Raw genomic sequence first — 230686 nt, forward strand, 5'->3', positions numbered from 1 at the left:
TGGAAATAGAGGTGCAGCCGTGTATCGGAAAGAACTTTTTGTGTTTCACGAGGACAAGCCGGCCAAAGCCGTGATTCGCAACTACACACGAGAGGATTATGCGGAGCTGATCCGCATCCAGCAGGAGAGCTTTCCTCCGCCGTTTCCCTCCGAGCTGTGGTGGAACGAAGAGCAGCTGACCAATCATGTCACACTGTTTCCGGAAGGTGCGATCTGCATCGAGGTGGAGGGCGTACTGGCAGGCTCGATGACGAGTCTGCTCGTTTCCTACGATCCGGAGCATCCGGACCACACCTGGGAGGAAGTAACCGACTCCGGGTACATCCGCAATCACGATCCTGACGGAAATACGCTGTATGTCGTGGATATTTGCATACGCCCGGCTTACCGCAAATGGCGGCTTGGGATGAGCATGATGCAGGCGATGTATGAATTGGTCGTACACAGAGGATTGGAGCGGCTGCTCGGGGGTGGCCGCATGCCCGGATATGGGCGGCATGCGTCTGGGATGTCGGCGGAAGCGTACCTGGAAAAAGTAGTGAAGGGCGAGCTGAAGGACCCTGTGATCAGCTTTTTGATGCGCTGCGGCCGTACGCCTGTAAAAGTAGTGGCCAATTATTTGGAAGACGAGGAATCGCATAACTATGCCGCGTTGATGGAATGGAAAAATCCATTTCGTTCTCGGCCAGCGGACCCGTTCATAAAATAGGAGAGAAATTGGGAGGAAGCACACATGCAGTATGTTCGCATTCAAAACATTTCGGACCCGCTATTTGCAAGCATGCACCGGCTCATGCAGGAAGTATTTCCGCCAGAGGAAGTGCTGGACTTTGACCTGTGGAAGGAGCCGCTTGAGGACCCGGGCATCCGTGTGTTTGTCGCTGTAGTGAACGGAGAAGTGGTTGGCGCCACCGAATACCGTTACTATACGGACCTGAACGTAGCAATGACCGACTTCACGATCATCGGCCGTGAAGGTTTGGGAATTGGCCGTTTCCTCGCCCGCGAGCGCCAGAAGGATTTGATGAATCTGGCTAAGGAAAACGGAAAAGAGCTGTACGGCATGTTTGCCGAAATTTACGACCCGTATCGGGTACAAGAGCATGCGTTTGGCGGGATCAAGCCGATGGACCCGTTCGTACGCCGGGAGGTGCTCTCCCACCTGGGCTACAAGCGGATTGATTTCCCTTATGTTCACCCGTCCTGGCAAAACGATGGCGAAGCCGTTGCAGGCCTGGACTTGTGCTTCATGCCGACAAATGAGGACCAGCAGGAGCTGGAAGCGTCTCTCGTGAAGACCTTTTTGACGAGGTACTACGCTGTGCTGCCGCAAAAACCGAAAGCGTGGCATGATATGGTGGAAGACCTGGCCGGACGCGAAACCCTGGCGCTTCGTCCGATTTAGCCAACGCGCTGCATCGACTCCTGGAAAGCGATCATGCTTCCCGGGAGTCTTTTTCCATAAACATGCGGGATTCTAGCGGATAGAAGGGGAAAAACGGTGAAAAAGCAAAATTGGGCATCGATTATACTTTATCTGGCGGTCCTTTTCCAATTGCTCGATATGAGCGGGTGGCTGGACGCTTCGCTGACACAGCCTGTACAGCTCGCCACGCTCGTTCTCATGCTGACCGCGATCCTGACTTTGCGCAAAAAGAAACGGAAGCGCAAAAAAGCTGCCGGGAAGCCTCCTGCGGAAGTAGACCTGATGCTGGATCGGGCGCAGGAAGGAGGCATCGAAAAATGAAGGATCACACGCTCATACAGGCGATTCTGGACGCTTCTCATGACGGAATTATCGCGGTAGACCAAAACTCGACGGTCATCTGGGTGAACAAGAACGCCCTGGAAATTCTCGGCCTGCCGCCGCATATCGTCGGGGAAAAGATCACGCGGTACATTCCCCATTCCGACATGCTCCGCATTCTGGCTACAGGAAAGCGGGAGATCGGCGATATCGCAACCGTGTTGAACCGCCAAATCATCATCAACCGTTTGCCCATTTCCATAGACGGTGACATTGTCGGGGCTGTCAGTACGTTTAAAGAAATCACCGATATTCAGAAAATGGAGCTCCGCATCCGCAAGCAGAGCATGGAAAGCGGTCTGGAAGCAAAATACCGACTCGAAGACATCGTCGGCCAGTCCAGCGCGATCCGAGAAGCGAGGGAGCTGGCGGAGACCTTCGGAATGACCGATGCGACCGTTCTGATACTCGGTGAGACCGGAACCGGGAAGGAGCTGTTTGCACAAGGAATGCATCTCTGCAGCCAGCGGGCAACGGGGCCGTTCGTCGCTGTCAACTGTGCGGCGCTGCCGGGGAACCTCCTGGAGAGCGAGCTCTTCGGCTATGAGGATGGGGCCTTTACAGGGGCCCGCAAAGGCGGCAAGCCGGGACTGTTTGAGCTGGCTCACGGAGGAACGCTCTTTTTGGACGAAATCGGCGAGATGTCCCTGCCTATCCAGGCGCTGCTATTGCGCGTACTGCAGGAGAAAAAAGTGCGCCGGATTGGGGGAGAGCGAATTTTTCCCGTAGATGTCCGGATCATTGCAGCGACAAACCGCGACCTGGAGGAGCTGATCGGCAGGATGGAATTTCGCTCTGACCTGTACTACCGGCTCAATGTCCTGACCTTGGAGCTCCCGCCCCTGCGCCAGAGGCCCGATGACATTCCCGCCCTTGTCTGGTCGATGATCCGCGAGATCGAAGAGAGAGATGACAGATGCATCGTAGAAGTGAGCGAGCAGGTGTTTGAGCTGTTTGCCAAACACGATTGGCCTGGAAACGTCCGGGAGTTGCGCAATGTAGTGGAGAGAATGGTGCTGCTCTGCAAGGGAGGCCGCCTGGATTTATCCGATGCTGCTTTTTTTGCGAAGAAAGTGCAGCGCGGCAGGAAGGTGCAGGATATTCAGCCAGCCATTGACGAAGCAGATTTGATCCGCCGCGTTTTGCAAGAGACAAAAGGAAATCGGGCGGAGGCGGCGAAAATACTGGGGATGGATCGGACAACGCTTTGGCGGAAGCTAAAAAAATACGGGGTGATGCTGCCTTAGTGGATGGGGAATGAGGGAAACCAGTTTATGGAATTTGGCTGTTGCACTTGCAACAAGCTTGCAACAAAAATCGATGGTATGAAACAGCGATGAAACATTACGGCCGATATCCGGCCAATAATTGACGGAATATTTGAAACATACTGATTTGGCATGAGCCTTGCAAGAAGTTCGTGTAACAAAACTTCATTGCAAAGGAGTCGCTTTCATGAAACATTACTCGGCTGCGGTCATTCCAGGAGACGGAATTGGACCTGAAGTAATGGAGGTAGGATTGTCGCTGCTGCAATCCATCGCTGACATTCATGGCGGCATCTCGTTTCAAACGGAATCTTTTCCGTGGAATTGCCAGTACTATCGGGAGCACGGCCGGATGATGCCTGAGGATGGCTTGCAGAGATTGCGGCCGTTTGACGTGATCCTGCTGGGAGCGATCGGGGCACCGGGCGTACCCGACCATATTTCTGTCTGGGAGCTGATCCTGCCGATACGCCGGAGCTTTCAACAGTACGTCAATCTTCGCCCGATCAAGCTGCTGCGCGGTTTGGAAAGCCCGCTGCGCTACAAGCAGCACGACGATCTGGATTTTGTCGTAGTCAGGGAAAATACGGAAGGCGAATATTCGAACATGGGAGGACGTCTCCATGTCGGTACAGCGTATGAACTGGCAGTGCAAAACAACGTCTTTACCCGCTACGGGATCGAGAGGATCGTCCGCTTTTCGTTTGAGCTTGCCAAAGCGTCCGGAAAGACGAGGCTCACGGCGGCCACCAAATCAAATGGAATCAATCACTCCATGCCGTTTTGGGATGAGATCGTCAAAGAGATCAGCAGCGACTATCCGGATATCGAAACCCAGCTAACGCATATTGATGCCCTGTCTGCGTTTTTTGTCAGCAGGCCTGAATCCTTTGATGTCGTAGTCGCCAGCAATCTGTTCGGCGATATACTGACAGACCTGGGGGCAGCGGTAGTCGGCGGATTGGGGCTGGCACCTTCCGGCAATATCAATCCGGAAAAGCAGTATCCGTCCATGTTTGAACCGATTCACGGGTCTGCGCCTGACATCGCCGGAAAAGGCATCGCCAATCCGATCGCGACGCTGTGGAGCATCAGCATGATGCTTGATCACCTGGGAGAGCGGGAGCTGGGCAAACTGGTGCTGGACAGCATCGAGGATGTCCTGATCGCCGGAGAGGTCCGAACCCCGGACATTGGGGGGAAGGCCACCACGAGAGAGCTTGGCGACGCGATCCGTGAACAATTGTACAGAAGGGGAGGATGACAGATGGAAGGGACGACAGCTCAAGTGCAGCATTATCGTTTGTATATCAACGGCGAGTGGATCGAGACAGAGGAGAGCATTCCCGTCACCCATAAGTACACCGGCAAGGTGATCGCCACGATTGCGAAAGCGGGCAAGCAGCACGTGGAGGATGCCGTCACCCACGCGCTGCAGACGTTCCGTACCAGTACGCTGACACCTTCCGAACGCAGCGATATATTGCTCGCGGCAAGTCAGATCGCCGAGAAGAGAAGGGAAGAGCTGGAGCTTTCCCTCGTCTGGGAGGTCGGAAAAACGAGAAAGGACGCCCGTGGGGAGCTGGATCGGGTCATCAACACGCTCCGTCTGTCGTCTGAAGAAGTCAAACGGCTTTCCGGCGAGATGGTCCCGCTGGCTGCCACACCGGGTTCAGAAAATCGGCTGGGCTTCGCCATTCGCGTACCCAAAGGCGTGATCGGCGCCATTACTCCCTTCAACTATCCGCTGCTGCTCAGTACACACAAGGTAGCACCCGCACTAGCAGGGGGCAATACCGTTGTCCTGAAGCCGGCCACTTCAACCCCGATCTCTGCCTTTTTGCTGGTGGAAATTCTGGAGCAAGCGGGCCTGCCAAAGGGACACGTCAATATCGTAACAGGCTCAGGCAGCCAGGTAGGCGACTGGATGCTCGACGATCCCCGGATCGCCATGTACACCTTTACCGGCTCGGCTGAGGTCGGCACGTATATCAAGCAGCGCAGCGGATTGCGCCCAGTCTCTCTGGAGCTGGGAAACAATTCGCCCAACATCGTCCACGAAGATGCCGATCTTGAGCTGGCGGCAAGACAGATCGCTCAGCGCAGTTTTCACAATGCGGGGCAGGCATGTATCGCGGTGCAGCGCATATTTGTAGCAGAAGCGATCCGCGAAGCGTTTACGCAAAAATTCCTGGAAGAGGTGCGGGCCCTGCGCGTCGGCGATCCAGAGGACGCCGAAACAGACGTCGGCCCGATGATCAGCGAGGCGGAAGCGATTCGGGCCGAGAGCTGGGTAAAGGAAGCTGTCGAGCAGGGCGCAGAGCTTTTGCACGGCGGAGTTCGGGAAGGCTCGCTCGTTTATCCGACTGTCCTGACGAGAACGAGGCCAGAGATGAAAGTAAACTGTCTGGAGGTGTTCGCACCCGTGGTCACAATCATTCCCTACCAGACGATCGAGGAAGCGTTTGCTGCAGCCAACGATTCTTCGTACGGCTTGCAGGCGGGCATTTTCACGAATGATCTCAATTTGGCGATGCGGGCGGCCAAGGTGCTGGAGTACGGCGGCGTCATTATCAATGATGTTTCCACGTACCGCAACGATGTAATGCCCTACGGGGGAATCAAAAACAGCGGTCTTGGCAAGGAAGGGCCCCATTACGCCATCGAAGAGATGACCGATCTGAAGATGGTCGTCATGAATCTGAAGCCGTAAAGGAGGGGAGCAGATGTTGCTGAAAGGAAAAACGGCATTTGTCACCGGCGGCGGATCGGGGATGGGAAAGGCGATATGCCGGCTTTTTGCAAAAGAGGGAGCACAGGTAGCGGTCGTCGACTTGAACGGAGAATCTGCCGGGGCTACAGCCGGTGAATGCGGTCCTCTGGCTCTGGCTCTTCAGACAAACGCAGCCGATGCCGGTTCAGTTGAGTCCGCCGTTAACCGAACGGTGGAACAATTCGGTTCTCTCGATATTGTCGTCAACTGCGCTGGCGTTCCGATGGCGTTCACGCCGATTGAGGAAGTATCGGAGGAACAGTGGCAGCGGACAATGGATGTAAACGTAAAATCGATCTATCTCACGTCAAAGTACGCTGTGCCTAGAATGAAGCAGCAGGGGAGCGGTTCTATTCTGAATATTTGCTCGATTGCGGGGGTACGCGCTCGTCCGGGACTGAATGCGTACTGTGCTTCCAAAGGGGCGGCGATCATGCTGACGAAAGCATTGGCGATCGAGCTTGCGCCTTATCGGATTCGCGTGAACGGGATCAACCCGGGGCCTGCCGAGACTCCCATGCTGAGCAAATTTATGCACGGCGATGCGGAACAGATCGAGAAGGATACGAAGGATATCTTTTTGAGCAGCGTTCCTCTGGGCGCATTGATTCAACCGGACGACATTGCACAGGCGGCTCTCTATTTATGCAGTGATCTGGCCAAAATCGTTACCGGCGAGATCGTCAACATCGATGGAGGACGCGGAATCTAACGGGTAAAGGAGGGGACGGCGTGTCGAAGGAAGCAATCATTCGTGTACAGAACGTCTCGTTTTCCTATCAAATGAATCAGGAACAGGCCATCCCTGTATTGCATGGCGTCTCTTTTGAGGTGTATTCGGGGGAGTATTTGGCGATCATCGGCCATAACGGGTCGGGCAAATCCACGATTTCCAAGCATTTGAACGGCATTTTGACACCGAGTGAGGGAGATGTCTGGGTACACGGGATCAATACGCGGGAAAAAGCACGCATTCACGAGATTCGCAGCCGGGTCGGAATGGTTTTTCAGCACCCTGACAACCAGATCGTCGCGACGATTGTGGAGGATGATGTGGCGTTCGGCCTGGAAAATATCGGCGTCGCTCCGACTGAGATGAAGGAACGGGTTGATTTTGCTCTGGAAGCGGTTGGGATGAGTGCGTTTCGACACCGCCCTCCCCATCATTTGTCAGGGGGCCAGAAGCAGCGGGTGGCCATTGCCGGCATATTGGCGATGAAGCCGCAGTGCCTCGTCATGGATGAGGCGACGAGCATGCTCGACAGCTACGGAAGACAGGAAATTCTGGGGGTTGTCCGCAAGCTGCACAGGCAAGGAATGACGATCGTAACGGTTACTCACCATATGTCAGAGGTAGCGGAAGCGGATCGAGTGCTCGTCATGGAGGGCGGGCAGATCGTGATGGAAGGCACTCCCCGTGAGGTATTCGCCCATCAGGAGCGGCTGCAGGAGCTTCATCTGGACGTCCCGGATGCCAGCAGAATCGCCCATCTGGTCCATAGGCAGCATCCCGCTTTTTCCTCTTCGCTCATCCACAACCATGAGATCGTCGAGGAAGTAAAGCGGTTGCACATCAGAACGGCGGAGGCGAGCGGATCTTGAAACAGCCCATCCTGGTTACCGAACATCTGTCACATGTGTACATGCAGGGAACGCCGATGGAACACCGGGCTCTGGATGACGTCAGCATTCAGATTGATCGAGGGGAATGCATCGCGATCATCGGGCATACCGGGTCCGGCAAATCGACATTGATTCAGCACTTCAACGCTTTGATGCGTCCTCAGTCAGGGTCGGTGATCATAAACGGCATGAACGTCTCCGATCCAAAACTGGACGTAAAAGCTCTGCGCAGGCAAGTCGGACTCGTCTTTCAAAATCCGGAAGACCAAATTTTCGAAAAGCTGGTCGGCGACGATGTTGCCTACGGTCCGTTTAAAATGGGGCTGCCGATCGAAGAGGTCCGGCGGCGCGTCGAGTGGGCGATGGAGCTGGTAGGCCTCTCTTTTGAAGAGATGAAAGACCGCCCGACCTTTGCCCTCAGCGGCGGTCAGAAGAGAAAGGTCGCTTTGGCTGGCGTACTGTCTCTCCAGCCCAAAATACTCGTGCTGGATGAACCGACTGCAGGCTTGGACCCGCGTTCCCGAAATGAGCTGCTGGAGAGGATCAAACGGCTGAACACAGAGGAGCGCCTTACGGTTATTTTTGTTTCCCACAATATGGAGGAAGTGGCCCATCTGGCGGATCGTGTCTATGTGATGGCAAATGGGCGAGCGGTCTGCGAAGGCACCCCGCGGTCTATTTTCAGCAATCAGGAGCTTCTCCACACGCATCATATCGGGACACCCGAGAGTGTCGATATTTTGTATCGGCTTCGTGCAGAAGGCTATCAGGTCGACCCGGGAGCATACTCGGTGGACGAGGCAGCAGACCAGATCGCCCATCTGATCGGGCGATGAGAGGAGGGGAGCAGGATGTCAGCAGAATTCGAACTGACGCGCAATATAACGATCGGCCAGTACCTTCCCACGGGTTCAGTCATCCATCGTCTCGATCCCAGATACAAAGTGACAGCGTTTGTCATCATGATCTTGGCGATCGCGGTGTGCAATACGTATCTCGGCAACCTGTTTGCGCTTGCGGTTTGCCTGGTCATGTTTCGGCTTTCCCATATTCCGCTTCACTACGGGATCTCCGGGGTCAAGCCAGCGGTGCCATTCATCATTATTCTGGCGATCATGCAGCTGCTGTTTTACGGTGAAATAGCCCGTGGCGGGACCATTTACTTCCAATACGGCTTTGTCACCATATCCAGCGAGGTCATCCGGCTGGTCGTCGTTTCCGCGATGCGCTTTGTGGAAGTCATTTTTCTGTCCAGCGTGCTTACACTGAGCACCTCGACGACTGAGCTGACCCATGGGATGGAGCGGCTTTTGGGGCCGCTGGAGAAGGTGAAATTCCCCGTGCATGCGTTCGCTTTGATCATCACCATCGCGATCCGCTTCGTCCCTACCTTTGCGATGGAAATGGAAAAGATGATGAAAGCGCAAGCCTCCAGAGGAGCCGATTTTGGCACAGGCGAGTGGTGGAGGATCGTGAAACGGACAAAAGATATGTTTCCGATTATCATCCCGCTCTTTAACGTTGCTCTTTCCCGGGCAGAAGACCTGATTCTCGCTATGGAAGCGCGTTGCTATACGCCTGGTGCCGCTCGTACTCGCTATGCCCATTACCGAGCGACACCAAAGGACTTTGCGGCGGTCGGGATCTGTATGATTCTCGCTATTGTCATGCTCATCATTCCGTGGTGAGGAACAAATCGGGCTGGCCCGTCTTCTGCGGGTAAAGTGCGCGGGGGATCGGGTTTCGGTCTGCTGCGACGGGAGTCCTCCCTACCGGGGAATCCAATAAAAAAGCGAACGAAGGAGGAGAAAGCATGGAAAAAGGGTTGACGGTGCGAAAGATTGTCATCGCTGGTGTGCTCGGAGCCATCGCAATTCTGCTCGGAGTCACCCGTCTCGGCTTTATCCCTGTGCCCACGGCAGCCGGGAATGCGACGATCCTGCACATTCCGGCGATTATCGGCGGAATCATGGAGGGCTGGGGCGTTGGTCTCATCATTGGCCTTATTTTTGGTGTCTCTTCATTTTTAAACGCAACTGTCCCTCTGTTCAAAGATCCGCTGGTAGCGATACTGCCTCGCCTGTTCATCGGCGTGGTCGCGTACTTCACCTACGTGGGCTTGCGGCAATTCAACCAGTATGCAGCGATTGGCGTCGCCGGCTTTGTCGGTTCCATGACCAATACGATCCTCGTCCTGGTCATGGCGGTCATCCGCGGCTACATGCCGGCGGGGGTGGCAGCGACTGTCGCCGTGACCAGCGGGATTCCAGAGGCCATTGTTTCCGTTATCGTGACATTGGCCGTCGTAGTTGCATGGAAAAAGATTGGCTCCTCGGGCAAGCAGAAGTCAAAAATTTCTGGAGATTGATGAACGGAACGATTACAGATGTCCCCGGCATTCTCGTCGGGCACGCGGAAGATACCGAAGCATTGACAGGCTGCACGGTTATTTTGGCAGAACGTCCTGCCGTTTGCGGGGTGGATGTCCGGGGCTCAGCTCCGGGCACCCGCGAAACCGATTTGCTTGACCCGATTAACCTCGTAAACAGCGTGCATGCGATTTGTCTGTCAGGAGGAAGCGCCTACGGTCTGGATGCGGCAAGCGGTGTGATGCAGTACCTGGAGGAGAAGGGAGTGGGACTGGACACAGGCTTTGGGCTTGTGCCGATTGTCCCTGCGGCCGTCTTGTTTGATCTCTCTGTCGGAAACCCGCGGATCAGGCCAACACGGGAGATGGGATATTTGGCTGCTTCTCGGGCGAGCCGGCAGCTTGTCCCGGAAGGAAACGTCGGTGCTGGAACAGGGGCCACTGTCGGCAAGCTGAATGGCTTTGCCCATGCGATGAAAAGCGGAATCGGCTCTGCTTCTCGCAAATATCCAGGGGGACTTTTGATCGGTGCGATAGTCGCTGTAAATGCAGTTGGCCATGTCCAAGAGCCGGATACAGGACGTATTCTGGCCGGACCTCGGGATGAGGACGGAACGATTCTGAGCAGCCTCGATGTCATGCAGAAACAAGCTTTTTCCCTCATACCCCCGGGCACGAATACGACGATCGGGGTCGTCGCCAGCAATGCCATCCTTACGAAAGCGGAAGCAAACAAAATCGCGCAAATGGCACATGACGGGCTGGCCCGCACCATTTGTCCCATCCACACCATGTACGACGGGGATACGCTGTTCGCGATGGGGACCGGTCAAATAGAAGCATCTGCAGATGTGATCGGAGCTCTTTCGGCCGAGATACTGGCTGAGGCAGTCATTCGTGCTGTCAGAGCGGCAAAGCCTGCAGGCGGACTGCCTTCATGCGATTCGATCAAAAGCTAACATCGGAAAGGGGCGTAATCATGATGAATCAAGTCATATCGAGTGTCGATGAAAAAGAAGTGGTGCGCTTGACACAGGATTTGATCCGCATCCCCAGCGTCTATCGACCCGGGCAGGCAGATGGCAATGAAGAGCGGGTCGCCCAGTTTGTGGCTGATTATTTGCGGCAGATGGGACTTCAGGTTTTTTATGAGGAAGTGGTGCCGGGACGGCCCAATGTCATTGCCTTTTATGACTCCGGCCGTCCGGGCAAAACGCTCCTCTTTGAAGCTCACACGGATGTCGTTACCGAAGGAGACCGCGATGCCTGGAGCTATGATCCGTTTGGGGGCCATATTTCGGGCAACCGCATCTACGGCCGGGGCTCATGTGACACAAAAGGCAATCTGGCGGCGGCCATTTGCGCCGTAAAGGCCATCCAGCGATCGGAGCTGCCGTTTTACGGAAAAATCCTGCTCTGCATTCCTTGTGACGAAGAAGGAATGATGATCGGCATCAAGGATTTCATTCGCAGGGGATGGGCCAAGGGCGTAGATGCCGCGATCATTTGCGAGCCGGAGGAAAATCAGTTGTGCATTACCCAGAAGGGCGCCATGCGAGCGATCCTCCGTACCTATGGGAAAATGGCTCACGGTGCTATGCCGCTGACTGGCATCAATCCGAACACGCGGATGGCAAGAGCCATCGTGGCTCTGGAGGAGCTGGAAAGAAAGGAAATGGCTCGGTTGGGAAATCATCCAATGTTAGGATGGCCCAGCATCACGCCGACGATTCTGCAGGCTCCCGTCAGGGGAGAAGCGCAGATCAACGTCGTCCCGGACCAATGCATGACGACACTGGATATCCGTACCGTCCCGGGACAGGACCATCAAGCCCTGCGGCAGGAAATGAATCAAATACTGGAGCAGCTTGCCCGTGAGGACGACCGCTTCAAAGCGACGTTGGAGGTCATCGAAGAAAGGCCATGGACGCTGACTCCGATGGATGCCGAGGTCGTGACAGCGGTCAGCGAGGCATATCGGGAGCTAACGCGAAAGGAGCCGGTGTACAACGGCGTTCCCGGCGCGACCGATGGCACCTTTCTGCACCAGGCGGGAATTCCGATCCTGACTACCGGTGCTGGGGATCGCCACATCCCGCATCATGCCGATGAATACGTGGATATTGATCAGCTGGTCGAATCGACACAGTTATTCGCCTTGTCCGCGCTAATGTTTCTAAAACAGCCCGTCAATGCGTGAATGGCGATACAGCGGGACACGAACCTTGCTTCTTTTCAAGAGCAAGGTTTTCTTGCGACTGCAGAAGGAGCGGATCGAAAAAATATATTGGTAAAACTTGCTCTCTCCATAAGATTTTTTTTACAATAGAAAGAAGGCTGACCAAGATAAAGGGGGCACGTCCGCATGGATATGCGTTGGAATCTGGACGTATTGTATACGTCTTTCGAAGCACCTGAATTAAAACAAGACTGGGAGAAGCTTTCTGCGGCCATCGAAGAGCTGCAGAAATGGGCAAAGCAAAACCTGCAATCGCAGGCCGACGCAGTCGAGAAAATGGAAGCGTACATAACCAAGCTGACCTCAATCCTGCAGACACAGTCCCGTCTTTACGGCTTCGCCGAGCTGACGGCAAGCGTAGATGCGAAAAATGAAAAGGCGTTGCAGCTCGTGGAACGGATTCAGGATCAAGCTGTCGAGCTCGTGGAGCCTGGCGTTCTCTTTCAAAAGTGGCTGGGTGGACTCGAACAGTTGGATATGTTGATCGCGAAATCACCTCTGCTTGAAACCCATCGTTATTTCCTTACTGAAACGGCAGAGAAGAGCAAATATTTGCTAAGTGAAAAAGAAGAAATCATTCTGGCCAAAATGAAAAACACAGGCTCCAATGCCTGGGCAAAACTGCAGGAGATGCTCACCTCTACCCTTTTGGTCGAGATTACGGTCGATGGCGAACAAAAACAGCTACCTCTGCCAGTCGTCCGCAATATGGCCTTTGAAAAAGATCCGGAGCTGCGGAAAAAGGCTTACGAGGCGGAGCTTGCCGCTTATAAAAAAATTGAGGAATCATCCGCTGCCAGCTTGAACGGAATCAAAGGAGAAGTGATCACCATAACCAAGCTGCGCGGCTATGAGTCTGCGCTGGATAAGACGCTGCAGGACTCCCGCATGGACAAAGAAACGCTGGATGCGATGCTGACGGCGATGCGCGAAAGTTTGCCTGCGTTTCACAAATACTATCGGGCAAAAGCCAAGCTGCTGGGGCATGAAAACGGACTTCCGTTTTATGATATGTTCGCGCCGGTAGGAGAAGCTGACATGCGATTTACGTATCAGGAAGCGCGCGACTTCATCGTCAAGCATTTTGGCAGTTTCAGCGAAAAGCTGGCACAGTACGCGGCGAGGGCCTTTGACAACCGCTGGATTGATGCAGAGACAAGAGAAGGAAAGCGCGGCGGAGCATTCTGCTACAACCTTCACGTCGTCAAAGAGAGCCGTATCATGTCCAATTTTACGGGAAGCTACAACGACGTCAGCACGCTCGCCCATGAGCTGGGCCACGGCTATCACGGGGAATGTCTCGTTGGCGAGGCCTTCCTCAACAGTGATTATCCGATGCCGATTGCAGAGACGGCATCCATCTTCTGCGAAACGATTATCGCCAAGGCCGCATTGGAACAGGCATCCGAGGAAGAAGCATTTGCGATCCTGGAAAACGACCTTTCCGGAGCAGGTCAGGTCATCGTCGACATTTACAGCCGGTACCTGTTTGAGTCCGAACTGTTTAAACGGCGCGAGGACGGTTCCCTCTCTGTAAACGAGCTGAAGGCAATAATGCTTCAAGCGCAAAAAGACGCTTATGGGGACGGGTTGGACCACGAAGTGCTGCATCCGTATATGTGGGTGTGCAAGCCTCACTATTACTATGGCGACTACAATTTCTACAACTTCCCATACGCATTCGGCCTCTTGTTTGCGAAAGGGCTGTACGCCGAGTATCGCAAGCGCGGGCAGTCGTTCGTCCAACAGTACGACGAGCTTTTGGCCGTTACCGGCAAAAAGAAAATCGCGGATGTGGCAGCGATCATGGATGTCGATGTGCGTTCCGTTGATTTTTGGCGCGGTTCGCTGCAATTGATTGCCGAGGATATTGACCACTTTGTCAGCCTGGCTGCATCCCGGCGTTAAATATGTACGATAGACAAAGAAGAGCCTGATGGATCGGGTTCTTCTTTTTTTGTATAGGGTTGGCGCTGTCAGGAGAGCATAAGAGAAGCAACGGGAATCATCAAAGAATTGGCGACGAGGTGATACTGTGTTGAACGGATTGCAGTTGTTGGACATGTTACGGGAAACGGAAAACAAAATGCTGCATTTACATAGAGCAATCGACCGAGTAAGCAGCGAACCGGACTTTAAAGAGACGGTCAGTGTGTTGACGGTTGTAGTGCGCGATTATCAGATGCAGCTGGACAAAATGAAGCATGCGCTGCGCAACATTGAAATCAGCCATCAACAAAATCAAAACGGACAGCATGAAAACACGCAGCACTAGATATGAAATGCCTTCCAATCGGATATGGGAGGCATTTTTTTTTGGGAGCAACCTACCATTTTTTTGAAGGGATCAGGACCCATTTTTTCATCCGCTGGTATGGAAAGCTGTGCGTTTTTTCCGAACTCTTCTGATCATGTTGCAGGACTCTCCACATAAAAAACGTGGGAAGATGGGTACAAATATGCCGTTTGATTACATTTTCATGACAAAGGTCAGCAAAAGGAAGCAGGTACCCAGTGACTATGGTCGGTGGCGATATTCTTGCTTATAATGACCGACAAGCGTGTCTGACAATAACAGGAATGGAGCAATCGAAATGGGGAAGACAGTGATTCGCAAACGGATCGGGTGGCTCTTTCTCACGGTTTTTGCGGGCTTGTTATGCGCGTACTTTATTTATGGGAATCCGACCCTCGCCCGTGTCGAAACATTGAAAACAGAGGAAGGCTACAGCCTGAAATTCCGTACGAACCAAGATCAGTTTCAGGTGTACGAGAAAGGAACATGGAAGCCTTACTTTGTAAAAGGGATCAATATGGGAGCATCGCTGCCCGGTCATTACCCGGGAGAGCTGCCGATCCAGAAAGCAGATTACCTTCGTTGGTTCGGAATGATACACGAACTGGGTGTGAAGGCGGTCCGTATTTACACGATCCATCAGCCTGTCTTTTATGAAGCGCTTGTCGAATTTAATCAAAAGCATGCGGAAGACCCCCTCTATTTGATCCAGGGGATCTGGTCTCCCGAAGAAGCGCTGATTGAAAAAAAAGACGCGTTTTTGCCGGAAATACGCAAGGAGTTTCGCGATGAAATCGAAGCGGCTGTTGGTGCTGTATACGGAGATGCGACGATACCAGAGCGAAAGGGGAAGGCGAGCGGGACCTATACAGCGAATGCGGGTCAGTATCTATTGGCCTGGCATATCGGAACAGAGTGGGACCCTGAAATGGTAAAGAACACCAACCGGATTCGAAAGGAAGAGCCGCGCTATCAAGGAAAGCATTTTCAAGCGACAGAGAAAGCAGCTCCCTTTGAATACTGGCTGGCAGAAATGCTCGACTATACAGCCGAACTTGAATCCAGACACGGCTGGCAGCATCCGGTAACCTTCACCAATTGGGTGACGACAGATCCGCTGGAGCATCCGGGAGAGCCGATGATTCACGAAGACATGGTAAGTGTTGATCCGACACATATCGAGTCCGTAGGGTGGGAAGCCGGGTATTTCGCAGCCTATCATGTCTATCCGTACTATCCTGATCTCTTCCGGTACGATGACACTTTGAAAAATGTTCGCAATGAAAAAGGAGAGATCGATACATACAAAGCGTATCTGCGAAAGCTGAAGGCACATCATCCGAATATACCGGTGATGGTAACCGAGTTTGGCGTCCCCTCTTCAGTGGGAGTCGCACATCTGGGAACACTTGGCCGAGACCAAGGCGGACATGATGAACGAGAGCAGGGCCGGATCAATGGAGAGCTGCTGCACGAAATATCCGCAGAAGGATATTCGGGAGCGATCTTGTTTACGTGGCAGGATGAATGGTTTAAACGGACGTGGAATACGATGCGCTTTGAGATCCCGGAAGACAGCCGCGCCTATTGGAAAAATGAACTGACGAATGAATCGTTCTTTGGCTTATTGGCAATGGATGCCGGGTTGGAGAATGTGATCAAGATCGACGGGAACCCGGACGATTGGGACAAGCTGAAGGAAGGAGAAAAGGCAAAGCTGAATGGAGGTTTGGACGGCGTTCAGGAGATATGGGCTGCACATGATGAAGCATATGTCTACTTTCTGATCCATCTTGAGCAGGCGCTGCAGCCGGAGCGCGAAAGCTTGGTCATCGGAATCGATACGCTGCCGGGCGGCAACAGAAAAACAGCAGAGCTGCCAGGACTGCATCTGGATGAAGGGTTGGAAGCTTTCATCCGTTTGGGGACAGCCGAAGAAAGCGAGGTCAAAATCGCATCGAACTACGACTTTCACAAACGGCTGTACGGGAAGCGCTACGGCATGATTCCGTACACAGACGCTGAGCGAAAAGACGATTCGGGTTTGTTTGCAGTGTGGAAGTTAGCCGTCGGACTGGAAATGAGTCCGCCTGATACGAAAGGAACGCATCCTTTCGAGGATGTTGCCGTCGGCCAGATGAAGCGGGGAACCAACGTCCCGGGAAAAGAAGGGTACAGTTCGCTCGCAAACTGGGAGGCGAGTGGCGAATGGGTGGAAGTTCGTGTCCCCTGGATGCTGCTCGGATATACCGATCCCAGCACCAAGCAGGTGATGAGTTACGAGGATAAGGGGAAAACCTTGACTTCGACGAAATCTGCCGGTATCCGCGCGATTGCGATGCGCCAGGACAAAACAAGCGGAAAGATTCAGGGGCTTTCAGCGGAGCAGATGATCAAGCTGACCGACATCGGGCGCTATACATGGTCCGAATGGAGCTTGCCCCGGTACTCGGAACGGAAGAAAGAGAGCTTTTCCATCTATCAGAAAGCCTTGCAATCGATTCCTACTTACCGCTAGCAAGAGGAAGGAGAGTTGGCAGAGGGATGTTTCAGCATTTGCAAGCAGCGTATTTGTTTCTGATCGTTTCATCGGCGTTGATCGTTGCAGGGATCATTGTACTGCTTTGCCTGAAATACAGACATTTGTACGTGACCCGGGAAAAGCAGCGATTGGCAGCAAAGCACCAGGACTATATTGCCTATGTCCTTTCCCATTTGGATGAGAAACAGCCGTTGGAAGTGCCTGCCGTTCCACTGGGAAAACGGGATTTGCAGGTTCTGGAGGAAAAACTGATTGAAATCGCCGAGCGCGTAAAAGGCAAGCACCGCGAGCAACTGACAGCGCTTTTTGAAAAGCTGGGACTGCCCGAGCTGGAATTGGGACGCTTGAAACAGCTTCCCGGACCGATGCGGACCGATGCTGCATACAAGCTGGGAGCGATGGGATATGAGAAAGCGACACCGGCGCTGTTTTCCATCCTTGAGGCAGAGAGTGACGAGGCTGGCCGGTACATCATCGCAAGGGCCATCGCCCGTTGTACCCGGAGTGTCTCCGACCTGCGCGTGATGGTGGAGAAAATGGTGGAGTCTTCTCCGGACTCTCCACGGCTGCTGGCGGAGGTGCTGGGGGATTCGCCGCTTGATGTTTTGCCTTTGCTGCGCGAGTGGATAAACAGCGGTGACTCCCGTTTGGCGCTTGTCGCAATGGCGGGCTTGCCGGCAGCGAATCTCGATGATCCGCTGGTTGACAGCCTCTGGAAGCTGCTCGAGGCGGAGGAGAAAGAGGTGAGGATCCAGGCAGTCCGACTGATTGTATCAGGTGAAAGAGTTTCAGCCGATCAGATCAACGTGCTCATGGCAAGCCCTGACTGGGAAGTTCGTGCGATTGTAGCGAAAGCGATGGGGGCTTGGCGGGAAGCGGATGATATCCCCGTCCTCCAGCAGGCGATGGATGATCAGAGTTGGTGGGTGAAATACCATGCCGCTCGCAGCCTGGTCAAAATGGGAGCGGAAGGCTTCCAAGCGTTGTGCGAAGTCGCTTCCCGAACCCCCCATAAGGAAACAGCAGATCTGGCGATGCAGCAGCTTCAGGAAGCCCTGCATGAGGATAGGACTGCAGGGCAAGGAATGCCCGGCTCTTATGAACGGGATCACAAGCTGACGATCTATCACTCCTATTTCAATCGCCAAAAGGAGCGAGCCATCTGATGATGGAAAAGGAGGAACTATGCGCGAGTTATTGCTTGGATACGGATTGTTTGCGATGTACTACGTCATCGTGGTCAATTCGATCTATCTTGTCATCAACATCTTTTCACACTTGAATATTTCCACGATTATTAAACGTGCTCGCTTTTCGAGGTTTCAATCACTTGCTGGCTCCAAAAGAGTACCGCCGGTCTCGATTTTGGTGCCGGCCTACAACGAAGAGCTGACGATTATCGAGAATGTTCGCTCTCTGTTGGCTTTGCAATATCCGGAGTATGAAGTCATCGTCATCAACGACGGCTCCAAAGATGACACGCTGAACGTCTTGATTCGCGAGTTTGGATTGAAGCGGCAAAGCCATGTATCTGTCCGAAGCGTGGTTCCTTCATCAGCGCCATCCGGTATTTACCACAATCCGCAATACCCGCAGTTGTATGTGATTGACAAAGAAAATGGCGGAAAGGCCGATTCGCTGAATGCAGGGATCAATCTTTCTCATTATCCGCTGATTGCCTCGATCGATGCGGACTCTCTTTTGGAGCGGGACGCTTTGATCAGGCTGGCGCAGGTGTACATGGAAAATCCGGAAGAGACGGTAGCGATCGGAGGGAATGTCCGGATTGCCAACGGCTGCCGGATCGAAGACGGAATGGTCAAGGAAGTGCGTCTTCCAGACAAAATCCTCCCGATGTTCCAAACAATCGAGTACATGAAAGCCTTTCTCGGCGGTCGCATTGGCTGGAGCTCGATTAATGGATTGATCATTGTCTCCGGGGCTTTCGGGCTCTTTCGCAAAGACTGCGTGATTGCTGTCGGGGGCTACCGGGAGGGGTACCCCGGCGAAGATATGAACATCATCATCAAGCTTCACAAATACATGCTGGAAAACAAAAAGAAATATCGCATCGCGTTTTGCCCGGATGCCGTCTGCTGGACGCAGGCTCCCGATAGCCTCCACATATTGGCGAGCCAGCGTAAAAGATGGGGGCGCGGAAATCTGAAAAACATGATTGAGTACCGGCATATGCTGTTTAATCCGAAGTACAAGATCATGGGCCTGTTGACCATGCCTTACAACGTCCTTTTCGAGACGCTGAACCCGTACTTTAAACTGACCGGATTTCTCGCCCTTGTCGGGTACAGCTTATACGATATGACACACGCCCATATCGTTTTGATATTCCTGGCGATCAACCTCTTGTACGGTTATTTGCTGACGATCAGCGGGATTTTGCTGGAGGAGTTTGCTTTTCGCCGATATACAAAGCCAAGCGATCTGATGAAGCTTCTCGGGTACGGGTTCCTGATGTTTTTCGGGTACTACCAGTTGGGGGCCATATGGCGTGTGCTGGGGCACATTGATTTTCTGCGGAACAACAACACCTGGGGCGTCATGACACGCCAAAGCTGGCAGGTAGAGACTCGCCAATCCTGACGTCCGAAGAGAGGAGTGGATCCGATGGAAAAGAAAGACAGACGTTATATGCGGCCACCTGGCATACCGGAAAAACTGGCGTATTTTATCCGGTATTATGAGGCAAGCGATCTGTCCTGCGGGATGATTGCGATTCGATGCCGACACAGTGGAGATTTGGAGTGGAAAGAGTTGCAGCAGTTTCTGGCAACGAAAGAGCCGAAACAAGCGGCGGAGCTGTTTTACGAACAGAGCTCCGGACGCCTCGTCATTTTGCTGGACGATGTGAGTTTGGCTCAAACGCATTACACCGCGCTGGCGATAAAGGAATATTTGCAAAGCAATGAACAATTGGCCGAGGGCATATGCGTAGCTTCCTATCCGGAAAGCGGTGATTCTATGGAAGCCATTTTATGGGAAATGACAGAGCGCTTGTACCAGACGGCTGCCATGCCTTCCGCTATCCAGGTAGTGAAAGGCCATGATCACAAATGGGAACGTCGTCCCCGCCTTCTCTTGGTCGAAAATGACCCTGTGATCCAGCAAATCTTGTCCGTTCGTCTGGCTCGGCACGGCTATGAAATCCATCTCGCCGAAAACGGTATGGAAGGGAAGGAAAAAGTCGAGCAGGTGCAGCCGGACCTGGTAATTACCGAACTGACACTTCCTGTCATGAATGGCTATCAGCTGATTGACTGGCTGCAACAACAGCATGAAACGACGGAACGTTGCAAAATCATGGTATTGACGGACAGACGCCTGGAAGAGGATATGTCCCAGTGTTTTCGCCGAGGGGTTGCGGACTTTTTGACCAAACCGTTTTCCCCTGTCGAACTGGACTGGAGAATCAGGCGTTTGCTCGTTTCCTAGATACAAACAACCGGAGGGATGCCAGATGGATCGATTTACAGCACTTCAACAAAAAATCGAAGCAAAGACAGCGAAGGTAGGAGTCATTGGACTGGGGTATGTGGGACTTCCATTGGCAATTGAGATGGCCCGAAACGGATTTACCGTCTTCGGAATTGATCTGGACCTGAAAAAGATTGAAACCTTGCAGCGAGGGGAGTCCTACATACGCGATGTGCCAAATGATCCTGTCGACCAATTGGTCAAGGAAGGAAAATTCATCCCCACGACCGATTATCGGGTACTGAAGGAGCTGGATGCCATCAGCATCTGCGTTCCCACCCCGCTTAGTGAAAACCAAGATCCGGATACCTCGTACATTTCCCGCGTCGTCGATCAAATCAAGCATCATATCCAAAATGGGCCGTTGATCACGCTGGAGAGCACGACTTATCCGGGCACTACCGAAGAATTGATCCAGTGGGAACTGGAAAGGATGGGCTATCAGGTAGGGAATGACTTTTTCCTTTGCTTCTCGCCGGAGCGTGTAGACCCGGGGAACAGTCGTTTCTCTACCAAGAATACGCCCAAGGTCATTGGCGGGACGACGGAAAGATGCCTCGCACTCGGTGTTCAACTATATGGCAACTTCATTCATCAAATCGTCCCGGTATCATCGACCAAAGTAGCGGAAATGTCCAAGCTGTTGGAAAACACCTTCCGCAGTATCAACATCGCGTTTATAAATGAAATGGCCTTGATGTGCGAGCGAATGGGCATCGATGTATGGGAAGTGATCAAGGCGTCTTCCACCAAGCCGTTCGGATTTATGCCGTTTTACCCCGGACCGGGAATCGGCGGCCACTGCATCCCGCTCGACCCGATGTATTTGTCTTGGAAGGCGAAAGGATACCGCTTCTTTAGCAAATTCATCGATCTTGCCCAGTCGATCAACAACAGCATGCCAGATCATGTGGTCTACAAGACATCCGTGATTCTCAACATGTACGCAAAGTCGATCCGCAACTCAAAGGTATTGCTGCTCGGCATGGCTTATAAGCCTGATATCGACGATTTGCGCGAGTCGCCATCGCTGCAGGTGTATGAGTTGTTCAAAGAAGCCGGGGCACTCGTTGACTACTATGATCCTTATGCCAAGACATTCGTGGATCAGAGCGGGAAAGAGGTGAGGAGTGTAGCATACGACGCGAAAGCGTGGAGAAGCTATGACTGCATGGTCCTGTTGACCAATCACAGTGTCTTTAACTACCGGGAATTGGCGGAGATGGGAGTCGCGATACTGGATACGCGCAATGCGTTTGACGGCATACAAGCTCCGCATCTCTACAAGCTGGGCACTTCCGTAAAAACCATGCAAGCGCCTGAGGCCTCATTAGCGATTTAATAATAGGAAGGTCTTTCGTGACTTTCGGCTAGCAAGCTGAAGGTTGCGGAAGACCTTTTTCGTTGGGAGGCAGCAGGGGCATGAGCGGCACGCACCGTCTGCCTCTCCCTGCACACGGCACGGCGCTGCGTGGCGGTAGTCGGACCACACCTGCTTGGCAGTCGGCCCCGGTACGACAAGATTATACAAATGGTGAAAACGACCGCTCATTTGAAGCGGCTTTTTAAGCAGGGTAATAGATGATCATACTCATCCGTGTCATCGTTTCTCCGGTATTGCGGTAGGAATGCGGTCGATCGGCCTTGAATCGGATCGAATCACCGTTTTTCACCGTATATTCGATGTTGTTTACACATACAGTCACTTCCCCGTCAAAAACCGTTATAAATTCCTCAGTCCCGTCTCCGTGCGAATCCGATTGAAAGGAACCGCCTTTTTCGATTTCAACAGAATAAACTTCAAAGCGTTTATCCTCCTGGAAGGGAAAGTAGGGGTAAACGCGATACTTCCCATCGTCTTCAGATAATGTTTGAACCTCGCTCCGCAAGACCACTTTCGTATCGGGTTGCGGATGATTGATGAGGGAAGTGAAGGAGATCTTCAAGCCATTTGCGATTTTCCAGATCGTTGTAATCGTGGGGCTCGATTCGCCTCTTTCAATTTGACCGATCATTGTTTTGCTGACTCCAGTCAGTTCTCCGACCTTTTCAAGAGTCAGTTTCTTGCTTTCTCGGATGGCTTTTAAGTTTTTGGCAATGATCAGATTGATCTCTTCCATACACACACTCCTTATTTACAATATGACGTCCAATTTGTACAATATAAAGTAAACCGTTATAACGGTCGCTGTCGTCGTTATAACACATTCGGTAAAGGAGGTTCCCAGATGCCTTTCTTTTCATTATTGCTCTACGCTTTTGTTTCCAGCTTTACGCCAGGACCCAATAACATTATGGCAATGGTATTTGCCAATAAGTACGGTTTTAAGAAGACGCTGCGGTTTTGTTTCGGAGTTGGTTCAGGCTTTTTCATCATTATGTTACTGTGCAGTTACTTTGATCTCCTGCTGAAAAGCTTCATTCCGAAAATGGAATGGATCATGACGGTTTTAGGCGCAATCTACATGGTGTATTTGGCTATTAAATTGATTATCAGCAAACAGCATGAAAATGACAATAATGGGGACCAAAACAGCTTCATAACAGGCATGCTCTTGCAATTCGTCAATCCAAAAGCTATCTTGTACGGCATTACGATCGTTTCAACCTTCATTCTCCCGTATCACACTTCGAATCTCAGCTTGATCGGGTATTCCTTTTTTCTGGCGGTCATTGGTTTTATGGGTACGATCAGTTGGAGTGTGTTTGGTTCCGTTTTTCAAAGGTTCTTATCCAAGTACAGGAATCAGTTTCAGGTAGTTATGGCATTGTTATTGGTATTTACCGCTATTTCGATCCTTGTGCATTAAAGAAAAGAAAGAGAATTGATTCCAAAGAAAAAGGGACAGCTCTTCAGCTATCCCAAAAGGTGACTTACAGTTGGCCCACGAACGATGCCTAGCACGCTTGGAAGCTTTTCGATTCTTCCAGGCGGGCAGCTATCCTTCTACTCATCAGAGTAACGTTTGACCCCGAAGAACGGATAGAGCTTATGCATATTCGACAGCTTTTCGTAGCGGACGTCGTCGCCATTGGCATGAACGATCAGATCGTCGCCGAGATAAATGGCTACGTGGGATACGCGGCCTCTTCCCATGGTGTCGTAGAAGACGAGGTCACCAGGTAGAGCATCATCCAGTGAGACTGCCTGTCCGCCTTGAAATTGTTCTTCGGAGGTGCGAGGCAGGGTGATTCCCAGCTCTTTGAATACATAGGAAGTAAATCCGCTGCAGTCAAATCCGCTCGTCGTCGTTCCGCCCAATACGTAAGGGGTGTTCAACAGCGGTTCGAATGCTCGATACAACTCTTTGGTTGAGAATGAGCTTTTCTTGCGCTTTTTCGATTCTTCTTTAGAAGAGGATTCGGAAGAGGAGGACACCTCATCCAAATAATCGGTCGCAACAAATGATTCGTCTTGACCAAACGAAATCTTGGTCCATTCCGCTCCAGGGTCCAGGACATCTACGACCGCGCCCATTGGAAGCTTTCCGATCACTTCTGAATCGAGTGTAGGGGACTTGCGGACATTTACGATGTCACCGGTAATCCGTGCTTTTATCCCGGCCCGAATGCTAGATGACTTCCCTTGGGAAACGATATCGGCAGGAGCTTCGTTTACCGCCGACTCAGCAGCCGCATAAACAGGGGGAGTCGCTGTACCCGGCAAGGAAAGGCTTTGACCGATCGACAGCCGATCAGATGACAACTGATTTACTTGCATCAACTCTTGAACCGTTGTCTGATTCTCCCTGGCGATTTTCATCAGTGTGTCGCCCGCTTGAACCACATACACAGGGGAAGAAGCGTGGGCAGTCACTGGCATGAATGCGCAAACGGAGAGGATGGCGAGTATTCGTGTCGTTTTTTTCATAGAAGATCGTCTCCATTTTCTACATGATTCCGCATTGTGCTACATTAAATTGTAGCGAAAAATGGCTGGTAAATCTATGAAAACTTTTTTTGAAAAATCATAGAAATAGTTCTTGTTTTCTTTTTGAGGACATGCTATATTACAAGAGTCGCCGCTAGAAAGCGCGGTGCCATCGGAAAATGGAGCTGTGGTGAAGTTGGAGTTCACGCCGGTCTGTCACACCGGAGGTCGCGGGTTCGAGTCCCGTCAGCTCCGCCATTTTTACGAAGAAGCAACGAGTCTCTCGCCCGTAAACGGGTTCACCCTTTCAGCATGGACGTGCCGGTGTAGCTCAATTGGTAGAGCACCTGACTTGTAATCAGGGGGTTGTGGGTTCAAGTCCTATCGCCGGCACCACTTTACAACTTAATAGCTTGCGGTCGTGGCGGAATTGGCAGACGCGCTAGATTCAGGTTCTAGTGGTGGCAACACCGTGGAGGTTCAAGTCCTCTCGACCGCATCAACCAAGTAATGAAGAGCTCTTGAATTTGTCCTATGGACGATTCAGGAGCTTTTTGCATATGCGGGACTGATACGGGAACCCGTTTTGCCCTGCTCCTCGCAGAGACTACTAGCAGAGTACGGACCAAGTATGTTATTGCAAATTGGAGTCGAACTGTATATTATGGATATTGCGGGTCTGTAATAGTTATTATATGAAGTAGGGAGGAGGGGAAACATGCAGTTGCAAATAAGCATTGCAATCTCGATGCAGACAAGAAGCGATAAGCTTTTTGCATCTTAATTACGGATATTATAAATCCATAAAGGAGTGTTAATGGTGGGAAAACAACTGCTTGATGTAGCGATTATTGGCGGAGGTCCGGCTGGGTTGAATGCTGCCCTCATGCTTGGGAGAGCGAGAAAAAATGTGGCGGTGATCGATGAAGGCCATCCCCGCAATGCGGTGACTCGCGAGACCCACGGGTTTCTTACCCGTGACGGAATAAGTCCAGGTGAATTTCGGCGAATTGCGAAGGAGGAGATAAGCGCCTATCCGTCCGTGTCTTTCGTGGCGGATACGGCCGTTTCGATCACGGGATCAGATGGACATTTTCAAATTATGACAGAGCAAGGTAAGACCTTTGAAAGCAGAAAGGTGCTGTTTGCCATAGGAATGAAGGATCGGCCGCTGGACATTCCTGGACTAGCGGAAGTTTACGGAAAAAGCGCCTTCGTTTGCCCGTATTGCGATGGCTGGGAATTAAGCGACCAGCCGCTAGTCATCATTAACAAGGGGGCAGAGCTTATGCACTTCGCTCCATTGATTTCCGGATGGACGAATCGTTTTGCCATCTGCACGAACGGCCCCGATGAGCTGACGGATGCACAGCGCGAAGAGCTAAAGCGACATCAAGTCCCCCTATTTGACTCGCCGATTCAATCCATTGACTCCAGCGAAGGAATCGTCCGTCAAGTGGTTCTCGAAGACGGGACAACCATTCCGTGCAGGGGGATCTTTTTTAAACCGGTGCTGGTCGCGGGATCGGAGCTGCCGCGAACGATCGGATGCCGCATCACGGAAGCGGGATCGGTCGTTGTCGACGAGTTCGGGAAAACGAATGTCCCGGGCGTCTATAGCGCCGGAGATGCGGCATCGCGGCTCTATCAGGCGATTGCTGCAGCTTCTATGGGCGCATTTGTCGCTGCGGCCATCAATAATGAACTGAATATGGAGGCTTGGAGGAGAAACGGCTGAAGTTTCTTGCGGCAGATTACGGCAGATTTCGTCAGGTATTCAGGTACGAGGGGAGTTTCCAAAGAAAAAGTTGACGGTAGATATTTTACCTGCGTTAATTGGTCCTTATTTTGCCGGGCTTTTAGCCGAGTTTCTGTCTTGGCGATTCGTTTTTTGGCTGGTGCTTTCTTTCATTGGCTTGTCTGAAGTGCTGACGATTCCCGCATTTCGCAAATTTTCGGTGAGACAAGAAAGCGGCCTCCAACAACGGCCGCAAAGAAGGATATGTGGTGCTCCTGGCCGATGGAACGTGTTTGCTGTTGACTGGACGCGGTTTTATAACCGATTGGAGAGGGATGGCGCTTGCAGCAAGTGGGAGTGCTGATCATGATACAGCCCTTGCGAAAGCTGCTCCCCGAGGGTACTTTCCGTGCAAGGAGAGGCATGCCCGCGACCATTGGCTCAAGTGGGTTGTTTGTCGCTTGCTATCATGCCACTGAAAGTAACGTTGCATTGGGTTTGTTGACAGGAATATTGCTGGCATTGTCTTTGCAATTGCTTTTTGTTCTCTTGTGCTTTGCGATTTCCTTTCACATCAAACAAAGGTGAAGACTAACGAGCCGGAGTCCTCCATATGATCTGGATGGAACAGTCCCCCTGCAAAGCGGCAACGGGGTGCCTTTCCCATTTTCCCAAAGTCCGCTTTACATCTCCATCGTCTGCGAATATAATAATTCTTGTCGCTTGCGGTCGTGGCGGAATTGGCAGACGCGCTAGATTCAGGTTCTAGTGGTGGCAACACCGTGGAGGTTCAAGTCCTCTCGACCGCACCATATGTAAACATAGGGCCCTTCAGATTCTTCTGAAGGGTTTTTTTTGTCTGAATATATTGCTGAGAGGGAAAGGGAAATATACGATAAAATAACAATTGTAGATATCGTAACCGGAGGCTTAAAATAAACCATTTGTCATTGATTATCGATCAGCTGTAGATCTATTGCACAAGACTCAGCTTGGTGGACCCATCCACTGGAAACTACAAATGAATAGAGGGCTACTATGGACGAGATAAAAATAATCCTAAGAGAGCAGTATGGTATCGATTGCAAAAATGTTTCGCCGCAGCAGGGGGGGATGGTCAGCGCTGGCCTACAAAGTGCTTGATGACCGGTGTGCTTATTTCCTGAAGGTTTATGAAAAAAACAGAGCATCTACCTCCAAGTGGACAGCTCTCATTGATACGTACATGCCTGTCACCGTTTGGCTCCAGCAAAATAGCGGCTTGAAGGGGAAAATTCCTGTGCCGCTATTCACAACAAATGGCGATTATAAATACGAAAGTAAAGATGCCATCTATCTTCTTTTTCAATATATTGACGGAGAAACGATTGGCAATCGTGAGTTAAGCAGGGAGCAGGTTTGTCAGCTCGCGGAAATCGTTGCGGAGCTCCATTGGTATGGGGGAGAAATCCCTGTTCAAACAGAAGGACTCCGGGAAGTTTTTGAGGTTCCGTTTTTGCAGGAGCTGAGGAACGCATTGGATCACGATTGGAACAAGCTGTCAACGGATGTTGTGAAAATGATCGAACCAAAGATGGAACGTATCAAGAGCCTGTCCGATAGCATTCGCAGGCTGTCTGCAAGGTTGAAAAACAGTCATCCCAAACTGGCTCTATGCCATACCGATATCCACAATTGGAATTTGATGCTGGCCGAAGAGAAGCTGATTCTGATTGACTGGGAAGGGCTTACAGTGGCTCCCGTAGAAGCCGATCTGATGTTCCTGGTTGATCATCCGCATTTCGACACATTTTTAAGCATCTATCGGAAACGCCATAAAGACTATTCCTTTAACCCCGATGCCCTCCAGTTTTATCAGGAGAAACGGAAATTGGAAGACATGTGGGAATTTGTTCAGCAGCTTTTATTCGATGAGCAGGATGCCGGGGAGAGAGCCGCAACGATCAGCTTGTTGGCGAAAGAGTTAAAAACGCTCGTTTAGATCATATAAGTGCTGCGATAGCCGTTTCGGTGGTAGAAGGAGCAGGAAGGAACTGTGAGGGACTTTGGCAATTTGAGTGCTTTTGTGTTGAGACTGGCCGTTTCCATGGGCTTAAAGCATGCCTATAAACCTGTTTTAAGACTGAAGCACACGATATAGCGCACTGGAATAACGGAAACAGAGCGGCTGCAGCAGGGTGAAAGCAGCCGCTCTGTTCTTTTTTAGCGTGAAAGGACATGCACGGGGCAAAAAAATCAAGAGTCTGCCATGACCGGAAGCTCGATCTCGGCTCGCAGCCCTTTCCCCGTATCGCTCGTCAGGATCAGCCTTCCCTGATGGGCTTTGGCAATCCGCGCGACCATCGGGAGGCCGAGTCCGTGGCCGTTCTGTACAGGGCTCTTTCTCTTGGTCGAGTACGGCAGCTCCAGCAAATCGGCAAGCTCGCTTTGCGGTATTCCTTTTCCGTTATCCGTGACGGTGAAGCGGCACGTTTTTTTGTCGGGGGAACGCATGATTTGCAAAAGAATCTGGCAGCCCTCTCGATTGTGAAGCATGCTATTTTGCAGAAGGTTGGCAATCGCCCGCTGCAGCAGTTTTTCATCACCATTGACCTTGATGTTCTCATCCTCGAAAGCCAGTTGCAGGGAGAATCTCTCACCGACATCATGGTTGTTGAGAAAGTCTGATACGGCCTGCCGGGCAAGCACCGGCAGCCTTACAGCCTTCCAGCTTACCGGCTGCATCTCGTACTCAAGCATGGAGACCAAATGGAGATCGCTGACAAGGGAACGAAGCTTTTCCCCCTGCCGCCGGATAATCGCGGCTTTTTTCCGTTGTTCATCCGGCAAGGTCTCGCTTTCCTCCAGTTGACTGGCATACCCAAGCACCATGGAAAGCGGTGTCCGGATGTCATGAGAGATACCGGCAATCCAGTTGAATCGCGCCTCATCTCTTGCTTTCAGCTTTGCGTTCTTTTCTTGCAGCAGCGCCGAAGTGTGATTGATGCTCTTTGCCAGGCTGCGCAGCAATCCCTTCGGCTCGACATGGGCAGGCTGCTCGTGGGCGAGACCGTGAATGCCGTCGATCAGCGGGGTTATGGATTTAATCAGGAGGGTGCCGATGACAAGCGACAGCAGCAGGGCGAGCGCAATGTTCCCGAAGATCATGCCGACCAGCCGGAGGGGAACGCTGCTGATCCAGTCAAGCGGAAAACTGAATTGGTATTTTGCCACGCTGTCCTTTGGATACCCGACAACGACAAGGCCATCGGGATGCTCCCAGATGAAAACGGGATAATCCATAACGTAATGCCGGGAGAGCTTTGCCACATCCGTTAGCGAATAGGCACGGGGCAATTCATCCGGCAGCTTAAAGCCCCATGCCACCTGTCCCTGCTTGTCGATGAGCATGGCCCAAGCATTGTGCTGCACAAGCAATTTTTCCGCCCTTTCAGCGAGCGCATAGCTGCCGCTGCTTCCATGAAGTCCCTCTGAAGCCCCGCGTACGACATCCTCAGGCGTTTTTCCAACGTTCATTCCATTAAAAAACCATGTCCCGAGCACTACGTAATTCAGGATGAGCAGAAACACCGAAATAAGGATGGTTGAGATTACGAAACGCCGCAAAATATGAATGGCCCCGTTCATGCCCGATCCTCGCTTGCCATCAGCTTGTAGCCCAGCCCTCTTACAGTCAGCAGGTGTTCAGGGGAGGAGGGATCCGACTCGATTTTTTCCCGGATGCGCCGGATGTGAACCATGAGGGTATTTTCGTATCCAAAGCTGTCGTCACCCCATACCGCGTTGCACAAAGCGTCGCTTGTGACGATGCGCCCGCGGTTTTCATACAGCTTTTTCAGCAGGGCATGCTCCTTGGCGGTCAACGGCTGTTCTCCGCTCGCGCTGCGTACCACGCCCCCTTCCAAATCGACAGTAAAGCTCCCCAGCGCAAAAACAGGCAGCCGCTCCTGCTTTGGCGGAGCGTACACGCGCCGCAATATGGCTCCCAGGCGCAGCATAAGCTCGCGAGGCAAAAACGGCTTGACAATGTAATCGTCGGCGCCGAGGCCAAGCCCGAGGATCCGGTCTTCATCCTTGTTTCTGGCCGAAAGAAAGAGCACAGGTATGTCTGAAATTCTGCGCAGGGAAGAAAACAGGGAAAAGCCGTCCCCATCCGGCAGCATGACATCCAAAATGGCAATGTCCGGCTTGTCCGACAGGCAGACCTCGATCGCCTCGCTGCAGCTTGCCGCATGGAATATCCGAAAAAAGCCTTCCTTTCGCAAAAAACTGTCGATCATCTCGCGTATTTCATGCTCATCATCCACGATGAGCACTTTCTTTTGCTTGATCTGGTCCATTCGTCATCACCTGTTTACAAATATACAGCAAAATTCCGGCGATTTCGCGATAACTCGAAGTGTTTCCCGTGATTTAAGGTCGCTGTAAGGTTGCCGTCAGTATCCAGAAAGATGCCGCTGTTATGCTCATATTGCGATACCAAAATCAGCAGCAAACAGAGTGGAGTGAAAAAGATGAATGCAATCGTCTCAACGCATAATCTTTCCAAACGATATGGAGACGCTTATCGGGTGAACGAGGTGAATCTCGAGGTGCATGAAGGGGAGGTGTACGGCTTTTTGGGGCCCAACGGAGCAGGAAAGTCGACAACGCTCAAAATGCTCTTGGGGCTGGTCAAGCCATCAAGCGGAAAGGTGGTTGTTTTTGGAAAGGAATTTGACAAAAACCGGCTGTCCATTTTGCGCCAGACCGGTTCGCTCATCGAGTCTCCTTCGTACTACGGACATTTGACCGGTCTGGAGAACATGCGGATCATGCAGCGCCTGCACGATGTCCCGGACAAAAATGTATGCGAGGCACTCAAAATTGTGCGGCTGGAAAACCACAAGGACAAAAAGGCTGGACTGTATTCCCTTGGAATGAAGCAGAGGCTTGGCATTGCAATGGCTTTGATCGCTTTTCCGAAGCTCCTGATCCTTGACGAACCGACGAATGGACTTGACCCTGCGGGTATTGGTGAAATTCGCGAGCTGATCAAATCATTGCCGCAGCGCTACGGCATCACCGTATTGCTTTCCAGCCATTTGCTGTCAGAAACTGAACAAATTGCTACTTCAGTCGGCATCATCAGCGATGGGAAACTGCTGTTTCAGGGCAGCATGGAAGCTTTGCAAAGCAAGAGCCAGCCTCGTATTGCGATAAAAACGGTGGATAACGAAACGGCGCATGTCCTGCTCTACAGGCAAGGCTTCCATTCAGTTATCGAGGATGATGCCTTGATAGTGAAAGAAATGAATGACGAGCAGACCGCTTTCGCAAACCGAATGCTTGTCCAGGGGGGCATCGATGTGATTCGGATTGAAGAGCGAAGGAAAAGCTTGGAGCGCATCTTTCTTGAGCTTACAGGAAAGGAGAAAAGCCTTTGATGAAAGCAGTTCTACTGGAGTTCTATAAGCTGCGCCGCAAGCGGGTATTTCTCATGATCGTACTGTTTCTGTTGGTAGAAATAAGCTGGGCCTTCCTGTCTGTCAGCATGGCCATGTCCCGGAATCCGGATAAAGCGGGATGGGAGGGGATAGTTGTCACGATTGCCTCCATGAATGGGCTGTTTCTTCCGATCCTTTCGGCAGTGGTTGTGTCTCGCATCTCCGATATGGAGCATACAGGAAACACGTGGAAGCTGCTAATGGCGGCATCGCTTCCACGCAGCAGGATTTATGCCGCAAAATATGCTTGTGCCTGCCTGCTGATGTTGTTGGCCATGATCCTGCTCAGCATAGCGATTGCAACATTTGGATTGGCAAACGGCTTTGCGCAGCCGCTGCCGCTTTCTTTGCTGCTCCGATTTGTGTCAGGCACCATGCTGGCAAATATGGCAGTCATCGCCTTGCAGCAATGGATTTCATCTGCTGTCAAAAATCAAGCCTTTGGACTCGGTTTGGGGATGGTTGGCGGCTTTATCGGGATGACGGCCGATCTTTTTCCGGAAGCGGTCCGGCGCATCTTTGTCTGGTCTTATTATACGGGGCTGTCTTGTGTCACGTACAAATACGAGAACGGAACGATGGAGTTTGTCACCCGCAGCGTCGAGCCGGCTTTGCCTCTCGCTGTGGTTTTGATGGGAGGAGCCGTTTATCTCATCGGGAGTATCCATATGTCCCGCAAGGAAGAATAAGGGGGGGAACCATGTTGATAAAAAGTTTGGCTGCCGAATGGTTGAAAATGCGCAAGTCGTACATTTGGAGCATTCTGGCGGCACTGCCTGCTGTCAGCATCTTGATTGGCACCGCCAATTATTACGCAAACAAAAGCGTGCTCACCAATGGATGGTACAGCCTATGGACACAAGTAAGCCTGTTTTACGGGGAGTTTTTCCTTCCCGTTCTCATTGCCATCTGCTGTGCATATCTATGCCGTCTCGAGCATTTCAACAAAAACTGGTACCAGGTGATGACGGCCCCGGTTTCCCGGTCTGCGATTTTCATTTCGAAACTGGCTATTGCCGGGATAATGATGCTCATTGTCCAGGCATTTTTCCTGCTGCTGTATTTTTGCGCAGGGAAGGCGCTGGGATTGGCATCGCCATTTCCAATAGAAACCGTTGGCTGGATGAGCCGCGGCTTGTATGCATCTATCGCGATCAGTGCGGTACAGCTTGCTCTATCGATACGCATCCGCAGCTTCGCAGTCCCAATCGGCATCAGCATTTGTGCAGCGTTTATCGGTCTGGGGATGTATGTGATGAAACTCGGCATGTTTTACCCGTATTCTCTCTTGACGATCGGGATGGGCGCATTGAGCCAAGAAAGTTTGACAATCGCGGAGAACGGTCTGTTTTTGGCGATGAACAGCTTGTTCATTGTCATTGTCTCGGCTATTGCGATCAGGTATCTTTCAAAAAGAGATGTTGTCGCATGATATTTGTCGCATGATATATAGAAGAAAGACAAAAAATACTTACAAAAGATTATTAACTTACATTCTCTGAAGCTCTGCGCTACAATAAGGGTACCGTACATATGGAAGGAGCTTTTAAAATGATCATCGAAATTTTCCAGGACACGGTTTGTCCGTGGTGCCGGATCGGTAAAAAGAATGTATTTGACGCTATCAAACAGTGGGAAGGAGAACCGATCACCATCCGCTACCGGGCTTATCAGCTCAACCCGGACACGCCCAAGGAAGGCGTTCCCTTCTGGGAGTACATGGGGGCGATGAAAGGCGGAATCGAAGGGGCTAAACAAATGGTGCAGCATGCCGCCAATGCGGGTGAAGCAGCAGGGATCCCTTTTCAGTTTGATCAGGTTTCCGTTTGGCCCAATACGCTTGCTTCCCATCAGTTGATCAAGCTGGCTCCTCCAGAATTGCAGACCGAAATGGTAGACGCTATATACCGGGCTTATTTCGAAAATGGGCAGGATATCGGTCAATTGGATACGCTCGTAAATATAGCGGGTCTTCTCGGCATGGACGAGATCGAAACGCGCCTGCTCATCGAAAAGGGCGAGAAACTGGATGAAATACGCGAAGACCTCGAGTATGCGAAGCAACTGCAAATTACCGGTGTGCCCTTTTTCGTGGTTGATGGGAAATTGGCTCTATCTGGAGCGCATCCGGTCGAGAACTTTCTCAAAGCCTTCCGCCAGGTGTCGGAAACCCCATAGCATAGCGATTGCCGCCCGTTGTGAGGGCGGTTTTTTCATGCCTCCCCATGAATCCGCTCTCCAAGATTTACAGATTGAGTCTTGACAATAACCTTGCTAAAGTGGTAGAGGAACCGGTGAATCGTTGACCAAAGCCGGCTTTCTCAATTTATCGAAGAAAAGCGGGGGAGAGTTAGTGAAGAATCGATCTCGTTCCTGTCTATTCGCTCTACTGGCAGGGCTTGTGATGACTGTAATCCATGTTCCGGCGGCAAGCGCAGCGGGCACTCCTGATCCATCTGCACCGGGTCAATCGGTAACGAGTGGAGCAACTGCCGCCGTGCCCGGTTTTGACCGCGAGAAGCTGATCGAACGTCTTGGAGTAGATGAGGAAGATGTCGTGGGACTGTACTACACCTCTATGGCTGGCAGCTCTGAGAGTCGCATTCATAACATCAAAAAAGCGATGAGAAAAATCAACGGGGAAAAGATAAAGCCCGGAGAAGAGTTTTCCTATAATAAGGAAGTAGGCAACTCCAACCTGGCCGAAGATGGCTGGAAGGAAGCGCATGTCATCCAAAACGGCCAGTTGACCGAAGGATACGGCGGAGGAATCTGTCAAGTCTCCTCGACGCTGTTCAATGCAGTGATGGAAGCGCAGCTGTCGATTGTAGAACGGCACTCTCACAGCAAGACCGTCGGCTATGTACCCGTCGGACAGGATGCTACCGTCGCATATGGACTTCTTGACTTCAGATTTTCCAATCCATACGACTACACCTTGAAGATCAAGGCCAAGACTTACGATGATACAGAGGTGGTAATTGCCATCTTAAAGAAGTAAAACGGTACCAGCATAAACACATAACTGACAGGGATGGCTATGGCGTGTAGACAGATGATAGGTCTGTTACACGTCTTTTTTTTTGCCTTTCAAGCAGAAGTGGAATTCCACCCTCTATGATAAAAGAAAGGCGGCTTGCTCGTTTTGGACTCCTTCCGAGCGAACATACTGTTTGGTAAGGAGGGATTTGCATGTACGTTGTCGTTCGAGAGGAAACAGAGGGAGTTCTTGTGCACGTAATGGGAGAAAAGCTTGCTCTTGGAAAAGATGGCGCCTTTCTTTTGCCCGGGCGCCTGATCCATGCACTGAAACCGGAAGACCTGCCGGAGGGGGTCTCCTTTTCTCTCGAAGATACGCTTCCATGCGGGGCAGGGTTTTATCAGGAAGATCATGTAGTGTTTCGCCGGGAAGAAAAGTCACTTGCGTTTCAAGTCGATGTCACCTCCAGCTATGATCCCGAAACGTGGGACGGATTGTTTCCGCTTGGAGACACCCTGCGTGCGCGATATCACGTGCTGAAAACCATTCGGGATATCGATATAAGTGCAGTCTGCCTGGATGAGAAGGCCTTTCTTCTTTCTTACCGTCTGCACTGGCAGGCACTGGAGGAGGAAGATCTGGACAGCATGCTGTTGGCCGTTTGCGTAGCGATCGGGACGCTGGAGAACAGAGGCAACGAGCGCTTATGGTACGGCGGAAGAGATGAGAACGGCGGCAATGATTTCTGTCCGTGAAAAACAAACAGTGATATAGTAAAAGAGGGAAAATTGGGCAAGAGGGAGAGAAGAAGTTATGCAAACGATCCGGAATATTTACTGTGTAGGACGCAACTACAAGCTTCATGCGGCAGAGCTGGGAAACGAGGTCCCAACGGCCCCGATGCTTTTCGGCAAGCCGACTCATGCCCTGGTTGAGGCGAATGGACAAGAGATCGAGCTTCCGGGGAATCGCGGTGAACTGCATTACGAAGCCGAGCTCGTGATCCATATTGCCAGACCTTTTGCCGAAGGGGCGAAGCTGGAGGACATCGTCGACAAAATGGCATTGGGCATAGATTTTACACTGCGCGATGTTCAGAGCGAGCTGAAGAAAAAGGGATATCCCTGGATGCTGGCAAAAGGCTTTCCGAATTCTGCTGTCGTCACTGCTTTTCGGCCGTTCCCAGGTTTGCAAGCGTGCCTGGAAACGGATTTCACACTCGTCAAGAACGGCGAACAGGCACAGCGGGGGAATATCGGCGATGTCATCTTCGATTTGATGACCATTATCCGCTATACAAATGAACACTTCGGCTTGGACCAGGGAGATATTATTTATACAGGCACTCCTGCCGGTGTCGCAGCTACGAAAAACGGCGATCATTTTAGCTTCCTGTGGGGATCGGAAAACTGGGGAGAATTTACTGCAAGACTCGTCTAACTCCGCATAATGAAAGCCATCTTCTGACACTATCAGGCAGAAGATGGCTTTTTTGCGCTTGGCCTCGCGTATTTTTTGCTATCTAGGCCCAGGGAACTAAAAGGCATTCATGGCAATGTTTGAGACTCTTTTTTCGTGTAGGGCCAAGTTACCAAAAAACGCATTGGTAAATTTTACGGTCTTATCCTCCCGTTTCCTCCTGCGGTAACCTGTGCTTGTACCCGATTGAGGGATCACAACATGACAAGGAGGAAAAGAGAGTGACGAAAAGAGATTGGGTGATGAAATCGACTATCGCCGTCATGCTGAGTACGTCCCTGTTAATGGGTGGTCAAGTTGGACAAGCGGCCGCTTATTCGCAAGATTCCGGGAAGTCTGAACAAATCGTGAGCTTGACCAAATCGCTGCTGGGCAAAGATTACAAATTTGGTGCCGAAGGGCCGAACAGCTTCGGTTCAGCGGGATTGGCCACGTATGTATACGGCAAAGCAGGAATCAAAATTGATGATACGATCTCTGAATTGTATCGCGGCGGGACCAAAGTAAGCCGGACAAGCGTTAAAGCCGGGGATCTCGTATTCTTCTCCTCCAATGGGAAAGGCAATCCTTCCTTCATGGGGATTTATGTGGGGAACGATCAATTTATCTACTCTTCGCAGAGCCAAGATGAAGTAGTGGTGAAAAAATACTCCGCATATGAAAAGAAATTCTTGGGCGCCAGACGGTATGTAAAAGAAGAGTCTGCTTCAAAGCCAAGTACGCCCGACAATGGCTCGGAAGCTACCGCTATTGCCAACCAGGTAATTAAAAACGGTGAGAAATACATGGGTACACCGTACAAATTCGGCTCTAGCAAAAACACGACCAAAACGTTTGACTGCTCGTCGTTTACCCAACGTGTGTTTAAAGAAGCGGGAATTACGCTGCCACGCGATTCTCGCCAGCAATCCACAGTAGGGAAAAGCGTATCTTTGAAAAACGTGAAAAAAGGCGATCTGATTTTCATGAAAGCATCCGTCAACACATCGTCTGACCGGATCACGCATGTCGCCATTTATGCAGGGAACGGAAAAATTTTGCATACGTACGGTAAGCCTGGGGTTACATACTCGAAGTTCGATGGTACGAACTGGGAACGCCGTGTGGTAAAAGTAAAGCGCGTCATTCCTGAATAAAAAATCCGCGTATCCGCAAAGATACAGGCTCTCATGCTTTATGCGTGGGAGTCTTTTTTTCTTCGCTTTTGCAGACTTTCTCTCCATGTTGTTTCTATATTAACTAGGACGAAAGCGGAGTGCTTTTGTTACAATAGATAGGTTGACAAATGATGGAAGGTTTTTGTTTGCAAGAACAGGAGGTGTGTATTAGCGATGAAGATTCGTTACATGCTGGTTCTGGCGATTGTCGCTTTGTCTACTTATTTAGCAGTAGGGACAGGCAGTCAAAAGGAGAACGTAAACGAGATGATAGCCAAACCGGAGGTCCGGTATCTGGCCCCGGATTTTCAAGGGATGTCCTTGCATGGAGAAGAGATGTCGCTTGCAGAGCAGAGGGGCAAACCTGTTTTTCTGAATTTCTGGGCCAGCTGGTGCCCGCCTTGCCAAGCAGAGATGCCCGATTTGACTTCCTTGCATAAAACGTATGGGGATCAAGTTTCCTTTATAGGGATCAACACGACCTACAATGATTCGGAGGAGGCGGCACGGGATTTTGTTAAGCTATACCAGGTAGACTATCCCATCGTCACAGATCCCAAGGGAGAAATCAGCAAAGAGTACCAGATCATCGCCATGCCTACGAGTTTTGTCCTAGATGCGGACGGCAGGATTGTGTACAAAAAAATGGGTCCGGTGACGATCGAAGAATTTGAACGGGTTGTACAACCCCTGCTGAAGAAAGGAAATCCGTAATGCTGGAACCGGGGGCAATGCTGTCAATCGGTCCGTTGCACTTTTCAGCCAGCGTCCTGTCTGTCGTCCTAGCACTCCTTCTCTATGGATTTTGGATCAAACGAGTCGAAGAGAAGCTGGAAGGGGTTCAGTCGTTTTTGCAGGCAGGCAGCAACGCATTATTGGCTGGGCTTCTTTTGTACAAGCTGTGGCCAGTGCTGGAAGCCGGAAAAGCGGTGTGGCTGCAGCCCTCCCGATGGCTGCTGTACAGTGGCGGAGCGTACGGTCTGGAAGCTGCCGCAGTCGGCGGGTTGCTGGTTTTCGCTCTGCAAGCCTTTCGAGGAAAATGGCCATTAGAGAGAACGATCGAATGGACACTCAGTGCTTTTGCCTTTCTGGCTGCGGTGTATTCGATTGTTGTCAAGCAGTACGGGATGGAGACCGAAGGCTGGGGATGGGTACTGAAGGGAAGCTACTACCTCCCTGTTAATGCCCTGCATGCAGGAGTCATGGTGCTCCTGATTGCCATGCTAACCTTTTCGCGTTCGCGAGCGCATTTTGTCCGCAGAGAACGGATCGGTCTGCTGCTGATGGGCATAGGGTTGTGGGCTATCCTATACGTTGCGCTCACCCCAAGCGAAAGCATACAGACAGGCTGGCGGTCATATCGTGAGGAAATGGGGCTTGCGTCTGTTTATGCAGGCGCCTGGATCCTGCTCAGACGCAGGAGCTAGGAATCCAAAATTTCTGAAAAAGGAAAAATTGAAAATTTGGAGAATCTTCCTATTATACCTGATGAAAATGGGGGAATGTACATGCAGCTACAGATGCCGGAGCGCTACAATTTTGCCGCACAGGTAGACCAATGGGCCGATCGTGATCCCGAAAGACGGGCTGTCTGGGAATTAAGTGACGATGGGACAGAAAGAATTCTCACGTACCAAGAACTGCGCCGCTATTCCAATCGCGTTGCCAATGGTCTTCAATCATTGGGGATTGAAGCAGGAGATAAAGTGCTCGTGCTGGTTCCGAGAGGGATCGAAGCTTATGCCATTTACTTGGGTCTGATGAAGCTGGGAGCAGTCGTCATGCCAGGATCAGAGATGCTTCGCAGCAAAGATATTGAGTACCGTGCGATTCATGCCGAAGCAAAGGCGATTATCAGTTTCGATGCCGTCCTGTCCGAAGTAGACATGATCCGTCAAAACTGTCCGTCGCTTTCGCACTTTGTCACAATTGGTCAGAGCTGCGAGGGCTGGATCGCCTTGCAGGAGCTGTTGGCTGAACAATCTGACGAATTTTCCTGTGCGGATACTCGTTCGGATGATCTGGCCTTTCTCTCTTACACATCCGGTACGACCGGCGGACCGAAGGGAGTCATGCATGTTCACGGTTGGCCTTTTGCACATCTGGCTGTAGCAGCCAAGCTTTGGCTGGACGTACGGGAAGGCGATCTCGTCTGGGCAACAGCGGGACCTGGTTGGGCAAAGTGGGTGTGGAGCCCCTTTGTGGCAACACTGGGAATGGGAGCGACAGCGTTCGTTTACAAGGGACGTTTTGATCCCGAGGTGTATCTGGCCCACCTCCAAGCGTACCCGATCACGGTACTGTGTGCGACCCCGACGGAGTACCGCCTGATGGCCAAAGTATCGGGCCTGGAGAACTACTCCCTGCAAGCGCTTCGCAGTGCGTGTTCCGCTGGCGAGCCGCTGAACCGGGAAGTGATCGATACGTTCCGCCGTGTGTTCGGCCTCACCGTGCGAGATGGATACGGACAGACGGAAAATACGCTTTTGGTCGGAACATTCGTAGGCATGGAGCCAAAGCCGGGTTCGATGGGCAGACCATCTCCTGTCGTCCGTGTCGCAATTATCGACGAAGAGGGCAACGAGCTGCCGCAGGGCGAGGTAGGCGACATCGCGATTGACCGTGAGATGATTGCGCTGTTCCGCGGCTACCTGAACGATCCGGAGCGTACGGCCAGGGCCTTCCGCGGCAACTGGTATGTTACCGGCGACCAAGGGCGGATGGATGAAGAGGGATACATCTGGTTTGAGGGACGTGCAGACGATATTATCATTTCCGGCGGCTACACGATCGGTCCATTTGAGGTGGAGGATGCGCTGGTCAAGCACGCGGCAGTCGCGGAATGTGCGGCCGTAGCCAGCCCTGATCCTGAGCGCGGACAAGTGGTCAAAGCCTTTGTCGTCCTGAAAAAAGGAATCGAGCCTTCCGATGACTTGGTGAAAGAGCTTCAGGATCATGTGAAAAAAATGACCGCTCCCTACAAATACCCGCGAAAAATAGAATTTGTCACCGACCTGCCGAAGACAACCTCAGGAAAGATCCGACGGGTGGAGCTGCGGCTTAAGGAAAGACAAAAAGAGCAACACCGCTCATAAATTCGATCAAACCCGGCTGCATGAAGCCGGGGCTTTTTTTGTTTAGTGACACCGTCCGTTGAAACATTACGGAAATGTAAGGAATGTGTAAGTGGATTCGATGGGAAGAACCCCTCTTCATTCGTATGATAAGGATAGATACGATAGAAGGGGTGATTCCAGATGAACCATGTTACCCTCACGACCAACGAGATCAATCCGCTTCCACGCGTTGAAACTAAGCGAATTCGCCCAGTGGGCAATTGGAAAAAATGGATAGCGGTTCTGTCGCTATGCATTATTTGCTTGACTTACCTGGTCCCGTCCCTCATGACGACTGCAGGCAGCGCCTGGATCGATGACAGCCGATTGCAAGCTTTGAAAGACAGCTCGTCCGGGTACATTCCGATAGAAGAAATGCCGGAACATCTGTGGAAGGCATTCGTCGCCATCGAGGATCATCGGTTTATGCAGCACGGCGGGGTAGACCCGGCTGCATTGGCCCGGGCTGTATGGATTGATCTCCAGGAGGGGGCCTATGTCCAAGGCGGGAGCACTATTACCATGCAACTGGCCCGCAACCTGTTTTTGACCCAGGATAAAACGATGTGGCGCAAAATGAAAGAGATGGCGATCGCGATGGAGCTGGAGCGCCGTTACACAAAGCAAGAGATTTTGGAGATGTATTTGAATGTCATCTACTTTGGACACGGCCAGTACGGAATCGGAAATGCGGCACAGTTTTACTTTGGGAAAGGAAATTCGCAAGCGATCGATACGTTGACGGTCGGCGAATCCGCCATACTCGCATCGCTGCCGAAAGCGCCCGAGGCTTACTCGCCTGTCAAGCACAGCGAAAAGGCGATGGCAAGACAGCATCTGGTGCTGGAGAGAATGACAGAGTTGAAGATTCTGTCACAGCAGGAAAAGGAAAAAGCCCTCGCGGAAAAGATTCAGGTGAGGCAGCCTTAAAAAAGCCAGAGTACTCTAAAAGACGTCAAAAGGCGAGTCTGTCGGCTTGCGACATTCTAATTGATAGGAATCACATGCAGCCGATCGGTTTTTTAAAGAGCCGATCGGCTTTTTTGCAAACTGGTCCGATCCTTCATTATTGACTGGTCATTACGTCGTTCGATTGACTGCTTTGCTCAGAGCGTCCTCCAGCACATGGGCGTACTGCATGGTCGTCTCGATCTTGGAATGACCCAGTTGAGCTTGAAGCTGGTGGGCGTCAGGATTGAGCCGCAAAAATTGGGTCGCAAAGCTGTGGCGCAGCTTATGGACAGACAGATCGGGAATGCCAAATGCCTGCGCATATTTTTTCACCAGCTTCTGCACAGTACGGACCTCAATCCGATGTCCATGGGGCTTGGCAGGAGAGACAGCCAAAAAAAGGGCTTGTTCCTTCTCGTCCGGTTTATAGGTATGGCGTACTGCCAGATACCGCTGCAAATACGCTTTTCCCCAGTCACTGAAGAAAGGGGCATCCTCTTTTTTTCCTTTTCGCACCATCTTTAATTGGTTTTTCTCCAGTACGACGTCAGACAAATCCAGATTGACGATTTCTGAGACGCGGAAGCCGCCGGAGAGTATCAATGCGATCAAGGCCGTATCCCGATCACGGTTTTGGCGGTAGTACTGCAGTTTTTTTGTGGTGTCGCAGTGGGCTTGGTACCCGTTCTGGACGAAATCGACAAACTGGTGAATCTCATCGTCAATCAGGATTTTTGCACGGATGGCATGGGCGCGCGCAAGCGGTGTCGCTTCGACAAAGTCCAATTCGATTTTGGCCATGACATTGCGGGAAAGGTAAGACTCTCCATTCTCGTCCTCCGCGAGTGCGGACAGATACGTAAACAGGGACTTGAGACTCGAGATTTTACGGTGGATGGTCCGGTCGCTGTATTCACGCTTGGCGCTGCGCGTCGGCTTCTGCAAAAGGCCAGCCCGCTCAAACAAATGCGATTCCTGCAGATAGAGCATATAGCTTTCCACGGTTTCCTTCTTTAAATCGTTCAAGGTCTCCAAGGGGATGTCTTTCATTTCTTTGGCAGTCGTCAAGCCTTCAGCCATCAACCAGCGAAAGAAAAAGGAAAAATCCCGCAGGTATCCAACCAAGGTGGACGGAGAACTTTTCTTGCTCTTTTTATGCTCGACGAATTTTTCCACGTACCAGGGGAACTCGGGAATTAGCTGCAGCAATTGTATGGAATCTCGTTTTTTTATGACAGACATCAAACCGTCCTCCCTTTATGTCGCAATGAATAAAACAGGATCGTTCCCGAACATACATTCTATCAAAAAAGCAGGTTGATGGGAATTTTTGTTCCTATTTCGAGCAGGAGCATAAAGAAATGACGAATAGATGCTGCTGTGAGATAGTAACGGAATCAAGAAGTTGGTTGATTGTAAAAAAAGAGAGGAGTAGATGAACGACGAGTGGAAGCGGCTGATGGAAGAAGAGCAAAACGATTTGCGGATGCCGAGACAGATGGCAGGGAGGAAAGAGACCGGACGAGACGCGTACGGGTTTCCGAAATTGTATCTGAAGGAGGGATGACGGAAGGAGTGGCGAGGACTTGAGCACGGTTAAAAAGCGACTCGTGAACCCTTGAATTTAAGGACGGCAGAGAGAAGATAAACGGCACAGGTGAGCGCAAACCACTCCACATTGGATGCGACCCAGAGGTAAACGCTTAACGGCAGGGACCAAACAAAAGCAATCAGGATCAGCGGCGCCGGCACAAATGATGTGATCAAGGCAAAACAAGCGGGCAGCAAAATCAATAGAAAGAGCAAGAAATCAAGGCCTCTGAAGGCATCGCCAAAGATGAACTGGCAAGAAATTGCCAAAGCTGTCGCTGACCCGGCTATTCCGGTCAAAAGCCCGCCGGCAAACCACCAGTTGTTCAACATGTGAATCTACTCCTTCGGAAATAGGAATCCGCTTTACGCTTTGATTGATGTCAACATATGGCGATTATTGCAATGTTGAATGATAAAACGGATAAAAGCTTGCGTTTCTTTCGCTCGACGCCAACGGGAGACAAGGCCGATTTTCCTCTTTTCCCCTTGTCTGATCTGGAGTGCATCCGTCAGTATGGAATGCCAATGGGCAGGCAGAGTGTGAAGGGCGTATTGGGTTGCCTGCACTTTTGAACCGATTTCTTTGCACTCCAATGTATACAAAATCCTGCTGAGCGTACATACCGCATCCGCCAGCAATTCATCGACAAGATAAAGGGCTGCGTACTCTGCGCGTTTGTTCCAGTAAACGTTCAAATTAATGTTCATCGCATCCACGACGTTATCCCAGCCGATGGACAGTTCAAGCTCGGCAGGTTCAGGGCCGTAAACGGGGATGCCATGATGCTTGACGGTCCACCAGGTTACAGCGTTTATATCCCAATAGCCCTGCCGGACTTTTCCGTCGGCGACGTAAATATATGAAGGGATTTGCTGGTTGGTTTTGCCCAGATGCTCTGCCGACAAGTACATGCCGTCCATCCTTTTCGCCAGCGGATTGGTTCTTTGCAGTCTTTTATGGATGTTTTGTATGCTTGTGAGATCCTCACGCGTCGGTTCATTTTGAAAAACCGTCAGAAAATCAATATCGCTTTTTCCGGAAGCAAAGGCTCCCAAGGCAATGGAGCCATAGACATATATTCCGGACAGGTGATCTGAAAATGCAGACTGGGCCTGCTCTTTATAGCTTTCCATTAGCAGTTGGACCTCATCTGGAACACTCACCGACTGCATGTGCAGATCACCGACTTGCTGCTTATTGTTTTAAACGTACCATAATTTGCCTTTTGTTCACAAGACTTCTACATCAGAGCTTGTGCTGATAATAAAAGACGAAGCATCCCCAGCTTCCGATATGGACCATGATCAGCATTGCCAGAATGAAGGTGATCGAGCTAACGGCGTTCAGCAGGACCAGCACAAAGAAGAGGTAAATCGCAGCCAGGGTGACGAACCAGGAAGCAGCTCTCGCCTTCGTTCGGATCAAGTGGTGGCGCTCATCCAGTGCCCGTTTTTTCTTTGCGAAGTGGTTCCCCAAATACAAGCTCAACAGCCCCAATAGCATCCCGCCAAACAGCCCTGCATACGTACAGATTGTTTCAGTCATATGTTTTCATCTCTCTCAAAAATGAATAAATCTTCAATGGCGCATTCAAACGCTTGCGCCAGCTTGTGTCCGAGGACCAGAGAGGCATTGTACTTGCCGTTTTCCAAAGAAATAATGGTTTGTCTCGAGACACCAACGATTTCCGACAAGTATTCCTGCGACCAGCCTTTGGCCAACCGTCTTTCCCGTATCCGGTTTTTCATGGTTCACATCCTTTCTGTAAAGCAAGCTTTACGTAAGGTGTACTTTACATATTTTCTTTGTGTCAAGTTCGCTTTACATGGTGGATAGAAGAGAGGAGGAATAATTGGATTTTCAGGATGCGCGCACTCAAATGTGCTCTTTCATGTGAAAGCCTGAGCGTTCTCTGCTAAAATAAGTCATTGGAGCTTTCAAACAGGGTGATTATCTCTTGCGCAGCGGAGGAATCGGGATGAAACGCATCTGGATGAAGCTCGCTCTAGCCTTCATGGCCGTAGGGGCGAGCGGTATTCTCATCTCTGCCTTGCTCTCGATCAAAGAAATGGATATTCATTTTTCCATGTATGTGAACGAAGCAAGACAACTGGAACGTCAGGACGTTCTGGAGGTGGCCCGCAGGGCATATGAGGCCGAAAATCGTTGGGGAGAGCGTGCGTTTTCCCAGATGGATGCGATTGCCAAAGTGCTCGGCCTGCGAATCGTGCTACAGGACCAGAATCAGAGTCGGATTGGACAATTCGGCGATGAGTCTGCGGTGCGTGGCTCTGGATACACCAAGCTGCCGGTTGCTGTCGATGGCCAAACGGTCGGTTACTTGACCATCAGTCATCATGAAAAAGCTCCGTCTCATTCTGTTGAGACACATTTTCAAAGGGCCCATACGAACGCGTTGTTGTGGACGATGCTGATCCTGATTGTCGTCGTTATCGTGGTCAGCATTTGTATTGCCAAAAACATGGTAAAGCCGATCGTACGGATTAGTGATGCCTCGATAGCTGTATCGAGAGGAGACCGGTCAGTGCGCGTACCGGGCACGTCCGGCAAGGATGAGCTAGCCGGGTTGGTCGACAGATTCAATCATCTGATTGAGAGCCTTGAACATCAAGAGCAGCTGCGCAAGCGTTTGACGTCAGATATTTCTCACGAATTGCGGACGCCCCTTAACACTTTGCTCGCACAGACAGAGGGAATGATTGACGGGGTATGGGAAGCGTCGCCGGAGCATCTGGAGGCGACGCGAGCAGAGGTGCTGCGTTTAATCCGGTTGGTCAGCGATCTGGATGAAGTCATTCAGGCAGAATCAGGAACGCTCAAAATCAATCAGGACATGGTGGACATAAGCAAGATTGCAGAGCTGACTGCGGACGCCATGAGTGCCGCCCTGGCGCAAAAAAACATCGTGCTCAAAAAGCAGCTAGAAGGTGAAGCGATGGTGCTTGGGGACCGCCATCGGCTTGCCCAAGTGTTCACCAATCTGCTATCCAATGCCTGGAAGCATACAGCCCCTCATGGAGAGATCCGGTTGACTGTAAAAAAGGAACGGGATCGAATCGTTGCGGTTGTATCGGACAATGGAAGCGGCATCGCTGCCGAAGACCTTCCCCATATCTTTGACCGTTTTTACCGGGGGGATCGCTCCCGAAACCGGGAACGCGGCGGGGCGGGTCTTGGACTCACGATTGCCAAAGGGCTGGTGGAAGCCCATGATGGCCAGATCAGTATCCGGAGTGCAGAAGGAATCGGAACGTCCGTCACGATGCTTTTCCCGGCAGCCGGGCAACGGAATTCGGTGGATTGAGGCGACGAGCAGCAGAGAGAAAAAGGGAAGAAGGAGAAGATAAAATGGCTACTTGGAACTTATCGCGTACCCGGAAGCACGTACTCTTGTGCAATGGGGGAAGCTGCACCCGGGCAGGTGCAGAAGAAGTAACGAAGGCATTCCGCTCAGCGATCAAGGAAGCGGGACTGGATGATCTGGTACATACGACAAAAACGTACTGCAATGGGCGATGTGAAGATTCATGCGTTCTGATCGTATATCCGGAAGGAACGTGGTACCGGAATGTAACCCCGCAGCTTGCCGAAGAAATTGTTCAAAAGCATATGGCCAATGGCCAGCCGCTTGAGGCAAGCATCTCGCACCAATGGAGCCCTGACGGATTTGAACGGTCAGCCGATGCTCCCGTGGGACGATTCAAATCGGAAAAGAATGCAGAGTAGGACCGAGTACAGGCCACAGCATAAGATGCTGCGGCTTTTTTGTTTTTGCAAAGAATGAGAACAAAAAGGCTAGGCTATAGATACCTGTAGAACCACAGGAAAAGGGCTAAATGACCTGAAAAAAGGGGAGTGTAAAGAAAAAGCCGAGACAAGGGCGAAGAGAATGTGACCGCTTACAATATGTCTATGTCATATGGACGTTTTTGAAATAAAATGATAATATGAGTAAAGAAACGCTATTATACAAAGGTTTGTGCTATATTTTACTGTACATACCACGGAGACATCTGTTTTCGTCGCATGTATTCTTTTTCAACAAATGCTGGTTTTCCGGAAAATATCCTGGCAGGGAGGCATGTATATGTCAAGCAAGATTTTGGACGCTTTCTTGGAAGAAAATCTGGCGGATCTGAAAAGCAAAGGATTGTATAGCGTCATTGATCCTCTGCAAAGTGCAAATGGTCCGGTAATCACCATCTCAGGCAAAGAGCTGATCAATCTTTCCTCGAACAACTATTTGGGTTTGGCCACTGATCAGCGCCTGATCGATGCTGCCGTCAAAGCGGCGCAAAAGTACGGCGTAGGGGCAGGGGCCGTTCGGACGATTAACGGTACGCTGGAGCTGCACGTTCAACTGGAAGAGAAGCTGGCCGCTTTCAAGCATACCGAAGCGGCGATTGCCTACCAGTCGGGCTTCAATTGCAACATGGCGGCAATTTCCGCTGTAATGGACAAGGACGATGCCATTCTCTCTGACGAGCTGAATCACGCATCCATCATCGACGGCTGCCGCCTTTCCCGAGCGCAGATCATTCGGGTGAAACACTCCGACATTGACGACCTGCGGGCAAAAGCCAAGGAAGCTGTCGAGTCCGGCAAGTATAAAAAAGTGATGGTCATTACCGATGGGGTATTCTCCATGGATGGGGATATTGCCAAGCTTCCGGAAATCGTTGAAGTGGCTGAGGAATTTGACTTGATCACGTATGTGGACGATGCACATGGCTCTGGCGTGCTCGGCAAAGGGGCAGGTACTGTCAAGCACTTTGGCTTGTCCGATAAAATCGATTTCCAAATCGGAACGCTTTCCAAAGCGATCGGTGTCATCGGTGGATACGTGGCAGGCAAACAGAAGCTGATCGACTGGCTCAAGGTACGCAGCAGACCGTTCCTGTTTTCCACTGCTCTCACGCCAGCTGATGTGGCTGCCAGCATAACGGCGATCGATATTTTGCAGAGCAGCACCGAATTGCACGATCGCCTCTGGGAAAACGGCAACTATCTGAAAAAGGGTCTAAAGGAGCTGGGCTTCGACATCGGGCATAGCGAGACCCCGATTACTCCATGCGTGATTGGCGATGAGCAAAAAACGCAGGAATTCAGCAAGCGCTTGTACGAAGCGGGCGTGTATGCGAAAGCGATCGTATTCCCGACCGTTCCGCGCGGCACCGGCCGCGTACGCAATATGCCGACAGCAGCCCATACCAAAGAGATGCTGGACCGGGCATTGGACATCTATGAAAAAGTGGGCAAAGAAATGGGGATTCTGCAATGAAAAAGATTCTGATCACCGGGGCTTTGGGACAAATCGGTTCCGAGCTGACTGCCAGACTTCGCGACGAATACGGTGCGAATAACGTCATTGCCACTGACATCAAAATGCCGCAAGACAGTGACGTACTGCAGGCGGGGCCGTTTGAAAAGCTGGACGTAACGGATGCAAAAGCCATGTTCGATATCGCAAAAAAGCATCAGGTCGACACCATTATGCACCTGGCCGCTCTGCTCTCCGCGACCGCTGAGGCCAAACCGTTGTTGGCCTGGAATTTGAACATGGGCGGTCTGGTCAACGCTTTGGAAGTGGCACGCGAGCTTGGCTGCCAATTCTTTACCCCCAGTTCGATCGGAGCCTTTGGACCGAGCACGCCGAAGGATCAGACACCGCAGGACACGATTCAGCGGCCGACCACGATGTACGGGGTCAATAAAGTGTCCGGCGAGCTTTTATGTGACTACTACTTCCACAAGTTCGGCGTAGATACGAGGGGGGTACGTTTTCCTGGCCTGATTTCCTATGTGACACCTCCAGGCGGGGGAACGACGGATTATGCGGTGGAGATTTATTACAAAGCAATCACCGACGGTACCTATACTTCCTATATCGCAAAAGGGACGTACATGGACATGATGTACATGCCGGACGCTTTAAAGGCGATTATCACCCTGATGGAGGCCGATCCGAGCAAATTGAAGCATCGGAATGCGTTCAATGTCACGGCGATGAGCATTGAGCCGGAAGACGTCGCCCGTTCGATTCAAAAGCTGATTCCTTCGTTTACGCTGAAATACGAGGTAGACCCTGTGCGTCAGGCGATTGCCGACAGTTGGCCGAACTCGATCGACGCCAGCGCCGCACGGGAAGAGTGGGGATTTACGGCAGAGTACGATCTGGAAAAAATGACAAAGGATATGCTAGCCCAGTTAAAAGGGCGGCTGCTTCAAAAAATCGGTTGAGATCAAAGAAAAACAAGCCTGATGCGCCAGGCTTGTTTTTCTTTGAGCAAAGCTTGATTGCAAGCTGCAGCTTCACTACTTTCTGTTTTTCAGCTTTTGCATGGTGATGACATTGGAGATGACGTTCCATACATCGGGCAGTTTTTCTCCCACGTACCAGTAGGCAAATCCGGCGATAGGCCGTTCCATGCTCGCCTGCATTTTCAGTCCAAGCGATCGGCTCTCTTCCAGCCAGATCGAATGAGCAGTCCCGTTTTTCCAGTACGTCGCCTTGTACTGCGAGGTTGCCGGATTCCAGTTGATAGCAGGTTTGTTTTGCGAGATGAGCCGGTAGGACTCCAGGATCAGCAAATCAGTTGATTGCCAAGCGCCATTCACTTTAGACCAGTCGCGAGTGTAGAGCGGCAGACCGACGATGTACTTGTCGGCCGGGATCTGCGTCAAAAGGTTGTTTGAGCTTTTGACGAGCCAGGGCAGCGATGAGACGGAACCGGCAGAAGGGCCTCCGCTCCAATGCTCTTCATAGCCCATTAAAACGATATAATCAGCATACCGTGCCAGATTGGCGTAATCGTACGGTGCACTCCAATCCGTCTGTGTATCAGGCGGAACATCGACGGAGACCGTTCGGCCTTTCGCATGCATGGCCTGCGCCAGCTCTTTGACAAAAGCTGTAAAGGCTTCGCGGTCACCGGGCTTGATATTTTCAAAGTCGATATTGATTCCATCAATCTGGTACTTGTCGCTCAGTTGAGCCAGCTTATTGACGACGGCTGCGCGGTTTGCCGGTACAGAGAGCGCGTTGTGGGTTGCGTTGGCATCGAAGCGGTTGCCAAACATCGCCCATACTTTTCTGCCATTCTGGTGAGCCCACCTGACAAGAGTGGCATCGGTGTGATCGGCGATCGAGCTGTCGGCTTGCAAGTAAAACCAGCGGGGAGACAGCGTATTGACCGGAGTGTCTTTGACCAGATCAATGAACTCTTGCACGGTAGACCGGTACTGCCAGCCTAGGATGACGGGAGTCTTGCCTTTCGCTTGCTGATCGATTTTCTTCTTCACCCTGCTGAGAAGTACCGCCGTCTCTTCACGGGATAGCGGAGCGTTTGGACGGAAATATCCCTGGTAGCCAACCAGGAGCTTTTGGCGGATTGCCTCTGCCACATACGGTCTTGCCCAGTAGGCGACGCTGTAGGCATCACTGAGAGGCAGGGAGGCTGGCTGGGACGGTTGCATTCCCATCGCTCGAATGAGCAGTGCCGCTGCCTCCTGACGGGAAATGGTGCGATTAGGCGAGAAGGCGGTTGGCGTCGTGCCGTTTACGATACCGAGGGAGACCGCGGCCTGGACGGCGCCATAAGCCCAGGAGCTCTTTGGCACATCGGAATAGGCAGGAAACTGGCTTGATACCGTCTTGAGCTTCCACGTGCGGGTCAGCATGGCGACGAACTCTGCGCGGGTTACGGCCTTTTTCGGCCGGTAGTAACCATCGGCATCGCCCAGGACGATACCGGCTTGATAAAGCGAGCGGATCTCTTCTTTTGCATAGCTTGCCGAAATATCCTTGAGCGCAGCAGCGGTCGATGCAGAGACACCTACAGAGACGGACAACAGTGACGTTGCCCACAATACGAAGCTAAGCATGATATGTACGTTACGTTTTCGCATGGCTCTACTCTTTCGTCTGTAATTTTTCTATGTCTCTTCTAGTGTAAAGAATAGAAAAACCTCTTTCATTCATCATTTTCTGGAAATAGAAAACAGGTATGGCTATGGAAGGGAGTGTCAATCGCCGCTTGCGGGTATGATATGATGGAAACAGATAAACTTCTGGCCGCGCTTGCGTGTGAACGTGCACGGAAAGCTGGCTCCAAGAAAAATAGAGACGGGAAGACATGGGAGGATGGATGGGAACCATGGAGCAGGTACTGATTATTGGAGCGGGACCGTGCGGGCTTGCCGCCGCTGTCGAATTGAAAAGACAGGGAATCGACCCGCTGGTCATCGAGAAAGGAACGTTGGTCAACTCAATTTATCGCTATCCGACCTACATGATTTTTCACAGTACGCCAGAGCTTCTCGAGATCGGAGACATTCCGTTTTCGACGCCGAACGAAAAGCCGACACGGCTGGAAGCTCTTCAATACTACCGTTTGGTGGCAGCCCGCAATCAGCTGCGGATCAACAGCTATGAGACGGTCGTTCATGTAGAGAAGGTGAACGGCGGTTTTTCTGTGCAGTCTGTAGACCGTTTTCAGACAAAGCACACATATACATGCCGGTACCTGGTGATTGCGACGGGATACTTTGACAATCCGAACAGGCTTGATGTGCCTGGCGAAAACCTTGATAAAGTGAGCTCCTTTTTTACGGAAGCGCATCCGTATGCGGGGATGAAGGTGGCGATCATCGGCGGCAACAACTCCGCGGTCGATGCTGCCATGGAACTTGAGCGCGCCGGTGCCGAAGTGACGGTCATTTGCCGCAAGCCGCAGCTTTCCGATCGGGTAAAAGCATGGACGAGGCCTGTTTTTGAAAGCTTGGCCGCAAAAGGCCGCATACAGGTGCTCTATTCCACTACTGTAAAGGAAATTGCCGAGCGCAATCTGGTGGTCGTGACAGAGGGGAGAGAAGTCACTCTCGAAAATGACTTCGTCTTTTCCTTGATCGGCTTTCGACCTGACCGCAGCGTCCTGCGTTCACTCGGAGCAGCGACGAATCCGCAGACAGGCGAGCCCGTCCACAATCCGGACACGATGGAGACCAATGTACCCGGTTTGTACATCGCTGGTGTGATTGCCTCCGGCGAGCATGCAAACGCGATTTTTATTGAAAACGGCAGGCACCACGGAAAGCTGATCGCCGAGCATATCGCTTCGCTTGAAAAAAGCAAGGAGCAAGGGTAAAAAAAGAAAAGACAACGCCGCGTCTGAATCGTGACGCTGGCGTTGTCTTTTTTACATCTTCCACTCGAGCTGACGGCCGCCGATCAAGTGGTAGTGGATGTGAAATACGGTTTGCTGACCGTGCTGGCCCGTGTTGGTGATGACACGGAATCCGGATTCTTGTACACCCATTTCTGCCGCTACCTTTTGCAAAGACAGGTGCAGATGGCCGATCAATTCCTTGTCCTCCGGTTGAATGTCCAGGAGAGAAGTGATGTGCTTTTTGGGGATGGCAAGTACGTGTACAGGGGCGACGGGGTTGATGTCATGGAAAGCCACCACGTGTTCGTCCTCGTAAACTTTTTTGGCAGGGAGCTCTCCTTTAACGATCTTACAGAAAATGCAATCCATCTGGCGTATCCTTCCTTTCCATAGCTTCTCTTTAGCATTATTCGTCGCTTCCTTCCATTTTCCTGTTCTGCCGCTGATCCGTTTTGCCGCATTACAAGCACCAGTCAGCAAAAAACGGCGGCTCAGCCAGTTCCATGAAAGGGTTTTCTCTTGCAAAATCCACCTGTTTGATTATAATGGGAAAGGGAAGTGCATCGATGCTGCGGGAATGAATTATTCCTGGCACATTCTGGCTTCCGCGACCCAAATGGTTGGATTGATAACTGGTATGAAAGATGCTAAGTGTTAACCCACCATAAAGCGACTTGCGCAAACCTGGTTTGTACAAGTTGGTTTATGGTGGGTTTTTTTATGGTCGAGCGGATGCTTGTCATTCATCTGTCGACATCATGGATAGCAGCGAAACTAGTGCTCCTTTGGGTGCAAATCGCCGCCAAAAGGCTAGGCCAGACCATGTTTTCTAAAAAAGTTTTGATCGCATTGGCACAGAGGAGGAACCATGGAACAGAAAAAAGTGCGTTTTCAATTAAATGGGGAAGAACACGAAGCGGCTGAAGGCACGCGCCTTCTCGACTACATGCTTGAGCGGGAAATCGAGCACCCGCATATCTGCTATTCGCCCGTTCTTGGACCGATACAGACTTGTGATACTTGTATGTGCGAAATCGACGGGAAGATCATGCGCGCCTGTTCGACGACTGTTGCGGAAGGCATGCAAATCCTGAGCGCTTCCGAGAAGGCTCGGTCAGCCCAGAAGGAAGCGATGGATCGCGTCCTGGAAAATCACATGCTGTACTGTACAGTCTGTGACAACAACAACGGCAACTGCCGGGTGCACAACACGACGGAGCTTTTGCAAGTGGAGCACCAAAGCCGTCCGTTCCGGGAAAAAGGGTACGAGGTTGACATGTCCCACCCGTTTTACCGTTACGATCCGAACCAATGCATCCTCTGCGGACGCTGTGTCGAGGTTTGCCAGGATCTGCAGGTGAACGAGACCCTGACAATCGACTGGGAGCGTGAAATGCCTCGCGTAATTTGGGATGACGATCGCTCTATCAACAACTCTTCGTGCGTTTCCTGCGGTCAATGCGTGACCGTGTGTCCGTGCAACGCCTTGATGGAAAAATCGATGCTGGGCGAAGCGGGCTTCATGACCTCGATGGATCAGGAGCTCTTGACCCCGATGATCGACCTGGTGAAGGAAGTAGAGCCGGGATACAGCAGCATTTTGGCCATTTCCGAGATCGAGGCGGCAATGCGCGATACGCGCACGAAAAAGACGAAGACCGTTTGTACGTTCTGCGGCGTAGGCTGCTCGTTTGAAGTGTGGACCCGCGACCGCAAAATTTTGAAGATCGAGCCATCGGAAAATGCGCCGGTAAACAGCGTTTCCACTTGTGTAAAAGGGAAATTCGGCTGGGATTTCGTCAATAGCGACCAGCGCTTGACCACTCCGCTGATCCGCAGAGGGGATGAATTCGTACCTGCTACATGGGACGAAGCACTGAGCTACATGACCGAGAGAATGTCGGCGATCAAAAAACAATATGGCGGCAATGCGCTTGGCTTTGTCAGCTCCTCGAAGACGACAAACGAAGAAGCGTATCTGATGCAGAAAATGGCCCGGCAAGTATTTGAAACAAACAACGTGGACAACTGCTCCCGCTACTGCCAATCGCCTGCTTCGGATGGCTTGATGTCGACCGTAGGTTTTGGCGCTGACTCCGGTACGATCAAGGACATCGCTTCCGCTGGCCTGGTCATTATCGTCGGGGCCAATCCGACCGAGGGCCATCCGGTTCTGGCGACTCGTGTAAAGCGTGCGAAAAAGCTGTTTGGCCAAAAATTGATCGTCTCCGATTTGCGCAAGCATGAAATGGCCGAACGTTCTGATCTGTATCTTCACCCGCGCCAGGGAACCGATTTCGTCTGGCTCTCTGCTGTCGCGAAATACATCATCGACCAGGGCTGGCATGATGAAGCCTTTATCAAGGCGCGTACCAATCATTACGATGAATTCGTGGCCCTGCTCGAAAAATACACGCTGGAGTACGCTGAAGAAATTACCGGCATTCCGCGCGAGCAAATGATCAAAGCAGCCACGATGATACACGAAGCAGATGGCACATGCATCCTGTGGGGCATGGGCGTGACCCAGAACGTCGGCGGCTCGCACACTTCCGCAGCTATTTCCAATCTGCTGCTCGTTACCGGAAACTTTGGACGTCCGGGCGCTGGGGCATACCCGCTGCGCGGTCACAACAACGTGCAGGGTGCCTGCGACATGGGGTCCCTGCCGAACTGGTTCCCCGGCTATCAGAGCATTGCCGATGACAACATCCGGAAGAAGTTCGAAGAGGCTTACGGCGTATCGATCTCTCCAAAGCCAGGCTATACGAACATTCAGATGCTGGAAGCGGTCGGCAGAGGCGAGCTGAAAGCGATGTACCTGATGGGCGAAGACATGGCATGGATCGATTCCAACGCCAACCATGTGCAGGAGATGCTCAGCCAGCTCGAATTCTTCGTCGTCCAAGACGTCTTCTTTACAAAGACAGCCCAGTTCGCAGATGTGATCCTGCCTGCTGCGCCGTCTCTGGAAAAGGACGGTACGTTCATCAATACGGAGCGCCGTATTCAGCGCCTGTACAAAGTATTTGAGCCGCTGGAAGGCTCCAAGCCGGACTGGCAGATTCTCACTGAAGTCGCCGCTCGCATGGGCTTCAACTGGGGCTACCAGCATCCAAGCGAAATCATGGACGAGATTGCGTCTCTGAGCCCGGTATTCTCCGGCGTTTCCTACAAGCGCCTGGAAGGATGGAACAGTCTGGTTTGGCCGGTACAGCCGGACGGCACAGACGAGCCGCTCCTGTATTTGGAGAGGTTCAACTTCCCGGACGGACGCGCCCGCTTCTCGCTGGTCGATTACGTTCCGCCCGTCGAGTATCCGGCAGAATTCGATCTGATCGTCAACAACGGCCGTCTGTTGGAGCATTTCCACGAGGGCAATATGACGAACAAGTCAAAAGGCATTCAGTACAAAGTGCCGGATGTGTTCGTAGAGGTGTCGCCTGAGCTCGCAAAAGAGCGGGGCGTACAGGATGGCACACTTGTCCGTTTGGTATCTCCATACGGAGCGATCAAGCTGCGCGCTGTCGTGACAGACCGCGTACAGGGGAAAGAGCTGTACGTTCCGATGAACTCGGTCAGCCATGAAAATGCGATCAACGTGTTAACCGGGAATGCCGTAGACGTTCGGACCCAGACACCAGCTTACAAACAGACGAAGGTTCGCATGGAAATCCTGGAGGCGACCGGCAAGAATCCTCTGCCGTTGTATAACCCGCGCTATGCGAAGCGAAATCCGCAGCTGGGAGTTCAGGTGGAACGCAAATGGGCGAGAGGCGATTATGCGCCAATCGCAGATGTGAACCAGCCGGGAGGGGTGAAATAATGGCGAAGCCGACGACCAAGATCGTTCAACCCGTACTGACCGAGGAAGAGAAGCGAGCCAAAGCGCTCGAGCAGGTTTTAAGCGACACAGCCCTGAACGCAGATGGCATTCGCGAAACGATCAAGCTGCTGCAGGAGCTCCATCAGAGCGGCATTCTCGGAGCTGTCGTTTCCCTCGTGGAAGCAAAAGAAGAGGTAGCCAAGATCGCTGTTGGCCAACTGGTCCGTCCGCCGGTAACCAAAGCGATCAACAATGCCATGGCAGTAGCGGAATCGCTCACAGAGCTTGAGCCTGAGATGACCAAAAAGCTGGCGGGAAGTCTGGCAAAGGGCTTGAAAAAAGCGGAAGAGGGCCTGCGTCAGGACGAAAAGGTCGGGATATTCGACCTGATCAAGGCGCTGCAGGACCCTGACATCAACCGTGCCGTCTCCTTTGGCATGAACCTCCTGAAGGGCATGGGTCAAGGATTAAAAGAGTAGTGGATTCCTAGAGTGTGGTGAAATATCTGTGTCCAATCAGGTCGAACATCAATTCAGCAGGCTTGTTCGCGAGATTCGCAAGCAATACGTCGGAAATGGTCCTGAAAAGATTCGGACCAGATTTGTCGGGTCATGGGCGATTATCGAGATGAAAGGCAATCTGACCGAGGTAGAAAAATGGATGATCGACTCCGACGAGGGCAGAAAGATGATACAGGAAACCCGCACAAAGCTGGTGAAAGACATCTACAAGAGGGCTGAAGTAGTCGAGAAGCTCGAAAATTTGGTAGGTGCCAAGCTGATCACACTCTTCAGCGATATCAATATGGATGCAGACTTGGCCATCACCGTTTACGTGTTCGACCGGAAGATAGAAGGCGGTAAACCAAGCCCGCTGCAGCCAGCAAAGCGTATGTGCATGTAGCGGCCTTGAAGTTGGCAAGTTGACAGGTGTACTACGCCGCCCTTCGCATGAAAAAAGTGCGAAGGGCGGCTTTTTTATTTTCGCTGACCGGCTTCTGAGGATTACTGTAGCCGACGAGAGTCGGTCCTACGTTGAGTGGAGCCATGCTTTTTGCCTTCATTCGGTGAGAATCTCTTCCTTCAAAAGGCGAAGAATGGAGTTCCGTGAATGAGTGGATGCGTCCGCATTGTCCGGGGGAGTCCCCGGTTGTATCGGGTTCCAGTGGCGGGGAGTAGAGAAAATGAATCCCGTGGCAGCCATTTTCGTAAGAAAGATAGATATGGTATTCTGATGATTCCGACATGAAAGATTAGGAGATACGTGCTCGGATAGACTATGACGGTCTTGGTTTTTCGGATGTAGAAGATTGCGGAAGAATGTTTTGTCCAAAATAGAAAGAGGAGGATTGCCTTCGTGGAGTGGTCTGAGTTGGTCGTAACCACAGCGGATTGGATTCGCTCGTGGGGAGTATTTGCAATTATCGCCAGCTTGCTTATCAATGTGCTGATTAGTGTCGCTGGTGTTTTGCCCTCATTGTTCCTGTCTGCTGCAAATGCGGTCGTGTTCGGGTTATGGGGCGGGTTTTTCATTTCGCTTGCGGGAGAAATCCTGGGAGCGACCGTTTCGTTTGTTCTGTACCGCTGGGGAATATCCCGTTCGGCCAAGCTGCAAAAGGTAAGGGAAGCCAGGTGGCTGAAAAGTCTTTCCGGCATGTCGCGCGGGCGCAGATTGCTGACGCTGATACTGTTGCGTGTAAATCCCTTATTGCCTTCCGGGGTGGTCAATGTAGGAGCGGCTTTCTCCACGATTGCTTTTGCCGATTTCTTTCTCGCTACGATGATCGGAAAGACGCCGTCGCTCGTCATGGAAACATTTATCGGTCACGATCTTGTCTTTTTCTCCGAGAACAAATTTCGTCTGATAATCGCGGTCATACTCGCAGCTTCCGTTTTTCTGCTGTTTAAATGGACAGAAAAAGAGAAGTCTCCATAATTTCTTCACGAGATTTTGATACGCTGGCACCGTAGAACAAACAGGAGGAGGCAGGTCGATGAAAAAGAAGGTCTTCATAGGCGCAGCCAGTGCCGGAATTGTAGCGATAGCAGCGGCCGGCGCTTTTTTCTACGGAGCGGGCGGTGAAACAAAAGCACATGCTCAATATATGGCAAAGCCCGAAATACTGCAGGAGAATGGACAAACAGTCCGCAGCTTTGAACTGGTGGCCAAGGAAGCGGAATGGGCACTGTCCAAGGATAAAAACGTACCTGTATGGACGTACAACGGTGTTGTTCCCGGCAGCCAAATCCGGGCGAAAGTGGGCGAGGTTATCCGCGTCACGCTGAAGAACGAGTTGAAGGTGCCAACGACGATTCACTGGCACGGCTACCCCGTCCCCAACAATATGGACGGAATCCCGGGATCGACGCAGAATGCAGTACGGCCGGGAGAGACCTTTACTTATGAGTTTCCCGCAACAGTCCCCGGGACGTATTGGTACCACTCCCATCAGGACAGCGCCAATCAGGAGGACCTCGGCCTTTACGGAACGCTTGTCGTTGAGGGACCAGACCAGGCTCAGATTCAACGAGACTATACACTGGTTCTCGACGAGTGGAATACGGGCTCCCAAGGGCATGCGGGCATGAACATGGGAGAAATGGATCATGGCAAGATGGGTTCCGAGCGTATGGATCACGGCAAGACGAATTCTGAGACCATGAATCATGGAAGCATGAATATGAGCGGGATGGATCACGGAAGCCACGGAAACACGAGCATGCCTGGCATGGAGCACAGCAATTCACAGGTGCCGCCGGGAGCCATGCACGACCAGATGATGCAAGCGATGTACACGACGTTTTCGGTGAACGGAAAAACGGGAGACGCTATCGAACCGCTCGAGGTAGCAAAAGGAGAGCGCGTGCGGCTCCGCTTCGTCAATGCGGGCTTCCAAAGCCACACGCTTCGTCTGCCAGGACAGGAGTACAAAATTGCAAGCGCAGATGGTCAACCGATCAAGGACCCGGCCGTGATCAAGGACCAGCCGTTCACGATCGCACCGGGAGAACGCTACGATATCGAGTTTGTAGCAAGCCGTGATGGGGACTGGGTCATCGAGAGCCTGAACAAGACCGAAGCGGCCAAAGGAATGCGGATCCCCGTAAAAGTACAGGGAGCCGGAGCAAAGGAAAACAGCGTCGCCCAGGCAGAGGCGGCACCTGTCGATTTGACGGCGTACGGCCAAGGCGGCAAAGGGGTTTTCGGCCTCGACATGAAATACGACCAGGAATACCAGATGGACCTGGGCGAAAAAATGGGGAAAGACGGGATGGATCCGGTCTTTACGATTAATGGAGAGACGTATCCGGATATCAAGCCGCTAAACGTCAAAAAAGGGGACAAAGTGAAAGTCACCATGGTGAACAAAGGCTCCTCTGACCACCCGATGCATCTGCATGGCCATTTTTTCCAGGTTCTGAGCAAAAATGGCAAAGCCCTCACAGGCTCTCCCCTGATGAAAGATACGCTCAATGTAAAGCCGGGCGAAAGCTATGTCGTGGCGTTTGAAGCGGATAACCCGGGGGAATGGATGTTCCACTGCCATGATCTGCATCATGCCGCAGCGGGAATGGTCAACTCCGTCCTGTACGAAGGACATCAGAAGTTCGTGGAGGACCCGACTGTCGGCAACAAAGCGCATTAACAGATGTGTCCCAGGCGTCCCCTGGGATCTTTTTTCTATTTTTGAAGACGGAGATGAGTTGGCGTGTCAACCATACTGATCGTGGATGATGAACCGCAAATTGTCGAAATCCTCTCTTCCTACTTGCAAAAGGAAGGTTATCATGTCGTCACGGCGGCGTCGGGAACAGAGGCGCTGGAGTGGACACATTCCACCGGAATCGATCTGGTTTTGCTGGATTTGATGCTTCCGGACATGAGCGGAGAAGAGGTGTGCGAGCGAATTCGCCGGGAATCACGGGTTCCGATTTTGATGCTTACGGCAAAAAGCGGAGAGCCAGACCGGATCACTGGACTGGAGCTGGGAGCGGATGATTACCTGGTGAAGCCGTTTAGCCCCCGCGAACTCGTGGCCCGCATACGGGCGATTCTGAGGAGAGCCGGCGATTACCAATCCCTCTGTGACCGTGTGCAATTCGGCGATTTGACGATTTCACATGGCGACAAAAGCGTCTGGAAAAAGGGCCAGATGGTGGAATTGACGCCGAATGAATACCGCTTGCTGATCACGCTGATCCGTCACCCCGGGCGGACCTGGACGAGGGAGGAGCTGGTCAAGGAAGTGCTGGGGATGGACTTTGAAGGGTATGACCGAACAATCGATACGCATGTCAAAAATCTCAGACACAAAGTGGAAGACGATCCGAAAGAGCCCGCATTTATTAAAACCGTGTATGGCATCGGCTACCGTTTTGAAGATCCCAATCTCGAGGCACGTTCCTCCTGAAAGCTTGCGATAGGCAGTACTGCTTACATACGTTCTCAAACCTTTCAGTGGGCATTTTAGAGGAAGAACAACAGCGCGAGTCGAATCCTTTTTAAGGAAAAAGACATGCACCTGCTCTCAGCACTGTTGATTTTTGAGGGAAAAGAGGGAATAGAGATGAATGAATCCCGGAAAGGAATGCGGCTGGAACCGTTCACCTTCACGATCGAGGCGGGTAAGATACGGGAATTTGCACAGGCACTGGGCGACGACAATCCAGACTACGAGACAGGCAAGCGCATTCCGCCGACATTTGCGACTGTCATTGAATTTTGGGGCAGCAAAAGACCGATGGAGGACGTTCTCCAGCTGAACATGGCAAAGGTGCTGCATGCCGGACAGGAGTACGAATACGTAGGCGCCATGGGCGTAGGCGACCAGATTACATGCGAGGGCGAGGTCATCGACGCTTATACCAGAGCCGGCATGAATTTCGTCGTTGTGGAAAACAAGTACAAAAATCAGCGCGGCGAGCTGGTATTGATCAGCCGATCTACCATTATCGAGAGATCGTAAAGAGGAGGGAAACTATATGCAAATCGGCTTTGAATTTCCACCTTTGGAGAAGGGGGAAATTACGCATACGCAGCTAGTACGCTATGCCGGTGCCTCTGGCGACTTTAATCCTATCCATACCGTCGTTCCCTATGCCGAAGAGGTTGGCTTGGACGGGGTAATTGCCCACGGCATGATGATCAAGGGATTTATCGGTCACGCGATCGGCAAGTGGTGCGGCGTCGAAAACCTGCTCCGCTTCTCAACTCGCTTTCGGTCGATGACACGGCCTGGCGAGCGGATTGTTGTCACCGGAAAGGTCGTGGGTGAGACTGCCGACGCCTGGCAGTGTGAAGCCCAGGCGGCCAATGAGCAGGGAGAGGTAAAGGCTAGCGCCAAGTTTGAAGTCAAAAAATAAAGCGTATCATTCAAGCTGTTAGTCGACTTTCAGAATACGAAAATCTGGCAGTTTCCTTAATCACGCAGACACCGGTGGGGCAAGCAATGCGGCTCTCCGGCGTCTTTTTTTGCTTTAGGGAGACAGAGCGGGCAGAAGCCATTTTAACAGGATGCGTTACTTCTTCCATATCCTTCATGAAAAAAGTTGACCATAAAAATATTAAGTTAACTTCCTGTCCTTCATCAAAGGCTCTTCCGCATTTATCGCCATCACCAGGTTATTTCTTCACACTTGACCTCCCGTGGTATTTCTTCCTGTTGCATCACGAAACAATAAAGAAAAAAACTCCGCTCACACGCTCCGTTCTCACCTTTCATAAATGAAACGCGACCTATCAAAATTGAAAGATGCGCGCCCCTTTATGTGTATACTTTTCCTAATATTTCGACGAATTTCAACTGGCACGATAATTGCGATTGCCATATAGAAAAGAAAAGCCTGCCTCCCTTTTAATTGGACGTTGGCAGGACAAATATGGCTCGAAAAGGGGGAGGAACGATTGAAAATTGTCTATACCCATCATTTCGGTTTGCCTTTGGACGCAGTATGGAAGGGAATTCAGGACGAGGAGGTGTTGAAGAAAGCCATCCCCGGCTGCCAAGCCTTTTCCCAGGTGGAAGAAAATGTTTACCATGCGGAAATGGGAATCAGTGTCGGGCCGGTCAAGGGGATGTTTACGGGACAGGTAAGGCAAGCCGATCAGGAGGAGCCGTTTTTTTACCGCCTGTTTGTAAAGGGAAAGGGAGCTCCTGGAGAAATCGACGCCGTTGCAGAAATGAAATTGGAAGAGGAGGATACGGGGGTAAAGCTGACCTGTACGGCTGAAGTTCAGGTGACGGGCGTGCTGGCGTCTGTCGGTCAACGGGTAATGGGCGGCGTGGCGAAGCTGGTGATTGGACAATTTTTCAAGACAGCGGAAAAAGAAATGGGTCAAATGTTTTCCCACTCGTAAACGAATGTACCTGAGGAGGTGTCTGCATGAACAAGTCTTGTAAAGTCACACTCACGGTCAATGAAGTGGAACGAACCGCGGAGGTAGAGCCGCGGATGCTGTTGGTGCATTTCCTGCGTGAAACTCTGAATCTGACCGGTACGCACATCGGGTGTGACACGAGTCAATGCGGAGCTTGTACCGTGCTGGTGAACGGCGAGGCCGTAAAGTCGTGCACCATGCTTGCGGTTCAAGCGGATGGAGCGAGCATTACGACAGTAGAGGGCCTTGGAGATGTCGAGCATTTGCACCCGATCCAGCAGGGCTTCTGGGAAAAGCACGGGCTGCAATGCGGCTTCTGTACGCCGGGCGTGATGATGGCGATGGTGAGCTTGCTGCAGGAGCATCCTGCCCCTACGGAAGAAGAGGTGCGTGAGGCATTGGAAGGCGTGATTTGCCGCTGTACAGGCTATCAGTTCATTGTGGATGCGGTCCTGCATGCAGCAGCCGAGATGGCCAAGCTGCAAGAGAGCGGAAACGTTTCTGACACGATGCCGGTCGGGGAGGGACGCTGAGTGATGGCAAATATGATCGGGACCCCTGTAAAGAGAAAAGAAGATCCTCGCCTGCTGACTGGCAACGGCATGTTTACCGACGATATGAAGCTGCCGGGAATGCTCCACGCCGCCTTTCTGCGCAGTCCGTTTGCGCACGCCAAAATTTTCCGCATCGACACTGAAACAGCGAAACAGTACCCGGGTGTTATCGCCGTATTTACCGGTGCCGACCTGATCGGCAAAGTGAAACCAGTCCCGACCATGTGGTATGTGCCCGGTGCAGATTTGAAAGCAAAGGACAGAAGTCCGCTGGCGTTGGAAAAGGTGCTTTATGCGGGTGAGGCTGTAGCGGTCGTTGTCGCCGAGGATCGGTACATAGCGCGTGATGCTCTCGAACTGATTTCCGTAGACTACGAGGAGTTGCCAGCCGTTACCCATCAGGAAAAGGCCCTCCAGGAAGGAGCGCCGCTCGTCCACGACGATGTGCCGCAAAACCTGGCTCTCCTGTGGAAAGCGGGAGAGGTGCCAGATGAGGCGTTTGAACAAGCGGAGGTGGTCGTCCGGCAACGGCTGTACAACCAGCGGGTGATCCCCAACCCGATGGAAACGAGGGCGGCAGTGGCGCAGTTCAACCCTGGCAGCGGCGAGATGACGATCTGGTGCACCTCGCAAAACCCGCATATTCATCGAATGATTTACTCGGGAGTCCTCGGCATTCCGGAAAGCAAGCTTCGCATCGTAGCACCTGATGTAGGCGGAGGTTTTGGAGCCAAGATCGCGACGTACACGGAGGAAGCGGTCGTCGGCCATGCAGCCAGAGAATTGAGACGGCCGGTGAAATGGGTGGAGGAGCGCCGTGAGCACTTCATGGCGACTACCCATGCCAGAGACGAGGTTATCGAGGTGGAGCTGGCCGGGAAAAAGGACGGCACCTTTACCGCTCTGCGGGTCAAAAACACCGCCAATCTTGGGGCTTATCTCTCGACATTTGGAGGCGGCTGTCCGACGATTGACTTCGGCCTGATGATTACTGGAGCCTACCACATTCCGCAGGCAGCAGTCGTAACGTACGGCGTTTATACCAATACGACACCGACGGATGCGTATCGCGGTGCCGGAAAACCCGAGGCGACCTTCCAGATTGAGCGAATCGTGGATCTGTTTGCCCGAAAAGTGGGAATGGACCCGCTGGAGGTCAGACGCAAAAATTTAATTCCAAAGGAATCCTTCCCCTATACGACTGCAATGGGCTTGTTGTACGACAGCGGAAACTACGAATTAACCCTTGAAAAAGCTTTGGAGGCGGTGGATTACGAGGCGCTGCGAAAAGAACAGGAGGAGCTGCGGGCACAGGGCAAACTGATCGGCATCGGCTTTTCCACCTATGTGGAGCTGTGCGGCTTTGGCCCCTCAAAGGTTGCCGGAGCGATCGGCTTTCAGGGCGGGGTGTGGGAAAACAGCACGGTCCGCGTCCATCCGACCGGCAAGGTTACCGTCTATACGGGCACGTCTCCGCACGGACAGGGGACAGCTACCTCTTTCGCGCAGATCGTCTCGGATAAATTGGGTGTCCCGATCGAGGACATCGAGCTTGTTCACGGCGATACCCAGAGCATTTCGATGGGTTGGGGAACCTACGGCTCGCGGACGACAGCGGTCGGAGGCGCAGCGGTAGCCATCGCGGCAGACAGAGTCGTGGCAAAGGCGAAACGGATTGCGGCGCACGAGCTGGAGGTCGCAACCGAGGATATTGATTTTGCTGGCGGCGTCTTTTCCGTAAAGGGAGTGCCCGGGCGAGAGAAGACGTTCCAGGAAATTGCCCGCTCAGCCAATTTCGCCTGGAATTTGCCGGATGATGTGGAGCCTTCGCTCGAGGCGCAGTCTTTCTTCGATCCGTCCAACTTCGTATACCCGTTTGGCGCACACATCTGCGTCGTCGAGGTAGACAAGGATACCGGAGAGGTAGCGCTCAGGAAATATGTCGCGGTGGATGATGTCGGCAAGGTAATCAACCCGCTTCTAGCCGAAGGCCAGGTCCATGGCGGGGTCGTTCAGGGAATCGGTCAGGCGCTCTGGGAAGGAGCCGTATACAGCGAAAATGGCCAGATGCTATCCGGAACATTCATGGATTACACCATGCCAAAAGCGCGATTCTTCCCCAGAGTAGAGTGGCATTTTACCGAAACGCCTTCACCCGTCAATCCGCTCGGCGCCAAAGGAATCGGGGAAACAGGGACGACTGCCGCTCCACCTGCCGTCGTCAACGCAGTGATGGACGCGCTGCAGCCCTTCGGCGTCGATGACCTGGATATGCCGCTGACGCCGGAAAAGGTATGGAAAGCGATGCAGAACAGGAGGGAAGGCATATGATACCGACTACATTCGATTATGTTCGGGCTGACACCGTAGAGGATGCGATTCGCTTGCTGCAGCAAAGCAATGGGGAAGCGAAGCTGCTTGCAGGCGGACACAGCTTGATCCCGCTGCTCAAATTCCGTTTGACCGCACCCGGCACTCTGATCGACATCAGCAAGATTGGCGAGCTGCAAGGAATTCGGCGGGAGGGGAACCGCCTGGTCGTCGGAGCTTTGACTACCCACCACCAGCTTCACACAAGCCCGCTCATAAGAGAAACCATGCCGGTGCTGGCCGATGCGGCGCGTGTGATTGGAGATTTGCAAGTCAGACATCGCGGCACCGTGGGCGGAAATCTGGCCCATGCCGACCCGGCTGCCGATCTGCCGGGAGTGGCTCTGGCGTTGGATGCCATGCTGGAGGTACAGAGCGAGGACGGAAAAGAATTGCTCGAGCTGGACGGATTTTTTCTGGGACCGTTGGTGACAGCTCTGCCGGAGACCAGCCTGGTGACTTCTGTCTCCTTTCTGATTCCGCCGTCTGATGCAAAGAGCGTCTATCTGAAATACGCGCATCCAGCCTCCGGATACGCCGTGGTTGGCGTCTGCGCCGTCGTGGGGACTGATCCTGACGGGACGATCAACCATGCACGTGTCGGAATCAATGGTGTCGGCGATGTAGCGTACAGAGCGATCAGTGTGGAGGAGCGTTTGCTCGGTCAAAGGCCTTCGAGGGAGCTGATTCAACAAGCTGCCGCCCATGCTGCCGACGAGGGGGATATCGGCGGAGACCTGTTTGCATCGGAGGAATACCGCAGGCATCTGTGCCGTGTCTATACCGAACGGGCCTTGGAGCAAATTCTCTTGCCGGAAGGAACGGCATGAGCGGATACGATTTCGCTCTCATCGAACGCGACTTCTACCAGCACGGTTACGTGACGGATACGTCTGTTGCGACGGCTCTCCGCCTCGTTCTTTGTCTCGGCAAACCGCTGCTGGTAGAAGGATCGGCCGGTGTGGGCAAAACAGAAATAGCCAAGACGTTGTCTCGCGTATTACACACGCGGCTGATCCGTTTGCAATGCTACGAGGGGATGGACAGCCAATCCGCTTTATACGAATGGAATTATCAGAGGCAGCTCATTCGCATCAAGCTCGGCGAGGATAGCGGGCGGACGGCCGAAGAGCGTGAGGAGGAAATTTTTGGCCCGGCTTTCCTGTTGAAAAGGCCCATCCTTGAAGCTTTGACGGATGAAAACCGGGCTCCCGTCCTCTTGATCGATGAGATCGATCGTGCCGATGAGTCATTCGAAGCGTTTTTGCTGGAAGCCTTGGCCGAGTTTCAGGTCACGATTCCCGAGCTGGGGACAATCCGGGCGGTGCATCGTCCCTATGTCATTCTCACCTCGAACAGGACCCGTGAGCTGAGTGATGCCCTGCGGCGCAGATGCCTCTATCAATGGCTGGCGTATCCGGATATGCAGAAAGAAGCGGAGATTTTGCGGGTGAGGCTGCCCGATATAAGCCAGCGCTTGGCAGAGCAGATTTCGCTCATGATGGCAAATCTGAGAGCACTCCCGCTGCAGAAGGTGCCGGGCGTAGCGGAAAGCCTCGACTGGGCTCAGGCGCTGATCAAGCTGCATCGCAGCGAGCTCGATCCATCTGTCGTGCAAGCGACGATGGGGTGCTTTGTCAAAGACCGCGACGATTGGGAAACGGTGGAGGAGCAGCTGCGTTCGGGGAGGTTGCTTGTTGAAAAACGGTGATGCCAATTGCCTGGCACAAAATAGTTTGTCGCACCATCTGATTTGTTTTTCCCGGATATTGCGGGGAAGAGGCGTACTTGTCAGCCCGCAGCAAACGGCCGATGCGCTCCAATCGTTAGCTGTGCTGGATATTTCCGATGAAGCCCTGTTTCGCTACGGACTGCGCCTCAATCTCTGTTCGAGCCCGGAGGAGCAGCAGATATTCGACGAGGAGTACGAGCGGTACTTCCATGAAGAAGCCATCCGGGAGGACAGAAAGCCATCTCCTGAAATGGCAAAGCGAAAATCGCAAAAAGAGCAGTCTTCCCCGCCTGAAGCCTCTGCCCGGTCCGAGGAACGGCAACCAGACTTGGCTGATGCCGTTTGGAGGCCAGTTGATCAGGAGCTGGAGGCCGAAAGCACAAGGCAGGTCGGAAGACACGTCATTCCGACAGCGCCCTGGGAAGCAAGGAAACAAGTGCTCGTGCGCATCCCGACAAAGCGAAATCCTCTGATGGAGGAAGGTGCCAAGCAACTCATCGCGGAATTCCGGTTGAGGCAAAGGAGGGCGTGGCGACGCCAGCTTCGCGGCGCGCTGCTCGATTTTCGCCGTACCATTCGCAGTGGTTTGCAGACGGGAGGAGAGCCGCTCCTCCTTTCTTGGAAAAAGAGGAAGCCGCGAGAAGCCAATTTCTTGCTCTTTTGCGACGGAAGCAGGTCCATGAGCGGTTTTGCAGAAACGTTCCTGCAATTTGCCTATGCCTTGTCTGCCCGTTCGCGTCAGGTAGAGGTCTTTCTTTTTTCCACGAAGCTGCGGCGGATCAGCAGAGCGCTCCGGCATGCGAGGCAAGCTGATCAAACAGGTCAAACAGGTCAAACAGGTCAAACTGCTAAAACTGCCAATACGGCCAATACGGCCAATACGGCCAAAACCTCACCCCCTACCGTCATCGCAGAGTCGGCGGAATGGGGGAGCGGAACCCGCATCGGTGAATCTCTCCATACCTTTGTTCGGTTATACGGCGGCCGCCTGCTTAGAAAAGATACAGTAGTGCTAATCGCAAGCGACGGTTTGGATACCGGCGATGGGAGCAGGCTTGAGGAAGCCATGAAAACCATCTCCACAAAAGCTGCATGTGTGATCTGGCTAAATCCGCTGCTCGATGTGCCCGGCTATGAGCCGATTGCCCGCGGGATGCGTACGGCCCTGCCCTACATCGATATCTTCGCATCTGCACGAGATCTTGGCTCGTATCGTACATTGGCCAAGACCATTCGTCTTTGGAGGTGAGTACATGAGAGATCATGCATGGATCATAAACATGATAAAGGAAGCGAAAACTTCCGGGAAGCGATACGCGATGGCAACAGTCGTACATGTCAAAGGATCGGCTTATCGCCGTGAGGGAGCCAAAATGCTTGTCGATGAGGAGGGGAAGTCCACAGGCATGATTTCGGGCGGCTGCCTCGAAGCTGATGTGGCGGAAGTAGCCAAACAAGTGCTGGAGACGGGGGCGCCAACTGTAAAAACGTATGTCATGGACGAAGACCTGGTCTGGGGCTTGGGACTTGGGTGTCCCGGTACGGTAGAGATCTACATTGAACCGCTGCTGCATGCCTGCTCTGCAAGCGATGAGCGGCAAGCATCAGCGGAGGGCAGCTTTGGAAATCAGGATGTGCCTACGCACGGCGATTCCGTTTATGACGCGTGGCTGTCTGCCATAGAGGATGAACGCGCAGGAATTCTCTTTACCCGATTGGACACGGTTGGAAGCGGCCAGACACCAGCGCCTTTTCGGCTGTTCGTGCCTGAGGCGGGAGAGAGTATTGGAAGTACCGGCGATTTGTCATTGGACCGGCTCGTGACTGCCAAAGCCAGGCAGCTTTTCCTCCAAAAAAATCCGAAGTCTGCTTCGCTCCGCGTTCCTTTCTCGGAAGAACGGGAAGCTGTAGTTTTTGCAGACGTGTATATTCCGCCTGCGGAAGTGATTATTTTCGGGGCAGGGCATGATGCCGTACCACTCGCAAAAACGAGCGTTGCCGCAGGATTTCGTACGACGGTGGTCGACCCGCGTCCGGCGTACAATACGGAAGACAGATTTCCTGGAACGACACGCCTGTTGACAGATGACAAAAACGGATTTGAGCCGTTAAAGATTGGGAATCGCAGCTATATCATCATCATGAATCACCATCTGGAACGGGACATCGAAGCTCTCCGCTTTTCCCTGCAAACGGAAGCGCCGTACATCGGGGTTCTTGGTCCGAGAAGCCGATGTGACAGAATATTGAAAATGATTGAGGGGCGTGGCGATCTTCTTCGGGAGGAACGGCTTGCGCGCCTGCACAACCCTGTCGGCCTGGACATCGGAGCGGAAACCGCGGAAGAGATCGCACTGAGCATCGTCACCGAAGTACTGGCCGTCCACAACGGACACCAGGGCCATTTTTTGCGCGGAAAAGAGAGAATTCACCAGCCTTCCTAGGTATGGCCGGATATGTCGGAAAGTCAAGCCTGATACAGGCAGGAGGTTATTTGTGAACATCCAAATCGACGCGGTCATTTTGGCTGCCGGCTCGTCCTCCCGGATGGGCAGGCCAAAACAATTGCTCCCTCTCTCGGGTATGTTTCTGCTTGAACATGTGATCCATCAAGTGGCGGACTTTCCCTTTGCCCGTATTTTTACCGTAATCGGGCATCGGGCGGACTTGATTCAGGAGAAGATTCACATCGCAGACGACAGGTTTCAGTGGCTGATCAACCGTGACTATCAAGCGGGGCAGGGAACATCACTGGCTCTTGGACTCAGGCAAGTGACCGGTACACATCCGGCAGCCATGGTGTTTCTGGCAGACACTCCTTTTCTTCGGGAAGAGACGGTCCGCACGATCATAGAGTGTGGTCAGGAGCAGCTGCAGCAGGCCCCTGATCCATTCATGGTTCAGCCATACTTCGGAGATACCCCTGGACACCCGGTATTTTTTGGACACCTGGAAAATGGGCTGGAGTCGGTTGGGCCAGGCGATCGGATCGGGCAGAGGCTTGGGGAACAAATCAGACGTTTTCCGGTGCAGGTCGATGACCCGGGTATTTGCTTTGACATCGACACGCCGGAAGCGTATGAGCGAGCGGTCAAAATAGCGGCATTGAATAATGAGAAGCACGCGAATTTACATGGGGGTGAAGAAACCGATGAATCAGTTGCAGACGCGATACGAATACGGCGGGGATGAATTTGTCTTTGTCCAGCTTTCCGAGGAGATGAGTCTGGAGGCGAATTTTAAAGGTATGGCCATCACCAGGGAGTTGAAGCAGCGCGAGCTTCCCGGGATTGTAGATATTTGTCCGGCGAATGCCTCCTATATGGTGCGCGTCGATCCAGACGTGCTGCATCCGGAGGAGCTGATCAAGGAGCTGATGGATATCGAGCAAAAGATGGCCGATCTGGACCACATTACGATTGCTTCCCGATTGGTGGATGTTCCCGTGCTGTTCGAAGACCCGTGGACACATGAAGCGGTCATGCGTTTTCGCGATCGGCACCAGGACCCGGAATCGACTGATCTGGAATATTCCGCCCGAGTGAACGGCTACGACAGTAAAGAAGCGTTTATCGAGGCGATCACGAGCGCTCCCTTTCTGGTCTCCATGATCGGATTTGTCCCCGGTCTGCCCTGGTGTTTCCAGATGGTCGCCCGGGAAAAGCAGATCGAGGTGCCGAAATACGTTCGTCCGCGCACGTTTACGCCGGAGCGCACGTTTGGCTTTGGCGGAGCGTTTGCCGTGATCTACCCGGTGCAGGGAGCAGGCGGGTATCAGATGTACGGGATTGCCCCTGCGCCGATTTATCAAAAGGAACAAACGCTGCCGGACTTCCGTGACTCGATGGTGTTCCCGCAGCAAGGGGACATTTTCCGTTACAGGAGTATTACGCGGGAAGAGTACGACCAGATCCGCAGCGAAGTGGAGAATGGTACCTTTGTCTACCGGAAAAAAGACTTTTCCTTTACCCCGCAAGAGGTTTTGGAAGACCCGGACGCATTCTCGGAAATGGTGCTGAGGAGGTTGTACCATGATTAAGGTAATCAAGCCTGGCTTGCAAACGACCGTACAGGATCAGGGGCGCATCGGCCTCTATGAGATCGGCATGCCACCATCCGGCGCCATGGATAAGTTCTCTTACACGGTTGGCAATCTGCTGGTCGGTAATCAGCGGAATGCAGCCGCTTTGGAAATCACGTACCTCGGTCCGGTCCTGCAGTTTGGACGAAAACTGCGAATCAGTATCACAGGCGGAAATATCCCGCCCAAAATCAACGGACAGCCGGTGGCGATGTGGGAAACGCTCGAAGTGCAGGAAGGAGATACGCTGTCGTTTGACTTTGTACAGTCGGGAGCGAGAACATACCTCGCCGTGGAAGGCGGCATTGACGTGCCGGTTGTGATGAATTCCCGCTCTACCTACACCTTGATCGGGATCGGCGGCTTTCAGGGCCGTGCGCTCGCGGAAGGCGATGAGCTTGCGGTGGGAGATATGCATGAAAAAAAGGTGCCGGTAGGAACGAGGATTGATCCTTCCCTCATCCCGGTGTTTCAGAAAACACATGAGATCCGCGTCGTCGTCGGACTCTGCAGCTATCGTTTGACAGAAGAGAGCAAGGCGGTCTTTCTGGAAAGCGAGTGGACGGTTACGCCGGAAGCCAACCGGATCGGGTATCGGCACAAGGGAGAGCGCCTGAAGTTTGTCGAGCGGCAGCAGCCGTTCGGGGCAGGCAGCAACCCTTCCAACGTGACGGACCTGGGCTATCCGATCGGGTCGATTCAAGTGCCGGACGGGGTAGAGCCGATCGTGCTTCTGCATGATGCGGTTACCGGCGGCGGATATGCGACCATTGCCACAGTGATCAGTGCTGACTTGAACCGGATGGCGCAGATCAAGACAAATGAAAAGGTAAAATTTGTTTCCGTTACGCTGGAAGAAGCGATAGGTGCAAGACGAAATCTCCGCGACCAGTTAATGAAAATTGCCGATGCGATCTGATAATGAACAAAAAGGAGGACTTGTCATGAGTGATAAAAAAGCGATTCTTTCCCCGCTTCCCGGTGTGTTTTACCGAAAGCCGAGCCCTGAATTGCCCGATTACGCCAAGGAAGGGGATGTCATCAAAGCAGGAGAGGTCGTCGGATTGATCGAGGTCATGAAAAACTTTTACGAGATCAAGGCGGAAGAGGATGTCCTCATTGAGCAGTTCGTGGTCGAGAACGATACAATCGTCGATGCCGGCCAGGAGCTTGTTCTGGTAAAAAGCCAGGCGTCTTGATCGCTAATGCGGACCCGAAGGCTTGTTTTCTGAGCGGGATATAGAACGTGCGAAAGGGGGATCTATCGTAGATGAGAGTAGACCTCAATTGCGACATGGGAGAGAGCTTTGGCCTCTATCAGCTTGGACAAGATGAAGAAATGATGAAGTACATCTCCTCGGCAAATATTGCCTGCGGCTTTCACGCCGGCGATCCGCACGTCATGAGACGGACTGTGGAGCTTGCCAAGGCGAACGGAGTCGGGATTGGCGCTCACCCCGGGTTTCCAGACTTGATGGGTTTTGGGCGAAGATATATGAAATGCTCACCGGAGGAAATCCGCGATTACGTCATGTATCAAACCGGAGCCCTGCGAGAATTCGCTGCATGGACAAAGACTGAGCTGCAGCATTGCAAACCCCACGGCGCCCTGTTCATGATGGCGATGGAAGATGAGCAGATTGCCAGAGCTATTCTGGAAGGTCTGGCCGCCCTCTCCGAAAAGATGATTGTCTTTGCGTTAAACGGTTCGGCAGTGGAGGAAGTGGGACGGCAGATGGGCATGCCAATCGCCCGGGAGGTGTACGCCGATCGGGAGCACACAGCCAATGGCTCCATTGTTCTCACTCGCCGGGGGCCTTCGATTACAGACAAGGAGGGAATGGCCCGTCGCGTCGTCCGCATGGTCACAGAAGGCCGGGTCCTGACGCCGGATGGCGAGGATGCTGAAATCAAGGCTGACACGATCTGTATCCACGGCGACACGCCTGGTGCAATCGATCTGATCAAGGAAATTCGTGCGGCGTTTAAACAGGCCGGGATTGAAGTGACACCGGTACGGGATTTGCTGTTTCATTAAAGAACGATTTCAGAAGGTCGATATCTTTTCATGGGGCAGGAAGCTGATCGGAGGAAGAACCGGTCAGCTTTTTCTATGTTGGACAGCATATTTCAAAAGTGAAAGAACGGAGAAGGTGTGGTAAAATGTAAAATGAGTGAAAAGTCGGAAAAGTAAAAATAATCGTCCGGAGGGGTCCTTGTGCTCGTTTGGAAAGATGTTTTACAAAAGGTTTCCGCACCAATTTCGAAAGACCGGACTTTGCAAGAGGCGATACTCGCCATGGAAGAACAAAAGGGAGAGCTGCTTTTCGTCAGCAGCGAAAACGATGAGATCATCGGGTATGTGGACAAGGATTCTCTGTTGAAACAACTGCAGAGCCAACAGTCGTTGCAAGGGAAAATTGCGTATCGGGCTGATATGGTGAAGGTGCCGGAAGAAGGGGCCATTTCGTTTTATCACAACATCTCTGTCGTACTCGGGGTTAATGAATCCGGAGCGATTACGGGCTATACGACAGCCAGGGATACAAAGAATCTGTTGAATGTATACAAGCTCCAGCAGGTAAACCGCATCTTTGACAGCTCCGGAATCGGAATTATCACGACCGATTCCGATTTTGAAATCACTTTCATGAATGAAACTGCGGAACAAATCCTCGGCCTTCCCAAACACGTCCTTCTCTATCGCAACTATAAAACGCTGATCACGGTCGAAAGAGATCTCGATGAAGTGCTGACCGGGAAACAAATGGTAATGGTCGAGTGCTCGATCAATTTTAAACGGACAAGCGGCAATATTTCCCCGTTGTATGAAAACGACAAGATTATCGGGATCGTTCACCTCTTCTCCAATCGGGAGAAGCTCGGGGATGCCGTCAACGAGCTCGAGTTTCTCCGCAATTTCAACGATGACTTGAAAGCTGTGTATTCATCGACGAACAAGCAGATTACCGTCGTCAATCGGGCAGGAACCATCATTCGCGTGGCGGGTACTTTTTTGCAAGGGTTTTGGGAGCAGGAGTCAGCAGAAAAACTGATCGGGAAAAACGTCTATGAGCTGGAAAAGGAAGGCGCCTTTTCTCCCAACATCACCGATTTGTGCCTTGCCCAAAAGAAGCGTTTGTCGCTGATCCAGGAGGCGAAAAACGGGAAAAAAGTCTGGTCGGTGGCGACGCCAGTCTTTCACGGAGACAAAATCGAGAAAATCGTGATTCTGTCGGAGGACATTACGAGCATTCACGAGCTGCGCGCCGAGCTGGAAATGGCCAAAAAGCAATCAGAGGAATACAAGCAGGAGCTGGACCAGCTATTGACACAGAAACATGACGGTCAGCGCAAGCTCATCTTTCGCTCGCAAGTCATGGAACGGTTGGTGGACGAGTGCAGGCATATCGCCAAAGTGGATTCGACCGTGCTGTTGTCCGGCGAGTCCGGTGTCGGCAAGGAGGTCTTTGCCAAAGCCATCCACGAGTACAGTCACAGACACAACGAGCCGTTCATTCGGGTAAATTGCGGCGCGATACCGGAAACCTTGATGGAAAGCGAGCTGTTTGGTTACGAAAAAGGAGCGTTTACCGGAGCGGATCAGCGGGGAAAGCCGGGACTGTTTGAGCTTGCTCACAAAGGAAGCATCTTTTTGGATGAAGTAACCGAGTTGCCTTACAACATGCAGGTAAAGCTCTTGTGTGTCCTGCAGGAAAGAGAGATGATGCGGGTCGGCGGCACCCGGACAATTTCCATCGATGTGAGAGTGATTGCGGCCACGAACCAAAATATTCACGAGCTGGTACGGAAAAATTTATTCCGCGAAGACTTGTACTACCGCTTGAACGTCATTCCCATCGATATTCCGCCCCTTCGCAAGCGTACTCTGGACATCATTCCGTTGTCCGTCCATTTTTTGCAGGTTTACAACCAAATGTACAAGCTGGACAAGGTATTGACCAAGGAAGCGCTGCATGTCCTGGAGGGATACCACTGGCCCGGGAATGTTCGGGAGCTGCAGAACATGATCGAGCGTCTGGTGGTGACGGCGAGGGAGGAGCATATCAGTGCCCGCGATGTGCTGTCCAACCTGTACGAAAGCAAGCCGCGCGATCAGGAGAAAAAACCGATCGTCCGTGAGATTATTCCTTTGAAAGAGGCGGTCGAGGAAGTAGAGACGCAGTTGATCAGTCTCGCCTTGCAAAAGTACGGGACCGCTGCCAAGGTCGCCCAGATTCTGGGCGTCAGCCCCGCGACCTTGAGCAGACGGATGCAAAAGCTGCTTTCCTGAAAGGAGGGGTGACGATGTTCACACTGCCCGAGACGAGATTCGACTTTGGCGGAGATGAATACATCTATGCGGAAATTTCCCGAGACATGAGCGAAGAGAGCAACTTCAAAGCACTGGCGATCACGAGCGAACTGCGAAGAAGGCAAATCCCGGGCATTCTTGACATCTGCCCATCCAATTCTTCGTACCTGATCCGTTTTGATCCGGAAGTGATCCCGGCAGCGAATTTGCTCGATTATTTAAAGGAAATCGACATGACCAAAAGCAACCCTGCCGCTTTGAATCTCGAAGTCCGTATCGTCGAGATTCCAATCTGGTACGACGATCCGATCACGAGGGAGTACAGCAGACGCTTTCAAGAGCGCAACATCATCAAAGAAAACATCAGCAACTTTGAGCTCGTGATGAAGCTGAACGGCTTCAAGGAAAAGGAAGCCTTTATCGAGGCGCATTCCCGCAGTCCATACTTAATCTCGATGATGGGCTTTATTCCGGGAACCGCATGGGAGTACCCACTGGGCCTCAGGAAGGATCAGATCATCCAGACACCCAAATACGCAAGTCCGCGGACGGATACGCCTGGAAGAGCTGTCGGCCTCGGAGGAGCCTTTACGGTGATCTATCCGCTGTCCGCTCCGGGCAGCTACCAGCTGATCGGAATGGCCGCGGTGCCAGTCTTTGATCAGTCAGGCAAGCTTGAGGATTTGCGCGACTCGTTTTTCCTGGCCAGGCCCGGTGACATCTGGAAGCATCACCCGGTTGAAGAGCGGGAGTACAAGCAGATTCTTTCGCAAGTAGAAGCCGGGACGTACCGTTACCGGATGAAATACGTCGATTTTTCCCCGGAGGAATACTTCGCGAAAAGAGAAGCGTACATCAAGCAAGTAATGGAGGACTTTTAATATGCTGCGGATCAGGGATGGCGGCTTGCAGACACTGGTTCAGGATATGGGCAGAAAGGAGTTTTATCATCTGGGGGTGCCGCCTTCGGGAGCCGCTGACAAATACTCCTATGTACTGGGCAATATTTTGCTGGGGAATCCGCATGATTACGCCGCCTTGGAAATTACGCTGCTCGGTCCGGTGATTGAATTTTGCAAAAGGACGGTAATCGCCATAACGGGAGCTCCATGCGAGGTGAGGCTCAATGAGCAGCCGGTGCCGATGTGGGAATCGCTGGTGATACAGGAAGGAGATATGCTCGCATTTCGGATGACCACGCAGGGAGTCAAAACCTATCTATGCGTATCCGGAGGCATTCAAGTGCCGGATGTCCTCGGCTGCAAGTCGACCTATGTGCTTAGTCAATTAGGCGGCTTTCACGGCAGAAAGCTGCAGGCGGGCGACGAGGTGCAGATCGGAGAGCCTTTGCCCGGCGTTTTTCACCAGGTTGGCCGGCGAATTCCCGACGAATACATCCCTGCATTTTCGAATGAGATGGACATCCGGGTGGTGGTGGGCTTATCCAGCTACCGCTTGAGTGATGAAGGGATAAAAACATTTCTCAACTCGGAGTGGCAGGTGGGGCTGGAGTCAAATAATATCGCCTACCGATATACAGGGGCCACCGTATCGTTCAAACCGTTCGATCCGCCGTTTGGAGCGGGAAACAACTCATCCAATGTCGTCGATATCGTCTACCCTATTGGCGCGATCATGGTGCCAAACGAAAAAGAATTGATCCTGCTTTTGCGCGATGCGACAACAGGAGGGGGCTTTGTCACGATCGGAACGGCCATCAATGCTGATCTCGACTTGATCGCCCAATCCAGGCCGAATACGAAAACGCGTTTTTTGGCAGTCACCGTGGACCAGGCAATCGAAGCGAGGTTGTCCAAAAAGCGAAAAATTTTGGCCGTGCAAGAGCTGCTCCGTTAAAACCACGTTTTTGCCAGAGGACATTAGGACTGGCGGACGACATGAATAATCGGTATAATATGATTATTCCAACTATTATTTAGGTGCTTCTTGCCCTACGCATTTCGGCAGTCTTTCATGGCAACAGCCGTCTGCAAACCGTGATGGCGACAATGGCGTCAAAGTCTCGGGGAGAAGGACGGAAAATGGGCGGCCACGATCCATCTCATGTAAAGGGGGAGGAGAATTGCGTCAGCGCTACAAAATACTGGTCATCGACGATGAGCCGATCACCCGGATGGATATCCGGGAAATGCTGCAAGAAGTAGGCTATGACGTTGTAGCGGAAGGCAGAAATGGTAAAGAAGCGATCGAATTGACGCAAAAGTGGAAGCCCAATCTCATTATTATGGACGTAAAAATGCCGATCATGGACGGCCTGAAGGCGACGAAAATAATTCGGGACACCTCAAACTCGGCTGTTCTGCTTCTCACGGCCTACAGCCAAAGAGAAATGCTCGTCGAGGCAGAGAGGGCCGGCGTTTGCGGCTATCTGGTCAAGCCGGTTTCCGAAGAAGAGCTGCTGCCTGCTGTAGAGATGATGATTGATCGTCACAGACAGGCAGAGGCGTGAGCATTCACCTGCGAACCGTAAAGTTGATATTGGAAAAGCGACGGCGCTTTGAGTGGGGACAACCATGTTGTCCTGTATTCAAGGCGCTTTTTCTTTTTGTACTGCCCATGAATAAAGACCGCTTGCCAGTCAAGCGAGGGAGGAACGAGATATGAAGTTGTCTTGCGTAATCCGGAAGCAGCACTATCAATTTTCATCTGTCAAAGATGTTTTGGCCAAAGCAAGCGAGGAGAAGTCGGGTGACCAAATGAGCAGGATCGGCGCCCAGTCGGCCCTGGAGAGGATGGCAGCCAAAGTAGTGCTGAGCGAGATGCTGCTATCTGACATCTATGAAAATCCCGTTATTGCCTATGAAGACGATGAGGTCACACGCATTATTTACGACGATCTCAATTTGACCGTCTACAATGAAATCAAGCATTGGACAGTGGGTGAACTGCGCGATTACATTTTGTCTCGAAAAGCCCGCATGCCAGAGCTGACCAGGCTTAGCCGCGGACTTACCAGCGAGATGATAGCGGCGGTAGCCAAGCTGATGTCCAGCATTGATCTGGTCATGGCTTCTCAAAAGATGAGGTACCAGGCCTATTGCAACACATTGATTGGAGAGCCGGGGCGCCTTGCCTTCCGCTGTCAGCCCAATCATCCGATCGACGACCCGGAAGGCATCCTCGCCTCGATCAAAGAGGGGCTCTCCTACGGATCAGGCGATGCAGTCATCGGAATCAATCCGAATAACGATTCGGTTGAAAGCGTTACCAAGCTGCTCGTCATGTCGCATGAATTCATTCAACGCTGGCAAATCCCGACGCAAAACTGCGTACTGGCTCACATTACTACGCAGATGCAGGCTCTCCGGAACGGCGCTCCTATCTCGCTGATGTTTCAAAGCCTGGCCGGTTCGCAAAAGGCAAATGAGGCCTTCGGTGTCTCCAAAGAAATTTTGGACGAGGGCATGGAGCTGATGCTTCGCTACGGAACGGCGACCGGTCCCAATGTGATGTATTTTGAAACAGGGCAAGGGTCTGAGGTATCTTTGGATTCACACGAAGGAGTCGATATGCAGACATTGGAATCTCGAACCTATGGTTTTTGCAGGCACTGGAAGCCGTTTATGGTGAATAACGTTTCCGGCTTTATCGGTCCGGAGACGCTGTATGACGGCAGGCAGATGATCCGGGCGGATCTGGAGGACTTGTTTATGGGGAAAATGCACGGACTGCCGATGGGCATCGCTCCCACCTATACGAATCACATGTACGCAGACCAAAATGATCAGGAAATTGCCGGCATGTTGACTGCTTTGGCAGGGGCGAATTTTTACATGGGCGTGCCCGGGGGAGATGACGTCATGCTCAGCTACCAGGATACGAGCTATCACGATGACGCGAGCCTGCGGGAAATACTCGGGCTGAGGCCGTTGCGGGAATTTGAACAATGGCTGGAAAAGATGGGGATCATGGAGGACGGCAGGTTGACTGAGTATGCAGGAGATCTGACGATTTTTGATTAGAGTGGCGGGAGGCGAAGAAACATGAAGCAGGTTAATCTTGATGAGCTTGTCGATCGCGTGTTGGTTGAGCTGGCAAAGCAGAGTTCCACGTCGGCAAAAAAAGAGCCACTTCAGGCGGGGGCTCATTCAAGTGATCCCATATACTTTCCGGAGGACAAAGAAATGGGGGTCGAGAAGCCGAAGGACCGGGAGTCGCTGGAAAGAGCGATGAGTCGGACACCTGCACGTATCGGGATCGGCCGCGCGGGAACGAGAATGAAAACGCGGAGCTACCTGCAATTTCGGATTGATCAGGCAGCAGCCCGAGACGCGGTGACGAAGGATATCGGCGAAGATCTTCTGCGTGAGCTGGGTCTGCCCATCTTGCAGACGAAATCTGCCGATATGCAGGAATACCTCATGAATCTGGAATCGGGGCGCAGACTATCCGATGAATCCGTGCGATGGCTGGAGCAGAACGGGGATAAAGGAAAGGATGTGCAAATCGTCGTATCCGATGGACTCAGCACATCGGCGATCGAAGCGAATATTCCCGATCTGCTTCCCGCCCTCCTGCAAGGTTTGGCTTTGCGCAACATTAGCACGGGAAAACCTGTATTTGTAAAACGGGGACGGGTCTGGGTACAGGATCAGATCGCCTCTATCGTCAAGTGCAAGGCGGTCATATCGCTGATCGGCGAGAGACCTGGACTTGCTACCGCGGAGAGCCTCAGCGCTTATATGATCTATCAGCCAAGTGCACAGACAGTGGAATCTGACCGGACGGTTATTTCCAATATCCATCGAGGGGGGACGCCGCCGATCGAGGCTGGGGCCTATCTGGCAGAGCTGCTCGATGATATTCTGCGTTATCAGGCAAGCGGCGTGACTCTTGCCAGGTTGAGATCAAGATAAGCTGGGGCGAGCCACTGGGGCTGAGACAGATGAGAATGATGAACCAGATGAAATGACTGAGCGGGTGAAAAAGACGAAATAGATGAAATGACTGAACAGAAGAATTGACAGAACAGTTGAATTGACAGAACGAATGAACTAACTGGATGCGGAAGGGCGGTTGCAGAAGCAAACCGCCCCGAAACCAAATGACAGAGGAAAATGAGGAAAGAAGCATGCCTCTGCTGCGGACAAGAGCGGAGATATGTTTCTTTTTTCATGGCCGCAATGATATAATGATAGGCGCCCTGATGTACGTGCCCTCTGTTTTCCACTTAGGAACAAAGGGCGTTTCGCTGCGTCCGGGCTGCGGGATACAGGGTTGAGCGACCGGTTTCCTCGTATTTCTTGAAAGAAGGGAAGATTCGTATGAAACGCTGCATGTTTCTCCTGTTTTCACTGTTCGTGGCGATCAGCCTGGCGGGATGTGGGGAGGGTAGCCAACCGGCGAAACAATCCGAGCAATCATCCACACAACAACCACCTTCTCAAAGTACAGAGGCGAAGAGCGAAAAAGCAACAAGCTATCCCTTGACAATAAAGGATTCTACCGGTCAAGAGCTGACTTTTGCCAAGGCGCCGGAGCGGATCGTCTCTGCCTCGCCAGCTGAGACGGAAATCCTGTTTGCGCTTGGGCTCGGCGATAAGGTCGTCGCTGTTTCCGATTACGACGACTACCCCGAGGAGGCAAAATCGAAGCCGAAGGTGGGCGGGGTTCTCTCGCCTAATGAAGAAGCGATCCTCGCGCAAAGCCCGGATCTCGTCGTTGGCGGTATTTCCATGAAAGAGGATGTCGTCACAAAATTGCGGTCCCTGGACCTGCAGGTCATTACGCTGCGTCCGAAAGTGGTTCAGGATATCATGGAAAACATTTTGCTTTTGGGACAAATTACAGATCATCAAGTTCAAGCGGAAGAACTGGTTTCCCGGATGAAAGCCGATATCGGCAAGGTGACAGACGCTGTCAAAGATTTGAAGCCGGAAGAAAAGAAGAAGGTGTATTTGGAGTTTTCAGCAGGGTGGACAGTCGGGAAGGGCGAGTTCCTGGACGAGTTGATCACGATGGCAGGAGGCATCAACATCGCCTCCGACACCCAGGGCTGGAACCCGGTCAGCGAAGAAAAAATTGTGAAGGAAGATCCGGATGTGATCTTGTTTGCGCAAGGCTTCACAGATGAAAAGACAGGCGAAACGTTGGACCAAACCATTCGGAAAAGAAGCGGCTGGGACAAAATCAAAGCGATCCGGGACAACCAGGTGATCGGCTTGGACCATAATATTCTGTCCCGACCAGGTCCGCGCATCACACAGGGATTGTACGAAATGGCCAAAGCCATTTATCCGGAGCGGTTGAAATAAAATGAAAGCACGCTTCCTGTTGTTCGGAGGGGCAGGTGTACTGCTCCTCTTTCTGTCTGTCGGCATGAGTCTTTCGCTGGGCTCGGCAGAACTGCCGCTCACACAGGTCTGGGGCATTCTCCTGCATAAGCTGCCGGGAATTGGGACATTGATAACTGTCCAATGGCCGGAGTCTGCCGAGCAAATCGTCATGAAGGTTCGTTTTCCCCGCGTTCTGCTGGCTGTATTGGTGGGGGCTTGCCTTTCATTGGCCGGGGCGGGCTTTCAAGGGATATTGCGCAATCCGCTGGCTGATCCGTACACGCTCGGGGTCGCATCCGGCTCTGCGATCGGAGCGGCGACGCTTATTTTATTTGGATGGCAGTTCAGTTTGCTCGGTCAGTGGTCCGTTCCGCTCGCTGCCTTTACGACGGGTCTGATCAGCTTGTGGCTGGTAATCAGGCTGGCGCATTCACAAGGCAAAATACATATTGAAACGCTGATCTTGTCAGGTGTCGTTGCTCAGGCGTTTCTCGGGTCGATTGTCTCCTTTCTCGTCTCCCTGTCTGACCAGGTCGTCAATGAGATCGTCTTTTGGCTGATGGGAAGCCTGGCTTTCCGCGGGTGGTCTTTCTCGGTCGTATTGCTTCCCTGTCTGTTTCTCGGTCTTATCATTCTGATGGGGTATGGACGGACGTTAAATTTGTTCGCTCTCGGCGAGAGGCAAGCGGCGCATCTCGGTGTGCAAGTGGACCGTACGAAGCTGGTTGTACTCACAGTGTCGACCCTGCTGACAGCCGTAGCGGTATCCGTATCGGGAATTATCGGATTTGTCGGACTGGTTGTACCGCATCTGGTGAGACTGATGGCCGGACCTGATTACCGCCTGCTGCTGCCTATGTCAGCGCTCTACGGGGGAATCTACGTACTGTGGGCCGATACTCTGGCCCGTACGCTGCTCAGCCCGACAGAAATACCGTTGGGCGTCGTGACGGCTTTTCTGGGTACACCTTTCTTCGCTTATTTGCTGCGGAAAAAACAGCGTGCCGGAAAGGAGGGAGAAGCTTGATTCGCGTCGTGGATGTGTGGAAGTCATACAACGGCAAGTCCGTGCTGCAGGACATCGCCTTTGAAGTGAAGCCGGGCGAGTTTTTCGGGATTATCGGTCCAAACGGGAGCGGCAAGTCTACCCTTCTAAAGCTTCTGTCTGCCGTGGAGGCGGCTGATCGCGGACAAATCTGGCTGAGGGGAAAACAGGCCGAAGCGCATCAGCGCAAGGACTTGGCTGCGTGGCTGGCTGTCCTGCAGCAGGAGCCGTTGCCCTCTATCGGGTTCAGTGTAAGAGAGGTCGTGGAAATGGGCAGGTTTCCGTATCAAAGCTGGCTTGGGACGGAACGGGGAGACTCGGCTCCGCTGATTGATGGCATTTTGCAGACGCTGGGTCTGACGGAATTGCAGCATCGGACATTGGAAAAATTGAGCGGCGGGGAAAAACAGCGCGTCGGACTGGCCAAGGTGATGGCTCAAGAGCCAGAGCTGCTGCTGCTGGATGAGCCGACCACCTTCCTGGATATCGGCTATCAAATCCAGTTGATGGACACCGTTCACCGTTGGCAAAGGGCGGAGCAGGCAACAGTAGTTGCGGTACTGCATGATCTGAATCTGGCTTCTCTGTACTGTGACCGGATTCTCCTGCTGGACAAGGGACGGCAGATCGGGGTAGGAAAACCCGGCGAGCTGCTTCGCGAGGACTTGATTTATGAGGTTTACGGGATCAGACCTATCATTCTCGACCACCCGTTCCATCATTTGCCCCAGATGCTGCTCCGATCTGCAAAAGATTTATAAATCGAGCCGGCGTCTGCTTTTTTCAGACAAGGAGGCTGTACGATGATTTCATTGATAACCGGAGGCGTCAGAAGCGGAAAGAGCAGGTTTGCGGTGAGCTATGCAGCCCATCTGGGGCAGAGTGCGTTGTACGTAGCAACCGCCACGATTGGCGATGAAGAGATGCGGCAGAGGATTGAGCAGCATCGGGCGGAGAGAGCGCGCTCAGCATTTCCGTGGCTGACAGTGGAAGAGCCGTTCGATTTGTGCGGCCTTTTGGACAAATGGAAGGGCGAGCCTCCTATTATTAACCGGGAAACAGTGATACTCGTAGATTGTCTGACGCTTTGGCTGTCAAATTGGCTGCTTCGGTATGAGCACGAACGGCCGGTGGAGAACGTCACTCGCCTGATCGGAGAATTGACGGACACAGTAAAGACCTTCCCCGGTACGGTCTTGCTCGTGTCCAATGAGGTAGGGTACGGCGTCGTCCCGGACCATTTGCTGGGGAGACAGTTTCGAGATTTGGCGGGTATTCTTAATCAGCAGGTAGCCAGCATCAGTGACCAAGTATTTTTGGTCACAGCAGGAATCCCGATCGAGATAAAAAGCCGGGCGTATCGCTTCGATACGGGCTGTCAATAGCCACCATTTAGATGGAGCGGCATGTATTTTTTGAAGGCGAAAGGCCTACCTGAAAAAACGGGTAGGCCTTTTTCCTGTACCTTATTTGAACACGTTCCAGGTAAGCGGAGGAAGCATTCTCATATCTCTCATCATCGAGGAACTGCAGATGGGGCAGGTCGGCTCTTTTTCAAAGGTTAGATTTTCCCTCATCCAGCAAGAGCAATCATCCTTGCTGCAGGTCCAAATGGCCGTTTCCTCTTCCACCACGGGCTCCTGATTTCTTTTTGAATACAACTGCAAACACCTCCAGCTTGTTTCCGTAGCAATGCAGCTTGAAACACTCATTTTCCGGTCGATTTCTAATCTTTCTCCGGTGGTGTTCTAGTACTCCCTATACTATATGACAATCTCTGTATTTTATTCAGGAAAAATGGTAAATACAGCGTGGTTCACTTCGGCGGAAAGCTTGCATAAACTGCAATAGTTATCGTACGGCGTAAATTCGGAGAACCACATGGATGGTTGAGAAATAAGGGAGGAATGAACGTGCCTGGAATAAAAGTCGCGATAGTCGGGGTCGGAAACTGTGCCTCCGCTCTGTTGCAGGGGATCACCTATTACAAGCACAGGAGCATCGGAGAAGATGAGGGGTTGATCCACCGCTCGATCGGCGGGTATCTCCCTGGAGATATAGAGGTTGTCGCAGCATTTGATGTCGATAGTCGCAAGGTGGGAAAACCTCTGCACGAAGCTGTTTTCGCTCCTCCCAACTGCACCAATGTGTTTGTGCGAGAAATCGACCAATCACCCGTTATGGTCAAAATGGGCCATCTCCTCGACGGCATGTCTCAGCACATGCACATGTACCCGATGGAAAAACGGTTTCACTTGTCAAACGAGCCCGCGTGTGATGTTGTCGAGGAACTGAAATCCAGCGGTGCGGAGATGGTCATCAACTTTCTTCCGGTCGGGAGTTTGGAAGCCAGCAAATTCTATGCAGAGGCAGCGCTTGAGGCAGGTGCAGGTTTTATCAACTGTATACCAGTCTTTATCGGATCGGACCCTGTTTGGGTGGAGAAATTTGAAAAAGCCGGGCTTCCGATTATTGGCGATGATATCAAGTCCCAGGTAGGGGCCACCATTATCCATCGCGTCCTGACGAGGCTTTTTGCCGAACGAGGTGTCAAGATTGACCATACGTACCAAATCAATATCGGAGGCAACACCGACTTTTTAAATATGCTAAATCGCGATCGGGTGACAATGAAACGAGTGTCAAAAACCGAAGCGGTCCAATCCCAATTGGAAACGCCTCTCCATGAGGAAGATATCTATATCGGTCCCAGCGACTATATAAGCTGGCTTCAGGATAATAAAGTCTGTTATGTCCGGATGGAAGGAACCCAGTTCGGGGGAAACAAAATCAGTGTGGAATTGAAACTTTCGGTCGAAGATTCGCCAAACAGCGCAGGGGTTGTGATCGATCTGATCCGCTGCTGCAAACTGGCGTTAGACCGCGGGATAGCGGGGGCATTGACCTCTGTCGCCGCCTATACGATGAAACATCCGCTCGTGCAGTATACAGACGAAGCAGCCCGCAGCCTTTTGGAAGCTTTCATCGAGGGGAAAGAAGACCGTTAGTGAAAATGCCTCTCCAGCCAATTACCGGAGGGGCATTTTGATTGATGCAGACAAAGGACAGTCGCCGTTTCCAATCCGGAGCAGGCTTAATATGATGAAAAAGATAACAGGGAATCACGCAAGACTTTTGCCTACAGTCAGGTGTGCCATTACGTGCCAACTATAGGTGTCACGATTCTGGACGGGCAGTTGGCATTTATACAAGAGCGCTGGCAAGTGAAAACAGGAAGGCAAAGCGGTGTTTTCGGGGAAGGAGGAGGAGATCCGTGAAAGGCATGATACTCGCTGGAGGAAAAGGAACCCGGCTGTACCCGCTAACGAATGTTGTCAATAAACATTTACTGCCGGTCGGAACATTCCCTATGATCTTCCATCCCATCTACAAATTAAGGCAAGCGGGTATCACCGACATCTTGATCATTACGGGAAAAGAAGATTTGGGCTATTTTTCGCGGCTTCTCGGGAGCGGCAACGAGTTTCAGGTCCGTTTCACCTACCGTGTTCAAGACCGGCCGGGTGGCATAGCGGAAGCAGTCAGCCTGGGAAAAGAATTCGTGGGCGATTCCCCCTTTGTCGTCCATCTCGGTGACAACCTGTTTCAAGCCGAGTTGGCCCCTTTTATCCATCAATTTGCCAAGGGGCGGGAAAAAGCGCACCTCCTGTTGGCGGAAGTAGCTGATCCCCAACATTTTGGCGTTGCAGAATTCGAGGGACAGCGTTTAATAGCGATCGAAGAAAAGCCGGTCAACCCGAAATCTCCATTTGCGGTAACCGGCATTTACATGTACCGACCAGACGTATTTGACATCATCGAGAAAATCCATCCCTCCTCGAAAGGAGAGCTGGAAATAACAGATGTGAATAACCTCTTTATTTCCGCGGGAGAAGCCACCTATCATATCTTGCCCGGCTGGTGGGAGGACGCAGGGACGCTGCAGTCCTATCACCGTGTGAATCAACGGCTCCAATCCGTGAACCTTTTTTCCAGCTCCAGCACCAGGCCCTTTAATGAATAGTGGACAAATGCTCTTTCTCTCGCATATGTGCTCATTCTCTGCCACTCGATGGGATCGCTCAAGAGCGTAGTCACCGTATCCGCGAATGTCTGATAGAAGCATGAATCATAATCAGGCAATGTATAAATCAATTTCCCGGTCTTGCCGTCTTGGACTGTAGTGGAAAGGGCGCCCTGATTGGTCGCGATGGTCGGTGTTCCTGCTGCCTGGCACTCCATGGAAGCCAAGCAAAACATCTCATAGGGACCGTCGCAGGGGTATATATGAATCATGCTTGTTTTTTGCTCATGGACCAATTGCTGCTGCGAGACTTTTCCCAAATAGGTAACGCCCTCCATTCCCTTAAACAATTCGCGATACGGTTCTGTTTCAGGCTTGAATCCCCATAAGCTGTAATCCATGGTGATGACGAGCGATACATCAGGTATCTTTTTTTTGATCAGGGAAAAAATCTGCGGAACATGCCTCAATCCGCGGTCAGGAGCTGAACAGAATATGAGTTTGTTTTTTGTTTTCGGGAGGCAATCCCAGTAGTCTTCTGTCTGTATCCCGAGGCGGGCCTCGTATATCTTGCTTTTGTCGATGTGAAAAATATTGCTCATCATTTTCGTATGGAATGGACTGATGGTGATGACTTTGTCAATAAAGGGAAGGTCTTTTTCGACCGTATTGTCACCGGGATCGATGCACCAGTGAAGCTTGCATGCCGCATTTACTCCGCTACTGGGCAATGCGCATCTGTAACTGACAAACACATCCCAGAATTGGTCGCTCCTATACGTTTGATAGTTGCGGTAGGTGACGCCGTTGTATCGGCCCTCTTTGGTTGTGCTGTTGAAAACAGTCACCTCGTGGCGCTTTGCCAGTTCTCTAGTCATTCTGATAAGCGTCGATTGAGATCCACCGACCCCTTTATTTTCAAGATCATTGTCGTTCCAATCAAATGACGAATCGTAATAAAACGCAATTTGCATAGACATCACGATCCTCTTACTCATTGTTTTGCCGCTTCTAACAGCATATGAAAGGAGCTAGTACGCTTTTCCAACAGTTTCTGACGATTGTAGGGGCGAAGAAGTCCCGTTCGTCATAAATTGCGGGTGTGTGGAATATTTCAATACCAATGCTGCAACCCGCATGAGTTCTGTCCCTTCATGGGGGGACCGTACATCAAAGGGGATCATGCCAGCCCAGAGCACCGCCAGCATGGCCCAAATAATTTGACTGAGGATCAGGGAGGAACACGATGCCAAAAGCTCTAATCACCGGAATCACCGGATTTGCCGGAAGCCACCTCGCAGAATGGTTGTTAGCGAACAAAAAGGATATGGAAGTATACGGTACCTATCGACTCAGGAGCAGAATGGATCACATCAAGCATATCCAGGATGACATCCATATGGTCGAATGTGAGTTGAAAGACCCGCGTTCCGTTGATGAGATGATCAAAGCGGTTAAACCCGATTACATTTTTCATCTGGCCGCTCAAAGTTTTGTACCGACGTCATGGAATGCACCGGCGGAAACGTTAATCGTCAATCAAATTGGTCAAGTGAACCTTTTTGAGGCTATACTAAAGCATCAACTGGATTGCACCGTTCAAATCGCTTGTTCCAGTGAAGAGTACGGGCAAGTATATGCGCATGAAGTCCCGATTAAGGAGGATAACCCGCTCCGTCCGCTAAGCCCTTATGCCGTAAGCAAAGTAGGGCAGGATTATTTGGGCTATCAGTATTACCAGAGCTACGGTCTCAAAACGATACGTACCCGAACCTTCAATCATACAGGCCCGCGTCGAGGCGAAGCGTTTGTGACTTCCAACTTTGCCAAGCAAATTGCAGAGATCGAGAAGGGGATCAAACCTCCTGTTCTGTACGTTGGCAATCTTCAGGCGAAAAGGGACTTCACGGATGTCAGAGATGTCGTCAGAGCCTACTGGCTGGCCGTGGAAAAAGGTGTCCCGGGCGAGGTGTACAACATCGCGTCGGGAGTTACCTACACGATTGAGGAAATGTTGAATAAGCTTCTTTCACTGAGCCAGGCAGCCATTACCATTACGCCAGACCCAAGCAGAATGAGGCCATCTGACGTTGAAATCCTGCTTGGGAATTACGACAAGTTTCATCAACAAACGGGATGGAAACCGGAAATTCCTTTTGAGCAAACCTTGAAAGATCTGCTCGATTACTGGCGTGCCCGCGTATGACCGCGAAATGCTGATCGAAAAATTGGATGGGAAAACGGAAGTAGGGGGGGAGAATTTCCCTCTCTTTTTTTGTTGATAGGCGGATGAGAAGCGACAGGGACATCAGGAGCGACAGGGCTTGTGCCCTCAAAAGGAACAATCGCCCCGCAAAAACTTACCTGGTTCGTTTCCGCCTGCTGATCAAAGCCGAGAGCATCGGGATGCAAAAAAACCGCCTCTGAAAAGGCGGTTCCGCACAACAAGCATCGTCAGTTTCACTTTGGTTCTCCCGCCTATTTGCAATAAAGCGGCGATGGTTGATGCATCCAAACGGGTTTACTGTTCGGCGGGGACCGGGGTCCTTCTGCTTATACAAGCTACCTGCTTGGGGCCTTGCTATATTCAGGAGGAGGCTTCAATCGCTTTGTTCAGTTGTTCGATATACTGTTCGACAGAATGGCACCTCGATACGTACTCTTTGGCTTTCCGTGACATCCCTTGGCGGAGGTCTGGGTCTTGATAGAGCTTCAGCATTGCGGCAAACAGTGGCTGGTCGTCAGGCAGGGGCGACGGTACCTTGAGGACCACCTCGTCGGAAATCTCGCGAAAGGATCCGATATCGGAGACGATCGATGGAATCCCCAGGCTTAGCGTATCCAGCAATGTAGCGGAGGACTCGCCGCAAGTAGGATAGCGCAAATTGATGACGGCATCTGCTTGGGATAACTGCTGATAGTACTCCTCATTTGGCAAGTAACCGAGGAAGGTCACGTGAGATTGCAGCTTGAGCGATGTGACCAGACTTTTCAAGGTATTGGCGTAATCGGAGTCAAAGCTTCCGACAATTCGGTATTCTACGTTGTCATGCCCTTTGCTCACAAGCATTTTGATGCAGCGGATAGCTGACTCCAGACGCTTGTGCGGGCCGGAAAAGCCGAAACTGGCAAAAACGAACCGGTTGTTGCGATTCTTTGGCGATTGGAAAGGCATACTGGCGGGGAGACGGGCCATAATTACGGATTCGACCCCGTCATTGACCAGAGCGTCGTAACAATAGCGATTATGGACCACGACCGACTTTGCTCCGTTTATATAAAACTTATTGATGATATGATCAAATTGACTTCCCATGTTTCCGCTCAGGACAGCACGGAGCAGGCAATCGTCACCGTCTTTTGCTTCTTCTTTGATCATGGTAAGGTAAGTGTCCAGATCATTTTTATCAAGCGCCCACCACTGGCCGAGCCCGTGCAAATTCAGGTCGTGAAGCACGACCACCCCATGGTATTTCCTCAGATACGGGATGATATACGCATGGTAAAAACTGTTTCCCATCTGATACAAAATCGCATCGTATTCATCCGCTTTTTCCGGGAACATGCGATGATGATAAACATTTGCTGTACGTGCAGTATCTGAAAGCTCGGGTGTGTAGCCATCGTCGATATACAGATCGCAATCGTAGTTTTTCAGCAGGGATGGAAGGATACTTGCCATATAATTGGCGATTCCGGAGTGAATCGGTGGGAGAGGTGAAAAGATTGCGATTTTTTTACGGACAACGAGCTGGTACCCATCCATTACTTTGCGTGCAACTTCGCTCCATTGGAATTGCTCTGCTCGAACAAAGCCTTTTTTGCGGTATTCGATTTGCAGGTCCGGGCTTGTTAGCATCTTGTAGATTCCGGACGCGATTTCGTCTGTGCTGTGCGGATTGATTAGATAAGCAGCATCGCCCGCAATCTCGGCCAGCGATGAATTGTTGGAAGTGACCACAGGCACGCCGCAAGCCATCGCCTCCAGTACAGGCAAGCCGAAGCCTTCGTACAAAGAGGGAAAGGCAAACAGAGCGGCCCCATTGTAAAGCTTGACTAAATCACTGTCGGGCACATAACCGGTGATAATCAAGTCGTCGGCCGTGCCGGCATTCTGCGCGACCTTCTTCAAATGTTCGACGTCAGTAGGAGAAACATCGCAGCACAGCACGAGTTGATAGGAAAAGTGTAACGCTTGGTTTGCCTTGGCAAAGCCCTCTATCAACTTGTCTGTATTTTTTCGAAAATCCATGCCGCTTGTACACATGACATACGGCTTTCTGATGCCGTAACGGGAGTTGACCTCCATTTGGTTACAGTTAGGAATACATGTAAACTGTTCGTTCATGCCTCCCATGACTACATGGATTTTTTCAGGATCCATGCCTGCAAGCTTGACAGCATCCTGCTTGGTAGCCTCCGATATCGCAAAAATGATATCGCAGGATTTTACGAATTCCAATACATTTCGATAAAATTCGCGGTATTGCGGATTCGATAAATAGATATGCTGGTAAATCCAAGGGATCATGTCGTAGAGAGTAGCGGCAACCCTCGTTTTTCCATACCATTCTCTGTTCATCATGGCAAAATTGGTCCATTCAAACGGACTCAAAATATGGAACAGATCGATTTTATTTTGCCTGATAAAAAGCTGCAGTTGCTCCCTTAGCTGTTCGTGACTGACGCTCAGGTCCGGATAAAAATAAAAAAAAGAATGGTCTCCACTTTGAAGGGCGATATGCTCCAGCAAGCTTTTGGAATATCGACCGATTCCTCTTACATTGCTCACATTTTGTGAAAATGTCATATCGAACGCAATGTTCACCTTTGATCACTCTCTTCTGTAGAATGCAGGTTTCGTTTTTATTGATGAAACAACTCTTTTATGACTTTGCCGATGGAGGCGGGGGAGTAATGGAGATGCATATCCAAGGCGGCTTTTGTGGCAAGCTGCCTGCATCTGTCTTTGTTGACATAAGCTTCTCGCATCACCTTTCGCACTTTCCCCACGTCGACGTCCGCCCATTGATGATTCAAGTAGTATTCGGGCCTTGCGTCTTGGAGCTTTTGGTTAACGGGCACCAGCTTCTTCTCCGTTTCGATCAGAAAGCTGTTTGCATCATTCATAAACTGTGTGGATCCGCCCCAATTTAGGGCAATCGCCGGTTTGCCAAGTGCCATCGCCTCCATGATGGGCATGCCCCATCCGCAAGCGCGATCCATTGAGATGTAAACGTCACAGCTTTGGTACAAGTCGATGAGTTGGTCCGCACTAACCGCTTCGATCAGGAGGACAATCTGGTTTTTATTGCGCTTCTTAGGAATATAAGACGAGATTTCCTTGCGGACAAACTCGGGTGACTGCCCGCTGTGAATGTATACTTTCAAGATCAAGGAGACGTTTTCTTTGGACGAAAATTCTTTGCAGAAAGCCTCGATCAAAAGATCGTATCCCTTTCGAAAGTCGAACCCGAATACATATAAAAAGGTAAACGATCCAACCGAGGGTGCCGGAGCAAACTTGGTGTAGGGGCGTCCCGGAAAGTACTTGGTTACTTCGATGGGGTAAGGTACCACCCTCAACTTTGAAGGGGCTACGCCACTACGGGTAAACGTGTTGAAATTAAACCGCGACGGAACCCAGACTTCATCCATCAGATTGATCGAGGATGCCCAGCCTTCGGGTAGACGATCGGTTTCAAAAAGTGTGATGCCGATGTTTTTGACAACGTGGGGGACTTGGTAAGAAAGTCGAAAAATGTCGGGTAACCCGTGTCGGATCAACACGACCCTGTTGCCGATCTGGTCAGTGGACAAATTTTCCAACCAGCGCATGGTCGTTTCGCCGATTTCCGCGTGCTTGGGACCATAAGCGTCAATATAAACGGGAATCCCTATCGTCTCTAGCGCCCGCAAATAATTTCGCGATACATTTCCATATCCCCCCATGTCATAAACAGGGCCGATCCAGTACACCCCTGTATACTTCATGTACAACTACATCCCCTTTGTCAGTCGCTAGCAATTGCGTTATTAACAAGTATATAAAGGACGGACAGGGAGTGTGTTGGGTACGTGTATCAAAATGGCAAAAATTAAGGCTTGCAATCAGGCTCGCTATCCGTGATGGTTGCGTAAAACCTTGATTTCAGACCGTGCATATATTACAGCGATGCTTCCTAGAGTCTTAATGTTTGGAAGGGGGGACGCCTAATGGGGATTATCGGACATGACACCCTGCCTTTTTTCATTTACCAGAACAAGCAGCTTACGTACAATCCAATCCACTTTCAGAACTTTTCCGAAAGAGCGGTTGAAGTCCCAATCGCTATTGATTTTCTTAAACGGATAGGAAAGGAGAAGCGAATTCTCGAGGTAGGCAACGTCTTGTCGAATTATGCTCCACTGCTCTCCCAACATCCAGAGATCGGCGAGATTGACGTTCTAGACAAATTTGAAAAGGGACCTGGAATCATGAACGTCGATTTGATGGATTTTAACGAAAAATACGACGCGATCGTATCGATCTCTACAGTAGAGCATATCGGGCAAAATGCGTATGGAGAACACAGCTCTGGTGACCGGGAAGCACCGCTGAAAGCGATCTTGAAAATTTATAACTTGCTTCATCCGGGGGGAAAAGCGTTGATTACCGTTCCCTTTGGTAAGCTGATGGACATGGGGTGGTTGATACAATTCAGCAGTGAATACGTGGCTCTTCTCGTTGACAAATACGGCATCCCGCGGGAAGCGTTATCGATGAGTTTTTTAAAAAAACTGGATGCTGATACATCCGTAACAATTTGCCAGCAAGTCTGGATTCAATGTGAGGAGCGGGAGCTGGAAAACACGTATTTTCAAAGTCCGTTCCCGTTTGCGAACGGAATTGCCGTGATCGAACTGGACAAAGTGGCAGAAACGAGAGCTGTCATTCAAGGTCGGCCAGAGCCGTTGCACTACCGTTCGCCGGCTAATATCCCAAACTACTATTACACTCCTTTTTACAAATTGTTTCCATACGATCTGAACGGGTGGTTCGTAGTGGATCAACCTGGCCTCGCTTTCTACGGGCCATTTATAAACTTGCCACGTCAGGTATATCGATTTGAAGTATGTATTGAAATGAAAGGAGAAGGGGAATTCACGCTGTATATTATGTCAGACTCGGGCAAGAAAGTACTGTGGGAGAGGAGGCTGTCCAAATCCTCCGTGATTAGGGATCTGATTTATTTGAACCATGAGGAAAAAAATGTGGAAGTCCGCTTGCATAAACACGATCCCACAAGTTGTACGATTCGCATTCCCAACATGTTCCTGTCACAACTATAATTGAGGGGTGTTTTATTTGGAGCGATCTCATATTTATCTGGGAGACCATACGGTAGTAACGAGGTTGAAGAATGGACCATACATGTTTTTGGATAGCCGCGATCCGGTGAACGTCGTCATCATGCTAGTGGGCTACTGGGAAGAATGGTTGACCAATGCTTTTATGTGGTGATCAAACCAGGTATGACAGTGGTTGATATCGGAGCCCATCACGGCTACTACTCGCTGTTGGCAGGGATGCTTGTCGGCCCGACCGGGAGTGTGTATTCCTTTGAGCCGAATCCGTTTCACCATAAGAATTTTTTGAAAAGCGTTTCGATCAACGGCATGTATGGCCGTGTAAAATTAAATAAAGTGATGTTATCCGATAGCAGAGGACAAACCGAGATCTGTACGTCCGGCGAGGGAGGAACAAGCATCGAATTCCAAGGCCTTGGAGAAATGACTGGAAATACATGCATGACTGTAGAGAAAGGCATTTTGACTGATTACTTGCCCAATCTGAAGGCAGATGTCATTAAAATTGATATTGACGGTTCAGAACCGCTTATTATGGACAGTTTATGTGAAGTCATTGACCACAATCCCGGGATCCTCATCTTTATGGAGTATTGCCCGAAAATATGGCCTGTGAGCTATGAGCCCATGTCAGTTCTGAGACGGTTCACGGATCGCGGCTTCCGTTTCCATATTCTGCATGATGACGGTAGAATCGTTGAGACGAACATAGCAGAGCTTGCCGCCCATAGTGCGGTTGAGCACCTAGATTTATTACTATTCAGGTGAGCCTGAGAAAGCCACAGAAAGCAGAAACACCGTGCGGTATTCTATCGCACGGTGTTTCTCAAATTTACTCCGCCTTTTTAATGATCAGCCCGATAGAGGTGGAGACGTATTGTCCCAATAGCAGTCTGAGATGCAAGTCATTTGAGTAGGGAGGCACATCGACATACGATTCGATCTCTCCGGTACCTACTGAATAATCGATCTCGATGGAATGTCCCTGTGCCCGCAGTGCCTCCACCATCCATTCGATGTCCTGCAAGCGAAAAATAACAGTGATGCCGCTTTCGATAGTATCGTCGTTCGAGGAGAGATTGAATTCTGTCGTATGAACCGCGACACCGCCCGGCTTCAAGCAATTCATTTGGTTCAGAATAAATTGCTTGCCCAGTTCAATCGAACCGACATGCTCGAACGAGCAGGAAGACCAGGTGAAATCGTACTGGTTGTAATACTCGGGCCCGATTTCGTTCATGTTCAGCGTTTTGAATGTCACCAGATTCTGAAACTGAACCGGATCGCATATCCCTCGTTCGTTTATTTTTTCCATACTGCTGAAATGCTGGTCAGTCTGGACCCATCCCTGGGTGAGAGCACTGTCATAGTCAAGGTCAGTTGCCACGATTTCGCAACCGTGCGAGGCAAATAACGGAATCAATGGTTCTGTTCCGACGCCAAATCCGAGCCCTTTTTTACCGGGAGCCAATATTCCCCGCTCGAGCAAGGCTTGATAAATGTAGCAAAACTCCCACAGCTTTCTGTGATAGCGAAACGGTTCCTTCAGCCTTTCACAGGCTTGACGGAACCAGGGAGTATCAAAGTCTTGCTGTTTGCACATTTGAGACTTCAGCACGATGCAAATCGCCCCTTTACTGGTGATTGGTGATGGAAAAACTACTCGTTTACTATATGCCGACAGGCAGGAAAAGTTATAGGGGTTTGAGACTATATCACTCCTTAAGAACAGGGAAAAGGGGAAATGACGGCTTTATAACACCGGTAGCTAGACGTGAATCCCGATGGCCTCTTGAGGGATTAGGTCGTTTTTGTCCGAAGCATTCAAGAGCGTTTTCCATCATCACTACATAGCATAAAGTAAGAAGATAAACATGAAAGAAAGGATTCTTCATCAGATCAGAGGCAAGAAGGGAGGATTCCTTTGATCGAAGGTGTGAAAACGAAGAAGCTAATCAAGCATTGCGACGATCGGGGTTATTTCATGGAAATGCTGCGTGATGATGACGGGTGGCTTGCCAGCTTTGGCCAGCTATCCGCTTCGCTTAGCTATCCCGGTGTCATCAAAGCGTTCCATTACCATAAGCAGCAAGACGATATCTGGTTTTTTCCGAAGGGGAACGCCCAAGTGGTACTGCATGATCTGCGTGAACATTCTCCATCCTTTCAGCAAACGGAGGTGTACTACATGGGCGAACACAACCCGATTTCTCTGTTTATTCCCCGTGAGGTCGCCCATGGCTATCGCGTGCTCGGCAATGAACCTGCGATGATCCTTTATGTGACCAATCGATCATACAATCCGGAACAACCTGACGAATACCGGATTGCTTTCGACGATCCCGTAATCGGTTTTGACTGGTCCACCAAGTTCAGGTGACGGGCTTTTTCCATAGAGAGAAGCTGCCATAAGGAGGGAGAAGATGAGGCTGCTCATAACAGGAGGAGCGGGCTTTATCGGTAGCAACTTTATCCGGTATATGATCGAGAAATACCCTCATTATCAGATTGTCAATCTGGATCTCCTGACGTATGCGGGGAGCAGGGAAAAACTGAAGGATGTCGAGTCCCATCCACACTATGCATTTGTACAGGGAAATATTTGCGACTCGCGATTGGTAGATGCACTGGTGTCCGGCAAAAGCGAGGCATATGGAACGACTGCACCGGCTCCTGTTGACGTCATTGTGAACTTTGCTGCTGAATCCCACGTGGACCGCAGCATAGCCGATCCCGGGGTCTTTATCCGGACGAATCTGGTCGGAACCCACGTACTGCTGGAGTCAGCCCGCACATACAAGGTGAAAAAATTCGTGCAAATATCGACCGACGAGGTGTACGGTTCACTGGGAGACACAGGATGTTTTACGGAGGAATCGCCGCTTTCTCCAAACAACCCTTATTCGGCCAGCAAAGCAGGAGCCGATCTGTTGGTCCGCGCCTATCATGAAACATACGGGTTGCCCGTCAATATTACACGCTGTTCCAACAACTTCGGTCCTTATCAGCATCCGGAAAAACTGATTCCGCTTATGACAACGAATGCTTTGCTGGGCAAAAAGCTTCCGATCTACGGCGACGGCGGACACGTGCGGGACTGGCTGCACGTGGCAGACCACTGTTCGGCTGTAGACCTCGTCATTCATTCGGGAAGGCCAGGGGAAATTTACAATATCGGCGGCAACAACGAACATAAGAATAGCGAGATTGTCCGAAAAATTTTGGCGGTATTGCAAAAACCGGAGAGTCTCATTGAATTTGTCGAGGATCGGCCCGGACATGACCGCCGGTATGCGATCAATGCCGATAAGATACGCAGGGAACTCGGATGGCGCCCCGTCTATGAATTTGCAACTGCGCTCCGAGAGACAGTGCTTTGGTACAAAAACAGGCTTTGATCATGGACATGCGTCTAAAAACCCGGGTTTCCGGAAACAGGGTGGGAAGCATGAAAATCTTGGTGACAGGTGCAAACGGCCAATTGGGTCGTGAGTTGGTCAAGGTTCTTTCCGCTCATCACCAGGTGATTGGCTGCACCCGCAACGAACTGGATGTTACCGATTTGTCCAAAGCTCGGGACATCGTACAGGAAGCACGGCCAGAGATCGTCGTACACACGGCTGCCTACACCCATGTCGATCAAGCAGAAGCCGATCAAGACCGCGCATTTCTCGTGAATGCGTACGGAACGCGAAATATGACGGTAGCCGCTCAGCAGGCAGGGGCAAAGATGATGTATATCAGCACGGATTACGTATTTGACGGCCGCAGTACTAAGCCATACCGGGAGTACGACTTTGTAAATCCTGTGAACGTATATGGCAAATCGAAGCTGGCTGGCGAGGACATGGTAAAAACTTTATCAGACAAATATTTCATCGTACGGACCTCCTGGGTATACGGCAGACATGGGAGCAACTTTGTAAAGAACATGTTGCGGTTGGCTGAAACGCGCACGGAGATCGACGTTGTTTGCGACCAAGTGGGCTCTCCGACCTATGCGCCGGAATTGGCCTGGTTTATAAAAGAGCTGCTGGAGAGCGAGAAATATGGCATTTATCACGTTTCCAATACGGGAGCTTGTTCCAGATATGAATGGGCAAAAGCGATATTTGCTGCCGCGGGATTGGGGGTAACCGTACGTCCGGTTGACACGGCAAAATTTCTCCTCCCCGCCGCAAGGCCTGCATACTCCGTTCTTGACCACATGGCCATACGCTTGAACGGGTTCTCGACCTTGCGACATTGGAGAACCGCATTAACCCAATTTATTGATGAGCTAAGGAGCATTTAAATGAACATCAGCGCACCGTCTGCAAGTGAACGGGTGGTCATGCTTATCAGCCATCATGCACACCCGGAGATCGTAACAGGGGCGGAAAAAGTACTGCTTATGCTTGGCGCTGCACTTCTGGAGATGCGGCTGAAGGTAGTCTGGATAAGTCCGGGACCTGGACTGTCCGTAGTGCGGGCGGATCAGATGGGGATGGAATCGCGCATCATCCCCTTTCCTTTATTGTGGAGTTTCATTTACAGTCCCGGTCGTTTGGGAGATGAGATCGGCATGCTTCAGATGAGAGCAGAAGGGAGTTTGCTCGATCAAGCGATTGCTGAGATATCCCCGAGCCTGATCATTGCCAACAGTGCCATAAACGCATTTCCGTTGGTCATCGCCCAAAAAAGGAAGATTCCCGTTTGGTGGTATATTCACGAAACCGTCCCGAGCAAGCCGGAGACATTGCCTCTTTTGGCTTTGATCCACGGTCATGGCGATCGAATCCTCGTTCCATCCGCGATCATAGCACAGTCTCTGGCGTCAGCAGGACAACGGCAGATTGATTTGCTTCCCTACGGGGTTGTCATTCTTGATCATTTGTTTGTGAGGGAGAGAAGAAAAGTGGTCCGTCAGACCTTGAGCTGGACTGATTCAGATGCCGTGATCGGATGGTTTGGCTCTATCTATGCCGGAAAGGGACTGATTGAGCTGATCAGAGCCTGCCGTTCTCTCAAAAGCCAGGAGAAAATCGTATTGTTGGCGGCGGGAAACATAGGAGACGACGATTACTTTCGAATGTGCCAGGAAGAAGCAAAATGGATGGAGGCGGTCGAATATCACTATCTGGGTGCGCTTCCGGATATTTCGGATTTGCTGCTCGCAGTCGATATGGTCGTCGTCCCGAGTCTCGTCGAAGAAGCGTTTCCCAACGTCGCTCTGGAGGCAATGGCACTTTCAATCTGTATTGTCGCCTACAAATCAGGCGGTCTGAAGGAAATCGTCATCGACGGGAAGACAGGAATGTTGATCGACAAAGGAGATACCGCTTCGCTTGGCGCCGCGATACAGAAATTGATCGACGAACCGGATATACGGGCGGCTATGGGGCAGCAGGGGAGACAACGGGCTGTTGAATTGTATCATTATGACAACTTCAAGAGGCTGGTCAACGCGATGATCAGTCAACAAGGCGGGAGGGGTCCTGTTTGAAAATTCTGCTTGCTTCCTATTTTCCTTTTCCTCACGTTGGCGGAGTAAATCGCTACATAGATACGCTAAAAAAAGAGCTTGAGGAAAATGGACATCACGTCGACATTCTCGCCCATCATCAGGACATGCGAACCATTTACAAGTACAGTCACATCCGAGATGAGTTTGGACGGAGCCTGACCGGGCGTGAAATCGATAAAACGACGAACAGTCACGAAAAGCGCTTGACGATTAAGGATGTCATTGACCATCAGATGTTTCAGTATTTTGAAAGGCATCTTCCAGGCACCGACCCCGCCATTCGCTGGCGGGAAGTCGAGCGATACACGTTTGAAGTATCGGCTGCCTTGCTCGATCTCCAGAATTACGATGTGATACACACCCAAGACATCCTGTCCACACGCGCCCTGTCTCGTGCAAAGGCGCACCATATCCCCCTCGTCGCGACCATTCACGGCATCCTTGCAACGGAATATATCCATTCAGGAGCAATCGCAAGCAAGGAAAGCCTGAAATGGAAGTATGCCGCAGCCGAAGAGTATGTCGGTCACATGTCCTCCGATGCGACGATAGTACCGACCAGATGGCAAAAGAAGATACTGGGGGGCGAATACGGCGTCCATCCAGACAAACTCACCGTACTCCCTTATGCATTGGATTTGCCCCCGTTTTTAACCCGTTTCGACTTTGAACCGTACCCGCCTTTGACTGCAAATCAGCAGGCGGGAGGGAGATTGATTATCGCTTGTCCTGCGCGGCTCGTTCCGGAAAAGGATCATAAGACATTGATCGAGGCTTTGCGCATCGTAAAGGAAAGGGAGAGCAACTTCGTCTGCTGGCTTATCGGGGACGGAAAGTTGAGAGATGAGCTGGAGATGCAAGCGAAAAAATCAGGGGTATGGGATCATCTCGTTTTCTTCGGGGATCGATATGATGTCGAGGCTCTACTGAAATTATCGGATATCGTCGCGCTGGCGTCGATACAGGATATGCACCCGTATACGCTGATGGAAGCGCAAGTGGCAGGAAAACCATGTGTCGCATCTGATGCCGGGGGGATTCCCGAGGTAGTCTGCCACGAAGAAACAGGCCTGATCTTCCAGACGGGCAACAGCGTCCAACTGGCCGAAAGCCTGATTCGGCTGCTAACCAATCAGGAATTGCGTTTCACACTGGGTATGAACGCTGCCGGACGGGCTCGAATCCGTTTCTCTTCCAAAACCATGTTTGAAAAGACGATGGGGATATATGTTCAGGCAATCGAGAGAAAAAAGCACGGATCGGAAGAGCGGCGGGAGCAGCCGGATTTGTCTGGCAAGCACGGTTTGGTCTCCAAGAGAATAGATCGCTCCGGGAAGGCAGAGAGTATTTTCTCCTTCGACATCGATCCGGCAAAATTTGATGCTGCGCAATGGAGCAACGTGCTCAAGAGGGTACCGCCCGACTATTCGATACCGGATCCGGCCTTTATAAAAACATTGACGGAATGAAAAGAGGGGCATTTCCCCTCTGTTTGATCGCACAGAAACACCTGGCAGCCTTCAAGTGTTCACACAAAAGGCTTCGGCTTGCAAGAAGCATGTTCACCGCGTGAAAGGCGCGTTTTTGGTCGGAATGGCCAGTTTCCATCAGGTCACTTGTTTCATAAAAATAGATGTAAGCATAAGTGGTTCACTGTGTAATGATGGCTATTCGGCCTGTCCTGATACAAACGTGACGACAACATGGAGGTAACCACCCGGAGGCAAAAAAATGAATGAAAGAAGTCAGCTTCAAGAACAGCTTGCCACTTTCCTGAAGGTAAAACTGGGCGTTTTTCTTGCCAATCCCAGCTCGACGCTGCAGTATCCGAACTGGGAACAGCCAGTTGTCTCTATCATTCTGGTCGCTTACAACAAAGCTGCGTATACGTTCCAATGCCTCGAAACGATAAAAGCCCACGCTGATGTCCCTTATGAGGTTGTCATCGTCGATAATGGCTCAAGTGACGAAACAGTCCACCTTTTGAAAAGGACCCACCAGGCAGCTATCATCCGCAATGAGCAGAATGAGGGCTTTGTGAAGGGATGCAATCAGGGAGCTGCCGCTGCGCGCGGGAAATGGCTGCTTTTTCTTAACAACGATACACAGATCACTCCTGCATTGCTGTCTACGCTGCTCCGGACTGCGGAAACGACAAAACATTGCGGAGCCGTAGGGGCCAAAGTCATCTTCCCCGACGGACAACTCCAGGAGGCGGGCAGTATCATTTGGCGAGACGGCTCTTGTGCGGGATACGGTCGGGGAGATCAACCTTTCAAACCGGAGTATTCGTATGTGCGCGAGGTCGATTATTGCTCCGGTGTTTGTTTGTTTCTCAAAAAAGACGTATTTATGGAAGCGGGGATGTTTGACGAGCGTTACCACCCAGGATACTACGAAGAAACAGATTTGTGCATGAAGCTGCGGGAGCTCGGTTATCGGATTATGTATCAACCTGCTGCTGTCGTCATTCACTATGAATTTGGAAGCAGTTCCCCGGAACAGGCCATGCTGCTTCAGGCCAAACACAGGGAAGTATTTGCCGGGCGATGGAATCACCGGCTGCAGGATTACCATTTACCCGGAGCCGGTGCGAGCATCCGGGCCAGAGAACATCAGCGGGACAAAAAATGGAAGGTGCTCGTAGTCGATGACCGGATTCCAATCCCTGCGCTTGGCTGCGGATATCCGCGAAGCTGGATGCTGTTGCAGGGGCTGGCCGACGCGAATGTTTCCGTGACGCTGTTTCCTTTGCAATTTTCGGAGTCAGTGCAGCCCTACACGGAACAGTTGCAACAAATGGGAATCGAAGTCATTTACAACACGGGCGATCAACAGATAAACTTCCGTGACTTCTGGGAAGAAAGAAAGGATGCGTATGACCAGGTGCTGGTCAGCAGACCGCACAACATGCGGGAAATTGCCGGCATCATGCAAAACACCAACCCCAAACCCCAGATCGTGTACGATGCGGAAGCTCTCTTTTTCCACAGGGAAATCGGCCGGCAAACTGCGCTGGGCATCCCACTGACTGAAGAAACCGTACAAAGCCTGATTCTGGAGGAAATGCAATTGATGGCCCTGGCAGACAAGGTGATTTCGGTATCTGAACGGGAAAGGAAAACCATTCAAAGTCTCGGTGTGAAGCAGGTCCAGGTGCTGGGCCACCGTATCGAAGTCCAGCCAACGCCCAATCCATTTTCACAACGTCAAGATTTGCTATTTGTCGGAAGCTTCACGCCAGGATCGCCGAATGAGGATGCGGCACTTTATTTTGTAAACGAAGTCTATCCGCTCGTCTTCAAGGAATTGGGAGTCAATCTGTGGCTCACCGGCACAAATCTGCTGGATTCGATCAAAAACCTGGCTTCCGATCACATCAAGGTCACCGGGACCGTCCCTGATCTGCAGCCATATTACAATCACAGCAAAGTGTTTGTCGTGCCTACCAGATTTGCTGCCGGAATACCCTTGAAATTGCTGGAAAGCATGTCATACGGCGTCCCGGCTGTTGTGTCCCCTCTCATCGCGGATCAGCTCGGTTTAACGGAAGATACGGTGCTGATCGGAAGGGATCCTCGGGACTATGCAGATAAAATCATCGCTTGCTACACAGATAGTCTGATATGGGAGCGCCTTAGAACCAACGGCCTGAAATTTGTAGAAACCGAATACAACGCGAGGCTGTTTCACCAGCAGATTCTGGATATACGAGAGGTGCAAGGAGCGAGCGGATGAATCGCGGGTGACGATCGCTCACAGGTCTCGTCTCAGCTTCTCCGGATGGAGTCAGATGGGGTGGATGGAAAGCGCGGTTTCACGTGGCGAAAAAGTGTCGCAGCACCAGATGAGCGACGGGGAGGACAGAAGGGGGGATGGAAATGGGGCAGGTCGATGTTTCCATTATTCTTCTGACGTATAACGGTATCCGGTATATCGATGAAGTTCTTCGCGCGATCTATCGGCAGCAAACAAGCTTTCCTTTTGAAGTGATTGCCATTGATTCCGGCTCATCGGACGGAACAGTCGACGTGCTGATGTCATATCCCGTCCGGTTTTATCCCATTGACAAGAAACAGTTCGGACATGGAAAAACACGGAACTACGGGGCCGAATTGTCCCGCGGGCAATACCTTGTTTTTTTGACGCAAGACGCAACCCCGGCCGATGAGTTTTGGCTGAAGGAGATGATCAGGGGTTTTAGCCTCGACCCCAGAGTCGGCTGTGTGTTTGGCAAGCAGATTGCCAGACCTGAATGCGATCCCTTTACACGGCGCGATTTGATGCTCCATTTCGAAATGTTTTCCAAGTCGGATGAGCCTCTCGTGCAATATGTGGAGGATACCCCTGAAGGCCGGGCTCTCTATCACCAGAATCCGCTCTGGTACGGATTTAACTCAAATGTCAATTCGGCTTTAAGGAAAGAGGCGTGGGCTGCTATCCGATTTCGCGATGTGATATACACGGAAGACCAAGTAATGGGCAGAGACATCATCGTCAATGGCTGGAAAAAGGTATATATGCCAAAGGCGGCAGTCATCCATTCCCATAGTTACTCCTCGTTTTTTCGCTATTTTCAGCGTTTCTTTGATGAATTGCGGGGGATGCATATGGCTTTCGGCTACACCGAAGATGTTTCGCTTGCAACCTTGATTCCCGCCTGTTATCGAATAGCCAGAGCCGAAGCGCAATTCATTTTTTCCGAGACCGACTATCGTCGGCACGAAAAGTGTTACTGGGTTTATTTTCGCTGGCGGTGGCATATCGCCAGAAGGTTGGGCGCTTATTTTGGCTGCAGACACGACAAGCTCCCGCATTTTTTGCGGAGGTTTTTTTCGCTGGAAAAAAATCCAGGGCCAACAATGAACGCTTGCTCAAAAAATGAGGTGGATCGATGAGGATTGCCATTGCCTCCGTTCAAGTGCCATTTGAATACGGGGGAGCAGAGATATTGGCCAACAATTTAAAAATGCAGCTTATTCTCAGGGGACACGAGGCGGAGGTCGTGACCATCCCCTTCAAGTGGTATCCGGCTGAGAGTCTGGAAAACAGCATCCGTATGTCCCGCTTGATCGACTTGTCGGAAATGAAGGGGAGACCGATCGACCTGATGATTGCCCTGAAATTTCCGATCTACTATGCCCGGCACGACAACAAAGTGTTATGGCTGCTGCATCAGCATCGCGAAGCATACGAGCTGTGGGGAACCGGTTTCGATGGTCTGGACAAAATGGAGGGCGGCGACCGCTTGCGAAAGATGATCGTAGAGGAAGACAGCCATGCCCTTTCTGGATGCGCCAAAACATACACGATCTCGGCGACTGTGTCAGAGAGGCTGCGTACGTACAACGGGATTGAATCGATGCCTCTCTACCACCCTCCGTTCGGATGCGAACACTTCTACACGGGAGAGATAGGAAACTATATCTTTTGTCCCTCCCGATTGGAAGAATTAAAACGGCAGCAGGTACTGATCGAAGCCCTGCGCTATACCAAAACACAAGTCAAGGTTGTGATCGCCGGCAGAGGAAAGGAAACCTTTATCAACAAAATGAAATCCGCTGTGGAAACATACGGATTGCAAGACAGGGTGCACTTTCTCGGCTGGATCTCCGAAGAAGAGAAAAGAAAGTACTATGCGAACGCGTTGGCAGTTTATTACGGACCGTACCAGGAAGATTACGGCTATGTCACGCTGGAGTCGTTTCTGTCCGGCAAACCCGTCATTACGCACGTCGACGCTGGCGGTCCGCTCGAGTTTGTAAGGAATGGCGATAACGGCTTCGTGCTGGAGCCCGATCCGAAAGCTGTTGCGGAAAAGCTCGACTATTTGTTCTCAAACAAGCGGAGCGCGCAAACGATGGGGATGAACGGACTGCGTTTGATTGAAGATATGGAGCTTGGTTGGGATTCCGTGATCGAGAAGTTGATTGGGTAAACAGCGGGGGGATGGGAATGACAAACATGGTATTTACGGACCGCTATCAGGATGGATGGGTATCAAAGCGCCTCGTTTTACCATTGAAAAATATAAAAGAAGCTGCGTCTCTGACGATTTGCGGGCGGCGCCACGAATATCCGGAAAATCTCACGCTCTCCTTTTACGTCAATGGCCAGTTGCTTCATGAGGAAATCAATCCGACGGAAAAATTCTCAATCACCGTGTTGCTTCCGGCGATGATGAAAGGTGTTTTGGAGATCGTAGCCAGTGATGTGTTTGTTCCACAGGAGGTGGGGTTGAACGAAGACGTACGGCAGCTTTCGTTTCTGTTGGATGAAGTGAAGCTCACTGGGGTAGCAGATTTAATGGAGCCGTATCATCACTTGTTTTCGTTCACGCCGTCGAAAAAGGTTTATTTTCTGGATGAGGAAACTTGGGATGAGGTCGCTTATTCATTGCCCCCCGATTACAAAGTGCCCGATGAGGATATGCTGCGTGAATTAAAGGAACCGGGGAAGCCGAGAGAGTGCTCCTCTGCTTCTATCGAAGGAATCGTATACGATAAATTTTCAGGGGCACCTGCAGCGTTATCATACGTTCTCTTGCTGAATGAGAGAAAACAGCTCATAACCGCAACGGCTGTCGACGAGCACGGACACTATCAGTTTGACGAACTGTCTGACGGAAATTATATAGTTGTAGGCAGATCGTATCAGTATGGCGAACAGCAAATCCGCGTCACATTGAACGGGGACGGCATGGTGATACACATACCCGTATTGCCGCTTTAGTAAAAAGGTGAAATGCCAGGCCGAAGGGGAAATTTGCGAAATGTCGACGGCTTGGGCCAAATTGGAACCATAAACAAACGAGCATCCCGTTTCACTTTCAAAAGTGGACGGGATGCTCGTTGTTTAGGCCATCCCTCAACAGAGAGAGAAGGCATACATACATACGGAGAGGGGGCTTATTTTTTGTGCAGGCGTACCTGTTCGTATACCTCCAGTGTCCGGTTCACCATGAAATCGTGCCGCCAGTATTTTCTGGCCCACCTCCTGGCATCGTGCGAGAGCTTTTCCCGAAGAGTTTTGTTATTCATCAGCATCAGAAGCGCTTGAAACAGCTCTTCACTGTTTTGGGGTTCGACCAGCAAGCCCGTATGGTGATGCGAGACGAGCTCCGCATTTCCTCCCACACGGGTGGTTACGATGGGCAAACCGATAATTTGCGCTTCCATGATCGCCAGGGAGTGATTTTCGACAAGGGAGGGAAGCACGAAAATACTCGCCTGTTTGAGCAGATGAAAGATATCGGATCGGTTGCCCAAAAATTCAATATGATGGTCCAGGTTGTGCTGTCCGACCAACGCTTCCAGCTCCGTTCGGTCCGGGCCTTCCCCGGCAAATTGGCAAACGAAGTCATCGCGGACGCGAGCCAATTTTGCCAAAGCCTCGATCAAATACCGCTGCCCTTTGTACGGAACCAGCCTGGCGGGACAAATAATGACTTGTTTGCCGTCTGACCGGGGGATGTGCTGGATTGCGTCCGTCTGTTGGGCTATCGCTTCTGCCTGTAATCCATAGGGAACGACCGTCAGCTTTTCCGGAGCCACAGAGAAGCGGTTTGTGAATTCCCTGCGAAGCCATTCGGTCGGGAGAATCGTGGCATCTGCGGAGGAGCATCCCAGTTTTTCTTCCAAATAGCTGTACTTCCAGCGCATCGAGTCCGCCTGATCGATCTCCCCGGTTAAAACAAACTCATCGTGAATCATGCCGTGAATCGTTGCGACATGCGGAATGTGTTTGGGAATGACACGAGATAGAGCCCGCGTGGAGATGATGTCCTGCGTATGAACCAGATCATACTGATTCAGTTCGAGCATGACAGTGGCCATCTCAAATACATGCCGCTCGATAAGGCGGTACCGCGCCCAGTGATCGAGAAGCGGAAACTCCCGGTCAAAATAATCCATCAAAATATCATAAACAGGAAGGTGAATCGTTTTTTTTTCCACGCTTTTTTTGTCGTCCAGCAAGTGCACCCGACTCATGTCCGGATGATGGCCAAGCAAATCTACTTGATGGCCGCGTTCTTCCAATCCTTGCTTTAAAGTACGTAAATACGTGTCTACCCCTCCTACGTGGGGGAGTATCCAGTACGTAGCGAGTAAAATGTTCATGAATAAGCCTCCGCTGCGCTTTATTTGTACAGCGTACTCATATGAGCCCGAGCGCGTTGAACTGCTCAAGCACAAAATTCTTCAATGCTCGAAGCTTTTGACTGCTTTCTTCCGAAGTGACACCTTTCGTCCCCAGATATACTTTTAGTTTTGGTTCGGTACCGGAGGGCCGCAGGCAAAACCACGACTCGTCATCTAGCCGGTACTTCAACACATCGGATGCCGGCAAGGGAATCGCGGTACTGGTGCCGTTGACCATTTCTCTACAAGTGCCTGCCAGAAAATCTTCCACGACCATAACTTTTTTGCCGGCAACCTCGGTAAAACCTTGCTGGCGAAAAAAAGACAGGGTGGCCTTAATTTTCTCGACTCCCGCCTTCCCTTTGAGGGATAAGGAATACAAGTCTTCGCTGTAAAATCCGTATCTCTTGTACAGTTCGATCAGTCCGTCGTATATGGACTTTCCCGATGACTTATGAAAAGCGCACATGTCTGCTAACATCAGAGCCGTTTGGATGCCGTCTTTATCCCTGACAAAGTCGCCGATCAAATAGCCGCTGCTTTCTTCGAATCCGAACAGAAACGTGTACTGACCCGATCTCTCGTACATGCTGACCTTCTCTCCGATATACTTGAAGCCCGTCAGCGTATCCACCGTATCTACACCGTAATCGGCCGCGATTGCTCGGGCGAATTCGGATGTGACAATGGTTTTGACGATGGTGCCGTTATCTGGCAGAAGCCCTTTTCTTTTTCGCTCGGATAGGAGATAGTCCAGTAAAAGGGCACCGATTTGATTGCCGGACAGTATCGTATATCCCTGCGGACCTTTTTTGACTGCGACACCGATGCGGTCCGCATCTGGATCGGTTGCCAGGATCAGATCAGCGTTTGTCCGTTTACCGTATTGCAGCGCCAGCTCGAATGCTTGCGGCTCTTCCGGATTGAGCGATGCTGCATTGGTGAAATGCGGGTCCGGATTCGCTTGCTCGGTAACGACAGTGACCTGATTGTAGCCGAACCGGCTCAGAACGAGCCTGATGGGTTCGTATGCTGTTCCATGTAAAGGGGTAAAAACGATGTTTACCTGCGAAGTACCCGATGGTTCAGGGTTCAGCCTGATCGTCTGCAGTCGCTCGACATATGCTTCCAGGATATCATCATGAATCTGCACCAATAGGCCGCTCTGCCTCAATGATGCTTCATCACCACTTTCTACGGACAGTTCGTCTGTTACCTCGTTTACCTTTGCCATGATTTGTTCGGCGGTCGCCGGCGTGATTTGGACACCGTCGCTGCCGTAAATTTTATAGCCGTTATACTCGGGCGGATTATGGCTCGCGGTGATAACGATTCCCGCGAACGCATGCAGGTGGCGCACCGCAAAAGACAGAAGGGGGGTTGGACAGAGCCGATCAAACAAATAAACACGGATGCCGTGCCTTCCTATCACCTTTGCGGATTCAATCGCAAAATCAGACGATTTGTTTCTGGAGTCATAGGCAATCACTACGCCCTGCGCCTTCGCCTGTTGGCCAGACTCTGCGATAAAGCGGGCCAGCCCTTCGGAAATTTTTCGCACCGTATACACGTTCATCCGATTGGGGCCAGGTCCCATTTCCGCCCGCATCCCTCCCGTACCGAATTCCAGATCGGCATAAAAGAGGTCCTCTAGAAGTGGTTCATTATCCTTTGCGCGCTGTAACTCTTCGCGTAGTCTTTCGTCCAGATCGGGGTAATTCATCCAGCGATTATATCGCTCTCTCCAATTGATCATGAGCCGAAAACCTCCACATCGATTCGCACACATCTGCGAGTATAAAACATAGTATGAGCGGCGGTATAAATGGCAACCGGAGACAGTGCCACAATATTCATGTGCAGATTGGCTTTGGACGAGCCCGTTGTCGGTTTTCCACTCTTAATCTGGTCGATACACACATACCTTTTCCGGCGAGTGATCATATGGATATTACATGTGTACATCAGGATCAGACAGAAGAGAGGTGCTTTCCGTTGAGGCTCGTTTTGCTTTCAGGAGGAACAGGGAAACGACTGTGGCCGCTTTCCAACGAATCCAGATCAAAACAGTTCCTAAAAACGATACGAACTCCCGATGACGAGATGGAGTCGATGATACAGAGGATATGGAAACAACTGAAGACGAAAGAAATGGACCATTCAGCCTATATATCGACAAGCAAAACGCAGGTGGACATGATTACCTCCCAGTTGGGGAGCAATGTGCCTCTTATCATTGAACCGGAGCGTCGAGACACGTATCCGGCTATAGCCTTGGCAGCAACGTATTTCTATTCGAAGCAGGGCGTAGACTTGAATGAAGTGATCGTCGTCATGCCAGTCGATCCTTATACGGATTATCAATTTTTTGATAAAGTCAAGGAGTTGGAGGACGCGATACGACAATCCGACGCAGATATTGCATTAATCGGGGTGCAGCCCACCTCCCCATCCGAAAAGTACGGTTATATTATTCCGGTTCAAAATACCCTAAAAACCTCCGAAGGCTATATCCCTGTTGATTCCTTTACGGAAAAACCGTCTAAAGATGAGGCAGCCAAGCTTCTTCGGCAAAATGCATTGTGGAATTGCGGTGTTTTTTCATTTCGGTTAGGCTACCTCATTCAATTGCTGGAAGAAAAAAAGCTGCCGGTTGAGTTTGATGAGCTTGTGGAGAAATACGACCAATTGCCAAAAATAAGCTTTGACTATGAAGTAGTTGAAAAAGCAGATCGGGTTGTAGCGATCCCGTATCATGGCACCTGGCGGGATTTGGGCACGTGGGATACACTGACGGCGGATATTCAAACAAAAGTGATCGGAAAAGGCATCATTAGCGACGATAGCAGCAATACACATGTCGTGAATGAATTGGATATCCCGATAGCGGTAGTGGGAGTGCCGAATGTCGTTGTAGCGGCAAGCCCTGACGGCATACTGGTATCGGAAAAATCGGAAAGCCACCGAGTGAAAGATCTGGTGAAAAAGATAGACCAAAGACCGATGTTTGAGGAACGGCGATGGGGATGGTATCGAGTCCTCGATTATCAAACAAGGACGGATGGAACAGACATCTTGACCAAGCGCTTGTGTTTATACGCAGGAAAAAACCTCAGCTATCAATATCACCAGATGCGCAGTGAGGTATGGACGATTGTAGCCGGTATCGGTGAATTCGTATTGAATGACCGGTTGATTCGGGTAAAGGCAGGCGATGTCGTCAGAATTCCTGTCCATGCCAAACATGCAATCAAGGCAATCGAAGAGTTGGAGATTATCGAGATTCAAATGGGCACAAGACTTGTCGAAGAAGACATCGTCCGCCTATTCATGTCGTGGGATGATCTCTTGGACTCCTTGAGGCAATGACAGAAAGCGATCATGAGACAGGCGCCGCCATGCCAGAGGACAGGGGGCGCTTTTTCATGAATCTTTCCAAACTTATGTCGTTTTCTTTCCTATATGAATTGCCAAACATCGCCATTGTACCTTATGATGGATGAGCGGAACGTACATATACGCAAAAGCTTATTTGTCCGTCGCAATCATTTATTATTCTGCATAAGTCAGACAGAAAAAGGAGGAGTAGCATGTTTGCAAAGAAAGCGGCAGGTGCATTGCTGCTGGCATCCCTGCTGGTGCCGTCGATCGGACATGCCCAACCGGTTGTCCAGACAAAATCTGCTGTCCAGCCGGCTGACATGATCCTGCAAAACGGTGCCGTCTATACGGTAGACCGGAACCGGAACTGGGCCGAAGCGGTCGCAGTCAAGGGAGATACCATCGTTTATGTCGGTACCAACGAAGGAGCAAAAGCGTACGCCGGGGCACAGACTAAAGTGGTGGATGTAAAGGGGAAGATGGTTCTGCCGGGCTTCATCGACAGCCATACCCATGCCAGCAAGACGACCGGCATGATTTACACAGTCGATCTGTTTGAACTGGGGTCGATCGAAGAATACGTGAAAGCTGTCAAGGAATTTGTGAAGAAGTATCCAGAGGAAACCGCGATCCAGGGGCGGGGCTGGACGAACTCGGCTGCCACCGGAATTGGACCGCGTAAAGAGGCGCTGGATGAAGTATCCAAAGACATCCCGATCGCACTCACATCGGATGATGGTCATTCTCTGTGGGTAAACTCCAAGGCATTGGAAGTGGCGGGAATCACAAAAAGCACGCCGAATCCGGACGGAGGTCTGATCGAGCGCGATCCGGCTACTGGAGAGGCTTCAGGAACACTGCGCGAAAAGGCGATGGACCTCGTGCTGAAGAAAATTCCGGGTCTTTCAGTCGAGCAGTATATGAACGGAATTTTGGAATATCAGAAGCTGGCCGCCGAGCGTGGGGTCACGACAGCGCGCGATCCGGACATGCTGCGCTATCCAAACGTGCTCGAGGCGTACAAGCAGCTCTCTGAGGAAGACAAGCTGACTGTCCGCTTCCGCAACGCCATTACTGCAGACCCGGCGAAGGGTCCGGAGCAGGTGAAAGAGTTCATCAAGCTGCGCGAAGAGAACAAAGGCCCTCATTTTCAGATCAACGCGGTGAAAATATTCATGGACGGCGTCGTAGAGGGTGCTACCGGCTATCTGGAAGAGCCGTACAAGCACAAGCATACGAGGGGCCAGCTGATCTGGGACCCGGAAGTGTACAACGAGACGGCGGCGGCTGTCGATAAAGCCGGCTTCCAGCTGCACGTCCACTCGATCGGCGATGCAGCGACGAGAATTACTCTCGACGGATTCGAATATGCGGAGAAAAAGAACGGACAGCGGGATGCTCGTCCTTCCATTGTTCATTTGCAATTGTTCAATCCAAAAGATATGGAGCGCTTTAAAAAGCTGGGCGTCATCGGAATCCCGCAGCCTTACTGGTTCTTGAAGGAGCCCGGGTTCTTTGAAGAAATCGAGGTCCCGTATTTGGGCCGGGAGCGGGCCGAAGAGGAGTACCCGATGAAAAGCATGATCAACGCAGGCATCGTGATGGCTTCCGGCAGCGACTACATTGTGACCCAGGAGTTTAATCCGCTGCACGGCATTCAACAAGGCATCACCCGGATTGAAGAGGGCAAAACGGACCCCAAAGATATTGCCAACCCGGATGAACGCGCCACACTGGCCGACATGATTGCCAGCTTTACGATTGACGGGGCTTACGCCAATTTTGTAGAGGACATTACCGGTTCTATCGAAGTGGGCAAGAAGGCAGACCTGGTCGTTCTGGACAAAAACCTGTTTGCGATTCCGGCAACGGAGATCAAGAAAACGAACATTCTCTGGACGCTGTTTGAAGGCAAAGAAGTGTATCGAAACGAGGCGTTCAAGTAAAGGGAATAGTGAATAGGGAATGAATTGGCTTTAAGCAAAAAAAAGCTGCTCTTCCAGTAGACGAATCTGCTGGAACGGGCAGCATTTTTTACCTTCAATCAACATTCAGAGTGCGATAGACCTTATAGAACGGTGATCTTTTGCCGGTGGCAATCATCAAGCAGTCGAATGATCTGCCTTTACGTCCCTGCTTTCTTTGGCGGGGGCCTGGATCGCAAATTTTGTTTTCATCAGTACGGCAATGACCAACAATGCGATCCCGTTGATAATAAATACCGTCCGGATGGGAATCCAGCCTCCCAAAAAGCCTCCCAGCACAGGACCGATCATGTTGGCGAGCTGTGTAGAGGATTGATTGAGGCTAAATGCTCTGCCGCGGAATTCAGGGTCTGTTACTTTCACGATCAGCGCATTCAAAGACGGATAGACGGCCGCGAAAAACAACCCGTAAACAAAGCGCAGGATGCCAAAGCCGTACAGGCTGGTGAAAAAGTACTGAAGCAGGTTCCCGATTCCGCCGCCCAACAAGCCGATAAAGAGAATCTTCGAGTAGCCGATCTTGTTGCCGATCTTGCCCCATTGCGGAGCGGCCAGCACCGTGGCGATTCCGACCGCGGAAAAGATGATGCCCGAGCTGAGCGAAGCATCTTGCTGAGATGCCCCGAGCTGCAGGACGTAGACGGTGAGCAGCGGCTCCAGAAGCATGACGGAGATCGTTACGACCATGGCCAGGCCGAGAATGGTGACAAAGGAGCGGTTAGCCATCGCGAGACGAATATCGTCTGCAACATGCGAACGCTCGCCGGACCGGTTGAAATTCGTTTCTTTTACGAAAAATGTGGCAATTAATGCCGCGATCAAGACGACTACAGCGGAGAAAAGGAACGCTTCCCGGTTTCCCCACAGATGGCTGACAAAGCCCCCGATGAGTGGCCCGATGATCCCGCCGGTAGCACCAGAAGTAGCCATGATGCCAAGAGCGTAGCCGACATGCTTGTCTGGCGTATTCGTCGCGACAAGTGCAATCGAGGCAGGCACAAATCCGGCCAAAAGCCCCTGCAGGACTCGAAGTGCCAGGAACGAATAAGGGTCCGTCACCAAATAGTTGAGAAAATACAAAACGGCCAAGCTGTAACCCGACCGAATCAACATGGGTTTTCTCCCGTACTTGTCAGACAGAGATCCCCAATAGGGAGATATTAACGCACTGGCCAGAAACGTAATCCCGAAAGAAATGCCCGACCATGCTTCCAGATGCTCATTAACACCCAGCGAGGTATGGAGAAAGATCGGCAAAAAAGGGATGGAAATGGAATAGGCAGCGCTGCAAAAGAAGACGCCGATCCACAAGACGACTAGATTCCGTTTCCACGAGAAAGACATGCTGCAACACAACCTTTTCAATAGAAAGAACAACGTTCACAATATGTTCATTTTAACACTCCTTTATCGTGGAGAGTTATCAAGAAAATACATAGGCCTATTGCAAAAGCTTAATAACAGATTTTCATCCGCACTCACACTGGCAGATTTCTGAAAGATGCACTTTGCGGCAGAAAACTCTCGATAGAGTGAAATCTTTTTGCAAGTTGTTCGTATATCCATATTGGGTGAAGCGAAAGAAGACAAAAAAGCCGGAAACCCGAAACAGGATGACCGGCTTCACATCTGCAGCGCGATTGTAAAACGCAGACAAGGGGGGGATGAATTGGAGCTCACTTATTTTACAAGCTTGTGCCGGAGTGCCAGGGCAACGGCTTGGGTACGATCTTCAACGCCCATTTTTTGCAAAATCCGATGGACGTGTGTCTTGACGGTTCCTTCCGAAATAAACAGGTTTTGGGCAATCTGGTCGTTGCGGAAACCATACGCAAGCTGCTGAAGGACGTCCAATTCTCTATCCGTCAAGTCTTCCAATAGGACATACCCTTTTTCGGTCGGCTCTGCCGCAACGGGCTCTTGACTGCGGAGCAATTCTGCCAACGCCTTGGCAGCCGTACCGGTATGAAAAAGGACAGCTCCCTGATAAGCGCTGCGAATCAGTTCGAGCATCTCCTGGGAATCGGCATCCTTTAGCATATACCCGACAGCGCCCGCGCGAATCCCATCCACTACGTAATTCTGGATGTCGAAGGTAGTGAGAATCAACACCTTGATGCGGGGCGATTGCTTCAAGATTTGGCGTGTTGCTTCGATTCCGGAGCACTTGGGCATCTGCACATCCATCAAAATGACATCGGGCTGGCAAGCTGCCGCTTTTTCTATCGCTTCTTCGCCGTCTGCCGCTTCGCCGACGACTTCCATATCCGGCTGCATCTGGATGACATAGCCCAAGCCTTGTCGGATCATCGTCTGGTCATCGACAAGCAACACTTTGATTTTTTTTGCGCCTTCGTTTTCTGTTTGCACCATCGTTATCCCTTCCTAAGCGATATCCTGGTACGGAATCACCACTTTGATTTCAAACCCATGTGGTTCAACCGCGGTGTAGGAGAGGGAGCCATTCAGCTCCGTCACACGTTCTTTCATGCTTGATAGTCCAAATCCCGGTGCAATGGTTTCACCAGGTGTCAGCTTTCCATCGTCACGGATGCACATATAGCAGTGGGTATCATCCTGGGTAACGATTACGTCCAATTGACCTGCCTCGGAGTGGCGCAGCGTATTTGTAACCGCTTCCTGCAAGATTCGGTAAAAAGCGATGGAAATGGTTTGTGTCAACCCAAGCTCGGGATCGTCTGCAACCAATTTGCAGCGCAGCCCGGTGTTTTTCTCCGTTTGGGAAAGGAACGCCCGCAGCGGAGCTAAACCAAGGGAAGACTGGTCACTCGCCAGCGTGTGAACAGATCCGCGAATGTCTTCCAGACTATGCTTGGCTACATAAAGCATGTTTCGTACCGCTTCCTGTGCGTCGCTGGGCCCATTTTTCAGCATGAATTGCAAGGCGTGAAGCTGGACGATCAAAGATGTGAGGGAATGCCCCAGCTGATCGTGGAGATCGCGGGCAATCCTCGTGCGTTCTTCCAGGACGGCCACCTGCATCGTATGTACGGCAGCCTCCTGCAGCTCGTTATGGGCTTCTTTCAGTTGGGCATGGGCCTTTTGCAACTGCTCCAGATGAAGCTGGTTTTGTTCATAGGCATCGAACTGGACCCGGTACCCTTTTGCTCCGACATAGCAGCCGATAAAGGTGAGCGCGAAGGGGACCAAATGCGGCGAGAAGAACGAGTGGTCCTTGATCAGAAGCAGTAGTCCGATCAACCCAAGACCGGTTGCGTAGATCAAGGCGCGTTTTTCTTCCATTCTGACGCCGACAAAAATGACAAGGGGAAACAGCAGCCCAATCGTCTCCGAACCTCCGACGAGCGCTTTGACGATTGTAACCAAACCGATCAATAAGGTAACGCATTCGGTGCGCAAAGGGGTCCACAAGCTCTTTGGCGTCCAGAACAGCCAAAAGTGACAGACCAGAATGGCAAACGAAAAAGCGAATTGGGTCGGTGTTTCATGCATATATGAATTCGGGACTAAAATCAGGACAATCAAAGCCAGAAACCAAACGGTAAAGTATCGCTTTTGCAAGGCTTCCAGTATTCGTTTAAACAAAGCGACACCCTTCTTTCCACACTTTTTCATATTCTTGCTTTCATTCTACCACGTGTGTCATCTATCTGTAGATAGACCTGCTCGAATCTATAATCAATCCGTCGATAGATCACATACGGAAGTCCTATGTTTACAATATACGTTGTGACAATTACATCCAGAGAAAGGATGTTGTACGTTGCTGGTTTGATAAGGGAGGCTAGGAATGAAGGAACTGATTCAGTTGGCAAAGCTGTTGCGTGAAGCGAATGCCGTGTTTTCTTCCATTTCAGGAGAAGAACTGGATACACAAGACCTGACTTGGCAACAGGTTCTCATTTTGGAACAAATCAAGGATGGACCGAAAACAATCGGCGAGATCAGCAAAGCGGTCGAACTTCCCTACAGCACCACGTCAGGGCTTGTAAACCGATTGGAGCGAGAAGATTTGGTGAAACGGTTGAGAGACGGAAACGATCGCCGGATCGTATGGGTCTCTCCGACTTTGCGCATAACCAAGGGGGAAGAGGTGGAATCTGACGAATCATACGTAGGGACACTCGAAGGAAAAACTGCTCAGATCATCTCATCACTCCATGTCCTTCACGAGATGTATACCTATAAAAAAAGAGCTACTAGTTGACTGGAAGAGGTGAGTGGATGTGAACCTATCTGCACTTTCGATTAAGCGACCCGTCACGATGATCATGCTGACGGTCGCCATGATTATTTTTGGATTCGTGTCTCTGCCTCGTTTGGCCATTGACCTGATGCCGGAGCTGAACTTTCCGGTAGCCGTGGTCGTCACCTCTGTAGACGGAGGTTCGCCAAGCGAGGTAGAAAAGCTGGTGACCAAGCCGATAGAAAATGCGCTGGGTACGGTTGCAGACCTGGACAGCATTTCATCGGTCTCCATGCAGGGGGCTTCCCAGGTCATTTTGTTCTTCAACTGGGGAACAGATCTGGACCAGGCGACCCTGAATATGCGGGATAAGGTAGACCAGGTGCGGGGGATATTGCCGGATTCGGCACATGCTCCGCGGGTACTTAGAATTGATCCGAACAGTCAGCCGATCCTTACCTACGCGCTGACTGGCGAACAAGATGTAAACCAGTTGAAGAAAATCGCCGAAGATGTCATTCAATCCCGACTGGAGCGGATTGATGGCGTCGCTTCCGTATCGATTGGCGGCGGTCAGGGCCGGGTTGTCGATGTGACATTGGACCCGGCGAAGCTGTCTGCATACGGACTGACGCTGGATCAGATTCAACAAGCCATCGGAAGCAACAACATCTCGGGTACTGCCGGTTCTGTCCGTGAAGGCGACGGCAAAATGAACATCCGGGTGCAAGGCGAGTTCGCGAGTGTCGATCAGATCGCCATGACACCAATCCCGGTAGGAAGCAGCTCGATTCGGTTAAAAGACATTGCGACTGTCGAAGATACACTGGAATCGATCACCCAGCTGAACTACGTAAACGGGCAGCCAAGCCTGGGCCTGTCCATTACGAAAGCATCAGGGGGCAATACGATCGAAGTCGCTGATGCCGTAAAAAAAGAAATGGAGAAGCTGAAGAAGGATCTGCCGGAGAACATCGTCGTCACAAATACGATGGATACGTCAACCTATATCAAGGACTCCATTTACACCACTGCTGAGCACGCTTTGCTGGGTGGCGGTATCGGGATCATCATGCTGTTCTTCTTCCTCGGAAGTTTTCAATCGATGTTGATTGCCACGATCGTTCTTCCTGTTTCGATCGTCGCGACCTTCCTGTTGATGTACATGACAGGACAGACGATCAACCTGATCTCCCTGTCCGGTTTGACTCTCGGACTTGGTTCATTGATTGACTTTGCGGTTGTTATTTTGGAAAATATTTTCCGACAGCGGGAAAAAGGCAAGAGCATGATGGAGGCCGCACTGGTCGGTTCCAAAGAAGTCGGAAACGCCGTAATGGCGTCCGCTTTGGCGCAAATTTGCGTATTCCTTCCGATTGCCATGACGGAAGGAATCGCTTCTGAATTGTTCGGTCCATTGGCGCTGACTGTCGTATACTCCCATATCGCCGCACTGGTGTTCTCGCTCATGCTGGTGCCGATGATGAGCTCGCGCATCTTGAAAAAAGTGCCGCATCATGGTGATATGAAAGGGTACCGGGGCGTCAACCCTGTCAAATGGTTCAATATCGGATTCAAGAGAGTGGAAAACGGCTATCGCGGCCTTTTGAAATGGTCCCTGGGCCACCGGAAAACCGTTCTTTTCGTGACCATCGGTACGATGATCGGCTCTCTGCTGTTGACGCCGATGATCGGAGCAGAGTTCATGCCGGCCATGGATGAAGGACAGGTGTCCATTTCCATTAAGATGCCGAACGGCACGATTGTAGAGGAAACAGAGAAGGTTGCCAAACAAATCGAAGAAATCGCCTCGAAAGTACCGGAACTGAAAACCTTGTCTACCTCGATCGGCAGCAGCGGTTCGCCGATTGCAGCCACTGCAACATCAAACCGGGCGTCAGTGACATTGCTGCTTGTCGATGTGACCGAGCGGACTCGTTCGTCGAGCGATATCGCCATCGACCTGCAAAAACAAGTGGCGTCGATACCTGGAGCTGAAATTACCGTAAGCTCCTCGCAAGGCTTCGCGACAGGCTCCCCGGTAGAGCTTACCCTCCGTGGTGATGATCTGGCTGTCTTGCAAGACATCGGCGGCATCATCAAGGAACAAATCAAGAGTATCCCGGGTACAGCCAACGTAGCGACAAGTATGGAAGATACGCTGCAGGAATACGAAGTGCTGGTGGATGCCGAGAAAGCTAGTATGTATGGACTTACTACGGGGCAAATCCTGTCCAGCGTCCGTACGTCTTTCCAAGGACAGACTGTAACGAAATATCGTACAGGCGACGATGAAATCGATGTAAAGATCAAACTTCCTGAATCTTACCAAGAAGATATCAACTATCTGAAAAACCTGCGGATTTCAGCGCCGGGCGGAGCGCAAGTCGCGCTTTCCTCTGTAGCGACGATTTCCAAGGTAGAGGTTCCGCTGGCGATCAATCGTTCCAATCTGTCTCGCGAGATCAAGATTACGAGCGATCTGGCCGGGCGCGATCTGAATTCGGTGACGCGAGACATTCAGGCGAAGCTGTCGAAGCTCACGCTGCCGGATGGATATAAAGTTGATTTTGGCGGTCAATCGGAGGACATGGCTGAGTCCTTTGCTAGCCTCGGACTGGCAATTATCCTGTCAGTCGTACTCGTGTACATGGTTATGGCGGGGCAGTTTGAATCCTTCTACACGCCGTTTATCATTATGTTCTCGGTACCGCCGACAGTTACCGGGGTACTTCTCGGATTGCTGGTGACAGCGACACCGCTCAGCGTATCCGTATTGATCGGTTACATTCTTTTGATCGGTCTCGTCGTGAACAACGCGATCGTATTGATCGACTACGTGAATCAACTGCGTGCGAAAGGGCATTCCCTGCACGAAGCGATTCTGGAAGCAGGTCCGATTCGTCTTCGTCCGATTTTGATGACGACCATGACCACGATCCTTGCGATTGGACCGCTTGCCTTCGCAACGGGTTCCGGTAGTGAGTCTCAAGCGCCGATGGCCATCACCGTTATTTTTGGTCTGAGCTTCTCCACGTTGATTACATTGGTGCTGGTGCCTGTTGTCACGACATTGTTCGATGATTTCGGCAAGAAACTGCGCGACAGACGCAACCGGAAAAGAGAGAAGCGGAAACAAAAACAAAGCGTTCCAGTCATCGAATCGTAAGTGCATGTGGGATAAGGAGGGAAATGTGAACGTGAGAAAACAACCCATTATTTTAGCGCTATCCGTGGCATTGCTCGTAGCTGGCTGCTCCCAGCCGGAAGCAGCTGCTCCGTCAGATACGCAGGCAGAAGAAGCGGCGACTCCCGTACAGATTGAACAGGTGAAAAAAGGAGTCGTCAGCAGCGAAGCGGGAATTTCAGCCAAATTGGCTCCAAGCGAGGAAATACAGATCAGTCCCAAAGTCAGCGGGAAAATTACAAGCCTCCCGGTAAAGCTGGGTCAGCCTGTTAAAAAGGGAGAAGTCTTGTTTAAACTGGACGAGACGGATCTCGCCAATACAGTCGCCCAGCAGGAAGCAGCGTATAAAGTGGCACTGGCGAATCTCAAGCAGTCGGGAAGCAGTACGGATCAAAGCCTGGTACAGGCACAAAACAGCTTGAAACAAGCTGAACAAGCACTGACGGATGCCCAGCTGAACCAGCAACGGATGAAACAACTGTTTGATCAAGGGGCTATCTCATCCCAGCAGTTCGAGCAAGCAAACACAAGTCTGATGAATGCACAGACTGCATATGAAAACGCTAAGCAAACGTTGGAAACAACCAAGCAAAAAACAACCCTGCAAGTATCGGAAGCATCCGTGAACCAAGCAGCGGTCGCTTTGCAAAATGCTAGAGAGCAGCTGGCGAATGCAGTCGTGACAGCGCCGATCAGCGGCTTTGTTTCGAGCGTAAACGGAGCGGTTGGACAGATTGCTTCGCAGGGAACTCCCGTTGTCGTCATCGTCAACACAAACCCGCTCTTGGTCAAAGCGAATCTTTCTGAACAAGACATCACAAAAGTCAAAGTGGGTACGGCCGTAAAGGTAAACATCCCGATTCTCGGCAAAGAAGTGGAAGCAAAAGTATCGGCGGTGAGCCCTGTGATGAATTCACAGCTCAAGGCGTATCCGATCGAAATTTCGATCCCGAACCCTTCCAACGAGCTGAAGGCGGACATGGTCGTGAACGTTACGTTTGCAGGTCAAGTCTCCGGCAAGGAAGAGGAGCTGATCGTTCCGCGCAAAGCCGTGTTTGAACGAGAGGGCAAAAAATTTGTATTCCGTATCGAGGATGAAGTCGCCAAGCAGGTGGAAGTCACTACTGGTGAAGAAACGAGCGACCAGATCGTGATTAAATCCGGTTTGGCCGAGGGAGATAAGGTAGTCGTCAAAGGACAGACATTGCTGCAAGACGGTAAAAAAGTATCGATCATTCAGTAATAAAGGCATTTCGGGATGGGCCTGTACGGACCTTCCCGGGAAGGCTGACAAGACAGAAAAGAGCTGTGCAATCGCAGGAGGCTGCGGCACAGCTCTTTTTTTGTGTCGGTTTGGATCAAGCGGTTTGGAACAAAATAACGAAGGAGCCCTCCGCTCAACAGCGTTTATTTCAGTTGTTCATTTAAGATGCTTTCCTCCAGGACAGCAAATTTATCTCCGTATACTTTGGTAATATGTCTTTCTCCCCAGGCACAAAGGGAGTCCAGTATTCCTTTCAAGCTCCACCCATACTCGCTGAGCTCATATTCGACCCTGGGCGGGACTTGGTTGTACACAATTCGGTTTATGACCCCGTCTTCCTCCAGCTCGCGCAATTGTTGTGTCAGCATTTTTTGGGTAATGGCTGGCATCAGCCGTTTCAATTCGCTCGTCCTCTTTTTGCCGTGGGTCAAATGGCAGAGGATGACGCATTTCCATTTGCCTCCGATGACTTCGAGCGTTGCTTCGACAGCGATGTTGTACTTCTTCTTTTGCATGGTGCTACCTCCTGAAAACAGGCACCAAAAAGTGCCTATCATACTTTTGAGTACCTATGACACAAAAAAGTGCGTTCTTTTCTTTTTGACTTATAACTCCCATAATAGCATTTGCCGGCGGAAAATCACTATACTTTTTTATTTAGATAGTCTGTTGGCAACTAGGGCCCTAGAAATAGACACAAACAGGAGGAGGAACCATGCCTTTGGATCATAAGCGTAATATGTGGGCACTGCTGGCATTGGCAGTGAGTGCATTCGCGATAGGAACCACAGAATTTATCAGCGTGGGATTACTGCCGCTGATCGCCCAAGATTTACACATCTCTGTCACGACAGCCGGGCTGACCGTTTCCCTCTATGCACTTGGGGTCACGGTCGGCGCGCCAATCCTGACATCACTGACTTCCACCATGAACCGGAAAACACTTTTGCTATGGATCATGGTCGTCTTTATCGCGGGGAACAGCATTGCAGCCAGTGCGACCAGCGTAAGCATTCTGCTGATAGCCCGTGTTTTGTCCGCCTTCGCGCACGGTGTATTTATGTCAATCGGGTCTACCATCGCCGCCAATTTGGTGCCGGAGGATCGCAGAGCCAGCGCGATCTCGATCATGTTTACAGGCCTTACGGTGGCTACCGTTACTGGAGTGCCGATCGGAACCTTTATCGGTCAACAGTTCGGGTGGCGGCTTGCCTTTGTAGCGATTGTTGCGGTAGGGGCTATCGCCTTGATTGCGAACGGCATCCTGGTTCCTCGCAATTTGGCAAAAGGGATTCGCACAAAATTTGGCGATCAGCTCAAGCTCGTTACAAATGGGCGGTTGCTGCTGGTATTCTTGATTACCGCGTTGGGGTATGGGGGCACGTTCGTCGTCTTCACTTATTTGTCTCCACTGCTTCAGGATATAACAGGGTTTAAAGCTGAAACGGTCGCGGTCATCTTGCTTGTGTACGGCATCGCGATTGCAGTCGGAAACGTAATTGGCGGAAAAGTAGCGAATCGAAAGCCGATTGTGGCCTTGTTTTATATGTTTATCGTGCAAGCGGCAGTCCTTTTTCTTTTGGCGTTCACCGCACCGTTCAAAGTAGCTGGCTTGATTACGATCTTTCTGATGGGACTGTTCGCCTTTATGAACGTGCCTGGTCTGCAAGTGTACGTCGTCATGCTGGCAGAGCGTTTTGTCCCCAGTGCTGTAGATGTCGCCTCAGCGATCAATATCGCCGCCTTTAATGCAGGTATCGCCATCGGCTCCTATCTCGGCGGGGTCATTACCGATTCCATCGGTCTCATTCATACCTCATGGATCGGCGGCTTCATGGTACTGGCGGCTGTCGTCTTGTCCGGCTGGAGTCGGGCATTGGAGCAAAGGGATCAAAGAGAGCAACGCGCATAATCATCATTTCCATTTCACATAGTCAGGAGGACTTTCATCATGGCAAAACATTTACAAGATACAACAACATTGCATAACGGGGTAAAAATGCCTTGGCTCGGCTTGGGAGTATTTAAGGTAGAAGAAGGGCCGGAATTGGTGAATGCCGTAAAAACCGCTATCGTTCATGGGTACCGGAGTGTCGATACTGCAGCGATTTACGAAAATGAAGCAGGAGTCGGAGAAGGGATCCGTGAAGGGATGAAAGAAGCTCGCATCGCAAGGGAGGAGCTGTTCATCACCTCAAAGGTTTGGAATGCCGATCTGGGATATGAATCGACAATCGCCGCCTACCAGGCAAGCCTGGACAAGCTGGGGCTGGACTATCTTGATCTGTACTTGATACATTGGCCTGTAGCGGGCAAATACAAAGAGGCATGGCGGGCACTAGAGACGCTTTACAAAGAAGGGCGGGTCAAAGCGATCGGGGTCAGCAACTTCCAAATCCATCACCTCGAAGACTTGATGAAGGATGCAGAAATCAAACCGATGGTGAACCAGGTGGAGTACCATCCGCGCTTGACCCAAAAAGAACTTCAGGCGTATTGCCAGAAGCACGGCATTCAGTTGGAAGCGTGGTCGCCGCTCATGCAGGGGCAATTGTTGGATAATCCAGTCCTGCAGGAGATCGCAACAAAGCACGGCAAATCGGTTGCCCAGATCATTTTGCGCTGGGACCTGCAAAACGGAGTCGTTACGATCCCCAAATCGACAAAGGCGCAGCGAATCGTCGAAAACGCTACGGTATTCGATTTTGAGCTGACGAGCGAAGAGATGGAGCGAATCGACAGCTTGAATCAAAATCTCAGAGTCGGTCCGGATCCGGATAACTTTGACTTTTAATAGACCGAAAGCCCTCTTGTTGACTATCGCAAGAGGGCTCCTTTCATAATCGGTTTAGGACCGGTCTTTTTCTTTTCATTATAACAGCGAAAAGGGACCTTGCCTCTACCTGGTTCAGCCTGGTAAGAGGTGAGGTCCCTTTTTTGCGTGTTCCGAGCGAAGCAGTGGGTGGATGGAGCCGCCTCCCCCGCACACGTGCGGTATCACATGGTGAGGTTTCAGCAGGAATCCAGCCCTGCATGTTACCCGATCTCTGCGTTTTTTGAAAATGGCGTTCAATCCACGGTCGTTTCTTTACGCTTGATCATCAAAAGGTAGCACAGGATTGCTCCAATTTCGGCAAGCGCGATGACGACACCCATCGGTACGGCTGTGCCGCTGCCGCCGATCCCGACGAGAGGGGCGACGATGCCGCCGGAAACAAAGGAGAGCAGGCCGATCAGCGCAGAGGCGCTGCCTGCCGCTTTGGCCTGGTTTTGCATCGCCAGTGAAAAAGCAGTCGTACTGACGATACCGACGCTGGATACGACGAGGAATAGCGGCGGCAGGACAGCTGCAAGTCCAGCGCCGATGAGGATCATGGCCAAGAGCGAGATGCCGCCGAACACAGCGATCCCCAGTCCGATGATCAGCAGCTTTTTCTCACTGACGCGTCCGGCAAGCTTTCCGGTAATTTGTCCGGCGATAATGATCCCCAGGCCATTTATGGCAAAGAACAAGCTGAACATTTGCGGCGAAGCCCCGTAAATATTTTGAATCACAAAGGGCGAACCGGAAATGTAAGCAAACATCGCCGCCGACACGAGACCCGAGGACAGCGCGTAGCCCATGAAGTTCCGGTCGGTGAGCAGGCCGCGGAAGGTGGAGAGCGTCTGTGTCAAGCCGCCGGGTGCGCGGCGTTCTGCGGGCAGAGTCTCAGGCAGCTTCAGCAAGACCGCGACCAGCATCAGGACCCCGATTGCTCCAAGTACAATGAATACACCCCGCCAAGACGTTACCTCCAGGAGCTGGCCGCCAAAAATAGGGGCCAGAATCGGAGCAGCACCGTTGACGAGCATCAGCAGCGAGGAGAATTTCGTCATTTCTGTCCCGGAGTACATGTCCCGAACCATCGCCCGTGCAATCACGATGCCGGCGGCTCCGGCAACCCCTTGAATGAACCGGAGCGCGACGAAGCCCCAAATCGAAGGCATAAGGGCACACAGCAAAGAGGTGACAATGTAGACGATCAGACCGATCAAAAGCGGCTTGCGCCTGCCCTGTACATCGCTGAGCGGTCCTGCCAAAAGCTGTCCCGCAGAAAGGCCGAGCAGGCAGGATGTCAGGCTTAATTGGACCAAAGAAGTGCTCGTTTGCAATTCTTCGGCGATCTTTGGCAGCGACGGCAGGTACATATCGAGAGACAAAGGTCCAAAAGCGGTTAAAGAACCGAGCACAAGAACCATCATCAAACGGCTGGTGCCAATCGCTTTTTCGGTTGTACGGTTGTACGAAATCATTGGATCACTCACAAGTATCATTCAAACCTTTCTGTGCAAATTTCCGTCGATGAACGCTTCGACGACTGTACATCCTCCAAATCTTTATGCATTTGCTGCAGCAAGCGGCGGAACAGCTCCTTTTCTTCCGGGGTAAAGTGTGCGAAGCACTTTTCTTCGATCTCTTGCAACGCTTCTTTTACCGCTTTCTCTGCTTGGCGTCCTTTTTCGGTGAGAAAGACCCTGGACACTCGCTGATCGTGGGGGTCATTTCTGCGCTCCACCAGTCCTGTCTTGACCATCCGGTTGACCATGACGGTCATCGTGGCTGGCTTGATGTTTAGCTTGCGGGCAAGCTCCTGCTGAATCTGGCCGTCCTCTTCCGCCAGACGGATGAGCAGCGGCGGCTGACCGGGGTAAACATCGTAGGCTTGAATCAAGAGGTCGACATTGTGACGGTACAGCTTCATCACATGGCTCATCAGATGGGTTAGGGCAGTGGAGTAGTCAAAAGCCATGAAGATCCCCCTTCGTTTAGCCGACTAATGAAAATGAGTGTAAAGCTTTGCCTCTTTTTTGTCAATGGATGAACAAGCTGCTTGCTGGGGGAAAAAAGAGGACAAAACGGCACTCCAGAAGCATTGACAAAAGCTGAGAAAGTACGTAAAATAATCCAAACTATTCCGATAAGAGAACTACATGTCGACTAGACCACTAGAGACAGGAATACCTTTCAGGGGGATTCTGTCTCTTTTTTTTAGTGGGGCCCGCGAGAAGGCAAAGAACAGCAGTCAGCCTGGAATACGAGGAGAGAGACAGATGAATATCGAAAATCTGGAAGCTTTTGTTTACGTCGTCCACTTTAACAGCTTTAACAAAGCAGCAGATGCCTTGTTCTTGTCGCAGCCATCCATCACGGCCCGGATTCAATCGCTTGAGCGTGAACTGGACACCAAGCTGTTTCACCGGGAAGGCAGGAAATTCACCCTGACGGAAAAAGGGAGGCAGTTTCTTCCGTATGCGCAGCAGATACTGCAATCGTATAAAAAAGGAAAACAGCAGCTTCAGACAACTGGCGCGGGAATAAAGGAAATACGCCTCGGCTGCACAGCATCGGTATCCCATTACTTGATCCCGGAAATCTTGCCGGTCTTGAGAAAAAAATACCCCGAGCTTCAGATCAAGCTGGTGACAGGACCATCCGAAGCGATTTTGCAAAAGGTGACGGAAAACGAAATCGACCTGGGACTGGTGCGAAACATCACACATCCGCGGATTGATTCGGTCATGTTTTATGAAGACCCGATTCGTCTCTTTGTGTATCCAGGCCATCCGTTATGGGAGCAGGATAATGTCACGATAGAAGAAGCAGGGAATTACTCTTTGGTCTTTTTTGAATGCGGCTCGCTTGACTGGATCAAGCTTCACCGACTGTTTGAGTCCTTGTCCCGACTACCGTCCATCGATCTGTACATAGACAATGTAGAGGCCGCGAAAAAATGCATATGCAAAGGACTGGGGATCGGTTTTTTGCCCGAATCATGCGCGAGAAGGGAAGTACGGGAAAAGCAGCTTTGCCCGATTGCGATACCAGCTCTTACCTCGTTAACCTTGCGAACGAATGTGATCGCACGCAAAGGGGAGGGCGGCGAAATCTGGAACACATTTTTGTCTCTGAGGAAAGAAATCGACTGGAAAAGCAGCTTCCATGAATCACGATTGAACTTCTCTATTCATGAATAGAAAAAGCTGATTACCCAGCCGATTGACTGTGCGAGGAGGCGGTGGTACATTTTTTTACAACAAATCCCGATTAAACAAATCGGAATAATAAAAGTTATCGTTCAGCTTGCCCGCGAGGAGGGAGCGACCATGAGCATTCGGTTAAGTATTTTGGATCAAAGCCAGATTGGCAAGGGGGAGTCGGCAGAAGAAGCGTTTCTTCATACCATCACCTTGGCCCAAACAGCGGAGGAGCTCGGCTACCATCGGTTTTGGGTGTCGGAGCACCACAATTCTGATGACGTCGTCGGCTCTTCGCCCGAAGTGTTGCTTGCATATTTGGCAGCCAAGACAAAGCGTATCCGGCTCGGTTCCGGAGGAGTGATGCTTCAGCATTACAGTCCCTATAAAGTCGCTGAAAATTTCAACGTGCTGGCAGCGTTGGCCCCGGGGCGCATCGATTTGGGCATTGGCCGTGCGCCGGGCGGACTCCCTTTATCCACGAGGGCCCTGCAGCAAGAGGGCGGGACACCGAAACCGCTGGAAGAAAAGCTCAAGGAACTGGATGCCTATCTTTACAACCGGATCGAAGAGGGGCATCCGCTGTTTGGCTTGCGTGCGACTCCGGTCCCGCAAACTCCATCCCCCATCTATTTGCTCGGAACAAGCACCTCCAGTGCCGAATTGGCCGCACAGGCTGGCTTGCCTTACGTCTTTGCCCAGTTTATCAACGGGGATGAGGCTGTGATACGGGATGCCTTTACTCTATACCGAGAACGATTTTCCGCAAAATCTCCTGCCGAGATTGCCAACAGAGAAGCCATTCTCGCGCTGTCGGTGATCGTAGCGGCGACGGATCGGGAAGCCAGGGAATGGGCTTCGGAGTACAAGAATGTCAAGATCCATCTCGAAGGCGGGAGAACGTTGACTGTGAACAGCATAGAGGCAGCCGAAGCTTTCGGTGTACAATCCGGGGAAAAGTACAGGATCGAGGTAAAGGAGGCAAATATCATTGCCGGTTCACAAAATACCGTTCGCAATAAGCTGCTGGAGCTTCAGCGCGTCTATCAGGTCGACGAACTGATCATCACCGTGCCGCTTAAGGATTTCCACAGGCGCCTCGACTCGTATGTGCAAGTAAAGGAAGCATTCGCGGACGAGTCGATACCAAGCCGGTAGGGGACTCCGCCTTTGTCCACAAATCAAATGGAGGGAATGTTATGAAAAAAACAGCGTTGTTATCTTTGTTGATCGGCACCTTCCTGGTTGCATCCGGTTGCTCTCCCGGCCCGGTAACCCAAGGGGCAGGGGGAAGTCTGGCGAGCGCGGCTTCCGGCGTCAAAACGGTTGTGGTGGGTACGGGCACTTCATTTCCGAACATCTGCTTTATTGATGAAAATGGCAAGCTGACCGGCTATGATGTCGAGCTGATCAGAGAGATCGACAGGCGGCTTCCAGACTACGAATTTGAATTGAAAACCTTTGAGTTCAAAAACCTCCTGCTCAGCCTGGAGACAAGCAAGATCGATCTGATCGCCCATCAGATGGAAGTAAATGAAGAAAGAAAGGCCAAGTTCTTGTTCAACGATGAGGCTTACAATATTTTTCCCAACAAGGTTGTCGTTCGCCAGGACAACAACGAGGTACGCTCCATCGAGGATTTGAAGGGGAAAAAGCTGATCGTGACTGCGACGAGCAATGCCGCGGTGCTCGCTGAGAAGTGGAACAAAGAGCATGGCAATCCGATCAACATCGTCTACACCGGCACGGGCGAGGATGCCAATGCCCAGATCAAATCGGGGCGGGTCGACGCAACCATCAGCACCCAGTTTGCCATCGATTTTCTCAATAAATCGGTGGATGCGCAGTTGAAAACGGTCGGGGAGCCGCTTTCGAATTCGAAAGTCTATTACATTTTGCGAAAAGACGCGACGGAGCTGAAGCAGCGAATCGATGAAGCCTTGCGGGAAATCAAGGCAGACGGAACGCTGGCGAAATTAAGCACAGAATGGCTGGGCGGTGACTACACCGTTGAGCAGTAATGGAGTCTTTTCGTCGCGAGGGAGGCAAACGCCATGGGCAAAGCATTTGACCCGGCATTAATCTTTGAGTTTCTCCCCAAGCTGCTGGCGTATTTGCCGGTGACGCTGTTCATCCTCGTCGCAGCACTTTTCTTTGGCTTATGGCTGGCTCTTTTGATCGCGCTGCCCCGGTTGTACAACGTGCCGGTACTCAGCCAGCTCGCAGCGATTTACGTTTCCTTTATCCGGGGAACGCCGGTATTGATCCAGTTGTTTCTCGTCTTTTACGGGCTCCCGGCGTTTTTGCAACTGTTTCATCTGGACGTTTCGCGGGCAAACCCTTTGTTTTTCGTCATTGCGACGTATTCCTTGAGCAGTGCTGCCTTTTTCTCGGAGACGATCCGCGCTGCAGTCAACAGTGTGGACCGTGGACAAATAGAAGCGGCGTACGCTGCAGGCTTGACGGGTAGGCAGGCGTTCGTACGAATCGTTTTGCCGCAAGCGGGGATGATCGCTTTTCCCAACTTTGCCAATTCCGTCATCGGGTTTCTCAAGGACACATCGCTTGCTTTCAGCATCGGCGTGATGGATATGATGGGGCGGGGGCAGACACTGATCTCGGCAACGGCGCATGCGCTCGAAGTGTATATCGGGCTGGCGATCATTTATTATCTCGTCGTAATCGTACTGGAAAAAGGCTTTGCCCGCGCAGAGCGGAGGCTGCAGAGGCATGAGAGAAAGTGGGCAAGCGCCTGACATCATTTTGCGGAAAGGGCGTATCAGATGACAATTGACATTCCGTTTATCATTACGTGCTTCTTCGAAATTGTAACGGCTCTGCCGCTCACGCTCGTCATCACGGTCATTCCGCTGATCATCGGGTTCGGGATTGGCGTGGTCACGGCACTGATGCGTATCTACAAGGTGCGGTTTCTCCACCGGATCGCCGATTTTTACGTTTCCTTTCTGCGAGGAACGCCTGTTGTGCTGCATGTGCTGATCATTTACTTTGCCCTGCCGCTTTTGATCGCCAAGCTTTCCGATCAATTCGGATGGGGTATTGACACCGCTTCGATTCCGATTCTGGTTTTTGTGCTGACGGCCTTTTCGTTGACGGCAGGTGCCTACATGTCGGAGATTATCCGCTCCGGTATTTTGTCGGTTAACCAAGGCCAGGTCGAAGCGGCTTACGCCGTCGGGATGAGCACCCGCCAAGCGCTGTGGAGGATTGTTTTGCCGCAAGCGATCGGGATCATTTTGCCGAATTTGTGCAATCTGTTCATCGGATTTTTGCACACTTCCACATTCGCTTTCACCGTCTCGCAGATGGAACTGCTCGGAAAGGCGAATGTCGTCGCCTCCGTCAATCTGAAGTTCCTGGAGGCTTTCATCGCGGCCGCGTTGATCTACTGGGGGATGACCATTATCGCTGAGAGGATCACCGCTTTTCTGGAAAAGCGTGTTACAGCGTACAACCGGGGAGGTATCGCATGATTCAACTGCAAAATATCCGCAAGTCATACGGAAGCCATGAGGTGCTGAAAGGCATCGACCTGACGGTAAACAAAGGGGATGTTGTAGTCATCCTCGGGCCAAGCGGTTCGGGAAAAACAACACTGTTGCGCTGCGTCAATTTTTTGGAGCGGCCGTCAGACGGTCAGGTGACGATCAGCGGCTTCACCGTCGATTGCAAGCAGCCGGGCAAACAGAACGTTTTGAAGCTCCGCAGAAAAACGGCGATGGTGTTTCAGCATTACAACCTGTTCAAGCACAAGACTGCTTTGGAAAATGTGATGGAAGGCCTCGTCGTCGCACAAAAGCTACCGAAAGAAGAAGCAAAGCAAAAAAGCCTCGACGTCCTGGAAAAAGTGGGGTTGTCTGACAAGATTCATCACTATCCCAGCCAGCTCTCCGGCGGACAGCAGCAGCGTGTCGGGATCGCTCGTGCACTGGCTTTGAGTCCGGAGGTGATCTTGTTTGACGAGCCGACGTCCGCTCTGGACCCGGAGCTGGTGGGCGAGGTTCTGGCGGTTATCAAAAAGATCGCGCGGGAAGGCGTGACGATGATCGTAGTCACCCATGAGATGGGATTTGCCAGAGAAGTGGCCAACCATATCGTGTTCATGGACGGCGGGGTGATCGTTGAGGAAGGCCCACCGGATGAGATTTTTTCAAATCCGAAAGAAGAGCGGACCAAACAGTTCGTGAGGCGGATTACCCCGGAGTGGAGCTACGTGATCTGAATCGTTTGGGAGGTGTTTTGCATGAGCGACCAGTTTCGTCTGGCGACAGTAAAGGACGCGGAGAAGCTTTTGGAGCTGATCAAAAGAGCGTATCAAACCATCCGGGAGCTGGAAATCGAGTTTACCGCTGTCCACGCAGATATGGAGATGATCCTCGAAAACCTGTCCGAGCATACATGCTTTGTTCTGGAGAGGGAGGGCAGGCTGCTCGCGACAATCTCTTTGCGTTCCTTGGTAGAGGTGACGGAATATCCCTTTTTGTACTGGTTTGCGGTAGACCCTGACTGCAAAAACCAGGGCATCGGCTCAAGGCTGCTCAGGTATGTGGAAGAAACGGTTGTCCGCGATACGCTGCATGCCCCTTGTGTAACGCTGGCGACATCCAGAAAGCACCCATGGCTGTTGTCGATGTACGAAAGAAACGGATATACCCCGTTTTATGAGCGGGATTTGGGTCATGATGACAAGCTTGTGTTTTTGCAAAAACGGCTCATTCACAGCCCGACTGCCGCAAGCGAAACGCACAATGAGGAGGTGTCCATTTGACGATTACAGCCGAAGATCTGCTCAGAGAAGCAGCGGAATACCATAGCAAGCTCGTCGAGATCAGGCGAGAGCTCCACAGCTATCCGGAGCTGTCCTGGGAGGAGCACCGGACGACGAGGAAAATTCGCGACACGCTCACAGAGGCCGGGATCAGCATATTGCCGCTGGCGATTCCGGTAGGCGTATTGGCAGAGATTACAGGAGCTGCGCCGGGACCCACCGTAGCGCTTCGGGCAGATATTGATGCCTTGCCGATTCAGGAGGAGAGCGGGCTGCCCTACGCTTCTTTGGTCAAGGGAAGGATGCACGCGTGCGGCCACGACTTCCACACCTCTGTGATTTTGGGAGCTGCTCTTTTACTGCAAAAACACGCGGCCAAGCTGCCTGGACGCGTTCGCTTGCTGTTTCAGCCGGCAGAGGAAAAGGGCACAGGGGCCAAAGCAATGATCGAAGCAGGAGCATTGGAAGGCGTGAGCGCCATTTTCGGGATGCACAATAAACCGGACTTGCCGGTCGGGACCATTGGACTTCTAAGCGGACCGCTGATGGCGAGTGTGGACGGCTTCAACATCACGGTTTCCGGAAAAGCGGGCCATGCCGCGGTGCCGGATGCGGCCATTGACCCGATCGTGGCCGCAAGCGCGATCGTCGGGGGATTGCAAACGGCTGTAAGCCGGAGCATCAGCCCTTTTGAAAGCGCGGTTGTCAGCGTCTGCCAATTTCACGCCGGCACGTCGTGGAATGTCATACCCGATACAGCAGCTTTGGACGGTACTGTTCGCACGTTTCATCCGCAGGTGCGGCAGAAAATACCGGAGCTGCTTGAGCGGATCGCGACCGGAATTGCAGCAGGCTTCGGAGCCCGGGCCGAACTGGAATGGTTCGCGGGAACACCGTCAGTAGACAATCACCCGGCGGCGACAGAAGTGTTTCACAGTGCAGCGGAGGCACTGCGCCTGAACGTCGTGGAGGCAAAGCCTTCGGCAGGCGGTGAAGATTTTGCCCATTATCAACAAGTCGTGCCAGGCAGCTTCGCTTGGATTGGGACCAGCGGGAGCGAAGAGTGGCATCATCCGAAATTTACTGTAAATGAAGACGCCTTGTCGCCGGGTGCCGCTCTGTTTGCACTGGCTGCCATCCATGCGCTGGAGCGGTGGGAGACGGACAACGAGCTGCAATTGGAACGGTACGCTTGACTGATCGAAAGGGGAGGAAATAGACAATGACGCAAAAAAGACAGTTGAAGCTAGGCACGATGCTGCATGGACCGGGCGGGCACGTAGCTGCATGGAGACATCCGGATGCCGTCGCGGATGCCAGCGTAAACCTTGCCTTTTACAAAAGACTGGTGAGAAAGGCGGAGGAAGGAAAGTTCGATCTTGTCTTCGTGGCGGATGGGCTATACATTACGGAAAAATCCCACCCCAATTTTTTAAACCGGTTCGAGCCGATCACCCTGCTCGCAGCATTGGCTGGTTTCAGCACTCATATCGGGCTGGTCGGGACACTCTCGACGTCTTACAGCGAACCCTTTACCGTGGCAAGACAGTTCGCCTCCATCGACCTGATCAGCAACGGTCGCGCAGGGTGGAACGCGGTCACCTCTCCATTGGAAGGCTCCGCTCTGAACTACAGCAAGCCTGCACATCCGTCGCATGAGCTGCGTTACCGCATTGCCCATGAGTTTCTCCAGGTAACCAAAGGACTGTGGGATTCGTGGGAAGATGACGCTTTTGTTCGCGACAAACAAACGGGTGTCTTTTTCCATCCGGAAAAGATGCATCGGCTGAATCACACAGGAGAATTTTTCTCTGTCCAGGGACCGCTCAATATCGGCAGGTCCAGGCAGGGACAGCCGGTCATCTTTCAAGCGGGCTCCTCCGAAGCAGGCAAAGAGCTGGCAGCAAAAGAAGCCGATGCCGTTTTTACCAATCACGACAACATCGAGGCAGCCAAGCACTTCTACCAGGACGTAAAGGCAAGAGCCGCCCGCTATGGCAGGGCTCCTGAAGAGATTCTCATTTTTCCGGGGATTGCCCCGATTATCGGGCACACACAGGAGGAAGCCGAGCGCAAGTACGAGCAGATTGCGGGACTGGTGCATATTGACGATGCGCTCAATTATCTGGGCAGATTCTTTGACCACTTTGATTTTTCCCAGTTTCCGCTCGACGAACCGCTTCCCGATCTGGGCGAATTGGGCAGCGAAGGCTTCAAAAGCACGACGGATTGGATCAAGCGGATGGCCAGGGAGGAAAACCTGACGCTACGCCAGTTGGCCCTTCGCGTGACCACCCCCCGAAAAGGCTTCATCGGTACGCCCGAGCAGGTAGCCGATGAGATTCAGGAGTGGTTCGAGGCAGGAGCGGCGGACGGCTTCATGATCGGCAGCGCGGTCGTGCCGGTCGGTCTTGATGACTTTGTGGAGCTCGTCGTGCCGATCCTGCAGCAGCGCGGCTTGTTCCGCACAGAGTACGAGCATGATACATTGCGGGGAAATCTGGGGATTCCCGTACCTCCTAACCGCTATCGTTCGGGACAAAGCACTGCTTCTGAAAAAAGCAGAGCACCAGAGCTGGAGGCGAGCAAACAGTAGTTATAAACCGATCAAACCCGTATTGGGCGAACGGCTTCTCACCGAATTCAGACGGACAAGGAGCGAAAAGACAAGTCACGTATGTAACGGTTATCCATGCCTTTCATAAGGAGGGAGCAATGTGAGCCTCACAAAAATCGATATACGTCATTACCTCGCAATATACGAGCAACTGAAGCAAGCGATTGAAGGGTTGACCGAAGACGGGCTGAGATGGAAGGAGTCGCCTGAAAAATGGAGCATTACCGAAGTGCTGTCCCACCTGGCCGACCATAACCTCGTCGTATCCTTTCGAATCAGGGAAATTCTCTCCGGATCAACAGCGCGGCTGCCCGGCTTTTCGCAAGATGCGTGGGTAAGCAATACGAAGGCGAATGAAGGATCAGTTGCGGAGATTCTGCGTGTATACCAAGCGTTGCTTTCCTATAATAGTGAGCTGTTTGGCAGACTTTCTGAGGATGATTGGCAGAAGAGCGGGGGTCAGGTAAACGGGAAGACTGTAAGACTGGCCGATGTTGTTCAGGCATTTATTGCCCATGTGCAATTGCATCTGGCGCAGATTGATCGGATCAAGCAAGCCTTGGCAGAGGACAAATGAACGGTAGAGAACACAAACGAAATGGAGCGATAATACAGGATGATGACAGGAGCCGGGGCAGGAAAGCTTCCCGGTTCTTTTTTCTTGCGGAGCCCTGTATCGTTTAGAACAGAATGAGCCAACTTACAAAATGTATGAAATGTTCGTCCCACTTTTATTTACTATATAACATGCGCGGGAATGGTCGCTGAAGTATGATAGTCTTCTAGAAAGTGATAATTTTTGAATATTCAAAAGGGTGTGATAATAGGATGATCTGGGATTTTCAATTCAATTTGCCGACACGTATCGAATTTGGGAATGGGAAAATCAAGGAATTGGGAAGATGCATTCGAGAATTGGGAGGCACGAAGGCGTTAGTCGTTACCGATCAAGGGATTGTCAAATCCGGTATTTTGAAAACGGTTACAGAAATGTTGGAAGCAAATGCGGTTGCATACGCCGTTTTTGATCAGGTCAAGCCGAATCCGCGCGATGTGGATTGCATGGAAGCCTATCGAATCGCCCGGGAGGCTGGCGTGGACGTCCTGATCGGACTGGGCGGAGGCAGTTCCATGGACACAGCCAAAGCGGTCGGGACACTGCTTACACACGGGGGACAGATCAGCGATTGGTACGGGCTGAATGTGCTTCAAGAGCCGATCACTCCACTGCTCTGCATCCCTACAACCGCCGGTACCGGCAGTGAAGTTACATTCTTCTCGGTCATTACGGACACGGAAACAAAGCTGAAAATGAATATTTTGGACACGCGGCTGGCACCCAGGATTGCACTGTTGGACCCAGAGCTTACAGTCACACTTCCTTCGCATGTGACGGCATCGACGGGTATGGATGCCTTGACGCATGCGATTGAAGCCTATACGTGCAACATTTCCGAGCCGATCACGGATGCGCTGGCCCTGTATGCGATCGATCAGATCGTCCGGTATCTCCCGATCGCAGTGGCTGACGGAACCAATCTGGAGGCGCGCAAACAAATGCTGGCAGCAAGCTTGATCGCCGGGATCGCTTTCGGCAACTCCGATGTCGGCGGCGTCCACTGCATGGCGGAGGCTCTCGGCGGCTTGTATGACACGCCACATGGAGTGGCCAACTCGATGCTCCTGCCGTTCGTATTTGAATACAACATCCCTGCAGATCCCGAGAAGCATGCCGTCGTGGCTGAACGCCTCGGAGCGGTGAGGGGAGATCGATCGGCAGAGGAGACGGCGCGAGAGGGTGTCCGGCTGTTGAAGAAGCTTGCTGAGACCGTGCACATTCCGAAAATGAAGGACCTGGGAAATGTGAATCCGGACGACTTTTTGTATCTGGCAGAAGCGGCGACGCAGAATGTGTCGGCTCCGAGCAACCCGCGTCCAGCGACGAAGGAAGATTACTTGCGCCTTTTCCGTATGGCTTACGAGGGATAGTATTTGCACAAAAATCGGATGAGAAGGATGATTGCCTATGAGTGAATTAAAATTGAATCGCACGCTCGGCTTCTGGGCCGCTTATTCCGCTTCGGTAGGACTTGTCGTTTCCGGGACTGCGATGGTGGCGCTCGGAAATGGCTACGGCGTGAGCGGCCCTGCGTACAGCATAGTCGCCTTTGGAGCGCTGATCGTGATTTTATGCGTAGCATTGTCCTACTCGGAAATGGCGGCAATGATCCCCGGAGCGGGAATGGTCGGGGAGTACACGCTCCCCGCACTGGGCAAGCTCCCCGCCTTGTTTGCTGTACTGGCAGGATATATCGTGCTTGTCGGCACCGATGGAGGAACAAACATGATCGTGGGCGGACAATCTCTGGAGGCGCTGACGGGGATACCTTGGTATGTGTGCGTCTCTGTGATATTGATCTTTCTCGTTCTGGTCAATCTGATGGGGGTCGCCGTGTTCGGGAAAGTACAGTCCGTACTGGCCATCGGCATGATGACGCTTCTAGGCGTACTGGGGCTGTGGGGACTTACTGGCATCGGCACGATGGAGCCCTTGGCCGCGCAGCCGCCCTTCTCGCCGTTGAGCTGGCAGGAGCAGGCAGGGACGCTGGGACTTGCCATCTGGCTTTTCATCGGGATGGAATTTGTTGCGCCGCTGGCTGAAGAGGTAAAAAATCCAGGAAGAACGATTCCGATCGCCATGCTGTTCGGATGCTTCACCATCTGGCTGGTCGACCTGTTCTTTGGTCTTGGCGTCACCAAGTACATCGCGCTGGATGTGCTCGCACAATCCACGATTCCGCATGTAGCCGGTGCCGAGGCCATGCTGGGCAAGCCCGGTCTTGTCATTATGAGTATCGTCTCGATCCTGGCAGCCGTGACCACCTGTGACACCTATCTCGTGGCGGTACCCCGCATGCTGTACGGCTTGTCCAAGGAAGGCTTGCTGCCCAAGGTATTCGCCTGGCTTCATCCGAAAACACGCACGCCCTGGTACGGCATCTTTTTCGTCGTCGGTCTGATTCTGATTGTCCTTGTTTATGCGTTCGTCAATAATGCCAACATTGATTTTGTCACGATGATGATTGCTGTGGCATGCGGCACCTGGCTGATGTCGTACATGATCACACAGATTGACGTCATCGTCTTGCGGATCAAGTATCCTGATGCTGTACGGCCTTTTAAAACGCCGCTTTACCCGATTCCGCAGATCGTCGGCATCATCGCCTGCATGTACATGATCTACACGCAGTATCAGGACCCGCGCGTCCTCACGATTTCACTTTACGTCATCGCTGCGATCATCTTGTTTGGGATCATCTACCTGAAGGCAACGGGTCAAAAACTGTTTGAACCGGTTCCACTGGAAAAGGTATACGACGGGATTCGCAAAAGAAGCGAGCTGGATACAGCGATTGGCGGCCATGAAAGTGACGCAAAACTTTCATCGTAAAAGGAGCTGAACACCTGGATGGGGCTGTTTACAGTCATCGACCACCGCGCATTCAAAACCCTACACCTGATTGCTGGCGAGTTTCAATCTTACGCGCCGATCGGAACTGTCAGCAACGGCCGCATACAACTGGATGGTTCCAGAATCGGAGTGGAGGAGCTGAGCGCTTCCTACAAGATCATCAACAAGTGGATGGGGAGAGTCTATATTTACACATGGATGTGGACACTGCACGACAAGGGACCTGAAGAAGATTTGGTTATAAAATGCGAATTTTCTGGTAAAATGAAAACGGGCAGGCAAGTCCGCTTTTTCTCGAAATCACATGCCCCTCTCGTTGAATGGCTCAATCAGGACAAGCGCATCAAGGAGCTCTGCAATTCGATCGACTATGAGCTGCTCGAGCTTCGTTACAGTAGCCGGGAACAGCGCTGGAGGGTCGAGATGCGTCCCAATTACGGCGACTTCATTTGGGTTCTGCTCCCGCCTGTCAAATATGCCCGCAAGCCAAAACCTCAAGAAATTCAAGATACGATGAGCTTGATCAAACGTCTGGCAAAGCTGATCAAAAAGGAAGAAAGAGGTGTGTAAACAGATGGCTGCAAATTCGTTTTTGACTGATCCGCGAACCGTTCAGAAGATGTACATCGACGGACAATGGGTATTGGGTTCAGACAATCAGACGAGAGAAGTCATCAACCCGGCCAACGGGGAGGTGATCGGTCTCGTCACCGAAGGGACAAGAGACGATGCGAGAAAGGCGGTACAGGCAGCGCGGCGGGCCTTTGACAAGGACGGGTGGCAAGAGAGCAAGGCGCGTGACAGGGCGGCGCTTCTGCATAAGATCGCCGATCTGCTGGAACAGCGCGTGGAAGAGTTCGCCTCACTGGATACGCTGAACAACGGCAAGCCGCTCCGCGAGTCCCGCTATGACGTGAGCGACGCGGTCAATCAATTCCGCTACTACGCCGGACTTTGCACGAAGCCTCACGGGATCACCTACGATGTTCCGGACGAGATGCAGTCGATGGTCGTCCGCGAGCCGATCGGTGTTGTCGGGCAGATTATTCCATGGAACTACCCGCTGGTCATGGCAACGCAAAAAATCGCACCCGCGATTGCCGCCGGCTGCGCCATCGTGATCAAGCCTGCGGAACAAACGCCGCTTTCCTTGATCCGGCTGTTCGAAATCATCGATCAAGTCGGTTTTCCGCCGGGGGTGATCAATCTCGTGCTCGGAGCAGGGGAAACGGTCGGTGCGGAGCTGGCGGAAAATCCGCTCGTGGACAAGGTTGCATTCACCGGCGGAACGGATACGGGCATCAAAATCATGAAGGCGGCAGCGGATACGATCAAAAAAGTGGGGCTGGAGCTAGGCGGGAAATCCCCCAATATCGTGTTTGCCGACGCGGATTTTGAAACGGCTGTAGACTATGCGCTCTACGCGATCTTTGCCAATCAGGGCGAGGTATGCTCCGCGGGCTCGCGGCTGCTGCTGGAGGCAAGCATCTACGACCGCTTTGTCGAGGAATTGGTTGCCCGGGCCAAGACGATCAAAGTGGGGCCGGGAACGGACGAAGAGACGGAGATGGGGCCACTCATCACCGAAGAGCATATGAATCGCGTTCTCTCCTATATCGAGACGGGAATAAAGGAAGGGGCCACTCTGCTTTGCGGGGGCCGTCGACTGATGGAAAACGGGTTGGACCGGGGATTCTTTGTCGAACCGACGATCTTCACCAATACGACTCCTGACATGAGGATCGTGCAAGAGGAGATTTTCGGCCCCGTATTGGTCATCCAGACCTTTACTGCCGAGGAAGAGGCGATCGAGCTGGCAAACGGCACTCGGTACGGACTGGCCGGGGCAGTGTTCACCTCGGATGTTGCCAAAGCGCACCGGGTCATTCGCAAGCTGCGGGCCGGGATTACCTGGATCAACACGTACCATCCCACCTACAACGAAGCGCCGTGGGGCGGATACAAACAGAGCGGGATCGGGCGCGAGCTGGGTACGTACGGCTTTGAAGAGTATTTGGAGATCAAGCAAATCAATGTCAATTTGCAAGTAGAACCGAGCGGGTGGTTCCAGAAAAGATAAGCAGCAATACGAGCAAATCGGCCCTGGCGACAAGGCCGATTTTTTTTCTAAGCTAGTACGGCTTTTCCCTTAATACGAATTGTCTTCTAGTAAGCTAGTACGGCTTCTCCTGATAGAAGAAGTTTGGCGTATGCCACGTATTGTCGTACAGCTTGTGAAAAATGTGAGTCGTTGCTGGAGAAACAGGGGGAATAAGCCATGTCCAATCTCCCGTAACCGCACGTCCGGACGACTGCTCCTGCTGTTCAAACAGCTTGAACTGTTGGGCAGCTGTATGATGGTCCACGATGCTCACGCCTGCTTCTTTATAGGAATGATGGACGGCTACGTTCAACTCAAGCAGCGCCTTGTCTTTCCAAAAGGACGTGTTGGTCGAAGTGTCCAACTTCATGTAAGCAGCCACTGTCGGGAGGAGATTGAACCGATCCTCGTCCGCAAAATTGCGCGCCCCGATCTCGGTCTCCATATACCAGCCGTTGAAAGGGGCAGCGGAGTAGTGAATGCCGCCCACCTCGAGGCGCATCTCCGAGATGATCGGCACCGCATACCATTGCAGGGCCAGCTCCTCAAACCACGAATACTCGGGATGCTTGATCGGAACCTCCAAAATGAGCTGTTTTGGAATCTCGAACCATGCGGGAGTCCGATCCCCGATCTGGATCACGAGCGGCAGGATTTCATAAGGCTGCCGCTTTGCTTCCCAGCCTAATTCCAGACAAGCCTTTGTAAACGGAACGGAATGAGGGTCTCCGATCACGCCTTCAGCCGTCTCAAAGCCCGCATACCGGATGAGCTGGTGGTTCCATATTCGTATTTGCTGCTGCTTGTTGCTTGCGGGGCGGAATACAGTGATCGCAGGCCTGATTTTTCCGTTGTTGGTGGCATACTCGATATGGCGGTAGAGGGCATCGCGGATTTCTTCTTCCGTAGACGCGCTTCTGGCATCGAAGAGGTGGATCGTATTCCAAAACAATCTGCCGATGCAGCGATTGCTGTTTCGCCACGCCGCTTTTACACCGTAGTGAAGCTCTTCATATGTATGTTCATAAGAACCGGTCTCTTGAATTTCTCTCGCAATCTCCTGTATACGTGCTTCCCTTTCTGTATCGGGTTTACCCAAAAACGAGTAGCATTCCTGGATAAACGTCCGGGCTTCTTCTGCTAATTGATGCGCGATGGTTCTCACCCCTTGTGCTTGAAAAAACAGGTTCGTGTACCGTCCAAGCGTTTTCAATCAAGCTTTAGGATAGCACGGGAATAAGCCGACCACAAATGAAGAGAGCATGAACGTTGTCCGAACTTTTTTTGACACTTTCGGTGATAAAGAAAACAGACTCTCAGCCTGATATCAAGCGAAGAGTCTGCTTTTCACTTTATAGACTTGCCTTCTTACAAACGAAAACGGGTGACTTGCTCCCACTGGTTTTCCTTTTCCAGTATTTCCTTTTGCTTCGGTCCCATAAGGTCGAAGTGGGGGAAAGGGGGACGGTCGTGGATATAAACAGGGTTCAGGCCGTTGGCTACACACCAATCTGTCAACCGCTGCCTGTCCGAACAACCGACCTTGGTCACCGTCCTGATGCCAGGAAAACGGGGATCATGCCAATAATGCGTGATAAAGGCAATCTCGCCCCGGGAAACCGACTGTTTCCACTCGTTCAATTCTTCCCTGGAAATCCCAAATGCCATGCAGCGTCTTCCTTTTAATTTTGCATTACAAAATCGCGGTCCACTTTTTCGTTCTCGTGGAAAACACGCAGTATTTCGTAGCGTGTGTTGCGCTGCGCCGGAATATTCCCGGTCTCGCGGATCAGGCGAAGGATCAGATCGATATTTACCTTATGCGTCGTACCTGCGGCGGACACGACGTTTTCCTCGATCATTGTGCTGCCAAAATCGTTGACGCCGTAGGACAGGGCCAGCTTGCCGATTTCTGGTCCCATCGTGACCCAGGAGGCTTGAAGGTTGTCGATATTATCCAGCATGATCCGGTTGATTGCGACCATTTTCAAGTACTCTTCCGGTTTGGATTTTTCCCGCTGGAGATTGGTGTTCTCCGGCTGGAACGGCCAGACGATGAATGCGGTAAAGCCTTTCGAAGAATATCCGTTGGCTTTGCATTCGTCCTGGGCATCACGTACGCGCAGCATATGTAACGCGCGCTCTTCCATCGATTCGCCGAAGCCGTAGACCATCGTCGCGGTCGTATTCATGCCGATCTTGTGGGCGGCTTTCATGACATCCATCCAGTCTGTCCAGGAGCCTTTGAGCCGGCTGATTTTCTTGCGCGTGCGGTCATCGAGGATCTCGCCGCCGCCGCCCGGCAGGGAATCGAGTCCTGCTTCATGGAGCTGGCGAAGCACTTCTTCCAGAGACAGGCCGGAAAGCTGTTTCATTTTTTGAATTTCCGCTGGCGAGAAGGAGTGCATGATGATTTGCGGGAAGCGTTGTTTGATTTTGCGCAGCAGGTCCAAATAATATTGGAACGGAAGATCAGGGTTGACGCCACCCTGCATCAAAATTTCATCTCCGCCCACGTCTACGGTCTCCTGAATTTTTTGCAGGATCGTCTCATCCGAAAGCACGTAGCCTTCTTTGGAGCCCGGAGGCCGGTAAAAGGCGCAAAAACGGCAGTATACGTCACAAACGTTGGTGTAGTTGATGTTTCGTCCAATGTTGAACGTAACGATCGGGTCAGGATGCCGCCGTTTCTTCAGTTCGTTGGCGACATGTCCCATTTTTTCGATTTCGTCTGATTCCAAAAGTGTGATACATTCCTCAAGCCCAATGCGATCGCCACGCAGCGCTTTGTCCAGAACGCGGTCCACTGTCTGCATTTCGCAGGCCTCCTTTAATTCCTTTCAGATTTGAATCCTTCCGAATTTCTTAAATCGACTTATCCTACCATACAACTTGAAATTCGTCATCCCGTATTTGATGGCCGGATGTCAAGGTGCTGCAGTCACTTCCTCAAACTCCATTATAACGCCTCCGCCTTTTAATCGAGACTGAAAAATTGTAGATATGGAGACAACGGGAAAAGAAATGGAGCCAAGACGCTTTCATCGTCACTTGGAAATAAGTCTCTTGGGCATACTGGATGGAAGAGGAGGGTGAAGATGGAAGCTGCCAAACCGAAAGTCATTCACAAACGCAGGCGCGCAAAGGATTTACTGATACGCGCTTTTTTCATCTGCTTGGGCGCAATTCTCGTTTCGGTAGCCTTGGAAATTTTTTTAGTGCCAAATAACATCATTGATGGCGGAATTACGGGCATTTCGATTATGCTTTCTCACCTGACCGGCATCAAGCTCGGGATTTTCCTGTTTCTGCTCAATCTTCCCTTCTTGTTTATCGGGTACAAACAGATCGGGAAGACCTTTGCCATCTCCACCTTGATCGGCGTACTGGTCATGTCGGTTGGGACGGCCTTTCTCATACCGGTCCCTGTACTGACCCACGATCTGCTGCTGTCTGCTGTATTTGGCGGGATTATCCTGGGAATCGGGATCGGGATGGTCATACGTGCAGGCGGCTCCCTGGATGGGACCGAAATCGTTGCCATTTTGATTACGAAGCAGTCTCCGTTTTCTGTCGGAGAGATCGTCATGGTCTTCAACATCTTTATCCTGGGGAGCGCCGGCTTTATCTTCGGGTGGGATAAAGCGATGTATTCGCTGATCGCCTACTACATTGCCTTCAAAATGATTGACATTACCATTGAAGGCCTGGATCAATCCCGGTCCGTCTGGATTATCAGCGAGGAGTACACTGAGATCGGAGATGCATTGACAGCGCGGTTAGGGCGGGGAGTTACCTACCTGGAAGGCGAGGGCGGGTATTCGGGCGAGTACAAGAAGGTCATTTTTTGCGTCATCACCAGGCTGGAGGAAGCAAAACTCAAGTCCATCGTGGAAGAAATCGATTCCTCCGCGTTTCTCGCGATCGGAAACATTCACGATGTCAGGGGAGGGCGGTTCAAGAAAAAGAACATCCACTGATATCGCACGCAGTCCGACATGCTGGCACCGGTTCCAAATGACTGGATACATCTGGTTGACACCAATCCTCGGCTCCGATATATTGGTTTCATGAAAACGATAAAACCATTGGACCGACCCGTGCTGCGAGATCAAATTTACGAACATCTGAAAAAAGCCATCATTACATTGGAGCTGGAGCCTGGGCAGCGAATCAAGGACAGCGATTTGGCGGCGACATTTGGCGTGAGCCGGACACCTGTGCGTGAAGCCTTGAAAAGGCTGGAAGACGAGGGACTCGTCGAATCGTCGCCAGGATCGCTGACCCGAATCACTCCGATCGATATGAAGGAGGCGAAGCACGCTTTTACAGTCGTGGCTACCTTGCACGCTCTGGCTGCACGCCTGGCGGTGCCTTTGTTGACAGACAACGAGTTTGCTGCGATGGAAAGGGAAAACCGCAAGCTCCAGCAGGCTCTCGATGTACAGGATATGACCCGAGCGGTTGAGGCGGATGACGCTTTTCATCAAATCGTCCTGGACGCTTCCGGAAACCGGGAAATCGAACTGGCGCTGGAGCGGATCATTCCCAAAATCAGACGGCTGGAATTTGCCAAGTTTGGTTCTCTGGAAGGGCTGACCTCGGTAGAACAGCACGCCGCGATCATCCAAGCGTGTAAATCGCGAGAAGTGAGTGCAGCCGCCCATTTAATGGAGGAAAATTGGCTGAGCTTAGGAAGAATACTTACGCGTGAATCGTAAGGGCTCCCGACAGATGACGGTCGGGAGCTTTTTTCTTTTTATTTTCAGTTATTTCTGAAAAAACATTGAACATAAAACCGATATCCGATATATTGGTTTTATACATGGAGAGAAGCCTATACTGTGAAAATCAAAACGATCGTTTCTCGATCAGGGAAAAGAGGGATTGTGGATGGCTGCCAACCAGACTCCTGCACAAGCTTTTGAAGTCCATGACGCAAGCGTGCTGAAATGGGCCCGCGATGTATTGGATCGCTGTTCTTCACCGCGGGTGATGCAGACGGAAGTGATACAAGCGGTGGAAAGAAATGCTGTCTGGAGAGGGGAGGAATGTCTGAATTTGCTTGCGCCCGAAGCGCCGACCAGCCCGACTGTCCGCAGGCTCTTGGCATCAGAGGTGGGTACCCGTGCAGCGGAAGGACATATCGGCCCGACGGAACGTTGGTTCGCTGGCACGAAGTACATCGACGAGATCGAGGCCCTGTGCGTGGAGCTCTTGAAAGAGGTCTTCCAGTGCAAGTATGCGGACCATCGGCTCGTAGCCAGCATGCTCGGAAACATGACGGTATACGCGGCTCTGACGAAGCCCGGCGATCCTGTCATGACGATTGCACAGCCGTTCGGCGGGCACTCAAGCAATCGGATCGATGGTCCGGCAGGTATTCGCGGTCTGCACATTCACGATGTTCCGATGGACCCGGTTGAGCTGGAAGTCGATTTGGAGGCGTTTGCCCAGGCAGCCAGACAAGTACAGCCGCGCCTCGTTGCATTAGGTGCCTCGATGACGCTGTTCCCGTTTCCGATCCGGGAAATGGCGGACATCGTCTCGGAATGGGGCGGCAAAATCTTTTTTGATGGCGCTCATCAGCTCGGCTTGATCGCCGGAGGGCAATTCCAGAACCCGCTGAAAGAAGGCGCGTGCGTCCTGACAGGCTCTGCCGGAAAAACCTTTAGCGGACCGCAAAGCGGCATTATCGTCTGGGATGATCCCGAGCTCACAAAGCCAATCACAGATGCTGTCTTTCCGGCACTGGCTGCCACGCATCAGGTCAATCGCGTCGCGGCACTGGCTGCCACGCATCAGGTCAATCGCGTCGCGGCACTGGCTGCCGCAGCAGCCGAGTTTTTGGCTTTTGGCAAGGAATACATGGCTCAAATCGTGAGCAACGCGCAGGCACTGGGAAAAGCATTGAGCGAGCGGGGCATCACGGTCCTCGGAGCACATAAAGGATTCACGCGAACCCATCAGATCATCCTTGATGTCCGCGCTTTTGGCGGCGGTCTTGAGGTCGCGCAGGAATTGGCCAAAGCCAATATCATCACCAACAAAAATTTGATTCCCTGCGACAAATCGACGGATTGGGATCATCCAAGCGGCTTGCGGATCGGGACGACCGAGGTGACCCGATTGGGCATGAAGGAGGCGGAAATGGAGTCGATCGCCGAACTGATTGTGACTGTACTGGAAAAAAGAGAGCCGCTCGAGGTTACGCGCAAGCGGGTTGTCGAGATGCGTTCCGCCTATCAGAAGATCCACTACTGCTTTGATGGACAGTAGACAGCGCTAAGGAAAATGCAGTCTGGACCGAATGGAAAATAGGAAGCCTTCTGGCTGTTGCCGGAAGGCTTCTTTTGGTGCGCCCAGCATGGGCGATAGCTATAGGGTGAAAGTCCCGAACGGGGGTTGGCTGTACCAACCGTTAGCTCAAGGCAAGGGTGTCGACCGCGAGGTCGAATCTGAAGGAAGCCGGCGGCAAAATCCCGACCTGAGGTACACGAACCCAATTTGAGGCTGTTGTATCCGGGCGAGTCTGCCAAACAAGACAAAGCCCCATACAGCCAAGGGATACAGTAGTAAACTTGGGCAGGTACATGGGATGAAAGTTATCGTTCTTACCTGGGGAGGTCTGCATGAAACGCCTTCAACTGTTGGTAACCGTCTCCGTAAGGAGACGCTGAACATGCAGAAGTCAGCAGAGGCCATAGTACCCGAGTAGAGGACGCTTGAATGGGGAAGGGCCGAACATCAAGCCAGCATGCGATCCATGTCTTTTGATACGGTACGTCGAAGCAGAATTCTGTCAAGGAACTACTTTTGAAGAGCAGGGGTGAAGCCCCGAGGGTACAAAAGAGGGCTGAGTATCGTACAGCAAGCACGGAGTCCGCATGTGCGAAGGAAGGAACATCATTATGGATTTGCTGGAAAAAGTCTTATCACGGGAAAACTTACGGATGGCACTCCAACGAGTGGAGGAAAACAAAGGTGTCGGTGGAGTCGATGGTGTTTCAACCGAACAACTACGCGATTATCTACGTGAACACTGGCAAGCCATCCGCGAGAAGATGGAAAGGGGAACCTATAGACCTTCACCTGTTCGCAGAGTCGAAATCCCGAAACCTGACGGTGGTGTAAGGTTATTAGGCATTCCCACCGTGGTAGACCGCTTTATTCAGCAGGCCATCCTCCAAGTGTTAACGCCGATCTTCGACCCCACCTTCTCGGAATCTAGCTATGGGTTCCGTCCAAAACGTAGCGCTCACATGGCAGTAAGGAAAGCGCAAGCGTATATCTCCGAAGGATATCGTTTCGTGGTGGACATCGATCTAGAGAAATTCTTTGATCGCGTAAATCATGATATTCTAATGAGCCGTGTGGCTCGAAAAGTTCAGGACAAGAGAATTTTAAGACTGATTCGTTCCTACTTGAATGCGGGGATCATGATAAATGGCGTCTGTACAACATCAAGTGAAGGAACACCGCAAGGTGGGCCGTTAAGCCCACTTTTGGCAAATATCCTACTTGATGATTTGGACAAGGAACTCGAAAAGAGAGGCCACCGTTTCTGCCGCTACGCAGACGATTGTAATATCTACGTGAAAACAAAACGGGCAGGGGAACGAGTAAAGAAGAGTATTCAAAACCACTTGGAGAAGGTACTAAGGCTAAAAGTAAATGAGGAGAAAAGCGCGATAGACCGACCATGGAAACGAAAATTCTTGGGCTTTAGTTTTACCTTTGCAAAACAGACAAGGATTCGCATCCACCCCAAATCCCTCCTCAAGCTAAAAGAGAAAATCCGCACGATCACGAATCCGGTGTGGAGCATCTCGATGGAGAAGCGGATTGAAAGAATAAATCAGTACCTCATGGGCTGGATTGGATATTTCGCCCTTGCAGACGCGAAGGGCATTCTACAATCCATTGAGGAATGGACAAGGCGCAGGCTCCGTCTTTGTTTGTGGATGCAGTGGAAACGCGTGAGAACCAGATATCGAGAACTTCGTTCTCTTGGCATATCTCACGTAAAAGCCATTGAAATTGCAAATACCCGCAAGGGTGCATGGCGTACCACAAAATCTCCGCATATACACAAAGCCCTCGGCATTGCCTACTGGCAACAACAAGGGCTGAAAAGCTTAGTGCAACGATATTCTCAAATTCGTCAAGCTTGGTGAACCGCCGTATACCGAACGGTACGTACGGTGGTGTGAGAGGACGGGGGTTAGTCGCCCCCTCCTACTCGATTTTTGCTATATGCGAGCAGGTTCCACAAACCGACAAAAATCACAAGGAAACGAAGGTATAATCAGAACAAGGCCGCCTGCGGTTTACCATTCTCGTGATCAGAAGGAGGAGAGGACGAAATGAGTACCGGCTACGATCCTTTTTTTCTGGGAGAAAAACACGAGGTTCCCTTGCCGTTGTTAATCGGCAAAACGGCACAGGATGCACTGCATAATGGAAAAGTGTACGATTTTACGCATTTTTCGATTGTTATGAATCAGAGACGCAAATGCGCCATTTATTCAGCAGCCTGTGTGGATGAAAGCAGGATGGTGCAGATTCCGAGGGATAACAAGTCTTGGCACTTTGATCCGCGGATCGGCGAGGAGAATCAGGCGGGCCACGAATATTACGCCCAAAATGATTTTGACAAAGGGCATCTGACCCGAAGAAAAGACGTGTGCTGGGGGGATCGGCGCGAGGCGGAAAAAGCCAATTACGATTCATTTTGCTATGCCAATATCGCCCTGCAGTACCACCACTTCAATACCGGAATATGGAATTGCCTGGAGGATTGGGTGCTGGACGGTTTGGAAAACGAAAAGAAAATGCTTGTCTTCACAGGACCGATTTGCAAGGAAGAAGATGAAGAGTACTGCGGCGTCCACGGCGAGCCGGGATGTCAGATCAAAATTCCTTTCGGTTTTTGGAAGTGCGTATTTTTTACCGTCAGGCAAAAGCTGACGAGCCTGTCATTTGTCATCAGGCAAAGGCCGGATCGTTTGCATGATTCCTGTGAGTACGAGCGCTTGGAGACGTACCAGGTACCGCTCGCTGTCATTACAAAAGAGACGGAGCTGTTGTTCATGCACAGCTTGTACGAGGCAAATCCGCTCTATTTTTGGAAGCGACTCTCTCCCGCGGCGGGGCCCATCAATATTCCGGAGCAGCACCGGATTCAACAGCCGTCAGACATTGTCTTTGGCCGAGAACCGGAATGAAAAAAGCCAGGTTCCGCTGTCGCTGGCGACAAGTAGCTGGTTTAACGTGGGTTTGAGTAATATCCCTGCATGAATACATTATTTTTTGGAGGAACAACATGGAAGTTTTTCAGGATTTTTTAGCCCGCATAGACAACCCGCAACATCGGGCCCGAACAGAAGCGGTTTTGGCTTGGGTAGCTGCAACATTTCCAAATTTAACGCCAGCAATGAAGTGGAATCAGCCTATGTTTACCGATCACGGCACATTTATTAATATCTTGGATAAGGCAGGCTGTTCAACCTTTTGGCGGGAATAGGATAAACAGGGTAATCTAATGTCGCTCAACTAACGGAGAACAAAAGTAAAATAGCCCAACATAATAAAACAGATCACGTAATGGCATCTATGTTCCATCAAGTGATCTGTTTTTGCACGTATGCGGCAGTATCTGTTGTCGGGCTCCCAAATGCCGCTACGATACCATCTGCTTTTCAGATGGCGGGAGCTTTGCTGGTACTACGTCCTCCTTGTATTAGGTTCAGCCGGAGAAACAAGCTTGACGGAAAGCGTTATCCAGTTTGGGGCGGGAGAGGGTGGGTGTGTACTATCACTTCTCCGCAACTCTCTTTCTGACTTCCTCGAAAAACCGGCGCCATGCTTCCGGAAGCTCTGCCTGTTCGCGTTTGTGTCCGGAACGGCCGGCAGGAACCTCTGCCCGCTCCTGCTCTTGACCAGACTGAAGCATGCCATTTTGGTCCTTGCCGACTGAAGGCGATCCGCCCGTATTCGCAGAAAGCGAAATACCCGGCTCGATCTCAGTCGAGAGCTGTTTTCCAGATGCATTGTCCATGGGTCACCTATCCTTTCAGATCAAGCCACTCGCTGCGGAGCAGAAACAGCTCCCGAAGCTCCTGCGTGGACAGCTCGGTTATCCAGTTTTCGCCGTTGCCGACAATCTTCTCGCTGAGGCTCAGCTTTCTTTCCATCATTTCGTCGATCTTCTCCTCGATCGTCCCGAGAGAGATAAATTTATAGACCTGCACATTGCGCTGCTGACCGATCCGGTACGCCCGGTCCGTCGCCTGTTTTTCGACGGCGGGATTCCACCATCGGTCGATGTGAAAGACGTGGTTGGCTTCCGTCAAGTTCAGGCCGGTTCCGCCTGCCCGCAGGGAAAGGATGAAGATCGAAGCACGCTCCGAGTCAGGCAAGGCGGTATCTTGAAAGCGAGAGATCATCCAGTCCCGCTGTTCCTTTGGGGTAGAGCCGTTTAAAAACAGGACGGGGCCATAGCCTTCTCTTTCGAGGACGCGCTGCAGCAGCTTGCCCATCTCGATGTACTGGGTAAAGATGAGGCTGCGTTCGCCTTTCTGCCGAATGTCGCTGATCAGCTCAAGCAAGCGCTCGATTTTCGGAGAGCGCGTCTTCTCATCCGGCGCGCCGAGTCCATTGTCGATCAGTCCGGGGTGATCGCAAAGCTGCTTTAACCGGGTAAGCGTTGTCAGAATCAGCCCGCGCCGCTGCATCGGCGAAGCCTGGTCCAGCCGGTCAAACATCGACTGGATCGTTGTCTCGTACAGCGCACCTTGCTCAGCGGTCAGTGTGACGTACTCTTTTCCTTCATTTAATGCAGGCAGGTCCAGTTGGATATGCGGGTCCGTTTTTACGCGCCGCAGCAAAAACGGCTGGATGAGCCGCTGTACCTGCTGAACCAATGTCTGATCTTGATCACGCTCGATAGGATGGACAAAACGCTGCGAAAAATCGCGCAAACTACCCAGGTAGCCTGGATTCAAAAAATCGAAAATCGACCAAAGCTCCGTCAAACGGTTTTCGATCGGTGTACCGGTCAAAGCGATGCGATGTCCGGCACGCAAGCTGCGGATGGATGTCGCCTGTTTGGTCTGGGCGTTCTTGATGTGCTGCGCTTCGTCCAGACAAATGGTGCTCCAGGCAAGAGAAGCGAGCTCCTGTTCATCCAGATGGGAAAGGGAATAGGAGGTGATCACCAGGTCAGCTTCCTGTGCCGCCTGGATAAATGCCTCATTTTTATGCCGAGCCGTACCGTAGTGCACGTAAACAGAAAGAGACGGGGCGAACCTTTGGAGCTCTTTCTGCCAGTTGCCGATCACTGAGGTCGGGCAGATCAGCAGGGAAGGGCTTTGCCGTGATTCGGTTTCCTTCAGAAAGAGCAGATAGGTAATGAACTGGATTGTCTTCCCCAGACCCATATCGTCCGCGAGACAGGCTCCCAGCCCAAACTGCCGCAAAAAGAGCAGCCACGAACTGCCCTCCCTTTGATAGTTGCGCAGCTCTCCCTGAAAACCGGGTGGCTGCTCGATCAGCGGTATGCGCTTTGTATCCTGGAGCTTCGCCATGAACTGAAAGAGATGCCGGTTCAGCTCAACCTCGACGGGAAGGGCAGATGGCCGGTCCCATTCCTCCCATGACGGGTCGGATGGCTCCTCTGTGCCGGCCAGATAGAGCTTCATGACCTCGCGCAGCGTGAGCCCATTCTTTCCTGTCGTTCCCTTCAATGTCTCCTGCATTTGCGCAAACAGCGCGGGAGTCAATTGCACCCACTGTCCCTGGACCTTCAGCAAACGCTGTTTCTGGTCCAGCAATCGGCGAAATTCCGCTTCGCTCAGCTCGAGCGGACCGAGCGCAAGCTTCCATTCAAAATCCATGACTTGATTGATGCCAAAAAAGGACGGGCTTCTTCCCGAGGAATGCGCCGACACTTTTATTTTCACCCGAGGTTTGGTCCGCTTGACCTGCTCCCACCAAACGGGCAGGAAGACGTGGATTCCTGCTTGCACCAGCTGCAAACTGTGTTCCGTCAGAAACGTCCAGGCCTGCTCATTGGACAATCGGGCAGAAAGAGGGGTGTCATTTGCTCCTTTGTCCATCCATGGGAGAATTTCCTTGCACTTCTCGATGTCGCGCCTCAGACGGTGGCGATACTCTCGCCAATCGTCCGGCATGGCGGTCATCATGATGGCGTTACCAGTCGGGGCGGTCTCGTCTTGGTTTCCGAGCGTCAACGGGAATACCGCGAGTTGGCCCTCCAGGTCTTCCGACAATAGCTCGAAGACACGGTCGGGCAAATCCCGATCCTGCAAAAGAAGCTTGAGAGACCAGTCAGCCTCGTCACCCTTCGGTTCGAGCAGCTGCAAGCAGGTGCGGAAAGGAGTATTGTCGGGGACAAGTCCAATCGTTTGCAGCCATTCCGATTCCCCCAGATGGGGCGACATGTCTTCTCCCAGCACATCGAGCGCAGGAAACTGTCTGAGCAGTCCGTTCCAGGCATTCCGTACCCCGCCCCTCTGGGAGAGAAGATCGTTTATAACGAGAGAAAGCAAGCGTTCTCCTGAGGCTGGCAGCGGTTCACGCGGATCAGCCAGCTTCCAGCCATAGCGGCCATTCTGCCAATCGGAAAAGCTCGGCAGGAAGTTGCCGGCTGCAAGGGCATCCATGATCGTCCCGGCGGCTGTCCGGTAACCGGCCAAGTCTTCACTCAGCGTAAAGGTAACGTGCTCAAGCCACCCCGGTGACACGAGAAACCGGAGAGCCTCCAGCGGCTCCAGCAGGATGACCTGATCTGTTTTTTCGATAAACGTTCCAAAAAAAGAGTGTTCATCCCAGGCGAACAGACAGGCTGCCGCCCGCTCCGGATGCACGGGATTGCCCATGCAGTCCTCAGCCTTGAGGAAAAAACGACCGTCCGGCAAGAGTCCTCCGGTGAGAAACATATGCAAAGTAACATTCATGAAATCAGATTCCCTCTCTTTAGCTCCTCTTGAAATGCCCGCAAACGGCTATACTTGGTTGCCAGCCCTTGTATGAAACGCTCCCAAACGTCAAGCTGATCGGCTTTCTGATAACTGGCCCGAACTTTTTTCAGCAGTTTCGCCGCTTCCCGATAACCCGAGCGATTTCGCGACCCGATCTGTTGATTGATCTCACGGATCAACAGCGGCAGGAGAAGAAGGGGCTTTTGGTCCTCAATGATCTTGGCTTGCTGCTGATTCATCTGTTCCAGAGCGCTTTGGTACGTCATGAGTACATCCAGATATTGCTTGTACTGCCGGTTTTCAAACAAGTAGGCGCAGTAGTCGGTCAGGCTTGCCGGCAAAAAACGCTTCAGCATCGCGCCGGAGTCGGCCGATCTGCCCAGCCGTTCCATCGCTTCCCGCCAGACGGCAGCAACCAGGCGGTATTCGGGTCCATCCGCTGTCCCGATCAAGGTTTCCAGCCTATCGACCCAGTACAAGAAGCGTTCCCATTCTTCATGCCGCGCAAAAGCTTTCATGTAAGGCAGATAGAAGGACAAAGCAAGCGACTGCGATCCATTCCATATCCGGAGAGCTGTTTCGTCTTCCCCTTTCATAACCAAAAAATGCGCTTGCAGGATCGAAAACCTTTCACGCTCGGCGTCGGTCAGGACGGGGTTCTTGATCAGGCGGTCCAGCTCATCCATTTCCTCTTGTATCCAAGCAGGGGTGTTCAATAGGTACCACCACAGGAGGCGATATGCTTGTATCCAGTAAATCGTGGCAGAATCGCAATGCTTCCATTCCTTGCTTTTCTCGTGTGTCTCTTCCAGGTGGGAGGAGAAATGCTTCCGCAAGCTCTCTGCATCCAGATAAAAGAGGGCAGCCTCCAGCTGCTCGACAAGCCTGTCAGCCGTTTGCGTCAAGTCGGAAGCCCAGTAGGAGGAGCGCACGTCTTTTACGAACGTTTGCAGCTTCAGCAAATGAAACAGGTTGGCGTGAACAGAAAATAGCTGTGCCAGCTCTTCCGGCCAGGAGCTTGTAACTCCCAGGACGTTTTCATAGCTGGAAAACAACTCCGAAGACGGGCGCGCTGTTTCCATGGCCAGCGGGAGATTCCGTGTCCATTTCTCCAGGAAGCTCCACCAATCGCTTACCTTGCTTTCTGGGCGCAGGGAAGCGCCTAGCGAAGCGGAGGGAGTCGGATTTGCCCCGGATTTTACGATTTTTTTATAGGCAGGAACAAGCATGGCGGGAGAAAACACAGTGCTCCGCGGCTTGTGCAGTACGTTCATAAAGGCTCGGGGATTTTCAAACACACTGTATGCTTGAAAAAAGGTAGCGGCGATGTGCTTGCAATAGCGGGCATACGAACAGGTACAGGTGCTGTTTGCAAAGGCATTCAGGTCAATTTCCACATGGTAAACCGCAGATCCCTGCACATCGCTGCGGAGATGTGCGCCATCTTCCGCCTGAACGTTAAACACCATGCCATCGGTAAAGTACTGATATCCTTGCTCCACGATGTGTTCCTCCATGTTAACGAGGATTTGTTCGCCCAGTTGCTTGACTTGTTCCCGCGTTAACTCTCTTTGCAACATGTAGTCGATGCCTCCGTGCCAAGTGTCATCCCTCCATTATACCGAAAACGGCCGCAGAAACAAAAACGGATCGTTTCACAAACCGTATGAGGCATCATCGAAACCATGCTGCGTGCCTTGACTATTTAGGAAAGTATAAGAAAATGGGAAGGAACGAAATCGAAAGAGGACGGTGCAGCGATATGCTGATGAATGAAAAAATCAAAGCCTCCGAAGTGGAGCTGACCGGACTTCAGGGAGAAAATCTGGGCATCGTTTCTACCAAAGAAGCATTGCGTATGGCCAAGGAGCTGAATGTCGATCTGATTTGTCTGTCACTGGCTACAAGTCCGCCGCCATGCAAGCTTGTCAGTCGGGATGAGTATCAACAACAGCGCGTCCAGGAAAAGAAAAAGGAGCGCAAAGCGGCGCAAGGCCATAAAACAAAGGAAATTCGTCTTAGTGCATATATTGAACAGCACGATTACGATACGAAAAAAAGGCAGGCGGAGCGAATCCTGCACTTCGGAGATGCCGTACAGCTATGTGTTCGTTTGGAGAAAAAAGAGACACAGCAGGCAAAAGAATTGATCGAGCAGCTTGTCAAAGAGTTGGGTCATTGCGGGAGACAGGAAAAGGGCATCCAGGTGAGCGGGAAGCAAGTGGTTGCCGTGCTTTTTCCTTGTTGAGAAATTGTATAGTTTGTTGTCGTATATTGTCAGTTAGCCTTGAACAGCGCACTTTTTCTTTACCATCCTTTCCCTTGCAACTTTTCTCGACAATCCATCGTCAAGTAATCACCTGCTCATGAAGCGTATAGACTATTTCTGACAGAATCGTATATGACCAAAATTTACGAAAAGTACGATTCGTGACCGCAAACATCATGCATCCCAAAAAAAATCAAAAATCAAAATGAGTAATGGGGGAGTTATTTTGCATCATTTCAAAGTTTTATCGACAAAAACAGTAAAAAAAGGACTGGCAGGCGCTGTTATGGCCGGGCTTTTGGCGGTGTCGAATACCGGTTTGGCCGCAACTGCTCTTCCATTGTCCGATATTGCATCGAATGCTTATAAAGGAGCGATCCTGAAGCTGAATTATGCCGGAGTCCTGAAAGGCTATACGGATGGCACATTCAAGCCCGAAAAAGAGGTTACTCGTGCAGAGTTTGCCAAAATTGCCGTGTTGGCAATGGGATACACCGACGAGCAAGCCAAGCTGATGCAAGGAAAAACAGCGTTTAAAGACCTGCCGGCGGATCACTGGGCAACAGGCTACATAAATCTTGCCGTTTCTCAGGGAATTATCAAAGGGTACCCGGACGGCACATTTAAACCGAACAATACCGTGAAAGTCGCAGAAGCTTTGACCGTTTATGTACAAGGCTTGAAAATCAGCGTACCGGCTTCGACTACCGGACAATGGTACTATCCCTATCTGCTCGAAGCCAACAAGGCGGGCATTTACGATTCAAAGGACGAACCGACTGCAGCAGCAAGACGTGATGTCGTAGCCAAGTTCACCGACTTCTTCATGGAGACGCCTGTTTACGCCAATGGCGCTTATTACGACAAGAACGGAAATGCAAAAGGCACGGTCCAGAAGCTTCCTGTCGTAAAAGGAACTGTCGATTCCTACGACAAATCTACAAAAAAACTGAAGCTGACCGGACAAAAAACAGAAGTGACGATCGCTGACAATGCGCAAGTATTCGGCAGCATCGTGGCAGGAGCCAAAGTCGAGTACATCGTGAAAAACGGAAAAATCGCTTTCCTGAACGTAGTGACTGCTGACACCAATATCGTCGAAGGCATCGTGAAAACAGGCCTGAACTTCTCCAGCGCGGTTGGGGACGAAAAACAATTCAAGGCGATCGTAAACGGGAAAGAGATCATCCTGGAAGTAGAAAGCGGCGTAACGGTTTCCCGCTCTCACATCGGCAAGAAATTCGTGGCCGTTATGGATGAGGACGGAAAGGTAGCCTCCATTACCATTTCGGATAACGCAACGAGCGGTCTCGTGAAAAAGACCTCGACCGTTAGCGGCACAAAAGCGAAGAAAGAGATTCAAGTCGGCGATCAAACGTATGAATTGACCGCAAATGCTGTCATCAAGGGGAAAACTCATCCGCTGGCCAAGGAAGCAACGGGATCGTTCGCTGACATTGCCAAAGGGGACCTCGTTGAGCTGACACTGGATGTTGACCGAAAAGCGTCTGCTGTCACCTACACGAAGCTGAGCACGACACAAACGATCAAGGTCGATGCGGATGACAACGTGATCAGCTTTGACGGGTATGAATACGAAGTTCTTCAAGATACGAAGCTCTATGTCGACGAGGACAAGGTATCGGAATTGGATGATCTGAAAAACAACAGCGTTGCCGTTCTCACCTTTGACCAGGACGGAAATTTGATCAAAGTGGAGCAGGGCGTAGGCGTCTCGGAAGGCAAGCTGGTAGACGATACGACAGCATATGAAGGTCAGACGAAACTGGCGACGATCAAGGTTGACGGCAAAACCTACGACATCTTGGCAAACGCGAAGCTGACTATCGACGGAAACTCGGTCTCCGCAACAACAATCAAGGCCGACCAGTTGAATGATTACCGGATCGTCAGCTGGAAATACAATCTGGGAACCAATGATATCGTCGAGCTGACTGCTGAGAAGCAGACGGTAGTGGGCTATGTAACCGAGAAATCGGGTAAAACCATTACGGTGAACGGCAAGGATTATGAGCTTCTTTCCGGAGTATCGATTGATGACAATGCAGACACCAACGACAAAGAGTATACACTCGTACTGAACAACGACGGCAAGGTAAAAGCGGTGACTGGTGCTGCCAAAACACTCAGCGGCGTAGTCGATTCTGTAGAAGTGGTGAATGAAAACGGCTCGACCAAATCGGCCGAGATCGAAGTAAACGGCAAGACATACAAGGTCCTGAACGCGGATACGGTAGATGATGTCGACCAATTTGAGTTGGTTACACTGACAATGAACCGTGAAGGCGAAGTGACGAAAGCCGTTGTACAAGGCACTCTGACCAAGGAAGAAGAAAAGTTCATTGGAATTGAAGCCCGTGTAAACGGAGATAAATACGTCTTCTTCAACAACGTCTCCACGAGCATCAAGCTGTCGAAGGACGCAAAAGTGAAATACTACGACGGTTCTGATATGGATGAGGACGAAGTGAAGTCTTCCGATAAAGTCGACTTGTGGACGAATGCGGACGGCCAGGTTTATCTGATCGTTGTAAACAAGCGATAACGGGTAGCCTTCCGTTCAGCAGGGAACAGAATATAGGGGAAATCAAAAAGATTCAGGATCGGGCTCATTTTTTGAGTCGATCCTGAATCTTTTTTACGTTGTACGACTGCCTCATGAAAGCAAGGGAAGCGTAAATGGTCTACGGTTTTTATAGCTGCTGTCTTGTGGTGAATCCTCAGAGCCTTGAGCTGATAACGATGACAGATAGAATCAGGCAGATTGCCGCCGGCAGGATGGTGACAATCGGCTGCTCTGCTCGAAACAGATGGGCGTGGATCGCCCCCGCCATAAGAACGACAAAGAGTACCCCGGAGCCAATGGCCAAATACCGGTTCCATATTCCGCCAATCAGCGCCAGCGCTCCCACGATCTCAAGAATGCCGACAACGGACATGAACCAGAGAGGATAGTGATAATGGCTCCAATGCTCGACTTGAAACGGAACGCGTGCGAGCTTGATGATACCCCCTGACAAAAGAAACAGCGACAATACGGCTTGCATGATAATCAGTCCCACCGGTTATTCCTCCATTATGTTATTCTTTGGCCTTTGACTCCCGGGGCAGCATGCCGTACATGAGAACATCGACGACCTGCTTCGCCAATCGTGCTGGCGTTTGTTTACCCGGCAACAGGTGTGTAACCGTCAATCGCTCAATCATCCCGAGCAGACATTCCGCGACCGTCGCCATCTCCACATCGGCCCGAAAGTAACCCGCTTCCTGCTCGGCACGCAAGTTTTCAAGCAGGAGAGAAGTCAGATCTTCTTTGATCTGTTCCGCTTGCGGAGCAAGGAAGAGCCCGATTCGAGTCATATGCGGATTGCGGACGAGGAAGCTGAAAACCATTTCCAGCGCCTGTACGATCCGCTGCAGCAAATGCTCCGGCTCGATCCCTGGTTCCAGACGGATGGACGCCGTAAGCTCGCCCAGACCAGACCGGAAGTCATGGATGATTTCATCGAAAATGGCTTCTTTACTGGCGAAGTAGAGGTAAAAAGATGGCTGGGTCAATCCCGCCTGCTTTACGATCGTACTGATTTTTGTCTCGTGGAATCCCCGCAATGCAAATTCTTCCGCAGCAGCTTCCAGCAGCCGCTTCCGACTTTCCTTCCCTTTCCACCCCTTTTCACGAACCACAATAGCCAATCCTCCTCCACAAAAAGATACTCAAAAGTAATGTTACTTACGAGTAATGTAACAAAGGAATCAACTTCCAGTCAAGAAGATAGAGGGGAAAAAGAAAAAGCCCTTCCAGATTAAGAGACTGGAAGGACAAATGTTTCGCCTTGTTCCTCAATGACGATGCGGTCTTTTTCATCGCCAGCTGCCGCAAGCAGCCGTTGAATAGGTTCCTCAACAGGCTCCTGGGAGAGAACGAACGTATTCCAATGGATGGGAACGAGCCATTTGGCTCCGCTCTGTTTAAACATCTCCCAAGCTTGCTCCGGAGTACAGTGGGCAGCTTGATATGCATCGGGCTTATAGGCACCTATCGGCATAAAGGCAATGTCAATGCTTCCAAAAGCACGAGGAAGTTCCTCAAATGATGTGTAGGCCGTGTCTCCCGGATAGAGGATGCGTACCCCGTTTTTTTCAATGATGTAGCCGTTATAGCCATAATCTTTATTCCATGGAAAGCGGTTGCCCCAGTGCCGGACAGGGATAGCCGTAATCTTCACTCCGCTGGCAGTACGTACGGTTTCATGCGGAGCAATTTCTTCATACGAACCAAAAGGCATGCGGGCAATCAGTCTGCTGGTGTTTTTTGCAGTGATGACATGGATGGATGGACGAGCCAGCTCCCGCAAGCTGGGCAGATCGACGTGATCCATGTGAGCGTGAGAGATCAAAATAATGTCCACATCTCCGATTTCCGCAGAGCTCAGAGCGGGTGGCGTATAACGCTTCGGCCCAAAGTGAATCCCCGCGATGCGAAGCCCCAATTTTTCCCCAAGCACGGGATCAGTCAGAATTTTTGTGCCAAAAAGATTGATTAGAATGGTTGAGTGTCCCACCCAGGTAAACGTAACCTCTTCATCTCTCCAGGTTGCGGGCATCGGTTTATTCCGGATAGACCGGGATGGGGGTTTCGGAAGCCGTCCCATGTGGTACCAATAGCGGTACCCGATATAAGCCAGCAGGATGACGAAGAGCACAGCGAGCGCCCCGCCCAGCCACGATAACAATGTAGGTAGCATGCCAAAACTCCTTTTGCTTAGCATCGTAATCACTATAGCAACGACCCAACTTTGAAGTAAAGAGATCGATGTGCATTTTTTAGCCGCAGTATTTTCGTGATTGTGCCAGGCAGTGTAAATTCTTATAGATGATACATACCGCTTTCGAGTCTTGTTTATATTTGCTTTGAACTGATAACCGAACCTTTTCGGATGTCGGAACCAATATGTAGTGAAATAAGCACTTGGGGGCCGGCCGCCTATGACAGAAACAGAATTGCATGAGTGTATCCGCAGTACGAGAAGCGGCAACAAGGACGCTTTTCGCAAAATCTACGCACACAGCAAGGACTATGTGTACGGGACCGTTTCGCTGCTTGTCAACAACAAGCAGGATGCAGCTGATGTCGTCAGTGAGGTCTACGTAGAAGTGTTTAAATCGCTGTACCGGTACGACTTTGATAAACCGTTCCGATCCTGGATAACCGGTGTTGTTATCCGACAGGTACCCAACTGGAACCGGAAGCTATGGCGCAAATTTCGATTGTATGAACGAGGCAAGCTCATGGAGCTGCCTGAGCCGAGCCCAGATTCGGAATCACTTTTTCTGCGGCACAAAAATTGCAAATAATTTCCTCATTGAATCAAAAGAGGCCCATGCACTCAACTGGACTCAGCAAAAAGACGGGGCCGCTGTACTCTACACCATTACTTCAACATCCAAGAATGTTACCAAAGCGGATTTGCTGTCCATAGCAGATCAACTGAGATAACAAAGGCAAGAAAAGACGAAGCCGAACCGAAACAAGACGAAGCTGAAGCTGCTTCGTCTTGTTTCTTGTTTTGCAGGAAGTCGGGCGAGTCTTTCAAGTGCATATCCCCCTGATAGATTGCAAATAATTTACATACTACGATGGGGATATAGGTGTTGAAGATGAAGTTCATCAGGAAGTTTACTCAAAAGACAAGGACTAGCAGCAACCGAAACAGAGACGAGAACCATCAAGGTTCCGCCATAGATGACGGTCACCGCCCGTTAGACACAGACCTTGACATCAACATCAAAAGGTTTCGGGAAGAAACAGGAAACAGCCCTGATTTGAAAGTGCGTCAGTTTGAATTGGGGAGCAATCCGCAAATTCGGGTTGCGGCCATTTATAACGAGGGTCTGGTAGATCAGCCCCAGCTAAACGAATTTGTCATCCAGCCGCTGATGCTCTCCAAAGATAGGGGGCGCCTCTCCGAAGCATCCGGAGAGCAGGTCTTTCATTTTCTCCGAAATCACGCCTTGCCGGTCGGAGAAGTCGACACGGTTGAAAATTGGAATGAAGTCATGAACACCGTTATGGACGGGAACACAATTATTTTTATTGATCACTTCCCGGTGGCTATCGGCTGCAACACGTCTGGCGGAGAATGGAGAGGCATCGAAAAGCCTACGACCGAACTGTCGATCCGGGGACCGAAGGATAGTTTTAATGAATCCATATCGACGAATATTTCACTCATACGCAGACGGATAAAAAGCCCGAATCTCTGGTTGGAGATGTATCGGATCGGAGAAATCACCCATACCGATGTGGCTATTATGTACATGAACGGGATTGTAAGTGACCAAATTGTAGAAGAAGTACGACAGCGGCTGACCGGCATAAAAGTGGACGGGATTCTGCAGGCGGGGAATATTGAGCAGCTCATCGAGGATCAGACGATGACGCCGTTTCCCACTGTGTACAATACCGAACGTCCCGATCTGGTATCGCGCTACCTTCTGGATGGGAGGGTGGCCATCATCGTAGACGGGACCCCGTTTGTATTGTTGGTACCCGCATTGTTCACCCAGTTTTTCGTTGCATCGGACGACTACGCCCAACGCTATGACATCAGCAGCTTTATCCGCTTGCTCCGCTATGCAAGCTTCTTGATATCCCTGCTGTGGCCGTCCATCTATATCGCCGCTATCACCTTCCACCAGGAGATGATTCCGACTCCACTGCTGTTCAGCCTGGCCGCTACCCGCGAAGGTGTGCCGTTTCCGGCGCTGGTCGAAGCGCTGCTGATGGAGCTGAGCTTTGAGATATTGCGAGAGGCCGGCATCCGCATGCCGCGGGCGGTGGGCCAGGCGGTGTCCATCGTTGGCGCCCTCGTCCTGGGGCAGGCAGCGGTACAGGCAGGGATTGTCTCGCCCGCGATGGTCATTGTCGTCTCCATTACGGGAATCGCCAGCTTTTCCACGCCTGCGTACAATCTTGCTGTGTCGGCACGGCTCATCCGTTTTGTTCTGATGATCCTGGCGGCGACTTTTGGCTTTTACACATTGACACTGGCTATGATTGTTCTCGTTGCGCATTTGAGCAGTCTGCGCTCGTTTGGCATTCCGTATTTGAGCCCCTATGCCCCGTTTCAGATGGATGACCAAAAGGATGCGCTCGTCCGGCTGCCCCTCTGGATGCTTGCCACCCGCACGAAAGCGATAAACAAAAAGAACATCAAAAAGATGGAGCCAAGCGGACACTCGATGTTGAAAAAGCAGAATAACAGGCCGGAGGGGGAGCGCCATGAGGAGTAGAAGCCTGCTGATGATCTTGTGCATGGCCCTTCTGCTTTTGACAGGCTGCTGGAATAATCGGGAGCTTGGTACGCTGGCCATCGTTACCGCGATTGGATTGGACAAGGGAAAGAATCAGAATGAGCACGTCTTTTCTTTTCAAGTGGTCAACCCTTCCGCCGTGATTTCGGGAACGGTTGGGCAAGGGGACGAAAACATGGGGCCAGTCACCGTTTATACGGAAACGGGGGAAACCCTTTTTGAGGCCGCTCGAAAAGCCTCGCAAAAAGCACCGCGACGGCTTTTTTTCTCCCATGTTCGCTACATCATGATTGGCGAACAGCTAGCCCGCCAAGGCATCAACGGGGTGTTAGACTCTTTTGAGCGGTCCAATGAAATCCGTTTGACGGCCCGCTTGGTTATTGCCAAGGGCAGAACTGCCCAAGAAGTCCTGGCAATCGTCACACCGATGGAAAAGATTCCAGCAACAGCAGGGGTAGGCGCATTGGAATTTTCCGAAGAGCTGTGGGGAGAAAGCATCAAAATCGAGTTCGATGATGTAATCCGGGCTATTGGAAACCCAGGGAGAGAACCGATGATAAGCGCGGTCGAGCTCCTTGGAAATCCGCGAGCCGGCCAGCGTGTGGAAAATATCCAATTGACCAAGCCGGATGTTATCGAGAAGATCGGCGGGATCGGGGCATTTAGAACCGGGAAGCTGGTGGGTTGGCTGGAAGGAGAGCAAGCACGCGGTGTGAATTGGCTTCACGGCAGTTTAAAAAGCTCCGTTTTGATGGTCGATTGCGATGGAAAAAAGGATCAAGTCGGAATCGAGATTACCCGTTCCAAGACGGATATCCAAGGAAAGGTGGTTCAAGGAAAGCCGCAAATCACCGTAACGATAACGGAAGAAGCCAGCATTGCAGATGTCAAATGCGCCATTCATTTGTCCAGTCCAGCGGTCATTTACGAACTGGCAAACAAGCTGGAAGATAAAACGATGCTTCAGATCATGTCGGCCGTGAAAGCAGCCCAACAGTACAAAACAGATATTTTTGGATTTGGAGAAGTAATCCGCCGGGCAGACCCGAAGGCATGGGGGCATTTAAAGCTGGACTGGCCAGACCGCTTTTCCCAACTGCCAGTGGAGGTGAAGGTGAAAGCGTTTATCCGCCAGCCAGGGATGATCACTGAACCATATTTACTAAAGCGAGACAAGAAAATCAGGGATGAATGAAGCGGGGGTGGCCCATCCCACATGGAAAAAATCAGAATCAGTCCAAGACAATTGTTTTGCTTGATTGTATTATTTGAATTAGGGAGTTCACTGGTTATCCCCTTGGGAGCCGATGCGGGGCAAGATGCATGGCTCGCCATTTTGGCAGGGCTGATAGCCGGTTTGCTTATTTTTCAGGTATACTTGTATTTGTATCGGCAATATCCAGCCATTCCTTTGACAGGCTACATACGAAAAATCCTGGGAAATGTCCTTGGGTGGCCCATTTCCTTGTTGTACGTCGCCTTTTTCATTTATGGGTCGGCTCGAATTACACGTGACATCGGCGATTTGCTGTTTAACTCTGTATATGATGAGACCCCTTTGTTTCTGCTGCATTTTCTCATGCTCGCCGCCATTACGTACGTGCTGCACAAAGGGTTTGAGGTATTGGCCAGAACCGGGGAAGTGTTTTTCGGCATCGTGATGATATTGGTCTGTGTCGGCATCCTGCTGGTGATATTTTCGGGGATCGTCCAGTTTACGCTTCTTCAGCCAGTTCTGGAGAACGGATGGGAACCAATCTTTCAGGCTGTCGTGTCGCAAACCTACACCTTTCCGTTCGGACAGATCATCTGCTTTGCCATGATTCTTCCCTATCTGGCAAAGCCGGGGCGTGCCAGACGGGCGGGGATGACGGGGTTGATTGTAAGCGGGATCATTTTAAGCCTGATAACCGCTCTGGAGATTTCCGTTCTTGGCGCTGACCTCGTCCAGCGTTCAACCTTTCCCTTGCTGATCACTCTCAGCAAGGTGGATATTGCCAATTTCCTGCAAAGACTGGATGCGCTTGTCGTCTTTACCCTGATCATCGTCAATTTCTTTAAAATCTCCATCTTTTATTATTCGGCGGTCATCGGTGCTGCCGATCTGTTCAAGGTGGATAAGCTTCGCAGCCTGATCCTCCCGATCGGGGTAATCATCCTGTTCTCCTCCATGAATATTGCCGGCAGTCATGCCGAGCATTCTGTAGAAGGGGACTTTTATTTGAAATATACGCTTGAGTTATTCGTGACCGTCATTCCGCTGTTTTTGTTGGTTGGTTCCTTTATTCGCAGACTTCTCGGCAATCGCGGGGAAAGTGGCTTTTCCACTGAACAGCAGAGGTAAGGCGATTTATCGCTTCGTTTCTTTTGCATGCTTGAAGGTGTGCGCAAAGTGAAAGACAACCACGATCAATAGGAAAATGACGAGGATATATTCAGCGGGAGACATGATCCAGAACAGGTTTGCCAGATTTTGCAAGGATGCCGGAGCACCCAGGCCGATCAAAACATCCATTGCCATTGCAAATAGCAGAGACAGGATTGTCAGGAAAAGAAAGATCAACAAGCTTTTCATGGAGTCCACCTCTTGTGGAAGAGACATTACGCGTATTTTCTGCCAATCACCACGGATTATTCCCGCAAGCATGCAGGGAGACAGTCCGGGGCTCAGAGCAATTTAGCAAAGATAGAGGAGGGCTTCTCGTGAAATATCGCAGATTGGGAAAAACAGAGTTGAAGTTGTCAGTAGTCGGCATCGGGACATGGCAATTCGGCGGCGAATGGGGTATGGATTTCTCCCAGGAGGAAGCGGATCGCATCCTGCACAGAGCCAAGGAACTGGGCATCAATCTGATCGACACAGCGGAGTGCTACGGCGATCACTTCTCGGAGCGGTTGATCGGCGGCTTCCTGAAAAAGGATCGACGGGAAGACTGGGTGGTAGCGACCAAGTTCGGCCATCACTTCCACGACAAGTTTACACGGACGAACAACTACAGTGCAGACGATGTATTGAAACAGCTGGACGCGTCACTTCTGGCGCTGCAGACCGACTATATCGATCTGTATCAGTTCCACTCCGGTCCCGATGAAGCCTTTGACAATGACGAGCTGTGGACGGTGCTGGACAAACAGGTGCAAGCAGGGAAGATTCGCCATCTCGGCCTCTCCATCGCCAAGAATGACAACATTCATCAGACAGGATCGGCCCCGAAGGTAAACGCCAAGACAATACAGGTCGTCTACAATCGGTTGGATCGTACCCCTGAGGAGCAGGTTTTCCCCGCGTGCATGGAGAATGACCTGGGGGTGCTGGCTCGCGTCCCGCTGGCAAGCGGCTATCTGAGCGGCAAGTACAAGCCGGGTTCCGTCTTTGCCGAAAATGACGTACGCCATAATCACGACCAGGAGCGCGTTCGCTCTTTGCTGCAGCAGGTCGAAGAGATCAAGCAAAACGAAGTGCCTGCGGGTACGGACATGGCACAGTGGGCTTTGGCCTGGTGCTTGAAGCATCCTGCCGTCACTGCGGTGATTCCGGGATGCAAGAGTCCATCTCAGGTGGAAGCGAACGCCAAAGCGGCAGAGCTGGTGAACGAGGACCATCCACAAGCGTGGAAGGCGTGATTGGAAAACCAATGCCATTCCCGTTTGCAAGCAATAAAACAAAACTGTTTTTCAAGCGAGAGAAAAGTAGAAACAAGGTGGTGTTTTTTTGGGTACGGTAGATTTGTCTCTTTTGCCGTGGAATGTGTTCTGGGTGGGCATCGCGTATTTTAGTGTAACGGGAGTTCTTTTCTGCTTTGGCTTTCTTCATCTGTTTCAGAAGAAGACGAAAAGCGGAGTTCTTTTCATGGGCGGAGCCGCAATCAGCGCTTATTTCTTCTTGTCCTATTTATTTACGCATCACATATAGCAGCGCCTCATGCGATCAAACAATAAAGGTATGGCATGGCCAGGTTGCCGTATCAGCGGAGGGTGAAAAAATGGACAAATAACTGTAGATGATCAGATTCAAAAAATGGAGATGAGCTTTTTGACCGTACAAAAAATCATAGAAGATGTTGCGAAACATTTGCAAGGCGTACCTGGCGTAGTAGGAATCGTATTAGGCGGGTCCAGAGCTAGAGAGACTCATCGCCCCACTTCCGACATCGACATCGGCATTTATTATGACGAAGCCGGTGGTTTTGACGCAGCCGAGATCGGAAAAATCGCCACGAAGCTGGATGACGAGCACAGAGAAAACATCATCACACCTCTGGGCGCTTGGGGTCCGTGGGTAAACGGCGGAGGATGGCTGGTCGTTCAAGGGTACCATGTGGACTTTATCTTTCGCGATGTAAACAGGGTCTCGCAAGTAATCGATGATTGCCTGTCAGGTTCTGTCACCGCGAATTACCAAACCGGGCATCCACATGCTTATTTGAATGTGATGTATATGGGCGAGCTGTCGATCTGCCGGATTTTATGCGATCCGGCCAAGAGACTAGCCGCTTTGCAAGCGAAAACCAAGCCGTATCCAAAAGCCTTGCAGCAGGCAATGATCGGGTATTTCATGTTTGAAGCATCGTTCTCTCTGATGTTCGCTGATAAAAACGTTGACAAAGATGATGTGACCTACGTGGCTGGCTGCTGCTTTCGGGCGATTGCATGCTTGAACCAAGTATTATTTGCCAAGAATGAAGAATATTGCATCAATGAGAAAAAGGCTGCAATGATGATCGACCGTTTTTCTGTCAAGCCAAAGGACTACAAGGCCAGGATCGATCAGGTCATTACCTTGTTGTCTGTAGAGGAGGCAAGCACGAGAAGAGGGGTAGAGCAGCTTCGGGAGCTGGTAGCTGAAGTGGAGCAGCTATTAGGCAGCTAACAGTACCCGCTATTTGAGCAGAAAGCACCATGCGTATGGTAGTACTCGCCCAAGAATTTGGAGTGGTATTGGGTGCTAACACATTCTTCCGTTAAACGGTTCTGATTGGTTTTTATTAAAAAAATGGGCTACTTCTCAAATAGGGTGTCTATTTTGAGGTAGCCCATTCTTACATGTTAATGAAAAATTACCATTCAGGATCTACGGACATGATGACAGATGGAGCCTTAATTAATGTTTGCTCAATATCAGAGGATAAAGCAAAAAATCCCAAAAGCAGAACTGAACACAACAGCGTTAAGAACTTTTGCATAAAAAACTCCTCCTGTTTTATTAACTATGATTGCATATATCTGAGATTTTTTCTATGATCTCAGATGGAATACTTCTTTCGCTTTCCTCAATTGACTTCAGTACAAATCCGACACAATTCATTGCCTCTTTGTATTGACCAATTTGGTTGAAATGAGTTGCACTAACCAATGTGTGATTGATTCCTTCGTCAAACTTATCAATCGAGAAATTATAAAATCCCTTAAGTCTTAAATATTTTGCCATCTTTTCAATACGTCTTGGATTCTTGATGGGAACAGAAGGGAAGAAAGTAGCCTCGGAAGCAATTATTTCGTTTACTGTATTTGTGTCTCCGAGGCGCAAGCAATCCTCTATGAGATCGACTACAATAGATATTCGACGTTCCTTATCTACAGAATGGAGCAATTCTTTGTATAGACTGATTGATTTATCATACTGACCCTTCTTTGAATAGATCATTGCTTGTATATGGTCTTGTTTGAAATCAGCAAATTGACTGTTTTTGTATTCTTTCAGGTAAACCTCTGCCAAAGTTGTATCGTCTAAATACAGGTAGGAGCCGATGACCGCAGTTAAAGCTTCGGCCTTCATATGATTATCTGATTCGTCTCTATCAAAGGCAATTTTGCAAAAGTTTATGCATTCGTCGTATCTCTGTAGTGCGTAGGCATGTATTCCCATACGATAATAGAATTGAACGTAGTCGTGCGGATCTAGATGCTCAGTATAATGTGTTAATTCTATTCCACGCTGGTAAGTTTCTTCAAGGCGAACAAAATCATCTCGCTCTAGTAAGTATCTATCTAGTAATGCTTTGGCAAGGTATCCATGACTCCTTGAATAATTAATGATGGTCTCTAAATACCTGTCGATCAGCTGTTTTTGTTCGGTAAATCCGATTATGGCAGAGAAAAAATCCTCTGGATGAACCAAGGGGGATTGTTAAAAAGAGCAAATCCAAAGAGAAGCTTAAAAACCTCATGCGAAAGATAGCCTGTGCGGCCGGCAGCTCTCTACAGGAGCTAAGCCGGCTTTTTGTTGCCCTTTCATTCCATATCTGCAGGCAAATCATCTTATTCGCCGCTAAACTATTTATTAATTTCTTGGACTGGCTTACAATAAGTTTTGCAAAAAAGTTAGTGCTGTTAAAATTTGCAATGCTGTTAGACAAGGAGATGATCTCTGCAAAGAAAGAACAGTTTCATCTAGGTAGATCAGTTCATTTTGTCCTTAATAAGAATGCGAGAACAACTCAAAAAGCCGCTGGTCAACACCTGCATCATGCGGTGTCGCCTCAGACAAAGGGTTAGAAAGGTACGATCATGAAATCAATCGCAACCAAGGCTGCAACCAAGCAGACGACTCCAAAAGACTTCAATCTCTTTGTATTGACCTGGCCCATCTTTTTGGAATTGTTTTTATTCATGCTCATGGGCAGTGCCGACACCTTCATGTTGAGCGAGGTCTCGGACAATGCCGTTTCGGCGGTTGGAGCGGCCAATCAATATATTTTTATCGCCATCTTGATCATGGAGGTTATCGGAAACGGAGCTTCCATCGTGATTGCCCAGTATATCGGCTCAAACAGACGGGAAGATGCGGCGAGAATTTCCGCCATTGCCGTCACATTGAACCTGATGATCGGCGTTGTGATCAGCACCTGTTTCATCCTGTTTGGAAAATCCCTGCTCCAGTCTGTCAATCTGCAGGGGGAGATTTTGCATTACGCGCAAACCTACATTACGATTGTCGGTGGCGGGCTTTTTCTGCAAGCAGTCATCAATACGCTGGCCAGCATTATACGGACGTATGGCTATACAAAAGAGTCGATGCTTGTATCCTTGGGGATGAATGTCATTCACGTCATCGGAAATTACCTGTTGATTTTTGGCCATCTCGGCTTTCCAGAGCTGGGAGTGGAAGGTGCAGCGATCTCAACCGTTGTAAGCCGGCTCATCTCCCTCTTTATCTTTTTCTGGCTGCTATACCGTCTGATGGAAGTCAAGATCGCGGTCCGGGATTACTTCAGCTTTTCCATGGAATACATCAAAAAAATCTTGCGGATCGGCATTCCCTCCGCGTTTGAGCAGGTAACCTACAATGCGTGTCAGACGGTGTTTCTTTATTACGCGACACTCCTCGGGGCTGTCGAGATGGCATCACGGCAATATGTCATGAACATCTCTACGTTCATCTATCTGTTTAGCTTGGCTATCGGGATGGGGACGGCGATTATCACAGGCCGCATGGTCGGAGCCGGGCGGACCGAGGAAGCGTATAAGCGGGTGTGGCGAAGCTTGCGCTGGGGCCTGTTTTTAACCATTGCCGTTAATATTGTCATTATCCTTTTCCGAGTGCCGATCATCGAGCTCTTTACGGAAGATCGGGAGATAATCGCTCTGGCGACGCAGATCCTTTTGCTTAGCATACTGCTGGAATCCGGCAGGACGTTCAACCTGATCCTGATCAACTCCTTGCGCGCGGCAGGGGATGCCAAATTTCCGGTTTATATGGGGCTGCTGTCGATGGTCTGCATGAGCCTGCCGCTCGGCTATTATCTCGCATTTTCGCTCGATCTGGGCTTGGCGGGAATCTGGCTGGCGATTGCGGCAGATGAGTGGATGCGCGGAATCATCATGTTTTTCCGCTGGAGAAGCAGAGCGTGGGAACAAAAGTCTTTGGTGCATCCATCTGCGTAAAGCGGCTGACCGTGAAAAGATGGTAAGATAGAGATGGCGACCAAAGTTTGATAGAGGAGTGAACCTGTTATGGATAAAGTAATGTTTATCGAGATCGGGATGGGGGTTGATTTGCACGGCCAAAACGTGACAAAAGCAGCCGTGAGAGCGGTGCAAAATGCAATCCACCACAACTCGATGCCGGGTCTGCGATCTGTATTGCCGAATCATGACATCAACATGATGAAAGTAAACGTCAGACTCGCTGTGCCGGCTGACATGGACAAGCTGGATTTGGCTGCCGTTCGTGCAGAATTGCCATACGGCGAAGTCACCTTTGACGTTGTCGAGGGAGGCATGCTCACGAGCAGCGGTGTCGTCCTTGCTGACAAGGAGGATAAAAATGATCTCGCTTATGTGGTCATCGCTTCTGTGGAAGTAGGCTATTGAGCGGCTGCCTGCAGCCTTACAAGGAAAAACCATTTTCCTATTTGGAAGGGAAAGGAAGAACCCGGTGATGCGTTATACCGCCGGGTTCTTTTTATTTGTTGCCTGTGAAGCGGCAACTTCCTGCAAAACGGGAGGTGCAGCTGCTCCTTGCTGCATATCGGTAAAATATTTCACGACAAACTCCCGGAACTTCTTAGCTGCCTTGGAGAGATAGCGCTTTTCATGCCACGCAAGCTGGTACGTTCGCTGACAAACCGGGCTTTCAATATCCAGCTTGATCAATGGAGATTTCTTGTCGGTTTTGCATGCGCCCACAAAAGCGACGCCGAGTCCTGCCTGAACAAGGCTGCTGATCGCGGATGGCTCATCAACCTCGCAGACGACATTGGGTTTGAACCCTGCCTGAAGACAGAACTCATCATTCATTTTCCGAAAAGGATAGCTCTCCTTGTACCCGACAAATGGATCTTGGGCCACCTCGTTCAACGATACGCTTTTTCTGGAAGCCAACCGATGCCCAGGAGGCACCGCCAAAAACACCTCCTCCTTCAGTACGGGCAATTGATGAATGCCCGCACCTTCAATAGGGACGGCAGTAAAACAAAAATCGACATCGCCGTTTTCCATAAGACGCGACATTTCCTCCAGAGAAGCTTGTGTGATCCGAAAATTCACGTTTGGGTGCAGAGCCAGAAAAGCACCTAGCGGCTCAGACAAGCGATGCAAGGTAGGAGTCGCTACATAAATGCTGCCGCGCTCCATCCCCGCCATATCGGCCACCTCTCTGCGCCCTTCTTCCAGTGCAGTCAACGCCGTTTCCACCTTTTTCAAAAATGCCTGGCCGAACATATTGAGGCGGATTTGTCTGCCTTGACGGTCGAACAACGGAACGCCGAGATCCTCTTCAAGCCGTGAAATGGTCTTGCTGAGAGCAGGCTGTGCAATACGCAGCTCTTGGGCTGCCTTCGTCATATGCTCAAGTCTGGCAACTGTCCGAAAGTAGTGCAACTGCAGCAGTTCCATATCATCTATCACCCCGGATTCATATCCCCCAGTATATGTAGAGATATATTAATAAATATTTTTATTTCTATAGTATCGATTGTAGAATAAATCGTGCGAGACGACAACAGTGAAACAACCTGGTGAAACCGTGCATGTAGAGGACACACAAAGGTGACGCACATCAGAACAATCTGAAAGAAAGGGGAGTTTACCCATAAACAAGATTGATGTACATCAAGCGGGAGAAAAATTGATTCGACTATTGGCTGTCACGCTCGTCATCTCAGTGATGAGCGCGACTATGTTCAATATCGTTCTGCCTGAGATCAGATCTGATTTTCAACTTTCCTTCGCGCAGGTCAGCTGGGTGTCGGTCTCGTACATGCTGATTTATGCGATCGGAAGCGTCACGTATGGCAAACTGGCGGACACATACAGGCTGAAAAGCTTGCTCACCTTTGGACTGGCAGCCTTTGCAGTTGGCTCGATGATCGGTCTGGCCGCACAAGCATTTTGGATGGTTCTGCTTGGACGGATTTTACAGGCAGTAGGGGCTTCGGTTATTCCGGCAACAGGCATGATCATACCGATCCGCTATTTTCCACCGGAGAGCAGGGGACGCGCTCTGGGCATATCTGCTACGGGACTTGCGCTGGGTGGGGCGCTTGCGCCAATTGTAGCGGCGTTCGTTGCTAGCTTTGTCCATTGGCGGTGGCTGTTCTGTATCCCTCTTCTCACCCTTATTACGCTCCCGTTTTATCGAAAGTATTTGGACGATGAGCCCGGACGGAAAGGCAAACTGGATTGGATCGGCGCTGGTTTGCTGGCAGGAACGGTGGCTCTGGTGCTTTTGGCTGTTACGAATGGAGGATGGATGCTCGCATTGGCTGGAGCCATCTTGCTTGCCTTGTTTTTGCTTCACATCCATCGTTCAACCGAGCCTTTTGTCCAACCGAGACTGTTTGCAAACAAAAGCTACTCGCTCATGCTCGTGCTTGCTTTTCTGGCAAGCGGAATCGGCTACGCGCTTCCTTTTCTAAGCCCGCAGATGCTGTCCCAACTGAATCAACTCGCTCCCGGAGTCGTCGGTTTTGTCATGGTGCCGGCCGCTATCTCGGCGGCCATTCTGGGAAGGACTGGCGGGAAGCTGGCAGATTCAAAAGGAAATCCCTTTTTGTTCTATACGGCTACGGCATTGCTCTTTATCTGCTTTGTCCTGCTGTCATTCTTTGCCGGGTTCTCCCCGGTCCTTATCGCCGTCATTCTCATCTTCGGCAATGTGGGCCAGACGTTCATTTTAATTGCACTATCCAATACGACCTCCAAACTGCTGCCTAAGGATCAGGTTGGGGTCGGCATGGGAATGATGTCTCTCTTGAACTTTATCGCTGGAGCTGTTTTTGCAAGTGTTTACAGCAAAATCGTCGATCTGGGGAGCGGCTCCGCCGGTAACGTGATCGTTGCCCCTTTATCCGGCGAGGCATCTGTCTACAGCAGCATCTATTTTGTCTTGGCGTGTCTGTACATCGCCATGGTGTCGATTTACTTCACATTGATGAGAAAAACGAGTCAGGCAGGAAAGCTTCATGCGGATGCCTGATGACGGGAATTCGTGTACCCGTGAACGCAACACAATCGTAGAGCAAGAAAGGCAAAGAGAGGATGAAGATCATGAAAGGAAGACCTGTCTGGTCATCATTCTTGCTTAGCTGTTTCCAGAGAAGACGCTTATCGATTTTATCCGGCTTGTTCTGACGAGCGTGAAATAATTCGGATCGGGAATAACGGCGGCGGTCAGATAAGGGGGATACAAGATGCAAAAAGAAAACAGAAACGGAATATTTCTCATAACGGGAGTCATGGCTGCAGGAAAATCAACGATCGCACAAATGCTTGCGGAGAAATTCGAAAAGAGTGTCCACCTGCGGGGAGATGCGTTTCGGAAGATGATCGTCAACGGAAGAGAAGAAATGCTGCCGGAGACATCCCAAGAGTCCGTCCGGCAGCTCAGCCTGCGGCATGAAATAGCGGCTTCGACCGCTGATCGATACTACCGTGCGGGATTTACCGTCGTTTTGCAAGATGTCATAATCGGTTCCTTCCTCGCTGAAACCGTGACGAGGATTCAAAGCAGGCCTTTGTATGTAATCGTTCTGGCTCCCCGTCCGGAAGCCGTAATGGAGAGGGAGAAGAGTCGCCCAAAAACAGGGTACGGACTTTGGACGGCAGACGAGCTTGATCGGCGCTTGCGGGAAGAGACACCCAAGATCGGTCTGTGGCTGGATACCACCAACCAAACCGCAGCGCAAACCCTCGATGAAATATGGGGGAGGGTGTGGGCCCAAGGAATCATCGAAGAAACAGACAGTCCATACTAGCAGGAGTCATCCTCCCGCCCGCGGCGCGCTCTCGAATCCGATTTTTTTATGCGTCCCGTCACAGAAAGGCTTTTTCTCTGAATGACCGCAGCGGCAAAGTGAAAACGTGGAGCCTGCCTCAAACCGGCCGCCGAGCGCATCTATCAGGTCAACATTGCCGTTGACGCGGATGGAGCCGTTATCGTTGATTTTTATCGTGACTTTCTCGTTTTCCAGATTTCATCACCTCGGAAGGATGATCGTGAGTATTGTTCCGGCCAAGCTTGTCATCTCGGAATTTGTTTTCCGGTTTACACCAGCAGACCCTTTTTAAATAAAGGGATCGATCATAATCAGCCAGAGGAAATCCTCTTATGGCTTTAGTACGACTTTAATGCAGCCATCCGTCTTTGTGTCGAAGATCTCATAGCCGTGTTCTGCTTGATCCAGCGGCAAAACATGTGTCACGATGTCTCCGGGATCGACTTTTCCTTCCGCAATCAAGTTGTACAAATGCGGCATGTAGTGAATGATAGGGGCTTGTCCGGTTCTGAGATTCACATTCCGTTGAAAAATGTCGCCGAGCGGGAAAGCATTGTATCTCATCCCGTACACACCCGTAATCTGAATGGTGCCGCCTTTGCGAACAGCCTGGGTTGCGATGACGATGGCGCCCATGGCACCGCCTTGCAGCTTGAGACCTGTCGCTATCATTTCCAAAGGCGTCATTTTCCCGTCCATTCCTACACAGTCGATGACGACGTCCGCTCCGCCTTTGGTCATTTCCTTCAAATGATTGCCGATATTTTCTTCTGCCTCAAAGTTGACAATCTCGACTTGATTGGTTCGCTTGGCATGCTGCAAACGGTAGTCGATATAGTCAACGGCGATCACTCTTTTTGCCCCTTTGAGCCAGGCAAATTTTTGGGTAAGCAAACCTACTGGCCCGCATCCGAGAACGATTACCGTATCTCCCTTTTTCACGCCTGCATTGTCTACACTCCAGTAAGCTGTAGCCATGGCATCGGACATCAACACGAGTTTCTCATCTTCAATCTCGCAGTCATCCGGGATGCGAAAAGGGACAAAATTGGCGTAGGGGACACGCAAGAACTCTGCTTGTCCACCTGCATACCCGCCGGCCGTTTCCGAATAGCCGAAAAATGCGCCCGTTTCGCCGTGAGGGTTGGAATTGTCGCATTGACTTTCCAACTGGTTTTTGCAATAGAAGCATTCGCCGCAGCTGATATTAAAAGGGATAATCACACGGTCGCCCTTTTTAACCTTGATGACATTCGGACCCGCTTCCTCGACAATCCCCATTGGTTCGTGACCGATGATAAAGTCCTCGGGCATGTTGGGTATCATGCCGTGAATCAAATGCAAATCAGAGCCGCAGATTGCAGTGGATGTCAGCCTGACAATGATATCGTCCGGCTTTTCAATTTTAGGATCGTTGACCTCTTTTACCTTGACATCTTTGAACCCTTGATACGTAACAGCTTTCATGATTCACCTCCCGTGTGTATTATCCCCTGACGGAATGGCGCTATTCCCATTGGCTATCCAACAAACGCTTGTGATATAATCGTGCAATATGAAATGACATTAGGATCACGGAGGAATTCATGCTTACTTTTGAAGAAAAACTGGCGATTATCGAATCGTTTCCGCAATTACATAAGAAACCGGTGTCGCTTGGCCGTTTCAACTTTCATTTCGAAGAGAGTCTCCATGACAAGAAAATCGTCGTGCAAAACCTGCATCCGAACGGCAATGGCTTTGTATATGCCGGACATTTGCCCAAAAAAGCGACAGACCCAAAGGGCATGGTGAACATTCGCGATTATTCTGCGGATGAACTGCGAGCCATTATTCAAGCTTCAATCGATTACTTGTCCCGTAAACCAGAGCCAAAAGCAAGCACAGATGCAGCTCAGGAACAGACGCGCGAAACTTGGGTGGGTCCAAACGGGCAGACCCTGCAGCTCGTACAGGAAGATGAGCTATGGAATGTTTATGCAGGTCCAAACCTGGAGGAGGCCTTCGAGTCGCATAAAGAGGCGAAACGGTATTTGTTAGAAGAAGGCTTTAAACTGCAATAGCTCACAACAGAAGATCGACCATAAAAACGCTGTTTCCACCTGGAAAACAGCGTTTTCTTTTTGCATATTTTTGCTTGGTAACAGTCAAATCAACTGCATCCTTACGCCGAGTAGGTATGACGGGACCACCGTTGGAATTGAGACAGCATGAGATTGATCATTAGGAGCTATAGGGACAAACGAGCTTACTTGACAGTCGGCTGCTTTCTTGTGTATTCGGAAAAACGGGCAATGCATTCCCCGCTAGATACACCTCCACATTCACGGAATCGGTTTATGAAAGATTGCCATCCTGCAGATAAAACGAACAGCGAAAGTCCGGCGGAAAGAAGATCATCTGAGCAAGCAGTCAATAGAGGAAAGATCCTGGCTCATTTCTGCTCACTTGAAAAATCAATTGTACATCCCTATTTCCTCCCCGTATAATAGTCACCAACAGACAAAAGCAACACAATCCAACAAAGAATAAGAAAACACACAAACCAACAAGTGAATTACTGTGGCGAACAAAAGCGGGAGGGGAAAATGCCATGTACGTAGACTATCATGTCCATTTGGAGGAGGGGCCGTACTCCCTTCGTTGGTGGACCCGGACGGCAGAGGCTTTGCTTTCATTTCGTCAAACGGCTGGCCAAAAACATGCGCTGGAATGGATGGAAGATCTGTCGGACCAGATGAACAGGCGAATCAAGCAAGGAGCCTACTCGCGTGTATGGCTCGACTTGTACCGTAAGCGGGCCAAAGAATTGGGTCTCTCACACTTTGGAATCGTGGATCATCTCTACCGCTTCAAGGAATTCAAGCCCTACTTTGAAGCAAACATAAATCTCGGAGACGATGAGCTGGGACGCATGCAGAAGCTTTGGCTGGATCAGGTCTGCTGCACCTCAATCGATGCGTTCGTCTCCTTTATTCAGGAGCAAAAACCGATCTGGGAGTCCGACGGCATCGATTTGCGGCTAGGCATTGAAGCGGACTATTTTTCCGGCGGAGAAGCTGTGCTTGCCCCATTGATTAGGCAATATCCCTGGGATCATGTCATCGGCTCTGTCCATTTTGTCGGCGGCTGGGGGTTTGACAATCCGGATACACAGTCACGGTTTGCGGAGACAGACTTGAGGCTGCTTTATCGCGATGTGTTTCAGACAGTGGAGGAGGCGATCTCATCCGGACTGTTCGACATCATCGCGCATTTGGACAATCTCAAGGTATTTGGCCACCGGCCGGAAGAAGAGCAGCTTCTCCCGTACTATCAGCGCATTGCCCAACTGCTGCGGCAGCACGATACAGCCACAGAGATCAACACGGGTCTGTTCTATCGCTACCCCGTAAAAGAAATGTGCCCGAGCCCGAGCTTTCTGCGAGTTTTGCGTGAGCAGGGCGTTCCGATCACAACATCCTCTGACGCCCATTTCCCCGACCATTTGGGCAGCTTTTTGCCAGAAGCCCGCAAAGCGCTGAAAGCGGCAGGGTACACGGAGATCGTCACATTTGAAAAACGCGTCCGCCGTGAGGCAGCACTTCAGTAACAAGAAGTACCGCAATCACACATACAGAGGAATCATTTCAAGTGTAAGAAAAGAGTGGAGCAAAGGAGCTCGGCTCTTTTTTTATAAAAAAACATTTGAAATATTCAGTCAATTCACTATATAATAAAAACGAAAAACAACTAAAAAACGGGAAAACAAATCAATTTATGTGTAATTGGTCTTGTCTTAACCGATGCAGATTGGAAGGGGAGCCAGGAGAGGGAACAAAGGGGAGGGATTTGGGATGAAAAAATGGTATAGCGCATTTTTGGCTGGTGTTCTGCTGTTATCGGTTCTCGCAGGTTGCGGACAATCCTCCAGTCCGGCTGCCGGGGGCAAGGGGGGCTCATCTGAGCTTACCGTTTACACTGCACTTGAAGACGACCAGCTAAAAGCCTACGTGGACGCCTTCAAAAAAGCACACCCGGAGATCAAGCTAAATATCGTCAGGGATTCTACCGGGGTCATTGTAGCCAAGCTGATTGCGGAGAAAGACAATCCGCAAGCGGATGTGGTGTGGGGTACAGCTGCGACTGAGCTTTTGGGAGCAGAATTCCAAGGCGTACTGGAACCGTATTCGCCAAAAGGCATTGAGCGGATATTGCCGGAATTTAGAGATTCGAAAGAGCCGGCGCACTGGGTCGGCATCGATGCCTTTGAGACCGCCTTTGTCGTCAATACCAAGGAACTGGAAAAACACAATCTGCCCATCCCAAAAACATATCGTGATCTGATCAAACCAGAGTACAAAGGGATGATCGTCATCCCCAACCCGTCCTCTTCGGGCACCGGATTCTTTACGGTCTCAGCCTGGATCCAGCTCTGGGGAGAGGAAGAAGCCTGGAAGTACATGGACAAATTGCACGAAAACATCGCCCTCTATACACATTCCGGGTCCAAGCCCGCGAAGATGGCTGCAGCCGGTGAATATCCGATCGGGATCTCTTTCGGTTACCGGGGCATTACCGAAAAGAAAAAAGGGGCTCCGCTTGAAGTCGTCTTCCCCGAAGAAGGCGCTGGCTGGGATGTAGAGGCCAACGCCCTCGTCAAAAAGAAACAGATCAAGCCGGAAGCCAAGCTGTTTCTCGACTGGGCCATTACGGATGAAGCCATGAAGGAATACAATAAAAACTTTGCCATCATTACGCTTAGCAGCGCTGGCGGGACGATTCCGGAGGGCTATACGAAAGATCCCAAATCACAGCTCATCCAGAACGATTTAAGCAAAGTGGCCAAAGAACGGCCAAAGATCCTGGCAGAGTGGGATAAACGATTCAGCACAAAGAGCGAGCCGAAAAACTAACGCTATTCGTGGTTGCAAGCTTCGAATCCAGTGAAATGGAGGAAGGGAGGAACGTATGGCAAATCCATATCTTTCCATCAAGGGAATCAGGAAAACGTTCGGCAAGTTTGTAGCGCTCACGTCCATCGACATCGACATCAAAAAGAACGAGTTTATCTGCCTGCTCGGACCAAGCGGATGCGGGAAAACCACACTGCTCCGTATTTTGGCAGGGTTGGAGCAGCCAACGGATGGCCGGATATTCGTAGGTGGCCGAGACATTACAGCCCTCCCCCCGGCAAAGCGCAACTTTGGCATGATGTTTCAGTCATACGCCCTGTTTCCCAACCTGACGGCGGCTCAAAATATCGCCTATGGACTTCAGGCCAAAAAGCTTTCCAAAAAAGAAGTGCAGGAAAAAGTGCAGGAAGTATTGGCGCTGATCGATCTGGAGCATATTCGCGACAAGTATCCCTCCCAACTGTCCGGTGGCCAGCAGCAGCGTGTCGCTTTGGCCCGGGCCATCGCCCTGTCCCCGGATTTTCTGCTCCTGGATGAGCCGCTTTCGGCTTTGGATGCCAAGGTTCGCCTCAAATTGCGCCGGGAACTGAGGAATCTGCATGAAAAAATCGGCATTACGACGATCATGGTGACGCATGATCAGGAAGAAGCGTTGACGATGACTGACCGGATCGTCGTGATGAACAACGCGGAAGTGGTTCAGGTAGGAACTCCCCAGGAGGTATATCAAAAGCCGAACAGCCCGTTCGTTGCGGATTTCGTAGGAGCCATCAACTTTTTGGAACCGTCCGTTTTTTCCGGTCATGCAAAAGGAGAGGACCGCCTTCTGGCCATTCGCCCGGAAAACATTCACCTGATGGAACCCGAAGCGGAGTACAGCCAGAAGGCCATCGTCCAAGACATGGAATTTCGCGGCTCCTTTTACCGTGTCACACTGCAGCTCACAAGCGAGCAGGACGGCATTCTTCCCCACCTCGTCACGATGGACCTTCCTGTGGGCCAAACAAACCGTCTGGGGCTCAGCCGGGATAAGCGGGTCGCTTTCGAAATGCCGATCGAAAGTCTGATCTCGTTTGATCAGGCAGCCGTGGCGAAAAAGACGGGGAGTGACCAGCGATGAGCACAAGAACCGTCCGCCAGAAGATGGGCAGGGATGAGTTGATTCAGAAAATTCTGATCACAGGCATCGTGATCGTCCTGTTCATCAGCGTCCTGATGCCGCTGGGCGATTTGTTCAGCCGAGCATTTCTCGACGAGAGCGGCCAATACATCGGCTTCTCCAACTTTGTCCATTACTTTGCCACACCTGCTCTTGTCCAGTCGTTTACCAACACCTTGTACGTGTCCGGGATCACGACGATCATTTCTGTGGCTATGGCTTTTCTGTACGCATTTGCCCTGACGCGGACTGACATGAGAGGCAAGACATTTTTTCGCTATGCCGCGATGCTGCCGCTGTTTGCTCCGACGATGATGCACGGGATCGCACTTACCTATCTGTTTGGCAACCAGGGAATTCTCACGACGGGATTTTTCGGACTCTTGCCCGGCTTTGAGATGGAGCTGTACGGACCGCTCGGGATTATTATCTCGGAAGTAATCTATACGTTTCCGCAGGCCTACCTGATCATGGCCGTTTCGCTGGCATTTGCCGACTACAATTTGTACGAGGCGGCGGAGACGATGGGGGCGAGCCGTCTCCGCCAGTTTTTAACGGTGACCCTGCCGAATGTCAAGTACGGTCTGGTCAGTGCGATCTTCGTCTGTTTTACCTTGAGCTTTACCGACTTCGGCGCTCCGAAAGTGGTGGGCGGTCAATTCAACGTGCTGGCCACGGACATCTACAAGCAGGTGATTGGCCAACAAAATACGACGATGGGGGCCACTGTGGGGATTATCCTGATCTTGCCTGCGATTCTCGCATTTATCGTCGACCGGATCGTGGAGAGGAAGCAAAACTCAGCCGTCACAGCCAAGTCCACGCCGTACAAGATTACACCGAGAAGGTGGCGGGATCATGCTTTCTTTGCCTACTGCTCACTGATTACAGCTTCGATCTTCATCATGCTCGGTACGGTCGTCTTCGCTTCGCTTGTAAAGGTCTGGCCCTATGATCTGAGCATGACGCTTACCCACTTCGACTTTACAAAAGTAGCAGGGGAGGGAATGCAGCCATTTTGGAACAGCTTGCTCGTCGCCTTCTACAGTGCGGTGGCGGGAACGGTGATCACCTTTGTCAACGCTTATATCATCGAGAAAACGCGGTTTCTCAAGGGGATGCGCCAGGTAGGGTACTTTCTCTCCATCCTGCCGCTCGCCCTGCCCGGGCTGGTGATCGGGCTTGCGTACATTTTCTTCTTCAACCATCCTAACAACCCGTTGAACTGGATTTACGGCACTGTGCTCATCCTCGTAATCGCGAATATCGTCCACTTCTACGCGGTTCCGTTCATCACGGCGACGACTGCGCTGAAAAAGCTGGACAAGGAATTTGAACTCGCATCCGAATCGATGGGCGTGCCATTCTATATCACTTTTTTGCGGGTGACAGTCCCCATGTCGCTGCCAGCCATTTTGGAGATTGCCGTCTACTACTTCATCAACTCCATGGTTACTATTTCTGCCGTCGTCTTTCTCTACTCCGCCGACTTCAAGCTGGCTTCCGTCTCCATTGTCAACATGGATGACGCCGGTGATGTTGCCGCAGCGGCTGCGATGTCCGTCTTGATCGTGGCGACCAACATCGTCGTCCGGATCGTCTACGAAATCGGCACCCGAAAGGTGAGAAAGAAAACGGAGGCATGGCAAAAAAGATAAAGGTGGGAGAGAGGAAATGATTCAAGCAGTAATTTTTGACTGGGCTGGAACTACGGTTGACTACGGATGTTTTGCGCCACTGGACGTCTTTCTGGAGGTGTTCAAAAAGAAGGGAATCGAGGTGATGCATGAAGAGGCTCGGGAGCCGATGGGCATGCTCAAGTGGGACCACATCAACACGATGTGCCAGATGGAGCGGATTGCGGGCTTATGGAAAGAGAAGTACGGCAGATACCCGGAGAAAAAGGATGTCGACATGCTTTACGCCGATTTCGAACCGATGCTTTTCTCCATCCTGAGAAACTATACGACGCCGATTCCCGGTGTGCTGGAGCTGGTGGACCGCTTGCGGCGGGCAGGCATCAAAATCGGTTCAACTACAGGCTATACCGCAGAAATGATGGCCATCGTCGCGCCGGAAGCGAAAAAACGCGGATACGCGCCCGATTCCTTGGTCACGCCCACCGAAATGCCTGCGGGGCGGCCATACCCGTGGATGTGCTATCAAAATGCGATCAACCTCGGCGTGTTTCCGATGAAGCACGTGATCAAGGTAGGCGATACGACCAGTGACATCAGGGAGGCAGTCAATGCCGGCGCCTGGGCAGTCGGAGTTATCAAAGGAAGCAGTGAACTCGGAATGACGGAGAGGGAAGTCCTGGAGTGCGACCCCGATCTTTTGGCAGACAGGATGGAAGCCGTAGCCAAGCGTTTCAAGGAGGCCGGAGCCGATTACGTCATAGACAGCATCGGCGAGCTGGATACGCTGATTCCCAAAATCAATCTGCGCCTTGCGCAAAAGGAGAGATGACCATGAAGATCACTCAGTTGCCGGATAACCCGTATCTGCTGCTCACACCGGGACCGCTTTCCACGTCAAAAGGAGTAAAGGCCGCGATGCTGCGGGACTGGTGCACATGGGATGACGAATACAACGATCTGGTGCAGGAAATCAGGCGAAAGCTGGTGAGACTGGCTGGCAATAACCACGACGACTACACGTCTGTGCTGATGCAGGGGAGCGGAACATTTTCCGTGGAAGCGGTCATCGGTTCCGCCGTCCCGGACGATGGCAAGCTGCTCATATTGACCAACGGCGCATACGGAAACAGGATCGTCCAGATTGCCCGGGTGCTCAAGGTCAACACGCTGGTGATCGATTTTGGCGAAGTGTCGCAGACGCAGCCCGAGAAGCTGCAGGAAGTGCTGGAGGGCGATCCGGAGATTACGCACGTAGCCGTCGTTCATTGCGAGACGACGACCGGGATGCTCAACCCGATCGCTGAAGTGGGCAAGATCGCAAAAGCATTCGGCAAGGTGCTCATTGTGGACGCCATGAGCAGCTTTGGCGGGGTTGAGATTGATGCCGCTGAACTGGAAATCGACTTTTTGATCTCAAGCGCCAACAAGTGCATCCAGGGAGTGCCTGGCTTTGGTTTTATCCTCGCGAAGACGGAGGAATTGAAAAAATGCAAAGGGCGGGCCCGTTCCCTTTCGCTTGACCTGTACGATCAGTGGGAGACCATGGAAACCTACAATGGCAAGTGGCGGTATACATCTCCGACGCATGTGGTCCGCGCCTTTTACCAGGCCATGCTGGAGCTGGAGGAGGAAGGTGGCGTAAAAGCGCGGGAGATCCGGTACAGGGAAAACCAACGCACATTGGTTGATGGAATGGAGCAGATCGGCTTTCGGACACTTTTGCCAAGATCAAGCCAGTCGCCGATCATTACCTCCTTTTACTATCCGGAGAGCGCAGCGTTTACCTTTCACGGCTTTTATGAGCGCTTGAAAAAGGAAGGCTTTGTGATTTATCCAGGAAAAATTTCGTTGGCAGACACATTCCGCATCGGCAATATTGGCGAGGTGTATCCGCATGACATGAAGCGGCTGGTAGAAGCGATCGATAAAAACCGATTTTGGTAACAGGCCCTCTTGGTGAACAGCGAAGAGGCTTATTTTTCACCCATAGGACCAAGTAAAAACAATATAACACATGCATGGAATATGTATTTTCCTATATTTCTGTTGCTTTAACCAAGCTCGAAGGACTGAACCCGGATCAAACCAACAATCCTTGCCAATTGGAAAATTGCTCATGCAGACAGGAGGACTTTATCCATGTCTCTGGTGGGTGAAGAGCGCAAAGAAGTCATCATCCATCTACTGAACTACGCCGGAAAAGTGCGAACGAACGAACTAGTGGAAAAGCTGCAAGTATCCTCGGAGACGATCAGGCGGTATCTCGAAGAGCTGGAAAGCGAAAAAAAGCTGAAACGTGTTTACGGCGGGGCGGTCAAGATCAACTACGACCGGGAGGAGCCGTCCCACCTGACGAGAGAGGTGTCGCACGCCGAGGAAAAGAAAAAGATCGGCCGGGCGGCAGCCAAACTGGTGCAGGACAACGACGCAATCGTGATCGATGACGGTACGACAACGCTGCATATGTTGAGCTATTTAATCAATAAGAAGAATCTCAAAATTCTCACCATCTCCGTACCGGCATTGAATGTTCTGATGGATTATCTGAACCGGGAGCTGTTCACCGGAGAGGTATACTTTATCGGCGGAAAGGTACAGTCAAAGCATTTTCGAACAGTCGGAACGCTTGCGGAAAAAATGATGCAAAACTTTTTTGTCGACAAGGCTTTTATCTCGATCGACGGGATTCTGGCTCACAAAGGGATTACCAGCTATGATGCCGACAAAGCAATGCTGGGGAGGCGGTTTATCGAACATTCTCAGGAGATCATCGTCTTGACGGATCACTCCAAAATCGGAATCAGTACGTTTTATAAAGTGGCCGATCTCAAGGAGATTGACAGTGTGATCAGTGACGTTCCTGCACCCAAAGAGTGGCGGCACGAGCTGGATCAAAGAGGCGTCAATTGGATTGTCGGTGAGTGAGCGGAGGGTATGATGCCGCTTCACCATTCGGTTAGAGTGATGATGGAAAAAAGCGGGGTGAAGGTATGCTCAGTGGTGGATACGCTCTCGGAATGATCGAGACGGTCGGTTTTCCTGCGCTAGTCGCCGCCGCAGATGCCGCGGCCAAAGCGGCAGATGTCCGCTGTGTCACGTATCAGGGGGCAGACGCGGGAATTGTCACGATTTACATTGTCGGCGATGTTGCATCGGTCTCAGCAGCCGTGACTGTTGGAAAAGCGGAAGCGAGACGGATTGGCCAGCTACGTCACTCCCAAGTGATTCCGCGGCCTGATCAGACAGTATTGCAGATGGTTTTACAGCGGTTGGACAAAAAGAAGGGACCAGCGGGCGCCAAACCAGCAGGAAGGTCGACGAGCAAAGAGACGGCCGATAAACAGAACAACGCAAAAAAGGAAAATCCAAATGAAACCGGCAAGGAGGAATGAATCATGGGTGACGCATTGGGAATGGTGGAGACAAAGGGATTGGTCGGTGCTGTAGAGGCGGCCGATGCAATGGTCAAAGCGGCAAACGTCAAGCTGATCGGCAAGGTTCATGTAGGTGGCGGACTCGTAACGGTTATGGTTCGCGGTGATGTGGGGGCAGTGAAAGCATCGACAGACGCAGGTGCTGCCGCGGCGGAAAAAGTCGGCGAGCTGGTTTCGGTGCACGTGATCCCGCGTCCGCACTCCGATATTGAGCTGATCCTGCCCAAGCTGGAAGGATAACGAACACTTTTTTTCTGAAAAGCGAGAGATTTGCAAACGGCTGAAAAGAGGTGACGGTACACGTGATGCTAGACGTTGATTTGCAATCGGTCCAGGAAGCGCGGCACTGTTTGGAAAAGGCCAAAGCGGCACAGCAACTGGTGGCTGGCATGTCGCAGAGTCAAATCGATCAGATCGTAGAAAGCATGGCCGAAGCGGCAAAGGCGGAGGCGGGCAGACTGGCAGCCCTGGCTGTGGAAGAAACGGGATACGGCAAAGCGGCTGACAAAACAGTAAAAAACCTGTTCGCCGCAAACGATGTTTACCAGGCGATCAAAGATATGAAAACGGTTGGGATCATTCGGCGGGACGAACAAAACCAGGTTTGGGAGGCAGCCCAGCCTGTCGGAGTCATTGCAGGCATTTTGCCATCAACCAATCCGACCTCGACACTGATTTACAAGTCGTTGATCGCGGTGAAGTCAGGCAATGCGATTGTCTTTAGTCCTCATCCATCAGCAGCAAAATGCTCGTCAGAGACGGCAAAGCTCATGCAGGCCGCCGCAGAGAGGGCGGGTGCTCCGGCAGGACTCATCAGCTGCGTGAGCCAGCCGACCATGGCGTCCTCGCTAGAGTTGATGCGCCACAGCCTCACCGACGTCATCCTGGCGACAGGCGGTACGGGGATGGTCAAGGCTGCATACAGTTCGGGGAAGCCGACATTTGGCGTCGGCCCGGGCAATGTCCCTGTATACCTTCACACGAGTGCCGACATTCCTGTCGCGGTTCGCCAAATCGTCCAAAGCAAAACGTTTGACTACGGCACGATCTGTGCCTCCGAGCAGGCCTTGGTGGCCGATAAAGCGATCAAGCGAAAGGTTGTAGCCGAACTGAAAAAGCAGGGCGCATATTTTCTTGATGAACATGAAACAAAAAAAGTTGCATCCGTCATCCTGGCAGGAAACGGTCTGAACCCGGCCATCGTCGGCAAGCCGCCTCAGGCCATTGCCGAACTCGCCGGTATCCTGGTGCCGCCGGAGGCCAAGCTGCTCGTCGCCGAAGAAAGCGAGGTCGGGAGAGAATATCCGTTCTCTGTCGAAAAGCTGGCCCCTATTTTAGCGCTGTATACCGTTGAGGATTGGCAGGAAGCCAGCCGCCTGTGCAGCCGTCTGCTAGCGCTTGGCGGACTGGGGCATACGCTGGGCATTCACTGCCAGGAGCAGCAAGTGATCGAGAGGTTTGCTCTCGGACAGCCTGCATCGCGGATTGTCGTCAATTCGGGGACGACGTTTGGCGGAATCGGAGCTACGACAGGCATCATGCCGTCGCTTACACTAGGCTGCGGTTCCCTTGGCAACAATGTCACATCTGACAATATCGGCCCTCAGCATTTGCTCAATGTAAAACGGGTAGCGTTTGGCATCCGTGAAATGAAGCTGGATACAGCGTCCGGTTCAGCGCAAGCATCCGCTGTCTCTGCGGCCCCTCCTGCCGCCATCACGAGGGAAGAAATAGCGGAGATTATCAAAAGCGTACTGCTGGAGCTGCAGACAACCGGCAGGTAAGGAGGCGTAAAGGATGGCAGGAGAAATGGCAGCGCTCGGAATGGTAGAAACAAAAGGTTTGGTCGGGGCGATCGAAGCAGCTGATGCAATGGTCAAAGCGGCAAATGTAAAGCTGATCGGAAAAGTCCATGTCGGAGGAGGGCTGGTTACCGTTATGGTTCGGGGAGATGTCGGTGCCGTAAAAGCTTCGACGGATGCGGGGGCGGCTGCCGTAGAAAAAGTAGGGCAGCTCATCTCCGTACACGTCATCCCCCGGCCGCATACCGACATTGAGCTGATCCTCCCGAAGGGCGAAGGGTGATGACATAGCCTATGGCCTTTATTACGGAAGCGACGCTTCGGGCCATGCTGCGTACGGGTATTCCCAACCCTTATCCATTGCATGAAAACGACAAGCTGACCCCGGCCGCTGTTGACTTTCTAAAGGGGAGAGGGATCAAATTGGAGCCTTGCAAGTCGCCGGATTCATTTTCACGGGGGCCGGAAAATCGGCTGGTTATTCCTGTAGGCGTATCAAACCGTCACGTCCACCTTTCGCAGGAAGACGTGGAACAACTGTTTGGCCCTGACTATCAACTGACGCCGATGCGTCCTTTGTCCCAGCCCGGTCAGTTTGCCGCAGAAGAAACAGTGACATTGCTCGGCCCCAAGGGATTGATCAGGGGCGTGCGCATACTCGGACCGGCTCGGGGAGCAAGCCAGGTGGAAATATCAAAGACAGATGGGTATCAGTTGGGTGTCCATCCTCCTATCCGGCTTTCAGGGTCGATTGACGGGACGCCTGGCATTACGCTCATCGGCCCTGCCGGATGTGTCGTGCTGAAACAAGGCGTCATCGTTGCTAAACGCCACGTGCACATGTCATCCGATGACGCCGCTGCATTCGATGTGAAACAGGGCGACAGCCTGATTCTGCGGCTCAGTGGTGAACGCTCCATCATTTTTCCGGATGTAGCCGTACGCATCGATCCGGCGTTCGCCCTCGACCTGCACATCGACCAGGACGAGGCGAATGCGGCCAACCTGCGGACGGGAGACGAGATGGAGGTCATCGGTAAAAACGGCAAGCTCCTGTCCTCTACAGGGAGGTGAAGCAAATGGAGGTCAGAAAGCTGGTCGAATCGATCACACGCGAGCTCCTGGCATCGATGCAAGCCGAGAAGGAAAAGCTGCAGAAGCATAAGCTGCTGTTCATCTTTTGCGACAGCACGGCACATGAGACGTTTGCCGACCAGTTTATAGCGCTGCAGAATCACGGGATTTGCCACGACATCCTGTTTCTCGACGGGGAAACCTCGTCCTGGCTTGGCATGCATCGCATTGAATGCGGAGGCGCAGGCAAAATCATCGCTGCGGACGAGTACGCGCCAGCCCCATTGGAATTGCCGAAAGAATACGACGGCGTGATCGTCCCGGAAATCGATCTGGACAACGCGGCCCGGGTCGCCGCCGGATTGAAGGGCACCATCAAGGCAGAGATCATCTTTTCCGCGCTCGTCTTGGGAAAATTCGTGCTGGTCGGGGAAGACGTGCCTGGAATCAAGCGCTCGGACCGCCGCTGCCTGAAGACACTGTCACTGCCGGCCGCGTACCAAAAGCTGTTTGAGCGGCACGTGAGCGAGATGAAGGATCTGGGCGTCGAATTTTTCCCGCAACGAGAATTGGCCAATGCGGCTGTAAGAAAATGGACGTCAAAAAGACAGGCAGAAGCTTTAAAAGAGTCGGATCAGCTCCCCGGTGGGTTGCGCAAGCTGCTGCCGGGCAGTGGAAAGCTGATCTCAGCCGAATGGGTAAAGTCGCAGCCAGACTTCCCTGAAAACAGATTGATCCTGGAACAGGGAGCAATTGTTTCTCCCTTGGCAATGGATCTGCTCAAGGAAAGAGGGATCGCTGTTCACTATGTCGGTAAAGGGTGACCGCCATGTTTCTGGGAAAAGTGATTGGCAGCGTCTGGTCTACGCAAAAAGAAGAGGGCATGGAGAATCTGAAGCTGCTGATTGTCCAACCCATAGACTGGAAGGAAAACGAGGGCGGGCCAACGGTGATCGCGGCCGATCGCATCGGAGCCGGAATGGGCGAGCGGGTCATCGTATCGCGCGGCACTCCGGCGAAAAACATCTTTGCCCATAAAAATGTCCCCATCGATGCCGTCATCGTGGGGATCGTCGACTCCTATGAAGTGCAAGAAGGGTAACGGCTTTTCAGGTGTAGTCTCCACAGGCTGCACCTGTGCTTATTTGCTTCGGCAATCTGAAAAAGAGAGCTGGGAGAAGGATGTCCACCACCATTTTGCTCGTTCTGTTGTTTGCCGCTCTGTGCCACGCGGTCTGGAACGCGGTTTCCAAGCAGATTGAAGAACGCGATTCTTTTTTTACCTTGATCTTGGGCGTCTCTGTCATCCTTTACTTGCCATTGGCTGTGTATCTTTTCTCCACGTCGCCCTTTCCTCCTGCAGCGGTCAAATGGCTATTGCTCAGCACTTGTTCGGAAGTTCTATATTTTGTCGCGCTGGCCAAAGCTTATCAGACAAACAACCTGAGCCATGCCTACCCGGTATTGCGAGGCACTGCGCCTATTGTCACCACGATCCTCAGCTTTTTGTTCTTCGGAGCCACGATCGCTTGGACAGGGGTAATCGGAATTACCATGATTGTCATGGGGGTGCTCATGATGAATCAAAAGAGCTTTTCGCCAAAAGAACTGGGCAGCCTGCTGACGGACTGGAGCAGGATGAAATGGGTCTTCCTGGCAGGCGCTTTTTCGGCCTGCAGCAGCATGATCGACGGGATGGGAGCCGCCATGATGTCTGGCTTGCTGTTCAAATATGTCGTCTTCATCGGCATGTTCGCGGGGAAATGGATGATCGACAAAAGAACAGAGACGAAAACCGATTACTTGTCACTGGTGAAACGGTATCCGGTCCAAACAGCAGCGGGCGGGCTGTTTGTGTTCATCTCCAATTCGCTCGCGGTCTACGCCATGCAAACAACGCCGGTCACGTACGTGGCATCTGTACGGGAGATCAGCATCGTCTTTGCCACTCTCATCGGCGTCATTTGGCTGAAAGAGCAGGTCAGTATCGTGAAATGGGTGTCGATCACCATGATTCTAAGCGGCGTCCTCATTATCAAGCTGAGCTGACGATGTCTGTCCCTCGAAAAAGCAAGAGCCAAACTCCCAAGTAAAAACAGGTACCCCCGAGAATTTTGGGAGTACCTGCTTTTGTTTTGCCGCTTTGAAACCACGGGGACGAGGTGCAGCCTAAAGGAGGAGCTGCTGTCCAAGAAGGAACTGCTGTCCAAGAAGGAACTGTGTCCAAGAAGGGACTGTGTCCAAGAAGGAACTGTGCCCAAGAAGGAACTGCAGTCCAAGGCGGAACTGCAGCTCCAGGGAGTGCTCTGTCTTTTTACAGGCTCATGCTACAGGATCACAGACATAGATTCGTTTTCCGCACCCAGTTGCGTTACTTCCTCGTGCATGTGGATGCCCCGTTTTTCCAGCTCGGCGAAAATCTCTGCAGGGTTGAACGCTTCTTCCGGAATCAGTACACCCGTTCCTTTTACCCTTCCTTTCGCGATCAACTCGGTGGCAATCGCCATCGGAATGCCGACGTTGCGGGTGTAGGCGCGCAGTTTTTCCCAACCGGGAACAGAGCCGTCAGAAGCAGGGTGGGTGTGATAGAGGACATGCTGTACTTTTTTGCCATCCTTCGTTCCGATCACTTCAACATGCAAAGAGTAGCCGTACAGCTCTGTCTCCTGACCTTCTTTGGAATGGAACAAATATTCGCCAATGCAGTCAAGAATTCCGATCTCTGCGCCGTTGACAGTAATTTTGTCATTTCGCATAATGCCCCAGTCGTACATCGCCCGCACGAGCTGCATGTTTTTCGCCGGCCACGTTCCACGTACCTCGATGAGCCTCACTTGCTTGTCTGCCAGTGCTTTGGCCAACGTTTTTGTCTCTGCGTGCGGGATGATGTACTGGACAGTTTTTCCGTACGGTTCAGGCAATTGAATTTCGCGTGGTCTGGCGAACGGAGGCACTTGCACGAATTCGCCGTTTTCGTAGACGACGCGGCCTGGAAGGTGAGGGTCGTATTCATAGGTCGTCGTCTCTGTGATCGAAAGGGAAAAGGCGATGGGGCGAAATGCACCGTGGCTGACACGGACCGAGTCGACTGTGTCGAGCTGATTGGCTGCATGCATGGCCATCATTTGCGTAACCCCGGGGGTCATGCCAAAGCCCGGTACGCAGGTCTTGCCATTTCGCCTAAACACCTCGTCGGATTCATCTTCGGCACCGAAGCCGTTTAGATTGATTCCGTGGCACCCCGCTTCTGCGATGCAGGCAGTGGAGAGGCCGTTCAGGGTGATGGTGGTGCCATCCATCACGATGTCGTAGCCTTTCATTTTGTTTACGGTGTCTTCATGATCCAAAACGTTGATTTTGACAAAATCGACACGGGGATCATTCAGCCATTCAACGACTTTTCTGCCTTCTTCCTCGTTGAAATCCGCCACTGTGATTTTCTCGAAGCTGGAGTATTGCACCAGATCGAGAATGGACTCCCGGCAAATTCGTCCTGCCCCACCTAAACACAGTACCTTCATGACGAAGCCTCCTCGTTATCTGAATAGTAATTCTTTTTCCTGTCTGATTTTTAGTATAGCACACCGCTTGGGTTTTGTGTTGTTTTTAATTGTAAATGTATTGTGTATTTTATTTTTTTGTCCTTTGTTTACGTGAAAACAGAATAAAAAACACATATTTTTTTAAAACAAATGATTTATCCCAAATAAAAACAACAAAACAAGCATACCCTGTGATATAATAAACGAAAAATTCAGTATATTTACCCCTGTCCTGCCCATTCTTCCAATAGAACGCGATGGTCTTCATATGACAGGGCTCCGAATCATAAGGATAAGGTATTGCCTTTGAGCAAATGCCTGAATAGCAAAAAAGAAGGTGTGAACATGGAATATCTGCAGGTTATTTATGAGCAGCATGTCATCATGAATCTGGAGATGTATCTGCGTGTCATCATCAGTGCGGTTCTGGGAATGTTTATCGGGTGGGACCGCTCCCATAAGAACAAGCCTGCCGGGTTAAAGACGTATATGTATGTATCCGTCGCTTGCACGCTGATCACACTGGTCTCCATTTACAGCACAAAGCTGTACAGCTCCCCGAACAGCGGGACAATGATGGATCCGATGCGTCTGGCCGCTCAGATCGTGACTGGCTTGGGCTTTTTGGGCGCAGGCGTGATTCTGAAAAACGGCTTGCAGGTAAAGGGACTGACGTCTGCTGCGATGATTTTCTTTGCGGGTGGCATCGGGATCGGAATCGGTGCGGGCTTTTACGGCATCGTCATTTTTTCCGTGATCGTTTCTTTCGCCCTGGCCAGGGTAAGTCTGCGCTTTGAAGAGAATCATCATAAGCGGATAGAAGAAGAGGGAGTCAAAACACACGAAGGAAAGCGGCAGGAGGTCATGTAGTCATGTAGACTGTATCTAGCCTGCCCGCAAGTCTGAACAAGCAATGCTCGTCTCGTCTGAAGGGGAATGCATCTCACCCGTCTGTTTGGACAGTCCATGCAGAGGGGGACAGAGATGCTTTTGCTTTTTATTGGATGGAGTAAGTACACTGCCGCTGCAGGCTGGAACGATTTCAATATCTTGCTTTTCCATTCGGAATTGCGTACAGACGACAATCGGCGAGGTTATACTGATGGTGGAGGTGAAGCTGATGGCAAACATAGGCGGACATGAACCAAAGCATCATTCCATTCCAATGGCGGATGATGCAAAAATAGCTGCCGACGAGGGACAGCTAACAGACGAAAGATGGCAAGCCATCATAAACAACGATGCTTCCTACGATTTTCAGTTTTTTTACGCCGTCAAAACGACCTGTATTTTTTGCAGGCCGTCTTGCAAATCCAGGCCTCCGAATAAACAAAATGTCCGGATCTTTCAAAACGCGCAGCAAGCCCTGGCAGCCCATTTTCGCCCATGCAAGCGATGCAAGCCGACTGGACAGCGTTTGCCCGACAGCGAGTGGGTCGATCAAATTACGCATTTCATTGACAGCCATTTCAGTGAAAATGTAACACTGGAAATCTTGGCGGAAATGTGCCACGGCAGTCCGTATCATTTGCACCGCACCTTCAAGCGGGTAAAAGGAATGACGCCCGGCGAATACGTTCAGCAGTTGCGCATGAACATGGCCAAGCAGCTTCTGGCCGATACGGATAAAACGATAACGGATATTGCTTTTGCTGTAGGTATGTCCAGTACGCCTTATTTCGTAACACTGTTCAAGAAAATGACCGGGACGACGCCTACCGAGTATCGGCACCGGCATAAACAAGCATCGGAAACGGGGAGGTTGCACTATGAACGCGAAAACTGATCAGACGATTTACTGGACCTTGTTGGTTCATGAAAACTGGAGAATATACCTGGCCGCGACATCCAGGGGACTTTGCTTTGTGGGGACACCGAATCAGCCTTTGGAGGAAATGAGAGAGTGGGTGGAAAAGCATTTTTCCGGGAGCCCACTGGTGCAAGACGATGAAAAAGTTCAACCGTATGCAGCAGAACTGATCGAGTATTTTCAAGGCATCCGCAAAAGCTTTTCCATCCCTTTTGATGTTTCTGGCAGGCCGTTTCAGCTCGCTGTATGGAACGCGCTCCGCGAAATTCCTTACGGGCAGACCAGCACCTATTCAGATATTGCATTGCGTATCCAAAAACCGGCAGCAGTCCGGGCGGTCGGGACAGCGATTGGCGCGAATCCGGTGCTATTCACCGTACCGTGTCATCGGGTGATCGGAAAAAATGGATCGCTTACCGGCTACCGGGGCGGTTTGGATGTGAAAACGAAGCTGCTGCAGTTGGAAAAATCCGAAGGGAGTCCGACATATGCCTGATCGTCTCGCACAGCGAATTTCTGCTCTGGATTGGGATACGCCGCAACAGACGCTGGACGAGCAGGGCTATGCTGTAGTTCCCGGCATCTTGACACAAGAACAATGCAGGGAAATCATCGAAACCTATACGGTAGAGAGCCATTTTCGCAGCACAATCAAGATGGCCAGATACCGATTTGGGGTCGGAGAGTACAAGTACTACCAAGCTCCTCTTCCCGATTTGCTGCAAACACTCCGTCACGGCTTCTATCCTGAGCTGGCGAAAACTGCGAATCGCTGGCACCAGCAGCTAGGCCACGGCATCGTCTATCCGGATACGCTGCCCGAGTTTCTCGACTGCTGCCATCAGCAGGGGCAAGTGCGGTCAACACCGCTGATTCTGAAGTATGAATCAGGCGGATACAACTGTCTGCACCAGGATTTATACGGAGAAGTATTCTTCCCGTTTCAGGTCGTGCTTGCCTTGAATCAAAAAGAGCTGGATTACAAGGGAGGAGAGTTCCTCCTGGTAGAGCAGAGGCCAAGAGCGCAAAGCAGAGGTCACGCGATCAGTCTGGAGCAGGGCGCGGGACTTATTTTCCCGACGAACCACCGTCCAGTCCCGGGAACGCGCGGGTACTACAAGACTACGCTTCGGCACGGAGTCAGCACGGTTGCCTCGGGAACGAGGTACAGTCTCGGGATCATTTTTCACGATGCCAAGTAAACACAACGTATCGTGTATGATAAAAGGAGGAGGCGTATCAGGAATAGGGGAGAGTCTTCATGAAAAGCGAGTTATTCTACAAGTACCCCAAATCGCTGCTTAACAAAGGGACAGGGTTTCTATCCGATTACAGCCACTCTCTCAATCCCTATACTGGCTGTGCTTTTGGATGCTCATACTGTTACGTGCGTCAGATGCCCGTCTCGACGTTTCGCGGCGCTGAATGGGGAACCTGGGTGGATGTGAAAAAGGAAGCTGCGGAGCTTTTGCACAAGGAGCTTCGCAAAGCCAAGGCCAAAGGCGAGGTAACGATATTCATGTCCTCGAGCACCGATCCTTATCAGCCTGTCGAGTATCGGGAAAAAGTGACGAGATCCCTGCTCGAGGTCATGACAGAGGAGCCGCCTGATTTTCTTTTTGTGCAAACCCGCAGTCCGCTTGTTTCCAGAGATGTCGATTTGTTATTGCAGCTCAAGGATCGTGTTCGGGTAAGCATGACCGTAGAAACGGACCTGGAGGAAATACGCAAGCACTTTACACCGGGCGCTCCGCCCATTGCAGCAAGATTAAAAGCGCTGCAGGAACTAGCAGATGCCGGTGTGCCGACGCAGGCGACGATTGCACCGCTACTTCCCAGCAGCGAAGACTTCCCCGTAAAGCTGAAGTCTTTGGTCAGCCGTGTCTGCGTCGATGATTATTTTATGGGGGACGGCAGCGGCGGGAGACGCACGGGAAGATTGGGGATTCGCGCATTGTACGAAGAACTTGGGATGGAAGAATGGTACGACCCGTCCGCTTATCGAATCGTCTACGACAGAATGAGACGGGTTTTTCCCGATCATCAGGTTTTCGTAAGTCAAAAGGGCTTTGCCCCGTTTTAATCAGGGGCAGGAAGGAGCATGTTTCATACAGATCTTTACCCACGTCCGGAATAACCTTTTCCCAGGGAGCAATATTTCGTAAAATAAAGCGAAGGAATAAACGTTGAATGCCGAAAGCGAGGGTAACTGCATGGACGATAAAAAAACGCCGCTCGTTCCAGAGCTTGATGAGCTCCTCTACAAATTCACTGAACTGTTGACGGGAGAAGCAACGCCAGAGCGCGTGGAAATGGTAAAGATCTGGTGCCTCTATACACATATGTCAAAAGCGATGCCGCCGCTGGTTCAACATTGGGCGAGCGAGCCGGAACATTTCGAAGCGCGCGACCAGATCCGGGGAATCATTGAGCAAATCAAGCAGTGGAACCAAACAAAAAACCAGAAGCACTGAAAATAGTAGAAACGGTTGCGGTGAAAGGGCTTGGTGCATGCTGCCAAGCCTTTTCACCGTGTGAGAGTCGAATAAACGGACGATTGTAGTCGTTAATCATTCAATCCTTTTCCATCGAGAATTTGCGGTATACATTTTTCTACCCTTGACGCTCGCGTTTTGGATTGTTTGGGTGATGAAAAATAAAGAAGGTAGGCTCTTTGCCGTCCCGGCGTCAATGCTTCAAAAGCAGTTTTCAAGGCAGGGTTTTCATCTAGTTTCATTTGAAATTCTTCCGCAACGCTGTAGTCCGTATGCTTTTTAAAATCCACTTCCAAACCGGCTTTTTCAACTTCAATCGCTTCATGAATATAGGCTTTCAAGACGGTTTCCAGTTCAATGATTTCTTCAACATTGGTGAACCGAATCTGGCGAGCCGCCTGTACATTCTCCGTTTGTTGAACGAGAATCCCATGGGTATCCTGTAGCAAGGCACCTTTGTGAAACAGAAGCGCGCAGTATTCTTTAAATCCGTGTATTAACACTATGTTTTTATTCTCATACGTGTAGCAAGGATGCATCCACTTCCATTCTTCTGTCAGCTCACAGTCAAGAACAATATTTCTCAGCTTTTCATATTCTGCCTTCCACTTTTCCGCTTTGCTTACGAATTCGTCAACCTTAGGATTCAATTTGCTATTTGCCATCAAGGAGCACCCCTCATCAATTTCTCGTTGAGCTGACAGTCAAGAATAACCGTTTTTGATCCATTCAATTCTCTTCTGTAATCTTTCGGACCGCCAATTTTATTTCATTCCAAATTCTACCTCACTCGGAAGCATGATCTCAATCATAATCTTGCGTACTTTGCAGATAACTGCCCACAGCGAGACGGCTTACAAAAAAGAACCTCCGGCTTCGCATTATCTCCGGAGGTTCCTGCTCATTTCCACCATCTGTCAAAAGGAGTCACAGGGAGGCTGCGCTTGTGCATGGTCACGTCATATTGTCGTTCGATCTTTTCTTTCACTTCGGCTGATACAGCTTGATTCGTCAAGTATTTATCCAAATCGTCGTAAGAGAATCCAAGTGCGACCTCATCGGGCAGCAGCGGCCGGTTGTCTTCGAGATCGGCAGTAGGGGTTTTCATATAGAGATGCTCCGGTGCGCCCACGTATTGGAGTAGTTGACGCACTTGGCCTTTCGTCAACCCGGTGATGGGGGCGACATCGGCTGCACCGTCTCCGAATTTCGTGAAAAACCCTGTAGCGGCTTCCGGCGCCTGATCTGTGCCCAGGACGAGGAGGCCGAAATGGCCAGCTATGTCATATTGGACCTTCATGCGTTCACGCGCTTTTGTGTTCCCTTTGTGGAAATCGGAGAGAGCCGCACCGGTCGCCAGTTGGAATTGCTCCATGGAAGCATCGACGGCGGGCTTGATGTTTACCGTAATCGTGTTATGTGGACGAATGAATCTTATTGCTTTTTGAGCATCATCTTCATCCAACTGCTGGCCGTAGGGGAGGCGGACAGCGACAAATCGGTATTCCTTGCCCGTCTCCTTGGCTGCTTCATCGCAGGCAACCCGGGCCATATAGCCGGTCAGCGTAGAATCAACCCCGCCGCTGATCCCCACCACATATCCTTTTGCACCTGTTTTCAACAGGTATTCTTTTAAAAAATCCACCCGAAAGCGCAGCTCTTCCTCTGCGTCGATCGTTGCCCGAACATGCAAGCTCTCTATGATTTTCTCTTGCTTTGTCAAGTTCCTGTTCATTAGCGGCCAACCTCTTTCGTGTACAACTGATTCTTGTAAATGTAGTCGAGTACCAGGTCGGGAAGCAGGAAGCTCGGATCGCCGCCATTGCGAATTTCTCCGCGGATATAGCTGGAGCTGATGCCCATACTGATGCCTTTTGACATCGTGAGGAAGTTTTCGTCATTGTTTCTGAGCAGCGGGTCCTTTGCGATCAAGTCATCCATGTGATAGCCTTCCCGAGACATGACAATAAACTTGTGGTTTTTCACCAATTTCTCTGCATTTCCCCAGCGGGACAATCCTTCCAACAGGTCGGCGCCCATGATGAAGAAAATCTCGTCGTCCGGAAACTGCTTGCGAAAGTGCTCCATGGTGTCATAGGTATAGGTTTCGCCAGGGAGCGCATTCATTTCAACCAAAGAGATTTCGAACAAAGGCTCCCCGAATCGGTTGGTTTTGTTTTTGCAGGTTCCCAAAGCAAGCTCGAGCATTTTGACGCGATGCCGGTCTTCCGTTTGCAGAATCTTGTCTCTGCGCATGGAGGAGCAGGGGGTAAAGTACACCTTATCGAGGCGCTTGCGGCTCGCTACCGCAGCTGCCGTAAACATGTGGGAATACGTAATGGGGTCAAAGCTGCTGCCGTATATACCGATTCGTCGCATGGTCGAATCCTCCCTTATTCCATAAGAGCAAATTGCCTTTTTTCGTGGATCAGCTTCTCTTTCAACTCTTTCAATTCGTCAGACAACGATACCGGGTACACCTCCGGGTTGTCGAGGCGCAAATACTCCTCCCAAAACGTATTCTTCTGTGCCAGATGGAAACGGCGGGATTGTTCGAGTGTCGGAGTTTTGTAAACCCGCTTTCCGTGTTCAAAGATCGGGACGAGCAAGGGGACAGCCCGAAAATTGACCACGCGTTTGCTCTTTAACGGGTTCGTCGGATGCTTCAGCACAATTTCTTTGACATGCCCGATTTCTTCATGCTCCAGGCAAATGTAGTCGCCCTTGGCCATTCCGTCCTGATCGTACAGCCGATACACTTTTTTAATGCCCGGATTCAGGATCTTGTCGATATTTTCGGAGATTTTGATCAATGCCATCCAATCCTTTTCCGTCTTGCGGGCCACGATTTTGTGGACGCCGCCGAGTGCCGGGCTGTCGTAAGCGGTGATGTACTTGGTGCCGATGCCCCATATGTCGATTTTGGCTCCCTGATATTTGAGGGAAGTGATCGTGTACTCGTCCAGATCGCTGGATGCGGCTATCTTGACATCGTGCAAGCCGGCATTATCGAGCATTTTCCGGGCTCTTTTGGAAAAGAAGGCGAGGTCCCCGCTGTCCAGGCGAATCCCGCTCAGCTTGTGACCGCGTTCCTGCATGATCTTGCCGACCTTGATCGCATTTGGAATACCCGACCCGAGCACATCGAAGGTATCGACCAGCAAAATGCTTTTCGCCGGAAACACCTCTGCGAATGCAAGGAACGCTTCTAGTTCATTCGGGAAAAACTGCACGAACAGATGGGCATGGGTTCCGGTTGTCGGGACACCGTATTGTTTGCCTGCCTTCATGTTGGAAGAGTAATGGAATCCCGCTATATAGGCGGCACGGGCTCCTTGTACGGAGGCGTCACGTCCTTGGGCTCTTCTTTTGCCCATTTCGATGACCGTCTGACCTTCGGCCGCAGTCATAATCCGCGAAGCCTTGGTCATGAGCAGAGACTCGCTGTTCACGGTATTCAGAAGCTGGGCTTCAATCCAGACGCATTCCATGATCGGGGCCACAATCCGGATATAGGGCGTGTTCGGAAAAACGATCTGGCCTTCTTCCATGGCATAAAGCTGACCAGTGAATCGCAGCGAGCGCAGTTCAGCGAGAAATTCTTCATCGTACAGTTGCTTGCTGCGGAGGTATTCGATGTCGCTCTCGTTGAAGTAGAGATTTTCTACGATGTCGATCAGCTGGTGAAGTCCGCAAAAGGCGACGTATCCGCCAAGCTCTCCCGTATGGTCGCCAACCGGTTTTACAAAAGGCGCCTTGCGGTAGAAGTCGTCGAAAACGACAGGCGTTTGGTGCAAGCCCTTCTTGTACAGGGCATACATCATGTTGATCGCGTATTCGTCTACGTCGAGACCGTAATCTCTGGAAGGATCGAAGAAGGGCAGAATCTCGAAGTCTGCCGTCTGGCCGCACGCAGAGCAGGGATTCACCTGATCCGAGATGCGAAAATTTGGTTGCTTGCAGGAATTGCAAATATGGACAAAACGATATACTTTCGGATCAATCGCATCAAAAATGGTCCTTTTCATCCGTTCCCAATCCTTTCTGCTCCGGCAAAGGGAGTTGTAAGAGAGGGGAGAGGAGGCTCCCCTGGTCAAGCTTTCGATACAACCTTCATGCCCATCTGGTTTTTAAAGTGACCCAATGCCCATTCGTGACCGGCAGGATTGAAGCTTGCCACGGCATCCTCGTGAATGACTACCTCGTACCCAAGATACCAGGCCGAAACGGCAGTATGGAGAACACAAATATCCGTGCAAACGCCGACAAGATGGATTTCCCGGATGCCCCGCGCCTGAAGCTGGAGAGCCAAATCTGTTCCCTCAAAGGAGCTGTATCTCGTTTTGTCCATCCAGTAAATCGCCGCTTCATTTTCCAGGTAGAGATCGTGCAGCGCTCCATATAGATGGCGTCCCTTTGTGCCCATGATATTGTGCGGGGGATAGAGGGCGGTTTCCGGATGGTAAGGATCGTTTTCTTTGTGGCCATCCACAGCCATGACGACATAATCTCCATTTTGCAGAAACTCATTGGTCAGCTCGCATATCCGCTTCTCAATGTGTTGTCCCGGTTCTCCGCAAGTCAGGGCACCGTCTGCAGCAACGAAATCATTCGTATAATCGATGACAATCAACGCTTTTTTGCTCATCATCATGACCTCCCGAAAATCAAAATGTATTTTTGATATTGTCAAAATAACCTTATCGTTACTTAAAAAAAGATGGACTAATAGATCGTTAAAAAGGGGACGTAGTCCGTAAAACGGTACAGTTTCGCCTTGTTTTGCGAGTATTCATTCGAATATTTGATCCGGTCTTGCGAGTCCCGGGCGACTTCAATGATCCCTTTTCTCGTTTTGGTGCCCACTAATTTTTTCTCAAAGTTTGATCTATCCACTGTATATGTCGGCACTACCGTTTCGATGACCTGGAGCAGCTCGGATAACGTGAATTCTTCCGGCAGGAATTCCTTGGCGATGTTGGTTTGCAGCATTTTTTCCTGGATGCGTTTGAGCGCATCCTCCAATATCTTGTTATGGTCAAAAGCAAGCTTCATCGACAAGGCTTCTTCCACTGTAAACAAGCGAGCATCAACTGCGTCGTCATCCGCTTTAAAACCGGAAAGGCTTTTCTCGTTCACCAGAGCGTAGTAGGCGACCGTGGGAATCCAGCCTCCCGGATCTCTTCCCGGAGTGTAGTAGGCTTTCAGTTGTTCGATATGGACGTTTTCGTTCAGGATGTGGGTTTCTTCTCTCAATTCCCGCTCGGCACAAGCGTCGAGAGTCTCGTGTTCATTGGAAAAACCGCCGGGAAAAGCCCAGTAGCCTGGAAACCGGTCGCTTTTCGGATCGCGCTGGATGAGCAGGATCTTCAGCTTTCTCTCCGGAAGCGACTTGTTTTTTGTATCTTTTCTGGGCTCGGATGTGATTGTAAAAATGCATATATCGGTAGGCAGACCGTCCGGAGATCGAAAGACCGGCTTTGAAACGGATGCAGAATTCAAAATTGTCTCCTCCTTTCTGCATCGTCTTGGCTTTATTTTACAAGGTGTAAATTACATTGTCAATACGGTATGGTTAAAAACACCATATGATTTTATTCTATGTTTCTTTATTGAGTAGTAGACCGGTAGTGACAGCATATCTTTTTATTGACGTTAACGTAAACGTAAGAGTATGTCTATGGTAGAATAGCAAAGAAAGGATGCTCCTAGACGCAATGAGAAAGGCCGTGATCGGCATGCTATGCAACAAAATTTTGATGCCTTTCGATGGATCGGCGTTAGCCAAAAAAGCACTGGAAAAAGCGGTCAAGCTGTCGTGCAGCATGCTCATATTCCGGTGCTGCTCGTAAAATATGAACCGGATTCGCGGAAAATGATAGTGCCATTATGCTCGGACTGAGAAAAGCGCCTTCATTCAGAGGGCATTTTTTAGGAATGCAAGAAAAACAATCTGCTGCGAACCGAAAGGAAAGCGATCGAGGCTTCTGATAGAGAGAGCCATTCTGTTTATGTTATAATAGGTACCGTCTTTCTTGAATTGGCTGCAGATTCAGGAGGTATGCCATTTCATATTTTTCCGCCGCTCAGTTTCAGGCATAGCCGGTTTTATAAACATCCCTGCTCCGGCATTGTTTTATAATTTCCTCTTGTGAACTGGATATCTTTCATTTAGTATTTTTTTGTCAGCAATCATTTCGTTGCTATGAACCTCCTCTTGAGGGGAGCAGCCTTAATTTGAAACCGTCGAAAGAGAGTGGGACATTATGGGTCGTAAATGGAACAATATCAAGGAAAAAAAAGCGTCAAAGGATGCCAATACCAGTCGGATATATGCAAAGTTCGGTAAAGAAATTTACGTTGCAGCCAAACAGGGAGAACCGGACCCGGAATCCAATCGCGCCCTGAAGGTCGTGCTTGAGCGCGCAAAAACGTACAGCGTACCGAAAGCGATCATTGACCGGGCCATCGAAAAGGCAAAAGGCGGTTCCGAAGAAAGCTACGACGAGCTGCGTTATGAAGGCTTCGGACCAAATGGATCGATGATCATCGTCGATGCACTGACCAACAACGTAAACCGTACTGCTTCCGAAGTCCGTGCAGCCTTTAATAAAAATGGCGGCAACATGGGCGTGAGCGGTTCGGTAGCCTATATGTTCGATGCAACTGCCGTTATCGGTGTCGAAGGCAAAACTGCGGAAGAAGTTCTCGAATTGCTCATGGAAGCGGATGTGGACGTACGCGACATTCTGGACGAAGACGGATCGGTGATCGTCTACGCGGAGCCAGACCAGTTTCACGCCGTACAGGAAGCGTTCAAAAATGCCGGCGTCACTGAGTTTACCGTTGCAGAGCTGACCATGCTCGCGCAAAATGAAGTGACACTTCCCGAAGACGCGCAAGCTCAATTTGAAAAATTGATTGATGCACTGGAAGATCTGGATGATGTCCAGCAGGTGTACCACAATGTAGATTTGGCGGAGTAAATGCTTGGCGCCGGTCCCGGCGAAAGGGACGTCCTTGCAAGCCAACTGAATCAACTCGATATTTCATATAAGAATCGAAAAACTGTCCCTTCAAAAGAGGGGACGGTTTTTTTATTTGCTCAGGACAAAAAAAGCATAGAACTTACAAACATTGGTTAATGTATAAACAAAATGGAAAGGGCAGGTGCCATGCAATGAATGCCAACCAAGAACTGAAGAACACGCTTTCGTATATCCATTCCGAGCTGAATCGGATCGAAACGATGGCCGGAACGCTGTCTACCATTGAGCACGACCATTACAAAAAGCTCACGAATTTCGATGACCGAAACCTGGTCGATATTGCCGTGGAAGAACAGAATGCTGCCCGCCAGCTTGGCACCATGAAGCACATGTGCTTGGCGATGACCCAAAAATTAGAGGGGCTCATAAACGCACTAGACGGTGGTGAACCGGGGGAGAGTGGGCAACGTGCTGAGACTCATTGAAAACTTCATCCGTTCGGCTATTAACGAAACGGTGGATAAAGCAGTAACGAGAATGATGAGGGATCAATACATTGAAAACCTGTTTGAGATGGTGCCTGCCACGAAAAAGGTTGGACCGATCAACCTTATGGAAATCGCGATGCGGGCTGCCCAGGGAACACCCGTCCCTCGTCCGCTTGGCAGTCACCTTCACTTTTCCCCGTGGGAGAAAATCTTGTTTAATCCCGTACATTTATTCCGCTTTCCAACACCAGAAAATGTAGGGATCAAGACTTCTGTCACGATCGGCCACCGCGCGCGAAAACCATTGACCATCTCCATGCCGATCATGATCGCAGCGATGTCGTTTGGAGGGGCGCTTAGCAAGAGTACAAAAATTGCGTTGGCCAAGGCGGCTGCGGCTGCGGGGACAGCGACCAATACAGGGGAAGCAGGTCTGCTCGAGGAGGAGCGGGAAGCCGCTCGCTTGCTGATCGGTCAATACAATCGCGGCGGCTGGTTGAATACCCCTGACAAGTACAACCGTCTGGATGCCATTGAGATTCAATTGGGACAAGGCGCCCAGGGATCAGCCTACCAGCGGACAACAGCAAAAAACATCGGCGAAGATTACCGAAAGGTTTTTGAGCTTCGCGAAGGGGAGGATGCGCTTATTCATTCGCGTCTTCCGGGGGTAAATACAAAAGAAGATTTTATTCAGCTCGTCAGGCGGCTTCGGGATGAGACGGGTGTACCGGTCGGGCTCAAAATCGCAGCAACCCATCACCTGGAAAAAGAGCTGCAAATTGCGGTAGAGGCCGGGGTAGATTTCGTTACGCTGGATGGAGCAGAGGGTGGAACCCATGGAGGAGCGCCGACGCTTCAGGATGATGTGGGGCTGCCGACTCTTTTTGCGATCACGAGGGCAACAGAATTTTTTGCCCGCAAAGGCGTTTTCCGGGATGTCAGTCTACTGGCCACAGGTGGACTTGTAACGCCGGGGCAAATGCTCAAAGCGATAGCACTGGGTGCAGATGCAGTCTATATCGGCACCGCAGCACTCATGGCGCTCGTGAGCGAACAAATGGTCAAGTCGGTTCCGTTTGAACCTCCCACCAGTTTGCTGGTTTATACGGGAAAAATGACGGATCAGCTAGATATTGACCAGGCGTCGACCAATTTGTTTCGGTACCTCAACGCTTGTGTGACAGAAATGGAATTGGTTGCTGTATCAGCAGGAAAAACCGCTTTATCCGACATTTCCAAAGCTGACCTTTGCACGCTTGACCCGTTTCTCGCAAAAGCAACCGGCATTCAACTGGGGTACGTTTCGCCCGAGAATCAAGATCGTTTCTTCGAAGAAACCAAACCCGTGTTCGATCAGACCGAAGAGCGCTTTGCAGAAACACAGCCTTCCACTTTTCACTAGCAGAATGAATTATTTTTCTCCAGAGCCATCATACGGGGTGGAATTTCCTTACTCCGCAGATACATAAAGGCAAATTTGCCCGGGAAGTCTATGATGGGATGTACTATGTACACCAAACCATATGAAGAGGAGGTGCATATATGCAACGGTTTGCCGCACATGAATTTTTGGAAACGCAAGAAGCGCTGCGCTCCAAGCATGCGGAGATCGAAATGCATGGCTTATTTGCCGAAATGGCACAGGATCCGCAACTGAAAAACATGGTTCTCAATCACCAACGCCAAATCATGAATGCCTATCAGCAAGGGATCAATCTGTTGATGGGGAAGGGTGTAAACGTAGCAGCCACTCCCCAACTGGCTCAAATCCGTACGACTGAGCCAGCGACCGTCGGGCTGAATCAGCCTCAGATGATGGCGCCAAATCCACATCCAACCCGCCTTTCTGATATGACGATCGCAACAATCATGCTCAACTGGCACAAGACCGGTTCCGCCATCGGTATGCTCTGGGCTAGTGAATGCGTAGACCCGCAAATCAGACAATATCATGTTAACGGAGCCAATCTGTGCCAACAAATGGCCTATGAAACATGGCAGTATATGAATATGAGAGGGTTCTACCAAACGCCGCAGCTAGCAGACCATACGATGAACACGATGATCAATGCTTACCAGCAACAGCCAGCAATGGCTTAAGTTATGAACCACATTAAAAAGGAGGAACACAAACATGTTTACCAATCAAACACTCTCCAATAACTTCGGTGGAGCCCAAGCGATTTTCCAACCTGGCTTTGCAGGGACCAACCCGCAGCAAGTAAGACAGGATATCGCCCGTGAAGGCGGATTTGGACAAGCTGGCTTCTCCGGCGGCTTCACCCAGCAAGCTTCCCCGGCTGCATTCGGCGGAGCCCAAGCGATTTTCCAACCAGGCTTTGCAGGCACCAACCCGCAGCAAGTAAGACAGGACATCGCCAGTGAAGGCGGATTTGGACAAGCTGGCTTCTCCGGCGGTTTCACCCAGCAAGCTGGATTCGGCGGAGCGCAAGCTGTATTCCAACCGGGCTTTGCAGGCACCAACCCGCAGCAAGTAAGACAAGACATCGCTCGTGAAGGCGGATTCGGTCAAGCTGGCTTCGCTGGCGGCTTCACCCAGCAAGCAGGATTCGGCGGAGCCCAAGCAGTGTTCCAACCGGGCTTTGCAGGCACCAATCCGCAGCAAGTAAGACAAGATATCGCTCGTGAAGGCGGATTCGGCCAAGCTGGCTTCGCTGGCGGCTTCACCCAGCAAGCTTCCCCGGCAGCTTTCGGCGGAGCCCAAGCAGTGTTCCAGCAAGGCTTTGCCGGTACCAACCCGCAGCAAGTAAGACAAGATATCGCTCGTGAAGGCGGATTCTTGGCTTAAAAAACGCGGCAAGAAGACTTTCATAAGACAATGCCAGCCAGTGTGTAGAGATGCGCTATCAAAACACACTGGTTTCTCCATTTGCAGGCAAAGTATGAGTTGACGGAAAGAAGACCGTTTTGATAATTGCACATGTGACGCTTCCTGATGAGAAGAACAACCGATATACGCAACAACAACAGTGAAAGGAGGTTTTGAGATGAAAAAACCGGACGAGAAGCCGAACGGAAATGAAGAACTGCAGGTACTGGGCACTCACGCAGCGGGAGCAACCGACCTCTTCCAAACCAGCAAAGCGCAAAAGGACACGGAGGTACAACCGCCTGAACACCCTGGAGGAGCGGGGACAGGGTAAACGGAACAACAGACGAAAAACCAGGTCAAATCGGCCTGGTTTTTTTACGCAACGCAGATTGCTGTTTGCAGTTGTCAGTCTGCTTGATTCACTTCGTAAGCGGCCCGAATTCCGGATTCGATGGCTCCTTGTATCCAACTGCGAAAATGAGAAGTGTGTTCCCCGGCAAAATGAATGTTCCCTTCAGGTAACGCTATATAGGGTGAAAGATCTTTCTCCTGGTTCGGTTTAAACATCGAAAAAGCTCCTGCAGAATATGGGTGCAAAGCCCAGTTCTGGACAAATCCGGACACAAAATATCGCTTTGTCTGTTCTCCGTGAATTTCTGCCAGGTCTCCCAGAGCTTCTTCCACTTGCACTTGCCTGCTCATGCTTACCCAGGGCAACGCATCATCCTCCCATGTATAGCTGGCTAGCACAACGCCCTATGCGTCCCCGAAACGATGGCTAGGATAGTAGGCAAAACGGATGGGCAAGTCGGTAACCGTTTGCCCTCCAAACATGCCTGCGTCTTCCCAAAAACGACGTGAAAATTGAATGCCAATTTTCGTAGAGGATACGTAGTGAAGCTGGTGAATGGCCTTCCATTTGTAATAGGAAAAAAGATCGTAGGGCTGTACCTCGATAAAGTTCATGAGAGAAAACGGGATCGTCAAGATGAGGCGGTCAGCTGTGAACTCCAGTTTTTGCATCGTGTTCGTATCGATTGCGCTTAGCCGAAGATAGTTGCCGCTCAGCGAAAGGGACGTTACCTTCATCGAAAACAAAATGTGATCGCTCAATTGATTGAAAAAAGCGTTGGGAAGCTGATCATTCCCACCCGTAATCTCATAAAATTCTGACTCTGGTGCAATCGCGATGATGTTTCGCAGCACTTCGAGAAAACTCAACTCGGGAAAGCCTTCGAACGCCAGCAGGACCTTGATCATATCTACAGCTTCGGCGGTGAGAGAAGGGCCAAGAGGATTGTAGCGAAGAAATGTCTCCATGGAGTACCGATCCAAGGCCTCGATTATTCTGGGCCAGTTTCTTTCAGGATCTTGCCTGATGAAGTCTATAACAGGTTGGGCTACCAGGCGGATTAGGTCTTCAGCTGTCTTTCCGCTCTCTTTTTTTGCTACGGGAAAGTTCAGGATATCAGGGCTTCTTTCATAGATCCTTCGACGAGTCTTGACGCCGTTTACATAGATCAAATCATTTGGGGTTTGATTGATAAATTTGTTTACCGGCAGTTTGTACTTTCGAATATAAGCCAAAGTCAGAGAATGACTGCGCGGGATTCTCATGGCGCCAGCCTCGAAATAGTGACCTTCTGAAAAAGGGGAACGTACAGTAAAAATGCGTCCGCCAACCCGCCGAGATGCTTCCAAAATGGTTACGTCATGTCCGTCCTCCTTTAACAAGGAACCGGCCACTAGTCCTGCCATGCCCGCTCCCGCAATCAATACCCTTTGAGGTTTATTTGAACGTTCCAGACCGTGGTGAATGATCCGGACCATTTGATCAAGAGACAGACTGTTTAGGACAGGCATAGAATTCCCCTCTGTTTTATCAGAATAAAGTGCATTATACGATTATGACCTGCGGTTCACGATTATGCCAAAGCTCCCTGTACGACGAATAAAAAAATAACGTCTCCTGACAGCAGGAAACGTTATCATTATGCAAAGCCAGTCCTCACCAGCTTGCCTTTTTCACGCCTGGAATTTGCCCCTTGTAAGCAAGCTCTCGGAAGCAAATACGGCAAAGCTGAAATTTGCGAAGAACAGAGTGTGGACGTCCGCAGCGCTGGCATCGAGTATATGCCCGCACCTTGAATTTCGGCGTCCGCTGTTGCTTGACGATGATCGATGTTTTTGCCATACAACCTCCTGTACATTTTATTCTTGCCTTCGGTTGGCAAGTCTTTTATCGTACCATCATCCACGAAAAATAGATAGTGGTAAGTACAAGAGACGTTGAATAGTAAGCAGCAGGCAGCGCTCCAGCCGAACAGCACGAACGTGCGTTCTCCAAGCAGCGCGCTGCGGAAGTCATGGCAGTCAGACTACAAATTTATTCAGATTCCCGGGTGTTATAGACCCCAGGTGTCGTCCGTTTCATTTCCGCATTCTTTTGTTCCGGTTCATTCTGTACTTTTTCAGCACTCTTGGCAAAACCTTCCGCCTTCAGCCTCTCGACTAAAAGTTCCTTGTCGTTCATAATCTCACTCCCGTATTTGTGGCGTAGGGGCAGTCTATTTCCCCTCATTTTCTATCATGAGCAGAGTGGCATTCATTCATGAAAGAATTTGTCTATGTAAGATGCAACCAATGCCTTTGATCAGGTATTGCTGTCTGCTTCCTCAAACATACTCTCGTATCCGGTCCGAGGAATATCGAGATTTTTCTCGCCAGCATTTTCGTCCATTTTCCCATCATTCGTACCTTCCATATAATCATCGCTAACCTGTTCATGGGTCATGGCCAATCCCTGTTCAGAAAAGGCACGGCTGCTGTAATCAGATGGCTCGTATGTCTTGTCGGCAATCTCGTTTGCGGCGTTGGTCAATTCGTCATTGCGGTTCTTCATCGTATCCCTCCTTTACGCGGATATCCTTAAATTGGGTGACTTTGAGCGGAATTATGCATGCCGCAAAAACGGTCTAAACTGGCGTAAAGTCGATCCTCAGATCAATGGAGAAGCCAGGGCGGCCGGCATAAAACAAGTACAGATGACGCACAGTATAATGACGAATTTGAACAGAGGGGAAGAAGGAAACAATGGCTGAGGAAATCAAGCAGGAAGTGCAAACTGTACGGATTCCTGAGACGGGTGAAACGATGGAAGCAAAGACATACTCGGGCAAGGAGCTTTTCTTGAAAGAAAATGCAGATGAAAAGGACGAAGCGTACGCGAAGCTGTGGGAGGATGACAGACTGTAGACCTGGCTTGCCGGAGTGATGCGGGACATAGACAGGTTCAATGGAAAAGAGGTCATTCTACCACGAGGAGTGATAACAAATGGACAAAGAGCTGCAATTGATGAAGGAACTGACTGAGGCGGCAGGCCCTCCCGGTTTTGAAGTCAGAGTACATCGCTTGATGAAAGAAAAGCTCTCTGCATTGACTCAAGAAATCATCACTGACAATTTGGGAAGCATCGTTGGTCAACACGGGAATGCCGGTCCAAAAATTCTTTTGGCTGCTCATATGGACGAAGTGGCCTTTATGGTCACACATATTACAAAAGAGGGCTTCCTCCGCCTGCAGCCGCTTGGCGGGTGGTGGGGGCACGTCATGCTGGCCCAGCGGGTAAAGGTTCTGTCGCGCAAGGGTGATCTCACAGGCGTGATCGGCTCAAAGGCCCCGCATATTTTATCGATCGAAGAGAGAAAAAACGTCCTGGAGATCAGCAATATGTTTGTAGACATCGGTGCTACCAGTAAGGAAGAGGCTGAAGAATTCGGAGTCGAGGTAGGCGATCCGATCATCCCGATTTGTCCGTTCGAGGTTTTGCCGAATCCCAAAATGCTCTTGGCAAAAGCTTGGGATAATCGCGCAGGCTGTTTCGTGACTTTGCAGGTTTTCAAGCAAATATGCCAAGAATCGCATCCCAATACGGTATTCTGCGGAGCTACGGTACAGGAGGAAGTAGGACTGCGGGGAGCAGTAACCCTGTCTCACAAAGTTTCTCCAGACATTGCGTTTGCCCTGGATGTAGGCGTAGCAGGCGACACACCCGGAATGAGCCACAAGGAAGGGCATTCCAAACTGGGGGCCGGTCCGCTACTTGGCTTTTATGACAGCAGCATGATTCCGCATTTGAACCTACGGGATTTTGTCATCGACACCGCCAAAGAAAACAAGATTCCTTACCAGACGGATATCATGCCTGGCGGCGGTACAGACGCCGGAAAAATACATATGGCACACAATGGCGTACCGTCCATGGTGATCAGCGTTCCGGCTCGTTATATTCATAGCCATGTGTCCATCGTGCACCGCGATGATCTGGACAATGCCGTGAAGCTGCTCGTCAGCCTGATCAAGAAGCTTGACGAAGAAACGGTTGGCAAAATAAAGGGTATGGATGCGCGGGGGCGATAAGATACCCCCAGTGAATCGTCCGTTTATGTTCGTAGCCATCAGGCGAGTGTGAGATTCCGATGTTGGTGGGGTTATGTGAAAAGGGAGTCTGTCATGAGAAAACACTTTGGGAAGCTTATATTCATACTCATTGCCCTTCTCGCGACCGGTTGCGTCTTCGTTTTAGGCTGGGAACCGGAGTATGCTTATGTTCCGCCTGCGGACAAGGTTTTGCGTCCTGCGCAAGCAAATGGTTTTCAGAACACGGGAGTCATGTATTACGACCTGTGGGGACAGACGTTTACGGTACAAGACAAAGCAAATGATCATACAGGCAGACTTTCTGCCCAAAATGGCGCTGTAGAAGTCAACGGCCGTCTGCTGCAATTGGGACGAACAACATTGTATCAGGAGACATTCGGCAATGAAGTGTTTCTCACGGATATCATGGGCATTGTGGACGGCCCTTTGACGATCGCAAATATCGCGAAAGCTATTTTCCAGTTAAAAGGGGAGGGAACGACAAATTTACAGGTTGAGCTTGCTTATGATGTAACCGTAGGGGGAAGGTCTTTTAAGAAAGGGGAAAAGGTGGATACCGGCATAGATGTTCCCAAGGGAGCTTATGCGCCACTGGGATTGCCCATTAAGTGGTCGGAAGGAAAATTGAAAGTCGGGGTCAGTTGCATGGCCTGTCATGCGACCGTTGACCACGAGACGAAAATGGTCATCGAAGGCGCTCCCAATTCCGATCTGAATGCCGGTTTGTTCCTCGCCTTGGCGACGAATTCCACCGCATTCTTTACACACACGGATGTAGCCAACCTAAAAGCATACATGAGCGGATTGGATCGTGTCGTGCCTACCTCTGATGGGAAAACGTCCCCTTTGCCCGATCCCGCTGCCTTGGAAAAAGCAGTGGACGAAAATTTAGTAAAGTGGCCTCGGGGAAATATCGATTCGACGATTGATTTAACAAGCAATCCCTGTCAAATTCCCGATTCCTTCACAAAAGGAAATCACCCATATGGCTGGAGCGGCTTTTCTGCTGCCGGGCCATTTCATGGGTTAAGTGCGTTTAGCAACAACGTTCATGCGCAAAACTCCGATTCCCTCGCCCAAGTCGAGGCCAGCCAGGCATTATTCGGGCTGGATAAAGAAGTGTATCTGGGGACGCTATTGCAGAATGCTGCCAACCCGAAATACCGTTACGACCCGAAAAGCGGTCTGAAACCAACCGAGTTTTTTGCCAAAGTCGACCCTACGCCGGGTGTTCCTGGTGTAAACGAGATGATCAAGCCTCCGTCTTTTCCAAAGTTGACAGTCGTGGCTCCAGATGGATTGGTGATTGGTTCACCAGGCTACAAAGTCGGGGAACAACTGAATGCGATGGCAGCCTACCAGAATACGATCACCCCTCCGAAGCATAAGGAAAAAGTCGACTCTAAACGAACAGTCTTAGGCGAGAATGTATTCAAGAGGGCGTCCTGCATTACTTGTCATGCGGGGGAAGCCTTTACCAATAACCGGGTGCTTACTTCCAAACAGATTGGGACGGAACCTTCCCGCGGAATGGCTCTGAAGAAAACCCAAAACCTGTTTGGTCCTCCATCGTTGTATACGCCAGATACGCCTGTTCCCATTCCGCCAGATGCAAAAGTGCTTCCCATTCCAACGGCCCATTTGGACCCGGAACAGCTAAAGATAGCGTTTGCACATGGCAATTCACCTGGGGGATACAAGGTAAAAGGGCTGATCGGCTTAAGATGGACTGCTCCTTATTTGCACGATGGCGGAGTTGCTGTTGGACCAAACCTGTCGCAATTGGGGGTACCCGGCACTTTGGCGAAGGGGATTTCACCCGATCCGGCCAATAGTTTGCGTGCTCTGATCGATAAAGATCTGCGGCAAAAAGTCATCGCTGCAAACAAAAGCGCGAAGGAGCTTGCAGACGTACATATTGCCGGAAGCGGACATGAATTCTGGGTGGATTCATCGACAGGCTTTACGAAAGAAGAGCAGGATGCGCTGATTCAATACCTGCTGTCCCTGGGGAGCAGGAATCAATAGCCGAGGACATCTTCCCTCCCCAAAAACAACACGTAAAACGATTCATTGAAGAATGCTCTAAAAGGACAGACGATGGGGTATTTTGTTCCATTGTTTGTCCTTGTGTTTGATTACAAATCCGGGTCCACCGATCGTTCACCAGTTTGACAGATTTGGACATGCCAAAAACATTTATAATAGTGGAAAAGTATAAACCGATGGGGGAACTCATTCATGAATACCGGTTTTCTGATAGCTCTGGTCATTGTGTCCATTTTAATTATTTGGATTACCATCTGGGTCACGAATAAAGCATATGGCCGAAAGCCTGATGTCATTGACCCGATACAGTCGACAGAAAACAATGATCCACTCAACAAAGAACCTGATCGATCATGATAAACGTACAAGAGCGATGAAAAAGCAAACGCTCTTACTCACACAAAAGTATTGCTTGGTTCGATTATCGCCTTAAGCATAAAGAAGAATCATTACGAATTTGTCAGCAATCAAATAGCCAAAGTGATCATTAGTGCAGTCCTGCATATCGCAGGGCTGCTTTTTTTGCTTCCAATTCCTTGTAAAAAGGCAACCTCTCCTGTTTTGCTTCAATCCGTCCCATCAAGACAAAGAATTGGAATTTAACATTTCCACTATGTATATATTGCTATCTTTATCCAAAAGATAATGAATGTATAAAGTGGAGCGAGGTGCATTTCCATGGAACAGCAAAGTGAAGACTTGGACTCCTTAATCATCGGGATTGACGTCGGTTCAACCACCGTCAAAGCGACTGTTGTGAACCCGAAAAACAAAGAAATCCTATGGTCAGACTATCAGCGCCATCATACGAAGCAAGCCGAAAAGGTCCTGGAGTTTTTGATCACCATTGGGAATGAGTTTGCCCATGTAAACCAGGATAAGATTCGCGTTTTCGTGACTGGCTCGGGGGGCGGCCCTATTGTGGAGCACATCGGGGCCAAGTTTGTCCAGGAAGTGAATGCAGTCACGATGGCAGTGGAGCAGCTTCACCCTGACGTGGGCAGTGTCATCGAGCTGGGCGGCCAGGATGCAAAAATCATTATTTTCAAGGTCAATGAGGAAACAGGGGACAAGCAGGCGCTGACTTCGATGAATGACAAGTGTGCATCAGGCACCGGAGCAACCATCGACAAGTGCATGATTAAAGTAGGGATGCCGATGGAGGAGGTGGGCAAGCTTCACTTTGACGACAGCAAATTGCACCATGTCGCTGCCAAGTGCGGAGTCTTTGCGGAAACAGACATCGTGAATCTGGTGAAAAGCGGCATTCCCTCGGCGGAGATCATGTGTTCTCTCGCGGATGCCATCGTGATGCAAAACCTGTCTGTTCTTACCCGGGGCAATACGCTGCGCCATCGCGTGCTTTTGCTCGGAGGTCCCAATACATACCTGCCTTTCCTGCAAGAATGCTGGCGAAAGCGCATTCCTGCGACTTGGGAAGAGCGGGGCTACGATTATCCCAAAGACATGCCGATAGACGAATTAATCTTCGTACCGGAAAATTCACAGTACTACGCAGCGTATGGAGCTGTCATGTACGGCATGCACGAACCGGCAGACGTCGGGACATATACCGGGCTGGAAGGCCTGAAGGAATTCATTGCGCACGGACGCAAGGCGAAATTGGGCGAAAATGCGGGTCCGCCGCTCGTAAAAAGTGCGGACGAATTGGAAGAGTTCCGCCGGTTGTACAGTATTCCGCGCTTTACGCCAGCTTCGTTTGAACCGGGTCAAAAGGTGCGAGCCGTCATCGGCCTGGACGGGGGTTCGACTTCCTCCAAAGCCGTGCTCGTAGATGAAAACGGCACGATTTTGCTGAAGGAGTACCAGTTGTCCAAAGGCAATCCGCTGGAAGACACCAAAGAAATGTTAAAGCGCATCGACGACAGAGTAAGGTCGCAGGGAGCCGAGCTTGAGATTATCGGATTCGGCGCCACAGGATACGCAGCGGATGTCCTGGAAAAAACGCTCAAGGCGGATGTCAACATTGTCGAAACCGTCGCCCATATGATGAGCGCTGTGCACGAGTTTGGCGATATCGATGTGATCTGCGATATCGGCGGTCAGGATATCAAGGTGCTCTTTTTGAAAAACGGGGACATCCGCAACTTCAGACTCTCAAACCAATGCTCCGCAGGAAACGGGATGCTCCTGCAGGCAATGGCAGATCAATTCGGCATACCGGTTCAAGAGTATGCGGAAACAGCTTTCAAGGCGGATCTCTCGCCCAAATATTCGTATGGCTGCGCCGTATTTTTGGATGCCGACCGTGTCAACTTTCAGAAGGAAGGCTATTCGAAAGAAGAATTGCTTGCCGGTCTCGCGCTTGTGTTGCCGAAAAACGTCTGGCAGTACGTGGTTCAGATTCCGCGTATGGCAGAGCTGGGACGCAAGTTTGTGCTCCAAGGCGGCACGCAGTACAACCTCGCTGCCGTCAAGGCACAGGTCGATTACATCAAGCAGCGCGTCCCTGATGCGGAAGTTTACGTGAATCCCCACCCGGGAGAAGCGGGAGCGATCGGTGCAGCGATGGAAACGTTGCGCGTGGTGAAACGACGGGGGTATTCCACGTTTTTGGGGCTGGATGCCGCGATCAATTTGCACTATATCTCCCGAAACGACGAATCCACCCGCTGCAATTTTTGTCCCAACCATTGCAGCCGAACGTTCATCGACTCGCAGACGCCGGACGGGCAAACCGCCCGCTATATTTCGGGATTCAGCTGCGAAAAAGGAACGGTGGAAGACAAGGAAGCCGTCATCCAGCTGACCCGGAAGCGGCAAGAACTGAAAAAGCACTTTCCGAATCTGGTGGAATACGAGGCGCAGCGCATGTACCAGCACTTCTACGATCCAGAGCCTATGCCGGATACCGATACAACCGTAGAAGATGTCCATCTCAAACGCACATGGCTCTGTCTGGGGGGCTTGCGCAAAACGGCATACCGCCGAGCTTTCCAGCGATCATCGATGGAAACGGCGGAGAGACGAAAACAGATTCGCATCGGGATTCCCCGCGTTCTCAATATCTGGTCGACCGCACCTTTCTGGCGGACCTATTTCGAGACGCTTGGCATCGACAAGAACAATATTGTTTTCAGCGACTTTACGAGCGAGGAAATGTGGCAGGAGGGGGGCAAATACGGCTCGATCGACCCCTGTTACCCGTCGAAAGTGGCACAGGCGCATATCCACAATTTATTGTTCAAGCACCATGAGCGAAAGCCGCTCGACTATATCTTCTTTCCGTGCATTACTCATATCCCGACCCATCTGCAAAATGTGATGGATTCATCGAGCTGTCCCATCGTGGCGGGAGCGCCAAACGTGATCAAGGCCGCCTTTACGAAAGAGGTAAATTTCTTTGAGACAAAAGGGGTGGCTTATCTCGATCCGGCCGTTACGTTTACGGAGCGGCACATGATGAAAAAGCAGTTGTTCGAGGCGTTTCAGGACTGTCTGCAAATCACGGAGGACGAAAGCGATTTTGCCGTGGAGCAGGGCTGGCGGGCGATGAATATTTTCGACGCCGAGATGCAGGAGCGGGGAAAAATGATCCTGGAGCAGGTGGAAAAGGAAAATCGCCTTGCCATTTTGATGATCGGCCGTCCCTACCATTCCGATCCCGGCCTCAATCACTCTGTATTGGAAGAATTCCAGGTGCTGGGCTATCCCATTCTCTCCATGCGCTCGATCCCCAAGGACGAAGAATGGCTGCGCCGCTTTTTCCGATCCGATCTGGAAAGCGGACGTGTGCAGCACGCGCTCGAAGTAAGCGATGTATGGCCAGAGAACTTCAGTTCCAACAGCGTGCAAAAGGTGTGGGCAGCCAAATTTGCCGCCCGTCACCCCAATGTGGCCGTATTGGACCTGTCCAGCTTCAAGTGCGGGCACGATGCGCCGACCTACGGCTTGATTGACTCGATCATTTCGACGGCGGGCACTCCATACTCCGCCTTGCACGATATCGATGCGAACAAACCGAGCGGGTCCATCAAGATTCGGGTGAAAACGTATGCCCACAGCCTGAGCCTGCATGAAGAACGCCTGGAGGATTTGGCCCGGAAAAAAGCGGAGCTTCAGCAGCGTTTGGAGAAAAAACGGCTGGAACTGCTTGGTTTGCAGACGAAAGAGACATCCTATGAAGAGAAGAACCTCTCGCAAGCAGGCAACTAGAATACGATTTCCACAGGAAAGAGGCGAACATCAGATGTCAACGACGAAGGAAACACCTGCGGCCAAAGACTCTCTGGAAAATGAATTGCTTCGCTATCAGGAAGAGCAGGCTCTGGCACTCGGGCTGCAGCAGGAACAAAAAGCACAGTGGTTTGATCCGGTTCCCCGTCAGTTTTTGGCAAAGGATAAAGCAAGCACGACCATCCTATTCGGCGGACTGACCATGGCTCATGACTATTTGGTGGAAGGAGCTTTGGCGGGCCTCGGCTACACGGTTCGGCACATGGATTGTCCGGATAATGAGTCGCTGCGCTTCGGCAAGGAGTTCGGCAACCGCGGCCAGTGCAATCCGACGTATTTCACCGTAGGGAATCTCATCAAATACCTGACTCATTTGCGAGATGTGGAAGGCAAATCAAAAGAAGAAATCGTCCGGAATTATCTGTTCGTGACGAGCGGTTCTTGCGGGCCGTGCCGGTTCGGCACGTATGTCACGGAATACCGCAAAGCGCTCCGCGATGCCGGGTTTGACGGATTCCGCGTGCTGTTGTTCCAGCAGCAGAGCGGCCTAAAACAGGCAACCGGCGGGGAATCCGCGCTGAAACTGGATTCCTCGTTCTTTATCAGCTTTGTAAAAGCGTTTTTGCTGGGGGATATTTTGAACGCGCTGGCTTACCGCATCCGCCCTTACGAGGTAGAAGCCGGCGCGACCGATGCCGTCATGGAGCGCTGCAAAAAGATCCTGTATGATGCCTTGCGTGACCGAAAATGGCTGATTCCCGCGTTGATCAAATGCCGAAAAGAACTGGAGAGCATTCAGGTAGACCGTACGCGTGTCAAGCCGAAAGTGAGCATTATCGGAGAATTTTGGGCGATGACAACCGAAGGAGACGGAAATTATCAGCTCCAGCGTTTTCTCGAAAAGGAAGGGGCTGAAGTGGATGTCCAATCGCTGACAGCCTGGGTGCTGTATCTGATCTGGGAAGGGCGCTACGATACGATGAAGCGGATGAAGCTCCGGGGAGAAGATGCCGGGCGTTACGGACTGGAAGGAAAGAACCCCGTCAAGCGCCTGCGGATGCTTTGGGTTGCAGACCGGGTCCTGCGCGTCATGTTCCAGACCTATGCCAAAGCGATCGGCCTCCATGATTATCACCTGCCCGACATGGACGAGGTTGCCCGCGTTGCCCATGACCACTACAACAATCATCTCCGCGGCGGAGAAGGGCATATGGAAGTAGGCAAGCTGATTCTCAACGTGAAGAAGCGGAAGGTAAACATGACCATTTCGGTCAAGCCGTTTGGCTGCATGCCGTCTTCCGGCGTTTCTGACGGGGTGCAATCGTTGATCACGGAAAAATACCCGGACGCCATTTTTCTCCCCATCGAAACGACGGGTGATGGAGCGATCAACGTTTATAGCCGCGTTCAGATGATGCTGTTCAAGGCCAAGCAGGCTGCTCAAAAAGAATTTGATGAAGCCCTGGCCAAAAAAGGGGTGACCGCCAATCAGCTTCGGAGGTTGATGCAACGGTCTTCATTTGCGCATCCTTTGCAAACGAGCCCCCACGTCGTTGCTTGTACCGCGGCAAATGCTGTCTACGGCTTGAACAAATACAACGGATTTTTCTTCCGGAGAAACAATAAGGTCATGGAAGAAGTGCCTCAATAATCATTTAGGGGCATCCTACTCAGGAAGAAACAAAGTACGCTGTATGGGAGGTGTAAGCGTCTATGGCACCAGAGAGAGAATTTCCGGAAGCTATGCGCAGTATCGGAGTTCCGAGTGAAATGAGTCCGACTCAGGAGACCAATGATGCTCCGTTCGTGGAAATCAGGGCGCCGCTGCGTTTTGGAGAATCCGTGGAAAACAGCGATCCTTCGGCACAAGACACTGCTCAGGAAGAGCAATTTGAAATTGAGTAAAACGCAGACTGCCTCATTGTCGCAATGATGGCTCTCCCCACAGCAAAGGTAATTTTGTTCAGCCTGCTTGCTTCAAGGGGGGCATCACACATAATGAGGCAGTCTTCTTTTCTATTAGTTTCATCTCATATTGACAAGAACCTGTCATAATGGAATAATACTGACATGACCAAATTGAACCCGAATGGAAAAGCTTTCACCGAACTTGTCCTAGAAGTCTTTCGCCTGAATGGCCGCTTGCTGGAGGCAGGAGATCGCCTGACCCAGCCTGTAGGCCTTAGCAGTGCTCGTTGGCAGATACTTGGGGTAGTCGAACATGGGCCGATAACCGTCGCTCATGTCGCCCGTATTATGGGATTGACCCGTCAAAGTGTACAGCAAACTGCCAATTCCTTGGAAAAGGAGGGGTTGATCGAGTTTCTCGAGAACCCGCACCACCGTCGTTCCAAGCTGATGGCCATGACTCCAGAGGGAAGAAAAGCTCTTGATTATACACAAGAGCAACATGCGGTTTGGGCAAACAAGATAGGGGAAGAACATGATCTTGATTGCTTGCGTGCTGCCGTGGACGTGCTTCGTCAAGTAAGCAAAAGCCTCAGTCACGAATGATCCACATTTCTATGTCGATTGGACTTGATAGAAACGCAGGAAAGGACAAGTTTTTTTAACTGCCTACGATCTTCAGCTTGGCTTTTGTTTGATTCTGGACCGTGATGATTTGCACGAATACGACTGGCTATTCATTTGTAAAGGTTACTTGAAGGAGTTGCCACTGCAACTCCTTTTTCCGTTCACCTGGCCAATGGAGTTTGAAATTGAATCTTCCTAAAAAGGAGATCAATATGACTGAACAATTGTTCATTGAAGACGTTGTTGAACGGCTTCAGGGTGTACCTGGCACAGAAGGAATCGTGCTGGGCGGCGCAAACGCGAGAGGGAACCAGCCTCAAAGCTCCGGTACGACTTTTGTGATTTATTATGACAGTCAATCTGGTATGGCTGTTCATGAGATTGTCAAATTAGCAACAACGATGGATGATGTGGAGGGAAAGTTTCTGCTTACATCGATGGGAGAGTGGAGACCCTGGATGAACCTAGGAGTTACGGTTTCCGTACAGCAATCCCCAGTGAAATTTCTATTCAGAGATGTACGCAAGCTTTCTGATGTCATTGACGAGTGCAACCAGGGAATCGTAAACATTGAATATCAAATCGGCCATCCTCACTGTTTTACCAACGTCATCTATCTGGGGGAAATCTCCCTTGGCGAAATCATTTGGGATCGAAGCGGCAAACTGGCTGTACTGAAGGAAAGGACCAAACCGTATCCTTCGGCACTCAAGCAATTCATCATCGAAAGGTTTTTGTGGGAGGCGTCCTATTCCCTGCAGGCAGCGGCCAAAAGCGTTTCAAAAAAAGACTTCTCCTACACGGCAGGCCATTGCTATCGAGTCATTACCTGTTTGCACCAAGTATTGTTTGCGTTAAATGAAGTGTATGGTCCACATGAAATGGAGGCAGCAGATCTCGTGGACTCTTTAGAAATTGCGCCGCCCAATTATAAATCCAGAGTAAACGAGGCCTTTCGCCTGCTGAACACAGATCGCAAGCAAACAGAGACGGCACTGGATATTCTCCGCAGCCTGCTGAATGAAACGGTTTTGCGTATATAAAAAGGGGTAGATGATCAAAGCTACTGTATCTCCAACTAATCGGTTTTCTCGGAAGCACAATCCAGCACAGGCAAACCGGCTTTCTCACTACGTAAATCCGGACAGCTACTGAAAGAGAGGATACATGATGACAGCAGATCAACGAAAAAAGATGGTCATTTTAATGATCAATATGTTTATTGCGATTGGAAGCTTTGGCATCATCATTCCAATCTTGCCAGCCTATTTGGCGTCGATCAATCAAGGCGGAACTGCAGCAGGACTGATGATCGCCATTTTTGCAGGCTCCCAGCTCGTTTTTTCACCGATCGCCGGGAAGTGGGCTGATCAATATGGCCGAAGAAAAATGATCATTTATGGACTAGCGGGCTTAACGCTCTCCATGTTCGTTTTTTACAGTTTTGATTCGATTTGGTGGCTTTACGCTTCTCGCGTTATCGGAGGCATAGGCGCGGCACTGCTGATTCCGGCCATTTTTGCCTACATCGCAGACATTACTACTCTGGATCAACGGGCAAAAGGCAACAGTCTCGTCTCTGCTGCCATGTCGCTGGGCATCGTCATTGGACCCGGGATCGGCGGATTTTTGGCGGATTATGGATTGAAGACTCCCTTTCTCATCTCGGCCGTCGTATCGCTTGTTGCCGTCATTTTTTCCGTTGCTGTTCTGAAGGAAAGTGCTGCCAAGCTCGCCTCGGGGGATAGAGGGGCGGTCAAAGACGATGAATCCATGATCAGAAAAATATTCCGTTCCGTGAAGATGCCATTCTTCATACCGCTTGTCATTACGCTTGTAATGAGCTTCGGGTTGATGGCCTATGAGTCTGTCCTTGGACTTTATGTCGACAATCAGTACGGCGCAACACCGCAAGAAATCGCCTTGATGGTTACAACTACCGGTATCGTCAGCGTCATCGTACAGCTCTTCATCGTCGACCGTGTCGTTCGTCGTTTTGGGGAAGGGACCGTCTTGAATATCTTTTTGGGAGTAGCCGCGATCGGTTTCCTCCTTTCCCTATTTGCAACCAGCTATTCGCTGTTTTTTGGCATTACCCTGTTGATCTTCCTTGCGACCTCCATCCTTCGTCCTGTTTTAAATACACTCATTTCCAAGCTGGCGGGCGATGAACAAGGGTTCGCCATGGGGATGAACAACGCCTATATGAGCATCGGGAATGTGCTTGGGCCTACACTTGCCGGCACACTGTATGACATTCAAATCACATATCCGTTCATGCTTGGTCTCGTTCTATTGGTGTTGACATTGCTTACAACCATGGTCTGGCAGAGACGTTATCTCAAACAAAATGCTGTGAATTGACTTTCTCATACGGACACAAAAATGCCGCTTTATTCTCTATATAGAAGCGGCATTTTCGTTGCTTTCCGGTGTCTCGCCGTTTTTACAGTCTGGATCGTGTCTATTATGGAAGCCGAGGCTGCTCATTGTATCGGATGCAGATCACCATTTATAATAAAAGGATCAAGAAGACAACATTCATTCCGAGGAGGAATTATTGATCGTGAAAAAAATGTTGGATAAATTGTAACACTACCGTCTGACTTTTCCTTATGCTTTTCGTATTCGCGGGCCGCCAGCCCGTATTCTAATCATTACGAATAACACATAGAATACGGAGGGTGCAGCGAATATGAGAACCGAAAAAGAAATGATGGACTTCATTCTAAAAGTTGCAGCGGACGATGAACGTGTTCGCGTCGTTACGTTGGAAGGCTCCAGAACCAACCCGAACGTCCCCAGGGATTTTTTTCAGGACTACGACATCAGCTTTCATGTCACGGAAATGGATTCCTTTCTGCAAAATCCCGGTTGGGTCGATATGTTCGGAGAGCGCATCATCATGCAGACTCCTGAAGCCATGGCCATGTTCCCACCCGAGTTGGGCAGGCGTTTCTCTTACCTGATGCTGTTCACGGACGGGAACCGGATCGATTTGACTTTGATTCCACTGGATGAGAAGGACGAATACTGCAAAGAAGACAAGCTGATGATGGTATTGATGGACAAAGACAACTGCTTCCCCAAGGTCCTGCCTCCCACTGATGAAGACTATTGGGTAAAGCGTCCGTCAGCCGCGTATTTTTACGACTGCTGCAATGAGTTTTGGTGGGTTTCAACGTATGTGGCCAAAGGGCTGTGGAGAAAGGAATTTTTATTTGCCCAGGATCACCTGAACCAATTCGTCAGACCGATGCTGATCAAGATGCTGGAATGGCAAGTCGGTATCCAGACTGATTTTTCAGTCAGCGTCGGCAAGAACGGCAAATACCTGGATACATATCTGTCCGAGAAAACCTGGCAGGAGCTCATGTCCACATACGACAACGGTACCTATGAGGGCGTCTGGAGATCTCTGTTCACGATGGGGGCCTTGTTCCGCAGAACTGCCCAGGATGTAGCGAGGCATTTGAAATTTGAATACCCGCTTGAAGAAGACCGGCGCGTCACGGATTATCTAAAGCGCGTGCAAAACTTGCCGCGGAACGCCACCGCATTTATATGATAGCACAAGTGGAGAAATGCAGGAGAATGGACGACAATTCTCGGGAAAAATCGTGCAATTTCTTGGCGCCGGTGTAATCCGGCGTTTTTTTATGTTCAAAAGGAGGCGGGAATCAGGCGTGTCGGGCCGGGAATTTTCCGCTGTCGATAAGGCAGAATATGTCGATAAAAAATATTGCTATCGGAAAGGAATTTTTTAGGGGAAAGGCCAATATAAAGAATAGTGTAATTTTACCAAATATTATAATTATTGGGAGGTAAGATGTTCACATGAAAAAGTCTGTATGGAAAAAAGGCTTTGCGTTGACCGTCGCCCTGTCCACCATGACTGCAGTTCCTCTGGCTCACCCTTGGTCCGCCATGGCTAAATCGTCTGGCGTTCAGTACCACGAGGAGTTTGAAACACCTGAATTCATCGCGGAACCGTTCGAAGCAGACGGCTTGGAGGGAGAAGATCTGATCTGGTCGTTTTTGGAGTCGTATCAGAAGGATTTTCAGATCAAGGGAGATGTCCAGGAGCACTTCAAACTGCTGGAAGAAGTGGAAAACGAGGAGACGAATACGCGCCACTACCGTCTGCAGGAAATGTACAATGGCATTCCGATTTACGGATACCAGCAAACCGTTCACGTTGATGAAGATGGCAATGTGACGTCGTTTCTCGGACAGTTCGTTCCGAATGTGAAAGAAAACAAAAAACTGAGCAGAAAAGCAAAGCTCAACGAAGAAAAGGCGCTGAAAAAGGCACTGGCCGACCTTGAGGACGAAGTGGGAGAAGTAGAGGAGTTCGAAGTCGAGCCTCAGCCGGAACAGTACATTTATGTGCACGATGGAGAAACTTATTTGGCATATGCCATAGAGTTTAACTTCCTGGAGCCGGAGCCAGGCCGCTGGATGTACTTTGTTGACGCGCACACAGGGGACATCATCAACAAGTACAACACGATTGATACGGTGACAGGCACTGGCGTAGGGGTATTGGGAGACGAAAAAAGCTTTGAGACGACAAGACAAAGCAGCACCAGCTATGTCATGAGGGATACGACGAGAGGAAGCGGCATCGAAACCTACACAGCCCGCAATGCAACCAGCCTGCCTGGCACGCTGATGTCTGACAGTGACAATCACTGGACAGATGGAGCGGCTGTTGATGCCCACGCTTACGCTCAGCGAACCTATGATTACTTCAGAGATGCTCACGGACGCAACAGCTTCGACGGGAATGGCGCGAAAATTCGCTCAACGGTGCATTACTCCCGCAATTACAACAATGCCTTCTGGAACGGTTCCCAAATGGTGTATGGCGATGGTGACGGCAGAACCTTTATCTCTCTTTCGGGCGGTCTTGATGTCGTAGCCCATGAGCTGACACACGCCGTTACGGAACGGACAGCCGGCTTGATTTATCAAAATGAATCAGGGGCACTGAATGAATCGATGTCGGATATTTTTGGAGCTATGGTCGACGACGATGATTGGCAGATGGGAGAGGATATTTACACCCCAGGAACTCCGGGAGACGCGCTTCGCTCCCTGGAGGACCCGACGCTGTACGGCGACCCTGACCATTACAGCAAGCGCTACACAGGCTCCCAGGACAACGGCGGCGTACACATCAACAGCGGAATCAACAACAAGGCTGCCTACCTGCTCGCGGAAGGCGGCACCCACTACGGCGTAACCGTCCAAGGCATCGGACGTACGGATACGGCTAAAATCTACTACCACGCACTGACATACTACCTGACTCCATATTCCAACTTCTCGGCGATGCGCCGTGCCGCGATCCAGGCGGCAACCGACCTGTTCGGGGCGAATTCCGATCAAGTACGGTCGGTAATAGCTGCTTATGATGCTGTAGGTGTGAAATAAGAGCAGGCATGAAAAAGACAGGCGGCGCAATGCTGCCTGTCTTATCGTTTCGGTCCATGATTGATACGTGCAAAATGGAGCCGCTACAACACCATCTCATCCACGAATCAGCCGTACTGGCATTGGCAATTTGCCATTTCAAAAAGGAATTCGCTTCGAAATCAATACATAGCCGTGTTCACCTGCCCAGTCTACAAGGCCGCTCCAGAAAGCTTCACACACCGAAACGACCTTCGCTGGTTCCGCCAAATCCCCGGACATAACCAACCTGGCTACATCGTCGAACCCTGCAGGACGATTTGGCAGTTGCAGCGATTCGGGAAGCACCATAGAGCCCGTCGAGAAAAGCCTTTGATTGTGCAAGCCGATCAGCATGGCCCCGGATTCGGCAAATTGCATGGCCAAATAGGGCAAATACGTATGCGGCCCGTTTCGACTTGCATTTCTAAGCTTTCCAATGAATTCGCACATTTCACCAACGAGGACTTCATTGATTGCATTTTTGAAGTCTTCCCTGGCCGGCGATTCAGCCGCTTTTCTGAGGGTCGAAAAAAAACCATCAGGATCATACAGACTGAGCGGGGAAAAGAAGGGTCCATGGGTCAAAGGCCATTGACCTTCTACTGTAGAAGCGTTTTTTAACAGCACATCCGCACTCAAGACATTAACTTCAGCTTTCCACGGTCCTGTCGACCATTCATAGCTGTAGTCCACTGGTTCACTTGACTCCTTCAGCACGCAAAACATCTCAATATCCGAAAAAGGGCCGTCTGTCCCTCGGGAAACCGAGCCGTAGACCCCGATCGCTGCGATTTTTTCTCCGAAAACCTCATGCAGTCTCGCAGCAATTTCCTCGCAGATTTGAAGTCTTTCCCTTCTCGAAATGGCAACAGGTCCATTCATGTTCATTTCCGTGCATCTCCCTTTGTTTTGTGATGGGTTGATACGAGCACATGAATGGAGGGCCACGGTCTTAACGGGGGACTTTCTTTGGGTGCATGCGTATTCCTCCTATGCGTTTCCTTTTGGGAATTGTACCCAATCAGAGCTCTTTTGGCAAGGAGAGCGCTCATCACAACAAAACAGAACTCTTGCATCTCAGGATTACGGCTGGGATGAGGCTCATTTATCGGCAGGCAATCATTCCCTCATCTTCCCAGATTAAAGAAATCCGTTACGCCAATATTAAAGGTGTATAACTGCTTATTTAAGGGAAAAGCGGGGGAATCAACAACATGATCAAACATTTTTTCATCACCGTAGGGGTAATCATCTGTCTGTTTGCAATGCCAGTAACCGGTCATGCACAGGTAATTCATGAAGTGCGATATGGAGATAGCTTGACCAAGATCAGTCAGCAATACAAAGTGGCTGCGAGAGAGATTACCAGGCTAAACGAATTGGCGAGAAATGCCCGTCTTGTGCTTGGACAGGCGCTTTTGCTTCCGGGATCGACTTATATTGTTCAACCCGGCGATAGCCTCTGGGAGATTGCCAAGCGTCATTCCCTACCGAAGAAGTGTTAATGAAAAGCAATCATTTGAAAAATGCGGTTCTTGTCCCGGGACAGAAATTACAAATCCCTCGTCCGCCAAAAACAACGCTATGGACAGGGCCGTTTCTTATACCGAAAAATAAAAACTTCAACGAATGGATTCTAAACTATTATCAAAAAACGATTTCAAGTGTGTTCATTTTTGAGTATCGGCCGGACTATGAGGGGAATTTGCAAGCTGAACCAAACGTTCAGCAGGACAATCATGCGAAACTGGCATGGAAGAAAAACAAGCCGCCTTATGCAACAATTACGAACATCAGTCCAAAGGGCTTCGATCCGGATCTTACTCATCGATTGATGAGTACAGACAAGCTGCGTAAAAAATTGATCAACAACATCCACTCTCTTTTACACTACAATCATTACAAAGGGGTTATCATCGATTTTGAACGAGTGTATCCAAAAGATCGTCGCTACCTGAATAAATTTATAAAGGAATTGGCCAATAAACTTCACCCTTCGAATATGGAAGTTCTCATCGCCGTCCCGCCTTTGGAGGGAGACAAAAATCCTTCCTATGCAGCGGCATACGATTATAAAACACTTGGCAAATACGTCGATAAAATCTTCCTGATGACCTATGATTGGCATTGGCCCGGAGGCCCGTCCGGCCCGATTGCGCCAATAAACAGGGTACGGGCAACTTTGGATTATGCCGTATCCGTCGTCCCGCGTTCCAAATTGATGCTTGGTGTGCCCAATTATGCATATGACTGGACGATATCGGGAGACACGAAAAAAGGGACGGCTTATTCCGTACAGCGAGCCATCGAAATCTATATGACCAAAGAAAGCCAGATTCATTACGACGAAGCAGCTTCTTCGCCATGGTTCCGTTATGTAGATGAGCAGGGTGCGCTCCACGAGGTATGGTTCGAGGATCCCCGCAGTCTCCTGGCAAAATACCGTTTGATTAAAGAATACAAATTAACAGGGGGAGGGTGCTGGCACCTCGGCCTCTCGATCCCGCAAACAGAAGAACTCTTGCTTGAAGAATTCCACATCGCTAATCAGACTTGAAAACTGCCGCATGGAAAAATGGCTATCAGGGGTTGCTCTTGCAATTGAGACCATCCACGATAGCCACTTTTGCTTACTTGCAAATCGGTTTTGGCTCTGGAACCGGTTGAATCTTCGTTTGAAAGCAATTGACTGGGCCATAAGCACTTTTTAGGCCCACAACCTGCTGACAGAACAAAGATTTTCACACAGGTAAAAGTGGATGTAAGATTTGACAAGCAGCCTAATTCGGTTTAAAATAATCTCAAATTAAAAATATATAAAATCAAGATATTTCTCGCTTAGGAAAGAAAACCTGGTTCTTTTCCAAACATGGGCCGATCTTTATAAGCCCAATCATTTTTTAAACAATTATCTCAAAATCGAGATATATGGATGAATGGTGTGAGAAATACTGGTGATGAATTCATCTGAAAGGAGTTTTACCAATGGGCAATCAAACAACAGCAGGTATTCACCATATCACTGCAATCGTGGGAAACCCGCAAGAAAACGTGGATTTTTACGCAGGTATTCTGGGCTTGCGCTTAGTCAAAAAGACGGTAAATTTTGATGATCCCGGAACCTATCATTTGTATTTTGGAAACAAGGGAGGTCATCCGGGAACCATTATGACGTTCTTTCCCTGGCCGGAAGCCTACCCGGGACAGATCGGCACCGGTCAAGTCGGCGTGACGACCTTCGTTGTTCCCGAGAACGCCTTGGATTTCTGGGAAAAACGGCTCTCTGCCTTTCATATTGCTGTCAAAAGAGAACAGCGATTCGGTGAGGATTACCTTCAGTTTACGGATCCTCATGGTCTTTTGCTGGAGATTGTCGCTCGCAAAGAAGGCCCCGAAAGCCAGTGGGAATTCAATGGCATCCGGAAGCAAGAAGCGATCAAGGGGTTTGGGGGCGCGATCCTGTACAGTGCAGCTCCTCAGCAAACCGCGGATTTGCTTGAGCGGGTCATGGGCCTGGAGAAAGTCGGCGAGGAAGGGGATTACGTAAGATTTCGGGCCAAAGGCGATCTTGGCAATGTCATCGATATCAAACTGACAGACATTCCCCAAGGCCAGATGGGGGTAGGTACCGTTCACCACATTGCCTGGCGGGCCAAGGATTTCGAGGAGCATCAAGAATGGCAAAAACATGTAGCGAAGCACGGTTTTTCCCCTACCAAAATTGTGGATCGCCAATATTTCAACGCGATCTATTTCCGTGAAACAGGGGGCTTGCTGTTCGAAATCGCGACGGACCCGCCTGGCTTTGATCGCGACGAGCCGGCCGACATCATGGGAGCACAGCTCATGCTGCCTGAATGGCTCGAGCCAAAACGGGGCATCATCGAAGATCTTCTCATGCCGATTGCCGTGCGGGAAGTGAAGGAGGAACAAGCATGAAGCATATTTTTCAAGAGGGAAAAGATGCAAGCAAGCCGACGCTGCTTTTGTTGCACGGCACAGGAGGCGATGAGACGGACTTATTGCCGGTAGCCGGAATGATTGACGATACCTCCTCGATTTTGGGGGTGCGGGGAAATGTAATGGAGAATGGGATGCCGCGATTTTTTCGAAGAATCGCTGAAGGGATTTTCGATGAACAGGACCTTGTTTTCCGGACGAAGGAGCTGTACGATTTTCTCGATGAAGCTGCGCGCAACTACGGTTTCGACCGCGACCATGTGATTGCCGTGGGGTATTCCAACGGGGCAAACATCGCGGGCAGTCTTCTTTATCACTACGCAGCTGCATTAAAGGGCGCCATTTTATTTCATCCCATGGTTCCTCGGCGCGGAATCGAGTTGCCCGATTTGTCGGGTACTCCGGTCTTTATCGGAGCAGGTACAAACGACCCGATTTGCAAACCGGAAGAGACGAAGGAATTGGCCGAAAGCTTGGAACTCGCTGGTGCCGTTGTCGAGATTCATTGGGAAAGCTTTGGCCACCGCTTGACCCAATCCGAGGTCGAGAAGGCGGCTTTATGGTACACGCAGATGAAATAAACGATGATTGAAAAGGTACACAATCGAAAGCGATCCTAAACCGAACGATAGACAAGGCGGCCATTTTTGGCTGCCTTTTTGTGCAGGACAGCATCTTCCGCGTGTGTAGTGGGAGCGATTATCGGCTGTGTAAGAACCAAATCGCTTTACGCTCTGTCATGGACAAGTAATATGCATCTTTGCTAGCCTTTCAACTGTTTAACCAGGTCAGAAATTTTTTTGTTTTTCAGGGCCTGCTCCATTTGCCGCTCGGCGTCAATTACCACCTGCTGAATCAGGCACTCGCTGCCATGATTAAAGCTGCATTCAAATAGAGAAGATGTTCCTTCGATCGCATGGATAACATCCAGAAAGGAAATCTCGTCTCGGTTGCGTTTGAGTCGGTATCCGCCATTCGCGCCTGATACGG

At 51.1% G+C, this 230686-nt stretch carries 222 protein-coding genes, 4 tRNA genes and 1 pseudogene (2 of these 227 cut by a window edge); 176 read left to right on the top strand and 51 right to left on the bottom strand.

Translation table 11 applies throughout. From position 1 onward, the window contains the following. The 22 genes from NST96_RS12955 to NST96_RS13060 all read left to right on the top strand — a co-directional run. A protein-coding gene (locus tag NST96_RS12955; RefSeq protein ID WP_122958569.1) for a carbon-nitrogen hydrolase family protein crosses the window boundary here: on the top strand, positions 1-9 show its 3' end. 849 nt of this gene lie to the left of the window's left edge; only the last 9 of its 858 coding nucleotides appear in the window; the start codon falls outside the window, past its left edge; its stop codon occupies positions 7-9. 10 nt (positions 10-19) lie between these two features. Beyond that, a complete protein-coding gene (locus NST96_RS12960) occupies positions 20-709 on the top strand; it encodes a GNAT family N-acetyltransferase (protein WP_039071322.1) in 690 nt (229 codons plus the stop codon). A 24-nt stretch (positions 710-733) separates the two neighbouring features. Further along, the gene (locus NST96_RS12965) at positions 734-1405 is read left to right on the top strand and encodes a hypothetical protein (protein ID WP_024985039.1); all 672 of its coding nucleotides are present in this window, start codon (positions 734-736) and stop codon (positions 1403-1405) included. A gap of 96 nt (positions 1406-1501) precedes the next feature. Then, positions 1502-1747: a hypothetical protein gene (locus NST96_RS12970; protein ID WP_003386977.1), complete on the top strand. Its 246-nt coding sequence runs from the start codon at positions 1502-1504 to the stop codon at positions 1745-1747. Then, entirely contained in the window at positions 1744-3054 is a 1311-nt protein-coding gene (locus NST96_RS12975) for a sigma-54-dependent Fis family transcriptional regulator (protein ID WP_024985040.1), read from the top strand. The genes NST96_RS12970 and NST96_RS12975 overlap by 4 nt, the downstream gene beginning before the upstream one ends. 208 nt (positions 3055-3262) lie before the next feature. Continuing rightward, positions 3263-4339, top strand: a complete 1077-nt coding sequence (locus tag NST96_RS12980; RefSeq protein ID WP_342406493.1) for a tartrate dehydrogenase — start codon at positions 3263-3265, stop codon at positions 4337-4339. A 3-nt stretch (positions 4340-4342) separates the two neighbouring features. Then, complete coding sequence (locus NST96_RS12985; protein WP_031933286.1) at positions 4343-5788, top strand: aldehyde dehydrogenase family protein; 1446 nt, start codon at positions 4343-4345, stop codon at positions 5786-5788. Between the two features lie 13 nt (positions 5789-5801). After that, entirely contained in the window at positions 5802-6560 is a 759-nt protein-coding gene (locus tag NST96_RS12990) for an SDR family oxidoreductase (protein ID WP_031933287.1), read from the top strand. A gap of 20 nt (positions 6561-6580) precedes the next feature. Further along, entirely contained in the window at positions 6581-7450 is an 870-nt protein-coding gene (locus NST96_RS12995; protein ID WP_003386970.1) for an energy-coupling factor transporter ATPase, read from the top strand. Further along, positions 7447-8307: an energy-coupling factor transporter ATPase gene (locus tag NST96_RS13000; RefSeq protein ID WP_342406494.1), complete on the top strand. Its 861-nt coding sequence runs from the start codon at positions 7447-7449 to the stop codon at positions 8305-8307. The genes NST96_RS12995 and NST96_RS13000 overlap by 4 nt, the downstream gene beginning before the upstream one ends. Positions 8308-8322: 15 nt before the next feature. Beyond that, complete coding sequence (locus NST96_RS13005) at positions 8323-9159, top strand: energy-coupling factor transporter transmembrane component T (RefSeq protein WP_003386968.1); 837 nt, start codon at positions 8323-8325, stop codon at positions 9157-9159. A 125-nt stretch (positions 9160-9284) separates the two neighbouring features. Then, positions 9285-9839: an ECF transporter S component gene (locus NST96_RS13010; protein ID WP_342406495.1), complete on the top strand. Its 555-nt coding sequence runs from the start codon at positions 9285-9287 to the stop codon at positions 9837-9839. Further along, a complete protein-coding gene (locus tag NST96_RS13015; protein WP_024985044.1) occupies positions 9839-10798 on the top strand; it encodes a P1 family peptidase in 960 nt (319 codons plus the stop codon). The genes NST96_RS13010 and NST96_RS13015 overlap by 1 nt, the downstream gene beginning before the upstream one ends. 23 nt (positions 10799-10821) lie before the next feature. Then, positions 10822-12039: a M20 family metallopeptidase gene (locus NST96_RS13020; RefSeq protein WP_035989219.1), complete on the top strand. Its 1218-nt coding sequence runs from the start codon at positions 10822-10824 to the stop codon at positions 12037-12039. Positions 12040-12204: 165 nt separating this feature from the next. Then, positions 12205-13986: a M3 family oligoendopeptidase gene (locus NST96_RS13025; RefSeq protein ID WP_031933293.1), complete on the top strand. Its 1782-nt coding sequence runs from the start codon at positions 12205-12207 to the stop codon at positions 13984-13986. Between the two features lie 127 nt (positions 13987-14113). Continuing rightward, positions 14114-14353, top strand: a complete 240-nt coding sequence (locus NST96_RS13030; protein WP_003386963.1) for a hypothetical protein — start codon at positions 14114-14116, stop codon at positions 14351-14353. Between the two features lie 319 nt (positions 14354-14672). Further along, positions 14673-16892 (top strand): hypothetical protein, encoded by a 2220-nt coding sequence (locus NST96_RS13035; RefSeq protein WP_243014011.1) that lies wholly within the window; start codon positions 14673-14675, stop codon positions 16890-16892. A gap of 26 nt (positions 16893-16918) precedes the next feature. Next, complete coding sequence (locus tag NST96_RS13040; protein ID WP_024985046.1) at positions 16919-18082, top strand: HEAT repeat domain-containing protein; 1164 nt, start codon at positions 16919-16921, stop codon at positions 18080-18082. A gap of 19 nt (positions 18083-18101) precedes the next feature. Continuing rightward, entirely contained in the window at positions 18102-19517 is a 1416-nt protein-coding gene (locus tag NST96_RS13045; protein ID WP_024985047.1) for a glycosyltransferase, read from the top strand. Positions 19518-19541: 24 nt separating this feature from the next. Continuing rightward, entirely contained in the window at positions 19542-20366 is an 825-nt protein-coding gene (locus tag NST96_RS13050; RefSeq protein WP_003386957.1) for a response regulator, read from the top strand. Positions 20367-20391: 25 nt separating this feature from the next. Further along, positions 20392-21750, top strand: a complete 1359-nt coding sequence (locus tag NST96_RS13055; protein ID WP_003386956.1) for a nucleotide sugar dehydrogenase — start codon at positions 20392-20394, stop codon at positions 21748-21750. 80 nt (positions 21751-21830) lie between these two features. Next, positions 21831-21977: a hypothetical protein gene (locus NST96_RS13060; RefSeq protein WP_311067549.1), complete on the top strand. Its 147-nt coding sequence runs from the start codon at positions 21831-21833 to the stop codon at positions 21975-21977. Here NST96_RS13060 and NST96_RS13065 read toward each other — a convergent pair. Then, positions 21974-22528: an XRE family transcriptional regulator gene (locus NST96_RS13065; protein ID WP_003386954.1), complete on the bottom strand. Its 555-nt coding sequence runs from the start codon at positions 22526-22528 to the stop codon at positions 21974-21976. The genes NST96_RS13060 and NST96_RS13065 overlap by 4 nt on opposite strands. 108 nt (positions 22529-22636) lie before the next feature. Here NST96_RS13065 and NST96_RS13070 point away from each other — a divergent pair, with 108 nt between their 5' ends. Continuing rightward, positions 22637-23218, top strand: a complete 582-nt coding sequence (locus tag NST96_RS13070; RefSeq protein WP_003386953.1) for a LysE family transporter — start codon at positions 22637-22639, stop codon at positions 23216-23218. Positions 23219-23355: 137 nt separating this feature from the next. Here NST96_RS13070 and NST96_RS13075 read toward each other — a convergent pair whose 3' ends face one another. Beyond that, positions 23356-24279, bottom strand: a complete 924-nt coding sequence (locus NST96_RS13075) for a C40 family peptidase (RefSeq protein WP_003386952.1) — start codon at positions 24277-24279, stop codon at positions 23356-23358. Between the two features lie 181 nt (positions 24280-24460). Between NST96_RS13075 and NST96_RS13080 the strand changes: the two genes are divergently transcribed. The 6 genes from NST96_RS13080 to NST96_RS13105 all read left to right on the top strand — a co-directional run bounded on the left by NST96_RS13080 (position 24461) and on the right by NST96_RS13105 (position 27998). Continuing rightward, positions 24461-24537, top strand: a tRNA-Asp gene (locus tag NST96_RS13080). 62 nt (positions 24538-24599) lie between these two features. Then, positions 24600-24675: transfer RNA gene (locus tag NST96_RS13085), tRNA-Thr, on the top strand. Positions 24676-24694: 19 nt separating this feature from the next. Continuing rightward, positions 24695-24778: transfer RNA gene (locus NST96_RS13090), tRNA-Leu, on the top strand. A 321-nt stretch (positions 24779-25099) separates the two neighbouring features. Further along, positions 25100-26017, top strand: a complete 918-nt coding sequence (locus NST96_RS13095; RefSeq protein ID WP_039071136.1) for an NAD(P)/FAD-dependent oxidoreductase — start codon at positions 25100-25102, stop codon at positions 26015-26017. Positions 26018-26742: 725 nt separating this feature from the next. Further along, positions 26743-26829, top strand: a tRNA-Leu gene (locus NST96_RS13100). A gap of 260 nt (positions 26830-27089) precedes the next feature. After that, complete coding sequence (locus NST96_RS13105) at positions 27090-27998, top strand: aminoglycoside phosphotransferase family protein (protein ID WP_327985840.1); 909 nt, start codon at positions 27090-27092, stop codon at positions 27996-27998. Between the two features lie 254 nt (positions 27999-28252). Here NST96_RS13105 and NST96_RS13110 read toward each other — a convergent pair whose 3' ends face one another. Both NST96_RS13110 and NST96_RS13115 read right to left on the bottom strand, forming a co-directional pair. After that, the gene (locus NST96_RS13110; protein WP_039071134.1) at positions 28253-29644 is read right to left on the bottom strand and encodes a HAMP domain-containing sensor histidine kinase; all 1392 of its coding nucleotides are present in this window, start codon (positions 29642-29644) and stop codon (positions 28253-28255) included. Next, the gene (locus NST96_RS13115; RefSeq protein ID WP_003386945.1) at positions 29641-30357 is read right to left on the bottom strand and encodes a response regulator transcription factor; all 717 of its coding nucleotides are present in this window, start codon (positions 30355-30357) and stop codon (positions 29641-29643) included. The genes NST96_RS13110 and NST96_RS13115 overlap by 4 nt, the downstream gene beginning before the upstream one ends. A 174-nt stretch (positions 30358-30531) precedes the next feature. On the opposite strand from NST96_RS13115, the gene NST96_RS13120 reads away from it, so the two are divergent. From NST96_RS13120 to NST96_RS13175, 12 genes are all read left to right on the top strand, one after another. Further along, the gene (locus tag NST96_RS13120; RefSeq protein ID WP_342406496.1) at positions 30532-31443 is read left to right on the top strand and encodes an ABC transporter ATP-binding protein; all 912 of its coding nucleotides are present in this window, start codon (positions 30532-30534) and stop codon (positions 31441-31443) included. Further along, the gene (locus tag NST96_RS13125; protein WP_003386943.1) at positions 31443-32192 is read left to right on the top strand and encodes an ABC transporter permease; all 750 of its coding nucleotides are present in this window, start codon (positions 31443-31445) and stop codon (positions 32190-32192) included. The genes NST96_RS13120 and NST96_RS13125 overlap by 1 nt, the downstream gene beginning before the upstream one ends. A gap of 14 nt (positions 32193-32206) precedes the next feature. After that, positions 32207-32935: an ABC transporter permease gene (locus NST96_RS13130; RefSeq protein ID WP_024985056.1), complete on the top strand. Its 729-nt coding sequence runs from the start codon at positions 32207-32209 to the stop codon at positions 32933-32935. Positions 32936-33054: 119 nt separating this feature from the next. After that, positions 33055-33681: a DsbA family oxidoreductase gene (locus tag NST96_RS13135; RefSeq protein ID WP_024985057.1), complete on the top strand. Its 627-nt coding sequence runs from the start codon at positions 33055-33057 to the stop codon at positions 33679-33681. A 226-nt stretch (positions 33682-33907) separates the two neighbouring features. Further along, entirely contained in the window at positions 33908-34504 is a 597-nt protein-coding gene (locus NST96_RS13140) for a VanW family protein (protein WP_024985058.1), read from the top strand. A gap of 191 nt (positions 34505-34695) precedes the next feature. Then, positions 34696-35238, top strand: coding sequence for a hypothetical protein (locus NST96_RS13145; RefSeq protein WP_003386939.1), 543 nt, complete (start codon positions 34696-34698; stop codon positions 35236-35238). A gap of 58 nt (positions 35239-35296) precedes the next feature. After that, the gene (locus NST96_RS13150; RefSeq protein ID WP_003386938.1) at positions 35297-35923 is read left to right on the top strand and encodes a fumarylacetoacetate hydrolase family protein; all 627 of its coding nucleotides are present in this window, start codon (positions 35297-35299) and stop codon (positions 35921-35923) included. A 260-nt stretch (positions 35924-36183) separates the two neighbouring features. Next, on the top strand, positions 36184-37098 hold the full coding sequence (locus NST96_RS13155; protein ID WP_003386936.1) for a C40 family peptidase: 915 nt from the start codon (positions 36184-36186) through the stop codon (positions 37096-37098). Positions 37099-37293: 195 nt separating this feature from the next. Next, a complete protein-coding gene (locus NST96_RS13160; protein WP_003386935.1) occupies positions 37294-37833 on the top strand; it encodes a TlpA disulfide reductase family protein in 540 nt (179 codons plus the stop codon). Continuing rightward, positions 37833-38546: a hypothetical protein gene (locus NST96_RS13165; RefSeq protein WP_342406497.1), complete on the top strand. Its 714-nt coding sequence runs from the start codon at positions 37833-37835 to the stop codon at positions 38544-38546. The genes NST96_RS13160 and NST96_RS13165 overlap by 1 nt, the downstream gene beginning before the upstream one ends. Positions 38547-38627: 81 nt before the next feature. Next, positions 38628-40214, top strand: coding sequence for an acyl--CoA ligase (locus NST96_RS13170; protein WP_342406498.1), 1587 nt, complete (start codon positions 38628-38630; stop codon positions 40212-40214). 162 nt (positions 40215-40376) lie between these two features. Then, positions 40377-41165, top strand: coding sequence for a transglycosylase domain-containing protein (locus tag NST96_RS13175; protein ID WP_003386932.1), 789 nt, complete (start codon positions 40377-40379; stop codon positions 41163-41165). 150 nt (positions 41166-41315) lie between these two features. Here the strand turns inward: NST96_RS13175 and xerS are convergent, their stop codons facing one another. Then, complete coding sequence (xerS, locus tag NST96_RS13180) at positions 41316-42428, bottom strand: tyrosine recombinase XerS (protein ID WP_003386931.1); 1113 nt, start codon at positions 42426-42428, stop codon at positions 41316-41318. A gap of 193 nt (positions 42429-42621) precedes the next feature. Between xerS and NST96_RS13185 the strand changes: the two genes are divergently transcribed. Then, the gene (locus NST96_RS13185) at positions 42622-42753 is read left to right on the top strand and encodes a hypothetical protein (RefSeq protein ID WP_340701278.1); all 132 of its coding nucleotides are present in this window, start codon (positions 42622-42624) and stop codon (positions 42751-42753) included. Between the two features lie 29 nt (positions 42754-42782). On the opposite strand, the gene NST96_RS13190 is transcribed toward NST96_RS13185, so the two are convergent. From NST96_RS13190 to NST96_RS13205, 4 genes are all read right to left on the bottom strand, one after another. Then, a complete protein-coding gene (locus tag NST96_RS13190) occupies positions 42783-43109 on the bottom strand; it encodes a hypothetical protein (protein WP_342406499.1) in 327 nt (108 codons plus the stop codon). Positions 43110-43142: 33 nt separating this feature from the next. After that, a complete protein-coding gene (locus NST96_RS13195; RefSeq protein ID WP_051925611.1) occupies positions 43143-43913 on the bottom strand; it encodes an aminoglycoside adenylyltransferase domain-containing protein in 771 nt (256 codons plus the stop codon). A 112-nt stretch (positions 43914-44025) separates the two neighbouring features. Further along, positions 44026-44325 carry a hypothetical protein gene (locus NST96_RS13200; protein WP_051567398.1) on the bottom strand — a complete coding sequence of 100 codons (300 nt, stop codon included), beginning with the start codon at positions 44323-44325 and terminating at the stop codon, positions 44026-44028. Next, entirely contained in the window at positions 44322-44528 is a 207-nt protein-coding gene (locus tag NST96_RS13205) for a helix-turn-helix transcriptional regulator (protein WP_024984333.1), read from the bottom strand. Before NST96_RS13205 ends, NST96_RS13200 begins: the two co-directional genes overlap by 4 nt. Positions 44529-44758: 230 nt before the next feature. On the opposite strand from NST96_RS13205, the gene NST96_RS13210 reads away from it, so the two are divergent. The 4 genes from NST96_RS13210 to NST96_RS13225 all read left to right on the top strand — a co-directional run bounded on the left by NST96_RS13210 (position 44759) and on the right by NST96_RS13225 (position 49041). Further along, positions 44759-46105 (top strand): ATP-binding protein, encoded by a 1347-nt coding sequence (locus NST96_RS13210; RefSeq protein ID WP_251247083.1) that lies wholly within the window; start codon positions 44759-44761, stop codon positions 46103-46105. A gap of 44 nt (positions 46106-46149) precedes the next feature. After that, positions 46150-46527 (top strand): (2Fe-2S) ferredoxin domain-containing protein, encoded by a 378-nt coding sequence (locus NST96_RS13215; protein ID WP_024984335.1) that lies wholly within the window; start codon positions 46150-46152, stop codon positions 46525-46527. A 361-nt stretch (positions 46528-46888) separates the two neighbouring features. Continuing rightward, complete coding sequence (locus NST96_RS13220; protein ID WP_339167959.1) at positions 46889-48082, top strand: glycine C-acetyltransferase; 1194 nt, start codon at positions 46889-46891, stop codon at positions 48080-48082. Next, on the top strand, positions 48079-49041 hold the full coding sequence (locus tag NST96_RS13225) for an L-threonine 3-dehydrogenase (protein ID WP_003386922.1): 963 nt from the start codon (positions 48079-48081) through the stop codon (positions 49039-49041). Before NST96_RS13220 ends, NST96_RS13225 begins: the two co-directional genes overlap by 4 nt. A gap of 75 nt (positions 49042-49116) precedes the next feature. Here NST96_RS13225 and NST96_RS13230 read toward each other — a convergent pair whose 3' ends face one another. Then, a complete protein-coding gene (locus NST96_RS13230; protein WP_024984337.1) occupies positions 49117-50709 on the bottom strand; it encodes an S-layer homology domain-containing protein in 1593 nt (530 codons plus the stop codon). 248 nt (positions 50710-50957) lie between these two features. On the opposite strand from NST96_RS13230, the gene NST96_RS13235 reads away from it, so the two are divergent. Further along, positions 50958-51947 (top strand): YpdA family putative bacillithiol disulfide reductase, encoded by a 990-nt coding sequence (locus NST96_RS13235; RefSeq protein ID WP_122958610.1) that lies wholly within the window; start codon positions 50958-50960, stop codon positions 51945-51947. 51 nt (positions 51948-51998) lie between these two features. Here NST96_RS13235 and NST96_RS13240 read toward each other — a convergent pair whose 3' ends face one another. Then, positions 51999-52337 (bottom strand): histidine triad nucleotide-binding protein, encoded by a 339-nt coding sequence (locus tag NST96_RS13240; RefSeq protein ID WP_039071127.1) that lies wholly within the window; start codon positions 52335-52337, stop codon positions 51999-52001. 499 nt (positions 52338-52836) lie between these two features. Between NST96_RS13240 and fdhF the strand changes: the two genes are divergently transcribed. The 30 genes from fdhF to cobU all read left to right on the top strand — a co-directional run bounded on the left by fdhF (position 52837) and on the right by cobU (position 83950). After that, on the top strand, positions 52837-55794 hold the full coding sequence (fdhF, locus tag NST96_RS13245; RefSeq protein ID WP_039071126.1) for a formate dehydrogenase subunit alpha: 2958 nt from the start codon (positions 52837-52839) through the stop codon (positions 55792-55794). Further along, a complete protein-coding gene (locus tag NST96_RS13250) occupies positions 55794-56273 on the top strand; it encodes a DUF1641 domain-containing protein (RefSeq protein ID WP_003386917.1) in 480 nt (159 codons plus the stop codon). The genes fdhF and NST96_RS13250 overlap by 1 nt, the downstream gene beginning before the upstream one ends. 28 nt (positions 56274-56301) lie before the next feature. Beyond that, positions 56302-56697: a DUF2294 domain-containing protein gene (locus NST96_RS13255; RefSeq protein ID WP_003386916.1), complete on the top strand. Its 396-nt coding sequence runs from the start codon at positions 56302-56304 to the stop codon at positions 56695-56697. A gap of 453 nt (positions 56698-57150) precedes the next feature. Further along, positions 57151-57729: a VTT domain-containing protein gene (locus tag NST96_RS13260; RefSeq protein WP_003386915.1), complete on the top strand. Its 579-nt coding sequence runs from the start codon at positions 57151-57153 to the stop codon at positions 57727-57729. A 58-nt stretch (positions 57730-57787) separates the two neighbouring features. Then, positions 57788-59440, top strand: a complete 1653-nt coding sequence (locus NST96_RS13265) for a multicopper oxidase domain-containing protein (protein WP_342406500.1) — start codon at positions 57788-57790, stop codon at positions 59438-59440. A 63-nt stretch (positions 59441-59503) separates the two neighbouring features. Then, complete coding sequence (locus tag NST96_RS13270) at positions 59504-60205, top strand: response regulator transcription factor (RefSeq protein ID WP_003386913.1); 702 nt, start codon at positions 59504-59506, stop codon at positions 60203-60205. Positions 60206-60361: 156 nt separating this feature from the next. Continuing rightward, positions 60362-60760, top strand: a complete 399-nt coding sequence (locus NST96_RS13275; protein ID WP_327956100.1) for a MaoC family dehydratase N-terminal domain-containing protein — start codon at positions 60362-60364, stop codon at positions 60758-60760. A 16-nt stretch (positions 60761-60776) separates the two neighbouring features. Beyond that, positions 60777-61157, top strand: coding sequence for a MaoC/PaaZ C-terminal domain-containing protein (locus NST96_RS13280; protein WP_003386911.1), 381 nt, complete (start codon positions 60777-60779; stop codon positions 61155-61157). 541 nt (positions 61158-61698) lie between these two features. Next, the gene (locus NST96_RS13285) at positions 61699-62151 is read left to right on the top strand and encodes a carbon monoxide dehydrogenase subunit G (RefSeq protein ID WP_039071124.1); all 453 of its coding nucleotides are present in this window, start codon (positions 61699-61701) and stop codon (positions 62149-62151) included. 26 nt (positions 62152-62177) lie between these two features. Continuing rightward, positions 62178-62705, top strand: coding sequence for a (2Fe-2S)-binding protein (locus NST96_RS13290; protein ID WP_003386909.1), 528 nt, complete (start codon positions 62178-62180; stop codon positions 62703-62705). A 3-nt stretch (positions 62706-62708) separates the two neighbouring features. After that, positions 62709-65057: a xanthine dehydrogenase family protein molybdopterin-binding subunit gene (locus tag NST96_RS13295; protein WP_342406538.1), complete on the top strand. Its 2349-nt coding sequence runs from the start codon at positions 62709-62711 to the stop codon at positions 65055-65057. Further along, entirely contained in the window at positions 65054-65926 is an 873-nt protein-coding gene (locus NST96_RS13300) for a xanthine dehydrogenase family protein subunit M (RefSeq protein WP_003386907.1), read from the top strand. The genes NST96_RS13295 and NST96_RS13300 overlap by 4 nt, the downstream gene beginning before the upstream one ends. Next, on the top strand, positions 65923-66807 hold the full coding sequence (locus NST96_RS13305) for a MoxR family ATPase (protein ID WP_342406501.1): 885 nt from the start codon (positions 65923-65925) through the stop codon (positions 66805-66807). The genes NST96_RS13300 and NST96_RS13305 overlap by 4 nt, the downstream gene beginning before the upstream one ends. Next, on the top strand, positions 66794-68077 hold the full coding sequence (locus NST96_RS13310) for a VWA domain-containing protein (RefSeq protein ID WP_342406502.1): 1284 nt from the start codon (positions 66794-66796) through the stop codon (positions 68075-68077). Before NST96_RS13305 ends, NST96_RS13310 begins: the two co-directional genes overlap by 14 nt. Before the next feature lie 4 nt (positions 68078-68081). After that, the gene (locus NST96_RS13315) at positions 68082-69272 is read left to right on the top strand and encodes an XdhC/CoxI family protein (protein WP_342406503.1); all 1191 of its coding nucleotides are present in this window, start codon (positions 68082-68084) and stop codon (positions 69270-69272) included. Between the two features lie 52 nt (positions 69273-69324). Then, positions 69325-70020: a nucleotidyltransferase family protein gene (locus NST96_RS13320; RefSeq protein WP_003386900.1), complete on the top strand. Its 696-nt coding sequence runs from the start codon at positions 69325-69327 to the stop codon at positions 70018-70020. After that, positions 69980-70867 (top strand): carboxyltransferase domain-containing protein, encoded by an 888-nt coding sequence (locus tag NST96_RS13325; protein ID WP_342406504.1) that lies wholly within the window; start codon positions 69980-69982, stop codon positions 70865-70867. Before NST96_RS13320 ends, NST96_RS13325 begins: the two co-directional genes overlap by 41 nt. After that, positions 70860-71828 (top strand): biotin-dependent carboxyltransferase family protein, encoded by a 969-nt coding sequence (locus tag NST96_RS13330; protein ID WP_003386898.1) that lies wholly within the window; start codon positions 70860-70862, stop codon positions 71826-71828. The genes NST96_RS13325 and NST96_RS13330 overlap by 8 nt, the downstream gene beginning before the upstream one ends. A 25-nt stretch (positions 71829-71853) precedes the next feature. Next, positions 71854-72108, top strand: a complete 255-nt coding sequence (locus NST96_RS13335) for an acetyl-CoA carboxylase (RefSeq protein ID WP_172920446.1) — start codon at positions 71854-71856, stop codon at positions 72106-72108. A 71-nt stretch (positions 72109-72179) separates the two neighbouring features. After that, positions 72180-72947: a 5-oxoprolinase subunit PxpA gene (locus tag NST96_RS13340; protein WP_327970358.1), complete on the top strand. Its 768-nt coding sequence runs from the start codon at positions 72180-72182 to the stop codon at positions 72945-72947. 261 nt (positions 72948-73208) lie between these two features. Further along, positions 73209-75203: a sigma 54-interacting transcriptional regulator gene (locus NST96_RS13345; protein ID WP_342406505.1), complete on the top strand. Its 1995-nt coding sequence runs from the start codon at positions 73209-73211 to the stop codon at positions 75201-75203. Between the two features lie 14 nt (positions 75204-75217). Further along, positions 75218-76105: a carboxyltransferase domain-containing protein gene (locus NST96_RS13350; protein ID WP_251237687.1), complete on the top strand. Its 888-nt coding sequence runs from the start codon at positions 75218-75220 to the stop codon at positions 76103-76105. Position 76106: 1 nt separating this feature from the next. Continuing rightward, a complete protein-coding gene (locus NST96_RS13355; protein ID WP_024984776.1) occupies positions 76107-77081 on the top strand; it encodes a biotin-dependent carboxyltransferase family protein in 975 nt (324 codons plus the stop codon). 226 nt (positions 77082-77307) lie between these two features. Continuing rightward, entirely contained in the window at positions 77308-77694 is a 387-nt protein-coding gene (locus tag NST96_RS13360; protein ID WP_024984775.1) for a response regulator, read from the top strand. 151 nt (positions 77695-77845) lie between these two features. After that, positions 77846-79207 (top strand): ethanolamine ammonia-lyase subunit EutB, encoded by a 1362-nt coding sequence (locus NST96_RS13365; RefSeq protein ID WP_122958590.1) that lies wholly within the window; start codon positions 77846-77848, stop codon positions 79205-79207. A 21-nt stretch (positions 79208-79228) separates the two neighbouring features. Next, on the top strand, positions 79229-80101 hold the full coding sequence (gene eutC / locus NST96_RS13370; RefSeq protein ID WP_227277726.1) for an ethanolamine ammonia-lyase subunit EutC: 873 nt from the start codon (positions 79229-79231) through the stop codon (positions 80099-80101). Between the two features lie 408 nt (positions 80102-80509). Next, entirely contained in the window at positions 80510-81499 is a 990-nt protein-coding gene (locus tag NST96_RS13375; RefSeq protein ID WP_122958591.1) for an ABC transporter substrate-binding protein, read from the top strand. 1 nt (position 81500) lies between these two features. Then, on the top strand, positions 81501-82547 hold the full coding sequence (locus NST96_RS13380) for an iron ABC transporter permease (RefSeq protein WP_003386886.1): 1047 nt from the start codon (positions 81501-81503) through the stop codon (positions 82545-82547). After that, a complete protein-coding gene (locus NST96_RS13385) occupies positions 82544-83326 on the top strand; it encodes an ABC transporter ATP-binding protein (RefSeq protein ID WP_342406506.1) in 783 nt (260 codons plus the stop codon). Before NST96_RS13380 ends, NST96_RS13385 begins: the two co-directional genes overlap by 4 nt. A gap of 42 nt (positions 83327-83368) precedes the next feature. Further along, positions 83369-83950, top strand: coding sequence for a bifunctional adenosylcobinamide kinase/adenosylcobinamide-phosphate guanylyltransferase (gene cobU, locus NST96_RS13390; RefSeq protein ID WP_122958593.1), 582 nt, complete (start codon positions 83369-83371; stop codon positions 83948-83950). An 81-nt stretch (positions 83951-84031) separates the two neighbouring features. Here the strand turns inward: cobU and NST96_RS13395 are convergent, their stop codons facing one another. Continuing rightward, the gene (locus tag NST96_RS13395; protein ID WP_051567420.1) at positions 84032-84277 is read right to left on the bottom strand and encodes a cold-shock protein; all 246 of its coding nucleotides are present in this window, start codon (positions 84275-84277) and stop codon (positions 84032-84034) included. Positions 84278-84472: 195 nt separating this feature from the next. Here NST96_RS13395 and NST96_RS13400 point away from each other — a divergent pair, with 195 nt between their 5' ends. Both NST96_RS13400 and NST96_RS13405 read left to right on the top strand, forming a co-directional pair. Further along, a complete protein-coding gene (locus NST96_RS13400; protein WP_339186721.1) occupies positions 84473-85573 on the top strand; it encodes an inositol-3-phosphate synthase in 1101 nt (366 codons plus the stop codon). A gap of 275 nt (positions 85574-85848) precedes the next feature. After that, positions 85849-86589, top strand: a complete 741-nt coding sequence (locus tag NST96_RS13405) for a sugar phosphate nucleotidyltransferase (protein WP_194246930.1) — start codon at positions 85849-85851, stop codon at positions 86587-86589. Here NST96_RS13405 and NST96_RS13410 read toward each other — a convergent pair. Next, a complete protein-coding gene (locus tag NST96_RS13410) occupies positions 86529-87569 on the bottom strand; it encodes a glycosyltransferase (RefSeq protein ID WP_024984772.1) in 1041 nt (346 codons plus the stop codon). The two genes, NST96_RS13405 and NST96_RS13410, sit on opposite strands and share 61 nt — an antisense overlap. A gap of 266 nt (positions 87570-87835) precedes the next feature. Here NST96_RS13410 and NST96_RS13415 point away from each other — a divergent pair, with 266 nt between their 5' ends. Then, on the top strand, positions 87836-88795 hold the full coding sequence (locus NST96_RS13415) for a GDP-mannose 4,6-dehydratase (RefSeq protein ID WP_003386877.1): 960 nt from the start codon (positions 87836-87838) through the stop codon (positions 88793-88795). Between the two features lie 381 nt (positions 88796-89176). On the opposite strand, the gene NST96_RS13420 is transcribed toward NST96_RS13415, so the two are convergent. Together NST96_RS13420 and NST96_RS13425 are read right to left on the bottom strand one after the other, a co-directional pair. Further along, on the bottom strand, positions 89177-91417 hold the full coding sequence (locus NST96_RS13420; protein ID WP_039071407.1) for a glycosyltransferase: 2241 nt from the start codon (positions 91415-91417) through the stop codon (positions 89177-89179). Between the two features lie 38 nt (positions 91418-91455). Then, positions 91456-92583, bottom strand: a complete 1128-nt coding sequence (locus NST96_RS13425) for a glycosyltransferase (protein WP_024984768.1) — start codon at positions 92581-92583, stop codon at positions 91456-91458. A 222-nt stretch (positions 92584-92805) separates the two neighbouring features. Between NST96_RS13425 and NST96_RS13430 the strand changes: the two genes are divergently transcribed. Genes NST96_RS13430 through NST96_RS13440 form a run of 3 tightly spaced genes read left to right on the top strand, consistent with a single transcriptional unit; the run spans position 92806 to position 94707 of the window. After that, positions 92806-93921: a hypothetical protein gene (locus tag NST96_RS13430; protein ID WP_243014000.1), complete on the top strand. Its 1116-nt coding sequence runs from the start codon at positions 92806-92808 to the stop codon at positions 93919-93921. Positions 93922-93937: 16 nt separating this feature from the next. Continuing rightward, positions 93938-94093: a hypothetical protein gene (locus NST96_RS13435; RefSeq protein WP_227277727.1), complete on the top strand. Its 156-nt coding sequence runs from the start codon at positions 93938-93940 to the stop codon at positions 94091-94093. Between the two features lie 11 nt (positions 94094-94104). Beyond that, the gene (locus tag NST96_RS13440) at positions 94105-94707 is read left to right on the top strand and encodes an FkbM family methyltransferase (RefSeq protein WP_228006726.1); all 603 of its coding nucleotides are present in this window, start codon (positions 94105-94107) and stop codon (positions 94705-94707) included. A 64-nt stretch (positions 94708-94771) separates the two neighbouring features. On the opposite strand, the gene NST96_RS13445 is transcribed toward NST96_RS13440, so the two are convergent. Beyond that, positions 94772-95557 (bottom strand): hypothetical protein, encoded by a 786-nt coding sequence (locus tag NST96_RS13445; protein ID WP_003386872.1) that lies wholly within the window; start codon positions 95555-95557, stop codon positions 94772-94774. 306 nt (positions 95558-95863) lie between these two features. On the opposite strand from NST96_RS13445, the gene NST96_RS13450 reads away from it, so the two are divergent. The 9 genes from NST96_RS13450 (at position 95864) to NST96_RS13490 (ending at position 106177) form a co-directional block, all read left to right on the top strand. After that, complete coding sequence (locus NST96_RS13450) at positions 95864-96319, top strand: dTDP-4-dehydrorhamnose 3,5-epimerase family protein (RefSeq protein WP_003386871.1); 456 nt, start codon at positions 95864-95866, stop codon at positions 96317-96319. Positions 96320-96362: 43 nt separating this feature from the next. Next, entirely contained in the window at positions 96363-97337 is a 975-nt protein-coding gene (rfbB, locus tag NST96_RS13455; protein WP_031933322.1) for a dTDP-glucose 4,6-dehydratase, read from the top strand. Between the two features lie 50 nt (positions 97338-97387). Then, positions 97388-98233 (top strand): dTDP-4-dehydrorhamnose reductase, encoded by an 846-nt coding sequence (gene rfbD / locus NST96_RS13460; RefSeq protein WP_024984765.1) that lies wholly within the window; start codon positions 97388-97390, stop codon positions 98231-98233. After that, the gene (locus NST96_RS13465) at positions 98234-99424 is read left to right on the top strand and encodes a glycosyltransferase family 4 protein (RefSeq protein ID WP_031933324.1); all 1191 of its coding nucleotides are present in this window, start codon (positions 98234-98236) and stop codon (positions 99422-99424) included. Next, entirely contained in the window at positions 99421-100914 is a 1494-nt protein-coding gene (locus tag NST96_RS13470; RefSeq protein ID WP_340701281.1) for a glycosyltransferase family 4 protein, read from the top strand. Before NST96_RS13465 ends, NST96_RS13470 begins: the two co-directional genes overlap by 4 nt. Before the next feature lie 262 nt (positions 100915-101176). Further along, on the top strand, positions 101177-103183 hold the full coding sequence (locus NST96_RS13475) for a glycosyltransferase (protein ID WP_172920314.1): 2007 nt from the start codon (positions 101177-101179) through the stop codon (positions 103181-103183). Between the two features lie 143 nt (positions 103184-103326). Continuing rightward, a complete protein-coding gene (locus tag NST96_RS13480) occupies positions 103327-104343 on the top strand; it encodes a glycosyltransferase family A protein (RefSeq protein WP_342406507.1) in 1017 nt (338 codons plus the stop codon). Next, a complete protein-coding gene (locus tag NST96_RS13485) occupies positions 104340-105383 on the top strand; it encodes a glycosyltransferase family 4 protein (protein WP_039071403.1) in 1044 nt (347 codons plus the stop codon). Before NST96_RS13480 ends, NST96_RS13485 begins: the two co-directional genes overlap by 4 nt. Before the next feature lie 17 nt (positions 105384-105400). Beyond that, a complete protein-coding gene (locus NST96_RS13490; protein WP_031933328.1) occupies positions 105401-106177 on the top strand; it encodes a carboxypeptidase-like regulatory domain-containing protein in 777 nt (258 codons plus the stop codon). Positions 106178-106353: 176 nt separating this feature from the next. Here NST96_RS13490 and NST96_RS13495 read toward each other — a convergent pair whose 3' ends face one another. Next, positions 106354-107565 (bottom strand): glycosyltransferase family 4 protein, encoded by a 1212-nt coding sequence (locus tag NST96_RS13495; RefSeq protein ID WP_342406508.1) that lies wholly within the window; start codon positions 107563-107565, stop codon positions 106354-106356. 37 nt (positions 107566-107602) lie between these two features. After that, positions 107603-109339: a phospho-sugar mutase gene (locus tag NST96_RS13500; protein WP_243014022.1), complete on the bottom strand. Its 1737-nt coding sequence runs from the start codon at positions 109337-109339 to the stop codon at positions 107603-107605. Positions 109340-109581: 242 nt separating this feature from the next. Here NST96_RS13500 and NST96_RS13505 point away from each other — a divergent pair, with 242 nt between their 5' ends. Together NST96_RS13505 and NST96_RS13510 are read left to right on the top strand one after the other, a co-directional pair. Further along, a complete protein-coding gene (locus NST96_RS13505; RefSeq protein ID WP_039071401.1) occupies positions 109582-110955 on the top strand; it encodes a sugar phosphate nucleotidyltransferase in 1374 nt (457 codons plus the stop codon). Between the two features lie 221 nt (positions 110956-111176). After that, complete coding sequence (locus NST96_RS13510; protein ID WP_003386855.1) at positions 111177-112913, top strand: amidohydrolase; 1737 nt, start codon at positions 111177-111179, stop codon at positions 112911-112913. A gap of 156 nt (positions 112914-113069) precedes the next feature. Here NST96_RS13510 and NST96_RS13515 read toward each other — a convergent pair whose 3' ends face one another. The 3 genes from NST96_RS13515 to NST96_RS13525 form a co-directional block, all read right to left on the bottom strand. Further along, positions 113070-114296 (bottom strand): MFS transporter, encoded by a 1227-nt coding sequence (locus NST96_RS13515; RefSeq protein WP_024984754.1) that lies wholly within the window; start codon positions 114294-114296, stop codon positions 113070-113072. A 336-nt stretch (positions 114297-114632) separates the two neighbouring features. After that, positions 114633-115325 carry a response regulator transcription factor gene (locus NST96_RS13520; RefSeq protein ID WP_003386853.1) on the bottom strand — a complete coding sequence of 231 codons (693 nt, stop codon included), beginning with the start codon at positions 115323-115325 and terminating at the stop codon, positions 114633-114635. A 12-nt stretch (positions 115326-115337) separates the two neighbouring features. Beyond that, the gene (locus NST96_RS13525; RefSeq protein ID WP_342406509.1) at positions 115338-116519 is read right to left on the bottom strand and encodes a sensor histidine kinase; all 1182 of its coding nucleotides are present in this window, start codon (positions 116517-116519) and stop codon (positions 115338-115340) included. Positions 116520-116724: 205 nt separating this feature from the next. On the opposite strand from NST96_RS13525, the gene NST96_RS13530 reads away from it, so the two are divergent. The 3 genes from NST96_RS13530 to NST96_RS13540 are packed head-to-tail and all read left to right on the top strand — an operon-like array spanning position 116725 to position 121550. Then, positions 116725-117141 carry a MarR family transcriptional regulator gene (locus NST96_RS13530; protein WP_172920310.1) on the top strand — a complete coding sequence of 139 codons (417 nt, stop codon included), beginning with the start codon at positions 116725-116727 and terminating at the stop codon, positions 117139-117141. Between the two features lie 19 nt (positions 117142-117160). Next, entirely contained in the window at positions 117161-120289 is a 3129-nt protein-coding gene (locus NST96_RS13535; RefSeq protein ID WP_342406510.1) for an efflux RND transporter permease subunit, read from the top strand. A 25-nt stretch (positions 120290-120314) separates the two neighbouring features. Further along, the gene (locus NST96_RS13540) at positions 120315-121550 is read left to right on the top strand and encodes an efflux RND transporter periplasmic adaptor subunit (RefSeq protein WP_024984751.1); all 1236 of its coding nucleotides are present in this window, start codon (positions 120315-120317) and stop codon (positions 121548-121550) included. A gap of 164 nt (positions 121551-121714) precedes the next feature. Here the strand turns inward: NST96_RS13540 and NST96_RS13545 are convergent, their stop codons facing one another. After that, complete coding sequence (locus NST96_RS13545) at positions 121715-122086, bottom strand: helix-turn-helix domain-containing protein (protein ID WP_003386848.1); 372 nt, start codon at positions 122084-122086, stop codon at positions 121715-121717. A 200-nt stretch (positions 122087-122286) separates the two neighbouring features. On the opposite strand from NST96_RS13545, the gene NST96_RS13550 reads away from it, so the two are divergent. Beyond that, positions 122287-123483 carry an MFS transporter gene (locus NST96_RS13550; protein WP_024984750.1) on the top strand — a complete coding sequence of 399 codons (1197 nt, stop codon included), beginning with the start codon at positions 122287-122289 and terminating at the stop codon, positions 123481-123483. Positions 123484-123522: 39 nt separating this feature from the next. Beyond that, positions 123523-124365, top strand: coding sequence for an aldo/keto reductase (locus NST96_RS13555; protein ID WP_003386845.1), 843 nt, complete (start codon positions 123523-123525; stop codon positions 124363-124365). A 275-nt stretch (positions 124366-124640) separates the two neighbouring features. Here the strand turns inward: NST96_RS13555 and NST96_RS13560 are convergent, their stop codons facing one another. Together NST96_RS13560 and NST96_RS13565 are read right to left on the bottom strand one after the other, a co-directional pair. Then, positions 124641-125864: a multidrug effflux MFS transporter gene (locus tag NST96_RS13560; RefSeq protein WP_031933335.1), complete on the bottom strand. Its 1224-nt coding sequence runs from the start codon at positions 125862-125864 to the stop codon at positions 124641-124643. 17 nt (positions 125865-125881) lie between these two features. Further along, on the bottom strand, positions 125882-126361 hold the full coding sequence (locus NST96_RS13565; protein ID WP_003386841.1) for a MarR family transcriptional regulator: 480 nt from the start codon (positions 126359-126361) through the stop codon (positions 125882-125884). Between the two features lie 301 nt (positions 126362-126662). Here NST96_RS13565 and NST96_RS13570 point away from each other — a divergent pair, with 301 nt between their 5' ends. The 14 genes from NST96_RS13570 (at position 126663) to NST96_RS13635 (ending at position 140544) form a co-directional block, all read left to right on the top strand. Then, entirely contained in the window at positions 126663-127586 is a 924-nt protein-coding gene (locus NST96_RS13570; protein WP_003386840.1) for a LysR family transcriptional regulator, read from the top strand. A 129-nt stretch (positions 127587-127715) separates the two neighbouring features. Beyond that, complete coding sequence (locus NST96_RS13575) at positions 127716-128744, top strand: LLM class flavin-dependent oxidoreductase (protein ID WP_342406511.1); 1029 nt, start codon at positions 127716-127718, stop codon at positions 128742-128744. A 41-nt stretch (positions 128745-128785) separates the two neighbouring features. Further along, positions 128786-129607: an amino acid ABC transporter substrate-binding protein gene (locus NST96_RS13580; RefSeq protein WP_003386838.1), complete on the top strand. Its 822-nt coding sequence runs from the start codon at positions 128786-128788 to the stop codon at positions 129605-129607. A 33-nt stretch (positions 129608-129640) separates the two neighbouring features. Then, positions 129641-130342 carry an amino acid ABC transporter permease gene (locus NST96_RS13585; RefSeq protein ID WP_024984746.1) on the top strand — a complete coding sequence of 234 codons (702 nt, stop codon included), beginning with the start codon at positions 129641-129643 and terminating at the stop codon, positions 130340-130342. Between the two features lie 27 nt (positions 130343-130369). Further along, on the top strand, positions 130370-131080 hold the full coding sequence (locus NST96_RS13590; protein WP_024984745.1) for an amino acid ABC transporter permease: 711 nt from the start codon (positions 130370-130372) through the stop codon (positions 131078-131080). After that, on the top strand, positions 131077-131829 hold the full coding sequence (locus NST96_RS13595) for an amino acid ABC transporter ATP-binding protein (RefSeq protein WP_024984744.1): 753 nt from the start codon (positions 131077-131079) through the stop codon (positions 131827-131829). The genes NST96_RS13590 and NST96_RS13595 overlap by 4 nt, the downstream gene beginning before the upstream one ends. 21 nt (positions 131830-131850) lie before the next feature. Next, on the top strand, positions 131851-132375 hold the full coding sequence (locus NST96_RS13600; protein WP_003386832.1) for a GNAT family N-acetyltransferase: 525 nt from the start codon (positions 131851-131853) through the stop codon (positions 132373-132375). Between the two features lie 2 nt (positions 132376-132377). Then, entirely contained in the window at positions 132378-133571 is a 1194-nt protein-coding gene (locus NST96_RS13605; RefSeq protein WP_311068471.1) for an amidohydrolase, read from the top strand. 26 nt (positions 133572-133597) lie between these two features. Then, entirely contained in the window at positions 133598-134971 is a 1374-nt protein-coding gene (locus NST96_RS13610) for an LLM class flavin-dependent oxidoreductase (RefSeq protein WP_342406512.1), read from the top strand. A 121-nt stretch (positions 134972-135092) separates the two neighbouring features. Further along, entirely contained in the window at positions 135093-135569 is a 477-nt protein-coding gene (locus tag NST96_RS13615) for a DinB family protein (RefSeq protein WP_172920304.1), read from the top strand. A gap of 251 nt (positions 135570-135820) precedes the next feature. Continuing rightward, positions 135821-136981 (top strand): iron-containing alcohol dehydrogenase, encoded by a 1161-nt coding sequence (locus tag NST96_RS13620; protein ID WP_003386828.1) that lies wholly within the window; start codon positions 135821-135823, stop codon positions 136979-136981. Positions 136982-137018: 37 nt separating this feature from the next. Further along, positions 137019-138443: an APC family permease gene (locus NST96_RS13625; protein WP_172920303.1), complete on the top strand. Its 1425-nt coding sequence runs from the start codon at positions 137019-137021 to the stop codon at positions 138441-138443. Between the two features lie 18 nt (positions 138444-138461). Further along, positions 138462-139034: a hypothetical protein gene (locus NST96_RS13630; RefSeq protein ID WP_338461083.1), complete on the top strand. Its 573-nt coding sequence runs from the start codon at positions 138462-138464 to the stop codon at positions 139032-139034. A gap of 4 nt (positions 139035-139038) precedes the next feature. After that, the gene (locus NST96_RS13635) at positions 139039-140544 is read left to right on the top strand and encodes an aldehyde dehydrogenase family protein (RefSeq protein WP_003386825.1); all 1506 of its coding nucleotides are present in this window, start codon (positions 139039-139041) and stop codon (positions 140542-140544) included. 94 nt (positions 140545-140638) lie between these two features. On the opposite strand, the gene NST96_RS13640 is transcribed toward NST96_RS13635, so the two are convergent. The 3 genes from NST96_RS13640 to mqnC form a co-directional block, all read right to left on the bottom strand. After that, positions 140639-141721, bottom strand: coding sequence for a nitric oxide synthase oxygenase (locus NST96_RS13640; RefSeq protein ID WP_031933345.1), 1083 nt, complete (start codon positions 141719-141721; stop codon positions 140639-140641). A 212-nt stretch (positions 141722-141933) separates the two neighbouring features. Further along, on the bottom strand, positions 141934-142233 hold the full coding sequence (locus NST96_RS13645) for a hypothetical protein (protein ID WP_003386822.1): 300 nt from the start codon (positions 142231-142233) through the stop codon (positions 141934-141936). A 14-nt stretch (positions 142234-142247) separates the two neighbouring features. Then, positions 142248-143381, bottom strand: a complete 1134-nt coding sequence (gene mqnC, locus NST96_RS13650; protein ID WP_003386821.1) for a cyclic dehypoxanthinyl futalosine synthase — start codon at positions 143379-143381, stop codon at positions 142248-142250. Between the two features lie 282 nt (positions 143382-143663). On the opposite strand from mqnC, the gene NST96_RS13655 reads away from it, so the two are divergent. The 6 genes from NST96_RS13655 to NST96_RS13680 all read left to right on the top strand — a co-directional run bounded on the left by NST96_RS13655 (position 143664) and on the right by NST96_RS13680 (position 150091). Then, entirely contained in the window at positions 143664-144545 is an 882-nt protein-coding gene (locus NST96_RS13655; RefSeq protein WP_024984734.1) for a YitT family protein, read from the top strand. Positions 144546-144635: 90 nt separating this feature from the next. Then, on the top strand, positions 144636-145286 hold the full coding sequence (locus tag NST96_RS13660; RefSeq protein ID WP_024984733.1) for a GntR family transcriptional regulator: 651 nt from the start codon (positions 144636-144638) through the stop codon (positions 145284-145286). 172 nt (positions 145287-145458) lie between these two features. Next, positions 145459-146844, top strand: coding sequence for an aminotransferase class I/II-fold pyridoxal phosphate-dependent enzyme (locus tag NST96_RS13665; RefSeq protein WP_342406513.1), 1386 nt, complete (start codon positions 145459-145461; stop codon positions 146842-146844). 632 nt (positions 146845-147476) lie between these two features. After that, positions 147477-148742: a group II intron reverse transcriptase/maturase gene (gene ltrA, locus NST96_RS13670; protein WP_024985202.1), complete on the top strand. Its 1266-nt coding sequence runs from the start codon at positions 147477-147479 to the stop codon at positions 148740-148742. A 189-nt stretch (positions 148743-148931) separates the two neighbouring features. Continuing rightward, positions 148932-149792 (top strand): DNA/RNA non-specific endonuclease, encoded by an 861-nt coding sequence (locus NST96_RS13675; protein ID WP_031933043.1) that lies wholly within the window; start codon positions 148932-148934, stop codon positions 149790-149792. A 98-nt stretch (positions 149793-149890) separates the two neighbouring features. Next, positions 149891-150091, top strand: a complete 201-nt coding sequence (locus tag NST96_RS13680; RefSeq protein ID WP_003386816.1) for a DUF1801 domain-containing protein — start codon at positions 149891-149893, stop codon at positions 150089-150091. A 291-nt stretch (positions 150092-150382) separates the two neighbouring features. Here NST96_RS13680 and NST96_RS13685 read toward each other — a convergent pair whose 3' ends face one another. From NST96_RS13685 to NST96_RS13695, 3 genes are read right to left on the bottom strand one after another with little or no spacing between them, the layout of a single operon-like run. Then, a complete protein-coding gene (locus tag NST96_RS13685; protein WP_342406514.1) occupies positions 150383-150625 on the bottom strand; it encodes a hypothetical protein in 243 nt (80 codons plus the stop codon). Positions 150626-150632: 7 nt separating this feature from the next. Next, positions 150633-153545 (bottom strand): DEAD/DEAH box helicase, encoded by a 2913-nt coding sequence (locus NST96_RS13690; protein ID WP_342406515.1) that lies wholly within the window; start codon positions 153543-153545, stop codon positions 150633-150635. Beyond that, positions 153542-155149, bottom strand: coding sequence for an SWIM zinc finger family protein (locus NST96_RS13695; RefSeq protein WP_122958534.1), 1608 nt, complete (start codon positions 155147-155149; stop codon positions 153542-153544). Before NST96_RS13695 ends, NST96_RS13690 begins: the two co-directional genes overlap by 4 nt. A 182-nt stretch (positions 155150-155331) precedes the next feature. Between NST96_RS13695 and infC the strand changes: the two genes are divergently transcribed. Beyond that, positions 155332-155817, top strand: a complete 486-nt coding sequence (gene infC / locus NST96_RS13700; RefSeq protein ID WP_122958556.1) for a translation initiation factor IF-3 — start codon at positions 155332-155334, stop codon at positions 155815-155817. 247 nt (positions 155818-156064) lie between these two features. Then, entirely contained in the window at positions 156065-158404 is a 2340-nt protein-coding gene (locus NST96_RS13705; RefSeq protein ID WP_228006658.1) for an S-layer homology domain-containing protein, read from the top strand. 175 nt (positions 158405-158579) lie between these two features. Here the strand turns inward: NST96_RS13705 and NST96_RS13710 are convergent, their stop codons facing one another. The 3 genes from NST96_RS13710 to NST96_RS13720 form a co-directional block, all read right to left on the bottom strand. Beyond that, positions 158580-158921, bottom strand: coding sequence for a DoxX family protein (locus NST96_RS13710; protein ID WP_171506558.1), 342 nt, complete (start codon positions 158919-158921; stop codon positions 158580-158582). 19 nt (positions 158922-158940) lie between these two features. After that, complete coding sequence (locus NST96_RS13715; RefSeq protein ID WP_024984841.1) at positions 158941-159543, bottom strand: TetR/AcrR family transcriptional regulator; 603 nt, start codon at positions 159541-159543, stop codon at positions 158941-158943. 119 nt (positions 159544-159662) lie between these two features. Beyond that, positions 159663-160604 (bottom strand): MBL fold metallo-hydrolase, encoded by a 942-nt coding sequence (locus tag NST96_RS13720; protein ID WP_039071652.1) that lies wholly within the window; start codon positions 160602-160604, stop codon positions 159663-159665. Positions 160605-160845: 241 nt separating this feature from the next. On the opposite strand from NST96_RS13720, the gene NST96_RS13725 reads away from it, so the two are divergent. From NST96_RS13725 to NST96_RS13740, 4 genes are all read left to right on the top strand, one after another. Next, complete coding sequence (locus NST96_RS13725; protein ID WP_051925576.1) at positions 160846-161214, top strand: sigma factor; 369 nt, start codon at positions 160846-160848, stop codon at positions 161212-161214. A 303-nt stretch (positions 161215-161517) separates the two neighbouring features. Beyond that, positions 161518-163152: a spore germination protein gene (locus tag NST96_RS13730; RefSeq protein ID WP_338463472.1), complete on the top strand. Its 1635-nt coding sequence runs from the start codon at positions 161518-161520 to the stop codon at positions 163150-163152. Beyond that, positions 163142-164368: a Ger(x)C family spore germination protein gene (locus NST96_RS13735; RefSeq protein ID WP_339165996.1), complete on the top strand. Its 1227-nt coding sequence runs from the start codon at positions 163142-163144 to the stop codon at positions 164366-164368. Before NST96_RS13730 ends, NST96_RS13735 begins: the two co-directional genes overlap by 11 nt. A gap of 21 nt (positions 164369-164389) precedes the next feature. Beyond that, positions 164390-165517: a GerAB/ArcD/ProY family transporter gene (locus NST96_RS13740; RefSeq protein WP_024984846.1), complete on the top strand. Its 1128-nt coding sequence runs from the start codon at positions 164390-164392 to the stop codon at positions 165515-165517. 6 nt (positions 165518-165523) lie between these two features. Here the strand turns inward: NST96_RS13740 and NST96_RS13745 are convergent, their stop codons facing one another. Further along, a complete protein-coding gene (locus NST96_RS13745) occupies positions 165524-165748 on the bottom strand; it encodes a hypothetical protein (protein WP_251247484.1) in 225 nt (74 codons plus the stop codon). A gap of 128 nt (positions 165749-165876) precedes the next feature. On the opposite strand from NST96_RS13745, the gene NST96_RS13750 reads away from it, so the two are divergent. The 3 genes from NST96_RS13750 (at position 165877) to NST96_RS13760 (ending at position 168043) form a co-directional block, all read left to right on the top strand. Then, positions 165877-166797 (top strand): aldo/keto reductase, encoded by a 921-nt coding sequence (locus NST96_RS13750; protein ID WP_342406516.1) that lies wholly within the window; start codon positions 165877-165879, stop codon positions 166795-166797. An 88-nt stretch (positions 166798-166885) separates the two neighbouring features. Further along, a complete protein-coding gene (locus NST96_RS13755) occupies positions 166886-167086 on the top strand; it encodes a hypothetical protein (protein WP_003386797.1) in 201 nt (66 codons plus the stop codon). A gap of 111 nt (positions 167087-167197) precedes the next feature. Next, positions 167198-168043, top strand: coding sequence for a nucleotidyltransferase domain-containing protein (locus NST96_RS13760; RefSeq protein WP_122958557.1), 846 nt, complete (start codon positions 167198-167200; stop codon positions 168041-168043). Positions 168044-168376: 333 nt separating this feature from the next. Here NST96_RS13760 and NST96_RS13765 read toward each other — a convergent pair whose 3' ends face one another. After that, a complete protein-coding gene (locus tag NST96_RS13765; protein WP_342406517.1) occupies positions 168377-169291 on the bottom strand; it encodes a hypothetical protein in 915 nt (304 codons plus the stop codon). A 389-nt stretch (positions 169292-169680) separates the two neighbouring features. On the opposite strand from NST96_RS13765, the gene NST96_RS13770 reads away from it, so the two are divergent. Further along, positions 169681-171057 (top strand): MATE family efflux transporter, encoded by a 1377-nt coding sequence (locus NST96_RS13770; RefSeq protein WP_003386789.1) that lies wholly within the window; start codon positions 169681-169683, stop codon positions 171055-171057. A 69-nt stretch (positions 171058-171126) separates the two neighbouring features. Further along, positions 171127-171486: a Lin0512 family protein gene (locus tag NST96_RS13775; RefSeq protein WP_003386788.1), complete on the top strand. Its 360-nt coding sequence runs from the start codon at positions 171127-171129 to the stop codon at positions 171484-171486. 72 nt (positions 171487-171558) lie between these two features. Here NST96_RS13775 and NST96_RS13780 read toward each other — a convergent pair whose 3' ends face one another. Continuing rightward, positions 171559-172509, bottom strand: coding sequence for a LysR family transcriptional regulator (locus tag NST96_RS13780; RefSeq protein WP_311068443.1), 951 nt, complete (start codon positions 172507-172509; stop codon positions 171559-171561). A gap of 232 nt (positions 172510-172741) precedes the next feature. On the opposite strand from NST96_RS13780, the gene NST96_RS13785 reads away from it, so the two are divergent. Together NST96_RS13785 and NST96_RS13790 are read left to right on the top strand one after the other, a co-directional pair. Continuing rightward, a complete protein-coding gene (locus NST96_RS13785) occupies positions 172742-174091 on the top strand; it encodes an MFS transporter (protein ID WP_227277986.1) in 1350 nt (449 codons plus the stop codon). A gap of 214 nt (positions 174092-174305) precedes the next feature. Beyond that, on the top strand, positions 174306-174869 hold the full coding sequence (locus NST96_RS13790; protein ID WP_003386783.1) for an AAA family ATPase: 564 nt from the start codon (positions 174306-174308) through the stop codon (positions 174867-174869). A 6-nt stretch (positions 174870-174875) separates the two neighbouring features. On the opposite strand, the gene NST96_RS13795 is transcribed toward NST96_RS13790, so the two are convergent. Continuing rightward, on the bottom strand, positions 174876-175085 hold the full coding sequence (locus NST96_RS13795) for a CDGSH iron-sulfur domain-containing protein (RefSeq protein WP_081607731.1): 210 nt from the start codon (positions 175083-175085) through the stop codon (positions 174876-174878). 135 nt (positions 175086-175220) lie between these two features. After that, positions 175221-176357 carry a zinc-dependent alcohol dehydrogenase gene (locus NST96_RS13800; protein ID WP_122958543.1) on the bottom strand — a complete coding sequence of 379 codons (1137 nt, stop codon included), beginning with the start codon at positions 176355-176357 and terminating at the stop codon, positions 175221-175223. A 119-nt stretch (positions 176358-176476) separates the two neighbouring features. On the opposite strand from NST96_RS13800, the gene NST96_RS13805 reads away from it, so the two are divergent. The 16 genes from NST96_RS13805 to NST96_RS13880 all read left to right on the top strand — a co-directional run bounded on the left by NST96_RS13805 (position 176477) and on the right by NST96_RS13880 (position 190943). Beyond that, a complete protein-coding gene (locus tag NST96_RS13805) occupies positions 176477-176953 on the top strand; it encodes a hypothetical protein (protein WP_024984852.1) in 477 nt (158 codons plus the stop codon). Positions 176954-177483: 530 nt separating this feature from the next. Next, positions 177484-178482 carry a histidinol phosphate phosphatase domain-containing protein gene (locus NST96_RS13810; RefSeq protein ID WP_342406518.1) on the top strand — a complete coding sequence of 333 codons (999 nt, stop codon included), beginning with the start codon at positions 177484-177486 and terminating at the stop codon, positions 178480-178482. 244 nt (positions 178483-178726) lie between these two features. Further along, positions 178727-179785, top strand: a complete 1059-nt coding sequence (locus NST96_RS13815) for a putative 2-aminoethylphosphonate ABC transporter substrate-binding protein (RefSeq protein ID WP_227277984.1) — start codon at positions 178727-178729, stop codon at positions 179783-179785. 55 nt (positions 179786-179840) lie between these two features. Next, positions 179841-180905, top strand: a complete 1065-nt coding sequence (locus tag NST96_RS13820; protein ID WP_342406519.1) for a putative 2-aminoethylphosphonate ABC transporter ATP-binding protein — start codon at positions 179841-179843, stop codon at positions 180903-180905. After that, complete coding sequence (locus NST96_RS13825) at positions 180902-182602, top strand: putative 2-aminoethylphosphonate ABC transporter permease subunit (RefSeq protein WP_342406520.1); 1701 nt, start codon at positions 180902-180904, stop codon at positions 182600-182602. The genes NST96_RS13820 and NST96_RS13825 overlap by 4 nt, the downstream gene beginning before the upstream one ends. A gap of 16 nt (positions 182603-182618) precedes the next feature. Then, entirely contained in the window at positions 182619-183413 is a 795-nt protein-coding gene (gene phnX / locus NST96_RS13830; protein ID WP_172920778.1) for a phosphonoacetaldehyde hydrolase, read from the top strand. Between the two features lie 2 nt (positions 183414-183415). Continuing rightward, positions 183416-184528, top strand: coding sequence for a 2-aminoethylphosphonate--pyruvate transaminase (phnW, locus tag NST96_RS13835; protein ID WP_003386773.1), 1113 nt, complete (start codon positions 183416-183418; stop codon positions 184526-184528). A gap of 195 nt (positions 184529-184723) precedes the next feature. Next, positions 184724-185509 (top strand): DeoR/GlpR family DNA-binding transcription regulator, encoded by a 786-nt coding sequence (locus tag NST96_RS13840; protein ID WP_003386771.1) that lies wholly within the window; start codon positions 184724-184726, stop codon positions 185507-185509. 65 nt (positions 185510-185574) lie between these two features. Beyond that, positions 185575-185976: a BMC domain-containing protein gene (locus NST96_RS13845; RefSeq protein ID WP_228006811.1), complete on the top strand. Its 402-nt coding sequence runs from the start codon at positions 185575-185577 to the stop codon at positions 185974-185976. Positions 185977-185979: 3 nt separating this feature from the next. Further along, positions 185980-186258 (top strand): BMC domain-containing protein, encoded by a 279-nt coding sequence (locus NST96_RS13850; RefSeq protein ID WP_003386769.1) that lies wholly within the window; start codon positions 185980-185982, stop codon positions 186256-186258. 62 nt (positions 186259-186320) lie between these two features. Continuing rightward, complete coding sequence (locus NST96_RS13855) at positions 186321-187802, top strand: acetaldehyde dehydrogenase (acetylating) (protein WP_338461032.1); 1482 nt, start codon at positions 186321-186323, stop codon at positions 187800-187802. Between the two features lie 13 nt (positions 187803-187815). Next, positions 187816-188103, top strand: a complete 288-nt coding sequence (locus tag NST96_RS13860) for a BMC domain-containing protein (RefSeq protein ID WP_003386767.1) — start codon at positions 187816-187818, stop codon at positions 188101-188103. Between the two features lie 11 nt (positions 188104-188114). After that, complete coding sequence (locus tag NST96_RS13865) at positions 188115-188894, top strand: phosphate propanoyltransferase (protein ID WP_031933021.1); 780 nt, start codon at positions 188115-188117, stop codon at positions 188892-188894. A 5-nt stretch (positions 188895-188899) separates the two neighbouring features. Next, positions 188900-189718 (top strand): hypothetical protein, encoded by an 819-nt coding sequence (locus tag NST96_RS13870; RefSeq protein ID WP_003386765.1) that lies wholly within the window; start codon positions 188900-188902, stop codon positions 189716-189718. A gap of 5 nt (positions 189719-189723) precedes the next feature. Further along, complete coding sequence (locus NST96_RS13875) at positions 189724-189996, top strand: EutN/CcmL family microcompartment protein (protein WP_003386764.1); 273 nt, start codon at positions 189724-189726, stop codon at positions 189994-189996. Positions 189997-190076: 80 nt separating this feature from the next. Next, the gene (locus tag NST96_RS13880; protein WP_342406521.1) at positions 190077-190943 is read left to right on the top strand and encodes an SMR family transporter; all 867 of its coding nucleotides are present in this window, start codon (positions 190077-190079) and stop codon (positions 190941-190943) included. Positions 190944-191221: 278 nt separating this feature from the next. On the opposite strand, the gene NST96_RS13885 is transcribed toward NST96_RS13880, so the two are convergent. Continuing rightward, positions 191222-192415 (bottom strand): saccharopine dehydrogenase C-terminal domain-containing protein, encoded by a 1194-nt coding sequence (locus NST96_RS13885; protein ID WP_342406522.1) that lies wholly within the window; start codon positions 192413-192415, stop codon positions 191222-191224. A gap of 366 nt (positions 192416-192781) precedes the next feature. Between NST96_RS13885 and NST96_RS13890 the strand changes: the two genes are divergently transcribed. The 6 genes from NST96_RS13890 (at position 192782) to NST96_RS13915 (ending at position 196720) form a co-directional block, all read left to right on the top strand. Next, positions 192782-193306 (top strand): MgtC/SapB family protein, encoded by a 525-nt coding sequence (locus NST96_RS13890; protein WP_003386759.1) that lies wholly within the window; start codon positions 192782-192784, stop codon positions 193304-193306. A gap of 295 nt (positions 193307-193601) precedes the next feature. Next, positions 193602-194222: a bifunctional transcriptional activator/DNA repair enzyme AdaA gene (locus NST96_RS13895; protein ID WP_338463470.1), complete on the top strand. Its 621-nt coding sequence runs from the start codon at positions 193602-193604 to the stop codon at positions 194220-194222. Continuing rightward, the gene (locus NST96_RS13900) at positions 194206-194742 is read left to right on the top strand and encodes a methylated-DNA--[protein]-cysteine S-methyltransferase (RefSeq protein WP_338461020.1); all 537 of its coding nucleotides are present in this window, start codon (positions 194206-194208) and stop codon (positions 194740-194742) included. The genes NST96_RS13895 and NST96_RS13900 overlap by 17 nt, the downstream gene beginning before the upstream one ends. Next, complete coding sequence (locus NST96_RS13905; protein WP_024984865.1) at positions 194735-195448, top strand: 2OG-Fe(II) oxygenase; 714 nt, start codon at positions 194735-194737, stop codon at positions 195446-195448. The genes NST96_RS13900 and NST96_RS13905 overlap by 8 nt, the downstream gene beginning before the upstream one ends. A 59-nt stretch (positions 195449-195507) precedes the next feature. Then, positions 195508-196329, top strand: coding sequence for a spore photoproduct lyase family protein (locus NST96_RS13910; RefSeq protein ID WP_122958548.1), 822 nt, complete (start codon positions 195508-195510; stop codon positions 196327-196329). 130 nt (positions 196330-196459) lie between these two features. Then, on the top strand, positions 196460-196720 hold the full coding sequence (locus NST96_RS13915; protein WP_003386754.1) for a DUF2573 family protein: 261 nt from the start codon (positions 196460-196462) through the stop codon (positions 196718-196720). 92 nt (positions 196721-196812) lie between these two features. Here the strand turns inward: NST96_RS13915 and NST96_RS13920 are convergent, their stop codons facing one another. The 6 genes from NST96_RS13920 to NST96_RS13945 form a co-directional block, all read right to left on the bottom strand. Further along, on the bottom strand, positions 196813-197406 hold the full coding sequence (locus NST96_RS13920; RefSeq protein WP_003386753.1) for a YdeI family protein: 594 nt from the start codon (positions 197404-197406) through the stop codon (positions 196813-196815). 236 nt (positions 197407-197642) lie between these two features. After that, positions 197643-198476: an ammonia-dependent NAD(+) synthetase gene (nadE, locus tag NST96_RS13925; RefSeq protein WP_031933015.1), complete on the bottom strand. Its 834-nt coding sequence runs from the start codon at positions 198474-198476 to the stop codon at positions 197643-197645. Next, on the bottom strand, positions 198476-199120 hold the full coding sequence (gene nadD / locus NST96_RS13930; RefSeq protein ID WP_003386750.1) for a nicotinate (nicotinamide) nucleotide adenylyltransferase: 645 nt from the start codon (positions 199118-199120) through the stop codon (positions 198476-198478). Before nadD ends, nadE begins: the two co-directional genes overlap by 1 nt. 14 nt (positions 199121-199134) lie before the next feature. After that, on the bottom strand, positions 199135-200769 hold the full coding sequence (locus tag NST96_RS13935) for a nicotinate phosphoribosyltransferase (RefSeq protein WP_122958549.1): 1635 nt from the start codon (positions 200767-200769) through the stop codon (positions 199135-199137). Positions 200770-200834: 65 nt separating this feature from the next. After that, positions 200835-201389 carry an isochorismatase family cysteine hydrolase gene (locus NST96_RS13940; RefSeq protein ID WP_003386748.1) on the bottom strand — a complete coding sequence of 185 codons (555 nt, stop codon included), beginning with the start codon at positions 201387-201389 and terminating at the stop codon, positions 200835-200837. A gap of 77 nt (positions 201390-201466) precedes the next feature. Then, positions 201467-202243 (bottom strand): NUDIX domain-containing protein, encoded by a 777-nt coding sequence (locus NST96_RS13945; protein ID WP_342406523.1) that lies wholly within the window; start codon positions 202241-202243, stop codon positions 201467-201469. Positions 202244-203007: 764 nt separating this feature from the next. Between NST96_RS13945 and NST96_RS13950 the strand changes: the two genes are divergently transcribed. From NST96_RS13950 to NST96_RS13975, 6 genes are all read left to right on the top strand, one after another. Beyond that, positions 203008-203727: a YebC/PmpR family DNA-binding transcriptional regulator gene (locus NST96_RS13950; RefSeq protein ID WP_024984872.1), complete on the top strand. Its 720-nt coding sequence runs from the start codon at positions 203008-203010 to the stop codon at positions 203725-203727. A gap of 194 nt (positions 203728-203921) precedes the next feature. Beyond that, positions 203922-204215 carry a hypothetical protein gene (locus NST96_RS13955; RefSeq protein ID WP_024984873.1) on the top strand — a complete coding sequence of 98 codons (294 nt, stop codon included), beginning with the start codon at positions 203922-203924 and terminating at the stop codon, positions 204213-204215. Further along, positions 204199-205623, top strand: a complete 1425-nt coding sequence (locus NST96_RS13960) for an FMN-binding glutamate synthase family protein (protein WP_003386743.1) — start codon at positions 204199-204201, stop codon at positions 205621-205623. Before NST96_RS13955 ends, NST96_RS13960 begins: the two co-directional genes overlap by 17 nt. A 140-nt stretch (positions 205624-205763) precedes the next feature. Beyond that, complete coding sequence (locus NST96_RS13965) at positions 205764-206321, top strand: spore coat protein (protein WP_342406524.1); 558 nt, start codon at positions 205764-205766, stop codon at positions 206319-206321. Positions 206322-206355: 34 nt separating this feature from the next. After that, complete coding sequence (locus tag NST96_RS13970) at positions 206356-207030, top strand: hypothetical protein (protein ID WP_342406525.1); 675 nt, start codon at positions 206356-206358, stop codon at positions 207028-207030. Between the two features lie 199 nt (positions 207031-207229). Next, complete coding sequence (locus NST96_RS13975) at positions 207230-207385, top strand: hypothetical protein (protein WP_003390366.1); 156 nt, start codon at positions 207230-207232, stop codon at positions 207383-207385. Positions 207386-207459: 74 nt separating this feature from the next. Here the strand turns inward: NST96_RS13975 and NST96_RS13980 are convergent. The 4 genes and pseudogenes from NST96_RS13980 to NST96_RS13995 all read right to left on the bottom strand — a co-directional run bounded on the left by NST96_RS13980 (position 207460) and on the right by NST96_RS13995 (position 209956). Then, positions 207460-208917 (bottom strand): annotated as a pseudogene (locus NST96_RS13980) (flavin monoamine oxidase family protein). Positions 208918-209062: 145 nt separating this feature from the next. Beyond that, on the bottom strand, positions 209063-209248 hold the full coding sequence (locus NST96_RS13985; RefSeq protein WP_003390369.1) for a type Z 30S ribosomal protein S14: 186 nt from the start codon (positions 209246-209248) through the stop codon (positions 209063-209065). 192 nt (positions 209249-209440) lie between these two features. Beyond that, the gene (locus tag NST96_RS13990; protein ID WP_155808015.1) at positions 209441-209587 is read right to left on the bottom strand and encodes a hypothetical protein; all 147 of its coding nucleotides are present in this window, start codon (positions 209585-209587) and stop codon (positions 209441-209443) included. Positions 209588-209707: 120 nt separating this feature from the next. Then, entirely contained in the window at positions 209708-209956 is a 249-nt protein-coding gene (locus NST96_RS13995) for a YozQ family protein (RefSeq protein ID WP_122958554.1), read from the bottom strand. Positions 209957-210147: 191 nt separating this feature from the next. Here NST96_RS13995 and NST96_RS14000 point away from each other — a divergent pair, with 191 nt between their 5' ends. The 12 genes from NST96_RS14000 (at position 210148) to NST96_RS14055 (ending at position 225715) form a co-directional block, all read left to right on the top strand. Next, complete coding sequence (locus tag NST96_RS14000; RefSeq protein ID WP_016696636.1) at positions 210148-210309, top strand: hypothetical protein; 162 nt, start codon at positions 210148-210150, stop codon at positions 210307-210309. A 79-nt stretch (positions 210310-210388) separates the two neighbouring features. Then, positions 210389-211474, top strand: a complete 1086-nt coding sequence (locus tag NST96_RS14005) for a M42 family metallopeptidase (protein WP_003390371.1) — start codon at positions 210389-210391, stop codon at positions 211472-211474. Between the two features lie 93 nt (positions 211475-211567). After that, complete coding sequence (locus NST96_RS14010) at positions 211568-213523, top strand: electron transport protein (RefSeq protein WP_342406526.1); 1956 nt, start codon at positions 211568-211570, stop codon at positions 213521-213523. 213 nt (positions 213524-213736) lie between these two features. Further along, a complete protein-coding gene (locus NST96_RS14015; protein WP_003390373.1) occupies positions 213737-213901 on the top strand; it encodes a hypothetical protein in 165 nt (54 codons plus the stop codon). Between the two features lie 321 nt (positions 213902-214222). Next, complete coding sequence (locus NST96_RS14020; protein WP_251247439.1) at positions 214223-217720, top strand: BadF/BadG/BcrA/BcrD ATPase family protein; 3498 nt, start codon at positions 214223-214225, stop codon at positions 217718-217720. 34 nt (positions 217721-217754) lie between these two features. Continuing rightward, complete coding sequence (locus tag NST96_RS14025; RefSeq protein ID WP_024984676.1) at positions 217755-219392, top strand: 2-hydroxyglutaryl-CoA dehydratase; 1638 nt, start codon at positions 217755-217757, stop codon at positions 219390-219392. Between the two features lie 62 nt (positions 219393-219454). Next, positions 219455-219646, top strand: a complete 192-nt coding sequence (locus NST96_RS14030) for a hypothetical protein (RefSeq protein WP_003390376.1) — start codon at positions 219455-219457, stop codon at positions 219644-219646. A 165-nt stretch (positions 219647-219811) separates the two neighbouring features. Beyond that, positions 219812-220255 (top strand): helix-turn-helix domain-containing protein, encoded by a 444-nt coding sequence (locus tag NST96_RS14035; protein WP_003390378.1) that lies wholly within the window; start codon positions 219812-219814, stop codon positions 220253-220255. A gap of 233 nt (positions 220256-220488) precedes the next feature. Continuing rightward, entirely contained in the window at positions 220489-221319 is an 831-nt protein-coding gene (locus NST96_RS14040) for a DUF4037 domain-containing protein (RefSeq protein ID WP_340701295.1), read from the top strand. Positions 221320-221446: 127 nt separating this feature from the next. Next, positions 221447-222640 carry an MFS transporter gene (locus tag NST96_RS14045; protein WP_340701296.1) on the top strand — a complete coding sequence of 398 codons (1194 nt, stop codon included), beginning with the start codon at positions 221447-221449 and terminating at the stop codon, positions 222638-222640. A 331-nt stretch (positions 222641-222971) separates the two neighbouring features. Continuing rightward, positions 222972-223844: an aminoglycoside 6-adenylyltransferase gene (locus NST96_RS14050; RefSeq protein WP_342404140.1), complete on the top strand. Its 873-nt coding sequence runs from the start codon at positions 222972-222974 to the stop codon at positions 223842-223844. Positions 223845-224113: 269 nt separating this feature from the next. Further along, positions 224114-225715 carry a M4 family metallopeptidase gene (locus NST96_RS14055; RefSeq protein ID WP_003390383.1) on the top strand — a complete coding sequence of 534 codons (1602 nt, stop codon included), beginning with the start codon at positions 224114-224116 and terminating at the stop codon, positions 225713-225715. A gap of 138 nt (positions 225716-225853) precedes the next feature. Here NST96_RS14055 and NST96_RS14060 read toward each other — a convergent pair whose 3' ends face one another. After that, the gene (locus tag NST96_RS14060; protein WP_031933004.1) at positions 225854-226624 is read right to left on the bottom strand and encodes an ANT(4')-I family aminoglycoside nucleotidyltransferase; all 771 of its coding nucleotides are present in this window, start codon (positions 226622-226624) and stop codon (positions 225854-225856) included. 326 nt (positions 226625-226950) lie between these two features. Between NST96_RS14060 and NST96_RS14065 the strand changes: the two genes are divergently transcribed. From NST96_RS14065 to NST96_RS14080, 4 genes are all read left to right on the top strand, one after another. Next, positions 226951-227241, top strand: coding sequence for a LysM peptidoglycan-binding domain-containing protein (locus tag NST96_RS14065; protein ID WP_342404141.1), 291 nt, complete (start codon positions 226951-226953; stop codon positions 227239-227241). Beyond that, positions 227241-228293 (top strand): glycosyl hydrolase family 18 protein, encoded by a 1053-nt coding sequence (locus NST96_RS14070; RefSeq protein ID WP_327985992.1) that lies wholly within the window; start codon positions 227241-227243, stop codon positions 228291-228293. Before NST96_RS14065 ends, NST96_RS14070 begins: the two co-directional genes overlap by 1 nt. Positions 228294-228721: 428 nt before the next feature. Then, positions 228722-229675, top strand: a complete 954-nt coding sequence (locus NST96_RS14075) for a ring-cleaving dioxygenase (protein ID WP_003390386.1) — start codon at positions 228722-228724, stop codon at positions 229673-229675. After that, positions 229672-230277 (top strand): alpha/beta hydrolase, encoded by a 606-nt coding sequence (locus tag NST96_RS14080; protein WP_338460981.1) that lies wholly within the window; start codon positions 229672-229674, stop codon positions 230275-230277. The genes NST96_RS14075 and NST96_RS14080 overlap by 4 nt, the downstream gene beginning before the upstream one ends. Before the next feature lie 182 nt (positions 230278-230459). On the opposite strand, the gene NST96_RS14085 is transcribed toward NST96_RS14080, so the two are convergent. Next, positions 230460-230686, bottom strand: partial view of an Rrf2 family transcriptional regulator gene (locus tag NST96_RS14085; RefSeq protein ID WP_003390388.1) — the 3' portion only. 169 nt of this gene lie beyond the right edge of the window; the window shows 227 of its 396 coding nt (coding positions 170-396); its start codon lies beyond the right edge, outside the window; its stop codon occupies positions 230460-230462.

This window comes from Brevibacillus sp. FSL K6-2834 (assembly GCF_038592925.1).
Lineage (GTDB): Bacteria > Bacillota > Bacilli > Brevibacillales > Brevibacillaceae > Brevibacillus > Brevibacillus borstelensis.

Coding starts and splice junctions, on each gene's coding strand:
- NST96_RS13915 (WP_003386754.1), top strand. CDS start 196,460: ATGGACGATAAAAAAACGCCGCTCGTTCCAGAGCTTGATGAGCTCCTC.
- NST96_RS13495 (WP_342406508.1), bottom strand. CDS start 107,565: ATGAACATTTTACTCGCTACGTACTGGATACTCCCCCACGTAGGAGGG.
- NST96_RS13900 (WP_338461020.1), top strand. CDS start 194,206: ATGAACGCGAAAACTGATCAGACGATTTACTGGACCTTGTTGGTTCAT.
- NST96_RS13610 (WP_342406512.1), top strand. CDS start 133,598: ATGACGCAAAAAAGACAGTTGAAGCTAGGCACGATGCTGCATGGACCG.
- NST96_RS13240 (WP_039071127.1), bottom strand. CDS start 52,337: ATGGATTGCATTTTCTGTAAGATCGTTAAAGGAGAGCTCCCTGCCAAA.
- NST96_RS12980 (WP_342406493.1), top strand. CDS start 3,263: ATGAAACATTACTCGGCTGCGGTCATTCCAGGAGACGGAATTGGACCT.
- NST96_RS13520 (WP_003386853.1), bottom strand. CDS start 115,325: ATGGTGCAAACAGAAAACGAAGGCGCAAAAAAAATCAAAGTGTTGCTT.
- NST96_RS13480 (WP_342406507.1), top strand. CDS start 103,327: ATGGGGCAGGTCGATGTTTCCATTATTCTTCTGACGTATAACGGTATC.
- NST96_RS13120 (WP_342406496.1), top strand. CDS start 30,532: ATGAATGCAATCGTCTCAACGCATAATCTTTCCAAACGATATGGAGAC.
- NST96_RS13165 (WP_342406497.1), top strand. CDS start 37,833: ATGCTGGAACCGGGGGCAATGCTGTCAATCGGTCCGTTGCACTTTTCA.
- NST96_RS13550 (WP_024984750.1), top strand. CDS start 122,287: ATGCCTTTGGATCATAAGCGTAATATGTGGGCACTGCTGGCATTGGCA.
- rfbB (WP_031933322.1), top strand. CDS start 96,363: ATGAGGCTGCTCATAACAGGAGGAGCGGGCTTTATCGGTAGCAACTTT.
- NST96_RS13810 (WP_342406518.1), top strand. CDS start 177,484: ATGTACGTAGACTATCATGTCCATTTGGAGGAGGGGCCGTACTCCCTT.
- NST96_RS14020 (WP_251247439.1), top strand. CDS start 214,223: ATGGAACAGCAAAGTGAAGACTTGGACTCCTTAATCATCGGGATTGAC.
- NST96_RS13145 (WP_003386939.1), top strand. CDS start 34,696: ATGTACGTTGTCGTTCGAGAGGAAACAGAGGGAGTTCTTGTGCACGTA.
- NST96_RS12975 (WP_024985040.1), top strand. CDS start 1,744: ATGAAGGATCACACGCTCATACAGGCGATTCTGGACGCTTCTCATGAC.
- NST96_RS14030 (WP_003390376.1), top strand. CDS start 219,455: ATGGCACCAGAGAGAGAATTTCCGGAAGCTATGCGCAGTATCGGAGTT.
- NST96_RS13315 (WP_342406503.1), top strand. CDS start 68,082: ATGAGAGATCATGCATGGATCATAAACATGATAAAGGAAGCGAAAACT.
- NST96_RS13365 (WP_122958590.1), top strand. CDS start 77,846: ATGAAGTTGTCTTGCGTAATCCGGAAGCAGCACTATCAATTTTCATCT.
- NST96_RS13135 (WP_024985057.1), top strand. CDS start 33,055: ATGATCATCGAAATTTTCCAGGACACGGTTTGTCCGTGGTGCCGGATC.
- NST96_RS14075 (WP_003390386.1), top strand. CDS start 228,722: ATGGGCAATCAAACAACAGCAGGTATTCACCATATCACTGCAATCGTG.
- NST96_RS13965 (WP_342406524.1), top strand. CDS start 205,764: ATGCAACGGTTTGCCGCACATGAATTTTTGGAAACGCAAGAAGCGCTG.
- fdhF (WP_039071126.1), top strand. CDS start 52,837: ATGGAACAGAAAAAAGTGCGTTTTCAATTAAATGGGGAAGAACACGAA.
- NST96_RS13340 (WP_327970358.1), top strand. CDS start 72,180: ATGAGAGTAGACCTCAATTGCGACATGGGAGAGAGCTTTGGCCTCTAT.
- NST96_RS13975 (WP_003390366.1), top strand. CDS start 207,230: ATGAAAAAACCGGACGAGAAGCCGAACGGAAATGAAGAACTGCAGGTA.
- NST96_RS13890 (WP_003386759.1), top strand. CDS start 192,782: ATGGAATATCTGCAGGTTATTTATGAGCAGCATGTCATCATGAATCTG.
- NST96_RS13140 (WP_024985058.1), top strand. CDS start 33,908: ATGACTGTAATCCATGTTCCGGCGGCAAGCGCAGCGGGCACTCCTGAT.
- NST96_RS13775 (WP_003386788.1), top strand. CDS start 171,127: ATGGATAAAGTAATGTTTATCGAGATCGGGATGGGGGTTGATTTGCAC.
- NST96_RS13590 (WP_024984745.1), top strand. CDS start 130,370: ATGACAATTGACATTCCGTTTATCATTACGTGCTTCTTCGAAATTGTA.
- NST96_RS13600 (WP_003386832.1), top strand. CDS start 131,851: ATGAGCGACCAGTTTCGTCTGGCGACAGTAAAGGACGCGGAGAAGCTT.
- NST96_RS13330 (WP_003386898.1), top strand. CDS start 70,860: ATGATTAAGGTAATCAAGCCTGGCTTGCAAACGACCGTACAGGATCAG.
- NST96_RS13970 (WP_342406525.1), top strand. CDS start 206,356: ATGTTTACCAATCAAACACTCTCCAATAACTTCGGTGGAGCCCAAGCG.
- NST96_RS13585 (WP_024984746.1), top strand. CDS start 129,641: ATGGGCAAAGCATTTGACCCGGCATTAATCTTTGAGTTTCTCCCCAAG.
- NST96_RS13490 (WP_031933328.1), top strand. CDS start 105,401: ATGACAAACATGGTATTTACGGACCGCTATCAGGATGGATGGGTATCA.
- NST96_RS13560 (WP_031933335.1), bottom strand. CDS start 125,864: ATGATTTCGTACAACCGTACAACCGAAAAAGCGATTGGCACCAGCCGT.
- NST96_RS13940 (WP_003386748.1), bottom strand. CDS start 201,389: ATGAGCAAAAAAGCGTTGATTGTCATCGATTATACGAATGATTTCGTT.
- NST96_RS14060 (WP_031933004.1), bottom strand. CDS start 226,624: ATGAACATGAATGGACCTGTTGCCATTTCGAGAAGGGAAAGACTTCAA.
- NST96_RS12985 (WP_031933286.1), top strand. CDS start 4,343: ATGGAAGGGACGACAGCTCAAGTGCAGCATTATCGTTTGTATATCAAC.
- NST96_RS13840 (WP_003386771.1), top strand. CDS start 184,724: ATGTCTCTGGTGGGTGAAGAGCGCAAAGAAGTCATCATCCATCTACTG.
- NST96_RS13985 (WP_003390369.1), bottom strand. CDS start 209,248: ATGGCAAAAACATCGATCATCGTCAAGCAACAGCGGACGCCGAAATTC.
- NST96_RS13625 (WP_172920303.1), top strand. CDS start 137,019: ATGAGTGAATTAAAATTGAATCGCACGCTCGGCTTCTGGGCCGCTTAT.
- NST96_RS13730 (WP_338463472.1), top strand. CDS start 161,518: ATGAAGTTCATCAGGAAGTTTACTCAAAAGACAAGGACTAGCAGCAAC.
- NST96_RS13675 (WP_031933043.1), top strand. CDS start 148,932: ATGAGTACCGGCTACGATCCTTTTTTTCTGGGAGAAAAACACGAGGTT.
- NST96_RS14050 (WP_342404140.1), top strand. CDS start 222,972: ATGAGAACCGAAAAAGAAATGATGGACTTCATTCTAAAAGTTGCAGCG.
- NST96_RS13125 (WP_003386943.1), top strand. CDS start 31,443: ATGAAAGCAGTTCTACTGGAGTTCTATAAGCTGCGCCGCAAGCGGGTA.
- NST96_RS13150 (WP_003386938.1), top strand. CDS start 35,297: ATGCAAACGATCCGGAATATTTACTGTGTAGGACGCAACTACAAGCTT.
- xerS (WP_003386931.1), bottom strand. CDS start 42,428: ATGTCTGTCATAAAAAAACGAGATTCCATACAATTGCTGCAGCTAATT.
- NST96_RS13020 (WP_035989219.1), top strand. CDS start 10,822: ATGAATCAAGTCATATCGAGTGTCGATGAAAAAGAAGTGGTGCGCTTG.
- NST96_RS13595 (WP_024984744.1), top strand. CDS start 131,077: ATGATTCAACTGCAAAATATCCGCAAGTCATACGGAAGCCATGAGGTG.
- NST96_RS13215 (WP_024984335.1), top strand. CDS start 46,150: ATGGCTACTTGGAACTTATCGCGTACCCGGAAGCACGTACTCTTGTGC.
- NST96_RS14040 (WP_340701295.1), top strand. CDS start 220,489: ATGACTGAACAATTGTTCATTGAAGACGTTGTTGAACGGCTTCAGGGT.
- nadD (WP_003386750.1), bottom strand. CDS start 199,120: ATGCGACGAATCGGTATATACGGCAGCAGCTTTGACCCCATTACGTAT.
- NST96_RS13725 (WP_051925576.1), top strand. CDS start 160,846: ATGACAGAAACAGAATTGCATGAGTGTATCCGCAGTACGAGAAGCGGC.
- NST96_RS13860 (WP_003386767.1), top strand. CDS start 187,816: ATGGCAGGAGAAATGGCAGCGCTCGGAATGGTAGAAACAAAAGGTTTG.
- NST96_RS13045 (WP_024985047.1), top strand. CDS start 18,102: ATGCGCGAGTTATTGCTTGGATACGGATTGTTTGCGATGTACTACGTC.
- NST96_RS13275 (WP_327956100.1), top strand. CDS start 60,362: ATGAATGAATCCCGGAAAGGAATGCGGCTGGAACCGTTCACCTTCACG.
- NST96_RS14045 (WP_340701296.1), top strand. CDS start 221,447: ATGACAGCAGATCAACGAAAAAAGATGGTCATTTTAATGATCAATATG.
- NST96_RS13630 (WP_338461083.1), top strand. CDS start 138,462: ATGGGGCTGTTTACAGTCATCGACCACCGCGCATTCAAAACCCTACAC.
- mqnC (WP_003386821.1), bottom strand. CDS start 143,381: ATGCAGACAGTGGACCGCGTTCTGGACAAAGCGCTGCGTGGCGATCGC.
- NST96_RS13345 (WP_342406505.1), top strand. CDS start 73,209: ATGGAAGAACAAAAGGGAGAGCTGCTTTTCGTCAGCAGCGAAAACGAT.
- NST96_RS13235 (WP_122958610.1), top strand. CDS start 50,958: ATGGAGCAGGTACTGATTATTGGAGCGGGACCGTGCGGGCTTGCCGCC.
- NST96_RS13075 (WP_003386952.1), bottom strand. CDS start 24,279: ATGAAAAAAACGACACGAATACTCGCCATCCTCTCCGTTTGCGCATTC.
- phnW (WP_003386773.1), top strand. CDS start 183,416: ATGAAGATCACTCAGTTGCCGGATAACCCGTATCTGCTGCTCACACCG.
- NST96_RS13665 (WP_342406513.1), top strand. CDS start 145,459: ATGGCTGCCAACCAGACTCCTGCACAAGCTTTTGAAGTCCATGACGCA.
- NST96_RS13645 (WP_003386822.1), bottom strand. CDS start 142,233: ATGGCATTTGGGATTTCCAGGGAAGAATTGAACGAGTGGAAACAGTCG.
- NST96_RS13875 (WP_003386764.1), top strand. CDS start 189,724: ATGTTTCTGGGAAAAGTGATTGGCAGCGTCTGGTCTACGCAAAAAGAA.
- NST96_RS13635 (WP_003386825.1), top strand. CDS start 139,039: ATGGCTGCAAATTCGTTTTTGACTGATCCGCGAACCGTTCAGAAGATG.
- NST96_RS13225 (WP_003386922.1), top strand. CDS start 48,079: ATGAAAAAGATTCTGATCACCGGGGCTTTGGGACAAATCGGTTCCGAG.
- NST96_RS14015 (WP_003390373.1), top strand. CDS start 213,737: ATGAATACCGGTTTTCTGATAGCTCTGGTCATTGTGTCCATTTTAATT.
- NST96_RS13425 (WP_024984768.1), bottom strand. CDS start 92,583: ATGAAGTATACAGGGGTGTACTGGATCGGCCCTGTTTATGACATGGGG.
- NST96_RS13820 (WP_342406519.1), top strand. CDS start 179,841: ATGGCAAATCCATATCTTTCCATCAAGGGAATCAGGAAAACGTTCGGC.
- NST96_RS13035 (WP_243014011.1), top strand. CDS start 14,673: ATGGGGAAGACAGTGATTCGCAAACGGATCGGGTGGCTCTTTCTCACG.
- NST96_RS13295 (WP_342406538.1), top strand. CDS start 62,709: ATGGCAAATATGATCGGGACCCCTGTAAAGAGAAAAGAAGATCCTCGC.
- NST96_RS13265 (WP_342406500.1), top strand. CDS start 57,788: ATGAAAAAGAAGGTCTTCATAGGCGCAGCCAGTGCCGGAATTGTAGCG.
- NST96_RS13070 (WP_003386953.1), top strand. CDS start 22,637: ATGCCTTTCTTTTCATTATTGCTCTACGCTTTTGTTTCCAGCTTTACG.
- NST96_RS13815 (WP_227277984.1), top strand. CDS start 178,727: ATGAAAAAATGGTATAGCGCATTTTTGGCTGGTGTTCTGCTGTTATCG.
- NST96_RS13995 (WP_122958554.1), bottom strand. CDS start 209,956: ATGAAGAACCGCAATGACGAATTGACCAACGCCGCAAACGAGATTGCC.
- NST96_RS13805 (WP_024984852.1), top strand. CDS start 176,477: ATGCTTACTTTTGAAGAAAAACTGGCGATTATCGAATCGTTTCCGCAA.
- NST96_RS13790 (WP_003386783.1), top strand. CDS start 174,306: ATGCAAAAAGAAAACAGAAACGGAATATTTCTCATAACGGGAGTCATG.
- cobU (WP_122958593.1), top strand. CDS start 83,369: ATGATTTCATTGATAACCGGAGGCGTCAGAAGCGGAAAGAGCAGGTTT.
- NST96_RS13880 (WP_342406521.1), top strand. CDS start 190,077: ATGTCCACCACCATTTTGCTCGTTCTGTTGTTTGCCGCTCTGTGCCAC.
- phnX (WP_172920778.1), top strand. CDS start 182,619: ATGATTCAAGCAGTAATTTTTGACTGGGCTGGAACTACGGTTGACTAC.
- NST96_RS13800 (WP_122958543.1), bottom strand. CDS start 176,357: ATGAAAGCTGTTACGTATCAAGGGTTCAAAGATGTCAAGGTAAAAGAG.
- NST96_RS13005 (WP_003386968.1), top strand. CDS start 8,323: ATGTCAGCAGAATTCGAACTGACGCGCAATATAACGATCGGCCAGTAC.
- NST96_RS13825 (WP_342406520.1), top strand. CDS start 180,902: ATGAGCACAAGAACCGTCCGCCAGAAGATGGGCAGGGATGAGTTGATT.
- NST96_RS13690 (WP_342406515.1), bottom strand. CDS start 153,545: ATGAATGTTACTTTGCATATGTTTCTCACCGGAGGACTCTTGCCGGAC.
- NST96_RS13325 (WP_342406504.1), top strand. CDS start 69,980: ATGAATCAGTTGCAGACGCGATACGAATACGGCGGGGATGAATTTGTC.
- NST96_RS13695 (WP_122958534.1), bottom strand. CDS start 155,149: ATGTTGCAAAGAGAGTTAACGCGGGAACAAGTCAAGCAACTGGGCGAA.
- NST96_RS13555 (WP_003386845.1), top strand. CDS start 123,523: ATGGCAAAACATTTACAAGATACAACAACATTGCATAACGGGGTAAAA.
- NST96_RS13040 (WP_024985046.1), top strand. CDS start 16,919: ATGTTTCAGCATTTGCAAGCAGCGTATTTGTTTCTGATCGTTTCATCG.
- NST96_RS13565 (WP_003386841.1), bottom strand. CDS start 126,361: ATGGCTTTTGACTACTCCACTGCCCTAACCCATCTGATGAGCCATGTG.
- NST96_RS13430 (WP_243014000.1), top strand. CDS start 92,806: ATGGGGATTATCGGACATGACACCCTGCCTTTTTTCATTTACCAGAAC.
- NST96_RS13685 (WP_342406514.1), bottom strand. CDS start 150,625: ATGGACAATGCATCTGGAAAACAGCTCTCGACTGAGATCGAGCCGGGT.
- NST96_RS13885 (WP_342406522.1), bottom strand. CDS start 192,415: ATGAAGGTACTGTGTTTAGGTGGGGCAGGACGAATTTGCCGGGAGTCC.
- NST96_RS13230 (WP_024984337.1), bottom strand. CDS start 50,709: ATGCGAAAACGTAACGTACATATCATGCTTAGCTTCGTATTGTGGGCA.
- NST96_RS13290 (WP_003386909.1), top strand. CDS start 62,178: ATGAACAAGTCTTGTAAAGTCACACTCACGGTCAATGAAGTGGAACGA.
- NST96_RS13110 (WP_039071134.1), bottom strand. CDS start 29,644: ATGAACGGGGCCATTCATATTTTGCGGCGTTTCGTAATCTCAACCATC.
- NST96_RS13350 (WP_251237687.1), top strand. CDS start 75,218: ATGTTCACACTGCCCGAGACGAGATTCGACTTTGGCGGAGATGAATAC.
- NST96_RS13280 (WP_003386911.1), top strand. CDS start 60,777: ATGCAAATCGGCTTTGAATTTCCACCTTTGGAGAAGGGGGAAATTACG.
- NST96_RS13580 (WP_003386838.1), top strand. CDS start 128,786: ATGAAAAAAACAGCGTTGTTATCTTTGTTGATCGGCACCTTCCTGGTT.
- NST96_RS13655 (WP_024984734.1), top strand. CDS start 143,664: ATGGAAGCTGCCAAACCGAAAGTCATTCACAAACGCAGGCGCGCAAAG.
- NST96_RS13485 (WP_039071403.1), top strand. CDS start 104,340: ATGAGGATTGCCATTGCCTCCGTTCAAGTGCCATTTGAATACGGGGGA.
- infC (WP_122958556.1), top strand. CDS start 155,332: ATGCTGATGAATGAAAAAATCAAAGCCTCCGAAGTGGAGCTGACCGGA.
- NST96_RS14010 (WP_342406526.1), top strand. CDS start 211,568: ATGAGAAAACACTTTGGGAAGCTTATATTCATACTCATTGCCCTTCTC.
- NST96_RS13530 (WP_172920310.1), top strand. CDS start 116,725: ATGAAGGAACTGATTCAGTTGGCAAAGCTGTTGCGTGAAGCGAATGCC.
- NST96_RS13160 (WP_003386935.1), top strand. CDS start 37,294: ATGAAGATTCGTTACATGCTGGTTCTGGCGATTGTCGCTTTGTCTACT.
- NST96_RS13405 (WP_194246930.1), top strand. CDS start 85,849: ATGATACTCGCTGGAGGAAAAGGAACCCGGCTGTACCCGCTAACGAAT.
- NST96_RS14000 (WP_016696636.1), top strand. CDS start 210,148: ATGGCTGAGGAAATCAAGCAGGAAGTGCAAACTGTACGGATTCCTGAG.
- NST96_RS13395 (WP_051567420.1), bottom strand. CDS start 84,277: ATGAGTGTTTCAAGCTGCATTGCTACGGAAACAAGCTGGAGGTGTTTG.
- NST96_RS12990 (WP_031933287.1), top strand. CDS start 5,802: ATGTTGCTGAAAGGAAAAACGGCATTTGTCACCGGCGGCGGATCGGGG.
- NST96_RS13920 (WP_003386753.1), bottom strand. CDS start 197,406: ATGGCAAATAGCAAATTGAATCCTAAGGTTGACGAATTCGTAAGCAAA.
- NST96_RS13865 (WP_031933021.1), top strand. CDS start 188,115: ATGGCCTTTATTACGGAAGCGACGCTTCGGGCCATGCTGCGTACGGGT.
- NST96_RS13025 (WP_031933293.1), top strand. CDS start 12,205: ATGGATATGCGTTGGAATCTGGACGTATTGTATACGTCTTTCGAAGCA.
- NST96_RS13415 (WP_003386877.1), top strand. CDS start 87,836: ATGCCAAAAGCTCTAATCACCGGAATCACCGGATTTGCCGGAAGCCAC.
- NST96_RS14055 (WP_003390383.1), top strand. CDS start 224,114: ATGAAAAAGTCTGTATGGAAAAAAGGCTTTGCGTTGACCGTCGCCCTG.
- NST96_RS13050 (WP_003386957.1), top strand. CDS start 19,542: ATGGAAAAGAAAGACAGACGTTATATGCGGCCACCTGGCATACCGGAA.
- NST96_RS13210 (WP_251247083.1), top strand. CDS start 44,759: ATGAAACGCATCTGGATGAAGCTCGCTCTAGCCTTCATGGCCGTAGGG.
- NST96_RS13680 (WP_003386816.1), top strand. CDS start 149,891: ATGGAAGTTTTTCAGGATTTTTTAGCCCGCATAGACAACCCGCAACAT.
- NST96_RS13185 (WP_340701278.1), top strand. CDS start 42,622: ATGAACGACGAGTGGAAGCGGCTGATGGAAGAAGAGCAAAACGATTTG.
- NST96_RS13305 (WP_342406501.1), top strand. CDS start 65,923: ATGAGCGGATACGATTTCGCTCTCATCGAACGCGACTTCTACCAGCAC.
- NST96_RS13440 (WP_228006726.1), top strand. CDS start 94,105: ATGACAGTGGTTGATATCGGAGCCCATCACGGCTACTACTCGCTGTTG.
- NST96_RS13060 (WP_311067549.1), top strand. CDS start 21,831: ATGAGCGGCACGCACCGTCTGCCTCTCCCTGCACACGGCACGGCGCTG.
- NST96_RS13250 (WP_003386917.1), top strand. CDS start 55,794: ATGGCGAAGCCGACGACCAAGATCGTTCAACCCGTACTGACCGAGGAA.
- NST96_RS13010 (WP_342406495.1), top strand. CDS start 9,285: ATGGAAAAAGGGTTGACGGTGCGAAAGATTGTCATCGCTGGTGTGCTC.
- NST96_RS13410 (WP_024984772.1), bottom strand. CDS start 87,569: ATGTCTATGCAAATTGCGTTTTATTACGATTCGTCATTTGATTGGAAC.
- NST96_RS13745 (WP_251247484.1), bottom strand. CDS start 165,748: ATGAAAAGCTTGTTGATCTTTCTTTTCCTGACAATCCTGTCTCTGCTA.
- eutC (WP_227277726.1), top strand. CDS start 79,229: ATGAAGCAGGTTAATCTTGATGAGCTTGTCGATCGCGTGTTGGTTGAG.
- NST96_RS13195 (WP_051925611.1), bottom strand. CDS start 43,913: ATGGAAAGCTATAAAGAGCAGGCCCAGTCTGCATTTTCAGATCACCTG.
- NST96_RS13205 (WP_024984333.1), bottom strand. CDS start 44,528: ATGAAAAACCGGATACGGGAAAGACGGTTGGCCAAAGGCTGGTCGCAG.
- rfbD (WP_024984765.1), top strand. CDS start 97,388: ATGAAAATCTTGGTGACAGGTGCAAACGGCCAATTGGGTCGTGAGTTG.
- NST96_RS13375 (WP_122958591.1), top strand. CDS start 80,510: ATGAAACGCTGCATGTTTCTCCTGTTTTCACTGTTCGTGGCGATCAGC.
- NST96_RS13545 (WP_003386848.1), bottom strand. CDS start 122,086: ATGCAAAAGAAGAAGTACAACATCGCTGTCGAAGCAACGCTCGAAGTC.
- NST96_RS13170 (WP_342406498.1), top strand. CDS start 38,628: ATGCAGCTACAGATGCCGGAGCGCTACAATTTTGCCGCACAGGTAGAC.
- NST96_RS13845 (WP_228006811.1), top strand. CDS start 185,575: ATGCTCAGTGGTGGATACGCTCTCGGAATGATCGAGACGGTCGGTTTT.
- NST96_RS13355 (WP_024984776.1), top strand. CDS start 76,107: ATGCTGCGGATCAGGGATGGCGGCTTGCAGACACTGGTTCAGGATATG.
- NST96_RS14035 (WP_003390378.1), top strand. CDS start 219,812: ATGACCAAATTGAACCCGAATGGAAAAGCTTTCACCGAACTTGTCCTA.
- NST96_RS13575 (WP_342406511.1), top strand. CDS start 127,716: ATGAGCATTCGGTTAAGTATTTTGGATCAAAGCCAGATTGGCAAGGGG.
- NST96_RS13740 (WP_024984846.1), top strand. CDS start 164,390: ATGGAAAAAATCAGAATCAGTCCAAGACAATTGTTTTGCTTGATTGTA.
- ltrA (WP_024985202.1), top strand. CDS start 147,477: ATGGATTTGCTGGAAAAAGTCTTATCACGGGAAAACTTACGGATGGCA.
- NST96_RS13935 (WP_122958549.1), bottom strand. CDS start 200,769: ATGAAAAGGACCATTTTTGATGCGATTGATCCGAAAGTATATCGTTTT.
- NST96_RS13720 (WP_039071652.1), bottom strand. CDS start 160,604: ATGCTACCTACATTGTTATCGTGGCTGGGCGGGGCGCTCGCTGTGCTC.
- NST96_RS13175 (WP_003386932.1), top strand. CDS start 40,377: ATGAACCATGTTACCCTCACGACCAACGAGATCAATCCGCTTCCACGC.
- NST96_RS13870 (WP_003386765.1), top strand. CDS start 188,900: ATGGAGGTCAGAAAGCTGGTCGAATCGATCACACGCGAGCTCCTGGCA.
- nadE (WP_031933015.1), bottom strand. CDS start 198,476: ATGAACAGGAACTTGACAAAGCAAGAGAAAATCATAGAGAGCTTGCAT.
- NST96_RS13780 (WP_311068443.1), bottom strand. CDS start 172,509: ATGGAACTGCTGCAGTTGCACTACTTTCGGACAGTTGCCAGACTTGAG.
- NST96_RS13990 (WP_155808015.1), bottom strand. CDS start 209,587: ATGAACGACAAGGAACTTTTAGTCGAGAGGCTGAAGGCGGAAGGTTTT.
- NST96_RS13735 (WP_339165996.1), top strand. CDS start 163,142: ATGAGGAGTAGAAGCCTGCTGATGATCTTGTGCATGGCCCTTCTGCTT.
- NST96_RS13510 (WP_003386855.1), top strand. CDS start 111,177: ATGTTTGCAAAGAAAGCGGCAGGTGCATTGCTGCTGGCATCCCTGCTG.
- NST96_RS13950 (WP_024984872.1), top strand. CDS start 203,008: ATGGGTCGTAAATGGAACAATATCAAGGAAAAAAAAGCGTCAAAGGAT.
- NST96_RS13300 (WP_003386907.1), top strand. CDS start 65,054: ATGATACCGACTACATTCGATTATGTTCGGGCTGACACCGTAGAGGAT.
- NST96_RS13570 (WP_003386840.1), top strand. CDS start 126,663: ATGAATATCGAAAATCTGGAAGCTTTTGTTTACGTCGTCCACTTTAAC.
- NST96_RS13760 (WP_122958557.1), top strand. CDS start 167,198: ATGAGCTTTTTGACCGTACAAAAAATCATAGAAGATGTTGCGAAACAT.
- NST96_RS13910 (WP_122958548.1), top strand. CDS start 195,508: ATGAAAAGCGAGTTATTCTACAAGTACCCCAAATCGCTGCTTAACAAA.
- NST96_RS13660 (WP_024984733.1), top strand. CDS start 144,636: ATGAAAACGATAAAACCATTGGACCGACCCGTGCTGCGAGATCAAATT.
- NST96_RS14005 (WP_003390371.1), top strand. CDS start 210,389: ATGGACAAAGAGCTGCAATTGATGAAGGAACTGACTGAGGCGGCAGGC.
- NST96_RS13015 (WP_024985044.1), top strand. CDS start 9,839: ATGAACGGAACGATTACAGATGTCCCCGGCATTCTCGTCGGGCACGCG.
- NST96_RS13065 (WP_003386954.1), bottom strand. CDS start 22,528: ATGGAAGAGATCAATCTGATCATTGCCAAAAACTTAAAAGCCATCCGA.
- NST96_RS13465 (WP_031933324.1), top strand. CDS start 98,234: ATGAACATCAGCGCACCGTCTGCAAGTGAACGGGTGGTCATGCTTATC.
- NST96_RS13905 (WP_024984865.1), top strand. CDS start 194,735: ATGCCTGATCGTCTCGCACAGCGAATTTCTGCTCTGGATTGGGATACG.
- NST96_RS13895 (WP_338463470.1), top strand. CDS start 193,602: ATGGCGGATGATGCAAAAATAGCTGCCGACGAGGGACAGCTAACAGAC.
- NST96_RS13115 (WP_003386945.1), bottom strand. CDS start 30,357: ATGGACCAGATCAAGCAAAAGAAAGTGCTCATCGTGGATGATGAGCAT.
- NST96_RS13055 (WP_003386956.1), top strand. CDS start 20,392: ATGGATCGATTTACAGCACTTCAACAAAAAATCGAAGCAAAGACAGCG.
- NST96_RS13200 (WP_051567398.1), bottom strand. CDS start 44,325: ATGACTGAAACAATCTGTACGTATGCAGGGCTGTTTGGCGGGATGCTA.
- NST96_RS14065 (WP_342404141.1), top strand. CDS start 226,951: ATGATCAAACATTTTTTCATCACCGTAGGGGTAATCATCTGTCTGTTT.
- NST96_RS13220 (WP_339167959.1), top strand. CDS start 46,889: ATGTCAAGCAAGATTTTGGACGCTTTCTTGGAAGAAAATCTGGCGGAT.
- NST96_RS13850 (WP_003386769.1), top strand. CDS start 185,980: ATGGGTGACGCATTGGGAATGGTGGAGACAAAGGGATTGGTCGGTGCT.
- NST96_RS13105 (WP_327985840.1), top strand. CDS start 27,090: ATGGTATCGATTGCAAAAATGTTTCGCCGCAGCAGGGGGGGATGGTCA.
- NST96_RS13475 (WP_172920314.1), top strand. CDS start 101,177: ATGAATGAAAGAAGTCAGCTTCAAGAACAGCTTGCCACTTTCCTGAAG.
- NST96_RS13515 (WP_024984754.1), bottom strand. CDS start 114,296: ATGTCTTTCTCGTGGAAACGGAATCTAGTCGTCTTGTGGATCGGCGTC.
- NST96_RS13335 (WP_172920446.1), top strand. CDS start 71,854: ATGAGTGATAAAAAAGCGATTCTTTCCCCGCTTCCCGGTGTGTTTTAC.
- NST96_RS14025 (WP_024984676.1), top strand. CDS start 217,755: ATGTCAACGACGAAGGAAACACCTGCGGCCAAAGACTCTCTGGAAAAT.
- NST96_RS14070 (WP_327985992.1), top strand. CDS start 227,241: ATGAAAAGCAATCATTTGAAAAATGCGGTTCTTGTCCCGGGACAGAAA.
- NST96_RS13380 (WP_003386886.1), top strand. CDS start 81,501: ATGAAAGCACGCTTCCTGTTGTTCGGAGGGGCAGGTGTACTGCTCCTC.
- NST96_RS12965 (WP_024985039.1), top strand. CDS start 734: ATGCAGTATGTTCGCATTCAAAACATTTCGGACCCGCTATTTGCAAGC.
- NST96_RS14080 (WP_338460981.1), top strand. CDS start 229,672: ATGAAGCATATTTTTCAAGAGGGAAAAGATGCAAGCAAGCCGACGCTG.
- NST96_RS13620 (WP_003386828.1), top strand. CDS start 135,821: ATGATCTGGGATTTTCAATTCAATTTGCCGACACGTATCGAATTTGGG.
- NST96_RS13955 (WP_024984873.1), top strand. CDS start 203,922: ATGAATGCCAACCAAGAACTGAAGAACACGCTTTCGTATATCCATTCC.
- NST96_RS13190 (WP_342406499.1), bottom strand. CDS start 43,109: ATGTTGAACAACTGGTGGTTTGCCGGCGGGCTTTTGACCGGAATAGCC.
- NST96_RS13770 (WP_003386789.1), top strand. CDS start 169,681: ATGAAATCAATCGCAACCAAGGCTGCAACCAAGCAGACGACTCCAAAA.
- NST96_RS13400 (WP_339186721.1), top strand. CDS start 84,473: ATGAACGTGCCTGGAATAAAAGTCGCGATAGTCGGGGTCGGAAACTGT.